Annotated in this window: 151 protein-coding genes and 1 pseudogene (1 of these 152 only partly in view); 129 read left to right on the plus strand and 23 right to left on the minus strand. The window is 48.4% G+C overall.

What is annotated here, in order from left to right; all coding sequences use genetic code 11:
- From DW739_RS06785 to DW739_RS06990, 41 genes and pseudogenes are all read left to right on the plus strand, one after another.
- On the plus strand, nt 1–94 hold the 3' end of the coding sequence (locus DW739_RS06785; RefSeq protein WP_171027960.1) for a hypothetical protein. Its footprint begins 749 nt before the window's first position; only the last 94 of its 843 coding nucleotides appear in the window; the start codon falls outside the window, past its left edge; it ends in the stop codon at nt 92–94.
- Nucleotides 95–99: 5 nt separating this feature from the next.
- Nucleotides 100–531: a DUF4313 domain-containing protein gene (locus DW739_RS06790; RefSeq protein WP_055215240.1), complete on the plus strand. Its 432-nt coding sequence runs from the start codon at nt 100–102 to the stop codon at nt 529–531.
- Between the two features lie 3 nt (nt 532–534).
- The gene (locus tag DW739_RS06795; protein WP_023923453.1) at nt 535–975 is read left to right on the plus strand and encodes a PrgI family protein; all 441 of its coding nucleotides are present in this window, start codon (nt 535–537) and stop codon (nt 973–975) included.
- Complete coding sequence (locus DW739_RS06800) at nt 962–3,298, plus strand: VirB4-like conjugal transfer ATPase, CD1110 family (RefSeq protein ID WP_055215243.1); 2,337 nt, start codon at nt 962–964, stop codon at nt 3,296–3,298. The genes DW739_RS06795 and DW739_RS06800 overlap by 14 nt, the downstream gene beginning before the upstream one ends.
- The gene (locus DW739_RS06805; protein WP_006426970.1) at nt 3,298–3,648 is read left to right on the plus strand and encodes a hypothetical protein; all 351 of its coding nucleotides are present in this window, start codon (nt 3,298–3,300) and stop codon (nt 3,646–3,648) included. The genes DW739_RS06800 and DW739_RS06805 overlap by 1 nt, the downstream gene beginning before the upstream one ends.
- A 29-nt stretch (nt 3,649–3,677) precedes the next feature.
- Nucleotides 3,678–5,369, plus strand: coding sequence for a lysozyme family protein (locus tag DW739_RS06810; RefSeq protein ID WP_006426969.1), 1,692 nt, complete (start codon nt 3,678–3,680; stop codon nt 5,367–5,369).
- Nucleotides 5,370–5,539: 170 nt separating this feature from the next.
- Nucleotides 5,540–7,801 (plus strand): glycoside hydrolase domain-containing protein, encoded by a 2,262-nt coding sequence (locus DW739_RS06815; RefSeq protein ID WP_007884642.1) that lies wholly within the window; start codon nt 5,540–5,542, stop codon nt 7,799–7,801.
- An 80-nt stretch (nt 7,802–7,881) separates the two neighbouring features.
- Complete coding sequence (locus DW739_RS06820; RefSeq protein ID WP_006426967.1) at nt 7,882–8,442, plus strand: hypothetical protein; 561 nt, start codon at nt 7,882–7,884, stop codon at nt 8,440–8,442.
- 403 nt (nt 8,443–8,845) lie between these two features.
- Nucleotides 8,846–9,559, plus strand: a complete 714-nt coding sequence (locus DW739_RS06825; RefSeq protein ID WP_015513340.1) for a LytTR family DNA-binding domain-containing protein — start codon at nt 8,846–8,848, stop codon at nt 9,557–9,559.
- Nucleotides 9,556–10,830, plus strand: a complete 1,275-nt coding sequence (locus DW739_RS06830; protein WP_055215245.1) for a sensor histidine kinase — start codon at nt 9,556–9,558, stop codon at nt 10,828–10,830. Before DW739_RS06825 ends, DW739_RS06830 begins: the two co-directional genes overlap by 4 nt.
- Nucleotides 10,831–11,021: 191 nt before the next feature.
- Nucleotides 11,022–20,378: a DUF6531 domain-containing protein gene (locus DW739_RS06835; protein WP_243023743.1), complete on the plus strand. Its 9,357-nt coding sequence runs from the start codon at nt 11,022–11,024 to the stop codon at nt 20,376–20,378.
- Nucleotides 20,379–20,444: 66 nt separating this feature from the next.
- Complete coding sequence (locus DW739_RS14880) at nt 20,445–21,305, plus strand: contact-dependent growth inhibition system immunity protein (protein ID WP_007884653.1); 861 nt, start codon at nt 20,445–20,447, stop codon at nt 21,303–21,305.
- Nucleotides 21,306–21,322: 17 nt separating this feature from the next.
- The gene (locus tag DW739_RS06845) at nt 21,323–21,949 is read left to right on the plus strand and encodes a hypothetical protein (protein WP_007884654.1); all 627 of its coding nucleotides are present in this window, start codon (nt 21,323–21,325) and stop codon (nt 21,947–21,949) included.
- A 327-nt stretch (nt 21,950–22,276) separates the two neighbouring features.
- Nucleotides 22,277–22,711: a hypothetical protein gene (locus DW739_RS06850; RefSeq protein ID WP_007886453.1), complete on the plus strand. Its 435-nt coding sequence runs from the start codon at nt 22,277–22,279 to the stop codon at nt 22,709–22,711.
- Nucleotides 22,712–23,350: 639 nt separating this feature from the next.
- Nucleotides 23,351–25,213, plus strand: a complete 1,863-nt coding sequence (locus DW739_RS06855; RefSeq protein WP_347559444.1) for an ATP-dependent DNA helicase — start codon at nt 23,351–23,353, stop codon at nt 25,211–25,213.
- Between the two features lie 155 nt (nt 25,214–25,368).
- Complete coding sequence (locus DW739_RS06860; RefSeq protein WP_006426957.1) at nt 25,369–26,493, plus strand: tyrosine-type recombinase/integrase; 1,125 nt, start codon at nt 25,369–25,371, stop codon at nt 26,491–26,493.
- Nucleotides 26,494–26,521: 28 nt separating this feature from the next.
- A complete protein-coding gene (locus tag DW739_RS06865) occupies nt 26,522–28,252 on the plus strand; it encodes a tyrosine-type recombinase/integrase (RefSeq protein ID WP_118276820.1) in 1,731 nt (576 codons plus the stop codon).
- Nucleotides 28,242–29,741 (plus strand): tyrosine-type recombinase/integrase, encoded by a 1,500-nt coding sequence (locus DW739_RS06870; RefSeq protein WP_006426955.1) that lies wholly within the window; start codon nt 28,242–28,244, stop codon nt 29,739–29,741. Before DW739_RS06865 ends, DW739_RS06870 begins: the two co-directional genes overlap by 11 nt.
- A complete protein-coding gene (locus DW739_RS06875; protein WP_006426954.1) occupies nt 29,734–30,099 on the plus strand; it encodes a DUF6262 family protein in 366 nt (121 codons plus the stop codon). The genes DW739_RS06870 and DW739_RS06875 overlap by 8 nt, the downstream gene beginning before the upstream one ends.
- Nucleotides 30,100–30,239: 140 nt before the next feature.
- A complete protein-coding gene (locus DW739_RS06880; RefSeq protein ID WP_006426953.1) occupies nt 30,240–30,983 on the plus strand; it encodes a hypothetical protein in 744 nt (247 codons plus the stop codon).
- Nucleotides 30,984–31,070: 87 nt separating this feature from the next.
- Nucleotides 31,071–31,289 (plus strand): annotated as a pseudogene (locus DW739_RS06885) (flavodoxin); the annotation flags it as partial.
- A 192-nt stretch (nt 31,290–31,481) separates the two neighbouring features.
- Nucleotides 31,482–32,111 (plus strand): TetR/AcrR family transcriptional regulator, encoded by a 630-nt coding sequence (locus DW739_RS06895; RefSeq protein ID WP_118637806.1) that lies wholly within the window; start codon nt 31,482–31,484, stop codon nt 32,109–32,111.
- Complete coding sequence (locus DW739_RS06900) at nt 32,108–32,302, plus strand: cysteine-rich KTR domain-containing protein (RefSeq protein WP_118742817.1); 195 nt, start codon at nt 32,108–32,110, stop codon at nt 32,300–32,302. The genes DW739_RS06895 and DW739_RS06900 overlap by 4 nt, the downstream gene beginning before the upstream one ends.
- A 167-nt stretch (nt 32,303–32,469) precedes the next feature.
- Nucleotides 32,470–32,976, plus strand: a complete 507-nt coding sequence (locus DW739_RS06905) for a hypothetical protein (protein WP_118742818.1) — start codon at nt 32,470–32,472, stop codon at nt 32,974–32,976.
- Between the two features lie 21 nt (nt 32,977–32,997).
- On the plus strand, nt 32,998–33,126 hold the full coding sequence (locus DW739_RS15120; protein WP_243023744.1) for a PF20097 family protein: 129 nt from the start codon (nt 32,998–33,000) through the stop codon (nt 33,124–33,126).
- 208 nt (nt 33,127–33,334) lie between these two features.
- A complete protein-coding gene (locus DW739_RS06915) occupies nt 33,335–33,850 on the plus strand; it encodes an N-acetyltransferase (protein ID WP_347560985.1) in 516 nt (171 codons plus the stop codon).
- Nucleotides 33,851–34,011: 161 nt separating this feature from the next.
- The gene (locus DW739_RS06920) at nt 34,012–34,416 is read left to right on the plus strand and encodes a hypothetical protein (RefSeq protein WP_118742819.1); all 405 of its coding nucleotides are present in this window, start codon (nt 34,012–34,014) and stop codon (nt 34,414–34,416) included.
- A gap of 348 nt (nt 34,417–34,764) precedes the next feature.
- Nucleotides 34,765–35,511, plus strand: a complete 747-nt coding sequence (locus DW739_RS06925; RefSeq protein ID WP_118293979.1) for a YoaP domain-containing protein — start codon at nt 34,765–34,767, stop codon at nt 35,509–35,511.
- Nucleotides 35,512–35,825: 314 nt separating this feature from the next.
- Nucleotides 35,826–37,010 (plus strand): AI-2E family transporter, encoded by a 1,185-nt coding sequence (locus tag DW739_RS06935; RefSeq protein WP_118742820.1) that lies wholly within the window; start codon nt 35,826–35,828, stop codon nt 37,008–37,010.
- A 3-nt stretch (nt 37,011–37,013) separates the two neighbouring features.
- A complete protein-coding gene (locus tag DW739_RS15125) occupies nt 37,014–37,286 on the plus strand; it encodes a hypothetical protein (protein WP_243022403.1) in 273 nt (90 codons plus the stop codon).
- Nucleotides 37,287–37,598: 312 nt separating this feature from the next.
- Nucleotides 37,599–38,138 carry a histidine phosphatase family protein gene (locus DW739_RS06945; RefSeq protein ID WP_118469243.1) on the plus strand — a complete coding sequence of 180 codons (540 nt, stop codon included), beginning with the start codon at nt 37,599–37,601 and terminating at the stop codon, nt 38,136–38,138.
- A 162-nt stretch (nt 38,139–38,300) separates the two neighbouring features.
- Nucleotides 38,301–38,969: an aspartate/glutamate racemase family protein gene (locus DW739_RS06950; RefSeq protein ID WP_118742821.1), complete on the plus strand. Its 669-nt coding sequence runs from the start codon at nt 38,301–38,303 to the stop codon at nt 38,967–38,969.
- Between the two features lie 240 nt (nt 38,970–39,209).
- On the plus strand, nt 39,210–39,347 hold the full coding sequence (locus DW739_RS14885; RefSeq protein WP_181986263.1) for a hypothetical protein: 138 nt from the start codon (nt 39,210–39,212) through the stop codon (nt 39,345–39,347).
- 4 nt (nt 39,348–39,351) lie between these two features.
- Nucleotides 39,352–40,695, plus strand: coding sequence for an MATE family efflux transporter (locus DW739_RS06955; protein WP_118742822.1), 1,344 nt, complete (start codon nt 39,352–39,354; stop codon nt 40,693–40,695).
- A 134-nt stretch (nt 40,696–40,829) separates the two neighbouring features.
- A complete protein-coding gene (locus DW739_RS06960) occupies nt 40,830–41,219 on the plus strand; it encodes a prepilin-type N-terminal cleavage/methylation domain-containing protein (protein ID WP_118742823.1) in 390 nt (129 codons plus the stop codon).
- 314 nt (nt 41,220–41,533) lie between these two features.
- A complete protein-coding gene (locus DW739_RS06965; RefSeq protein ID WP_118695750.1) occupies nt 41,534–42,382 on the plus strand; it encodes a DNA adenine methylase in 849 nt (282 codons plus the stop codon).
- A complete protein-coding gene (locus tag DW739_RS06970; protein WP_118742824.1) occupies nt 42,369–43,658 on the plus strand; it encodes a hypothetical protein in 1,290 nt (429 codons plus the stop codon). The genes DW739_RS06965 and DW739_RS06970 overlap by 14 nt, the downstream gene beginning before the upstream one ends.
- Before the next feature lie 117 nt (nt 43,659–43,775).
- On the plus strand, nt 43,776–45,128 hold the full coding sequence (locus tag DW739_RS06975) for an MATE family efflux transporter (RefSeq protein ID WP_118672546.1): 1,353 nt from the start codon (nt 43,776–43,778) through the stop codon (nt 45,126–45,128).
- Between the two features lie 23 nt (nt 45,129–45,151).
- On the plus strand, nt 45,152–45,706 hold the full coding sequence (locus tag DW739_RS06980) for a phosphatase PAP2 family protein (RefSeq protein WP_333491420.1): 555 nt from the start codon (nt 45,152–45,154) through the stop codon (nt 45,704–45,706).
- A gap of 477 nt (nt 45,707–46,183) precedes the next feature.
- Entirely contained in the window at nt 46,184–47,851 is a 1,668-nt protein-coding gene (gene leuA / locus DW739_RS06985; RefSeq protein ID WP_118471458.1) for a 2-isopropylmalate synthase, read from the plus strand.
- Between the two features lie 256 nt (nt 47,852–48,107).
- On the plus strand, nt 48,108–49,307 hold the full coding sequence (locus DW739_RS06990) for an amidohydrolase family protein (protein WP_118742825.1): 1,200 nt from the start codon (nt 48,108–48,110) through the stop codon (nt 49,305–49,307).
- A 139-nt stretch (nt 49,308–49,446) separates the two neighbouring features.
- Here DW739_RS06990 and DW739_RS06995 read toward each other — a convergent pair whose 3' ends face one another.
- A complete protein-coding gene (locus tag DW739_RS06995; RefSeq protein ID WP_118471454.1) occupies nt 49,447–50,040 on the minus strand; it encodes a cupin domain-containing protein in 594 nt (197 codons plus the stop codon).
- 246 nt (nt 50,041–50,286) lie between these two features.
- On the opposite strand from DW739_RS06995, the gene DW739_RS07000 reads away from it, so the two are divergent.
- From DW739_RS07000 to DW739_RS07090, 18 genes are all read left to right on the plus strand, one after another.
- Complete coding sequence (locus DW739_RS07000; protein ID WP_117796850.1) at nt 50,287–51,093, plus strand: threonine/serine exporter family protein; 807 nt, start codon at nt 50,287–50,289, stop codon at nt 51,091–51,093.
- Complete coding sequence (locus DW739_RS07005) at nt 51,093–51,575, plus strand: threonine/serine exporter family protein (protein WP_242995817.1); 483 nt, start codon at nt 51,093–51,095, stop codon at nt 51,573–51,575. The genes DW739_RS07000 and DW739_RS07005 overlap by 1 nt, the downstream gene beginning before the upstream one ends.
- A gap of 119 nt (nt 51,576–51,694) precedes the next feature.
- Nucleotides 51,695–52,555 carry a LicD family protein gene (locus DW739_RS07010; protein WP_022360039.1) on the plus strand — a complete coding sequence of 287 codons (861 nt, stop codon included), beginning with the start codon at nt 51,695–51,697 and terminating at the stop codon, nt 52,553–52,555.
- Complete coding sequence (locus DW739_RS07015; RefSeq protein ID WP_347560986.1) at nt 52,555–53,838, plus strand: lipopolysaccharide biosynthesis protein; 1,284 nt, start codon at nt 52,555–52,557, stop codon at nt 53,836–53,838. Before DW739_RS07010 ends, DW739_RS07015 begins: the two co-directional genes overlap by 1 nt.
- A 196-nt stretch (nt 53,839–54,034) precedes the next feature.
- Nucleotides 54,035–55,126, plus strand: a complete 1,092-nt coding sequence (locus DW739_RS07025; protein WP_117796851.1) for an aminotransferase class V-fold PLP-dependent enzyme — start codon at nt 54,035–54,037, stop codon at nt 55,124–55,126.
- Nucleotides 55,123–55,842 carry a phosphocholine cytidylyltransferase family protein gene (locus tag DW739_RS07030; RefSeq protein WP_118742826.1) on the plus strand — a complete coding sequence of 240 codons (720 nt, stop codon included), beginning with the start codon at nt 55,123–55,125 and terminating at the stop codon, nt 55,840–55,842. Before DW739_RS07025 ends, DW739_RS07030 begins: the two co-directional genes overlap by 4 nt.
- Before the next feature lie 128 nt (nt 55,843–55,970).
- Entirely contained in the window at nt 55,971–58,031 is a 2,061-nt protein-coding gene (locus tag DW739_RS07035) for a DUF2142 domain-containing protein (protein WP_118742827.1), read from the plus strand.
- A 258-nt stretch (nt 58,032–58,289) separates the two neighbouring features.
- Complete coding sequence (locus DW739_RS07040) at nt 58,290–59,138, plus strand: glycosyltransferase family A protein (RefSeq protein ID WP_118742828.1); 849 nt, start codon at nt 58,290–58,292, stop codon at nt 59,136–59,138.
- Nucleotides 59,135–60,085: a glycosyltransferase gene (locus tag DW739_RS07045; protein WP_118742829.1), complete on the plus strand. Its 951-nt coding sequence runs from the start codon at nt 59,135–59,137 to the stop codon at nt 60,083–60,085. The genes DW739_RS07040 and DW739_RS07045 overlap by 4 nt, the downstream gene beginning before the upstream one ends.
- Nucleotides 60,075–60,812, plus strand: coding sequence for a glycosyltransferase family 2 protein (locus tag DW739_RS07050; RefSeq protein ID WP_118742830.1), 738 nt, complete (start codon nt 60,075–60,077; stop codon nt 60,810–60,812). Before DW739_RS07045 ends, DW739_RS07050 begins: the two co-directional genes overlap by 11 nt.
- 4 nt (nt 60,813–60,816) lie before the next feature.
- Nucleotides 60,817–61,200 carry a DUF2304 domain-containing protein gene (locus DW739_RS07055; RefSeq protein ID WP_107000709.1) on the plus strand — a complete coding sequence of 128 codons (384 nt, stop codon included), beginning with the start codon at nt 60,817–60,819 and terminating at the stop codon, nt 61,198–61,200.
- 90 nt (nt 61,201–61,290) lie between these two features.
- Complete coding sequence (gene rfbC, locus DW739_RS07060; protein WP_118742831.1) at nt 61,291–61,845, plus strand: dTDP-4-dehydrorhamnose 3,5-epimerase; 555 nt, start codon at nt 61,291–61,293, stop codon at nt 61,843–61,845.
- Nucleotides 61,846–61,863: 18 nt separating this feature from the next.
- Nucleotides 61,864–62,679, plus strand: coding sequence for an ABC transporter permease (locus tag DW739_RS07065; protein WP_022360049.1), 816 nt, complete (start codon nt 61,864–61,866; stop codon nt 62,677–62,679).
- Nucleotides 62,680–62,816: 137 nt separating this feature from the next.
- Entirely contained in the window at nt 62,817–64,223 is a 1,407-nt protein-coding gene (locus DW739_RS07070; protein ID WP_118742832.1) for an MBOAT family O-acyltransferase, read from the plus strand.
- Between the two features lie 116 nt (nt 64,224–64,339).
- Nucleotides 64,340–65,476 (plus strand): hypothetical protein, encoded by a 1,137-nt coding sequence (locus DW739_RS07075; protein WP_182427952.1) that lies wholly within the window; start codon nt 64,340–64,342, stop codon nt 65,474–65,476.
- Nucleotides 65,477–65,840: 364 nt separating this feature from the next.
- The gene (locus tag DW739_RS07080; RefSeq protein WP_118742865.1) at nt 65,841–66,971 is read left to right on the plus strand and encodes a type II toxin-antitoxin system HipA family toxin; all 1,131 of its coding nucleotides are present in this window, start codon (nt 65,841–65,843) and stop codon (nt 66,969–66,971) included.
- Between the two features lie 17 nt (nt 66,972–66,988).
- Complete coding sequence (locus tag DW739_RS07085) at nt 66,989–67,267, plus strand: helix-turn-helix transcriptional regulator (RefSeq protein WP_107000705.1); 279 nt, start codon at nt 66,989–66,991, stop codon at nt 67,265–67,267.
- Between the two features lie 436 nt (nt 67,268–67,703).
- Complete coding sequence (locus DW739_RS07090; RefSeq protein ID WP_107000704.1) at nt 67,704–67,910, plus strand: hypothetical protein; 207 nt, start codon at nt 67,704–67,706, stop codon at nt 67,908–67,910.
- A 155-nt stretch (nt 67,911–68,065) separates the two neighbouring features.
- On the opposite strand, the gene trpA is transcribed toward DW739_RS07090, so the two are convergent.
- The 9 genes from trpA to DW739_RS07140 form a co-directional block, all read right to left on the minus strand.
- Nucleotides 68,066–68,836, minus strand: a complete 771-nt coding sequence (gene trpA / locus DW739_RS07095; RefSeq protein WP_182427953.1) for a tryptophan synthase subunit alpha — start codon at nt 68,834–68,836, stop codon at nt 68,066–68,068.
- Nucleotides 68,829–70,013: a tryptophan synthase subunit beta gene (trpB, locus tag DW739_RS07100; protein ID WP_118293635.1), complete on the minus strand. Its 1,185-nt coding sequence runs from the start codon at nt 70,011–70,013 to the stop codon at nt 68,829–68,831. The genes trpA and trpB overlap by 8 nt, the downstream gene beginning before the upstream one ends.
- 92 nt (nt 70,014–70,105) lie before the next feature.
- Nucleotides 70,106–70,726 carry a phosphoribosylanthranilate isomerase gene (locus DW739_RS07105; RefSeq protein ID WP_118293634.1) on the minus strand — a complete coding sequence of 207 codons (621 nt, stop codon included), beginning with the start codon at nt 70,724–70,726 and terminating at the stop codon, nt 70,106–70,108.
- A complete protein-coding gene (gene trpC, locus DW739_RS07110) occupies nt 70,713–71,567 on the minus strand; it encodes an indole-3-glycerol phosphate synthase TrpC (protein ID WP_118293633.1) in 855 nt (284 codons plus the stop codon). The genes DW739_RS07105 and trpC overlap by 14 nt, the downstream gene beginning before the upstream one ends.
- Nucleotides 71,568–71,578: 11 nt before the next feature.
- Complete coding sequence (gene trpD, locus DW739_RS07115; RefSeq protein ID WP_118293632.1) at nt 71,579–72,592, minus strand: anthranilate phosphoribosyltransferase; 1,014 nt, start codon at nt 72,590–72,592, stop codon at nt 71,579–71,581.
- A 29-nt stretch (nt 72,593–72,621) separates the two neighbouring features.
- Nucleotides 72,622–73,194 carry an aminodeoxychorismate/anthranilate synthase component II gene (locus tag DW739_RS07120; RefSeq protein WP_118742835.1) on the minus strand — a complete coding sequence of 191 codons (573 nt, stop codon included), beginning with the start codon at nt 73,192–73,194 and terminating at the stop codon, nt 72,622–72,624.
- Entirely contained in the window at nt 73,191–74,678 is a 1,488-nt protein-coding gene (gene trpE, locus DW739_RS07125) for an anthranilate synthase component I (RefSeq protein WP_118293649.1), read from the minus strand. Before trpE ends, DW739_RS07120 begins: the two co-directional genes overlap by 4 nt.
- A 546-nt stretch (nt 74,679–75,224) precedes the next feature.
- The gene (locus DW739_RS07135) at nt 75,225–76,538 is read right to left on the minus strand and encodes an MATE family efflux transporter (protein ID WP_118742836.1); all 1,314 of its coding nucleotides are present in this window, start codon (nt 76,536–76,538) and stop codon (nt 75,225–75,227) included.
- An 86-nt stretch (nt 76,539–76,624) separates the two neighbouring features.
- The gene (locus DW739_RS07140) at nt 76,625–77,089 is read right to left on the minus strand and encodes a methylglyoxal synthase (protein WP_022360055.1); all 465 of its coding nucleotides are present in this window, start codon (nt 77,087–77,089) and stop codon (nt 76,625–76,627) included.
- Between the two features lie 199 nt (nt 77,090–77,288).
- Between DW739_RS07140 and DW739_RS07145 the strand changes: the two genes are divergently transcribed.
- On the plus strand, nt 77,289–78,869 hold the full coding sequence (locus DW739_RS07145; RefSeq protein WP_118742837.1) for an ABC transporter ATP-binding protein: 1,581 nt from the start codon (nt 77,289–77,291) through the stop codon (nt 78,867–78,869).
- Between the two features lie 16 nt (nt 78,870–78,885).
- Entirely contained in the window at nt 78,886–82,878 is a 3,993-nt protein-coding gene (locus DW739_RS07150) for a glycosyltransferase (protein ID WP_118742838.1), read from the plus strand.
- Between the two features lie 170 nt (nt 82,879–83,048).
- Here DW739_RS07150 and DW739_RS07155 read toward each other — a convergent pair whose 3' ends face one another.
- Nucleotides 83,049–84,392, minus strand: coding sequence for an MATE family efflux transporter (locus DW739_RS07155; protein ID WP_118538695.1), 1,344 nt, complete (start codon nt 84,390–84,392; stop codon nt 83,049–83,051).
- 489 nt (nt 84,393–84,881) lie between these two features.
- Between DW739_RS07155 and DW739_RS07165 the strand changes: the two genes are divergently transcribed.
- The 15 genes from DW739_RS07165 to DW739_RS07235 all read left to right on the plus strand — a co-directional run bounded on the left by DW739_RS07165 (nt 84,882) and on the right by DW739_RS07235 (nt 103,291).
- The gene (locus tag DW739_RS07165) at nt 84,882–85,589 is read left to right on the plus strand and encodes a nucleotidyltransferase family protein (RefSeq protein WP_107000699.1); all 708 of its coding nucleotides are present in this window, start codon (nt 84,882–84,884) and stop codon (nt 85,587–85,589) included.
- Complete coding sequence (locus tag DW739_RS07170; RefSeq protein WP_117796297.1) at nt 85,583–86,653, plus strand: GHMP kinase; 1,071 nt, start codon at nt 85,583–85,585, stop codon at nt 86,651–86,653. Before DW739_RS07165 ends, DW739_RS07170 begins: the two co-directional genes overlap by 7 nt.
- Nucleotides 86,646–87,263, plus strand: a complete 618-nt coding sequence (locus DW739_RS07175) for an HAD family hydrolase (protein WP_118538693.1) — start codon at nt 86,646–86,648, stop codon at nt 87,261–87,263. Before DW739_RS07170 ends, DW739_RS07175 begins: the two co-directional genes overlap by 8 nt.
- 59 nt (nt 87,264–87,322) lie before the next feature.
- Nucleotides 87,323–89,713 carry a potassium transporter KefB gene (locus DW739_RS07180; protein ID WP_118538691.1) on the plus strand — a complete coding sequence of 797 codons (2,391 nt, stop codon included), beginning with the start codon at nt 87,323–87,325 and terminating at the stop codon, nt 89,711–89,713.
- A gap of 34 nt (nt 89,714–89,747) precedes the next feature.
- Nucleotides 89,748–90,383: an SIS domain-containing protein gene (locus DW739_RS07185; RefSeq protein ID WP_117796295.1), complete on the plus strand. Its 636-nt coding sequence runs from the start codon at nt 89,748–89,750 to the stop codon at nt 90,381–90,383.
- A 78-nt stretch (nt 90,384–90,461) separates the two neighbouring features.
- Nucleotides 90,462–92,651, plus strand: coding sequence for a hypothetical protein (locus tag DW739_RS07190; RefSeq protein ID WP_118538689.1), 2,190 nt, complete (start codon nt 90,462–90,464; stop codon nt 92,649–92,651).
- Nucleotides 92,652–92,667: 16 nt separating this feature from the next.
- Entirely contained in the window at nt 92,668–93,603 is a 936-nt protein-coding gene (locus DW739_RS07195; protein ID WP_117796293.1) for a glycosyltransferase family 2 protein, read from the plus strand.
- Nucleotides 93,600–95,063 carry a hypothetical protein gene (locus tag DW739_RS07200; RefSeq protein WP_118538687.1) on the plus strand — a complete coding sequence of 488 codons (1,464 nt, stop codon included), beginning with the start codon at nt 93,600–93,602 and terminating at the stop codon, nt 95,061–95,063. Before DW739_RS07195 ends, DW739_RS07200 begins: the two co-directional genes overlap by 4 nt.
- 26 nt (nt 95,064–95,089) lie before the next feature.
- Entirely contained in the window at nt 95,090–95,863 is a 774-nt protein-coding gene (gene rfbF / locus DW739_RS07205; RefSeq protein ID WP_118538685.1) for a glucose-1-phosphate cytidylyltransferase, read from the plus strand.
- A 295-nt stretch (nt 95,864–96,158) separates the two neighbouring features.
- A complete protein-coding gene (gene rfbG, locus DW739_RS07210; protein WP_118538717.1) occupies nt 96,159–97,223 on the plus strand; it encodes a CDP-glucose 4,6-dehydratase in 1,065 nt (354 codons plus the stop codon).
- An 88-nt stretch (nt 97,224–97,311) separates the two neighbouring features.
- Entirely contained in the window at nt 97,312–98,667 is a 1,356-nt protein-coding gene (gene rfbH, locus DW739_RS07215) for a lipopolysaccharide biosynthesis protein RfbH (RefSeq protein WP_118742839.1), read from the plus strand.
- Between the two features lie 121 nt (nt 98,668–98,788).
- On the plus strand, nt 98,789–99,682 hold the full coding sequence (locus DW739_RS07220; RefSeq protein ID WP_118469173.1) for a LicD family protein: 894 nt from the start codon (nt 98,789–98,791) through the stop codon (nt 99,680–99,682).
- A gap of 110 nt (nt 99,683–99,792) precedes the next feature.
- Entirely contained in the window at nt 99,793–100,749 is a 957-nt protein-coding gene (locus DW739_RS07225; protein ID WP_117796321.1) for a glycosyltransferase family 2 protein, read from the plus strand.
- Nucleotides 100,750–100,763: 14 nt separating this feature from the next.
- Nucleotides 100,764–102,509 (plus strand): D-alanyl-D-alanine carboxypeptidase family protein, encoded by a 1,746-nt coding sequence (locus tag DW739_RS07230; protein ID WP_117796289.1) that lies wholly within the window; start codon nt 100,764–100,766, stop codon nt 102,507–102,509.
- A 188-nt stretch (nt 102,510–102,697) separates the two neighbouring features.
- Complete coding sequence (locus tag DW739_RS07235; protein WP_181357194.1) at nt 102,698–103,291, plus strand: hypothetical protein; 594 nt, start codon at nt 102,698–102,700, stop codon at nt 103,289–103,291.
- A gap of 136 nt (nt 103,292–103,427) precedes the next feature.
- On the opposite strand, the gene DW739_RS07240 is transcribed toward DW739_RS07235, so the two are convergent.
- Nucleotides 103,428–104,405 carry a zinc dependent phospholipase C family protein gene (locus tag DW739_RS07240; RefSeq protein WP_117796288.1) on the minus strand — a complete coding sequence of 326 codons (978 nt, stop codon included), beginning with the start codon at nt 104,403–104,405 and terminating at the stop codon, nt 103,428–103,430.
- Nucleotides 104,406–104,646: 241 nt separating this feature from the next.
- Between DW739_RS07240 and DW739_RS07245 the strand changes: the two genes are divergently transcribed.
- Nucleotides 104,647–106,005: an alanine:cation symporter family protein gene (locus DW739_RS07245; RefSeq protein WP_118742840.1), complete on the plus strand. Its 1,359-nt coding sequence runs from the start codon at nt 104,647–104,649 to the stop codon at nt 106,003–106,005.
- A 367-nt stretch (nt 106,006–106,372) separates the two neighbouring features.
- Here the strand turns inward: DW739_RS07245 and DW739_RS07250 are convergent, their stop codons facing one another.
- Entirely contained in the window at nt 106,373–106,813 is a 441-nt protein-coding gene (locus tag DW739_RS07250; protein ID WP_118471406.1) for a hypothetical protein, read from the minus strand.
- A 283-nt stretch (nt 106,814–107,096) separates the two neighbouring features.
- Here DW739_RS07250 and DW739_RS07255 point away from each other — a divergent pair, with 283 nt between their 5' ends.
- From DW739_RS07255 to DW739_RS07280, 6 genes are read left to right on the plus strand one after another with little or no spacing between them, the layout of a single operon-like run.
- Entirely contained in the window at nt 107,097–107,624 is a 528-nt protein-coding gene (locus DW739_RS07255) for a peptidylprolyl isomerase (RefSeq protein ID WP_022360081.1), read from the plus strand.
- A gap of 3 nt (nt 107,625–107,627) precedes the next feature.
- The gene (locus DW739_RS07260) at nt 107,628–108,329 is read left to right on the plus strand and encodes a GNAT family N-acetyltransferase (protein ID WP_117796284.1); all 702 of its coding nucleotides are present in this window, start codon (nt 107,628–107,630) and stop codon (nt 108,327–108,329) included.
- 55 nt (nt 108,330–108,384) lie between these two features.
- Nucleotides 108,385–109,296, plus strand: a complete 912-nt coding sequence (gene ispE / locus DW739_RS07265) for a 4-(cytidine 5'-diphospho)-2-C-methyl-D-erythritol kinase (RefSeq protein WP_022360083.1) — start codon at nt 108,385–108,387, stop codon at nt 109,294–109,296.
- Nucleotides 109,280–109,960 carry a GntR family transcriptional regulator gene (locus DW739_RS07270; protein WP_107000683.1) on the plus strand — a complete coding sequence of 227 codons (681 nt, stop codon included), beginning with the start codon at nt 109,280–109,282 and terminating at the stop codon, nt 109,958–109,960. The genes ispE and DW739_RS07270 overlap by 17 nt, the downstream gene beginning before the upstream one ends.
- Nucleotides 109,957–111,177, plus strand: coding sequence for an aldo/keto reductase (locus DW739_RS07275; protein ID WP_118742841.1), 1,221 nt, complete (start codon nt 109,957–109,959; stop codon nt 111,175–111,177). The genes DW739_RS07270 and DW739_RS07275 overlap by 4 nt, the downstream gene beginning before the upstream one ends.
- A gap of 13 nt (nt 111,178–111,190) precedes the next feature.
- Nucleotides 111,191–111,817, plus strand: coding sequence for an HD domain-containing protein (locus tag DW739_RS07280; protein WP_107000681.1), 627 nt, complete (start codon nt 111,191–111,193; stop codon nt 111,815–111,817).
- Here the strand turns inward: DW739_RS07280 and DW739_RS07285 are convergent.
- Complete coding sequence (locus DW739_RS07285) at nt 111,762–112,457, minus strand: hypothetical protein (protein ID WP_118471400.1); 696 nt, start codon at nt 112,455–112,457, stop codon at nt 111,762–111,764. The genes DW739_RS07280 and DW739_RS07285 overlap by 56 nt on opposite strands.
- A gap of 138 nt (nt 112,458–112,595) precedes the next feature.
- Here DW739_RS07285 and DW739_RS07290 point away from each other — a divergent pair, with 138 nt between their 5' ends.
- The 3 genes from DW739_RS07290 (at nt 112,596) to DW739_RS07300 (ending at nt 115,111) form a co-directional block, all read left to right on the plus strand.
- A complete protein-coding gene (locus DW739_RS07290; RefSeq protein WP_181357193.1) occupies nt 112,596–113,657 on the plus strand; it encodes a D-alanine--D-alanine ligase family protein in 1,062 nt (353 codons plus the stop codon).
- A gap of 137 nt (nt 113,658–113,794) precedes the next feature.
- Nucleotides 113,795–114,658, plus strand: coding sequence for a glutamate racemase (gene murI / locus DW739_RS07295; RefSeq protein ID WP_118637870.1), 864 nt, complete (start codon nt 113,795–113,797; stop codon nt 114,656–114,658).
- A gap of 3 nt (nt 114,659–114,661) precedes the next feature.
- The gene (locus DW739_RS07300; RefSeq protein WP_022360090.1) at nt 114,662–115,111 is read left to right on the plus strand and encodes a DUF1934 domain-containing protein; all 450 of its coding nucleotides are present in this window, start codon (nt 114,662–114,664) and stop codon (nt 115,109–115,111) included.
- A 93-nt stretch (nt 115,112–115,204) separates the two neighbouring features.
- On the opposite strand, the gene DW739_RS07305 is transcribed toward DW739_RS07300, so the two are convergent.
- The gene (locus tag DW739_RS07305) at nt 115,205–115,690 is read right to left on the minus strand and encodes a hypothetical protein (RefSeq protein ID WP_022360091.1); all 486 of its coding nucleotides are present in this window, start codon (nt 115,688–115,690) and stop codon (nt 115,205–115,207) included.
- A gap of 345 nt (nt 115,691–116,035) precedes the next feature.
- Here DW739_RS07305 and DW739_RS07310 point away from each other — a divergent pair, with 345 nt between their 5' ends.
- The 9 genes from DW739_RS07310 (at nt 116,036) to DW739_RS15355 (ending at nt 131,502) form a co-directional block, all read left to right on the plus strand.
- Nucleotides 116,036–119,914, plus strand: coding sequence for a DNA-directed RNA polymerase subunit beta (locus DW739_RS07310; protein ID WP_107000677.1), 3,879 nt, complete (start codon nt 116,036–116,038; stop codon nt 119,912–119,914).
- A 22-nt stretch (nt 119,915–119,936) separates the two neighbouring features.
- Complete coding sequence (gene rpoC, locus DW739_RS07315; RefSeq protein ID WP_107000676.1) at nt 119,937–123,587, plus strand: DNA-directed RNA polymerase subunit beta'; 3,651 nt, start codon at nt 119,937–119,939, stop codon at nt 123,585–123,587.
- Nucleotides 123,588–123,947: 360 nt separating this feature from the next.
- A complete protein-coding gene (locus DW739_RS07320) occupies nt 123,948–125,045 on the plus strand; it encodes an N-acetylmuramoyl-L-alanine amidase (protein ID WP_118494279.1) in 1,098 nt (365 codons plus the stop codon).
- 21 nt (nt 125,046–125,066) lie between these two features.
- The gene (locus DW739_RS07325; protein ID WP_022358471.1) at nt 125,067–125,483 is read left to right on the plus strand and encodes a DUF5684 domain-containing protein; all 417 of its coding nucleotides are present in this window, start codon (nt 125,067–125,069) and stop codon (nt 125,481–125,483) included.
- Between the two features lie 392 nt (nt 125,484–125,875).
- Nucleotides 125,876–126,295, plus strand: coding sequence for a 30S ribosomal protein S12 (rpsL, locus tag DW739_RS07330; protein ID WP_022358472.1), 420 nt, complete (start codon nt 125,876–125,878; stop codon nt 126,293–126,295).
- Between the two features lie 343 nt (nt 126,296–126,638).
- The gene (rpsG, locus tag DW739_RS07335; protein ID WP_022358473.1) at nt 126,639–127,109 is read left to right on the plus strand and encodes a 30S ribosomal protein S7; all 471 of its coding nucleotides are present in this window, start codon (nt 126,639–126,641) and stop codon (nt 127,107–127,109) included.
- Between the two features lie 15 nt (nt 127,110–127,124).
- A complete protein-coding gene (gene fusA, locus DW739_RS07340) occupies nt 127,125–129,245 on the plus strand; it encodes an elongation factor G (protein WP_107000673.1) in 2,121 nt (706 codons plus the stop codon).
- A gap of 155 nt (nt 129,246–129,400) precedes the next feature.
- On the plus strand, nt 129,401–130,594 hold the full coding sequence (gene tuf / locus DW739_RS07345) for an elongation factor Tu (protein WP_107000672.1): 1,194 nt from the start codon (nt 129,401–129,403) through the stop codon (nt 130,592–130,594).
- Nucleotides 130,595–131,316: 722 nt separating this feature from the next.
- A complete protein-coding gene (locus tag DW739_RS15355; protein WP_289052009.1) occupies nt 131,317–131,502 on the plus strand; it encodes a hypothetical protein in 186 nt (61 codons plus the stop codon).
- Between the two features lie 332 nt (nt 131,503–131,834).
- Here the strand turns inward: DW739_RS15355 and DW739_RS07360 are convergent, their stop codons facing one another.
- On the minus strand, nt 131,835–132,950 hold the full coding sequence (locus DW739_RS07360) for a glycosyltransferase family 2 protein (protein WP_118742843.1): 1,116 nt from the start codon (nt 132,948–132,950) through the stop codon (nt 131,835–131,837).
- Nucleotides 132,951–133,282: 332 nt separating this feature from the next.
- Nucleotides 133,283–134,410, minus strand: coding sequence for a carbohydrate kinase family protein (locus tag DW739_RS07365; protein ID WP_107000661.1), 1,128 nt, complete (start codon nt 134,408–134,410; stop codon nt 133,283–133,285).
- A gap of 353 nt (nt 134,411–134,763) precedes the next feature.
- On the opposite strand from DW739_RS07365, the gene DW739_RS07370 reads away from it, so the two are divergent.
- From DW739_RS07370 to hisD, 7 genes are all read left to right on the plus strand, one after another.
- Nucleotides 134,764–135,585 (plus strand): TraX family protein, encoded by an 822-nt coding sequence (locus DW739_RS07370; RefSeq protein ID WP_118524391.1) that lies wholly within the window; start codon nt 134,764–134,766, stop codon nt 135,583–135,585.
- A gap of 191 nt (nt 135,586–135,776) precedes the next feature.
- A complete protein-coding gene (locus DW739_RS15130; RefSeq protein WP_243022514.1) occupies nt 135,777–136,112 on the plus strand; it encodes a FeoA family protein in 336 nt (111 codons plus the stop codon).
- 94 nt (nt 136,113–136,206) lie between these two features.
- Nucleotides 136,207–136,431, plus strand: a complete 225-nt coding sequence (locus tag DW739_RS07380; protein ID WP_022359013.1) for a ferrous iron transport protein A — start codon at nt 136,207–136,209, stop codon at nt 136,429–136,431.
- A gap of 32 nt (nt 136,432–136,463) precedes the next feature.
- A complete protein-coding gene (gene feoB / locus DW739_RS07385) occupies nt 136,464–138,647 on the plus strand; it encodes a ferrous iron transport protein B (RefSeq protein WP_118538194.1) in 2,184 nt (727 codons plus the stop codon).
- A 201-nt stretch (nt 138,648–138,848) separates the two neighbouring features.
- Nucleotides 138,849–139,004, plus strand: coding sequence for a hypothetical protein (locus DW739_RS14890; protein WP_022359011.1), 156 nt, complete (start codon nt 138,849–138,851; stop codon nt 139,002–139,004).
- The gene (locus DW739_RS07390; RefSeq protein WP_107000658.1) at nt 139,001–139,420 is read left to right on the plus strand and encodes a heavy metal-associated domain-containing protein; all 420 of its coding nucleotides are present in this window, start codon (nt 139,001–139,003) and stop codon (nt 139,418–139,420) included. Before DW739_RS14890 ends, DW739_RS07390 begins: the two co-directional genes overlap by 4 nt.
- Before the next feature lie 265 nt (nt 139,421–139,685).
- Nucleotides 139,686–140,948, plus strand: coding sequence for a histidinol dehydrogenase (hisD, locus tag DW739_RS07395; protein ID WP_333549865.1), 1,263 nt, complete (start codon nt 139,686–139,688; stop codon nt 140,946–140,948).
- 92 nt (nt 140,949–141,040) lie between these two features.
- Here the strand turns inward: hisD and DW739_RS07400 are convergent, their stop codons facing one another.
- Both DW739_RS07400 and DW739_RS07405 read right to left on the minus strand, forming a co-directional pair.
- Nucleotides 141,041–141,520 (minus strand): S-ribosylhomocysteine lyase, encoded by a 480-nt coding sequence (locus DW739_RS07400; RefSeq protein ID WP_022359008.1) that lies wholly within the window; start codon nt 141,518–141,520, stop codon nt 141,041–141,043.
- A 69-nt stretch (nt 141,521–141,589) separates the two neighbouring features.
- Nucleotides 141,590–141,871, minus strand: a complete 282-nt coding sequence (locus DW739_RS07405; protein WP_118570535.1) for a hypothetical protein — start codon at nt 141,869–141,871, stop codon at nt 141,590–141,592.
- Between the two features lie 442 nt (nt 141,872–142,313).
- On the opposite strand from DW739_RS07405, the gene DW739_RS07410 reads away from it, so the two are divergent.
- The 6 genes from DW739_RS07410 to DW739_RS07435 all read left to right on the plus strand — a co-directional run bounded on the left by DW739_RS07410 (nt 142,314) and on the right by DW739_RS07435 (nt 151,469).
- Nucleotides 142,314–143,426 (plus strand): carbamoyl phosphate synthase small subunit, encoded by a 1,113-nt coding sequence (locus tag DW739_RS07410; RefSeq protein WP_118293832.1) that lies wholly within the window; start codon nt 142,314–142,316, stop codon nt 143,424–143,426.
- Nucleotides 143,417–146,713: a carbamoyl-phosphate synthase large subunit gene (gene carB / locus DW739_RS07415; protein ID WP_118471382.1), complete on the plus strand. Its 3,297-nt coding sequence runs from the start codon at nt 143,417–143,419 to the stop codon at nt 146,711–146,713. The genes DW739_RS07410 and carB overlap by 10 nt, the downstream gene beginning before the upstream one ends.
- A gap of 149 nt (nt 146,714–146,862) precedes the next feature.
- Nucleotides 146,863–148,482: a CTP synthase gene (locus DW739_RS07420; protein WP_107000654.1), complete on the plus strand. Its 1,620-nt coding sequence runs from the start codon at nt 146,863–146,865 to the stop codon at nt 148,480–148,482.
- A 19-nt stretch (nt 148,483–148,501) separates the two neighbouring features.
- Nucleotides 148,502–149,686: an LL-diaminopimelate aminotransferase gene (locus tag DW739_RS07425; protein WP_107000653.1), complete on the plus strand. Its 1,185-nt coding sequence runs from the start codon at nt 148,502–148,504 to the stop codon at nt 149,684–149,686.
- Between the two features lie 94 nt (nt 149,687–149,780).
- On the plus strand, nt 149,781–150,770 hold the full coding sequence (locus tag DW739_RS07430; RefSeq protein WP_118570537.1) for a guanosine polyphosphate pyrophosphohydrolase: 990 nt from the start codon (nt 149,781–149,783) through the stop codon (nt 150,768–150,770).
- Nucleotides 150,771–150,884: 114 nt separating this feature from the next.
- Nucleotides 150,885–151,469, plus strand: coding sequence for a GNAT family N-acetyltransferase (locus tag DW739_RS07435; protein WP_118570538.1), 585 nt, complete (start codon nt 150,885–150,887; stop codon nt 151,467–151,469).
- A gap of 131 nt (nt 151,470–151,600) precedes the next feature.
- Here DW739_RS07435 and DW739_RS07440 read toward each other — a convergent pair whose 3' ends face one another.
- The 4 genes from DW739_RS07440 to DW739_RS07455 all read right to left on the minus strand — a co-directional run bounded on the left by DW739_RS07440 (nt 151,601) and on the right by DW739_RS07455 (nt 155,070).
- Nucleotides 151,601–152,143 carry an NADH peroxidase gene (locus DW739_RS07440; RefSeq protein WP_107000650.1) on the minus strand — a complete coding sequence of 181 codons (543 nt, stop codon included), beginning with the start codon at nt 152,141–152,143 and terminating at the stop codon, nt 151,601–151,603.
- A gap of 352 nt (nt 152,144–152,495) precedes the next feature.
- Nucleotides 152,496–152,891 (minus strand): transcriptional repressor, encoded by a 396-nt coding sequence (locus DW739_RS07445; RefSeq protein WP_118570539.1) that lies wholly within the window; start codon nt 152,889–152,891, stop codon nt 152,496–152,498.
- An 86-nt stretch (nt 152,892–152,977) separates the two neighbouring features.
- Nucleotides 152,978–154,324 (minus strand): sensor histidine kinase, encoded by a 1,347-nt coding sequence (locus tag DW739_RS07450; protein WP_118742844.1) that lies wholly within the window; start codon nt 154,322–154,324, stop codon nt 152,978–152,980.
- On the minus strand, nt 154,321–155,070 hold the full coding sequence (locus DW739_RS07455) for a LytTR family DNA-binding domain-containing protein (protein WP_118523899.1): 750 nt from the start codon (nt 155,068–155,070) through the stop codon (nt 154,321–154,323). The genes DW739_RS07450 and DW739_RS07455 overlap by 4 nt, the downstream gene beginning before the upstream one ends.
- 205 nt (nt 155,071–155,275) lie before the next feature.
- Between DW739_RS07455 and DW739_RS07460 the strand changes: the two genes are divergently transcribed.
- The 21 genes from DW739_RS07460 (at nt 155,276) to recQ (ending at nt 190,590) form a co-directional block, all read left to right on the plus strand.
- Nucleotides 155,276–155,671, plus strand: coding sequence for a hypothetical protein (locus DW739_RS07460; RefSeq protein ID WP_118742845.1), 396 nt, complete (start codon nt 155,276–155,278; stop codon nt 155,669–155,671).
- A gap of 56 nt (nt 155,672–155,727) precedes the next feature.
- Complete coding sequence (locus DW739_RS07465; protein WP_118742846.1) at nt 155,728–162,402, plus strand: YDG domain-containing protein; 6,675 nt, start codon at nt 155,728–155,730, stop codon at nt 162,400–162,402.
- A gap of 323 nt (nt 162,403–162,725) precedes the next feature.
- Nucleotides 162,726–163,235 (plus strand): heme-binding protein, encoded by a 510-nt coding sequence (locus tag DW739_RS07470; RefSeq protein ID WP_118742847.1) that lies wholly within the window; start codon nt 162,726–162,728, stop codon nt 163,233–163,235.
- 259 nt (nt 163,236–163,494) lie between these two features.
- A complete protein-coding gene (locus DW739_RS07475) occupies nt 163,495–168,324 on the plus strand; it encodes a cytidyltransferase-related domain protein (protein ID WP_118742848.1) in 4,830 nt (1,609 codons plus the stop codon).
- A 67-nt stretch (nt 168,325–168,391) separates the two neighbouring features.
- A complete protein-coding gene (locus tag DW739_RS07480) occupies nt 168,392–169,723 on the plus strand; it encodes a lactate dehydrogenase (RefSeq protein WP_118469478.1) in 1,332 nt (443 codons plus the stop codon).
- A gap of 36 nt (nt 169,724–169,759) precedes the next feature.
- Nucleotides 169,760–170,908 (plus strand): NAD(P)H-dependent oxidoreductase, encoded by a 1,149-nt coding sequence (locus DW739_RS07485; RefSeq protein ID WP_243022518.1) that lies wholly within the window; start codon nt 169,760–169,762, stop codon nt 170,906–170,908.
- A gap of 307 nt (nt 170,909–171,215) precedes the next feature.
- Entirely contained in the window at nt 171,216–172,496 is a 1,281-nt protein-coding gene (locus DW739_RS07490; protein ID WP_107000642.1) for an ATP-binding protein, read from the plus strand.
- Nucleotides 172,497–173,342, plus strand: a complete 846-nt coding sequence (locus tag DW739_RS07495) for a DNA-binding domain-containing protein (RefSeq protein ID WP_022359963.1) — start codon at nt 172,497–172,499, stop codon at nt 173,340–173,342. It begins immediately after the preceding gene.
- A gap of 155 nt (nt 173,343–173,497) precedes the next feature.
- On the plus strand, nt 173,498–174,685 hold the full coding sequence (gene gltS, locus DW739_RS07500) for a sodium/glutamate symporter (RefSeq protein ID WP_118469477.1): 1,188 nt from the start codon (nt 173,498–173,500) through the stop codon (nt 174,683–174,685).
- Nucleotides 174,686–175,120: 435 nt separating this feature from the next.
- On the plus strand, nt 175,121–176,473 hold the full coding sequence (gdhA, locus tag DW739_RS07505) for an NADP-specific glutamate dehydrogenase (RefSeq protein ID WP_117796258.1): 1,353 nt from the start codon (nt 175,121–175,123) through the stop codon (nt 176,471–176,473).
- Between the two features lie 276 nt (nt 176,474–176,749).
- Nucleotides 176,750–177,898, plus strand: coding sequence for a TAXI family TRAP transporter solute-binding subunit (locus tag DW739_RS07510; protein ID WP_243022519.1), 1,149 nt, complete (start codon nt 176,750–176,752; stop codon nt 177,896–177,898).
- A gap of 41 nt (nt 177,899–177,939) precedes the next feature.
- The gene (locus DW739_RS07515; protein WP_182426688.1) at nt 177,940–179,937 is read left to right on the plus strand and encodes a TRAP transporter permease; all 1,998 of its coding nucleotides are present in this window, start codon (nt 177,940–177,942) and stop codon (nt 179,935–179,937) included.
- A gap of 310 nt (nt 179,938–180,247) precedes the next feature.
- Nucleotides 180,248–181,162 carry a S1 RNA-binding domain-containing protein gene (locus DW739_RS07520; protein ID WP_118742849.1) on the plus strand — a complete coding sequence of 305 codons (915 nt, stop codon included), beginning with the start codon at nt 180,248–180,250 and terminating at the stop codon, nt 181,160–181,162.
- Nucleotides 181,163–181,233: 71 nt separating this feature from the next.
- Nucleotides 181,234–181,965 (plus strand): GTP pyrophosphokinase family protein, encoded by a 732-nt coding sequence (locus DW739_RS07525; RefSeq protein WP_347560988.1) that lies wholly within the window; start codon nt 181,234–181,236, stop codon nt 181,963–181,965.
- Between the two features lie 12 nt (nt 181,966–181,977).
- Nucleotides 181,978–183,795 (plus strand): glycerophosphodiester phosphodiesterase family protein, encoded by a 1,818-nt coding sequence (locus DW739_RS07530; RefSeq protein WP_118742851.1) that lies wholly within the window; start codon nt 181,978–181,980, stop codon nt 183,793–183,795.
- Between the two features lie 38 nt (nt 183,796–183,833).
- A complete protein-coding gene (dtd, locus tag DW739_RS07535; RefSeq protein ID WP_022359969.1) occupies nt 183,834–184,292 on the plus strand; it encodes a D-aminoacyl-tRNA deacylase in 459 nt (152 codons plus the stop codon).
- Between the two features lie 20 nt (nt 184,293–184,312).
- The gene (locus DW739_RS07540; RefSeq protein ID WP_118742852.1) at nt 184,313–185,707 is read left to right on the plus strand and encodes an aminopeptidase; all 1,395 of its coding nucleotides are present in this window, start codon (nt 184,313–184,315) and stop codon (nt 185,705–185,707) included.
- 276 nt (nt 185,708–185,983) lie between these two features.
- A complete protein-coding gene (gene tig, locus DW739_RS07545; protein WP_118742853.1) occupies nt 185,984–187,120 on the plus strand; it encodes a trigger factor in 1,137 nt (378 codons plus the stop codon).
- A 38-nt stretch (nt 187,121–187,158) separates the two neighbouring features.
- Nucleotides 187,159–187,746: a xanthine phosphoribosyltransferase gene (locus DW739_RS07550; protein WP_118471362.1), complete on the plus strand. Its 588-nt coding sequence runs from the start codon at nt 187,159–187,161 to the stop codon at nt 187,744–187,746.
- On the plus strand, nt 187,733–188,527 hold the full coding sequence (locus DW739_RS07555; RefSeq protein ID WP_243023745.1) for an HAD family hydrolase: 795 nt from the start codon (nt 187,733–187,735) through the stop codon (nt 188,525–188,527). The genes DW739_RS07550 and DW739_RS07555 overlap by 14 nt, the downstream gene beginning before the upstream one ends.
- 194 nt (nt 188,528–188,721) lie before the next feature.
- Nucleotides 188,722–190,590, plus strand: a complete 1,869-nt coding sequence (gene recQ / locus DW739_RS07560; RefSeq protein ID WP_118742854.1) for a DNA helicase RecQ — start codon at nt 188,722–188,724, stop codon at nt 190,588–190,590.
- Nucleotides 190,591–190,631 lie beyond the last annotated feature (41 nt).

Raw genomic sequence — 190,631 nt, forward strand, 5'->3', positions numbered from 1 at the left:
TGTAGGAGAACTGGTATTCAATTTATTGGTACTTGTTGGAGCAATTAAGGCATCTGACCGTATTGTCAGAGAAATGATGGGACTTGGAGGTTAAAAAATATGGATACAAAGAAAACATTAAGATATAACTGGGAATTCGGACGTGAGACAGTAGCGATACGAGTGAGCTCTTATCGGAACAATGGGAATTTATATGTAGGACTCTGCCATAAGGAAGGGAGAGACTGGGAAGATTTTGGAGATGTAACCATTAATCTGCCCTATCAGTTCTTAGAGCCAAATGAGGCTTTTATAACAGGAGATTTTACCAAGGATATGCTTCATTTTATCAAGGAACATAAACTTGGAAAAGTGTTGAATGAAACAGGAAGATCAGGATATGCAACCTATCAGAAGGTAGCGTTTGACCTTGCAAGACTTGCGGAATTTGATCCGGAAGGCGTTGCGGAACACTGTAGATTTGCCGGGATAGAAGTACCGAAAGAAAAACCACAGAAAACGAAGAAACAAAACAGGGGAGAGGAACGATAATTTATGGAAGTAAAGATGAACAAAGAAATCAGGGACTATCAAGAATCCATGTTTATGGGACTGGACCTGAGACAATGTGTGTGTTCTGTTCTTGCGATTCTTACAGCAATCGGAATTTACTTTGGAATGCGTGATATTACCGGACAGGAAATAACCGGATGGCTGTGTGTGCTTGGTGCTGCTCCATTTGCTGCCTGTGGCTTTTTCAAATATCATGGTATGACAGCCGAACAGTTTTTATGGGCAGTGATCAAATCCGAATTGCTGTATCCGAAGAAACTGGTGTTTCAGTCGGAAGATATCTACTACTCCTGCATGCAGGAGACCATCTCGCTGGGAGAAAAGAATCAAAAGGATGGAGCGGAAATCATAAAAGAGCGGGAGCAAAAAGCAGAAGCAAAACAGAGAAAGAAACGCAAGGGAAGGAGTGATGCCTTTGATTAAAACCTTAAGTCAGGCACTTCGGATGGATAAGGAACGCTTCAAAGTTCCGAAATCCGTCCAACAGGCAATTCCCATCCAGCGAATCTGGCCGGATGGAATTTTTCAACAGGGAACGAAATTCTCAAAAACATATCGTTTTACAGATATCAACTATTATATTGCGAGTAAGGACAATAAGACAGAAATGTTTCTGGATTATTCTGAACTCTTAAATTCACTGGATTCCGGCATTTCTGCCCAAATTACCATCAATAATCGGAGAATCAATAAAGAAGAATTCGAAAAGTCTATTCTGCTTCCAATGAAGGAAGATGGACTGGACCACTATCGGGAAGAATACAACGAAATGCTCCTGTCTAAGATTACAGGAACAAACAACAGCATCTATCAGGAACGGTATCTGACCGTCAGTGTACATAAAAGATCGATTGATGATGCAAGAACCTATTTTGCACGTATCGGAACAGACATCGTAACACATCTGGCAAAGTTATCGTCCACAGCAGAAGGACTGGACGCAGAGAGCCGGCTCCAGATTTTCAGGGATTTCTTCAAGGGAGATGTCCCACAGGCATTTCCGTTTGATCTGAAACAATTTGCCAAGAAGGGAACAAGTTTCAAGGACTGGATGTGTCCGGATTCTATGGAATTTGAACGTGACCATTTTAAAATCGGTGACAGATACGGAAGAGTCCTGTATATGCAGGATTATGCAAGTTATGTCAAAGATGACATGATTTCAGAATTGTGTGACTTTAGCCGGAATCTGATGTTGTCGATTGACATCCTGCCAGTCCCTACGGATGAAGCGGTAAGGGAAATCCAGAACCGACTGCTTGGTGTGGAAACTAACGTGACCAACTGGCAGAGAAGGCAGAACGCTAATAATAACTTCTCGGCAATCGTACCATACGATATGGAACTTCAGAGAAAAGAAACCAAGGAAATGCTCGATGATCTGACAACCAGAGACCAGCGTATGATGTTCGGGATTTTGACAATGGTACATCTGGCAGACAGCAAAAAGCAACTGGATTCCGATACGGAACTGATTCTGTCAATCGCAAGAAAGCATCTGTGTCAGATGGCAACATTAAAGTGGCAGCAAGTGGACGGACTCAATACAGTGCTTCCTTACGGACTGCGAAAGATCAATGCCCTGCGTACATTGACAACGGAATCAACGGCTGTTTTAATCCCGTTCCATACACAGGAAATCCTGCAGCCGGGAGGTATCTATTATGGGCAGAATGCAGTCAGCAAGAACCTTCTGGTAGCCGACCGGAAGAAACTGATGAATGGAAACAGTTTCCGGTTGGGCGTCAGTGGATCAGGAAAGAGCTTTTCGGCAAAAGAAGAGATTGTGCATCTGGCATTGAGTACCGATGACGATATCCTGATTCTTGATCCGGAGTCCGAATTTACAAAATTAGTAGAGGCTCTGGGCGGACAGGTTGTAAAAGTATCTGCGACATCAGACAATCATCTGAATGCAATGGATATGGACGCAGCCTACGGCAATGAAAAGAATCCACTGATTGAAAAATCGGAGTTTATCCTGTCTGTGTTCGAGCAGTTGGTTGGAGCAGGAAATCTGTCGGCAAAAGAAAAGTCGATTCTGGACCGCTGTGCTGCAGATGTGTACCGGGATTATATCCGAAGTGGTTATACCGGAGAAGTTCCGACATTGAAAGATATGTACCGACAGTTGATGTTACAGCCGGAAGAAGAGGCAAGGGGACTTGCACTGTCATCCGAACTTTTTATCAATGGAAGCCTGAACACCTTTGCACAGCCGACCAATGTGAATAAGAAGAACAGGATCATGGATTATGATATCCGGGAACTGGGGGAACAGCTTATGCCACTGGGAATGCTGGTTACCTTAGACAGTATTTTCAACAGGGTAATTCAGAACTGGAAAGAAGGAAAAACGACATGGATATTTGCCGATGAGTTCTATCTGTTATTCCGCTATGAATACAGTGCAAATTTCTTCTACCGACTGTACAAGAGAATCAGAAAATACAATGGATTCGTGACAGGTTTAACCCAAAATGTTGAGGAACTTCTGAAATCGGACACTGCAAGACTGATGTTGGCAAACAGTGAGTTTTTGATTCTTTTGAATCAGGCAAGTACAGACAGGGAAGAATTGGCAGCTCTTTTGAATATTTCCGAAAACCAACTGTCCTATATTACAAATGTATCGGTTGGCAGTGGCCTAATCCGTTGCTCTGGGAATATCGTACCATTTGAGAATACGTTCCCAAAGAATACAGACCTTTATAAACTAATGACAACAAAACCGGGAGAATCATAATGAAGAAAAAAGAAGAAGTAACGATAACTTTTTATGCTGCAGAGTGCGGTGAGTTCCATGATTTAGGAGAATATACAAAATGCAGAACGCTGGAAGAGGCATATAAAAAGTACCAGAAATATTGTAGAACATCTGCCAATATGTGTCCGGCTATTGAGTTTTCTATTCATGATCCAGAATCAATTTATTCAGACATGGAATATCCATTACCGTTGTCATCAAAAGACAGGGGAGACTTGGAACTTGTGCCATATTACAACGAACATCCACTGGTAAATGAGGCAATCAGACAGGTGGAGCAGTTGCAGAAACAGCAGGAAAAAAAGAAACATCGGGATGTTGCCCGATGAGATAAGAGATACGGAAAGAGGGTGACCGGATGAAAGATATCAAGGAACGGGTAAGGGATAAGAATCCGAAGATTCGAAATCCGGCTGCCCGACTTCCGAAAGAACTGGTTCGCTCAGCGGTTCTGGAAGCAAAAGAAAAGCCAAGGGAACTACATGAAAAAAGCAGTGGGCAGTCAGAATCCCCAACACAGTATGGAACTGAAAAAATAGAATCCGTACAGTACAGAGCGGCGAGTGTGGCAGGAAAAAGTATAGGGAAAACCACATATCAAGGTGGAAAAAAACTTGCTGGAGTGACCTACAGGAAGATAAAGGAAAGAAAAAGCAGACAGGAAGAAGCGAAAGCTGCCGAAGAAGCAATGGAGCAGGGGGCAGAAAGCGGAAAGAAATTAATCAAGTTGAAACCGGAGCAGGCAGCACTTGCCAAGGAGAATGGTAAACGGCAGGTGAAAGCAGCACCGAGAGTGGTAAAAGTATCCGGTCTGTCTCAAGAAAAAATAAAGACACAGGCATCCATGCAGAAACAGCAGATGGAAAAAAGTCTTCAGGCGATGCAGAAAGCAAGAGCAGCCCAGATGGCAAGAAAGTCAGCACAGGCATCGGCAGAAAGTGGAAAAGCAGTCCTTCAGGTAACTGGAAAGGGTTCAAAGTTATCCGTACAGGGAATTACAGCAGCGATTCAAAAAGGGGTAGTAGCTCTTGAAAAAATGGGAAAATGGATTGCTGCCGGAGGTAGTGCATTTCTTCTGGTATTTATTCTGATTGTGGGAATCATTGCAGGAGCAGCTTTCAGCAGTAATTCGGAAAGCTCCGAATCCCTAAGTGAAGAAGTGCTTGCGTATACTTCTGTGATACAGCAGTATGCATCCCAATACGGCATTCCGGAATATGTGTCTGCGATACAGGCCATCATGATGCAGGAATCTGGAGGCAGGGGAACAGACCCGATGCAGTGTTCGGAAAGTCCATATAATACAAGATTCCCACACACTCCTGGTTCTATTACTGATCCGGATTATTCGATAGAGGTTGGAGTACAGACCTTTGCAGACTGTATCAGACAGGCAGGATGCAGCAGTCCACAGGATCTGGACAAGCTGAAACTTGCATGGCAGGGATATAACTATGGAAATGGCTACATAGGATGGGCATTGCAAAGAGGCGGTTATACAGAAGCCAATGCATTGCAGTTTTCACAGGAACAGGCAGCTTCGCATGGATGGAGCAGTTACGGAGATCCCCAATACGTTCCCCATGTGATGCGGTATTATTCCGGTGGCAGCCTGTTTGCTGGTTTGTTTGGTAATCAGCAGATTGTGTCGGTTGCAATGGGGCAGCTTGGAAACAGTGGCGGTCAGAAGTTCTGGAGCTGGTACGGATTTGACAGTCGGGTAGAATGGTGTGCCTGTTTTGTAAGCTGGTGTGCGGATCAGAGCGGTCTGATTGCAAGTGGGAATGTTCCTAAATTCTCATTGTGCAGTGATGGAGTGTCCTGGTTTCAGGGAAAGAATAAGTGGCAGAGTGGCGGAACAACTCCGACAGCTGGAATGATCATCTTTTTTGACTGGGATCATGATGGAACATCGGATCATGTAGGAATAGTAGAAAAGTGTGAAGGTGGAAGAGTTTACACGATTGAGGGAAATTCCAGTGATCAGGTACGGCAGAGAAATTATGCAGTAGATTACAGTTCTATAATGGGATATGGGGTGATAAATTGATGGTTTCTTTCATAATTTGTTAAGGATTTTATAAGGGAGTTAATGAATTCTTTGGAAAATAGTCACAAAATAGGCACAGTTGATTGATAAATTGTTATTGTAACTTTTAGTGATAGACATATAAAGAGTTAGAAATCTTTATAATTGACTTGAATTAGGAGGTAGTGAATATGAGTGATCAGAATGTAAAAGCAGCACAAAAATATTTAAATGCGATGTTTGGTGGACATAAGGATTGGGTAAAACTGGATGAAGATGGAAAGACCGGAACAGCCGTGATGCAGGGAATCATTCGTGCATTTCAGATTCAGAATGGAATCTCAACGATTACAGGAACGGTTGGACCACTTACTATTAATACCATGAAGAAGTTAGCCATTATTACAAAAATGGATCCGAATGATACTCCGCAGGTTAATGTATGCTTGATTCAGTGTGCTCTGTTTTGCAAAGGATATGCTGCTGGAGGAATTACTGGAATTTATTATACATCAGGAGTAAATGCAGTTAAAAAGATGCAGGAAAATGCAGGACTGGAAGTTACGGGCAAAATTGATTGGAAAGTTTGGTCTGGATTGTTATCCCTAAACTGGTTTACAAAGGTTTCTGGTGGGGATTCCAATATTGTTCTTATTCAACAGCAATTAAATAGTGACTGGTCAGATGTTATTGGTGTTGGACCTTGTGATGGAATTGCCTCAAGACAGACAATTTTGTCTTTAGTTGGTGCATTGCAGGCGGCTGAAGGAGTTACAACTGAATTAATTACAGATTTGAATTCAGTTAATTTTGGCGATGCAACAACAAATGCGTTTCCGGGTACATTACAGAACGGACAGAACTCGACGAAATATGTTCCATTTAATAAGATTGCTCAATACGGACTATATTTTAACGGATATAATCCGGGAAGATTCGATGGCGTGTTTGATTCGACTACAGAGTCAAAGGTGTCAGAATTTCAGGAGTTTTATGGTCTGACAGGAATTGGACTTGTAACAAAAGGAAAAGTAAATGTTTCTACTATGAAATCATTGCTTACGAGTAAAGGCGATACAAACAGGGCAGCAAAAGCGTGTGACTGTGCAACAGTATTAAATAAACAACAGGCATTAGATATAAAAAATGCAGGGTATACTCATGTAGGACGTTATCTGACAGGTTCTGTTGGAAAAGAACATACACCGAAATATTTGACATCAACAGAAGTGAAAAACATTGAAAATGCAGGATTATCGGTATTCCCGATATATCAGGATGGAGGATATGAATTAAACTATTTTAAGGATCCGTCCCAGGGAAGTGTTGATGCACAGACAGCAATTTTAGCAGCCGAGAGAATCGGTATACCAAGTGGAACGACTATATACTTTGCAGTGGATTTTGATTGTTATTCATATCAGATTGATACATTTATTATACCTTATTTTGAACAGATTCACATGATCTTTTTCAGTTCGACAAATGATAAAAATTATAAAGTCGGCATTTATGCACCAAGATATGTATGTACTAAAGTTTATGAAGCAGGATTGGCAAGTAAATCATTTGTGGCAGATATGTCAACTGGATTTAGCTGTAATTTGGGATATTCGATGCCGAAGAACTGGGCATTTGATCAATTTTGTGAGTTGAACTCATTTTCTTCATCACCTTCGTTCCCACTGGATAAAGATGCATATTCAGGGAGAGATACTGGATTTAAAAAGTTCGATGCCGTATCGACAAAAACAGATGAGGAAATAGCGCAAGAAAATCTTCGGGCAAAGGTAAAAATAGCACGAAATCAATATGTCTATAATGTAATGGAGCCGCTTGGTTATCTGAATAAAATTATGGATGTGGGTGTGGAGTATGATAAGGAAATTTCACTGGGAACAATGATGAGTCCTCAAGGAGCAATTGATATTTCTACTAAAATATCCACATCGCTTGAAAGTTCAACTGGTAAAATTTATAATATAAAAGTGGATATAGGAAATGATGGAGAATTGACACAAACTTGCAAAAATCAAATTATGGAGATTTCATCAAATTTATCAGATACAGGTATAGAGGGAGCAGATAACTTTGGAAATACGATAGAAAAAATTGCTTTATCGGTTAAATCTGGTAATATTGCTTTTGAAATAAATAATGTTTTTGCCAATAGTGTAGAGTTTTCCATTGTATTTAGTACATCAGATTTGCTGCCAGAAGAGGAAAAAGAGTGGACAATATCGGTTGCTTTGATTTTTACAATGACATTAAATTCTAATAGTGGTCTTGAATTTAATGTTGTAGAATTCACAAAAGAGCATAGTAATATACTGGCAGGAGCCGTAATATTAGTTCTTGCGGGTGCATTAGTTGTAAATGCAATTCCGTCAATTATTGCTTTATTTTCAGCTGGAGCAGGTACTGTTTTTGGTTTGTTGATTCAAGCGCTGTAAATTGTAAAAGAATAAAAGAGACAATGGCCAGAGGTTCGATTTTATAAAGAGGACCTCTGGCAAAAGGGGGATTAAGAAGAATGCATATTAAATCAATTGTGTCAGATGAGGATAGGGAAGAATTAGAAAGAATGCTTTCGCTTGGGTTTATAATTCCTAATCAATTATTTAAAACAAGACAGAAAAGTAGAATGATTATCTATATTTTTACACCTGTAGAATTTTTACTGTCGATTAATTGTTATCTGTCGGAAAGTTATTTGATGTTTGGAATAGGGATTGGAACTTGTGTGGCTTGTGTGGCTTGGATTATTTGGTATCAAATGATTGGTAAAAATTTTGAAAAAAATGTTCATGAATTTGTCTGGGGTAGATCAGGATATGAAACGGTGGATATCGATGAAAACGCAATTAAAATAGATGAAGATCAAATTTATGAATTTAAAAATATTGATAGAATGTTCTTATATAAAAACTTCTTTTTTTTCATAACAAATGAAAAGAAAATATTTATATTTAAAACGACAGATATGGAGTCGGATGAACTTATAAAAATTATTAAAACAACAGGGATTTTATTTGAAAAAAAAGAAAAACCATTTAATATTTATAAGTATTGTAAAAAAGGAAAAAGTTTTTAAAAATAAGCAGAGGATGGTGGATTTATCATCCTTTTAGAGAAGAGCATGTATTTTAAAGGGAATCTGGTTTTGCAGGTTCCCTTTTTGCCATCAAAAACGTTGATGTTTTATCAAATGACGCTAAAAATAAAAAGAATAATGCAGGGGGTGACATTATTAGTTATCGCTGTAATATTTGGATAAAATATAAATAAAACATAAAAAATATAAATAAATTATAAAATGGCGACAGTTTTTTCTTGTTCAAGTGTTTATTATATAGAGGACAAAATAAGACAGCAAAGGAAGTGGTGCTGTTGCATCGGAAAAATGACACAAAATTAGTGATGTCCATTCGGGAAAAGAATTGAAGGGGATTCTTTTCCCCATTTGTCGTGTTACGAAAGACTGAGGGTAAGAAAATATGCTAGAACTTGCAATCTGTGATGATGACATCATCCTATGTAATTGGTTAGAACAGAAGCTGCTCCATTATGGGAAAGCGAATGACTGTCAGATATCTATAGAAATATACTATTCTGCGGAGCAGCTTCTTAACAGGCTGGAAGAAGAATCCTACGATATGTTATTCCTTGATATTTGTCTGGAACATGAGAATGGAATTGATATCGGAACGGAGATACGAAAGAAAAATTATGGAAAAGAACTGCGGATTACCTATATTTCAACATATCAGGAATATGCTATGAAATTATTCCGTATTCATCCATTTGATTTTCTTGTAAAGCCAATCCGAGAGGAAGAACTTTTCCGGGTGATAGGTGAATTACGGGAACTGTTAAAAGAACGGAAGAAAATATTTGAATATACGGATACAAAAGGAATCCACAAGATTTCTTATGACAAGATCCTGTATTTTTATAGTCTGGGAAAAAGAGTACATATCGTGACATCGGAAAAAGAATATGAATATCGAGGAAAATTAAAGGATGTAGCGGATGTAACAGAAGAATATTTCTTACTGATTCACAAGTCCTATCTCATCAATATGGAACACGTGGAGCATTACGAATATGACAACGTGGTTATGAAAGACAAGACACGTCTCAGTATCAGTAAAGCAAATCGCAAGAAGGTCAGGGAAAGACTATTACAAACGGAGAAGAAAAGATTATGAATATCCATTTGATCACTTATCTGACAAGTAAATTATTCTGGATTTATACTGTGTTCCGTTACAATACCATCCTGTATCCAAAAAATGAGGATACACAAAAGCTATTTGCATATTTTTGTGCATATCTGCTTTCATGCTGGGGAAGCATGCAGTGGGGAACGATGTACGGAGATCTGATCTTTGAGCTGATAGCTCTGTTAATTATAACAGTGGCATATCAGGCAGACTGGCAACATCATGTCTGGAATACACTTATGGTATATATTATGGGAATTTTATGTGATGGGATTCCAATCGTGTTCTTTCAACGGTATGCGGTAGCAAGAAATCCGGTGCATCATCACATGGGACCGGGAACTATTGTAATGGGAAATTTTATATTCTTTTTACTGGAAGTCATTATTGAAAGAAAAGTAGGTGTAAAGAGAAGTTATTATATAAAGAACCGTCATTGGCTTGCTATGCTTTCTGTCCCGGTGATCAGCATTATAGTCTGTATCAGGATATTGCTGCCAGACAGAAGAGGTGTGCGGTCTACGATTGTATTATTCTTACTGTTTATCAATGTGTTTATTTTCTATCTGCACGATGAGGTTCAGAAAAGTTATATTGAAACAGCAAAACAGGAAGAGATGAAAATTCAGATGAGCCAGTATGCAAAAGAACTGGAGATGATGATGAAATCACAGGACAGGCTGAATAAGATACATCATGATTACAAGCACCATCTTACAACAATAGGGGCAATGGCAAAAACGGGAGGAAATGAAGAGATTCTATCGTATCTGAAACAAATGGAGAATATAGCCGGAACAGCCTTATGTCATCATTTATATACAGAAAACCGTAATATGAATAATCTGCTGAATTATATTTTGGAAGATTCGAAATCAGTAATTGAAAATCCGGAGATTTCTGTAGAAATACCGAATCATATAGGGGAAGAATTATTTGATATAAGTATAATAGTGGGAAATCTTATGGATAATGCTATTCGTGGGACAGCAGCTTCAGATGAAAGGAGATTATCGTTTCAGATGTATTATGGAAAAGGAATCATGAATATCCAGATTGAGAATAGCATAAAAGATACACCAAAAGTGCGGAATGGAATTTATCTGACAACGAAAAGCAGGAAAGAAGGACATGGAATAGGATTACAAAATGTGAAACTCGTAGTAGAAAAATATCATGGTCAGATGGAGATCTGCCATACGGAGAAATCCTTTCAAGTGAAAATATTATTATATATGAAATTAGATGAAAAATAGTAAGGCGATGGTGTCTTACTATTTTTTTCGACCGATTTCGTCTATTTTTGCCACCTCAAGGGGCATTTTTACCATTTATGAAAATTTTCTGATTTTTTAGATTATAGTAGTGCCAAAGTCAGAAAAAAGGAGGGTAGCGGTTATTTTGTAAAGGAATTATAGAAAAAGATTACAAGAGGGAGAAAGAGACTATGAAGAGATTTCGAAAGTCGGCTATAGCCTTAGTACTTGCACTCCTGATGGCACTACAGGGAACAGAGCCTATTTTTGTACAGGCAAAAGAGGCCATTGAGGATGTACAGAAGAATGCAGATTTCTCCAGACCAGAGGCTTTGACGGAAGAGGAAGCAGGGATTACAGATTCCACATCTGGAGAACAAGATAAGAGTCAGCAGTCTGATGCGGACGTACAAAATGAAACGACGCCATCAGAAGATACAGAGACGCAGGAAGAACAGACAACTCCAGCGGAAGAAACAGAAGAAAATCCGCAGGAAAAAGAAGTGGAGTTGAAAGAACCACAGGATTACTATCCGATTCCAGAAGAACCGGAAGGTGAACTGATTGATTATGATGCCATTTCCAAGACTTATAAGACAGGGGACAAGCAGTATACAACCGTTTATGGAGGTTATGTCGGAACTTATAAGAATGAGGATGGAGATACCGAGCTGGTTGATAATACACTTGTAAAACCAGAAGAAGCAGATACTCCGGCATCCGAAGAAGCACAGGAAGCCAGCAGTGTAGTGGCAACTGAAGAAAAGGAAGAGAAAACAGAAGTTTATCAGAACAAGGCAAACGATTATGCTATCCTTCTTCCGGAACAGATGTCAGAAGAGAATGGTGTAACGATTGAAAATGGAAAGACCAGAATCGGGATCATTCCGGTAGATGGAGATTATACACATTCCGTTATTAAAGACAATGCGATCCTTTATAATGAAGTTTACGAGGGCGCAGATGTTCAGTATACAGTACTGGATTCCAGCATTAAGGAAGATATCGTACTTCAGCAGCCAACAGACAGGGAAGTCTATGAATACGAGCTGCAGATTCCGGGGTATCAGGCAGAAGTAAAAGACAATCAGGTCTATATCTATCCGGAAGGGAAGACAATCAAAGATGCGAAGTATCTTCTGGAGACGCCATCAATGGAAGATGCTGCCGGGGAAATCAGTTTCCTGATCACATTGGAACTTCGGGAAGAAGATGGAAAAACAATCCTGACCGTAAAACCAGATAGGGATTGGCTTTCGGCAGAAGAACGTCAGTATCCGGTCAGGATCGATCCGACACCAGTAGAGATTCAGAAGAGTTCCTTTAACATGATCGGTGTGGAAGAGGGAAGTCCTACCAGTCAGATTGGTGACAACAATTATCCGTATGTCGGATTTGATGATGGTATTAAGTCTGGGAACCTTGCAGGATTTGGTACTGCACACCAGAACTGCCGGACTTATATCAAAGTAAATTCAAATTTTAGTCAGATTCCGAAAGATTCCAAAATTGACAGTGCAACATTTGCAGTCAGTCAGAAAACTGCATACAGTGGTGGTGCATCCCAGTTTGGACTTTATCGTGTAGATCAGTCGTGGAACACCTCCATCACATGGAAAACAAAACCAGTAAATCTTACGTTTCAGGATGTACAGAATGCAAGTACCAGCAGGAACAGCTATATCAATTATGACGTCAAAGATCTGGTCAATGACTGGGTGCAGGGAACTCATGCGAATAACGGATTTGCACTGGTAGCCATTGCCGAGGCAAATAACCTTGGAGCTTCTATGCAGTGTGAGGTACTGAATAACAGGGCATCCGTTTATGGACCGAAACTCAGCATCCAGTGGTCACCGGCTGAAGATCCATATCTGCGAGATATGTCACTGGATGAAACAACGATCCTGCTTCGCCCGATGACAGAAAAGAATACAAATGGAAAGCTGAAGTTTGATGCCGTATTTGCAGACGGAATTGCAAAGAGCAAATCTACAGTAGAATATTATCTGCTTCCAGATGAGGAAAATGAAGAACATCACGAAACAGATGCAAAACCATTGTATTCCTATCCAGACAGTACTGAATACAATAAGCAGTTCCCGGAGGCGAATAAGTATTACAGCAAAGATTCCAACTGGCAGAGTGCACTGTATTCAGGGCTGACGAAGGACAAGCTTTATAAGATCAAAGCAAAAGCATCGAAAGAGATTGATGGAAAGCTGGAAACAGGAAAAGAAGTGACCAGTGACAGCTTTGTGATCTATGAAGTGAAGCAGTTTGATACATTCCCGAAGATTGCAAAATATTATGGTGTTCCGCTTAAGAACATTATGAAAGACAATCAGGTTATGGACGCACTGGTAGTCGCAAATAACACGATCTTTATCCGTAACCCACAGACAAATGTTCCATATAGTCCTGCACCGCTTACCGATCAGGATAAGATGCGGATTGACGGAGCATTGATGGGAAGAGGCCTGCACTGTGAATTTGGATTTGAACCAGTCAACTTAAATACTGGTAACTTCTACATGGATCAGTCCGATGCGACGATGAATGAACTGAATGGAGAATTCTCCATTACAAGAAGCTACAATTCCAAAGGAACAGACCAGCATTCCATGTTCGGACGTGGATGGAGCTTTAACTATGACCAGTCACTTTCTCAAATGGAGGACGGAAGTCTTCTGTATATGAGAGGGGACGGAAGTTATCTGATCTTTGATAAGAATGAAGATGGAAGCTACACTGCTCCGGATGGTTATGTATATGATTTAAAAGCAGTCAGCTATAAAGATACAGACCATGACTACATCGGATGGGAACTGACAGATGCGGATCAGAGCGTCTGGTCATTTGATAAATATGGAATTTTACGTTATGTAACGGATGTGAATGGATTTAAGACAGTATTAGATTATGACGATGATTATAATCTGAGTAAGATTACAACACCATCCGGAAAAACATTCGGGGTAAAACAGGATAAATTCGGGCATATCAAGGAACTGTCTCTTCCAGATGGTGGAAAAGTTTCTTACAAATATGATGAGCAGGGAAATCTGATATCTGTAACAGATCCGAATGGAACAACAAAAGAGTACAAATATGATGATGACAGCCGTATGACAAGCTGGAAAGATGAGAATGGCAATACGGTTGTAAAGAATACTTACGATAAAGAAGGAAGAGTTGTAGAGCAGACTGATGCAGAAAAAGGAACGGCAACTTTCAAGTACGGAAAGAGTTCTACTACAACAACGGATAACGAAGGAAATAAGACCGTTTATCATTATGATGATCAGTACCGCACAACATCCATTGAATATCCGGATGGAACAACCTGTGAAAAGACTTATAATGCAGAGAATCAGCTTGCTTCCGAAACGACAGCAGCCGGAACAAAAACTTACACTTATGATACATTTGGCAATGTAGCAACGGAGACAAGAGAGGATGGAAAGACAGCCTCTTATACTTATAATGAGCAGAATAAGCTGACCAGTGCAACTGGATATAACGGAGCAACGGTTACTTACAGTTATGACGGTAATGGAAATATGGTCACATCTACAAAACCGGATGGAACAGCCATTACCTATACTTACGATGACAAACATCGTATGGTATCCCAGACAGACGGCAGAGGTGTCACAACAACGTATTCGTATGACGGACCGAACATGACCGGATATGTGGATGGAAATGGAGCAGCATGGGGATTCACGTATGACGCGATGAATCGTGCAGTTACCATGACAGATCCACTTGGAAATGTAACCTCGAACAGTTACGATGCGAATGGCAATCTGACTTCCAAGACAGCAGCCGATGGCGGTGTGACCGCTTATACGCTGGATGGTGTGGGAAATATTACAGCAAGTACTGACGCACTGGGGAATACCACCACTTATACTTATGATAAGATGTACAACATGACCAGTGGTACAGATCCGAAAGGAAATCAGATCAGCTACGTTTATGATAAGAATTATCAGCAGGTCAAAGCAACCGATGCAAAAGGAAATACAATTACTTATAAGTATGACAGCATGGGACGTGTCATAGAAGAGAGTAATAAAGATTTTGGAACAAAGCTCTATGAATATGACAAAGCAGGAAATCTGAAAAAATATACCGATGGAAATGGAAATGCAACCGTATCCAAGTTTGATTCTCTTGGACAGGTGCTTCAGTCCAAAGATGCAGTTGGTAATATAACCAAATATGAATATGACGCATTAGGAAATGAAACCAAGATTACTTATGGAGATGGAAGCAGCCATTCCAAGGAATATGATAACTGCGGAAGACTCGCTAAAGAGACAGATGAATTAGGTGCAGTTACCACTTATACTTATGATGCGGCAGACAATCTGGTATCAAAATCAGATGACAGTGGAAGAACCTGGACTTATACCTACGATAATACAGGAAACCGCTTAAGTGAAACCAACCCAGAAGGTGGAACTACCACATATACTTATGATAAAGCAGGAAATCTGGTATCTTCTACCGATGAAGAGGGAAGAACAGATACTTATGCTTACGACAAGGCAGGAAATCTGACTACATCCAAAGATGCCCTTGGATATACCGTATCCATGAAGTATGACTTAAATGGAAATCTGGTATCCTCTACCGATGAAAATGGAAATACCAGTACCATGACTTACGATGGTAATGGAAACATGACATCGGTAAGCGATGCAAAGGGCAACATTACAGCAATGAAATATGATTCCACCGACAATCTGGAACAGACGGTGGATGCCCTGAAAGGAAAGACCACTTACGAATACGATTCACAGGGCAACAGCACAAAGATGACAGATGCCCTCGGCAATGCGTATAGTTATGTGTATGATAAAGAGGGAAATAACACATCCATAATACTGCCGACAGGGGACAAGGTGCTGATGGAGTACGATGCCATCGGACAGCTTGTAAAATGTACGGATGCACAGGGACTCGTAATTACCTATCAATATGACGGAGCAGGCAACCTGATCCATTCCTCCGACAATGGTGGAAACAGTATGGATTATACTTATGATGGTGCCGGAAATGTACTGACACAGACCGATGAACTTGGCAGGACAGCAACATACAAGTACGATCAGTACGGCAGACTCCTGAAACTTACTGAAGCAGACGGAAGTATCACATCTTATGAATATGATGTTATGGACCGCATTACAGCGGTAACGGATGCGGAAGGTCATAAAACAACCTTTACCTACGATAAAGTCGGCAACCAGTTATCCATGACAGAAGAAGAGGAAGCCACATATAAATACGCTTACGATAAGAAAGACCGGGTTATTTCTCAGACAAATCCACTGGGAGCATCCAGCACCTTTAAGTATGACGGAAATGATAATGTGACGGAATCTGTCGATGAAAACGGTACGGTTACCAAGTATGCTTACGATAAAAATGACAATCTCGTATCCCAGACAGACGGAAATGGAAATACGACAACCTACCAGTATGATGAACTGGACCGCAAGATCGGTGAGACTTCTCCGTTAAAAGAAACAAATGAATACCGTTATGATGCCATTGGAAATCTTACCAAATCAAAAGATCCGATGGGACTCATTACCGAATACAAATATGACAGCCTGAGTAACATGACGGAACAGATTTCTCCAAAGGGAGCAGTTACCAAATATGATTACGACAAGCATGGCAATGTCATTTCTGTAACGGATGCAAAGGGAAATGAGACACAGTACAGTGTTGACCTGAATGACAATGTCACAAAGATGACACAGGCGAATGGTGGAGAGTATACCTATAGTTATGATAAAGCCGGACGTCTGAAGAGTATGACCAGTCCACTGGGTTATACTAAAAATTTCTCTTATGATAAAGTGGACAACGTGGTAAAAGAAAGCGACAGCTTAAAGAGTACCACTACTTATACTTACGATAAGCTCCATAACATGAAGTCTTCTACCAATGCACTGGATGGAACAACCAGCTTTTCTTATGATAAGTATGGCAATCTGGTGAAGGAGACAGATCCGCTTGGACGGAGCAATACCTACAGTTATGACCTGGCAGGTCAGATGACTTCTGCAGCTGATCCGCTTGGTAAGATAACTGCTTACACTTACGACCCGGCAGGAAATATTACTGAGATCACCAAACCGGGTGGAAGAAAGACCAGCTATGGATATGATAAGAATTATAATGTTACATCTGTAACAGATCCGATGGGCTATGTTGCAAAGACAGTCTACGATAAAGACAACCGTGTAACAGAAGAGACCGATGCACTGGGGCAGAAGGAATCCTATACCTATGATAAGGACAGCAGGGTAACTTCTATTACAGACAAGCGTGGATTCACAACGGGATTTGATTACGATGCACATGGGAATATTCAGGTTGTTACAGATAAGACCGGATTAAAGAGCCATCTGGAATATGACAAGAATGACAACCTGACCAAAGTAACTGATACCCTTGGCGGTGTAACAACTTATGGTTACGACAACATGGATAACCTGGTGACCTTCACCAATGCAGCAAATAAGACAACGAATTATACTTATGACTTAGAAGGCAACCTGACATCCATCAAAGATCCGGCAGGAAGAACGGAGAAATTCGACTATGATGAAAAAGGCAGACTGACCGGACATACACAGGCAAGCGGCAAGAAAACCACGTATGATTACGACAAACTGAATGACCTGTTGGAGAAATCTTATCAGGACGCAAAAGGCGAGACATCCGAAAAGGACGTGACCTACGCATATAACAGTGCCGGGGAACGGGTATCCATGAAGGATCAGACAGGCAAGAGCAGCTACGAATACGATGCACTTGGAAGAATCACCAAAGTGACAAGCGGTTCGAAAAAGGATGTCAGCTACGTTTATGATGACGCAGATAATCTGCAGGCAATCGTATACCCGGATGGGACAAAGATCAGCTATGAATACGACTTAAATGATAATCTGGTAAAACTGACAGACCGTAATAGAAAAGTAACCACTTACAAGCATGATGCACTGAACCGTGTGACAGAAGTTACTAGAAGTAATGGAACAAAGACGGAAGTATCTTACGATGCAGAAGATCATATCACAAAGATTGTGAATACCTGTGGTTCCTGCGGCAAAGTAATCAGTACTTATGAGTACAAGTACAATGATCAGGGATATGTAGTTGGAGAAACAGCTACGGAACTGGAAGCTGGAACAAGAAAGACGCCAAGCTGGGAAGACTGGTACAACTGGGGCGATACACAGAAAGAGACAGACAAAGCAGACTGTGAGCATCAGGAAAAAGAGATCCAGACGACACGTACCTATGAATACGATGACAACTGGGAACTGACACGCTGTACAGAAAAAGCAGAGGGCGGTAAAAAGACAGTCCATAATTATACTTATGACAAGATTGGAAACCGGACCTCTTACGAGAAGATCGAGGATGGTGTCAGCAAAGCAAAATATAACTATAAGTACAACGATTCCAACCAGCTCATCAAACGCACCAATGCAAAGATCTGGGGCGATCCGGGAACAACCTACAGCTATGATAAAGATGGCAATCTGATCCAGGAATGTGATAAGACAAACAGTGCAGATCCGGTTACTTATGAATACACAGCAGAGAATCGTTTGGCAGTAGTAAAACAGGGTGGAACAGTCCTGATGGCAGCCATGTACGATGGAGATAACAACCGGGTATTCGAACTTGATAACACCTATAAATGGGAAGACTGCTATGGCGATGAAGTCCTGATCCCGGCGAACCAGCGTACCGAAGATGGAAACAGCCCGAAAGAGCAGCTTGCCTCTCTGGTAAAAGGCGGTTCCAATGCCAAAGGATACACACTGACAGAGTATATCAACGATATCAATCGCGAGAATACAGAAGTCCTTGCAGAGTATGGAGCAGACGAGAAAGTACGTCAGGCTTATACTTATGGAGAAAGTGGAATCGGAGAACGGGTAAGCGTTGATAAATCGGAAGAAAGCAGTTATTATTTATATGACGGAAGAAACAGCGTGACCGGAATCCTGACCGAAACAGCTAATCTGACGAACAGTTATCAGTATGATTCATACGGTAACCTTACATCAGGAACAGCAGACGGTGTCAATTACTACGGTTACAATGGGGAGTCCACAAATGTAAAAACAGGACTTCAGTATCTGCGGGCAAGATACTATAACGCAGAGAACGGAACCTTTACAACTGAAGATAGTGACCTTGGAACGACAGAAAATCCATTGACCAGAAACCGCTACGATTATACGACCAATAATCCGCTGAATTACAGTGATCCGACAGGACATTCATTGTGGAGCAGGATTAAGAGTACAGCTAAAAAAGCAGCGAAAGCAGTCAAGAGTGTCGGCAAGAAAATCGTTAATACTGCGAAAAAGGTAGTCAAAACAGTAGTAAATACAGCTAAGAAAGCAGCAAAAACTATTGTTAACACAGTGAAGGGGGTAGCAAAAACTGCCAAAAATGCAGCTAAACATGCAAAACAGACATATCAATCTGTGAAAAATCGTGTAACCAGTAGCAGTACATATCAAAAGATCACATCCAGAGGAAGTCAGTTTATTCGTTCTGTAAGCAATGGGGTACAGAAAATTGGAAAAACTTATACATCTTTCAAATCCTATGTTTCAGAAAGAACGGCAGAAATCCGCTCAGAAGTGGTACGACATATGTGTACGACAACAAATCGTATTACAGATAAGCTTGGAAAAGTAGACTGGAATGCGGTGAAAAAAGTAGCCATTGGTATAACTGCGGTTACAGTTTCTGGTCTTGTAGTTGCTGCAACAGGCGGTTTGGCTGCAGGAGCAGTTCTGGCAGCATTGCCAGCAATGGGTGGCTTAGGAACGGCGATGGTTTCAGGAGCAGTTATTGGAGCTATTGGTGGAGCTTCATATAGTGCAGTGAATTCAGGTTTGTCTGGAAATAGTCTGAAACAAGTAGCAAAAGATACGTTAGTCGGTGGTATTGCAGGAGCAGTGACAGGTGGCGTTATGGGTGGCCTTAGTTATGGGGCTGGGAAACTTTTGAATGTAGTAAGGAGTGCAGGAAGTACCCATAATGATGGGATTGATAAATCGTTTAAAAAATTAGTTGCAGAAGTAACCGAAACAAAATTGCCAGAAGGCACTTGGGAAAAACCACCATTAGAGCGAGGAGATATTATTGACAAAGCTATGGGAAATAACTTGGGACACAATTTCCCGACCATAGATAAAGTAGAAAATGGTGTTGTGACTAGTGTTAAAAGCCGAGACTTAGGTGCAAAGACTTATCAAAATGGTAATAAATTGGAAAAGGTAATTGTCAAGGACATTAATAAAGTTTCAGGATTTATAGGAGAAACATTTAATGGTAAATTTGTTAATGCGGAAGAAATAGTGGGTAGACAATTACAAGTAGTTGTTCCAAATGTAACATTAAGCGAAGCTCAGATAAATGCAGTTAATAATGCTACAAAACATGGTATTGATAAAGGTGTTAAACTCATTATTACAGTAGGAAAATAATAGCAAAGTAAATAGCTTAAGGGGAATATTTTATTCCCCTTAAGTAATAGAGAGGAGAAAACGGATATGATTTCTGTATATTATAATCAAAAATATGGTTTCTTAATTGTGCCTAATGCCATTGAAAGGTTTATGGGATGTTATATTTCTATCGAACCTACAATTGAAATTATGGCTGAAGAAACAATAGATAAGATAGGCTGTGCAATTAGAAAAGGAATAAAAATTGCAGAAAGTTCCCCAAAAGTAGACGAATCTCAATTAAACAATTTTTGGAAACAAACAAAATATAAAAGTTTTCCAACATTTTCCAAGAATTATCAAAGAATTGATTTGAAACAAAATGGAGATGAATTAGAAATTAGAAGATGGGAACGGAATAATAGAGGGGGATATTCGCGAAAAACGGAAGAAAAAGATTATATTAATTTTATAGAAATGTCGGATTATGAATTGGGCTTGTTTATAAAAAAAATGTTTGAACCATGTGAAATTAGAATTGATGAAACAGAAAGATTTGAAACATTAGAGGGGAAAATAATTAGTTATTCGATTCCAAATGAGCATTATAAAAATATTGGTGATGGTCATACAGATTCTTATATGACATATAGAAATGAAGATTATGATAAGTTGTATATTTCTTTTTTGATAGGTGATGGAACTGATTGTACAGATGAAGTAAGCATAAAAAATCATTACAAAAAAATATACAAGCAAATGTCGAATATTAAATTTGAAAGTAAATGTAATAAAAAATATGTACATTTTTTAACAGAAAATGGAGAAGTATTGCTGAGTTTTATTGATAATGGTTATGTGGAGTTTTTTATGTGCATTCCATATAATATTGAAAGAAAAGTTCAAAAGGAGTCAATAGAACAGTATTTAAAAATGTTATTTTCGATAAAAATTGAAGATAAATAAAGCGTGAAGGAGAGAATATGCAAAAGAAGAATTGTGTTTTGTGCATAAGTATAGGAATTATAGTATGTATATTGTTATCAGCTTGCTCCAGACAACCAGACTTTGATGCCAAATCCTACGTCCAAAGTTCTCTTGATGCACACTATCATGGAGAATATAAGGACTATGCGAATCTGTTAGAAATCTCGGAAAAAGATGCCAAGAAAGAAATCGAAGAGGATTTTAATGAGAGTATCCAACAGCAATTTGATGATTCCGATAACATTACGGATAAAGGAATTGCTGATTATGCGGAAAAACTGACAGAAGTAAAGAAACTGGCAAAATACAAAGTACAAGATGTGAAAGAAGAGGATGGAGTCTATACAGTAAGTGTACAAGTTGAACCATCCAATGTATTTCAGACATTGCAACAAAGCTCTACAGAGGTAAGCAATGAAAAAATAAAGCAGGGATTGGATGGAAATGATCCGGAAGTCTTTGCAGCTGTATTAACAGAAAGTGTCCAGAAGAGTCTTGAAAAGAACAGATATGGAAAAGCTGTTACTGTAAACGTATCCGTGGAAAAAGATAACTCAGGAAAATATGGTCTTTTGGATACAGAGATGAATAAGTTGGAAGCAGCGATGTTCCCAACAGAATAAGAATGAATGGAAAGCTATCAGAGGAAAAAAACTGGTAGCTTTCTTTTAAACTCCAAGACAAGAAAACTTGTTAAAAAAGCTATTGTAATAGTAGAAAAATTATAATAAATAATGAATGACAAGAGTCTTTTATTCATTATGAGAAAAAGAAGGAATCTCCTATGAACCAACAAGAAATATTCACGTAAGATGGAAAAAAGTGCTGTAATCGAAGAGGTTGCAGCATTTTTTTCTTCGACATTTTTCGAACATTATAACGTACCTATCCGGTCACCGCCATGCTCCGATTTGATTTCTATATCAAAAATCAGATCGGAGGAAAGATAAATGGCTTATAACAAGACAAGTGAAGAACGAAAGTGGAATTATTGGAAAGAACAGGAAGAAAAGAAATTGCGTGAACTGGGAATGGAAGAAGAGAAGATCCAAAAGCTGCGCCAGATGGACAGGGAAGACTTTCTGGAAGAGCGCAGATACCGGGAACATCTGGATGAAACGATGCAGGATATGGATTCCATAAAAGAAAAGGACAGCGAGCTGTTTGCAAGGGATGTAAAGGAGCTTCTGGATCACATAGGTGATAAGCGAATCTATGAACTATTGAAAGAAACGGAGCATCAGACACTGGAAATCCTCTTACTCAGTACATGGGGATATTCTGGAAGAGAAGTTGCTAAGATTATGGGAATGGCAGAACAGACGATTTATACCAAAAGAAACCGTTTGAGAAAAAAATTAAAAAATTTATCAAAAATTGAATAATTATGGCGTTTTTCGTCGGCTATTTAATAGGCAGGTAAATTTTGCCAGTGTACTTTGACAACCTCATACCAGCATTACAGGTACGTTCCCGTAAGTAGAAGCGTGGCAGGAAGACGCGAGGACAGATGAAAAGGGCATGGAAGAAATTAGACCAGAAAGTGAGAGGCAGAGTTCTTTTGTGGCGTTTTCGTTTCGAGCGAATCATCTTTAACTGAAACAGGACCGTGGCGGTCTTTTGCGAGGATCACTTACGAGGGGATAATGATACATAGGAACTGCCAGTGAGCAGAGGATGGACTTTGGGTTGTAATCAGCAAGACTTTTAGAAAATCCGTGAGCGGTGCAATGCCAAGCATCCGCCTGTAATGTTCCCGTAAGGCAATGGGGGAGTCGAGGACAAATACAACGCCAAAAATCAAAAGTATAAGAAATCAAGGAAGAATGTGTCGTTGATATCAGATACATACGGCTGTAGGGAGAAATCCTTTACAGCCGTATTGATGTGATATCAGCACGCATATCAGGTAACAAATTATGTATTACACAAGAGAATATCTCAATAGAGCGCATCGAGAAATTGATACTATTTTCCGAGTGCTGTTCCCGGAACATGGAATGGCAGTAAGGGAAGAACAGATTATGTTATGCCACAAAATGCTGGATAACCTGCTGGGAAGAAACATAGCACTGTGTGACGCGGGTGTCGGTATCGGCAAGACGTATGCCTATCTGGTGGCCTGTGTTCTGATGAGAAAATATTCCCTCCTTGCAGAAGGATGTTCCCCTTATGAGCAGCGTCCGGTCGTGATATCCACTTCCAGCATTGCACTCCAGAAAGCAATTCTTACAGAATATATCCCTTTTCTCTCCCGGATTCTTCAGGAGAACGGGACGATTCAGGCCCCTATTAAAGCTGTGATACGAAAAGGGAAAGAGCATTTTGTCTGCGATGAGAGGTTGGAGCACCGAATCGTTGCAATCGAAGAAAAAAACAAAAATGCGTTGCAGAAAGAAGCTCTGCTGTCGTTGAAAGAACATTATGATATGGACGAAGTGTCCAACTTAAGTGGGTTTGACAGAAGGATGGTGAGTGTACCGAAGTTCTGTTCGGGAGACTGCCCGAAAAGAGGCTCATGCAGGTATCAGCAGTATCTGGAGCGTTCCAGAGATCATGAAATGTTCATTCAGATCTGTAATCACAATTATCTGCTGGCTGATGGTTATCACAGGCTGCAGGATTACCGCCCGTTATTAAAAGACTACCGAGCATTGATTGTCGATGAAGCACATAAGCTGCCGGATGCGGCAAAGCAGATGTTTGGGAAGAGCCTCTGTTATGACGATATCCGAGAAATCTGCTTTTATCTTGGGAATGAGTACCAAGGCCCGGAGATAAGAAAACTGTCCGGGACGATCCGGATGGTGCTGGACATCATAGGAGAAAACCACAGAACCAGATATGGGATAAAAGAAGAATTCCACATGACAGAAGAGTGTGCAATGTATTTATATGAGGGGATACAGACCATGAATAAGATCATAGAAAAATTAGAAAAGAAGATTCCAAAGTGGATCAGAAACAAGCTGGAAGAAACCAAAAGTGTGCTGGAATGCTTTTTCCATCAGGATAAGAAGTATGTGCTGCATCTGAAGCAGGACCATGACCACCGGATTATATTGTGTGCATCCAGCAGACGGATTCCACAGTATCTGGACCAGATGTTATGGAGCAGAGGAATGGGAGCGATTCTGACAAGCGGAACTTTAAAAACCGGACAGGGATTTTCCCACATTCGGAAAATGACAGGATTACAGAGAGTGCGGAGAGTCCGGGAATATGTGGCAGACTCCCCGTTTGAATATCAGAAGAACTGTCTGTTATATCTGCCAAAGAATTTGAAGACATGCAGAAGAGAAAGTCAGGAAGAGGCAGAGATGATAGCAGACCATATCCATTCACTGATCTGTTCGACTTACGGGCATACGCTAGTGCTGTTTACATCTTATCATTTGATGGGAAACGTTTACCAGATGTTAAGGGATGAAATTCCGTTCCCGATGATAGAGGTGTGGAGACATTCACCGGAAGAGATCACAAGATTTAAACAGATGGACAATGCTGTCCTTTTTGCAGCCGGCTCCTGTTGGGAAGGAGTAGACTTCCCTGGAGATATGGTATCTTCGCTGATTATAGTAAAACTGCCCTTTGCTGTTCCTGATCCCATCAGTGAAGCACAGAAGAAGGAATATGCCAGCCTGAAAGATTATATTCAGGCAGTGATTGTTCCAGACATGCAGAAAAAACTAAGACAGGGATTCGGACGTGCTCTCCGCACCGAGACAGATACTTGTGTCGTGTCCATTTTAGACGAGCGTGCAGGAGAAGGTGGCAGGTATCATGAGGAAGTAATGTGTGCGCTTCCGAGCTGCAAGATGGCAAAAGATATCAAGGATGTCCAGCACTTTATTCGAAACCGGAAAGGCGTGGAATACTACCTGTAACCGTTCGTGGTTCTGCTACAGAAAAAGCAGATTTTGCACGAAAAGTTTGGTGGTATTTCAAGGGCGTTTTCGGTGGGATTGTTGGTATTGATGAATAGCTATTTCGGCATGAAGTGGGTATACTGTGTATAGCGTTAGAGGAAAGGAGGCAGCTTATGATATACAAGGTGGAAACGATAAAAGATGGAACAGAAAAATATTTTTTCATCAGAAATCTGGAAACAATGAGTATTGAAGAACTGCCAAGTAAATATCTAATGCATAAGATTAAATGTAAACGTTCACCAAATACAGTGAAACGCACAGCATTTTCAATCTGCTATTATATGAAATATATGGCAGAGAAAGAAATGGAACTCACAGAAGTCTATCAGTTAGATTATGAAAAACAGACAGAACACTTTGTGGAATTTTTATACTGGCTTAAAGCCGGAAACCATACAGAGCAAACGGCTGGAGAAAAGAAGTGTCCGAATGAAGGAACCTGCAACGCATACTTAAAAGATGTGTTCAGGTTCTATTTATTTATAGAGGCAGAATATGAACAGTACGGAAGTCTCAAAACCTTATCGTATAACCAGATTATAGCGGTTAATCAGGTGGGAGTAAAAAAGGTACTGCGGAATCATTCTTTTAAAGCCTATCTGAAGGAAGAGGAACATCGTGGGAGAACAGCAAAAGAAAATCAGATTATTACAATTTTACAGGCCTGTACGAACCGAAGAGATCAGCTTCTGTTACTTATGTTAGCAGAAACCGGATACAGAATTGGGGAACTACTGGGAGTAAAATATGTCAAAGATATTGATTATAGGAATCACATGATAAGGGTATGCTTCCGGGAAGATAATGAAAATGAAGCGAGAGCCAAAAATGCGGAATACAGAAGTGCCAAGATAAGTAATGATACGTTTGAATTTCTCATGGATTATCTGGCAAAATATCGGAAAATCCTGCAACATCAGGATTACCTGTTTGTGAATATCATGGGTGAGAACATTGGAAAGCCATTAAGAGTGGACAGTGTATATGATATGTTGGACCGAATGGAAAAGAAAACCGGAGTTAAAATCACACCCCACATGTTACGTCACTATTTTGCAAATATGCGAAAGCAGGCAGGATGGGAACTGGAAATGATCAGTCAGGCATTGGGGCATAAACATTTGGATACGACTATAAAGTATCTGGACTGGCTGGATGATGAACTGATAGAAGCAAGTAATGAGTTTTATGCACAACACACTGCTATTTATGGGGCGGAACGTCTGCTGGAGTAGGGAGGTGTGAGAAATACCTATATATTTATTGCAACAGGCAGAACACATAACAGAATCTGAAGTAGATATTGAGAAGAAAAAGCAGGAACTATATTCAGAAATTGATGCACTTGGAATAAAAAGCGATTCAAGAATTAACAAATTGAAAAAGTTCTTGGCAGATAGAAAAATCTGGCATCTGGAAGAAATGGATTATCCTTTGCGAAATTCGTATGAACAATATTTAAGAGGACAGATACGATCACAAATTGTATCTTTCTATTTGAAAATATATGATACGGTAAAACAACAACATATCTATCAACAAATGCAGACGCTAAATGGAAAGCGGATATATGAATGGAAATATCAAAATAAAATTTATTTTCTGAAGTATTATCCGGAAAAGGAAATAGCTGAGACCTTTGAAACTTCTTATAAAACAAACCTATTGGTGTGGGATTTTACACAAAATTGTTCAGAAGTTTTAAAGAAACAAATTTTTTATACGTTGAGTCGTATCATTGCCAATACTTCAATGTCTAAGGCTTATAGAAATGTCAGGTTAAAATCCTTAAAACTTCTTTATGATTCTTGTGTTCAGTTAAATATTACGGATATTGGATTGCTGGAAATGGAACAAGTGGAAACTATTTTAAAGAATTTTCCCGAAACGAGTCAACGAAGTATTTTAGGTGAATGCAGAAGAGATGCGTTTATGCAGCAGGAACAGATCCAATGGGAAGCAAATGTATGGTATCTGGAACGATTACATCTTGGAAAACATCGGATAGACGAAAGTAAATCCTTAATTAGCATTTCTTTTATGGAAGTCAAGGAAATACAGAATCGAGAAATTTTACAGGCATACATGAAATATGAACTGGGAATTACTGGACAGGCAGTCAGCACGATTGTACGAAGATTTGTATGTATTAGAAATTTTATTGAACTGCTGGAACAAGAAAAGATACTGGCGATTCATGCAACTGTCACAGAAGTAAAAAAGTATGCAGACGGCTTGCGAGAACGGGGAATACAGGCAAAGGGATTTAATGAAAGAATTTTCGGTATCGGTCATTTTTATAAATTCATGGAAGTTAAACAGTATATTACAAGAATGCCATTCCGAATTGAATATTTCCAACAAAAAGAAGTAATAGTACATCATGATCGTAGCGTTGAGGAAACAGTATATATGGAAATTTTGAAAAAATTATATCTTTTTCCAGAGCGATTACGATGTATGTTCCTACATCTGTGGTGTCTAGGATTACGGGCGAGTGAAGTGTGTACATTGAAAGGAAATGCTTATTATCAGCAGGGCGAGGATTATTGGATTCAGGTGTATCAGGTCAAAATGAAGAATTATAAAAGGATTCCAATCCCACAGGCACTTTATCAGATTATGAAAGTATACTTGAAAAAACATGAAATTCAGCCTGAAGAATTCATTTTTAAAAACAGCAGAGGTGGTGCTTGTCTATATGGTACATTCCGAACTCAGATGATAGAAGCGTGCCGGGAAAATAAGATTGCAAATGGAGAATATTTATTTCAATCACACGATTATCGACATACAGTAGCAACTATGTTTTATGACAGTCATGTATCACTGCAAAGTATCAGGGATTATCTTGGACATACTTATGAAGAGATGACAAGACAGTATATTGATTATATGCCGCAAAGGATTGCAAAAGCAAATGATGAGTTCTTTGAAATGCAAGGAAGTAGTTTAGCATCATGGCTAAAGAAAGAGGAAAAAGATGGAAAATGATATTATATACTTCAGCGATTTCCCCAATTTACAAGAAACAGGGACACGTAAGGATAATGGAAAATTTGATTTAACGTTGCTTCCAACGCAAGAATTAAAGGAAGAGTTTCGAGGTTATATTATGTATCGCTGCAAAAACGGAACGTTTAGAGCATTGATTCAGGATCGAACAGCTTATAATCATATTGCAAAGTTTTTGAACAGCAGAATAAATCGGAGAATCAAAAGCCTTGGAGATAGAAATCCAGAAAAATGGATATCACTTTTAAAAGGCTGGATGTTAGAACAGGGAATAACTATTGTAAAAGAAAAGAAGAGTGTGTATGGTACAGTAAGCTATGGCGAAGCAGTGACGATATTATATTTCAGAAACGTACTGAAATTTTTAGGGCCAGAAGATTTACGGGATGAGATAGAAAAAGATGTTTGGGAACTAAAAAATCTGGATATTAAAATCAGATCCAATCCAATTTATAATGTAAAAACACTGGATTTCAGAAAAATATATCAGCCAGATATCAGGGAAGAATGTAAGAAAGCTGTTTATATGAATCTGCAGTATGAAGCAATAGGAACTGTACAGGGAGAATTGACAATAATGAGGATATTCTCAGAATATCTCCAAAAAGAGTATTCCAAAATAAAAAGCTGCAGTGAAATAGACAGAGAAGTGTTGGAAGAATTTTTGATACATCTGTCAACAAAAGATACTTCCCATAGTGCGAATAGTTCTTATGTAATTTCATTAAGACGACAGTTAGAGACAATCGGAAAAATTTACAGCTATGAAAGATTGGAGCATTTATTTATTAATACGGATATTCCACCGGAAGTAAATGCAGAATTTAGAGTGTATTCTGATGATGAAATGAAACGACTGAATGCGGAAATTACACAGATGGATGTACAGATTGCAAGATGTCTTCTGATACATCAGATGCTTGGAACTAGGATATCAGATACCCTTACACTGAGACCAGATTGTCTGACGAGAGAAAATGGCCAAGATATGATTGAAATATATCAAGTTAAAACTAAAAGATATAAAAAACCGATCAGTAAAGAACTTGCAAAACTGTTACAGAGTTCTATTGAATATACACAGGAAAAGTTCGGTGATACAGAATACATATTTGTTAATGAAAAAGAACCTGACCGCCCGATGCAGTATATGGCTATAAAAACAAAAGTCATGTCCATGATACAGGAAAAGCAGTTGAAAGATGATCATGGCGAATTATTCGGGTTTGGAACGCACATGTTCCGGCACTACTATGGCGTCAAACTTACAGAAATGCATCTGGATGACTGGACGATAGCGAGACTATTGGGGCATAAAAGACTGAATAATGTACAGCATTACCGGAAAATGAGCAATCAAAGAATGGCAGACGAAACCAGAGAAGTAAGACAGAGGATGAGTGACATCATATATATGAGTCTGGCAAGATGGGGTGAAGAATATGAGCAAATACGACAAGATGATTGAGGAAAATCAGAGAAAAAGTAAAGAGAAAATTGAACTGGCATTGCAAGCAATACAAGATATGCTGGCAAATAAAGAACGTATCAGCGTTCCAAAGCTGATGAAGAAAACTGGATTGTCGAGAGGATTCTTTTATAAAAATCCAACCGTCCGGGATACATTGAACCAAGCAGTAGAGCAACAGGCCGGAATGATAGATCCAAGAAGAGAAATTCTGAACATGGCGATGGAAAAACAGATTGAACTGTTGAACCAGAAGGTGGCAGCTCTGAGCAGAGAAAATAAGGAACTGAAGAGAAAGAACGAAAAGTTACAGAAGGCATTACGGAAACAGGATTTGAATTTTATTAAGAACTTATAACATTGAAAATAATAAGATGGAAGAGATGTGTGCAGACACATCTTTTCATCGTTGAGGATAAAATATATAGAATGAGAATGGGATTGTTTTATGGTATACTAAAAGTGAAATGCTAACTTTGATATGAGGTATAAAACAATATGACAGAAATACAAATTAAAAATTTAATTAAAGAATATGAAAAAGAATATATTGAGTTTATGGAAATTGAGAAATTACCACAGTATAAGATAGATTTTTTTGAAATTAATGTTGAGGAAAGCGATGCAGCAGGATTCGCTTCAGCCGCCCAAGCTTACTATAATACGAAAACAGATGAACATATATTAAGGATATGCAAAAGTTCGGAAATACCAAGGTATATTGTGTTTCATGAATTTACGCATATTTTAGATACGGAAATGTATGCAAAGCAAGATTCTTGGAAATATATGGCTTTGTCTGGTTATACAGAATATCATGCAGCACAAGTTGAATTGATGATAATGTTAGGAGCAGATAGTATACAAACTCAAGATTTTTCATTTACAGTTGATGTTGAAATAGGTAATAGTACAGTTAGGAATTACCTAAACTCAAGACATCAATTAGTAGTGAATATGATGAATAGAACAGATTTTCCAAGAGATATTGAAGCATTAAAAACAACGGTAGGTGTGCTATATAATTATTTTGGAGTGCGTTCTATATGTAAAATGTATGCGAAAGATTATACTGAAGAAGTGGATAACACAATTATTATTCAGAAACTTTCAAAAGTATTATTTGAAGAGATAAATAGCTTTATGGTTGGATGGTTTAATGAAGCACAAGTAGAGCTGAGCTTTGTGTCATATATGAAAATAATGTGGCCTATGCTTCAAAGCTATTTTGGAAAAGAATGAAAGATAGTAACAGTAAACACAGTTTTGTATACAGTTAAACCCAGTAAAATCAACGCATGAGGGGAACTGGCTACATTTTATAAATTTATCTGGTGGTATGTAGCTCCAACAATTATCAATACATTTTTGGAAGCCTATGATTTCAGCGGTAAAAAGATCGTCCTTTTTGCGACATCCGGTGGAAGTGGATTCGGTAATACTGTAAAAGAATTGCAGCCATCCGCACCAGAGGCTGTTATCACAGAAGGTAGTCTGTTAAACCGCGGAACAAAACAGAAAGTCAGTGAGTGGGTAAATTCTTTATAAACAGCAGTGTTATGGAAGTATACAGAATATAAAAAATAGTACAGACAGCAGGAAGAAATGCGCTTGGCGAATTTGCGCCGGAGTTTGCACATTTTAACGAAAGGGCATAATTTTTTCATTCGTTCTTGACAAGTAACCATTCGGTAACTATAATGAAGTTACCGAATGGTTACTTTGATAAAGGAGATAATTATGGCAGAGGGTACAAAGGAACGGATTTTGAGAACAGCACTGGAACTGTTTGCGCAGAACGGCTATCTGGGGACATCTATGAATGATATTGCAGGGCAGTTGGGAATTACGAAAGCTGCTTTATATAAGCACTATGCCAGCAAACAGGAAATCTTAGATAAGATCGTGGAGCGAATGAACAAGATGGACTATGAGCGCGCTGAGGCGTATGAAATGCCGGAAACGGAACCAGACGGCTTTGCGGAAGCATATCTGCATACACCAATTCAAAAAATTCGCACATACAGCCTTGCCCAGTTTGACCATTGGACAAAGGAGCCGTTTTCCTCCAATTTCCGTAAAATGCTGACGCTGGAGCAATACCGTGATTCCAAGCTTGCACAGCTTCACCACGACTATCTGGCGGGCGGTCCTCTGGAGTATATGGCGGCCATCTTCCGCAAATTGGCAGATTCTGATGAGGAGGCTATGCAGCTGGCGTTGGAATTCTATGGGCCAATGTATCTTCTATACAGTGTCTACGACGGTGCGGAGGAAAAAGAATCGGTTTCGTCCTTGCTGGCGACACATATTGATCGCTTTATTGCCAAGGTTGAGTCTGATTACAGAAAGAAGGGGAGAACAACATGAAAGATGGCGAAGAAGAAAAACGCTGGGTTTTATGCCAGTGGTGCGGTTCCAAGACGCGTTTGCAGATATTGCGGGAAACGGAATTAGTAACTTTTCCTCTATTTTGTCCTAAATGCAGGCATGAGAGTATTATCAATGCAAAAAATTTTATCATTGAAACCAAACAGCTAGACGCTAAGACGCAGTGCTGATCGCAAAGCCGATCATGCGCTGCGTCCTTTTTGTCATAAAAACTTCGTTCTATGACAAAAAACGCTCCGCGGGATGCGCACTTGCGCGAAGAAGAAACATGTCGCAAGCGACTGAGCGAGGCGCCCGAATGTGCCAAGGCACATTCTTTTTCAAAAGGAGGACTACTATGGATGCGATTATTTACACCACCAACACTGGAAGTACCGAGCAGTATGCAAAGCTGCTGGCACAGAAAACTGGACTTCCGACATATTCCCTTGCAGAAGCGAAGAAACGGAACTTTGTCGGAGCTGAAGCTATCTATCTTGGCTGGATCATGGCCGGTTCGGTTAAGGGCTATGCCGAGGCTGCGAAGAACTATCGGGTGTGCGCCGTCTGCGGCGTCGGTATGGGACAAACCGGAACACAGAGAGAAAGCGTGCGGAAAAAGTCAGCGATTCCAGCCAACATTCCGCTGTTCACACTCCAAGGAAATTTTGATATCAAAAAGCTCCACGGCATTTACCGCCCAATGATGAAAATTATGGTCAAAACGGCGGGCAAGAGTCTTGCAAAAAAGAAAGACCGCACGCCGGAGGAGAACGATATGCTGGATATGATGCTTCACAGTGGCGAGCGGGTCAAGGCGGAAAATCTAAGTGCTGTTCTCGACTGGTACAGCACGCAGCAATAAGAATACGAGGAGGGAATGATAATGATGTGTCCGAAATGCGGAAAAGAAATGAGAAAAGGCTATCTGTTCAGCAGCAAGGACGGTGCGTTAAGTTTTGCAAGCGAAGTGCCGAAAATCGTGACGATGGAGATTACGCGGATCATTCTCTAAAGGGAAAAGGCGGCGTATTTTGACGGCAAAAATACAGTATCTGCGTTTGCAATGCAGCACCATGCTGAACTGGCGTCATGCCCGGTGGCGAGCATTGGTTCCATACCGGGGAACAGATGCAGTTTCTGAATCATTGGATCAGAGAATGTAGCTTGAAAAATATCTGCTGACCATACAAAATTTTTGATAAGAGAGAAGGAGAAAAGTTATGTCAGAAAAGAATATTATCATTCGTTTGGAAACGAAAGACGATTACAGAGCTGTCGAAAACCTGACCCGCGAGTCATTCTGGAATGTTTATCGACCCGGCTGTATGGAGCACTATGTGCTGCACTGTTATCGGGTTGACCCGGCATTTGTGCCGGAGCTGGACTTCGTGATGGAGCTGAACGGCGAGCTGATCGGGCAGGTCATCTATGTGCGGTCGGAGATCGACTGTGACGATGGGCGAACCCTACCGATCATGACCTTCGGTCCCATCAGCATAGCACCCGCATACAAGCGGCAAGGCTATGGAAAGCAGCTGCTCGACTATTCCATGGAAAAAGCGAAGAAAATGGGTGCGGGTGCGCTTGCCATTACCGGCAATATTGACTTTTACGGCAAGTCGGGCTTTGTTCCGGCCAAAACCAAGGGTGTGCGCTATGCCGACGATCCGGAGGCAGATTACTTCCTCATCAAGGAGCTGACGCCCAGCTTTTTAGACGGCATCTCCGGCACATAGAAAGATCCCGATGGATATTTTATCTGTGAGAAAGACCCGGAAGGGTTTGAACAGTTTGAAGCCACTTTCCCGGCAAAAGAAAAGCAGAAGCTGCCGGGACAGCTGTTTTGAGCAGGAAAAATAGGTGGTGTAAAAATCATGGCATCCAGTAAAGAGTACTGATGGATTGCTATGGTGATGCTCCCTTGAAAAACGTCGGCTATGCTGTCATCGACCTGGACGGTGATGGGATTGAGGAACTGGTGATCGGTACAACGGAACGCTTTACAGACGAATTTTATGGAAAGTTGATTCTCGCGCTGTACACACGGGATGGAGAAGACACGAAGCACACAGTGTTTCAAAGCATTGCCCGTGACCGTTATTACTACGCCGGAGAGAATAAATTTGCCAATCTCGGTTCCAGTGGCGCAGACGACAGTGTGGACATCACAGTGCAGTATGCAGGTGGTACTCTGACCGATATAGGAATTGTCACAGATCCCGCCGATTATGTCCAGATGGAGCTAACACCCATGAGGGAGTGGATACAGACGATTGGTTTGCCGGGTTGCCCGGATGTCTGATAAGGGAAAAGATGAACAGGCTCCATTTGCAGAAAAACTTTCGTTGGTGGATGAGGCTTATTAAAAACTGTTGACCGGCGAAGCGGAGACACTGCTTTCTTCAGCCGTTATCAATGATACAGAGCGGTTTTGGGCAAATTCTCCGGTAGAGCCAATAGAGGCTATAACTTCCGGTTAGTAGACCAAAAACAGAAAGAATCTCTCAAAGCAAGGATTTTTCTTAATGAAAGCAGTCACGAAATTTTTGCGCGTGTCTCTTGACAAGTAACCATTCGGTAACTATAATAGAGTTACCGAATGGTTACTTTGATAAACGAGATAATTATGGCAGGGGGTACAAAGAAACGGATGAACTATATTCGGATCACAAAAGACAATATTGACAAGGAACATATCTGCTGCGCCATGTCCGGTAAGCAGAGTGTTGTAAAAAAGGAATGGCTGCGGCAGCGCTTTGATGATGGACTTGTTTTCTATCGCAGTGAGGAACGCGGTAAATGCTTTATTGAATACATTCCGGCTGAAAACGCCTGGGTGCCGATTGCGGCAGATGGTTATCTTTACATTAACTGTCTATGGGTATCCGGCTCCATGAAGGGACACGGATACTCAAATGATCTGCTGGAGGCGTGTATCTGTGATGCCAGGGTGCAGGGAAAGAAAGGTATTTGCATTTTGTGCGCGGAGGGCCGAAAGCGGGAATTCCTCGCTGACCCGAAATTCCTTATTTATAAGGGTTTCCGTGTGGCAGACATATCCGACTGCGGGATCAATCTTATGTATCTTTCCATTGAATCGGGGGCACAACCGCCGTATTTCAAGGAATGTGCGAAACATTCGGTGATTGAAGAAGCAGGTTTTGTTCTTTATTACACCGATCAATGCCCATATACCTATTATTGGGTACCAAAGGTGCAGGAGGCGGCAAAGGAACATGGTATCCCGTTCAATGCCATCCACATCACTGACAAAGAATCAGCACAGAATGTACCTGCACCGGTCACGACTTATGCACTGTTTCGGGACGGTCAGTTTCTGACACAGAGTATCCAGTCAGATAAAAAATTCCTGGCGCTGGCAGGTTTACAAAATTGATTTTACTCCGCTATTTTTGTGTCGCTTTTGAGTCGCAACATAAACGCTCCGCAAGGATGCGAAGCATCGTCACGCTTCTGTTTGTCGAACTTTACGGAGATATTGGTGCGATCACCCCAAAGGGTGTTGCGAAGGATACCCCTGAACGCTTTGCGTTGTTCAGTGCTCCGTTTATTCGCCTCTGGATTTGGGTCCTGACACCGTTGTAATACACAATAAAGCTATCGCGCGATTCACAAGGAGTGAGTATAAAGCCCTGCAAAAGTGCTTTCGGATTTAAAAAAGGGATTCCGATACTGACAGAAAGGAAAAACATGGAGAAAAAATTGCAAAATCCAACCTCTAACAAAAATGAAACACCCGCACCGCAGGGAGGCAAATGGCCGGACGAGACGATCATTCGCTATATCATCCGTGCTTTTTTGCTGCTTATTGTATTCGCATGGGCGCTGGTAAACCTTGACGCTGTTTTGTGTTTTCTCGGCAAGGTGCTTGCACTGTTCACTCCGTTTCTGATCGGCGGCGCGATTGCTTTTTTGATCAACGTAGTTCTTCGGCCGATGGAATGCTGCTGGAACAAGGTGTGCCGCAAAGCTCCTGCAAAGCTGACCCGCCCCGTGTGCCTGACAGCAAGCACCGTGCTTATCCTTGGAATTCTATTTGCTGTGGTGTTTATGATGCTCCCCAGCTTGCGGGAATCCGGCGATGAGTTTATCCAAAACATTCCGGTCTATGTGGAGGAAATCGGGCGGTGGTGGGCTGGCGTTGTCCAGTTTGCTGCAAAATATAACATTGTCTTGCCCGAATATGTCATAGACTCTGACCTGTTGATTGAGAAGGTCACCGCCTTGATCAGTGACGAGAAAAGCGGGATTCTCACCGTGACATGGGGTGCGGCAACCTCTGTCCTGTCGGTTTTTGTAGACGTTCTCTTGGGGCTTGTTTTTGCACTTTATCTGCTTGCGAAGAAGGAGGTCGTCGCGGCACATTTGAAAAAACTCATTGTGACAGTCCTTCCGCAAAAGACGGCGCAGCGGCTTCTTAGTATTGCCGCGCTGACCAATCAGACCTTCACAAATTTTGTCAGCGGGCAGCTTACCGAAGCGGTTATCATCGGTGTTCTGTGCTTCTTTGGAATGCTGATTCTTGGGATTCCGTATGCCGGTGCTGTCTCCGCGTTTGTGGCCGTCACTGCGCTGATGCCGATTTTTGGCGCATGGATTGGCGGCGGCTTTGGTGCGTTTTTGATTCTGCTGGCAGAACCTGGAAAGGCTCTGTGGTTCATTCTCTTTCTGATCGTTTTGCAGCAGGTGGAGGGCAATCTGATTTATCCCAAGGTGGTCGGCAAGTCCGTCGGACTTCCTGGACTGCTTGTGCTGATGGCTGTTACGATTGGCGGCGAAGCATTCGGCATCTTAGGGATGCTGTTCAGCGTTCCCGTCTGCGCCGTGCTGTTCAGCCTTTATCTGGAGTTCATGAAGAAAGCAAGCACCCTTTAAGTTGTGGTCTATTCAACAAAGACCACGGCAATTATCGAGCATATTATTTACGATGAGATGGATGACCATTACGGCGCAGAGCTGGAATATCCCTGGAATGACTGGAAAGCTGTGCTGAGGCGCAACGACAATAATAAATGGTATGGTGTGGTTCTGAAAGTATCTGCTGATAAGTTGGGGGAGTCGGAAGCAGCCGGCATTGATCTAGGGCTGCCGTTCGAGGAAAAACGAAGGGTTTTCGAGGGAGGCAAGTCAAATGGAAGACGTTCGACTTGAATTATTCATTAGTTCTTGATAAGTAACCATTCGGTAATCATAGCGTAGTTATCGAATGGTTACTTTAATGAAGAAAATAATTATGGCAGAAGGCACAAAGAAACGGATTTTGAGAACAGCACTGGAACTGTTTGCGCATACGTGCCCAGTAAAGGATAGAGTTGTATCTTAACCTGAGTATAGTTATAATACAATTATGACAGCTGCTTTCCCAGGATTATCAATGACGAAAATGATGTATGACGATGATAGGCAGCAGGGAATTTCCTGGGTATAAAAAAGCTTGCGAAGCTAATGAGAAGGGATGACATCATGGGACATTTTTATTTTGTAAGACACGGACAGACTGTGTGGAATGTGGAGAATAAAATCTGCGGAGCAACAGACAGTCCGTTGACGGAGCATGGACGGCAGCAGGCGGCTGAAACCGGGAAAAATATTGTAGAAAGCGGAATCAAGGCAGATGAAATTCTCTATTCACCCCTTAGCCGTGCAGCAGATACAGCAAAAATTATTTCTGAAATGAGCGGGATTCCCTGTAGGGAAGAACCAAGACTCATAGAGCAGAACTTTGGAAAATGGGAGTCTACGCCGAGAGACGGCAAAGAGTTTAAGATGGCGAAAGCGTCATTTGCCTGCCGATATGAAGGGGGAGAATCCATGCTGCAGCTTGCACAGCGTATCTATAATCTGCTGGATGAGATAAAACAGGAGTCTGACCATAAGACATACATTCTGGTGGCACACAATGGAATTTCAAGGATGATTCAGTCTTATTTTACGGATATGACTAATGAAGAATTTGCATCCTTTGGCGTAAAAAACTGCCAGGTGGTGCGGTATGACTTCTAATATGTATGACCTTTCCGGTCAGGCTGCGCTCTCGACCAAGGGATATCGTTTGGAATTATGGAGAATGGAGTTTTCCAGATTTAAGGAGATATTCCAATTGCTGCCTGAGTATTTTGCTCATGAAATTATTTTTAGGAAACCAAGAGAGAAGGAACGTATAATATGAAAACTTATAAAGTTGGTCTGATTCGGGTGCTGACCACAGAGGACGAGGAATTGCTGCAGCTGCATGGAAAGCTGATAGAATCGTATTTCCCTATGTTCCAGGTGGTGTCACGATGTATTCCGGAACAACCGGAGGGAATTCATGACGATGAAACATTCGCTGTAGGTGTACCTAAGGTGGTGAATCTTGCAGTGGAACTGTGGAAGGAAGGCTGTCAGGCTATTATTATCAGCTGTGCCGGTGACCCGGGAGTTCCGGAGGCAAGACAGGCCGTACCGATTCCGGTTATAGGAGCGGGAGCCAGTACTGCAGCGTTGAGTCTGTTTTTTGGCAGTCATCCGGCTGTGTTGGGGATTACTGAAGATGTACCGTCAGGATATCAGCGGATATTCGGTGATCGGATTGTAGACAATGCAAAGGGAGATGGGGTAGAAAATGTCCTGGATTTGATGACAGACAGAGGATATGAAGCCACCATGAAAGCAGCGGCTGCGCAGAAAGAGATGGGGGCCGATGTGATTGCCCTTAGCTGTACAGGAATGTCCAGTATCCGTATTGCTCCCTCCATCGAAAAGACAGTAGGAATTCCGGTTCTGGATCCTGTTTTGTGTGAGGGACTGCTGACATTGTTTGAGCTATTGAGAAGAGAAAATATGGAGGATTAGGAGTTAGAATTAGGAAGCTTCGTCTATACTAAAATATAGGCGGAGCTTTTTTGTGTATAATGATTGTATCTTAAATGGAAGATCGATTATAATATAAATAGACAGAAAAACTGGCGGTTTATATAAATATTATGCTGGGTACACATACATTCCCAGCAGCTGCTGAACACAGTAAAAGGCAATGGAGGCACCGGATAACCATAGCTGCAACTGTGGCGCAGAAAGTGAATGAGTGAAATTATGAAACGAATTAACAATGTTATGCCAATTATTTCTGGACCCTGTTTTGGTTTTGCCGGAATTTTTGCACACGAATTACGGATCGCACTTGCTAAGTTCGTGCTTTTGGGTAAAAAGCAGGAAGTTGTGGAGGAATAGGATCATGTCAAAAGATGAGTATTTGATTACCGATGCGCCGCTGAAAGCGTTGACGGTTTTTGCAATGCCGATGATTCTCGGCAGTTTTTTTCAGCAGGTATACAATATGGCGGACTCCATTATCGTCGGCCAGTTTGTGGGTTCCTCCGCACTGGCGGCGGTTGGCGCCTGTGCAGCGCTGACGAATGTTTTCATTTGTGTGGCACTGGGGGCCGGTGCTGGTGCAGGTGTGCTTGTGAGCCGCTATTTCGGTGCCAAAGAGTATGGAAAAATGAAAACGATTGTGTCTACATCACTGATTAGCTTTTTGCTGCTGAGCATCATCCTTGGTGTCTTTGGCTTTTGTTTTTCCCATGCGATGATGAGCGGATTACAGACTCCTGCCGATATTCTGGAGGAAGCAGTGCTGTACCTGCGGGTCTATTTTGTGGGCTTTCCGTTTTTGTTCATGTACAATATTCTCTCTACCATGTTCACTTCCATCGGTGAATCAAAAATTCCGTTGGGACTGCTGATCTTTTCATCAATCCTGAATATTGTAATGGATCTTTGGATGGTAGCCGGTCTGGGACTTGGCGTGTTCGGTGCGGCGCTTGCAACTTTGATCGCACAGGGCATTTCGGCTGTGTTTTCACTTTTGATTTTTTTTAACCGGATGCGGCGGTATAAGAGTATCTTTGCCTGGTTTGAGGGACAGGAGCTGCGCTCGATGCTTCGGATTGCTGTTCCGTCGGTTCTTCAGCAGTCTACCGTATCCATCGGTATGATGATCGTACAGGCGGTGGTAAATCCTTTTGGCACACAGGCACTCGCCGGATACGCGGCAACGATGCGTGTGGAGAATGTTTTTTCCCTGATTTTTGTGTCCATCGGCAATGCGGTTTCCCCATTTGTTTCCCAGAATCTTGGCGCAAAAAAAACCCAGCGCATCAAAAAAGGCTACCACGCAGCATTGGTGCTGGATGTGTGTTTTGCGGCGCTTGCTTTCCTTGTCATTGAAACGCTGCACACACAGATTTCCGCACTGTTCCTTGGAAAAGACGGAACCGCCCTGGCTTATCAGGTGTCTGGGGATTATATGAGATGGCTTGGTTACTTCTTTATCTTTATGGGAATTAAAATGGCGACCGATGGAGTCCTTCGCGGACTCGGAATCATGCGGCCATTCCTCGTTGCCAACATGGTAAACCTTGCGATCCGCCTGTCCGTGGCATTGATCGGTGCACCACGTTTTGGCATTGATTTTGTTTGGCTTGCCGTGCCGGCAGGATGGCTTGCCAACTTTTTGGTGTCCTATGCGGCACTGAGAAAATCCTGGCCGGCTGAGAAAGTGGAGTCATCCCGATAAATTTGGATGTACTGAAAGGAAATACATACTTTTGCCTTGTTTGATTTATGAATATCGATTTTGTTAAAAATATGTATTTGCATTAGAGAAAAAACGGGTATAATAACATAAACTGACAGAAGGAGAAATTTGTGATGAAGAGACGGGAAGGTTTTACACTGGTTGAGCTATTGATAGTGGTTGTTATTATTGGAATACTGGTATCAATTTCAATTCCGATTTTTACGGCACAGATGCACAAGGCGAAGGTGGCGGCAGACTGGGCGAATCTCAGGGCATATTATGCGGAAATACAGGCAGATTATATGTCTACCCAGCAGTGGAATCCGAAGGTTAAACGTTGGGGTATAGAGACAACTGACATGAGTTCGGTGACTTTTTTAGATGGGCATAAGGCTGAGATGAAGGCTGGAACATGTGCAGTTTCTTTTGCTGATAAGGAAGGATATCAAATTGTGTATGATTGTAAGAAAGGACATCCAGAATGTAGCTTAGGTTTGGGGGTAAAGCACACTAGTCCATGATATAGTATTGAGAATACATAAGGAATTTACGCAGAAAGCGTAAATTCTGTGCATCGCGAAGCGTGTTACTGAGAACGCAGTGAACAGTAACAAATTAATAGTAAAGTGGATAACATCTACTTCTAATGCTGGACATCCACCCCAAAGTCAAGTATAATAAACTAGAACAGTTGTACGATTATAATAAACGGGTAATCAGAGCACAAGCGGACATCTGATTTCCCGTTTTTGTGTTGCAATGTATCCGGAAGAAGCTGCCGGCGGCAGGTTCTGTAGGTGAATAGAAAGACAAACAGAAGGAGGTACCCTATCCGATGTCAAGAAAAAATCCGTTCGTCATGCCCATCCTCAAATGGGTAGGCGGCAAACGGCAGCTGCTGGACAGCATCAATCCGCTGATCCCGGAATGTTCGACCTATTATGAGCCGTTTATCGGGGGCGGTGCGGTGCTCTTTGGGAGACAACCGAACAAGGCGGTGATCAATGACTCCAACGAAGAGCTGATCAATGTATACCGGATGATCAAGGAAGAGCCGGAAGCGTTGATTGCGGCGCTGAGCGCCCATAAGGAACAGAATTGCGAGGAGTATTATTATACGGTGCGGGCGTGGGATCGCGACAAGGAGACGTATCAGACGCGGACCAACGTCGATCGGGCAGCGCGGATCATTTACCTGAACAAGACCTGCTACAACGGCCTGTTCCGCGTCAACAGCTCCGGCGAGTTCAATTCTCCGTGGGGCAGATATAAGAATCCGAATATCACGAACGAGGCGACTATCCATGCGCTGAATGCGTATTTAAATAAAGCAAACATCACGATCAAATGCGGCGATTACCGCGAGGCGTTAAAGGGCATCCGGAAGGGCGCGTTCGTCTATTTTGACCCGCCTTATATGCCGATCAGCTCATCGGCGTCGTTCACGGGCTACACCGCGGGCGGCTTCGGGGAGGAAGAGCAGATCGCATTAAAAGAGCAGTGTGACATGTTGAATGCAAAGGGCATCAAGTTCCTGCTTTCCAATTCGTCCTGCGAATTTATCGAGGATTTATATAAAGATTACATCATCGACCACGTGGATGCCAAGCGCGCGATCAACGTGAAACCGGAGAAGCGCGGAGAGATTCAGGAAGTTCTGGTACGCAATTATGAGCTTGATTGATGATAAATGGAGAATTTTATTTGATAAATACCGGATTGAGCGGGAAATTGAGAAACATGGGCGGTTTTACATCACCGCTGACCAGATCCGCGAAGTCAAGGAACCGCGTTTGATGACGAAATTTGACACGCGGGAATCCCTGCCGCGGGTGTTTGGAAAGAAGATTTCGATTCTTCCGGTGTCGCGCGGCGGCTATGTGCTGGGCGAGTTTGACTTGTATCAGGATTTTCCGGAGATTCCGTCCGATATCAAACGGGTGACGAGCGCGAAGATACCCGATTACTTTGAGTCGATCGACCTTCATGACATCCGCTCGGAAGCCAGCGCGATCAACGTTATGAGCATCACGGGGATTCTGGATGATTTTCTGGGCGAAGATCGCATGGTGCAGACGGTTTCGGGGCGGATGGGGTCTGGAAATTTTGAGTTTTATGTCAGCGACTATCAAAAATCAGAGCTGATTGAGAAAAAGCCGCTTATCCAGGTACAGAATTCGCAGGTCGAGATCGACGGCGGATTTGAAAATGAGAATGTATTTACGCTGATCGAGGGAAAAAACGTCGTCCACAGCAATTTTCTGATCCGGCAGCTCTATTATCCGGAGAGACTCTGGGCGGAGAAGATACACAAGCCGATCCGTCCGGTGTTTATGGTGTATTCGAATAATATTTTCCGCCTGCTGGAATATGAATTTACGGATCTGCGCTATTACAATTCGCTGCGGCTGGTACAGGAGCGAAATTACAGCTTAGAGGAAATCGAGATCACGCTGGATGATTTATACGATGTCTGGGCACGAACAGAGGTCAAGCCGGAACCGGCGGTTACCTTTATCCAGGCGGACAGCTTTTACAAGGTTATTTCACTGGTAGAACGGCTGAACGAGAATCCAATGACGGGCGGGGAGATCGCGCAGCTTTTTGGATTTAAGGAGCGACAGTCGGACTATTATTTCAACGCGTGCCGCTATCTGGGACTGGCGGAGAAGCAGACGGATGAGGACGGCGTGAAAGTGCATATCACGGCGATAGGAAGACGGCTTTTGAAACTGCCGTATAGGGCGCGCCAGCTCGAATACGTCCGCCTAATTCTGGAACACCCGATTTTCCACGATTTATTTGAAGCTGCTCTTCAGATCGGAGATGTTCCGGACAAGGAGTATGTTGCAAAGAAAATGCGGGAATACCAGGTCTGCGGGGAGAATCTGATCGTGCGAAGGTCAAGTTCAGTGCGGGCATGGCTGTACTGGATTCTGACGCTTGTGAACGAAGGGTAGAGAAATGGTGCGGGATTTCGTCTCAGATGCGGCGGTGTCCGTGCATATGATGCCTGACCGTTAGAAAAACAGACCATTTGGACAGAGAATAAAATATAGAAAGTTACAGGACGGCATATGGGCAGACAAGAGCAGACAAATCATCTTTTCAGCAACCGCGATCTGCGGATTCTTCTGGTTCCGCTGATCGTGGAGCAGATTTTAAACTCCCTGATGGGTACAGCGGACAGTATTATGGTCAGCAACGTGGGATCGGCGGCGATCTCGGCGGTTTCGCTGGTTGACTCCATCAATATTTTAGTGATACAGGCATTCTATGCGCTGGCGGCAGGCGGCACGATCGTCTGCTCCCAGTATATCGGACAGAAAGATAAGAAAAATGCGGAAGAATCTGCGAGACAGTTATCTTTTGTGGTGGCGTGCATCTCGTCGGCGGTCATGGCAGTCTGCCTTCTGACGCGCGGACCGCTGCTGCGGCTGATTTTCGGCAGCGTCGAGGCGGATGTCATGGAGGCAGCGCAGATCTATTTCTTCTACACGGCGCTTTCGTTCCCATTTATCGCCCTCTATGATGCTGGTTCCTCGATCTACCGGGCGCAGGGAAATACAAGGCTTCCGATGACGATCGCGGTCGTCTCTAACGGGTTAAATATCGCCGGAAATGCGGTACTTATCTGGGGCTTCCATCTTGGAGTTGCCGGTGCGGCGATTGCCACGCTCGGTTCCCGCGTTATCTCGGCAGTGGTGGTGTTCGCCTTTTTGCACAATCCCAGCCAGGAAATTGCGGTGCGTGACTATCTGCATATCCGTCCGGACGGACGCCGGATTATGCGGATTCTCTCATTGGGAATCCCAAACGGTATCGAAAATGCGATGTTCCAGTTTGGAAAGCTTGCGATTCAGTCAACCGTCTCGACCCTCGGGACGATCGCGATCGCAGCCCAGGCGATGACGAATATTCTGGAAAACTTAAACGGCATCGCGGCGATCGGTATCGGAATCGGCATGATGACGGTGGTCGGACAGTGTCTCGGCGCGGGGCGCAAGGATGAGGCGATCTATTATATCAAAAAATTGACGGCAGTGGCGGAGATCGTCATCATCGCAAGCTGTGCGCTCGTATTTCTGGCGACGAAACCGGTCACGATTCTGGGCGGCATGGAGCCGGAGAGTGCGAAGATGTGTCTCTACATGGTCGGATGGATTACGGTGGTAAAGCCGATCGTCTGGACGCTCGCATTTATTCCGGCATATGGAATGCGGGCTGCCGGGGATGTGAGGTTTTCGATGATTCTCTCCTGCATCAGTATGTGGGCGTTCCGGGTGACGCTGTGCATTTATCTCTGCCGCGTCCACGGCTTCGGACCGATCGCGGTGTGGATCGGCATGTTTACAGACTGGACGATCCGGGGCATCGTATTCACATTCCGCTTTATGGGTCGGAGATGGCTCGCGCATAAAGTTGTATAAAAAACAGAGGGAGCAAAATGAAAATGGAGTTACAAATACTGGATTGGATTCAGCAGATGCGGACGCCGGTGGGCGATGTCTGGATGGTGTTTATTTCGCGGCTTGGAAATGCAGGAATGATTTGGATTCTGTTTACATGCCTGCTGCTTATGATTCCGCGGACGAGAAGATGGGGAGCTGCGCTGGCGGTAGCGCTCTGTCTGGATGCGATCATCTGTAATATCTTACTAAAGCCTATGGTTTGCCGGATCCGTCCGTGCGATGTGAATCAGACAGTTCAGCTGATCATTGCCCGCCCGGCGGACTATTCCTTCCCGTCGGGGCATACGGCAGCTTCGTTTGCTGCGGTCGCGGCTCTGTACTTTGCCGGGGCGAAAAAATGGTGGAAAATCACGCTGCCTCTGGCGATCCTGATGGCGTTTTCAAGAATGTATTTATATGTGCATTACCCGACCGATGTTTTGGGCGGCATGATTGTGGGGTGCGCGGCGGGGTATTTTGGAAACCGGCTGGCGGCGCATCTGATACGGTCCTGGAGACAGAAGATGAAAAAACCAGAGGACAGAAAAAATAGATAATTTTATGTAAGAGATGCCAGAAGTTACTGGGCACGTATGCGTGTACAGTAATGCCAGAACACCTGTAATTGCCCCGTTTTTCTCTTGATATCCTTTATTTCCGATGGTATAATTTATAATCGAAATAATTTCTTTTATGATAGAAAAGGGATGATTATGATGGGGTTAGACCAGAATCAGTAATTTTATTCATTGTTAAAAGGTACGGCGTGATCTATCGACTCCAAAGCTTAGGATGATAGGAACTGCGTTTTTTGATGATGAGGTACCTGGAAAGCGACCAGGGGTAATGTGCTCTTGGAATCTTTCTGTGCTTGATTTTGTGAGATGATTTTTTTGTCAGTTGTGCCCAAATTTCTGAGGCGTTGGCGTTGCGTCCGCCTCTGAAATTCGGGTGCGGCTGGCGGAAAATCAGCCACAAAAGCAGGTGCAGAAAAGACTCCGAGAGTACATTATAGAGTGATGGAGGAGAAAGACATGTTAAATTACAAGAAATATAAGAGAGTTCCGGTGGTAGATTACCCGGAGCGTGAGTGGCCGAATAAAGAGATTGAGAAAGCGCCGATCTGGTGCAGCGTTGACCTGCGCGACGGCAACCAGGCACTGGTTGAGCCGATGGTCGTAGAGGAGAAGATTGAGATGTTCAACCTCCTGGTAAAACTTGGATTTAAAGAGATCGAGATTGGCTTCCCGGCAGCTTCCCAGATCGAGTACGATTTCCTGCGCCAGTTAGTAGAACGCAAGCTTATCCCGGACGACGTAGTTGTACAGGTTCTGACCCAGTGCCGCGAGCACCTGATCAAGAGAACCTTTGATGCCATCCAGGGTATTCCGAAGGCGATCGTACATATTTACAATTCGACTTCTACCTTACAGCGTGAGGTTGTATTCCATGCAGACCGCGAGGAAGTAAAGCAGATCGCGATCGATGGTACCCGCATGGTAAAGAAATATATGAAAGATTACGACGGAAAAGTAATCCTTGAGTACTCTCCGGAGAGCTTTACCGGAACCGAGCTTGATTTTGCACTGGATATCTGCACCGCTGTACAGGAAGAGTGGGGCGCAACCCCGGACAATAAGATCATCATCAACCTTCCGGCAACGGTTGAGATGACGACTCCGAACGTATACGCAGACCAGATCGAGTGGATGAACAGGCATTTTAAGAACCGTGACAGCATTATTTTAAGTATCCATCCGCACAATGACCGTGGTACCGGCATTGCAGCGACCGAGCTGGCTCTCTTGGCAGGTGCAGACCGTGTCGAGGGTACACTGCTTGGAAACGGCGAGCGTACTGGTAATATCGACATATTAAATATCGCTTACAATATGTTCTCGCAGGGTATCAACCCGGAGTTGAATCTGGAAAATGTAAAGGAGATCACCGAGGTTTGCGAGCGCTGCACAAAGATGACCGTTGATCCGAGACATCCGTATGCAGGCAAGCTGGTATTTACCGCATTTTCCGGTTCCCATCAGGATGCGATCAGCAAGGGTATGCAGGCGCTTCAGAAGAGAACCGATGGCATCTGGGAGGTTCCGTACCTGCCGATCGATCCGAGTGATATCGGACGCGAGTACGAGCCGGTTGTCCGCATCAACAGCCAGTCCGGCAAGGGCGGCGTAGCCTTCGTCATGGATTCCTTCTACGGATTCCGTCTTCCGAAGGGAATGCACAAAGAGTTTGCTGACATTATCCAGAAGATTGCAGAGAAGCAGGGCGAGGTAGCTCCGGAGCAGATCATGGACGAGTTCCGTGCAAACTACCTGGACAGAAAAGAGCCGATGCACTTCAAAAAATGCCAGATCACAGACAAGGAGTACGAGGGCGGCGCATTCGCAACCGTTGCAACTCTTACCTTTACCGCTCATGACACCGAGCGCACCGTTGAGGGCGTAGGTAACGGACCGATCGATGCGGTACAGAGAGCGATCGAGGAGGCACTTGGCATCGAGATCCGTGTTCTGGACTACAACGAGCATGCACTTCGTTCCGGTTCCGGCGCACAGGCAGCGTCCTACATCCATCTGATGGATGTAAAGAGCGGCCGGGCAACCTACGGTGTCGGCATCAGCTCTAACATTACGAGAGCATCTATCCGCGGTATCTTCAGTGCGGTAAACAGATTGTTCTACTAAAAAATAAAATGAATCAATTCAGAGTGACTGCTTGTGTGTGGACAGTCGCTGGTTTGGGCGGTATGCAGAAATGTGTGCCGCTCTTTTTCTGCTTGCCCATTTTTTTTAAAACAGGTTTCACCGGATACTCCGCATTCCAATATTGACAAGAACAAAATCCCGGTGTTACGATATAGAAAACTGAAAAACTGCGTGAAATGACGATATTCGACTGAAAATTTCATGCTTATGAAAAAGAGAAAGGAAGTCCGTGAAAATGATTCTAAGGGCAAAGTATTTAATTACCGGAGATGGCAGAACCTGCTTGCAGGATCAGGCGGTGTATCTGGATAAAGAGGGAAAAATCGGCTGGATAGGAGACGCTGCGGAAGCGGCGGGGCGCTACCCGGAAGAGATGGTAAAGGATTACGGCGAGGCGACGATCCTGCCGGGACTGTTTGATATGCATGTGCATTTCGGCTACTACTACAGCCAGCCGGATCTGGATAATTATGATGATTATATGGTGGCATACTATGCGCTGGAACAGGCGAAACAGTCGCTGCGGCTCGGCATTACGACGGTGCGCGATCTGTCCTGTCCGCCCAATCTGATGAAGCAGCTGCGTCTGGCAGGGCAGAAGGGGTATGTGACGGTTCCGCGAATCATCCATGCGGACGCAGGTATCTGCATGACCGGTGGACACGGACATCAGGATGGGGTCGAGGAGGCGGACAGCCCGTGGGGCGTGCGCGCCGCTATCCGAAGACAGCTGCGTGCGGGAGCTGACTGGGTCAAGATCCTGACGAGCAACCGTGGCGATATCCCGGAATTTACCCAGGAAGAGCTGGATGCAGCGGTCGATGAGGCGCACCGCCAGGGGGTGAAGATCGCGGTTCATTCGGGTACGCAGCCGTCGATTCAGATGTGTATTGACGCGGGATTTGACACGATCGAGCACGGAACCTTTTTAACAGAGGCGCAGGCGCGCCAGATGGCGAAAAAAGGAATCGCGTGGACGCCGACGATCACGGCGTACACGTATTTGTATGAGCAGACGAAGCAGATGATCGAGGCGGGTGTGGACATGGATAACCCGATTGCCGCCAGAGTCGTTCACGATCAGGCATTTTTCAAACCGGCGTTTGAGGCATACCGGGATAATTTTAAAAAGCTCTATGACACAGGGGTTACGGTGCTGGCAGGCAGCGATATGGTGCTTTACAAGGCACCGCCGCTTCCGATTCATCAGGAACTCGGCTATATGGTAGACTATGGAATCACGCCGATGGAGGCGATCCGCACGGCAACCTACAACGCGGCAAGCGTGCTTGGCATTGAGAACGAGACAGGCAGCCTGAAAGAAGGATTGGCTGGCGATTTGCTGATTGTAAAGGGGGATGTCTCAAAGAATATTCGTGCGCTGGATGATGTGCTGGAAGTGTATCTGGCAGGAAAAATGGTGTATACGGTGTAAAAGATATGAAAAAGCTGTCTTTTTCAGAAGTGCAGGAGTTTTTGTTTCCTGAGATGGGAAAACCAAAAAGAAAATAAAAACATCTTGAAATTCTAAAAGAGACAGCTTTTATTATGTTTCTATACCGCGCAGACTGTAATTAAAATACGACTTCATTCCCATGAACAAACGGATTCGGCGTGTGTACGGTCAGAATCTTAACGACACGGTTTGTGTTGTTGACCCAGTCATGCGGAGTCTGGGAGTGGATCTGGATACTGTCGCCCGGATTCAGGCAGTATTCGTTGCCGTCCAGATATACGGTCAGGATACCCTCCAGAACGTAGATAAATTCTTCACCGTCGTGCTGATTCATCTCAAGCTGGTTTTCAGAGCTTGTGGTAGCGGACGGCATCAGGTGGAAGATACGCGGAAGACAGGCGAATCCCTGTGCATTTCCATTGACCAGGTACTGTACGATCTGGGGGTTGATCTGGGAACAGTGCATGGCAAAACTCCGGCTGACCGGGGATTTCTCCTGATCGGCGGAGGAGTCAAAGAACGAAGACAGACTGACTCCGAGAATCGTAGCAAGCTTTGCCAGAGAGTCGATTGCGATCGAAGAGAGACCGCGCTCCAACTGGGAAAGAAAGCCGATGGACAGACCGGACTCTTCGCTGAGCTGTTTCAGTGTGTATTTTTTTGCGGTACGGAAGGCTTTCACCTTGGCACCGATGGTAACATTATGATCCATAGATATATCCCCCTTGCGGCATCATTCTTTAATATAATATATCCACTATACAGGATTTTCAGTGGAACGTCAACCAAAGGGGGAGTTGTGGCGGGCAAATTTAATTCAAAATGGAACGTTTTTTTTTGAAAAGGCTGAAATGGGCGGCAGATTTGGAAAAGTGAATCAGTGAGAGGATAGAAGAGGCAGGAGAATGGGATAGAGAAAACGGGTGGACAGAAAATAAAAAACAGGGGGAGAAACAGAATGAAGGAAATAGTACGTGCTTCGATCGAGGATTGTTCCCAGATCGAGCGATTCCGTTTGGTGACCCGTCTGGGAAATGCGATTCTTTCTAACGGCGGGGAGGTATTCCGGGCGGAGCAGGCGATGGAGTATGCGGCGCGGGCGCTGCGTCTTGAAGCATTTAATGCGTATGTGATTGCGAATGGAATTTTTTCAAATGTGGTGATTGACGGGCGGTTTTATTCCAGCCGTATCTGTTATGTGCCGCTGGCACCTACGATTCTATGCCGGGTGGATGCCTTAAATGATCTGTCGAGAAAGATTGCGGCGGGTAAATGCGGTCCTTATGAGATGCGGATGCGCCTTGAGCAGATTGAACAGATGAAAGTGCTCGAAAATCGGGGAAAGGTTCTGGCGGCAGGAATTGGAAGCGCTGGATTTTGTTACCTGTTCCAGGGCAGCCTGCGCGATACGGCGGCGGCATTTGTGGCGGGAGTGCTGCTGTATTTGTTCCTTTTATACGCAGCTCCGCGCTTTTCTTCGTCCCGGATGATGCAGACGATCATGACGAGCAGCGTGCTTGCATTGTGCTGTTGTTTGCTGTGCTGGATCGGGCTGGGAGAAAGCCTGGATCATGTCATGATCGGAGCTGTGTTCACGCTGGCGCCGGGTGTGCCGCTGACCAATTCGATCCGGAATTTTTTGGAAAATGATTATTTATCCGGTCTGATCCGTTTTGTAGACGCCTTTTTGACGGCGGGCTGTATTGCGATCGGAGTTGGTGTGGCACTGCGGTTCTGGATGTTTGCGATGGGAGGTATGCTCTGATGGAAATGACAGGGGAAATTCTGGGGCAGCTTCTGGCGGCCTGTGTCGGAACTGCCGCCTTTTCGGCACTGTTTGGAGTCCCGAAGAAGTATTGGCTGGACTGTGGTATCTGCGGTGCAGTCGGCTGGGGCGTGTATCTGGCGGTCATGGCAGCTTATCAGACGCCGATCATCGGGACCTTCGCGGCGAGCGCGGTCTTGACGATGCTGTCGCGCTGTCTGGCGATACAGCGGAAAGCGCCGACGATCCTCTTTCTGGTATGCGGCATCTTCCCGCTTGTGCCCGGAGCGGCGATCTACTATACCGCCTACAACTTCTTCATGGGACAGGAAGCGCTGGCGCTCCAGTATGGCATGGATACAATCAAGATGGCGATCGCAATCGGGCTGGGGATCGGAGCGGCATATTCGCTTCCGGGACATCTGTTTGGATGGAAGCGGGAGATAGAGGTGTGGGAACCTGGGAAAGAAGGTAAAAAGTAGCCGCGGTTTACTTTTCCTTTAAAATATAGTAGAATACCCTCGTACTATTAAGGAAAATATGATCGGCTGCGGCAGGAGTGGGGTATTCTGCGGGCTTGGTGGAGGGGACAGACATCGATATGGACAGTAAATTTTATGAGCCAGAAGTTCTGAAACAGCTGCAGGGAGAGATTTTGTCGATTCTGGATGATTTTATCCGGATCTGTGAAGACTATCATCTGGAATATTTCGGGATAGCCGGAACGGGAATCGGTGCGCTGCGGCACAAGGGATTTATTCCCTGGGACGATGATATCGATATTGCGATGCCGCGGCGAGATTTTGAGCACCTGCTCCGGATCGTGGAAAAGAAGATGAGCGACCGGTATCTGGTTCTCAATGCAGAGCGATATCCCAATTATCCGCTGATGACAACCCGTCTGGTGAAGAAGGGGACGGTGTTTGTCGAGGAGGTTATGAAGGATGTGGACTGTCCGTTCGGTATCTTTCTGGATCTGTATGTGCTTGACAATGTGGCGGACAACCCGGTTCTATATCAGATTCAGTCGTGGACGGCATGGTTCTGGAGTAAGCTGATGATTCTGCGGGCGATTCCGCGCCCGACGCTGCAGCAGCGGGGCATCAAGGCGAAGCTTATCTGGGCGGTCTGCGGGATGGTCTACAAGGCTATGAAGCTGCTCCATATCTCGCCTCAGTGGCTGCGGATGCGCTGTGAGCGGGTCTGCCGTAAATACAATAAATACCGGACACGCCGGATGGCATTTCTGCCGGACACAAGCCCATACTGGAATGTCGTGGACCGGACACGCTGTTATCCGCTCCGGAAGCTGGAATTTGAGGGCAGACGCATGAATTTTCCGGGAAATATCGAGGAAATGCTGACAAATATGTACGGCGATTTCATGCAGCTTCCGCCGGTTGAGAAGCGCAAAACACACACACCGAGCCGGCTGGAATTTTCAAAGGAAGAGATACTGTAGTGATAAAATATTTAGCGAACGCCCTGATTGGTGGAGACGGGCAGATTGAAAAACGAAATATGAGCTGGAATATGATAGGGAGCTTTCTCTATGCGCTGGCGTCCATGGTGCTGACGATCGCGGTCATCCAGATTGTCGGCGAGGATGAGGGCGGTATCTTCTCCTTTGCGTATTCTACATTTGGTCAGCATATGTTTATGGTGGCCTATTTTGGCATCCGCCCGTTCCAGATCACGGATACGAGGCGGCGGTTTACGTTTGGCGAATATCTGCGGCTGCGCCTGATGACCTGTGGTGCGGCGCTGGTGGCCGGGCTTTTTTATGTGACGGTGATCAACCGGGACTATGCCTTTGTCAAGGCGGCGACGGTATTTTTGATGGTAGCGTACAAGGTGATCGACGGTTTCGCGGACGCTTATGAGGCAGAATTTCAGCGTGACGGACGCCTGTATCTGACGGGCAAATCAAACGCATTCCGGACGGTTTTATCAGTCGGTGTCTTTTTGGGCTGTTTGAATGCGACCCATAACCTGGTCGGCTCCTGCCTGGCGGCAGTACTGGCGCAGCTGGCGGGCGTGTGCCTGTTTGATTTTTCGGTAATCGTTCATCTGCCGCAGGTGGACTGGGAGGTCCGCTCCGGACGTGTCGGGCTGTTGTTTAAAGAAAATGTAGTCCTGTTTTTATCGGTTATCCTGGATTTTTATATTTTTTCTGCCGCGAAATATGCGATCGAGGGCAATATGGCGGACAAGTATCAGGCGGTATTCGGTGCGATCTTCATGCCGACCAGCGTCATCAATCTGGTGGCAGGCTTCGTCATTCGCCCGTATATCACGAAACTCTCGGATCAGTGGGAGCGGAATGCGCTCCCGGAATTTGCCGGGACGGTAGGCCGGCTGGCGGCAATCATCGCGGCGCTTACGGTGCTGGCAGTCGGGGGTGCCTGGATTCTCGGAATCCCGGTTCTCTCAATATTATATCCGAAAATTGCGTACATGCTGCGGGAATGCCGTCTGGCGCTGGTGTTTATCATTCTAGGCGGTGCGTTCAATGCGTATGTGAATCTGTTTTATTATGCACTCATCATTATGCAGGAGCAGAAACGTATTTTTCTGGGTTATGTCGGTGTGACGGCAGCGGCGCTCCTTATTTCTTCGCCCTGCGTACGCGCGGCAGGACTGCTGGGCGGATCGCTTTCGTATCTGCTTTTGATGGCGGCATTGACTGCCTGCTTTGGACTGACGTCGCTTGTGATGTACCGGAGACGGGCACGTGGGATATAGAACTTGTTTAGAATGTACTCTCGGAGTCTTTCTGCACTTGCTTTTGTGGCTGATTTTCCGCCAGCCGCACCCGAATTTTATCAACGTACGCACCGCGTACGCCTCAGAAATTTGGGCACAACTGACAAAAAATCATCTCACAAAATCGAGCACAGAAAGATTTCGAGAGTACATTAGATAGATTTGGAGGAAATGTATGATTAATTTTGCGGTAGGACCGGTTCAGATGGACGAGGAAATCCGGGCGATCGGGGCGGAAGAAGTACCATATTTCCGCACACCGGAATTTTCTGCAATTATGAAGGAAAATGAGCGCCTGATGAAGCAGTTCACCGGGGCGCCCGAGGATGCACGGGCGGTTTTTCTGACAGGTTCGGGCACGGCGGCGATGGAAGCGGCAGTCATGAACCTTTTTACAGAGCGCGACCGCGTGCTGGTCGTAAACGGCGGCAGTTTTGGCGCGCGGTTTGCGAAAATTTGTGATATCCATGAAGTTCCTCACGAGGAGATCCGGCTGGAGAGCGGACGGGCACTTCGGGCAGAAGACCTGGCACCGTATGAGGGAAAAGGATTTACCGGATTTTTAGTCAATGTCCATGAGACTTCCACGGGCGTTCTCTATGATATGGAGCTGATTTCTGACTTTTGCAGACGAAACCAGCTGATTCTGGCGGTTGACGCGGTCAGCTCGTTTCTTGCCGATCCATTTTGGATGGGAAAATGGGGCGTTGATCTGGTGCTGACCGGTTCGCAGAAAGCGTTGGCACTTCCGCCGGGACTCTCAATTCTGGTGCTGGGGGCGCGTGCGATCGCGAGAGTGCAGGAGACGGCGGTCCGCTCGATGTATTTTGATCTGCGCGACTACCTGAAAAATGGCGAGCGGGGGCAGACGCCGTTTACACCAGCGGTCGGAGTGCTTTTACAGCTTCATAAACGGCTGACGATGATCGAGGAAAAAGGGCTTGCGGCAGAACAGGCACGGATCCGCTGTCAGGCGGAGGATTTCCGAAGCAAAATAAAAGATCTTCCGTTTGAGATCGTTTCCAATTCTCTCTCGGCGGCATTGACGCCGCTTCACCCGACGGGCGTGGACAAAGAGGGGAAAGCGGTCTCAGCGCATCGGATTTTTGAGATTTTGAAGGATGAATACGGCATCTGGATCTGCCCGAACGGCGGCGCGCTTGCCGACACGGTGTTCCGTGTCGGTCATATCGGCGCATTGACGCCGGAAGACAATGACAGCCTGATTGCGGCATGGAAAGATATGCAAAGGAGGGGACTTCTGTGAAAGTATTGATTCTGGCAGCGGGACGGGGAACCCGGATCTCGCGTTATCTGTCGGGAAAACCAAAATGTACGGTGGATATCGGCGGCGGGCAGTGCCTGATCGAGTACACGATTGACCTGCTTCATTCCCGCGGCATCCAGGATATCGGCATCGTGCTGGGCTATGAGGCGCAGGTGATCCGCGAGGTCTTGGCAGACAAGGGAGTTTCCTTTTTCTACAACCCGTTTTACGATGTGACAAACAGCATCGCGTCTGCATGGTTTGCGAAGGAGTTCCTGACAGGGGACGATCTGCTGATCATGAACGGTGACGTATACCTGGAGGAAAAATTGCTTGACCGGATCCTCGCGCAGGGCAGGAGCCCGGTGATGTTTGCGGACGAGAGCCGCCGGGAGACAGCGGATTATAAGTTCTTCTATGAAAATGGAATTTTGAAAAAATATGGAAAAGAGCTGACCGGGGATGATGTGACGGGCGAGTACATCGGAATCGGACGGTTTTCAGCGGCATTTATGCCGGAATTTATCTGCCGGATGGAGGAGATGATCGACCGCCAGGAGCACGGCGTCTGGTGGGAAAATGTTGTTTACAGCATGACCGGGCAGCAGCCGGTCTATGTCGAGGACGTCAGCGGGCATTTCTGGGCGGAGGTTGATTATATTGAGGATTATGAGCGCATCCTGGAACACAGGGGCGTGGAGAAGATAGTGCGCTAGAGCGCTTGATTTGAAAGACAAAACACGGTTCACGGGTAGGCGCTTTTGGAACCGAAAGTGCCGTAAGAAAACGTGGTGGCAGCAGAAATTTACCGAATTTAAACGGGAAAAATAAGGGAGAAGTACAGATGCAGTTTAACAGGCATTTTATCAATCGAATAGAGAAAAAAGATGTGCTGCGGCTGCTTCTGGCGCTTGTGGCAGTCTTTGTGATCGGTGTTCTGGGCGAGTTTGTCTGCAATTTCCCGGCGCTCCGGGCAAATGGATGGACGCGGCAGGCGACGCGGACGATCGCTCTGGACGAGGTGCAGGTGAGCGGATTTGAGCGGGTAGAGACAGAAAAGAACGGTTTGGGTGAAATCACCGGAGAGCCGGGGCAAACCATTGGAGAGAATAGGCGGCAGGTGGAAAATACAGAGGTGCTGCAGCTTTCGGATGCAAGCGGTTATCTCCATATTCCGCTGGACGGCAGCTATGTCAGCCAGTTTCTTTACCATTATGATTACGATGGTCTGTTAAATGCTACCGTCCGCCTCGGTTACCGCAACATCTACGGCGAGCAGCGGGAGCACAACGCAAAGATGGTCGTGGACCGCAACTGCCGGGTGCTGAAATTTTCTTCGGTTCCGGTGAATGGGAAGCTGGACTACGTGGATCTTCTGATTACGCGGGAGGATCTAGACGAAGAAGGGCTTTCCTACATGAATTTTGGCGGGATGCCGCTTGCACTGACCGGGTTTGCGACGGTGGCGCGGGCAGGTATCAACTGGTACCGGCTGGGACTTTTCTGGTGTGCGGCGGCGGTTTTGATCGCACTTCTCTGTTTCCGGGATTTCGTGGCAAAGCGCATCGAGGTTGGATTTCTGCTGATCTCCCTGACGTTTGGAACAATATTTTCACTGTCGCTCCCGGCAAATAAGGTGAGCTGGGATGAGGAAGTGCATTTCGCGCAGGCATTCTGGATGGCAAATTACCGGACGCCGGTGCAGGCGGAACCGGCGCTTTTACAGGAGTTTACGACGGGCGTAGATACCTGGCCGTACAATCAGCCGGAGAGTCGGGACGAGCAGGCGGCGCTCACTTCGTATCTGAATCAGAATGCGGGTTACCGGCACGGTGAACATCTCTGGAGTACGGATCTCAACAAAACGACGATGACCGGATATGTGGGTTCGGCGCTGGCGCTGAAAGCGGGAGGGCTGCTTCATATCCCATTTGGAATCCTGTATAAGCTGGGGAGGCTGGGAAATCTCTATGTCTATGCGGCAGTTTTGTATTTTGCCATCAAAAAGACACCGGTCGGCAAGGCGATCCTGGCATTTCTGGCGCTGATGCCCGAGCCGATGATGCTGGCGGGGGCATATTCCTATGACCCGACCGTCACGGCATTTTTGTGGCTGTCTTTCGCGGGCATTCTGGAAGCGGCGCTTGGCGGGCGGAAAATGGACTGGAAAGCGTATGCGCTTATCGTGCTTACCTTTGTCTGGGGCTGCCGCGTCAAGGCGGTATATGCGCCGCTAATTCTTCTGGGACTGATGATTCCGGCAGAAAAGTTCCGTTCTAAACGGGAAATGTACCTGATGAAGGGTGGATTTATCGTGATCTGCGGTCTGATGATGTTATCCTTCATCCTGCCGGTTCTGATCGCGCCGCGCGATATCGGGGATACGAGAGGTGACAGCACCAGCGAGAAAGGGCAGATGGCGTACATTCTGGGACAGCCGCTTGCCTACGCGTGGGTGCTGATCTGCAACCTGTTCCGGACGCTTCCGTCCTATGTGCTGGGCGAAAATTCCCTGGGACTTCTGGGACACACGGGAACGATGTCATTTCCGTGGGCGCTGTACGCCGGTTCGGCGGCCGTTATCCTCACAGCCGGGCAGCCATCTTGTGGAAAACGTCTGTCAAAAAAACAGAAGCTGTGGATATTTATACTCTGCGCGGGAACGGCAGTGCTGGTCTGGACTTCGATGTACATTGCATTCACCAGACCGGGTAATACCTATATCGACGGCGTACAGGGGCGCTATTACCTGCCATTTCTGCCGCTTGTCTGGTTGGTTTTAAACCCGGATCGGGTAATGGTGCGGATGGAGAATAAAAACTATCATGCGCTGGTGTTAGGGGCGGCGGCGCTGATTCTGGCGGCAACGGTTTATCTGGATATCTGGATGAAGTTCTGCCGGTAAGCATAAGCAAGCTAGAAGAAGGCAAAGGTTACTGTATACGGGTAGGCACTTTTGGAACCGAAAGTGCCGTAAGAAAACGTGGTGGTAGCAGGAATTTGCCGTATTTAAATGCGAAGCCACGGCAAATTCCGTTACTGGGCACGTATGCGTGAACAGTAACAGGCAAAGATGTTTGAAACGTTAAAATCGATCATAAGTCTGGTAAAAATAAATTCAAGCAGGTACCGCTCTTGAAAAACGAGAAGGCAGAAGTGCGGCATGAAAGAGCGAGAGAGAAAGGGAAACGAGATGCAGCAGGAAATCATTCATACATTTGCGGTCTGTGCATACAAGGATTCGCCGTATCTGGAAGAATGTCTGCGTTCGGTGACGAGCCAGACGGTCAAATCGGAGGTGATCTGCTGTACCTCGACGCCGAGCAGCTATATCCGGGAGCTGGCAGCGCGGTATCAGGTGCCGCTCTATGTGCGGGACGGGGCGAGCAATATCCGTGAGGACTGGATGTTTGCCTATGGAAAGGCGCAGGGGCGTTTCGTCACGATCGCCCATCAGGACGACCGATACCGCAGCGATTATGCCGAAAAGCTTTTAAAGGCATGGAAGAAATATCCGGATCTGCTGCTGTTTGCGAGCGATTATCTCACGATCCGCATGACGGAGAAAGAGGGAAAAATGAAAGCCATTCCGGAGCCATTTAACATGGTCTGGCTGGTAAAAAAGATACTGCGCCTGCCGCTGCGGCTTCGTTTCCTGGCAAACCGCACCTGGATCAAGCGGAGCAGTGTCTGGTTTGGCAATTCAATCTGCTGTCCGTCCTGCACGTACAATAAAGAACAGATTGGGGACGATATGTTCCATTCGGAGTATGATTTTGCGCTGGACTGGGACAACCTTTACGAGCTGGCGGGCAAAAAGGGACGTTTTATCTGTTCGGAAAAACCGTTGATTGCCTACCGTGTCCATGCGGCGGCGACGACGAAAGCCTGCATCGAGGACAACCGGCGCCCGGCGGATGAGATGGCGATGTTCCGGAAAATGTGGCCGGACTGGATGGTAAGGATTCTGATGCATTTTTACAGAAAAGCCTATAAGGAGTACGAAAAATGAGAAAAGCTGATGTGATTATACCCACCTTCAAACCGGGGGATAAGCTGGAAAAACTTCTGCGGAGGCTGTTGGAACAGAGTGTGTCGGTGGGCCGTGTGATCATCATGAATACGGAAGAACAATATTGGGATGCCGGGCGGTTTGAATCCTTATTTGAGGGGGAAGATACGAAGCTGACCGTGTGCCATATCCGCCAGTCGGAATTTGACCATGGAAGAACTCGCCATGAGGGAATTTTGAAATCAGATGCGGATGTCTGCATCTGCATGACGCATGACTGCGTGCCGTATGACCGGAATCTGGTAAAGGAGCTTCTGGAGGCGCTGGATGCGTCGGAACGAGTGGCGGCAGCATATGCGAGACAGCTCCCGGCGGCGGACTGCGGTGTGATTGAACGGTATACGAGGGACTTTAATTATCCGGCGGTGAGCCGCCTGAAAGGGAAAGAGGATGAGGACGAGCTGGGAATCAAGACGTATTTCTGTTCCAATGTCTGCGCGGCATACCGGCGGGATATTTACCTGAAGCTTGGCGGATTTACGAAGAAAACCATTTTCAACGAGGATATGATTTTTGCCGGACACGCGGTGGAAGCCGGGTATCAGATTGCCTACGCGGCGGACGCGCAGGTCATCCATTCCCACAATTATACGGCGATGCAGCAGCTGCACCGGAATTTCGACCTCGGCGTATCGCAGGCGGATCACCCCGAGGTGTTTGGGCGACTTCATTCGGAGGGCGAGGGAATCCGTCTGGTGAAGAAAACAGCGAAATGGCTGGTGGAAAACGGCCACGCGCTTCTTCTGCCGCAGCTTGTGATGGCGAGCGGAAGCAAATATGCCGGGTACTGGCTGGGAAAGCATTATAAAAAGCTGCCGGAGGGGCTGATTCGAAGCCTGACGATGAATCCGGCATACTGGGAAGGAGAAGCGGGCGATGGAAGATAAGGCGTTATTGTCCACAGAAGAAGCTTCTGGGGCGGAAAAAGCCGAACTTTTGATAGTCATACCGGCGTACAACGAAGCCGAAAATATAGAGCGGGTTGTGAACCATCTGACTGCCAATTTTCCGCAGTATGATTATGTGGTCGTCAATGACGGATCGCGCGATGAGACGGCGGCGATCTGCCAGAGAAATAGATATAATCTGTTGAACCTTCCGGTCAATCTGGGACTGGCGGGGGCATTTCAGGCGGGACTTAAATATGCCGACAAGTACGGATATCAATATGCGGTCCAGCTCGATGGAGACGGACAGCACCGTCCGGAGTATCTGGAAGCCATGATGAAAAAAATGGAAGAAGGTTACGATATCGTCATCGGTTCCCGGTTTGTCGGGGAGAAAAAGCCATTTACGATGCGGATGCTTGGAAGCAATCTGATCGAGATGGCGATCCGCTTCACAACTGGTGTCAATATCAAGGATCCGACCTCGGGAATGCGGATGTTCAGCAAGCGCATGATCCGGGAATTTGCATCGGGGCTTAACTACGGTCCGGAGCCGGACACCGTTTCCTACCTGATCCGCCAGGGCGCGCGGGTGGCGGAGGTGCCGGTCATCATGGATGAACGGATTCTGGGAGTCAGCTACCTGACACCGGTCAATGCGATGCGGTATATGCTTAAAATGCTGATTTCGATTCTGTTAATCCAGAATTTCAGAAAGAGGAGGTAGCGCCATGACGCCAACACTCAGAGTTGTCCTGATCGTTGTGTCGATCCTGACAACCTTTATGATTATGCGGAAGATCCGGCAGTCAAAACTCCAGATCGAGGATTCGATTTTCTGGCTGGGATTCTCGTCCATTCTCATTGTGTTCAGTATCTTTCCGGGGCTGCCGGATCTTTTGGCGGAGCTGGCGGGAACGTACACGACTGCCAATTTTATCTATCTGGCGGTTATTTTCCTTCTGATTGTGAAAATGTTCCATATGTCGATCAAACAGTCGCAGCTGGAGACGAAGGTCAAGGATCTGGCGCAGAAGATTGCGCTGGATGAAAATGAGCGGGGGAAAGAGGCACAAACATCTGTAAAAAAGGTTGTCAGCCAGAAAAACGAATGATATAGTTAAAGATGGCACAGCCGAAAAGGATGATGCCAGTTACGTATTGAAAAATGAATTGAAATACCTGCATAAGAAGGAGATAGAAAAATGGGAAAGATTAAAGTAACACCATGTGACATCAAGGGACTTTATGTAATTGAACCGACTGTTTTCAAGGACGAGCGCGGTTATTTTATGGAGACATACAATCAGAACGATTTCCGTGAGGCGGGACTCGACATGGTATTTGTACAGGACAACCAGTCCATGTCTGTCAAGGGCGTTCTGCGCGGACTTCATTACCAGAAACAGTATCCCCAGGGCAAGCTGGTGCGTGCAGTGCGCGGTACCGTATTTGATGTGGCGGTAGACCTTCGTACCGGTTCTGAGACCTACGGAAAATGGTTTGGCGTGGTTCTTTCCGCGGAGAACAAGAAGCAGTTCTACATTCCGGAAGGATTTGCACACGGCTTTCTGGTACTGTCCGATGAGGCAGAATTTGCATACAAATGTACCGATTTTTATCATCCTGGCGATGAGGGCGGTATGGCATGGAACGATCCGGAGATTGGCGTTGAGTGGCCGATCGAGGAAGGCATGGAGTTGATTATTTCGGAGAAAGACCAGAAATGGGGCGGCTTCCGGGATGCATTCAAATTTTAAGAATGGAGTTAGGATAGAATGCGGGAACTGATTTCCCTGTTTCGGGAACTGATAGGAAAAAGAAAATTGGTCACCGAGCTTGCCAAGGCGGATTTCCGCAAGCGCTTTGTCGGCTCATACTTTGGAATTGTCTGGATGTTTATCCAGCCGATGGTTACGATCGCGATCTATGCGTTCATCTTCGGTGAACATGGCATGAAAAATGCGCCGCCGGTTCCGGGGGCGACCTATGTCATCTGGCTGACGCCGGGTATCATCCCGTGGTTTTATTTCAGCGAGATTTTAAATACGGGCACAAACTGCCTGCAGGAGTACCATTATCTGGTTAAAAAGGTAGTATTCCAGGTGGAGATGCTTCCGGTTATCAAGCTTATCTCCTGTTTCCTGGTACATGCCTGCTTCCTGATCATTATGGCGGGGCTGTACCTGATTGACGGGCGTATGCCGTCTGCAACCTGGATTCAGGTGTTATACTATTCCTTTGCGGCGTCGATGCTTGGACTGGCGCTTACCTATTTTACCAGCGCCGTGCAGGTGTTCTTTAAAGATATGGCGCAGATCGTCGGCATCTGCCTCCAGTTCGGCATGTGGCTGACCCCGATCATGTACGACGAGGCAATCTTCACCAGCCGCGCATCCTGGCTGGAGTGGGTATTCAAGCTTAATCCATTCTACTACATCGCCGCAGGCTACCGCGACAGCATGCTTACGGGAAGCTGGTTCTTCGAGCGGCCGACGATGACGATTTATTTCTGGGTGGTAACATTTATTTTGATGATAATAGGACTGAAGGTATTCAAAAAACTTCGTCCCCATTTCTCAGACGTACTGTAGATGGGAAGGGAGCTGCTGTAGATGGTGTTGACAGCTATTGGATTATCGAGATGCGAACAACGATAATCTGAGAAGCTGCCAGTGCCGCCTCCGGCAGCTCCCTTCTGCGACAACTTATCAATAGGAGTTTACATAAAATGGTTTTCAGTTCAATCATCTTCCTATGGGTTCTTCTCCCCTGCATCCTGCTCCTCTACTACGTGAGCCCCAAACCGTTCAAAAACGGCATCCTGACCGTATTCAGCCTCTTTTTCTATGCCTGGGGCGAACCGCGGTATGTGGTGCTCATGATTTTTTCGGTTCTGCTCAACTACGGTTTCGGGCGTCTGGTGGAGAAATTCGGGAAAAAGAGATGGCTTTTGGCGCTCTGCGTGACGCTCAATCTTCTGATCCTCGGCTATTTTAAATATTATAATTTCCTCGCCGAGGTGCTGAATCCGCTGCTTCGCGGGTTTGATATAGCGCTTCCGGCGATTCAGGTGACGCTGCCGATCGGAATTTCCTTCTATACCTTCCAGGCGCTTTCCTACGTGGTGGATGTGTACCGGGGCGAAAATCAGGCACAGAAAAATCCGCTCAACATGATGCTTTATATTTCCTTCTTCCCGCAGCTCATAGCGGGACCCATCGTGAAATACCATGACATCGAGGAGCAGATCGAAAACAGGACCGTCACGCTGGAGGGCTTTTCTTACGGCGTGAAACGCTTTATTTTCGGTCTGGGAAAGAAGGTCATCCTGGCAAATACCTTTGCCGAGGTGGTGGACGCGGTCTACGCGTATCAGGCGGCGGATGTGAGCCAGGCGATGCTCTGGCTGACGGCGCTTCTCTATATGCTGCAGATTTATTTCGATTTTTCTGGCTATTCGGACATGGCGATTGGGCTTGGAAAAATGTTTGGCTTTACATTTATTGAAAACTTCCGGCTGCCGTACACAGCAACTTCGATCCAGGATTTCTGGCGGAAATGGCATATTTCCCTCTCCAGCTGGTTTAAAGAGTACGTGTACATTCCGCTCGGCGGAAACAGGAGGGGCACGGCGCGGACGTATGTCAACCTTTGGACGGTCTTTCTGCTGACCGGCATCTGGCACGGAGCGGGCTGGACGTTCATTTTCTGGGGCATTTACCATGGCTTTTTCAACGTGCTGGAGCGCTGTTTTCTGGGAAAATGGCTGAAGCAGGAGAAATTCCGGCCGTTGGCGCATATCTATGCGGTGTTTGTCGTGCTGATCGGCTGGATTTTCTTCCGCGCGGACACGATCGGGCAGGCATTTTCCTTTATCCGGTATATGTTTGTGCCGCACAGCGCAGTCGTTTTGATGGAACGCTACATGAACCGGAAACTCTGGGTGTTTCTGGCGGCGGCACTGCTGGCATGTGGTCCGGTGCAGTGGTTCTGGATGAAATGGAAAGGGCGCGTGCTGGCGCAGGATGGATCGGTGACGGTCACAAGCTGGATCGGTTACATGGCGATCCTGTGGTTTTCCATTTTGCTGCTTGTCAACAATACATATAATCCATTTATTTATTTCCGTTTTTAAAAGCGCTGTAGAAAGTATGTTTGTCTGTGCGATGAGGACATAAAAATGAAAGCATGGGCGGCAGGGCGTGAAAGTACAGAAAGATGGATTCATGCAGGGAGAAGAAAACGAGAGATATGAATCGAGAGACAGGGACAAAAATACTTCTGATTGGTTCCTTTGTGGCGAGCCTGGTGCTGCCGACGCTTGTCTATCCGGCGGTCAGGAGCCATCTGGACCAGCAGAATTATGAAAACAGGGAATTGGCATCCTTTCCGGAACTGTCGGCTGCTAATTTTGACAATATTCTGACGGAATTTGAAGCGTATTACAACGACCATGTTCCGTTTAAAAATCTGTTTGTCAAGGCGAAGACAAAGCTGGATCTGGAGCTTTTAAATGAAAGCTCGATTTCGGATGTGACGGTCGGAAAAGAAAACTGGCTGTTTTACACCGTTTCGGAGGACGGCGAGGATGCGCTGGCGGATTATCAGCGGACAAATCTCTATACGGCGGATGAGAAAACAGCGCTGGCGGACGCGATTACCTCGGTAAACGAGAAAATGAAAGAGCGCGGCATCCGGTTTGTGATGTTTGAGGCACCCAACAAGGAAAGTGTCTATGCGGAATATATGCCGGATTCGGTCCGGGTATACGGAAGTGAGTCGCGTCTGGATGCGGCGCTCCCGGAGCTTGCGGCGCAGGGACTTCCGGTGTATGACATGAAGCCGGAGCTTCTGAAAGAGGCGGACACGTATCAGCTTTATTACAAATATGATACGCACTGGAACCAGATCGGCTCTTTTATCGGAAGCCAGCAGATTGCACAGACTTTGCTTGGAACCTCGACACCGCTCAGTGCAGTCTCGATTGAGGCGGCAGGACCGGCGTCCGGAGACCTGGCGCGGATGCTTAATATGGCAGCAGAGTACAGCGACGATACCGAATATGTGATTCAGAATTATCTGCCGGAGGTGACGGCTACGACGGTGGATATGAACGAGGACAACAGCTTTGCAGTATTTGAGTCGGATTCGCCGAATGATAAAACACTTCTGGTGGTAGGCGATTCCTTTAGCCAGAACCTTAAATATTTTATGCCGAAGCTGTACCGGAAAACGGTGTTTGCGACCTTTGACACGTACACGGAGGCGCTTCTGGATGAATACCAGCCGGATGATTTTGTCTATCTGACGGTCGAGCGCAACCAGGAGCTGTTTGAGGATGTGGAGCCGGTTGTCTGGCGGGATGAGGTGCCGGAGAAGGACGGGTAAGGTGCCGGATGTCCGGGCGGAAGGGGGCTGCAAAGTTTTTTTAAAACTAAATAAAAAGAATCACTCGTAAAGTGCTAGTTCGGGTGATTCTTTTTTTATGCCTCTTGATTCCATATTTTGTTGCGCGAGGGTTATTATAAAAAAATGGAAGAGGATGTAAAGAGGGAAATTTTGAAAAGCGAAGGTAGAAGACTTGAAAATCAGGGGTGGATAGATTAAAATAAATGGATAATATATTATACAAAACAAATAAAATATAGCATTAATAGATAATATATTATCCATGATTTAAATGAAAAAAATTAAAATAGAATTTCCCCAAAGTTTGTGTTTATGGGATAATAAAGGAGAAAGGATGGGGCGGATGGAGACAGGAAAGAAACTTCAGGTTATGTATGAAGACAGACTGGTAGGAACTCTTGCATTAACAGCGAATCACAAGGTGGCATTTGAGTATGATGATGCATGGCTGGAAGAGGGATTTTCGATCAGTCCGTTTTCACTGCCTTTGAAAAAGCAGGTGTTTATTCCAAATAAGGATTATTTTGAAGGTTTGTTTGGGGTGTTTGCGGATAGCTTGCCAGATGCGTGGGGGCGCCTGCTTTTGCGGCGTCTTTTGCTGGCGCATAAGCAGCAGCCAGACGATTGGACAGTGTTAGACCGGCTGGCGGTTGTGGGAAGATCTGGGATGGGGGCGTTGACCTATCGTCCGCAGCGGGAACTTTCGGTTGAGGAGAAAAATGATAATCTGGACGAACTTGCGGAGGCCTGCCAGAAAATATTAAATACCGAATACTCGGACAAACTGGATGAACTGTACCGGCTGGGCGGTACAAGCGGAGGTGCGCGCCCGAAAATCATGACGCAGATTCAGGGAGAGGACTGGCTGATTAAATTTCCGGCACATATAGATGGAAAAGATGCAGGGAAGATGGAGTATGACTATGCGTGCTGTGCAAAACAGTGCGGAATTGTCATGAGTGAATCGAGATTGTTTCCCTCAAGGCGATGCAAAGGATATTTTGGAACCAGACGATTTGATCGGGAAATAGAAAATGGGATGGTAAAGCGGGTTCATATGCTGACGGCAGCGGCGTTATTAGAACTGGATTTTGAACAGCCAAGTCTGGATTACCATCAATTGATGAAATTAACGAAAATATTGACGAACGGGAAGGCAGAAGATATAGAAAACATGTTCCGCCGTATGTGTTTTAATGTGTTTGCCCACAACCGGGATGATCATTCAAAGAATTTTACTTATATATATCGGGAGGAGGAAGAGCAATGGCGCCTGGGACCAGCGTATGATCTGACGTACAGCAACACATATTATGGGGAACATACGACCAGCGTAGATGGCAATGGACGAAATCCGGGTGAGAAGGAGCTGCTTGCAGTTGGGCTTGCAGCCGGAATGAAAAAAACGAGATGCATGGAAATGATAAAACAGATTCGTACATGTGTGCAGGACATGTTAGGTCAGTATCTTTAGAGAGGCAGGAGAGCAATATGGAAGCACTTATCTGGGAAACTGCAGATGAACTGGATCAGAAACTGGCATCACGGCTGCGTAACATCCGGAAACGCCGCGCTATTTCACAGCAGAGACTGGCGGACATGAGTGGGGTGAGTTATGGCTCAATTAAGCGATTTGAGGCGACGGGGCAGATTTCCCTTTTGTCACTCACAAAAATCGCGATGGCACTGGATTTGGCGGAAGAGCTGCGGGGGCTTTTTACGCGGGTTCCGTACAAAAATATTGAGGAGGTAATCCGCGAATCCCGTTAAGCCACCGTTCACGCATTGTGTAGGCAGCGCCCATCCGCGTAGCCCTGCCAGAACCGTTCGCAGGCGACCGCGCGAGACGCCCGAATGAGCCAAGGTACATTCTTTTTTAGGCGGGATGCACAAATCCGAAAATCGCCGCCGGACGTTTTTGTTTATATTTCAAATATGGATGTTTTTGTAACTTTTGTACATAGTAAGGGTGTCAAAATTGGTACTTATTACATATATTAACTTATGTTTATATAATTGCAAATAACTTATAAGTTTATACCACTTCCGGGGATGGTACTTTTTGTTTGATAGTGTTATATTATTGCCATCGAAAGAAACAAGAGATTTTCACAGACGGATATCGTAATAGTATCATAAGAATATTGCAATGGATTTCCGCCTATCATATGAAAAAATATAATTTTATTTGATGGAGGTAATTATCATGATGAAAGCAACAAGAACATTCAATAACGGTTTATATCAGGAGAATTTATATCAGGCATATTACAACACACCAGCAGAAAAGCATGTAGTTTCCGAGTCCTTAGAGCAGGAAGCAATGCCGGTACTGGTACATCGTTTAGCTGCACAGTTAGGTTATACCGAGTCTGAGGCAGAAGTAGAAAAAGAGTTTCTGTGCGAAATGTAATGGATAATCTGCTCGCAAGCTTATAACCATCCGGCAGAATTGGATGAGTTACCACCAACCTAAAGCATTTACGACAGAACAAGGCTTCTGAAGCCAGAAAAAGAAAACCGTCTGAGAAAGAATGAAAGATTCTTTTACAGACGGTTTTCTTTTTTTTACCGAATCGCGTTTTTCATTGATTTCACGTATTCTGCCACATACGGCACACAGTCTTTTCCATACTGCCCACAGAGCTTCACAATCGCGCTTCCAACGATGACACCGTCGCATTTTTCTGCCATTCTGGCAGCCTGCTCAGGGGTGGAGATGCCAAAGCCGACGGCACACGGGATATCGCTTTCTTCTTTTACCAGATTTACCATCGCGCCGATATCGGTCGTGATCTCACTCCGGACGCCGGTGACACCGAGGGAGGAGACGCAGTAGACGAAGCCGTTTGCCTCCTTTGCAATCATGCGGATGCGGTCATGGGAGGTCGGGGCGATGAGGGAGACGAGATCCAGCCCGTACTTCTGGCATACGGTGTCAAATTCCTCTTTTTCCTCAAATGGAACATCCGGGAGAATGAGCCCGTCCATGCCGAGGTCGGCAGCGCGTTTGATGAAGCGCTCGGTGCCGTAGGAAAATACGACGTTGGCGTAGGTCATGAACACCATTGGAATCTGTGTTTTCTGGCGCAGTCTGGCGACCATATCGAAAATTTTGTCGGTGGTCACGCCGCCGGAAAGGGCGCGCAAGTTTGCACCCTGGATGACCGGTCCCTCGGCGGTCGGGTCGGAAAACGGGATTCCCAGCTCAATCAGATCGGCGCCTGCATGTTCCATGGCAAGAACCAGTTCTTCCGTCGTCTCAAGCGACGGATCGCCGCAGGTTACAAAGGCGATAAATGCCTTTCCGTGTTCAAATGCTTTTTTTATATTACTCATGAAGATCCTCCCCTCTGTAACGCGCGATGGCAGCGCAGTCCTTGTCGCCCCGCCCAGACAGGGTGATCACGATAATCTGGTCTTTTCGCATGGCGGGTGCCAGCTTTCTTGCGTAGGCAACCGCATGGGCACTCTCGATCGCCGGAATAATACCTTCTGTGCGCGACAGGTATTCGAACGCATCGACCGCCTCGTCATCGGTGATCGCGACGTACTGTGCGCGCCCGGTGTCGTAGAGGTGCGCGTGCTCCGGTCCGACGCCCGGATAGTCCAGACCGGCGGAGATGGAGTAAACCGGGGCGATCTGTCCGTACTCATCCTGGCAGAAATACGATTTCATGCCATGGAAAATTCCGAGACGCCCGGTGGCGATGGTTGCTGCCGTTTCAGCGGTATCAATGCCGCGTCCAGCTGCCTCGCAGCCGATCAGTTTGACATCCGGATCGCTGATAAAATTGTAAAAGGTGCCGATCGCGTTGGAACCGCCGCCGACACAGGCAAGAACGGCATCCGGGAGCCGTCCCTCTTTTTCGAGGATCTGCTCCTTGATTTCCTTGGAAATGACTGCCTGGAAATCGCGGACGATCGTCGGGAATGGGTGCGGTCCCATGCAGGAACCGAGGACATAGTGCGTATCATCGATGCGGTTGGTCCATTCGCGCATGGTTTCTGAAACGGCATCCTTTAAGGTGGCGGTTCCAGAAGTAACGGCATGGACTTTCGCGCCAAGAAGCCGCATCCGGTATACATTGAGCGCCTGGCGCTCGGTATCCTCTTTTCCCATGAAAATTTCGCATTCCATCCCCATCAGGGCGGCAGCGGTAGCGGTTGCGACGCCGTGCTGACCGGCTCCGGTCTCGGCGATGACACGTGTTTTTCCCATCCGTTTCGCGAGAAGAACCTGTCCGAGCACGTTGTTGATTTTGTGCGCGCCGGTGTGGTTTAAATCTTCCCGTTTTAGATAAATCTTGGCGCCGCCCAGATCCTCGGTCATGCGCTTCGCAAAATAGAGGCGGGACGGGCGTCCGGCATATTCATTTAAAAGTTCCTGCAATTCTCGGTTAAATTCAGGGTCATTCTTGTAGAGGTTGTAAGCTTCTTCTAATTCGATGACTGCGTTCATCAGGGTTTCCGGTATATACTGACCGCCGTGAACGCCAAATCTTCCTTTTGACATAGATTTTCTCCTTATTTATAAAGTGTTTATTTTATTTAAGACAATTTCATTAAGACAATTTCAGGTTGCAGATATAGGCTCAGATGTATTTGCTAGTCATGAATGGCAGCATATTTGTGGGCGATCTGAACCGCTTTCCAGATTTTTTCCCGATCCTTGACCCCGTCCGTCTCCACCCCGCTGCTCATATCGACACCCCACGGATGCAGCGTGGAAATGGCGGATTCCAGATTGTCCGGTCCCAGTCCTCCGGCGAGAATATAGGGGCGGGTAATGCCTCCTAGCACGGACCAGTCAAAGGTTTTGCCTGTTCCACCAGCCCCATGATCCAGTAAAATGAGATCGGCAGGACTTTGAAGTGCCGGAAGCAGGCTTTTGCGGTCAGTTACGCGGAATGCCTGAAAAATGGGAACGGAAGTTCTTTCTTTTAACTGCCGGACATACTCCTCCGTTTCATGCCCGTGAAGCTGGATGGCTGCAAGCGTTCCGTCCGCCGCGAGCGGAAGAATCATCTCCAACGGGGCATCGACGAACACACCGACGGGTTTTACTGATGCATCCAGCCGTTCCCGCAGGGTATAGAGTGTGGAAATGGAGATGCAGCGGCGGCTTTTGGGAAAACCCAGGATAAAGCCGCAGAAATCCGGTTTTGCCTCATTGACAAAATCAATGTCGCAGGGGCGCGTCAGGCCGCAGATTTTAATCTTGCTCATGATTCTTTTCCTCAAGTGGTTCTTTTGGCAGCAGGTGTGTTAATTCATTTAATATGGCGCGCTTATCGTTCGCCCGCATCAGGGTTTCACCGATGAGAACGGCGTCAGTGCCATTTTCATACAGCGCCCGGATGTCTTCGGCGGTGCGGATGCCGCTTTCTGATACAAAAAGCGCATCGCGCGGCGCCAGTTCGCGCAGGCGTCGGCTGTTTTCCACATCCACCTCGAAGGTTTTTAAGTTCCGGTTGTTGACGCCGATGATCCGCGCCCCGGCGTTGACGGCACGCTCGATCTCCCCGGCGGAGTGTGTTTCCGTCAGCACGTCCAGATGTAGTTCATCTGCAAGCTGCATATAATCGTGAAGCTCGGCATCATCCAGAATGGAGCAGATGAGAAGGATCGCTGACGCGCCGTAAGCCTTTGCCTGATATATCATATAAGGATTAATGGTGAAGTCCTTCCGCAGAACCGGAATCGATACTTGTGAGGCAATTTCCTTCAGATATTGATCTGAACCCAGGAACCAGTGCGGCTCCGTCAGGCAGGAGATTGCCGCCGCGCCTGCCGCCTCGTATTCTCTGGCGATGTCCAGATACGGGAAATGTTCGGCGATCACACCCTTTGAGGGGGATGCTTTTTTGACCTCGCAGATAAAAGAAATACCCGGTCTGGCGAGGGCGCGGCGGAAGGAACCGCTAAGGCTGCTAAAATCGCGGGAATCCTGCAAAATCCATTCCGCCTGCCTGCGGATTTCAGAAAGCGGAACCTGCCGCATTTCCACGGAGATCCGTTCCCTCGTTTTGGCGGCGATACGATCCAGGATATTGTTGGTTGTGTTCATGTGTAAAACTCCTATTCTCGTGTGCTCTCTGTGATAAATTGCTGCAGCTTTTTCGCCGCCTCCCCGCTGTCGAGCAGCTTCTCTGCCATCCGCACACCATCCTCGATGGTTTCGGTTTTTCCGACGATGTACAACGCAGCCCCCGCATTCAGGCACACCGCCTGGCGTTTGGCGCCGCGCTCGCGTCCTTCTACGATGGCGCGGGTGATTTCGGCATTTTCTTCCGGGGTACCGCCGACGAGTTCTTCTTTGCTGCAGCGTTCATAGCCGAACTGCTCTGGCGTCAGCGTGTAGGACTGGAACCAGCCGTCGCGGATTTCACAGACGGAGGTCGGGGCGCTCATGGAAATCTCATCGAGCTTATCCTGTCCGTATACAACCATGCCGCGTTTGACGCCTAAGTTTGCCATAACCTGTGCGAGTGGTTCGACAAGGGAATCGTCAAAGACGCCCATCAGTTCCATGTTGGCACCCGCCGGGTTGGAGAGCGGACCTAAGATATTGAATACGGTGCGGATGCCGAGCTCTTTCCGGATCGGCGCGACGTATTTCATGGCAATGTGGTAATTCTGCGCGAACAGGAAACAGATGTTGATCGTTTTAAGCAGTTTGGCGCTCCGCTCCGGCGGCAGGTCAATCTTGACGCCCAGCGCCTCTAAAACATCGGCGGCGCCGGATTTGGAGGAAGCGGCGCGGTTTCCGTGTTTTGCGACCGGGACACCGGCTGCGGCAATCACAAGGGAGGAAGTGGTGGAGATATTAAAGGAATTAGCCCCGTCACCGCCGGTTCCGACGATCTCCAGCACATCCATATCGTGCAGCAGTTTAATGCAGTGCGCCCGCATGCCTGCCGCGGAAGCGGTAATCTCGCTGATCGTCTCGCCCTTCAGGGAGAGTGCGGTTAAGTAAGAGGAAATCTGAATCGGGCTTGCTTTTCCTTCCATAATTTCATTCATGACTTCCTCGGCTTCGGTGTAGGATAAGTCCTCTTTTTTTGAGAGACGGATAATGGCTTCTTTTATCATGGTGAAGACTCCTTTCTGAGGTGTGTAATTTATTGGATGGATGTCAAAAAGTTTTCCAGAATCTTCCGTCCATCCGGCGTTAAAATGGATTCCGGGTGAAACTGCACTCCGTAAACCGGCATCGTCGTATGTTCGAGTGCCATGATTTCCCCATCATCGGAGATGGCAGTCACGCGAAGCTCTGGCGGCAGGTCCTTACGGGAGGCGGACAGGGAGTGGTATCTGGCTGCCGGAAATGGATTCGGCATACCCTGAAAGAGGAGGCTGCCCGCTTCATAGGTGACCGGGGAGGTTTTTCCGTGCATCAGCCGGGAGGCATAAGTAACGACTCCGCCGAATGCGGTACAGATGGACTGCAATCCGATGCAGACGCCGAATATAGGGATTTTTCCGGCAAAATGGCGGATGGCTTCCAGGCAGATACCGGTGTCCTCCGGTTTTCCGGGACCCGGGGAAATGATGATAGCATCCGGCGCCATTTTTTCAATATCCGCAATTGTCAGCTGGTCGTTTCGGATGACAATCGTGTCCGGGCGAATCGTTCCGACAAGCTGGTAGAGGTTGTAGACAAAGCTGTCGTAATTATCAATCAGTAAAATCATAAGAGACCTCCTTCTGCTGTCTGGATGGCGTTTACCACGGCTTTGGCCTTATTGCAGCATTCTATAAATTCTTTTTCCGGGACACTGTCCGCGACGATTCCGGCGCCGGACTGGACGCAGATGCGGCCGTGTTTCTTGTAAGCCAGCCGGATGGCGATGCAGGTGTCCATATTTCCGGTGAAATCCAGATAACCGATGGCGCCTCCGTAGATACCGCGTTTTCTTCCCTCCAGCTCTGCGATGATCTCGCACGCCCGCACCTTCGGCGCACCGGAGAGTGTTCCGGCTGGGAGAATGGAGTCGATGGCATCGACCGCATCGCGATCCGGGTGGATTTCGCCGCGTACTGTGGAACCGATGTGCATGACATGGGAGAATCGCACGACAGAAGCGTAGGTTTCTACCTGGACGGAACCGAGGCGGCTGACGCGTCCTAAGTCATTTCGACCGAGGTCAACCAGCATGTTGTGCTCGGACAGCTCCTTTTCATCGGCGAGAAGCTCCCGTTCCAGCGCCTCGTCCTCTTCTTTATCTTTCCCGCGCGGTCTGGTTCCGGCGAGCGGGAAGGTGTAGAGAGTGCCGTCGGTTAAGCGTGTCAGTGTCTCTGGCGATGCACCGGCGATTTCCACATCATCGCTGGTAAAATAGAACATATACGGGGATGGATTAAGTGTCCGCAGAACCCGGTATGTGTCGAAGAGACTGCCCTCTGCGGCGGCGGTCATCGGATTGGAGAGAACCACCTGGAAAATATCGCCCTCATGGATGTAATGTCTGGCTTTCTCAACCATTGCCCCGTATTCCTCTTTCGAAAAAGCAGGAGCCAGCTCTTCTTTGAGCTTTAATGGCCGGAAAACCGCTTTGGCGCCGCTTTGCAGCAAGGAGACAATCTCGTTTAAGCTCTCTTCTGCCTGCCGATACGATTTTTCTAAGGAATCCGTCCGGACACCGGCGATGAGAATCAATTTCTGTCGGTAATGGTCAAATACGATAACGTGGTCAAACAGCATCAGGTCAACATCGCAGAAATCATCGTTTTTCAGTTTGGAAAAGTCGAGTGTCGGCTCAGCGTAATGGATGTAGTCGTAAGAGAAATAGCCGACCAGACCGCCGGTAAAAGGCGGCATATCCGGCAGCTTCGGGCTTTTGTAGGCAGCCAGGATCTCACGGATAGTCTCGCCCGGATGGGAGACGACGCGGTTTTCTTCGGCTGCCAGCTCGTCCTCCTCGCCGGTGCGGATTTTTAAGACGCCGTTTTGGCAGGTCAGCTCCATCGCCGGGGAGTAGCCTAAAAAGGAGTAGCGTCCCCATTTCTGGTTTTCCTCGGCGCTTTCAAGCAGATAGCAGTGATGGCTGGCAGCGCGCAGCGTTCGCAGCACCTCTACCGGGGTAAAAGCGTCTGCGTAGAGTTCACGGGAAACAGGGATGCGCCGGTAATCGCCGGATGCAGCGATTTTCCGGACTTCGTCAAGTGTTGGATACATAGCAAATCCTCCTGTTGTTGAAATGTGGGGCTGTTTTCCAGTGATAAATTTCTGAATGTGGAAATTCTGGATAGGACAGCAGCCCTGTTTTCTGTCCGGGCGGGAGGTGCAGGGAAATTTGTTTGAATGAAAGATGGATTTCAGAACAACAAAAAACCCGCCCATGACAGATCTTTTAAGAATCTGTCAAGGACGGGTAACTATCAAAAGAATCTGGATCCCCTTCGGATCCATCGTTCGCTTTTAAGCCCGCGGTGCCACCTTGATTCATGGAGTGATTCCATGCGCTTTGCGAGATACCTGCATATCTCCGGCAACTAACGTATGCCCTACGTCGCAGAGTACTAGGCTGAAAATATATCCAGCTTTTGGCTGCGCCCTCAGCGGTCCATTTGGCAACCTGCATCTCGACCCGGTTCTCAGCCTCCCGGACTCTCTGTGCGCGCATATGCTGCTTTGATCTCCGCTTCAACGGTTTTGGTGTATTCGATTTTTCATCAATATACTACGAATGATATAAAATGTCAAATATTTTTTGGGGCAAAATCAAATTATTTTAAAATTATGTAATTCTTTGGAAGAATGTCCCAGCTTTGCCAGCAGCAAAATAGCGAAGAAAGTGATCATTTCCGATGCCAGGAAAGACAACCAGACGCCGTTCAGCCCAAACAGGCGCGCCAGTGTGACAGCGCATAGGATGATAGCGACGGCCCCGCGCAGCAGAGAACCGGCGATAGCTGGTTTTGGCTGCGCGACGGCGGAAAAATAGGCAACCAGCAGGATGTTGATGCCAGCAAAGAGAAAGCCCAGGAAATACAGCCGGAGCCCGCTGTGGGCGTAATGCAGAAGTTCGGCGTTCTGCTCCTGGTTGAAGATCTGGATCAGTGGATCGGTCATGCTCCAGGTCAGCACCAGAATGAGCGCTTCCACGATCAGGCAGGCGATGACGCCCCAGGTCAGGAACTGGCGGCTCTGCGTGTGATCGCCTTTTCCGTAGCTCTCGCTGATGAGCGGCTGCGTGCCCTGCGCGAGTCCGTTGAACAGGCACATGGCAACGACGGAGAGATTGGCAGTGACGCCGTAAGCGGCGACACCGACATTTCCGGCGAGCCCCAGAAGCAGGAAATTAAAGACGATCGCGATCACGGCGGAGGATATTTCGCCGACAAAGGCGGATACGCCGAGCTGGCAGCAGGCGATCAGGTGGCGCAGGGATGGAGCGCGGAAATGGAATCCGACCTGATTGTGTTTTCCCAGGTAGTGCGTGCTGCAGATGATCATCGTCACTAGCGGGCAGAATGCTGTCGCTAACGCCGCGCCGGTCAGTCCCAGACCTGCCGGAAACATGAAGATGTAGTCAAACACGATGTTGAACATACTTCCGGCGATGGAGCCGAGCATCGCGATCGCCGGAGCGCTGTCATTGCGCGCAAACGCCGTGAATGCGTAGTTGGACATAAAAAACGGAGAGGCAGCCAGAATAATGCGGAGATACTGTTTTCCGAGCGCGGTCAGCCCCGCGTCTGCGCCGAGAAGCTGCAAGATTTTATCCGGGATGAAAATGCCTGCCAGCACCAGCGGAATGCTGATGAGAATATCCCAGGTTACGGCGGAGAGAAAATAGAAGCTGGCGCTTTTGCCCCGCGCGCGGTCGATGGCATAACGGGTCGCCGATCCGATCCCGATCATGGCTCCAATCGCATAGATCAGCCCGTAAACCGGTAAAATCAGGTTTAAAACCGCCAGACCATCTGCACCGGAGTAGACCGAGATAAAATAGGTGTCTGCGAGGATGTAGACGGAAATTCCCAGCATGCCCGCCATGCTTTGGAAAATGTATTTAAAAAATTTCTGTAACATAAAAAATCTCCCTTGTATGTATTCTCATAAACGGTAACGACCATTGTACCGAAGAATGAGAATAAATACAAGGGAGAATATGTTTTTTACAGCGTCTTGGCCCGCTCTTTAATATTCTGATGGAAGTTGATGATGTCATGCTCATACTCCTCATCCATCAGCGGCGAGGTAATCATAAAATCGGCAGTCGCTTTATTGTTGGCGATCGGGATATCGTAAACCTGGGCGATTCGAAGAAGCGCCTTGACATCCGGATCGTGCGGCTGGGCGGTCAGGGGATCAGAGAAGAAGATGATAAAATCAACCTGTCCCTCGACGACTTTTGCACCGATCTGCTGGTCGCCGCCCAGAGGTCCGCTGTTATAGCCCTTGACTGGAAGTCCGGTATATTCCGTAATCATGCGGGCGGTGGTGCCGGTTCCGCATAAGAAATGTTTTTTGAGGATCTCTTTGTTCGCCTCGCACCAGTCGATGAGTTCGCGTTTTTTATTGTCGTGTGCGATGAGTGCAATATTTTTTTGTTTTCGAATTGTCATTGTTAAAAAATCCATAGAATCATCCTCCTTTGCCATGATTTTTGCATAGCATCTGGATATTGTCAAGAAAATACAAAACATTTCACAAAAAAATACGAATGTTTTTCGTGAGTACATAGAAAGAGGTGTGTTTTTCTGCGTACAGGAATTGCAAGAAACATAGAAAACATGCTATACTACGAGAATAGTGGAACAGGAGGAACGAAAAAGATATATGTCTGCTGAAAATACAACAAACACAGGGGCACAAGAGGCGGAGAACGCAGAGAAGTACGCGGTCGAAGTGAAAAATGTGACCAAGATATACAGGCTGTATGATAAACCGATCGACCGGCTGAAAGAATCGTTGAGCGTCAGCCATAAAGAATACCACAAGGATTTCTACGCGTTGAGCGATCTTTCCTTTACGGTTGAAAAAGGTCAGACGGTCGGCATCATCGGTACGAACGGTTCGGGTAAATCGACGATCCTTAAGATCATTACCGGCGTTCTCACGCCGACGACCGGCGAGGTCACGGTGCGCGGTAAAATTTCGGCGCTGCTGGAGCTGGGAGCCGGATTTAACCAGGACTATACCGGTATCGAAAATATCTATATGAACGGTACGATGATGGGATATACCAAAAAAGAGATGGATGCAAAGCTGCCGGAGATTCTCGATTTTGCCGAGATTGGCGACTTCGTCTATCAGCCGGTCAAGACGTACTCGAGCGGTATGTTCGTGCGTCTGGCATTTGCGCTTGCGATCAACGTCGAGCCGGAGATCCTGATCGTTGATGAGGCGCTCTCGGTCGGGGATGTCTTTTTCCAGTCCAAGTGCTACCGCCGCATGGAGGAGATTCGCAAAAACGGCACGACGATCATCATGGTAACCCACGATATGGGAAGTATCATCAAATACTGCGATAAGGTAGTGCTGCTCAATAAGGGAGAGTTTATCGCGCAGGGTTCGGCGGGCAAGATGGTCGATCTCTACAAAAAGATTCTGGCAGGACAGATGGATGCGCTGCGCGCCGAGCTGGAAGTGATGAACGATTTTTCCGGGGACAAGGTAGTAAAAGCGGAGAAATCAGGAGCCGGAAGTGCGGAGAATGGTGCATCTGGAAATGAGGCTGGAAATAACGATGCCGGAAATGTAAACGGCTCCGGGGCAGTGGATGGCACCGCAGAAAATGGAGTTGGTTCAGCATCGGACGGCACCGGAAGTCCGCCTGGTTTGAACGGAGAAACGGTGAAAAAGCCGGGCTTGATGCGCGACAAGCTGACGATCAACGCAAATCGCGAGGAGTACGGCGACGGTAGGGCGCAGATCTTCGATTTGGGACTGGTGGACGCGCGCGGCAATATCACTAACCTGCTCTTAAAAGGCGAAGAGTTTACCATCCGCGAGCGCATCCGTTTCAATGCACCGATTCAGGCACCGATATTTACTTATACGATCAAGGATAAGAAGGGAACCGATCTGACCGGCACGAATACCCTGTTTGAGGGAACGGATGTCCATCCGGTCAAGGAGGGCGATATTTACGATGTCGCGTTTACGCAGAAGATGACCCTGCAGGGCGGCGAATACCTGCTGTCCATGAGCTGTACCGGATTTGAAGGCGGCGAGCACGTGGTGTACCACCGTCTCTACGATGTGGCAAATATTACCGTTATTTCTAATAAGAACACGGTCGGTGTCTACGACATGGAGCCGGATGTAGCGGTCAGGTTATCGCCGGCCGGAGAGGCAGCGAAGCAGGCGGAGTCGCTTAGTGCGGATGAGGCGGCACAGGAAGATCTGCAGGCATGATAAAAGGAGAAATAAGATGAAAAAAATCAATCAGGAGCTGATTGCTCTGTTTGATAAATACGGCAGTGACCGGCGCCAGGCGCTGCGGGAAAATAAGAAGCTTTCCTATCTGTACGCACTGGCAGATTTGCGGGAAAACCTGTTGGACTGGTGCCAATTTGACCCGGAACAGCAGGCACTGCAGATCGGGGCGGACGCGGGCGCGCTGACAGGGCTGCTTGCCAGACGTTTATCGTCGGTAACGGTGCTGGATGCTTCCGAAGAAAATCTGGAGGTAGTACGCCGCCGCTTCCAGACAGAGCCCGAGCTGGCGGCGAAGATCCGCTATGTCTGTGCGGATGTGGAGACGTATGCGAGGGAAGCGGAAAAACGTGGCGGGACATATGGATATGTAGTGCTGATCGGGGATTTGACGGCGGCAGATAGGGCTGGACGCGCGGCGCAGATGACAGCCGCAAAACAGCTTCTTTCTGCTCATGGAACCTTGATTGCGGCGGCGTCCAACTGGTTTGGCGTGAAATACATGGCAGGCGCAGAGCGGGAGAAAGGTGCACTTTCCTGGAACGAAATGAAGCAGCTGCTTCCGGGCGGGGAATTTTACTATCCGATGCCGGATTACCGGACGGCGGGAGAGATTTTTTCAGATGCCTATCTGCCGAAAAAAGGCGATCTGACCGGTGTGTTACCGGTCTATGACTGTCCGCAGTATATGCTGATGGATATGGGGGCGGCGCTCGATGCAGCCTGCGAGGACGGACGGTTCCCGGAATTTGCGAATGCATTTCTAGTTTTTTGGCAGAGACAGGCTGCGCCGGAAGCAGAGAATGCTTCACAGGACGTTATCTATGTGAAATACAACCGCACCCGCGAAGACTGCTTCCAGATCCGGACAGAGATCCGTGAAAAGAATGGAACCCGCGAGGTCTGGAAGACGGCGCTCTATCCGGAGGGAAAGGCGCACATCCAGTCCTTCGAAGAAAAATATCAGGTGCTTGACCGTCAGAATCCGTCCCTGAAACTGGCAAAACCGGAGCTTCGGGACGAGGGAATGACAGCGGTCTTTCCGTATTTAGAGGGAAAAACGCGGGCGGAACTTTTGGGAGAAATTCTGACTGCCCAGGGCGCGGATGCGGAGGTTTCGGCGATCCGGGCTGCGATGGATGAGATCTACAGCATCCGCCCGGAGGAACGCAAACCATTTGCGGTGACACCGGAATTTATCAAGGTATTTAATGCGCTGGGCGAGCTGGATTCCTATCGGGATAAAGAGACAGAAAATGGCGGCGGATGGGCTTCTTTAGGGGCAGTTCTTGCGGACGAGAGCTACAGCGCCTCCAACATTGATGCCCTTTTTGAAAATATGCTGGTGACGGCGGACGGAACCTACGCGATCGACTATGAGTGGGTCTTCTTATTCCCGGTTCCGGCTGGTTTTGTGAAATACAGGACACTGGTTTATTTCTACCGCCGTTATAAGAGTCTGTTGGGCGGTCAGGCCGAGCGGGAATTTATCGGACAGTTCCCGGAGTATGTGAAGGCGGATGAGAAGCTGCTTTCGCTTTACGAGGCGATGGAACGCGGCTTCCAGGAGTACGTGCACGGGGAAAACCAGCGCACCTACCAGGAAGATTACATGGTAAAGACGAAGACATTAGCCGATCTTTCCCATGTGGACGGAGAACTTGCAAGGGCAAACGAACGTCTGGATGCGCTCCGGGCAGAAAATTCGGAAAAAGATACGGCACTCCGCAAAGTGCAGGAGGTACAGCGCCTGACGAATAACCACGTGGCGAATCTGGACGTTATCATTTCTGATCTGCGCCATGAAAATGCAGAGCTTGGCAAGACGCTGACCTACTTAAATGGTCATGAGGCGGTCATTTTCAAGGTGCGCCGCAAGCTCGGACAGGCATTTAACCGGTGCTATCCAAAGGGCACGGTACGCCGCAAGAAGCTCGGCTACTGGAAACGGACGATTCTTCATCCGGGTAAAATGATGAAGATGTACACCACCGAGGAAGGAAAGAACCTTATCAAAGGTGATTTTGAGATCGGTGAGGAGTATCTGACCTACGGAAAAATCCACCTTCCGAAGGAAGAAAATCCGACGGTTTCCATCGTAATTCCGGTATACAACCAGATTCACTATACCTATCTGTGCCTGCAGTCGATTCTGGAGCATACGAAGGATGTGAGTTATGAGGTTATCATCGCAGATGACGTTTCAACCGATGCCACCGAGCATCTGGCGGAGTTTGCCGATAACCTGGTGATCTGCCGCAATCAGACCAATCAGGGATTCTTGCGAAACTGCAACCAGGCGGCCAAGGCGGCGCGCGGCAAATATGTGATGTTTTTAAACAACGATACCCAGGTAACAGAAGGCTGGCTCAGCTCCCTGGTAAATCTTATTGAATCTGACTCCACCATCGGTATGGTAGGGTCTAAGCTGGTATATCCGGATGGACGTTTACAGGAGGCAGGCGGCATCATCTGGAGCGATGGTTCCGGCTGGAATTACGGTCGCCTCGATGATCCGGACAAGGCAGAATATAACTATGTCAAGGATGTAGACTATATTTCCGGTGCAGCGATCCTTTTATCCACCGCACTCTGGAAGCAGATCGGCGGTTTCGATGAGCGGTTTGCCCCGGCATACTGCGAGGATTCGGATCTGGCATTTGAGGTGAGAAAAGCGGGCTACCGCGTCGTTTACCAGCCAAAATCCAAGGTCATTCATTTCGAGGGCATTTCCAACGGAACGGACGTCAACGGAACCGGTCTGAAGCGGTATCAGGTGGAAAACAGCGAGAAGCTCAAAGAAAAATGGAAAGAAGAGTTCAAGAACCAGTGCGTCAACACCGGCAATCCAAACCCATTCCGCGCACGCGAGCGCAGCATGGGCAAGAAGATCATTGTCGTGATCGATCACTATGTGCCGACTTTTGACAAAGATGCCGGTTCCAAGACAACGTTCCAGTACCTGAAAATGTTCCTGAAAAAGGGGTATGTTGTTAAATTTATCGGAGATAATTACCTCCATGAGGAACCGTATACGTCTACGCTGCAGCAGATGGGAATCGAGGTTCTCTACGGACAGGAATACCTGACCGGTATCTGGGACTGGCTGGTGAAAAATGGAAAAGATATCCATGTGGCATATCTGAACCGCCCGCATATCGCGACGAAGTATGTGGATTTTATCAAAGAACACACCGATATTAAGATGATTTACTATGGTCACGACCTTCATTTTATGCGTGAGTTCCGCGAGTACGAGCTGACCGGCGATGTGAAGAAGCGTCAGGAATCCGAATATTGGAAATCGATCGAGTTTTCACTCTTCCACAAAGTGGCGGTGTCTTATTATCCGTCCTACGTCGAAGAAGAGGCGATCCACGCCGTTGATGAGACGATTCCGGTCAAGGCGATCACGGCATATGTCTATGAGGAGTTTTTACAGAATCTGAACAAAGACTTCGCCAAACGGGAAGGACTTCTGTTTGTCGGCGGCTTTGCGCATCCGCCGAACGCAGACGCGGTGCTCTGGTTCGCGAAAGAAGTATTCCCGAAGATCCGGGAACAGATCAAGGTCAACTTCTACATCGTCGGTTCCAAAGTGACCGACGAGATCAAAGCGCTGGAACAGCCTGGAAACGGCATCATCGTCAAAGGTTTTGTAAGTGAAGAAGAACTGGCAGACCTGTACCGGAACTGCCGGATTGTAGTGGTACCGCTCCGCTACGGCGCAGGGGTTAAGGGCAAGGTGGTAGAAGCTATCTATAACGGTGCCCCCATCGTCACCACCTCCGTCGGCAGCGAGGGAATCCCGGATGTAGAAAAAGTTCTCCTCGTCAAGGATCAGCCGGACGAATTTGCCGAGACAGTCGTAGAGCTCTACAAAGACGAAAAACGCCTGGAAGACCTGGCAGAGAAAACGCAGGTTTATATCCGCGAGCATTTCAGTATTGATGCGGCTTGGGATGTGATTAAGGAAGATTTTGAATAAAAAATAGTAAAAGATAGAAAATTATATATAATAAAGAAAACGATCAGGGGAATGTGCTTCTGATCGTTTTCTTGCGTAAGGATAATTTAAAGTTATCTAAGGAAGGAAAGAGTCAGCTACGCCGGTATGCTGCAGGCTCTTTCCTGTACTACCGGATAGAGCACTCTATATTACCGATCGTTCTTCCGCAGCGCCTCCACCCGTCCATATCTCCGATACATTAAAAGCTCAAATATTACCATACAAGCCCATCCAATCGTCGTACCAATCGCCACAGCCTGAATCCCCAGCCGTCCAAACAGCGCATAACTGATCACAACGCGGATTGGAATCTGCACCAGAGTCGCGAACAGGGTGATCATCAGGTGCCCGATTCCACGGTAATATCCCTGAAAGGTATTGGTGATACCACTGATGAAGTAAAAACCAGCCATCGGCACCAGATAGGACATGCCCTGACGCAGCGCCTCCGTTTCGTTTGGTTTTAAGAAAATACCGAGCAGCGGGTGACGGCAGAACAGCACGACCACCGCTGTCAAAATAATATAAATTTCTGCAATCACCAGCATTTTCCGAAGCCCTTTCGGAATTCGGTCATACTCTTTTGCGCCGAGGTTCTGTGCGGAGAACGTCGTGATAGATGCTGCAAGGCTGTCGCCCGGGGCGAGCACATAGCTGTCGATGATGGAGACGGCATTAAAAGCGGCAACTGCATCGACGCCGAGTGCATTGACGCCGGACTGGACGAGCAGGCGGCCGACGTAGAGAATCGTCTGCTGGACGGCGGAAATGGAGCTGAAATCGATCGTTTTTTTGAGCATCGAGGTTTTCAGTTTCAGATCCCGGATGCCGAGGCGTAAGAGGGGCACTTTCGCCCAGATATAGACGAAGAGGGCGAGCGCAGAGACCGCTTGCGAGATGATCGTAGCGATTGCCGCACCGGAAACACCGAGGCGGCAGATGCCAACCAGGAATACATCCAGGAATACATTGACAACGGTCGTCAGGATCAGGACATAGAGCGGCGCTCTGGAATCTCCGATCGCGCGCAGGGCGGCGGAGAAAATATTGTAAAAAAAGGTAAAAGTAAGACCCAGCGAGATAATCTGCAAATACAAGGACGCCTGTGACGATATCTCTTCCGGTGTCTGGGTGAGGCGGATAAACAGGCGGCTTCCTGCCAGTGAAATACCGGAGAGGACAATGGTTAAAAGCAGCCCGGAGAGCACCGAGGTTGCAAATTCATCCTTTAAATTCTGATAATCTTTCGCACCAAAATAGCTTGCCATCAGGATTGATGCGCCGAGCGACAGCCCGACAATCAGAAAGGTCAGAATATTCATGATCGGACCCGCCGCACCGACTGCCGCCAGCGCCTCTTTTCCGTAGAACTGTCCGACGACTACCGAATCGACCGTGTGGTAGAGCTGCTGGAAGAGGTTGCCGAACACCAGCGGAACCGCGTAGGCAATCAGGTGCCCGGTTATATTCCCTTTTGTCATATCACGTGCCATAAGCATTTCCTCCAAATCCCAATATGTACTCTCGGAATCTTTCTGTGCTTGATTTTGTGAGATGTTTTTTTGTCAGTTGTGCCCAAATTTCTGAGGCGTACGCGGTGCGTACGTTGATGAAATTCGGGTGCAGCTGGCGGAAAATCAGCCACAAAAGCAAGTGCAGAAAGACTCTGAGAGTACATCAATTTATAACTAAGATTGTAGCACGGAACGGAGTGTCTGCCAAATAAAAAAATCTGTCGAATCATGCAAAAAAATCAACAAATTGTTGCAATTTCCGCAAGGAAGCGCTGCGAATCCGATGGGAAAGTGGTAACAGCATAAAACCGCCCTATCTAGTGGAAATCACTAGGGAAATGTGGTAAGATATATAAGTTAAACTGGACTTAATAGCGGTTGACAGATTGACAAAAGTAAAAATTGTATCTTTCAGTATAAAAAAAGTAAAAATTGAGTTGGAAACAACAGACAGAAAGGAAGTACAGTATGCAGGCAATCATTCTGGCTGGCGGACTGGGGACGCGGCTTCGCAGTGTGGTAAGCGATCGTCCGAAACCGATGGCGCTGGTTGAAGGTAAGCCGTTTCTGGAGTATGTGCTTCAGGGGCTGAAAAAAAGCGGAATTGATGATATTATTTTTGCCGTCGGTTATAAGGGCGGCATGGTGGAAGAATATTTTGGAGACGGATCGCGGTTTGGCATCCGGGCGCGGTATGCGTATGAGGAAGAGCTGCTCGGCACGGCGGGCGCGATCAAGAATGCCGGGAAATATGTGACGGACGAGCAGTTTTTTGTCCTGAATGGTGATACATTTTATCAGATGGATTTCGGTGATTTGAGCCGGATTCAGCAGGAAAAAAATCTGGAGATGGCGCTGGTTCTGCGCGGTGTGCCGGATATTTCCCGTTATGGGGCGGCGCGCCTGACCGACGGGCTGCTGACCGCTTTTAATGAGAAAAACGGCAATACTGGGGCGGGCACGATCAACGGCGGTGTGTACCTGATGAAGCGGGCGCTGCTGGATGAGATTCCGGAGGGAAAAGTTTCGCTGGAAAATGAGTGCATCCCCAGGTGGATGCAGGAGGGAAGACGTCTCGGCGGCATCGTAAATGACGGCTATTTTATTGATATCGGTGTGCCGGAGGATTATTTCCGGTTTCAGGAGGACGTAAGAAAAGGAGACATTACATGGTAATCAGAGGAAGAGCGCCGCTGCGCGTGAGCTTTGGCGGCGGCGGTACGGATGTAGAACCATTCTGTGTAGAACAGGGCGGTGCCATTATCGGAAGTACTATCAATAAATATGCATATTGTTCGATCATTCCGAGGAATGATGACCAGATCACGGTTCATTCCCTGGATTTTGATATGACAGTCAAGTACAATGCGAAGGAAAATTACGTCTGCGATGGACGGCTGGATCTTGTCACGGCAGCGCTGCGGGCGATGGATATCAAGCAGGGATGCGAGGTTTATTTACAGTGTGATGCTCCGGCTGGTTCGGGACTTGGAACCTCCTCGACTGTCATGGTAAGTCTTCTGACCGCGATGGCGCGCTGGAAAGGAATTACGATGGATAATTATGCGATGGCGGATCTGGCTTACGGCGTGGAGCGGATCGATCTGGGAATTTCCGGCGGTTATCAGGATCAGTATGCGGCGACCTTCGGTGGCTTTAACTTTATCGAATTTCACGGACGCAACAACGTCGTGGTAAACCCGCTCCGCATCCGCCGCGATATTATCAATGAGCTGCAGTATAACCTGTTGTTATGCTACACGGGCAATATCCATGTATCCGCGAATATTATCAAGGATCAGGTAAGCAACTATAAGAAACCAGACGCATTTCAGGCGATGTGCGAGGTAAAGGCGCTTTCCTATGCGATGAAGGACGAGCTTTTAAAGGGAAATCTCCACAATTTTGGCCGCCTCCTGGATTACGGCTGGGAGAGCAAGAAGCGGATGAGCAGCAAGATCACAAATCCGCAGATTGATATGCTCTATGACGAGGCGAAAAAAGCGGGCGCCCTCGGCGGAAAGCTTTTAGGTGCTGGCGGCGGCGGCTTCCTTCTTGTGTACTGCCCATACAACGTTAAACATCAGGTGGCGCGCCGTCTGGAAGCGGCAGGCGGACAGCTGATGGATTGGAATTTCGAACTGCGCGGCGCTCAGAGCTGGATCTGCGATGAGGACCGCTGGGACTACCGCGATATTCAGGTGCAGATGCCGGATAAGGAGTATACATTCCATGTGTAAAAATAGCTGTAAAGTAGTATTCCTCGACCGTGATGGCACGATGAACGTGGAGGTCAATTATCTTCACCGAAAAGAAGATTTGAAGCTGATTGACGGTACCGCAGAGGCAGTCCGTCTCCTGAACGAGGCCGGATATAAGGTGATCGTCATTACCAATCAGGCGGGCGTGGCGAGAGGTTACTATACCGAGGCGGATGTAAAAATCCTTCATGATTATATGAATGGGGTGCTGGAGCGTGACGGAGCACACGTAGATGCGTTCTACTATTGCCCGCACCACCCGGAGCATGGGATTGGACTTTATAAGAAAAAATGCCATTGCCGCAAGCCGGAGACGGGAATGTTTGAGATGGCAGAGCGCGATCTGCCGGAGGGCATTGATAAGGTGCATTCCTATATGATCGGGGACAAGCGCATCGACGCGCAGGCAGGAAAAAACTTTGGCGTGACCGGAGTCCTTGTCGGAACTGGCTATGGGGCAAAAGAACACGCGGAAGATAGGGCGGCTGGACTTATAAAAGAGGACGGAAGCTGCCCGGCGGGCGGTTATGACGCGTATGCAGATACGCTGCTGGATGCGGTGCGCGGGATTTTAGGCGGGCGTATATAGAATGTTGCTCACAAAAAGATTCCGGGAGTACATAAGCTAGAAAGAGAGGAACTATCGACATGCAGAATCAGAGACAAAACGGACGACCAAACGCAGCCGTGCGCATGGCTGGTCTTTTTCTGGTGCTGTTCTGTGTGGCGGCGGTTCTGATTCCGGCGAAAACACTGTTTACGGGAAATGGTTTTTTTGCAGATTACATTCATTTCACGGAATCGAAGAGAATGTATGTGGAGATCGCGATTCTGGCAGTCTTGATCTTTGGGGGGCTGGCGCTTTTGAAGCGCGGACGCAGCCGGATGTACTGGCTTCTGGCGGTGGTGCTGGTGTTTTCCTGGATTCACGTGGTATTTCTGCCAATGGTGGTATCGGCGGCATATATGCTTAGCCTGTTGGCGATCGGGCGGTTTCTGAGAAAACAGGTGTTTTTCAGGGAAACGATTTGGGAGCGGCCTTATTTTTCTTTTTATATGGATTTTCTTTTTGGTGTCTCCTTTGCAATCGTTGTGTATTGCATCCTTTCTGCCCTTGGCGTTGGAAAAATCGCCTGGATGCGCCTGAGCGTCTATGCTCTGGGTGTGGCGGCGCTGGGCTTTGATTTTTCCTCGATTTCCTGCCAGTGCATCATGGGATGGCAGACGCTTTCCTGGATGCTGGATGGCAGCGGGGGATCGAGGGAAATACCGCGCCGGGTGCGCCGGGCATGGACGCTGGCGGCTGGCTGGTGTGTCCTGATGTTCCTGATTCAGGTGGGACGCCTGAATATCGCACTCGACTTTGATACACTCTGGTATGGTGTGCGTTCCCAGTACATTGTGGCAGGCGGAACCGGGCTGTATGAGAATCCGGGGCTGGTCGGCATGGTCTATGTGTATTCGAAGGGCTTTGAGGTGCTGACTCTGCCGCTCTGCGATCTGGCGAGTCACAGCTACTTGACGTTCTTTAACCTCTGGCTGGCAGTTCTGGGAATTGGGGCGATGGTCTGGAATGCGGTGCTGCTGACGGGCAATCGAAAGCAGGAGACAGAAAAGAAACTAACGTATCACAGCGTCTTGCCGGGAATTATGGCAGCTGTTTTGACGGTTTCGGTGCCGGGCATCATGAATATGGCGCTCACAGCCAAGGCGGATTTGATTACGTGGCTGCTGCAGCTTATTATGCTGGGATGTTTCTTTCAGTATATTCATGTGTATGAAAATCATTGGATATTCCTCTCCGGGGCAGCCGGTTCCTATTTCCTGACCCTCACGATGAAGCCGACCTCCCTGGTCTTTTCCACTGCCGTATTTGGCATGATGGGGCTGTACCTTCTGTGGTTCTGGTTTCATGAGCGCGGGGCGGCGGCTGACCTGTTTCACCATCTGGTCCGCCTGATTGGCTCCTTATGCCTGCCGTTTGGGGCATTGGTTGGTATCTGGGCGCGGACGATGAAGATCACGGGAATGCCGGTCACTTCGGTGTTTACTTCGATTTTTGCATTGTTTGGTTTTAAAATGAAATACCCATTTGCTACCTCGGAGCTGCCGCAGAATTATCAGGAGGAATCAACGCTTCATGTGTTGGCGCGGCGCATCTGGCAGATGCTGATGCAGCCGCAGGGTGAAGATATGGGGCATGTAATTCTGGCGTGGGGAACCTCGCTGATGGCGGTGCTGATTGTGATGCTGGTGCTTTATGGGATTTTCTCCAAAAAGGGAGATGAGCAGTCCCATATCTGGAACGCGGCATTGGTGATTTTCTTCCCATTTGTGATCGTCAGCCTGATCAGCCTGTCGATGCTTTACCAGATCGACGGAAATTATTTCATGCTTCTGTATTCTATGCTGATTCTGGGGGCATGCCGGGCGATGGTGTATTTTAAGAAAATCGGCTTTTATCCGCTCGCGTCGAAGTGCCTGACGCCGTTGCTGGTATTAAATCTGATTGTCACGGCGATCAGCAGCTGGGCGTGGACGGCTGGATTTTCGGAGATTCATCTTCTGAATAAAGGGCGTGTCAATCACCGGGCGCAGGAACAGGCGCGGATGGAGGAAAAGGGAAACACGCTGATCTGGCAGGAAGTGTCGCAGGATCCGGAAAACCGGGTGATCGCATTTGGAACGCATCCGTACTGTTTGCAGTTCCCGTGCAATGTGGAGTCGTATAAGGACATTACATCACCGTGGGGCAACGTCGAACTCGTCAACTCGCCGGAGGCGTTTGAAACATATATGGCGTATGCGAAGACGGATTACGTCTACGTGGAAGCGGGCTATCTGGGACCGGGAAGCTGGGAGTGGAGTCTGGATCTCCTGCGGGAGCTGATCCACAGCGGCAGCCTGACCGATCTGTTTTTTGAAAATGGAAATATGCTTGCGCGTGTATCCGACACAGCGGTGCCGGAGGAGGAAGCGCAGAACAATCTGGAAATGTTTGAGCGGGAGTATTTATTTTATGATGCAGAAGCTCAATAGACATCGAAAAACCTGACAGGAGGAAATAGAAATCATGAAGGAATACGAGTACCTGGACGAACTGATCAGCCGCTATCCGGTTCTTGCACCGGTGAAAGCGGATATTCGCACTGCGTATGAGACGATGAAGGAGTGCTATGAGCGCGGCGGAAAACTTCTGATTGCCGGAAATGGCGGAAGCTGTGCGGATTCGGAGCACATCGTGGGCGAGCTGATGAAGGGGTTTGTGAAGAAACGCCTGGTTTCGGCGGAGATAGAGGCGGCGCTTAAAACGGTAGACCCTCAGATGGGAGCGGAACTTTCCGAAAAGCTGCAGCAGGGACTTCCGGCGATCGCGCTGACTGGGCATGCAGGACTGACCACCGCATTTATGAATGATGTGGATGGCAGCATGACTTATGCGGAACAGGTGCTTGGATATGGAAAAGAGGGGGATGTGTTCCTCGGAATCTCAACCTCGGGCAATTCAAAAAATGTCCTGTATGCAGCCGTGACGGCAAAGGCAAAGGGGCTTAAGGTTATCGGGCTTCTGGGACGCGACGGCGGGCGGATCCGTGGGTACAGCGACACTGCGATTGTCGTGCCGGAGCAGGAGACATTTAAGATTCAGGAGCTGCATCTTCCGGTGTACCATGCACTGTGCCTGATGCTGGAAGAATATTTCTTTTAAGATATATTTTGTTTCATGGAAAGGAAGTAATGATTCAGCAGGTTCATGAAGAAAACTGGATGATTACAAGGGAAAAGTATGTTATTTGGAAACAGGCCGGCAGACAAAACGGCAAAATGGAGAGTCAGTACCCGCAGTTTTGCAGTGCTGCTTGCCTATACGCTTTTTATCTGGTGGCTGGAAGTGCTGGATCTTCTGGCATGGCTTTTACATGTACCACAGGGAACGATTTTGTCGCGGGCGGCAGCGCTCGTTTTATGTGGCGCTGTCATGGTGGCAATCGGAAGATTTGAATGGGACCATGCGGGAGTGAGTCCGCTTTTTATAGTGGGGAGCTTGTTCATCCTGGCGTTCTTTTCGGTCAAGGGATTTGCCCCGGATCAGAGCTATGATACGCAGAACTATCACCTGCTGTCGCAGATACCCGGATTTGTGGACAACCTTCATTATCATGTGATACCGGGACGGTTCCAGATGTTCGGTTTCCGGCTGGGCGACCGGATGTTTTATCCATTCAGGGCGCTTTTTGGGCTTCGGATGGGGACAATGTTAAACGCACTGGCGATGCTTGTGATTTATCGTCAGGTAACGGTGTTCCTGAGCATGGAGGCAGACCGGCTGGAAAAAAAATGCAGCTGGTCGAGGCATCTTGCGCCGGTACTGGCATTTCTGATTGTCAGCCGCCTGGAGTTGATTCAGGAGAGCGGCAGCTACATGGTCGAGCTTCTGGCGCTGCCATTTCTGCTGGAAATGGTATTTCTGCTTCTGCGCGGGCTGGATGAGGCGAAGCGGGAGCACGAGGCGGTTTTATTCTGCCTGTTTGGTGGAATCCTGTTCTGCCTCAAGATGACGAATATCGTGTATCTGGTGCCGCTGGTGCTTCTGTATCTGTGGAAAATCCGGAAGTATCTGACACCGAAGCTGTTTCTGGGGTGTCTGGTGACGGGGGTGATTCCCGTCAGCGTGTACCTGATTTACAATGGGATAGCGATGAAAAATCCAGTTTATCCTTATTATAACAGCCTGTTTCATTCGCCGTATTTTGGGGAAACGGACTTTAAGGACCCGAGATGGGGACCCAGCAATATAAAAGAGTTTCTTTTGTGGGCATATTCGATGATCCGGCATCCAGATTACCGCCTGAGTGAGATCCCGGCGAAATACAACCTGGATCTGGCGCTGATGTATCTGGGAGCGGCGGGAGCCGGGCTCTGCTGGATTTGGAAGCGGGTCAGCAGCAGGACGGGAACCCTATTTCTGCTGTATGCCGCATCCTTTGTCCTCTGGGCGGCAACGACGGGACACAGCCGCTATTTTATGGGCGGAATCTTATTTGCCGGAATGCTTTGCGGGTGCCTGGTGCTGCAGGGAATGGCTTCCATTTCTCCCAGGCTGACAGGCGGCGTTGTATTTGCAATTATGTTTATAGTTGTTTACGCCGGGCGCGCTTACGATGCTTATACCTGTGTCTGGAACGGCGGGGAATGGGCGATGCGGGCGGTGAGCCGTGAGAGTATCCGCAGCAACCTGCCTTACGTATTTCACGATCATCAGCTGTTTACACCGGAAGAACGTTCCAAGATTGACCGCATTTTCCTGACCTGGTCGGATGTGGGAAGTTATGCGCGGCTTGCGGGCGAAGATGTGCCGGTCTGGAACCGGTATTCGATCGTCAATGAGCTTTCGGAGCAGAAAGACGCCTATATCGATGAAATCGAGGAGGCGATGGAGGCAGGCGAGGGCGTCTATGACATGATCCCGCAGGGACTTGAGACGTTGGAAAGCTATCTGGAATGGATGAATGAGGCGGGATGGTACGTGCATGATATGGAGTATCAGGAAACAATCCTGCAGGGCAGCCAGTCCTTTACACTGGCAGGGCTTGAGATGGCGCATGGACGCGAAAACTGCTGGTACCGCACACAGGAGATTTTCATGGATGCACAGGAAACGGAAAAAGAAGTACCAGAATGGCGCTGGGAGAATACCAGCGGGGACGATCATCCGACTATCCGGGCGGTTCTGTGTGATCCGGACTACTGGGTGCTGAAGCAGCCATTTGAAGTGGAAATCATCGCCTCGGATGGGACAAACAGCCGGACGGCTGCTGTGATCCAGGCGGGACAGAAGGAATATGAACCGATGGAAGTACAGCTTGATCTGACAGGGCTTCAGAGAGAGATAAAATTGGAATTGGTAAGTACAGCTGAGACAAAACGGGCTGTTGTGATCAATCCGGAATGGTCCGCCAAAACGGTGGAAGAGTGAAAACGGGAGGAGAAAAATGGACAAGATAGCGGTATTAATTCCGTGTTATAATGAAGGTCAGACGATTGCCAAGGTGGTCAAGGACTACCGCGAGGCATTGCCGGAGGCAACGATCTATGTATATGACAATAATTCATCGGATCACACGGATGAGATTGCCAGGGAGGCAGGCGCGGTTGTGCGCTATGAATACCAGCAGGGCAAGGGAAATGTCATCCGCAGCATGTTCCGCGACATTGACGCGGAGTGCTATGTCATGACGGACGGCGATGACACCTACCCGGCGGAGGACGCGAGAAAGCTGGCAGACCAGATTTTACAGGGAAAAGCGGATATGGTCATCGGCGACCGCCTTTCTTCGACGTATTTTACCGAAAATAAGCGTCCGTTCCACAATACGGGAAATCGTCTGGTGCGTGGGCTTATCAACCTGATTTTCAAGAGTAATATCAAGGATATCATGACAGGCGCGCGCGCATTTAACTATGAATTTGTCAAGAGCTTCCCGATTCTTTCGACCGGATTTGAGATTGAGACGGAGATGAGCATCCATGCGCTGGACAAGAACTTTAAGCTGGTGGAGATCCCGGTTGGATACCGTGACCGCCCGGAGGGAAGTGTGTCAAAGTTAAATACATTTTCGGATGGATTTAAGGTGCTACGCACGATCGCGAGACTCTTCCGGGATTACAAGCCATTTGCGTTCTTTGGATGGCTGGGACTCATTTGTTTTGCGATTGCAACGGCATTTTTCGCGCCGGTGCTCAGCGGCTATCTGGCAACCGGCATGGTGCCGAAGTTCCCGACCCTGATCGCGTGTTCCGGGCTTTATGTGATTTCGTTCCTGCTGTGGATCAGCGGTGTGATTCTGGAGGTTATCACGAAGAAACACCGTCAGTTATTTGAACTTTACTTGAACCAGCTGAGCATTTTAAAGAGGAGAGACGGATGAAACGCCGTGTATTTTTAGGGCTTCCGGTTATTTTGGGGATTTTATTTTATATCTGGTATATATTTCATGCCTCAGACAATGTGGCGTATTCGGATTATATCCGGCTGATCAATTCATATCTGCCGGATGTGACAAATCCGGCGAAATTCTTTGTACCGGATATCCTGACGCGCGTTCCGATCACGTATCTGGGGCGCATCATCAATGTGAAACTATTTGGCTATAATACGTATTTTGACATGATTCTGGGTGTTTTGAGCCTGGGTGCGGGCGCGGCGGTGCTGGCGCTCTACGCAGAGCGGAACCGCTCGGTCGGCTATCTTTCCTTCCTGTTGATTCAGTTTGTATATTTCAGCCTGAATAAATGGGAAATGATGACGAACGGGACCGGCTGGGTCTGCACTCTGTCGATCTCCGGATTTTTATTCCATTTTGCAGTCCTCGACCATGCAGCGGCGACCCGGTGCCGGAATATGTCTGACCGGGTGCTTCTGGCAATTCTGCCGATCCTGCTGGTCGTGCTGGTGGCAGGACCGTACAGCGGCGGCTATGCGGTGATTCTGGTGCTGGCATACGGCGCACTGTGGCTGGCGGATCGGCGCGGGGGTGCTGAAACAAGCAGCCGCTCCTGGAGCCGAAAGTGCCGGAGAACCTGGTGCATCGGGGCATTGACAACGGTTCTTGCGATGGTATTATATCTTTGGAGCAATTCACAGGCAGTTTACGTACACCGTGGAGCAGTGACTGATGTTTCAATCGCTCAGGAATTTGCGGCCCAGCCGCTCTTTTTCCTGCGGTTTCTGCTGAAAGCGGTGGCATCGTCGGTGATCGGCGTGGCGCAGATTCAGGAGCTGGAGGCAGGAAGCCCCTGGTTTGTCCGGCTGCATCTGGTGTATCTGCTGGGGCTGGCAGTGTTTGTTTCGTATCTGCTGGCACTGTATCTGAATGTGCGGTTTCAGCTTTATAAAAAGACTATTTTTCCGCTTCTGCTGGTTCTCAGCGGCGGCTGTAACCATCTGCTGGTGCTGGCGGCGCGGTGGATTTTCCTGAAGGACGAGTACGGGATGTCCTCGCGGTACGAGATACAGTATCAGATGGGAATTGTAGGAATTCTGCTTACGTTTGCACTCGTCTGGAGTATGTGCCGGGAAAAGGCGCAGGAAACAGAGGCAGATAAGGCGAAAACACGCGTGCCGGAGAAACGGGCAGCCCGCACACTTTTAAAGGTCTGTATGCTGGCATTTACCGTGCTGACGGTCTTTGGAAATGCATGGACAACCCGGGCAGAAATCCGGACAGCGCCGTACCGGAAAGCATATTTACAGGTATCAAGGGAGCTGGGACGGAATTACCGGACGGCGAGCGATGAGGATCTGGAAACCTACCTGCATAACGACCCGGATGCAGTGCGGGATGCGATGAGAATTTTGGAAGAAAACCATTTGAACATATTTCGATAAAAACGATGGACGGAAGGAGAAGTGCAATGAAAGTTGTAATATTAGCGGGTGGATTCGGCACACGAATCAGCGAGGAAAGCCATTTAAAACCAAAGCCAATGATCGAGATCGGAGAACAGCCGATTCTCTGGCATATCATGAAGCACTATTCCCAGTATGGATTCAATGATTTTGTGATCTGTCTGGGCTACAAACAGTATGTAGTAAAAGAGTATTTTGCCGATTATTTCCTGCATACGTCGGATGTGACCTTCGATCTGGCGAAGAACGAGATGCAGGTGCATAACAACTATTCCGAGCCGTGGCGCGTGACGCTGGTCGATACCGGACTGCACACGATGACGGGCGGTCGTATCAAACGTATCCGCGATTACATTGGGGATGAGACGTTCATGCTGACCTACGGCGACGGCGTTTCCAACGTGGATCTGGACGCGCTGGTGGCATTCCACAAGCAGCACGGCAAGATCGCGACCCTGACCGGAGTCAACATCGGACAGCGTTTCGGTGTCATGGATGTTGACAGCGACGGACACATCCGCGAGTTCCGTGAGAAGAACGATGATGACGGCAAGATCGTCAACGGCGGCTTCATGGTACTCGAACCGGGCGTCTTTGACTATATCGAGGACGATGATACCGTCTTTGAGAAAGCGCCGTTGGAGCAGCTTGCCAAGGACGGACAGCTGATGGTATACCGCCACGACGGTTTCTGGAAATGTATGGATACCCAGCGTGACAAGATGCAGCTGGAACAGATGTGGCAGGAAGGCAATGCGCCCTGGAAGCTGTGGAAATAATATGTTACTGTACACGCATACGTGCCCAGTAACGGAATTTGCCGTGGCTTCGCATTTAAATACGGCAAATTCCTGCTGCCACCACGTTTTCTTACGGCACTTTCGGTTTCAAAAGTGCCTACCCGTGAACAGTAACAATAATATACTGTAAGGGAAAATTCAAGGAATATACACAAATCCTGTAAGAAAGTATGATATAATGAGCGCAGAAGAAAAGAATGCGGCTGCGAAGCAGACATATTCTTTTCTTGCGCCATTAACGAACGAACACGAAATAATTAAAAAGAGGAAAACCATGGAACTTTTTGATTTTTATAAAGGAAAACGGGTTCTTGTGACCGGTGACACAGGCTTTAAGGGAAGCTGGCTGGTCCGCATTCTCCATCTGGCGGGGGCGGAGGTGACCGGCTATGCGCTGAAAGCTCCGACCGAGCCGTCGATGTTTGAGATCCTGCATCTGGGGGATACGATTCACCATGTGGATGGGGATGTGCGCGATTTTGCCCATTTAAAACAGGTGTTTGATGAGGCGAAGCCGGAGATTGTACTCCACCTGGCAGCGCAGCCGATCGTGCGCGAGTCGTACCGGGATCCGGTCGGCACGTATGCGGCGAATGTCATGGGTACGGTTCATGTGCTGGAATGCGCCAGACAGTGTGAATCCGTCCGCTCTCTCGTCAATGTGACGACGGACAAGGTTTATGAAAATAAGGAATGGGAGTACGGTTACCGCGAAAATGACCCGCTGGACGGCTATGATCCGTATTCCAATAGCAAATCCTGTTCGGAGCTGGTGACACACAGCTATAAGCAGTCGTTCTTCACGGACGGCCGCTGCGCCGTCTCAACCTGTCGTGCTGGCAATGTGATCGGCGGCGGTGATTTTGCGGCGGACCGGATCGTGCCGGATTGCGTGCGTGCAGCGGAAAAGAAAGAGCCGATTATCGTGCGGAATCCGCATTCGACGCGCCCGTTCCAGCATGTGTTAGAGCCGCTGTTTTTGTATCTGACGGTGGCAAAGGCGCAGTGGGAAAATGCGGAGCTGGCGGGCTGCTACAACGTCGGACCGGATGACTGTGACTGCGTCAATACAGGACGTCTGGCGGATCTGTTCTGTGAAACATGGGGCGGCGGGATGCATTGGATCAACCGCTATGACGGAGGTCCGCATGAGGCGAATTTTCTGAAACTGGATTGTTCCAAAGTGAAAAAGGTATTTGGCTGGAAGCCGCACTTCCATGTAGAAGAAGCGATGGCTGCGACGGTGGAATGGTCGAAGAAGTGGCTTGCCGGAGCGGATATGCGCGAGGTGACGGATGAGCAGATCCGGGCGTATGCGGCTCGGTTTGAAGAAAAATAAATAGATGCAGGCGGCTGCACGAAAGGTGTGTCTGGCAGCAGGCAGAACGGGTGCGGCAGAGAGCAGTAGCAAAAGCAGGAGGAGAAACATGTCAGAAGAAAAAGTAACCCTGTCGGACGGAAAAGAGGCTGCGCGTCAGCAGATTCTCGATCTGGTGGCAGAGTATTGCGATAAATATCATAATCAGAAAAAAGAATTTACCGAGGGACAGCGGATTCCGTATGCGTCCCGCGTTTACGATAACCATGAGATGGTCAATCTGGTAGACAGTGCGCTGGAGTTCTGGCTGACCTCCGGACGTTACACCGATCAGTTTGAGGCGGGGCTTGCGAAGTACCTGGGCGTCAAATACTGTTCCCTTGTAAACTCCGGATCCTCTGCGAACCTGATCGCATTTATGGCGCTGACTTCCCCATTGTTGGGAGAACGCCGGGTGCGCCGCGGCGATGAGATCATCACGGTTGCGGCAGGTTTCCCGACGACGGTAACCCCGGCGATCCAGTATGGCGCAGTTCCGGTATTTGTGGATGTGACGATTCCACAGTACAATATCGACGCCGACAAACTGGAGGCGGCGCTTTCAGAAAAGACGAAAGCGGTTATGATTGCCCACACGCTGGGAAATCCGTTTGATTTACAGAAGGTAAAAGAATTCTGTGACCGTCATGACTTGTGGCTGGTGGAGGATAACTGTGATGCCCTCGGAAGCCGCTATGAGCTGAACGGCGAGTGGCATTTTACCGGTACGATCGGAGATATCGGAACGTCCAGCTTTTATCCGCCGCACCACATGACGATGGGAGAGGGCGGCGCCGTGTACACGGACAATCCGCTTTTAAACAAGATTATCCGTTCCTTCCGCGACTGGGGACGCGACTGTGTCTGCCCGTCCGGCTGCGATAACCTCTGCGGTCACCGATTTGACCGCCAGTATGGTGAGCTGCCGCTTGGCTACGACCATAAATATGTATACTCCCATTTTGGATATAATTTAAAGGCGACCGACCTGCAGGCGTCGATCGGCTGCGCGCAGCTTGAAAAGTTTCCATCCTTCGTGGAGCGCAGAAAACACAATTTCGCCCGTCTGAAAGCGGGACTTGCCGGAACCGAGGACGCATATATCCTGCCGGTTGCCTGTGAGCATTCCGATCCGAGCTGGTTTGGTTTCCTTCTGACCTGCCAAGAGGGCGTGGATCGGAACAAGGTAGTCAAATATGTCGAGGAAAAGGGCGTGCAGACGCGTATGCTCTTTGCCGGAAACCTGATCAAGCATCCGTGCTTTGATGAGATGCGGAAAGAAAACTGCGGCTACCGCGTAGCCGGAACTCTGGAAAATACCGACCGTATCATGCGCGATACCTTCTGGGTCGGCGTTTATCCGGGCATGACAGATGAAATGATTGATTATATGGCAAAGACACTTCGTGGGGCATGCCGTCAGTAGGGACGGGGACCGCGGCAATTCACAGGCGGGGAGATACTCTGCCTGTAAGAAAATGCCTGTGAAAATGAGCAGCTGTGACAGAGAATGAGCAGTTGCAGAAGAAAATGAGGGGACAACCATCATGAATGAGGAAAAATCAGAGAGCCGCAGGGCGGTCAAACTGCCGCCGTATCCGGGGCTTGAGAAGGTTCACCGGGCGAATCTGCGCCTTTTGAAGGAGATAGACCGGATCTGCCGGAAATACAAGATTTCCTATATGCTGGATTCCGGGACACTTTTGGGCGCGGTGCGTCATGAGGGATTTATCCCGTGGGATGATGATGTCGATCTGGCATTTACACGTGCCAATTATGAGATGTTTTTGAAGGTAGCGCCGCGGGAGCTGCCGGAGGGAATGTCCCTGTTGCGCCCGGAGGAGATCCGGGGTGGCAAGGTGTTTTATGATTTTACAACGCGCGTCATCTATGACAACAGCCGCGTCCATGAGGACAATGAGCAGATGCAGTTTTATGAGGGAAAATTAAACCATCTCTGGGTGGATCTGTTCGTCCTTGACCGCCTGCCGGATAGTAAGGTGGGCGCGTGGAGCGCAAAATTTCTTCAGAAGGTTATTTATGGAATGGCGATCGCACACCGTGATCAGATTGATTTCAGCAAATACAGCCTGATGGATAAGCTGCGGGTTGGTGTGCTGGCAGGTGTGGGACACCTTGTCCCGATGCCGGTTTTATTTAAGCTGCAGAGACTTGCAGCGGCGAAGGATCGCAAAAAGAAGACGAAACACTGGTATTACAGCAATTACCAGCCGGATTATCTCTATGTAACGCTGGAGGGCGCATGGTGCGAGCACGCGGTGGATCTGCCGTTTGAGGACACAAAGCTGATGGTGCCGGTGGGCTATGAGCATGTGCTGGAGTGGATTTACGGCGACTATATGACGCTGCCGCCGGTGGAAAAACGGGTTCCGGCACATTCTTCGATAGCGATCGAAATTTTGGATGACCCGGATGCTTAATTGAAAGATGAAATATGAGTAAGAAAGATAAGAAAAAACGGACAGACAGCATGGAAGATAAGAAGAAAAATGAAACCAGACAGTCGACCATGCAGAACAGGATGGAAAATATGAACGGACAGAAACCAAAGACGATCTCGATCGTGATTTCTGTTTACAACGAGGAAAAGGCGCTGCATGAGTTCTATCGGGAGGCAACTCCGGTTTTTGAGGCGCTGCCGTGGAATTACGAACTGATTTTTGTCAACGACGGAAGTGCGGACGCCTCGGGGCAGATTCTGGCAGAACTGGCGGCAGCGGATCCGCGGGTACGTGTGATCAACTTTTCACGCAACTTTGGCCATGAGGCGGCGATGCTTGCGGGGCTGGATCACAGCAGCGGGGAGGGCATCGTGTGTATGGATGCCGATCTGCAGCATCCGCCGGAATGTGTGGCGCAGATAATCGAAAAATTCGAAGAGGGCTATGAGGTTATCAACATGGTCCGGACGAAAAATAAATCGGCTGGATTCATCAAAAACCTGACGTCTTCTGCTTTTTATAAATTTTTGAACAAGATTTCAGATGTGAAGCTGGAAAATAACGCATCCGATTTCTTTGCGCTGACTGCCAATGCGGCGCAGGTGTTAAAGACCAATTACCGGGAAAAAGTGCGTTTCCTGCGCGGCTATGTGCAGAATATCGGATTTAACCGGACGACCATCGAGTATGAGGCGAGAGCCAGGGTGGCGGGCGAGAGCAAGTACAGCATTCGGAAATTATTTAAATTTTCGATCAATACGATTCTCTGCTTTTCGGATCTGCCGCTAAAGCTCGGCATTTACTCGGGAATTATCGTGGGCTTTCTGGGGCTGCTCGTGATGCTGGAAACGATTTATGAGTGGGCGGTCAAAGGAACGCCCAATGGTTACGCGACGATCGTAGTGCTTTTATGCTTTATGTTCGCGATGCTGTTCGTGATTGTGGGAATTATCGGGGAGTATATCGCGATCCTGTTTACAGAATTGAAGGATCGTCCAATTTATATCGTTCATGATACAAAAGGATTTCCGGAAAAGGAAAGCTGACAGGAAGGAATCGTATGAAGAGATTAAGACGTTTACTGATAAGTTTGATGATCACGGCACTGATGGCTGCCGGAATGCCGATGACGGCATTTGCAAAGCCGGACTGGCCCTCGGATACGGGGATCGAGTCGGAGGCAGGCATTGTCATGGATGCGGACTCCGGGGCGGTTTTATTTGGGCAGAACATCCATGTGCAGAAGGCGCCGGCAAGTATCACGAAAATATTGACGGCGCTCGTAGTCATTGAGAACAGCAGTCTGGATGATACGGTCACATTTTCCCACGATGCCGTTTACAACGTGGAAGATGGCAGCGGAAACAAGAACGCCATCGAGGAGGGCGACACGCTTTCGGTGCGCGATTGTCTCTACCTGCTGCTGATGCGTTCTTCCAACCAGGCGGCGAATGCGTTGGCGGAGCATGTGGGCGGAAGCCGCGACGGTTTTGTGAAGATGATGAACGAGAAGACGGCGGAGCTTGGCTGTGAGAACAGCCATTTTGCGAATCCGTCCGGTCTGAATGACGACACACAGCTCACTTCGGTGTATGATATGGCGCTGATCGCATCGGCGGCGTATAAAAATGACACGCTTTTAACGATCAGTAAGGATAAGAGCTACCGATTACCGGCGACGAAGAACAATCCGGACGGTGTGACCATCCAGCCGGAGCACAAGCTTCTTATCACGACTGACACAGAGAGTCCGAACTATTATCCATATGCGGTGGCCGGAAAGACCGGTTACACATCCGTTGCGGGGCAGACGCTTGTTACCTATGCGATCAAGGATGACAGACGCCAGATCGCGGTCACGATGAAGAGTACGCAGGCGACCCATTATCAGGATACGATTGCATTGCTGGATTTCGGCTTTCTACGGTTTGAAAATGTAAATATTTCGGAAAATGAGACGGCATACACAAGCGGCGATCAGCCGGTGCAGATCGGAGACAATAGCTATCAGCCGTCCGATTTATCGATGGATACGTCGGCAGTCATCACGATCCCGAAGGATGCTTCGTTTGCGGATGCGGAGAAGACGGTGGTAACGGATCTGCCGGAGGATGCACCGCTGGGCGCGGTGGCACTGCTTTCTTACAAATACAACGACCGCAAGATCGGACAGGTGTATCTGATCAGCGCATCGGCGGCAGAAGCGGCAGCAAACGGGGAGACGGCTCCGGATGACGGAAATACGGCATCGGATCCGGCAGCATCCAATACAGGCGCGTCCGGAAAACCAAAGCAGGCGAAATCTTCGTTCCACCTGACCCTGCCGAAACTTCCGAAAGTATCGGTGAGAACGGTGCTGATTGTGGTCGTCAGTGTGCTTCTGGCAGCGGCGTGTGCGGCGCTTGTATGGTTGTTCTACCAGCGTCATCAGGAAGAAAAGAGACGCCAGGAGGAGCGGAGAAAACGGAGAAGACAGCGTCTGCAGGAGATCGGCTGTTCGCGGGAAGAGTTTGAAAAACTGCTTGAAAAGCGGATGGGCGCGTCCTACAGGGCGCCTGGCACAGCGGAGGCAGATGAGAGCACAGAGCAGGCGGAGTCTGACATGGATGTGCGATCTGGTTCAGGACAGGTTCCGGCGGCAGATGCAGCCGCGTCCCGGCTGGCAGAGAGTGGAAAAGTAAGAACTGGTTCCACGGAAAAGAAGCCGCTGAAAGAAAAACCTGCACAGAAAGAGGCAGAGGATGCCAAAACACAGCAGGGTGTGCAGGAGGATGACACAGAGCTTACGGTTGAGGATTTGGATTGACAACCTGGATGCGCTAAATGGCGGTAAAATGGTCCAGATGGATTGTTTACGGGAAATTTTGGAAAGTATGAAGATTTTTTGAATTTTTCTAAAATGACTACAAAAACAAAAGGCGATATTATATAATAGCCATGCGGTTCGGGCTGGTTCCGGCTGTGAATGAGTGAATGAAGGGATAGAAGAACACGATGAAAAAACTTCTGATAATGATGGTTGCGTGTATGGCGCTGCTCAGCGGATGCACGGAGAGTACGATTGTAAAACCGACTTCTGAGACGGTAGTCGGAGATCCGAATTTTGAGACCCAGGAAAATGTTGAGATCGACTGGACACAGGTCAGCACGGACGCGGAAGACATGTTCAAGGATACAAGTACCTACGAGTACGGCCGCGATTTCCATTTCTATATGGAGCCGAACAAGAAACAGATCATGCTGATCTGGGTAGTGGCAGATGATCTGCCGGATGATCAGATAGGAACCTATGCGGAAGATTTAATCAAGGGATTCAACGACATTGTCCACACCCAGGACTTCTCGATTGAGATGTCCGGTGAAGATTCCTACGGCGGACTGTGGAAACAGTATGCACTGTCCTACAGCATCGTTCCGGAGAGCGACCAGGATAACGAGGACGCATGGTTTATCAGTGGTTCCTATGAGGCTGGCGCAGATTTCAAACTTCCGGATACCAAAGAGCTGATTTCCAAGGTGAAAGAGAAAGAAGCAGCAGGCGAGTACGATACGACTGAGGCGGAGGAAGAGACAGAGAACGCAGAATAAGAGGTTGTCTGCACAGACACGGGATATTTTCTGTGTATAATTAAGAGAAAAGTGATCAAAAAAGCTGTCATATGAGAAACAGATGAGTGTTCTTCATATGACAGCTTTTATTTACCAGGAACCGAAGTACGTGTTTTCACTCAACAGGTAGTCCGCTGTGATAAGACTCATTCCCCAGTTCAGCCAGAAGCGGCGATAAATCCTGTTTATCTAACGGCATGTTGTCTGTGACGGCGCTGTTTAAAAGCGCATAGACACGGCTGCATTTGTCCAATGTTTCATGGAAGAGATCAACAAACGAGGCGGTTGAGACGCGGGTCGGATCCCACGGGTTGCCCCATGCTTCGTGGTTTAGGTTACAGCTGCTCCGGTAGTCGGTTACGGAGTCCGTTACCATTTTCGCGGAAGCAACTGGGTGGTTGACGAAGATGGATTCGACCTGTGCAATGCCGAATTTTTTCTTGCCGTTCTTGTCCGAGAGTGTCCGGCAGCCGAAGCGCAGCGCCCAGATGGAGCGGTGCACCATCGCCGGAGTAACCTGGAAGTTGTTGCGGTAGGTGATCGGATAATAGGTTTCGTTGATGCAGGAAGCCAGGAAATGGGAAATAAACTGGATTTCCTGTCCATTTAGACAGATCGTGGCGGTCTGGTTAAATTCGGACGGCTTCTTTTTTTTATATTTCCAGAGCAGGATCGCGTCGAGCTCATTTTCCAGATGTGCGTGCATCCCGTGATGCATGGAGGTCGGGGCATCCACTGGATAGCCGATGCGCCCGTACACGTAAGGATGACAGATCGAATCGGCAATGTAATGGTTTATAAATCCGGCCAGATAGGAGATGGCTTCCTCCTGCTGCTGGCGCGAGCGGATGGTTCCAATACGGCGCAGACAGCACTCAAAAAAGGCGTTTACCTTGTGTTCGTGCATATAGGAACCGACGTTGCGGTAATCGCGGTGGCGCAGGATCGGGATATTATAGAAAAACATATCCGGTCCCTGCAGACCGAGCTGGTAGAGCCAGCGGTATTTGGCGATCGTGTGTTTTAAGGGTGTGAACGGCATATCGTTGTATGCTTTCATGCCGAATATATAGTGCGTGGTAAAACCTGGCATATTGTTTTCATCCTTTCCAGAAGGACAGAGATTTGGAAATTTGTCCGCCTGTCCGATATGCTTATTGTAGCACTGCCGGTCTGGTTTGTCATGGGGTTTGCGGATGTTTACAGAAAGTGTAAGAAAACGTGGATGGAAAGAGAGTTCTCGGAAGGCAATATCACGGCTTGGAGAATAAAATATCATAGTAAATCATAAGATTGGTTTGATAGAGTGAAAATAGATATAGAAAGGTGCTCGGATGGAAGCGCTCAGAATCGTACAGAAAATGGTGTGGGGACCGTGGCTTCTGGGACTGTTTCTGGCGGTTGGAGTCCTCTGCATGGTGCGTCTGCGGGGATTTCCGATCCGTCATATCAGAGTCTGGTGGGGAGAGACGGTTGGGAGCGGCGGGAAAGGACAGCTTTTGACGACCTGCACCGCGCTGGCGGCGACGGTCGGAACGGGAAATATCACGGGTGTGGCAGCCGCGTTGGCGATGGGTGGTCCGGGTGCTGTGTTCTGGATGTGGGCGGCGGCATTTCTGGGGATGGCGCTGGCATATACGGAGGTTTATCTGGGAATTTTGTATGGGGGCGGACCTTATGTCTATCTGGAAAATGGGGTTGGAAGCTGTTTCGCTGGAAAATGCTATGCCCTGTTTTGCGTGCTGGCGTCGCTTGGAATGGGATGTATGGTACAGGCGGGAGCTCTGGCGGATAGTCTGCGCTATGCAGCGTCCCTGCCGCCGCTTGGAACCGGTATCCTACTGGCAGTTTTGACCGCCGTGGTGCTCTTTGGCGGGGCAAAACGCATCGGATGGACGGCTTCGGTGCTGGTGCCGGTATCGGCGGGGCTGTATCTGCTGGCAGGTGGAATCGCCGTGTTCAGCTTTTATGATCAGATACCGGGAGTATTGGGAAAAATTATGGGCGGGGCATTTGGACTGGCAGATAATGCAGGACAGACGGATGGAAGCAGTATTTTGAATTTTTCAGGAATTTCGGGCGGGATGACCGGGTACGGAATTGCAGCGGCGATCCGAAGCGGGGTATCCCGCGGTGTGTTTTCCAATGAGGCGGGTCTGGGGAGTCTGGCGGTGCTGCATGGGATGAGTGAGGGAAAGGAGCGGCTAAGACAGAGGCAGGAAGCGCAGAAACAGGGGATGTGGGCGATTTTCGAGGTGTTTTTCGATACGATCATAGGGTGCAGCCTGACCGCTTTTTTACTGCTCTGTGTATTTCCGCACAATCTGACCGAAAAGATCGATTCCCTGGGCGGCAGCGGCGCGGTGGCGGCGGCTCTGGCAGCCCGTTTTGGGAATGCAGGCGGCATAGTGACGGCGGCGTGCATGGTGCTGTTTGCCTTTGCCACGATCCTTGCCTGGTTTTACATCGGCGATCAGGCCCTTGGATGGCTGATGCGGGATGTCCCACAGAAGCGCGCCGATAAAATATGTATTTTGTATCACGGGGGTTATCTTGTTTCGGTCTTTCTCGGCTGCGTCAGCCGGATGGAAGCCGTCTGGGCGGTATCTGATATTTTCAATGGGCTGATGGCGGTGCCAAACCTTGCAGCGCTGGTGGTGCTTGGCAGGAAGGTACGAAGACCGGAACAGTGAGAGAATCGAGGAATTCAGATACAACAAAAGACCTCTCCAGCAGTGAGAGGTCTTTTGGTATTGAAAAAGGGAGGAGAGCTGATATAAACTCAGCTCGGTATTATGAAAAAAATTTGTAAGCATTGCTTGTTGCTATGGTTATAGTATAGGGAAAAATCGTGAAGAAACCATGTTAATTGTGTAAAAGGTTTTTTAATGAAGTGTGAACGAAATATGAACGCGGAACATGGATTCCATGATCCTGGTAAGTATGTTTTATGTTCAGAGGATCGAAAATGGCAGCCTGGGCAGGAAGCGCAGATATTTTGCGTGCTTCGTCTGTCAAGACTGCCATAAAAAATACGGGTATAAAGTGTGTCAACAATCCTTATTCCGCTTTTTTAACTGATAAAACGGTTCCGCTGAATGCATCCACTTCACTGACGGTTCCCGTATACGTTACGGTAACTTTATCCCCATCTTTTACATCAGAAAGCCCGTCCGGTTTCTGATCCTGCTCGAAGCTGAATTCATAATCGGTTCCGTCGGCGGTGATCGTAAACATAAAGTCTTTGATGTCGCTGATCGTACCAGTCAATGTGGACTGTTTTGCATCGGCAGTTCCTTCGGATGGAAGAACGGCGTCTTTGGCGTCTTCTTTTAAATCATCCATCGGGCTGCTTTCGTCCATGCCATTCGAGCTGGACTCGGAGGAGGCGGACTGGGACGATTCATTAGCAGTCGGTTCATTCACGTTTTTGGAAGAGCAGGCGGTTGCGAGCGAGAGGATCGCAGCCGCGCCCAGGATAGCAAAATATGTTTTTTTCATAGTACATTACCAACCTTTCTTTTGACTTAGTTTGCTCACAGATGTATGATGCAGGACAGATGATGATTCCTGAGCGCAACATTCATCTTTTCGCATAGAATGTCCATTTCGACATTGTGCTATACATCTTAAGCCATAAATGTGAACGAATTGTGAGGAGAAACTTACGAAATGTAAAGAAAATGGACAAATATGGAACGAAAAACAGTCGATTTTCGAACGTTCTTATGGTATAATGTGACCACTTAATGAGGTATTTTTTAAAATTCAGGAGGAAACATACATGAAAAATCCAGTTGTTACCATTGAGATGGAAAATGGTGATATCATGAAGGCAGAGCTCTACCCAGAGATTGCGCCGAACACAGTCAACAACTTTATCAGCCTGATCAAGAAGGGCTTTTATGATGGTCTGATCTTCCACCGTGTCATCAAGGGCTTTATGATTCAGGGCGGATGCCCGAATGGAAATGGTATGGGCGGTCCAGGGTATACCATCAAGGGTGAGTTCAGCCAGAATGGTTTTACGAACAATTTCAAGCACACCAAGGGCGTTCTCTCTATGGCGCGTGCGATGGACCCGAACTCCGCAGGTTCCCAGTTCTTCATCATGCATGAGACTTCCCCGCATCTGGATGGTCAGTATGCATCCTTCGGGAAGATAGTTGAAGGTCTGGATATCGTGGACAAGATTGCCGGCGTCCGCACCGACTGGGGCGATCGTCCGCTGAAAGAGCAGAAGATCAAAAAGATGACCGTTGACACCTTCGGCGAGGAGTACCCGGAGCCGGAAAAAGGAAAAGAAAGATAATCTATGACAATCGAACGAGAAGTAACCATTGCGGGACAGACATACCCGGTGATTCTCTCCGATGAAAACGAAGCTCTTCAGGCTGCGAAAGCAGCCGGGAGAGCTATTGTTGGCTTATGGAGGGAAAACGAGGAAAAACAGCCGGCCGACTATTCATCTTGCCTTTACCTTATTACAGACCCTGAAGACGCCGATGAAACATTCCTGGAACGCGTCGTCCGCCGCCACCTGGCTCTCCCGTGGCTCATTGCTGAAACTGACCGCCTCATCATCCGTGAATTTTCCCAGGACGATCCGTTGGAACCGGCATCCGCTGAGGATGCCGACGGAACTTTTTCTGATTGGAACAAGCGCGAGGAATACCGGAAACACCAGTACCGCTTTGCCGAGTGCGGTTTGTGGGCGCTGGAACGCCGCGCGGACGGTGTGCTGGTTGGAAAGGCGGGGCTGACGGACGGAGAGCTGGGATATCATATTTATGAACCGTTCCGCCGTCAGGGATATGCGCTGGAAGCCTGCCGGGCGATTGTGAAATATGGGTTTGAAACGCTGGAGCTGGATAAGATCCGGATTTGCACGAAGCGTTCCAACACGGCTTCACGGATATTGGCGGAAAAAATGGAATTCGTTCAGGTACCTTCATCCTGCAAGGATTCTATTGTATTTTGTATGCAAAAAGGATATAATAGCTTGTATACAAAATAATGAAAAAATACAATCTAGTGTGATTACACTAAGGGAACGATGGGAGGAATGACCGATGATCAGGCATCTGGAGCTGAAAGCATATGGAAAGATCAATCTCGGTCTGGATGTAGTCCGCCGGAGAGAAGACGGCTACCACGAAGTGCGGATGATCATGCAGACGGTGCGCGTGTACGACGCGATCGAACTGAACCGGACGGAGGAAGAGGGAATCCGTCTTTCAACGAACCTTTATTATCTGCCGGACAATGAAAATAACTTAGGTTACCGCGCGGCGAAACTTCTGATGGATGAGTTTGGAATCCGCGACGGTGTGGAGATCAAGATGAAGAAATTTATCCCGGTGGCAGCCGGGATGGCAGGCGGCAGCAGCGATGCGGCCGCAGTCCTGTTTGGTGTCAACAAGATGTTCGGACTGGGGCTTTCGAAACAGGAGCTGATGGAGCGCGGCGTCCGTCTGGGGGCGGATGTGCCGTACTGTATCATGCGGGGAACGGCTCTTTCGGAGGGAATCGGGGAGATCCTGACACCGCTTCCGCCGATGCCGCAGTGCCGCGTGCTGATTGCCAAACCGGCGGTCAGCGTTTCAACGAAGCATGTGTACGAGAGCTTAAACCTGCCGTCTCTGGGTGCAGAGGCGCATCCGGATATTGATGCGATGCGGGCGGCGATCGAGAAAAAAGACCTCTCCGGCGTCGTTTCACAGCTTGGAAACGTGCTGGAAACGGTGACGATCCCGGAAAATCCGGTGATTCAGACACTCAAAGATAAGATGATGGAGATGGGCGCGGACGGCTCTCTGATGAGCGGAAGCGGTCCAACCGTATTTGGCTTGTTTACGAACCAGACGGCGGCCCAGGCGGCGTATGAGGAACTCCGCTATGGTAGCAGCCAGGATCTGGCGAAACAGGTATACCTGACTAGTTTTTACAACAGGAAGGGGCATGCAGATGGGGAACAATTTTGAGGTTAAAATGAATGAATATCTCCCACTCAGGGATGTGGTATTCAACACACTCCGCCAGGCAATCTTAAAGGGAGAGCTGGCACCGGGCGAGCGCCTGATGGAGATTCAGCTGGCACAGAAGCTGGGCGTCAGCCGCACCCCGATCCGTGAGGCGATCCGCAAGCTGGAGCTGGAAGGACTCGTTCTGATGATTCCGCGGCGCGGCGCGGAGGTGGCGCGGATTTCGGAAAAAAGCCTGAAAGATGTGCTGGAAGTGCGCCGTTCGCTGGAGGAACTGGCGATTGAGCTGGCGTGCCAGCGCATGACGGAAGAAGATATGCAGGCATTGGAAGAAGCACAGAAAGCATTTAAAGCGGCGATTGATCAGGGCGATGCGATGAAGATCGCGGAGACGGACGAGGCATATCATGACGTGATCTACCATTCGACCCGCAACAAGCGTCTGGTGCAGATTTTGAACAACCTGCGTGAGCAGATGTACCGGTTCCGTCTGGAATACATCAAGGACGAGGATAAACGGCAGATTCTGCAGTTAGAGCATGAAAAAATATTGGCGGCACTGCGTCTGCGCCATATGGCGGAGGCAAAGGCGGTAGCCAGGGGGCACATAGATAACCAGGAAATCACGGTACTTAAGAATTTAAAGGAGCGGAAGGAAGTATGACATTTAAAGAATTGTACCTGTCCGGACAGATTCCATTTGAGGAAATCGATCGCTATATTTCCCGTTGGAACCGGTCGGATGATGAGCGGACACTGGCAAAATATCTCGGTCTCAACGCCGATGAGGAGGATGTCTGGATCGATGACAGCGACGAGGCGCTGAAAGAGATGCTGGACGCAAGAGAAAGGGTAGCCGGTACGCCGGTTACCCTTGGAAAGACGGATATTATCGTCAATAAAAATGGATTTGGCGCGCTGCCAATCCAGCGTATTTCTTTTGATGATGCGAAGGTACTGCTTCGCAAGGCGTATGATGCGGGTGTCCGTTTCTTTGATACGGCGCGCTTTTATACGGACAGTGAGGAGAAGATCGGCTATGCGCTGAGCGACGTGCGCGAGCATATCTATATTGCGACCAAGACAGCGGCAACGACGGCGGAAGGCTTCTGGAAGGATCTGGAGACGAGTTTACATAATTTAAAAACAGACTACGTGGACATTTACCAGTTTCACAATCCGGCAGTCTGTCCGAAGCCGGGAGACGGAAGCGGTCTTTATGAGGCGATGTTCGAGGCAAAAGAGCAGGGGAAAATCCGTTTCATCGGCATCACGAACCACCGCATGAGCATTGCGGAGGAGGCGATTGAGTCGGGGCTTTACGATACCCTGCAGTTCCCATTTAATTATCTTTCCACCGAGCGGGAGATCGCGTTGGCGAAGGCCTGTGCGGAGCACGAAATGGGATTTATCGCAATGAAGGGTCTGTCGGGCGGTCTGCTGACCAATTCGGCTGCGATCTATGCCTATATGGCACAGTTTGAGAATGTACTGCCGATCTGGGGTGTACAGAAGGAAAGCGAGCTGGACGAATTTTTAAGCTACATCGGCAATCCACCGGAACTGACGGACGAGCTGAAAGCTGTTATTGAAAAAGACCAGAAAGAGCTGGCAGGTGAATTCTGCCGGGGCTGCGGCTACTGTATGCCGTGTCCGGCAGGAATCGAGATCAACAACTGTGCGCGTATGTCCCTGCTTCTGCGCCGTTCTCCGTCAGCGAGATACCTCTCCCCGGAGGGACAGGCGAAGATGAAGAAGATAGAGGACTGCCTGCATTGCGGACACTGCAAGTCGATGTGCCCGTATGGTCTGGATACGCCGAAGCTTTTGGAGGAGAATTATAAGGATTATAAAGAGGTTCTGGCGGGGAAAAAGCTGTAAGGAGGCGGAAACAATGGATATAAATCAGAAACAGAAAGAACGTCTGGAGCAGCAGTTTGCATTTATCCGGGAGATAGACAAGGAGAAATTTATCGGTCGCCAGACGTATCTGACAGACGGCGAGCGGAAGGAAAATGACGCGGAGCACGCATGGCATATGGCGATCATGACGGTGCTTCTGGCGGAGTATTCCAATGAGCCGATCGATGTGCTGAAAACGGTTACCATGCTTCTGATTCACGATCTGGTCGAGATCGACGCCGGCGACACATATGCCTATGACGAGGAGGCGAAGAAAACCCAGCGGGAGAGAGAATTAAAGGGTGCAGAGCGCATTTTCGGAATGCTGCCGCCGGATCAGGGCGAAAAACTGCGCGCTCTCTGGGATGAATTTGAAGCCGGGGAGACGCCGGAAGCACGGTTTGCACATACGATGGACAACATCCAGCCGACGATGCTCAATGATGCTTCCAAGGGAAAGGCGTGGGCGACGCGCGGCGTGCACCTGAGCCAGATTCTTGGAAGAAATAAGAATACCGCCAAGGGCTCGGAGACGCTGTGGAACTATTCCTATGAGAATTTCATCACTCCGAGCCTCCGGGAAGGAAAGATAAAAAACGACACGTTACCCGAAGAGTAATCGAATTGTCGGAGGAAGCATGAGCTTTATCCGGCAGACTGCTGTCAGCGGAAACGGCGTGCGTGGCTGCTATTTTTGAGTTCGAAGAAGATTCTGTCGGTTCGGTGGTTATTTTGGAAGCTGAAGCTGTTCCAGAACGTTCCGAGTGATTGGAGCAAGTCATCGGGTCAGCTTTAGAGGAAATCAGAGCAGCAGCTTTCTTGTTTACATCAAAAACGATATGTTTCTTTTGCGACAGCCAGTTCATATCGTTATCAAAAATCAGAGCGTCAGAGACGGAATCGGCGCTCTGATTTTTTGAGTTTTCTTCCGGCATGACACCTCCGGACAGGGCGGGCGGCGGATAGAGAACACCCCACCAGTTGTCGATCACATGAGTCTGCAGGATCGGCGGGGCGATCGCGTACGCCAGGACTTTCTGCTGAATCTGGTTTCTGGTAAAAGTAAGAAGAGGCAGGCAGAAAAGCAGAAATAAGAGCATGGAACATAATGCGAGAAGCGGGAGTATTCCATCGTAGATATGGGAAAACTTGCAGGAACCGGTGGAAAAATGGCGGCATTTATTGGTAACAGGTGGATGAATCCTGGATGCGGATGACAGAGAATTTTCAGACTGGAACGAAATCACTTGATTTAACATAATGGCTCTCCTTTTACTGAAAGAAATCGAATCTTCTTGTCGCAAGTATTGACAGTTATGGTATAATCTAAACTATATTTTGGAATAGCATTCCGGCGTGTGGTGAAGCTTCCCACACCCGGCAGAAAGGCGGATATTATGAAAAAGAGTGTACTTGTGGTATTTGGCGGACAGTCTTCGGAACATATTGTTTCATGTATGTCGGCAATCAATGTCATTAAAAATATAGATACAGAGCGCTATGATGTAACCCTGATCGGAATTACCGAAGAGGGAAAATGGCTGCTGGTTGACTCGGTCGAGCAGATCGAGGATGAGAGCTGGAGAAAGAACACGACGACCGCGATCCTTTCCCCGGATGCAACGGAGAAATCCGTGATCGTCCTGAAAGATGGTAAGGCGGAAATGATCCGCATTGATGTGGTATTCCCGGTTCTGCATGGACTCTGGGGCGAGGACGGCACCATTCAGGGCATCTTTGAGTTGGCAAAAATCCCGTATGTCGGATGCGGTGTGCTGGCGTCCAGCGTTTCGATGGATAAAGTGTATACAAAACAGATTGTTGACCACACAGGCGTGCGCCAGGCGGCATATGAGCTGGTCATCCGCAAAGAACTTGAAAAGATGGATGAGGTTGTGGCACGCATCGAGAACCGGTTCTCATATCCGGTATTTATCAAGCCGTCCAATGCAGGTTCTTCCAGAGGTGTCAGCAAGGCGTCGGATCGCGAAGAGCTGATTGCAGGCTTAAAGGAGGCGGCGCACCATGACCGCAAGATTCTGGTTGAGGAGACGATTGTCGGCCGTGAGATCGAATGTGCGGTCTTTGGAAATGGCACAGAACCGGTCATCGCTTCCGGTGTTGGCGAGATTCTGGCAGCAGCCGATTTCTATGATTTTGATGCGAAATATTACAACGCAGAGTCCAGAACCGTGGTAAATCCAGAGCTTCCGGGCGATGCGACCGAGCGTGTGCGTCAGGCGGCGAGACGTATTTTCAAGGCGGTAGATGGCTATGGTCTGTCGCGTGTCGATTTCTTTGTGACGAAGGACGGCGAGGTTATCTTCAATGAGATCAATACCATGCCGGGCTTTACCGCGATTAGTATGTACCCGATGCTCTTTGAGGCGGCCGGAATCCCGAAGCCGGAGATGGTGACAAAGCTGATTGAACACGGACTGAAACGCTACGAAGCCTAGAAATAAATAAAAATGTTTCAGAATCCTGAAACAGTGTGAGAGAATCTACTTTTGGACGTTATATGATTCGATATACACAGAAGTTCGGGAAAGAATGGAAACATGACCATAAGAATTTTGCCGAAAGGAAGGTAAACATGGATAGAAATGCCCCGATCGGAGTTTTTGATTCAGGCATCGGCGGTCTGACGGTAGCCCGTGAGATCATGCGCCAGATGCCGCAGGAGCGCATCGTATACTTTGGAGATACGGCGCGCGTTCCATATGGAAGCAAATCGCAGGAGACGGTACTGCGCTATTCCCGCCAGATCATCCGTTTTCTGAAAACACAGGGAGTCAAGGCGATCGTGATTGCCTGCAACACGGCCTCGGCGTGTGCACTGGAGACGGTCAAACAGGAATTGGATATCCCGATCATCGGGGTTATCTACGCGGGCGCGCGTACGGCTGCCGAGGCAACCCATAATGGAAAGATTGGCGTGATTGGAACCGAGGCGACCATCCGGAGCGGTATTTATACCAGAGAAATGCAGAAGCTGCGCCCGGATATTGAGGTCATTGGAAAACCGTGTCCGCTCTTTGTGCCGCTGGTGGAGGAAGGACTCTTTCATGATTCGGTAACAGACGAGATTGCCTCCCGGTATCTTTCTTCGCTGAAAGAAAAATACATTGATACGCTGGTTATGGGATGTACGCATTATCCGCTGCTGCGTTCGACGTTGCATCGGCTGATGGGCGACGAGGTGACTTTGGTAAATCCGGCATATGAGACGGCGATTGAACTTAAAACTCTGCTGCGGGACATGGATCTGACACGCAGTTCGGAGGATCTGGAACGTTTTTCGGAGGAAAACAGCCGCCGCGCTGCTGCCGGGGAGCCGATTCTTGACCAGTATCAGTTCTTTGTCAGCGACCGGGCGGAGAATTTCACGCGTTTTGCCAAGGCGATTCTGCCAAAAGAGGTAAAAGACACGAAACAGATTAACATTGAGGAGTATTAAAATATGACGAAAGATGTGCTTGTATCCGTGCGCGGTGCCCATATTGCGGACGGGGAGACGAATAACCTGGAGGTTATCACGGCAGGCAGCTATTATTTCAAAAATGGCAAGCATTATATCATCTATGATGAGATCCTGGAGGGCGAGGAAGGAAGCATCCGCAATACCATCAAAGCCAATGCGGACAGCGTCGATATGATCAAGGGAGGCGATGCGCGGGCGCATATGATTTTTCAGGAGAACCGTCCGAATGTCAGCTGTTATGTGACTCCATACGGTCAGATGATCGTGGGCGTCACGACCGACCGCATCAAGATCAATGAAGGTCCGGATCATCTGAAAATCCAGATTGATTATACGCTGGAACTCAACTATGAGCAGACCAGCCAGAGCCATATTGAAATTGATGTGAAATCGAAGGCGACGGCGAAATTGAACCTGAAAGAGCAGTAAATATAAAAGAATATAGAAACAAAGAAATAAAATCGATGAATCAAAAATCCCGGAAACGTGCAATCAGTTACATTTCCGGGATTTTAAGATCCATTATTTATTTTTCTTGGACTTGGAAGCTTCTTTCTTTGCTGCCTCTTCTGTATTTTTCTTGAAACGGTCAAAGAATTTTTTCTTCTTCGGCAGCGGCGGGATACCTCCGCGCACGCTCTTGATCTCTGTGATATAAAGACCGCTGATGACAACCTTTGCCTCGGTGCGGAGCGGTAACTGAAGGAATACCTTCTCATCCGCGATCATGGTCACAACCTTCGGTCCGATCTTAGCCTTTACGATCGGGAGCTTCGCCCACTTCATATACCATGGAGTCTGGTCAATAACCATCTTCGGGAGACCGGAATCTCCGATTTTCAGTTTCTTTTTGTCAATCGCCAGAATCGAAACTGTCTGTTTCGAAGCGTCGATCATAGTCTGCTGCTCTGCCTGACGTTTCTGCATCCGGGAACCCAGAATATACAGTACGACAAGAAGGATAGCCAGAATGACGATAATAACTAGCAGTACATTCCAAAATGACATATATATATACCTCCGTTGTAGATAGCGGCGGGACGCAAATCCAATCCCATTTCGCAGAAATAACGAAAATAGCCGCGCAATTACTATGTATTATAGCATTGGAGAGGGGAAATGGCAAGAAAAATAGACGGGTAACTATGGCTTATTCCAAATCCATCAAAAAACCACTTGACACCCATCAAATCCCATGCTAAGATGGAGAATGCACTATTGTGGAAAACTGTGTTTTCCGGGTATTCGTATGCCCAAATGACAGTGCAGCTCCGGCGGCATGAAACAAGGCTGGTTCGGAGATGGAAAAATGCAAACCATAGAGATAGAAAGAAAACAGGGGTGAAACATCGAATGGAGAAAAGCAGGATGCGTCCGGTAAAAACCGGTAAAGGTGTAAGGATGACCTTCTCAAGACAAAAAGAAGTTCTGGAAATGCCGAATTTGATTGAGATTCAGAAAAACTCGTATCAGTGGTTCCTGGATGAGGGACTGAAAGAAGTGTTTGCTGATATCTCCCCGATCACGGATTTCGCAGGTCACTTGAGTCTGGAATTTGTGGATTTTACACTGTGTAAAAACGATATCAAATATACGATCGAAGAGTGCAAAGAGCGCGATGCGACCTATGCAGCTCCTCTGAAGGTAAAGGTAAGACTTTGCAATAAAGATAAAGATGAGATCAATGAACATGAGATTTTCATGGGTGATCTTCCACTTATGACCGACACCGGCTCCTTCGTTATCAACGGAGCGGAGCGAGTTATCGTCAGCCAGCTTGTTCGTTCCCCTGGTATTTATTATGGAATCGCGCACGATAAGATCGGTACAGAGTTATACAGCTGCACCGTTATCCCGAACCGGGGTGCCTGGCTGGAGTATGAGACAGATTCCAACGACATTTTCTACGTGCGTGTAGACCGGACCAGAAAAGTTCCTGTTACTGTTCTGATCCGTGCTCTTGGTTACGGTACTAACGCCGAGATCATTGACCTGTTCGGCGATGAGCTGAAACTGGAGAAGAGCTTTGAGAAGGATCCGTCCAACAACTACCAGGATGGCCTTCTGGAATTATATAAGAAGATTCGTCCAGGTGAGCCGCTTTCCGTAGACAGCGCAGAGAGCCTGTTAAACAGCATGTTCTTCGATCCGCGCCGCTACGATCTGGCAAAGGTAGGTCGTTATAAATTCAATAAAAAGCTTCACTTTAAGAACCGTATCGTAGGTCACGTTCTGGCTGAGGATGTGGTTGATACAACTACCGGAGAGATTCTGGCGGAGCAGGGAACAAAGGTTACCAAGGAACTTGCTACTGACATCCAGAACGCAGGCGTTCCGTTTGTATGGATTCAGGGTGAGAAGAAGAATCACAAGGTTCTTTCTAACATGATGGTAGATCTGGGCGCTTATGTGAATTTCGATCCGGAAGAAGTAGGCGTCACAGAGTTAGTATTCTATCCGGTTCTCCAGGGTATTCTGGAAGAAAATGCCGGCGCTTCTGATGAGGAGTTAAAAGAGATTATCCGCAGAGATATCCATGACTTGATTCCGAAGCACATTACGAAGGAAGATATCATCGCTTCCATCAACTACAACATGCATCTGGAAGGCGGCATCGGCAATCCAGATGATATCGACCATCTGGGCAACCGTCGTATCCGTGCGGTCGGCGAGCTGCTTCAGAACCAGTACCGTATCGGTCTGTCCCGTATGGAGCGTGTGGTACGTGAGCGTATGACAACACAGGACATGGAAGGTGTTTCTGCCCAGTCCCTGATCAATATCAAGCCGGTTACAGCAGCAGTCAAGGAGTTCTTCGGAAGTTCCCAGCTGTCCCAGTTCATGGATCAGAACAACCCGCTGTCCGAGCTGACCCATAAGAGACGTCTTTCTGCCCTGGGTCCTGGCGGTCTGTCAAGGGACCGTGCCGGATTCGAGGTACGAGATGTACACTACACACACTATGGCCGTATGTGCCCGATCGAGACACCTGAGGGACCGAACATCGGTCTAATCAACTCCCTGGCATCTTACGCACGTGTCAATGAGTACGGTTTCATCGAAGCTCCGTACCGTGTAGTAGATAAAACCGATCCGTCCAACCCGGTTGTTACGGATGAGGTTGTATACCTGACAGCAGACGAGGAAGATAACTTCGTTGTTGCACAGGCAAACGAGCAGTTAGACGAAGAAGGACACTTCGTCCACAATAACGTATCTGGTCGTTTCCGTGAGGAGACCTCCGAGTTCCAGAAGAAGAAAATCGACCTGATGGACGTATCCCCGAAGATGGTATTCTCCGTAGCTACTTCCATGATTCCGTTCCTGCAGAACGACGATGCGAACCGTGCTCTGATGGGATCGAACATGCAGCGTCAGGCGGTACCGCTTCTGACCACCGAGAGAGCCGTTGTCGATACCGGTATTTCCGCGAAGGCAGCTGTTGACTCCGGTGTGTGTGTCGTTGCAAAGAATGCCGGTGTGGTTGAGCGCTCCGCTTCCAACGAGATCATCATCAAGAGAGATTCCGATGGAAACCGCGATGTATACCATCTGACAAAATTCAAGAGAAGTAACCAGTCCAACTGCTACAATCAGAAACCGATTGTATACAAGAATGACCATGTCGAAGCTGGCGAGGTTATCGCAGATGGCCCGTCCACCTGCAACGGTGAGATCGGTCTGGGCAAAAACCCGCTGATCGGCTTCATGACCTGGGAAGGCTACAACTACGAGGATGCCGTTCTTCTGTCTGAGCGTCTGGTTCAGGAGGATGTATATACCTCCGTCCATATCGAGGAATACGAGGCAGAAGCACGTGATACCAAGCTGGGACCGGAAGAGATCACAAGAGATGTTCCGGGTGTCGGCGAGGATGCACTGAAAGATCTGGACGAGCGCGGTATCATCCGCATTGGTGCAGAGGTTCGTGCCGGTGATATCCTGGTAGGTAAGGTTACTCCGAAGGGAGAGACCGAGCTGACCGCAGAAGAGCGCCTGTTACGTGCGATCTTCGGTGAGAAGGCAAGAGAGGTTCGTGATACTTCCCTGAAAGTACCGCATGGTGCATACGGTATCATCATTGATGCGAAGGTATTTACAAGAGAGAACGGCGACGAGCTGGCTCCGGGTGTAAATAAGACCGTTCGTATCTACATTGCACAGAAGAGAAAGATTTCCGTCGGCGATAAGATGGCTGGCCGTCATGGTAACAAGGGTGTCGTTTCCCGTGTACTTCCGGTTGAGGATATGCCGTTCCTTCCGAATGGCCGTCCGCTCGACATCGTACTGAACCCACTGGGCGTACCGTCCCGTATGAATATCGGACAGGTCCTGGAGATTCATTTAAGCCTTGCTGCCAAAGCACTTGGTTTTGATGTGTCCACCCCGATTTTCGATGGCGCAGACGAGAAAGATATTCAGAACACTCTGGAGATGGCAAATGACTATGTCAACACCTCCTGGGAAGAGTTCGAAGCAAAATATAAAGATATTGTAGATCCGGAAGTTATGGAGTATCTGGGTACCCATCTGGAGCACAGAAAACTCTGGAAGGGCGTTCCGATCGGACGTGACGGTAAAGTCCGCCTGAGAGATGGACGTACCGGCGAATACTTCGACAGCCCGGTTACAATCGGACACATGCATTACCTGAAACTGCATCATCTGGTTGATGATAAGATTCATGCACGTTCCACAGGTCCTTACTCCCTCGTTACACAGCAGCCGCTGGGTGGTAAAGCTCAGTTCGGTGGCCAGCGTTTCGGAGAGATGGAGGTTTGGGCTCTGGAGGCGTATGGCGCATCCTACACGCTGCAGGAGATCCTGACCGTGAAGTCTGATGATGTGGTAGGTCGTGTGAAGACATACGAGGCAATCATCAAGGGCGAGAATATTCCGGAGCCGGGTATTCCGGAGTCCTTCAAGGTACTCTTAAAAGAGCTTCAGTCCCTGGGTCTGGATGTCAGAGTTCTGGCAGAAGACGGTTCCGAGATCGAGCTCAAGGAGAACATCGACGAAGGCGATACCGATCTTCGTTCCGTCATCGAGGGTGACAGCAAGCGTTACTCTCAGAATGAGTCCTTTGGCAACTACGGTTACCAGGAGCAGGAATTTAAAGATGGTGAGCTGACCGATGTAGAGCACGATGAGTATACAGCAGAGGCAGACGGCTATACGGACGATGACTATGCAGACGTTTCCGATGATAATGGATCTGACGACGAAGAATAATCGATAGGAGGGAGTACCGCTCATGCCAGAGACAAATGAAACATATCAACCATTGACATTTGACGCAATCAAGATCGGTTTGGCATCCCCTGAAAAGATTCTGGAGTGGTCTCACGGCGAGGTTAAAAAGCCGGAGACCATCAACTACAGAACATTAAAGCCGGAGAAAGACGGCCTGTTCTGTGAGAGAATCTTTGGACCGAGCAAGGACTGGGAGTGCCACTGTGGTAAATATAAAAAAATCAGATATAAAGGTGTTATCTGTGACCGCTGCGGCGTTGAGGTTACAAAAGCCAGCGTCCGCCGTGAGCGCATGGGTCATATCGAGCTTGCAGCTCCGGTTTCCCACATCTGGTATTTCAAGGGAATTCCGAGCCGCATGGGTCTGATTCTGGACATTTCTCCGAGAACTCTGGAGAAGGTTCTGTACTTCGCTTCCTATATCGTGCTGGATCCGGGACAGACCGGACTGCAGATGAAGCAGGTTCTGTCTGAGAAGGAGTACCGTGACGAGATCGAGAAATACGGTTACGGTTCTTTCCGTGTCGGCATGGGTGCCGAGGCGATTCAGGAGCTTTTAAAGGCGATCGACCTGGAGAAGGATTCTGAGGATCTGAGAAACCAGTTACAGGATGCAACCGGACAGAAGCGTGCCCGCATCATCAAGCGTCTGGAAGTCGTAGAGGCATTCAGAAATTCCGGCAACAAACCGGAGTGGATGATCATGACCGTTGTCCCGGTTATCCCGCCGGATATCCGTCCGATGGTACAGTTGGATGGCGGACGTTTCGCAACTTCCGACTTAAACGATCTGTATCGTCGTATTATCAACCGTAACAACCGTCTTGCAAGACTTCTGGAGCTCGGCGCACCGGATATCATCGTGCGCAACGAGAAACGTATGCTTCAGGAGGCAGTTGACGCATTAATTGATAATGGCCGCCGTGGCCGTCCGGTTACCGGTCCTGGCAACCGTGCCCTCAAGTCCCTTTCTGATATGTTAAAGGGTAAACAGGGACGTTTCCGTCAGAACCTTCTGGGTAAGCGAGTTGACTATTCTGGACGTTCCGTTATCGTCGTAGGACCGGAGTTAAAGATTTACCAGTGCGGTCTGCCGAAAGAGATGGCGATCGAGCTGTTTAAACCGTTCGTTATGAAAGAGCTGGTTTCCAACGGAACCGCTCATAACATTAAAAATGCAAAGAAGATGGTAGAGCGCCTTCAGCCGGAGGTTTGGGACGTTCTCGAGGATGTAATCAAAGAGCATCCGGTTATGTTAAACCGTGCTCCTACACTGCATCGTCTGGGTATCCAGGCATTCGAGCCGATTCTGGTAGAAGGTAAGGCAATCAAGCTGCATCCGCTTGTTTGTACCGCATTCAACGCCGATTTCGATGGCGACCAGATGGCGGTACATCTTCCGCTTTCCGTGGAGGCACAGGCAGAGTGCCGTTTCCTGCTGCTTTCTCCGAATAACCTGTTAAAACCGTCCGATGGTGGTCCGGTAGCCGTTCCTTCCCAGGATATGGTACTTGGTATTTACTATCTGACCCAGGAACGTCCGGGCGCCAAGGGCGAGGGCATGGCATTCAAGAGCATCAACGAGGCGATTCTTGCATACGAGAACAAGGTTGTTACCCTGCATTCCCGTGTCAAAGTAAGAGTAACCCGCACGATGCCGGATGGCACAACGAAGACTGGTATCATCGAGTCTACCGTTGGACGTTTCATCTTCAACGAGATCATCCCGCAGGATCTGGGCTTCGTAGACCGTTCCCAGAAAGAGAACGAGCTGAAACTGGAAGTTGACTTCCACGTAGGCAAGAAGCAGTTAAAGCAGATTCTGGAGAAGGTTATCAATGTCCATGGTGCAACCCAGACAGCGATCACCCTGGATGATATCAAGGCGATTGGCTACAAGTTCTCTACACGTGCAGCCATGACCGTATCGATTTCCGATATGACCGTACCGGCAAGCAAGCCGAAGCTGATTGCTGACGCGCAGGCAACGGTTGATCATATCGCAAAGAACTTCCGCCGTGGTCTTATCACAGAGGAAGAGCGTTACAAAGAAGTTATCGAGACCTGGAAGGCAACCGATGATCAGTTGACTCACGACCTGCTGACAGGACTTGACAAATATAACAACATCTTCATGATGGCTGACTCCGGTGCGCGAGGATCGGATAAGCAGATTAAACAGCTTGCTGGTATGCGAGGACTGATGGCAGATACGACCGGTCATACGATTGAACTTCCTATCAAGTCCAACTTCCGTGAGGGTCTGGACGTACTGGAGTACTTCATCTCCGCACACGGAGCTCGAAAAGGTATGTCCGATACGGCTCTGCGTACTGCCGACTCTGGTTACCTGACCAGACGTCTGGTAGACGTATCCCAGGATCTGATCGTCCGCGAGGAGGACTGCTGCTGGGATAAGCCGGAAATTCCGTATATGGAGATCAAGGCATTCATGGATGGTCAGGAGACCATCGAGACATTGCAGGAGCGTATCACAGGACGTTTCATCGCTGAGACAATCACAGACCCGGATACAGGTGAAGTGGTGATCGAGAAGAACCATATGTGTACGCCGAAGCGTGCAGCGGCTGTTATGGCAGCATTGAAGAAACAGGGCAGAGATTCCATCAAGATCCGTACCGTTCTGACCTGTAAATCCCATATCGGTGTGTGTGCGAAGTGCTACGGTGCCAACATGGCAACCGGTCAGCCGGTTCAGGTCGGTGAGGCAGTCGGCATCATCGCGGCACAGTCCATCGGTGAGCCTGGTACACAGCTGACCATGCGTACGTTCCACTCGGGCGGCGTTGCCGGTGGCGATATCACACAGGGTCTTCCGCGTGTCGAGGAGCTTTTCGAGGCACGTAAGCCGAAGGGACTTGCTATCATCGCTGAGTTCGGCGGTGTGGCAACCATCAAAGATACCAAGAAGAAACGTGAGATCATTATCACGGATAATGAGACGGGCAATTCCAAGACATACCTGATTCCTTACGGCTCCCGTATCAAGATTCAGGACGGCGCGGTTCTGGAGGCTGGTGACGAGCTGACCGAAGGTAGCGTGAACCCGCACGATATTCTGAAGATCAAGGGCGTCCGCGCCGTACAGGATTACATGATCCAGGAAGTACAGCGTGTATACCGCTTACAGGGTGTAGAAATCAATGATAAGCATATCGAGATGATCGTACACCAGATGTTAAAGAAGATTAAGATTGAGGAAAGTGGAGATTCCGACGTACTGCCGGGCGTATCCATGGATGTACTCGATTTCAACGAGATGAACGAGGCGCTGGAAGCCGAGGGCAAAGAGCCGGCGATCGGACGTCAGGTTATGCTGGGTATCACCAAGGCATCTCTGGCAACCGACTCCTTCTTATCCGCTGCATCCTTCCAGGAGACAACCAAGGTTCTGACCGAGGCTGCCATCAACGGAAAGGTAGATAAGCTGATTGGTCTGAAGGAGAACGTTCTGATTGGTAAGCTGATTCCGGCTGGTACCGGTATGAAGCGTTACCGCTCCATCAAGCTGAACACTGATGTTGAGGAAGAGGATGATATCGATCTGGCAGAGGACGACTTCAACGAGCCGGCTGAACTGGACGAGGCAGACAAGATTGTACTCAACGAGGATGAGCTGAGTGAAGAATAATTAAAAATGAAAAACGGAATCGTTTTTTGGAGATCGCCGCAGAGATGCGGCGGTCTTTTTTTGTGCCAATGATGCGCACTCGCGCGAAGCTGTAGGTTGTCGCAAGCGACCGCGCGAGACGCCCGAATGTGCCAAGGCACATTCGTTCCTGCCATATCATAGACAGAAAACCGTAAGAAATAGAAGCGCGGGATTGGTTGAATCGAAGGGGAAAATCCGTTATACTTATAAAGGAAATGTTTAAAATCCAAAGTAATGTGATTAAATTGTATAAATTTAAAGAACAAATTTAACGATTTTAGACTTTCAAAACAGAAACAATTATTTTAAAAATAGAGACATTGGAAGGAGATTATATAGATGAAGAGACACAATTGGCTCAAAAAACACACACTGGGACTGGCGGCGGCTCTGCTGATGACAGCCGGTATGTCGCAGATCGCGCTGGCAGGTGACTCGGTGTATGTCAATACGTCTTCCCTGCGCTACCGGACATCGGCGCAGATCAAGGACAATAATATCGCGGGCAATCTGTCCTACGGTCAGAAGCTGGAGCGCGTGGGAACCAGCGGGCAGTGGACGATGATTCTTTTGAATGGAAAGAAGTATTACGTTTCATCCGCCTATGTGACAAGCAAAAAACCGGCATCTGCAGGTGCTGTCCAGACAACCAGCCAGACAGCAGCGGGAGCGCAGACATCCGGCGGCACGGCGATCGCACTTTCTTCTAATTATAAATACGCAAATTATTCAAAGATCAACAGCGGAACTGCGACCCTGTACCGCTCGACTGCTTCCAACAAGAAAAATAAAGTGGTCTGTGTCAATGCCGGACATGGAACAAACGGTGGCGGAAGCGTCAAGACCCAGTGTCATCCGGATGGAAGTGCGAAAGTAACCGGCGGCACAACCGGAGCCGGTGCTACCTCAGCAGTGGCAGTTTCCAGCGGTATGACCTTTGCAGATGGAACAGCAGAGAGCAAGGTAACACTTGCTATGGCAAAGGTGCTTAAGACAAAACTTCTGAATGCAGGCTATGATGTACTGATGATCCGTGAATCAGATGATGTACAGCTGGATAATATAGCTCGTACGGTCATTGCGAATAACAACGCGGACTGTCATATAGCCTTGCACTGGGATTCAACCAGCAGCAACAAGGGTGCCTTTTTCATGAGCGTTCCAAGCAATGCAACCTACCGTGCGATGGAGCCGGTTGCCTCTCATTGGAAGCAGCACAACCAACTGGGCGAGTCGCTGATCAGCGGCTTAAAGAGCGCGGGTGTGAAGATTTATTCTAAAGGCAGCATGGAGATGGATTTGACCCAGACTTCCTATTCAACGATTCCGAGTGTGGATATTGAGCTGGGAGATAAGGCGTCCGATCATTCGGGTGCGACGCTTGAGACTCTGGCGAACGGACTGCTGGCTGGCGTGAATACATTCTTCGGACAGTAAAAACTGAAAGGAGGAAAGCGTATGGGATTGGTGGCGTTTATTATGGCATATGCATTATTTGCGTTTATCTTTTATATTCTGCAGGTAATTGCATACTGGAAGATCTTTACAAAAGCCGGGGAAGAAGGATGGAAATCCATCATTCCGATTTACAATGGCTATGTACAGTACCGGCTGACCTGGGATGTGCAGTATTTCTGGGTGGCACTCGGACTGGCGGTCGGCGGAGGTATTTTAAATTCCTTCGGCGGAATCGTGGGAGTTATCGGTTCGCTTGCGCTTCTGGGAACAGCACTCATGAATGTGGTGGCACTCTATAAGCTGGCGTGTGCCTATGGTCACGGGATAGGATTTACTATTGGTTTATTTTTCCTGAATCCGCTTTTTATGCTGATTCTTGGTTTTGGTGATTCGGAGTACATGGGACCGCAGGAGTAGCGGAAATGAAGTTCCGGGATATTTAAGATATTTTCCAGAAAAAAAGAGTCAGATGAGACAATAGAGGGTTTTGCACTGTACCTGTCTACAGCGCAAAACCCTTGTTACTGCTCACAGGTAGGCACTTTTGGAACCGAAAGTGCCGTAAGAAAACGTGGTGGCAGCAGGAATTTGCCGTATTTAAATGCGAAGCCACGGCAAATTCCGTTACTGGGCACGTATGCGTGAACAGTAACAAACCCTTTATTTTACGGGAAAAATTTGCATTTTATACCTTGACAGTGCAACTCAAACTAGCTATAATAAGTAAGCGTGCAAAATTCAAGGAATTTCTGCGCGGAAATACAAGCTTAAAAAAGCAACCACAGACAATATCACAGGAGGTGAAAAGGATGCCTACATTTAACCAGTTAGTAAGAAAGGGAAGACAGACATCTGAAAAGAAATCAACAGCTCCGGCTCTGCAGAAGGGATACAACTCTTTACAGAAGAAAGCTATCAACGTTTCTGCACCGCAGAAGAGAGGCGTGTGTACAGCCGTTAAGACTGCAACACCTAAAAAGCCTAACTCTGCTCTTAGAAAAATCGCCAGAGTTCGTCTTTCCAACGGTATCGAAGTAACAAGCTACATCCCGGGTGAGGGACACAACTTACAGGAGCACAGCGTTGTTCTGATTCGTGGTGGTCGTGTAAAAGACTTACCAGGTACCAGATACCACATCATCAGAGGTACTCTTGATACTGCAGGCGTAGCCAACAGAAAACAGGCGCGTTCCAAATACGGCGCTAAGAGACCGAAAGACAAGAAATAATTTTAATTAGGTAGAAGTTCTATTAGATTTAGAATGAATGTGCCGGACTTTGATATTGATCCTGTAGGTTGCAGGGAATCATAGAACCGCGCACGAGACGCAACAAGACTTAGGTGAGCAATTTCGTGAAAAGGCGAAGAAGACGGCTGTTCAAGAAATTGAATTCGTCGCCAAGAAAGAGGCACCATGCGTGGTGGCGCGCTGAAAGACGCGCTCGTTTCGCAGGTGTGCTTATTCGCTAAGTTCGTGAAAGACCTCACTAAGCGAATAATGCGAGTACCTAAGATCTAATGAATGGCTCCCGCGGCTCCCCGCCGGAGCAGATATTAAGGAGGGAAGTAACGTGCCACGTAAAGGACATACTCAGAAAAGAGACGTATTAGCGGATCCGCTGTACAACAATAAGGTTGTTACTAAATTAATCAACAACATCATGCTGGACGGCAAAAAGGGCGTTGCTCAGAAGATCGTATACGGCGCGTTTGATCGTGTCGCTGCAGAATCCGGTAAGGAAGCTGTAGAGGTTTTCGAAGAGGCAATGAACAACATCATGCCGGTTCTGGAAGTTAAGGCAAAACGTATCGGTGGTGCTACCTATCAGGTACCGATCGAGGTTAAGCCGGAAAGAAGACAGGCTCTTGCACTTCGCTGGATCACTCTGTACTCCCGTAAGAGAGGCGAGAAGACTCAGGAAGAGAGACTGGCAAAAGAGATTCTGGATGCAGCTAACAACACTGGTGCATCTGTGAAGAAGAAAGAAGATATGCATAAGATGGCAGAGGCTAACAAGGCATTTGCTCATTACAGATTCTAATAGGAGGAAAAAGCTTTGGCTGGAAGAGAATATCCGTTAGAGAGAACCAGAAATATTGGTATTATGGCTCATATCGATGCTGGTAAGACTACCACTACTGAGCGTATTCTGTATTATACTGGTGTTAACTATAAGATCGGTGATACTCATGAAGGTACTGCTACCATGGACTGGATGGCTCAGGAGCAGGAGAGAGGTATTACCATCACTTCTGCAGCGACAACCTGTCACTGGACTCTGCAGGAAAACTGCAAACCGAAACCAGGCGCTCTGGAGCATCGTATCAACATCATCGATACTCCAGGACACGTTGACTTCACGGTTGAGGTTGAGCGTTCCCTGCGTGTACTGGACGGTGCTGTAGGTGTATTCTGTGCTAAGGGTGGTGTAGAGCCGCAGTCTGAGAACGTATGGCGTCAGGCTGATACCTACAATGTACCGCGTATGGCATTCATCAACAAGATGGATATCCTGGGTGCAAACTTCTATGGCTGTGTAGAGCAGATCAAGACCAGACTTGGTAAGAATGCTATCTGTTTACAGCTTCCGATCGGCAAGGAAGATGATTTCAAGGGAATTATCGACCTGTTCGAGATGAAAGCATACATCTACAATGATGATAAGGGTGAGGACATTAGCATCCTTGATATCCCGGAGGATATGAAGGATGACGCTGAGCTTTACCACACCGAGCTGGTAGAGAAGATCTGCGAGCTGGACGACGATCTGATGATGGCTTACCTTGAGGGTGAAGAGCCGTCTGTAGATGAGTTAAAGAAAGTATTAAGAAAAGCAACCTGCGAGTGTCAGGCAATCCCGGTATGCTGTGGTACTGCATACAGAAATAAGGGTGTTCAGAAGCTCCTGGATGCAATCATCGAGTTCATGCCGTCTCCGCTTGACATCCCGCCGATCAAGGGTGTTGACCTGGATGGCAACGAGACTGTAAGACATTCTTCCGACGAAGAGCCGTTCTCCGCTCTTGTATTCAAGATCATGACCGACCCGTTCGTAGGTAAGCTGGCTTACTTCCGTGTGTACTCAGGTGTTATGAACTCCGGTTCATATGTACTGAATGCAACAAAGGACAAAAAAGAGCGTGTTGGACGTATCCTTCAGATGCATGCCAACAAGCGTCACGAGCTGGAAAAGGTTTACTCCGGTGATATCGCAGCAGCGATCGGATTCAAGTTCTCCACCACAGGTGATACTATCTGTGATGAGCAGCATCCGGTAATCCTGGAGTCCATGGAGTTCCCGGAGCCGGTTATCGACATCGCTATCGAGCCGAAGACCAAAGCTGGTCAGGACAAGATGGGCGAGGCTCTTGCAAAACTGGCAGAGGAGGATCCGACCTTCCGTGCTTATACAAACAAAGAGACTGGTCAGACAATCATCGCTGGTATGGGCGAGCTCCATCTGGAGATTATCGTAGACCGTCTGCTTCGTGAGTTCCACGTTGAAGCTAACGTAGGTGCTCCGCAGGTAGCTTACAAAGAGACCTTCACAAAGGCTGTAGATGTAGACAGCAAGTATGCAAAACAGTCTGGTGGTCGTGGTCAGTACGGTCACTGTAAGGTACACTTCACTCCGATGGATCCGAACGGCGAAGAGACCTTCAAGTTTGAGTCCAGCGTTGTCGGCGGTGCTATCCCGAAAGAGTACATCCCGGCTGTAGGCGAAGGTATCGAAGAGGCTGCTAAGGCAGGTATCCTCGGCGGATTCCCGGTACTCGGCGTTCACGCTGACGTATACGATGGTTCCTACCATGAGGTCGACTCTTCTGAGATGGCTTTCCATATCGCAGGTTCCATGGCATTCAAGGATGCTATGCGTAAAGGTAACCCGGTACTGCTTGAGCCGATCATGAAGGTTGAGGTAACCATGCCGGAAGAGTATATGGGTGATATCATCGGTGATATCAACTCTCGTCGTGGTCGTATCGAGGGTATGGAAGACATCGGCGGCGGCAAGCTGGTTAAGGCTTATGTTCCGCTGGCAGAGATGTTCGGTTATTCTACCGACCTTCGTTCCAGAACTCAGGGACGTGGTAACTACTCCATGTTCTTTGAGAAATATGAGCAGGTTCCGAAGAGCGTTCAGGAGAAAGTTCTTGCTGGAAAAGCTGAGAAATAATTAAAAATGTAACTATATTGCCTTTTCCGGGCAGATAACTGCCCGGAAAAGCAATATTAGGCTTGAAAAAACGGCTCTAATCGAATATAATTAGAGTCAGCCTAACATAAATTGAGATACCCGTATTGGGTGTAAATTAAGGAGGACGTCTTAAAATGGCAAAAGCAAAGTTTGAAAGAACTAAACCGCATTGTAACATTGGTACTATCGGACACGTAGACCATGGTAAAACAACCCTGACAGCAGCTATCACAAAAGTTCTGGCTGCAAGAGTAGCTGGTAACACAGCTGAGAACTTCGAGGATATCGATAAAGCTCCGGAAGAGAGAGAGCGTGGTATTACTATCTCTACTGCACACGTTGAGTATCAGACAGAGAAGAGACATTACGCACACGTTGACTGCCCAGGACATGCTGACTACGTTAAGAACATGATCACTGGTGCTGCTCAGATGGATGGCGCTATTCTGGTTGTAGCTGCTACCGATGGTGTTATGGCTCAGACAAGAGAGCACATCCTGCTTTCCCGTCAGGTAGGCGTACCGTACATCGTAGTATTCATGAACAAGTGCGATATGGTAGACGATCCGGAGCTGCTTGAGCTGGTTGAGATGGAGATCAGAGACCTGCTGAACGAGTACGAGTTCCCGGGCGATGACACACCGATCATCCAGGGTTCTGCTCTGAAGGCTCTTGAAGATCCGAACGGCGAGTGGGGCGACAAGATCATGGAGCTCATGGACGCTGTAGATTCCTACATTCCGGATCCGGTACGTGCTACTGATAAGCCGTTCCTGATGCCAATCGAGGACGTATTCACCATCACAGGTCGTGGTACTGTTGCTACCGGCCGTGTTGAGCGTGGTACTCTGAAACTGAACGATGAGGTTGAGATCGTTGGTATTCACGAGGAGACTCGTAAGACTGTTGTAACTGGTATCGAGATGTTCCGTAAGCTGCTTGATCAGGCTGAGGCTGGTGATAACATCGGTGCTCTGCTTCGTGGTGTTCAGAGAACTGACATCCAGCGTGGTCAGTGTCTGGTTAAACCGGGCTCTGTAAAATGCCATAAGAAATTTACTGCTCAGGTTTACGTTCTGACAAAAGACGAGGGTGGTCGTCATACTCCGTTCTTCAACAACTATCGTCCGCAGTTCTACTTCAGAACCACTGACGTAACAGGCGTTTGTGAGTTACCGGCTGGTACCGAGATGTGTATGCCGGGCGACAACGTAGAGATGACTGTAGAGCTGATTCATCCGGTAGCTATGGAGCAGGGTCTTCGTTTCGCTATCCGTGAGGGCGGCCGTACAGTAGGATCTGGTAGAGTTGCTACTATCATCGAGTAATCAATGAATTAAACAAAGGTGCTTCTTGTATGCACAGTAGGCAAGAAGATGTACCGTATATATATTATAAAGTCGCTTCCAGGAAGCGCATTGTGTCCAGACGTAAGAGATACCCCGGAACCGTAAGGTTTCCGGGGTTTTTCTGTTGTTTCATAGGAAATTGCGTTCTATGAAACAACAAACGCTCCGCGAGGATGCGTACTCGCGCGAAGCAGAAACATGTCGCAAGCGACCGCGCGAGACGCCCGAATGTGTCAAGGTACATTCTTTTTCACAGAATTTCAGCCTTTTACGCATTGTCGGTTGCTAGAAGTCCGGCGGCACGCAGGTTGGCAAGAAGTTCATTGAAGCGTTCAACGACATCTTCAGCACTTGTTGCATCTGCGACGGGAGCAGCGGCGGTGACGATGGCGGCGGGACCGGTAGGACCCGTTGCGCCGGTAGGACCCGTTGCGCCGGTAGCTCCTGTAGCGCCGACAGCTCCTGCAGCGCCGGTAGGACCTGTAGCGCCAGTCGGCCCCGCAGCGCCGGTAGCTCCTGTAGCGCCAGTTGGGCCGGTAGCGCCGTCAGCCCCGGTCGGCCCAGTCGGACCCGCAGCCCCGTCAGCGCCAGCCGGCCCAGTCGGACCCGTAGCGCCCGCAGCCCCGTCAGCGCCAGCCGGCCCAGCCGGACCCGCAGCGCCGGTAGCGCCGGTCGGCCCAGTCGGACCAACAGCCCCGGTAGTGCCGGTCGGCCCAGCTGGACCCGCAGGACCGGTAGCGCCGGTCGGCCCGGTCGGACCAGTCGGCCCAGCCGGACCCGTAGCGCCGTCCAGTCCATCGAGTCCGGCAGCACCAGTGGGACCGACAGGTCCGATCGGTCCGGGGCAGCCGCGTGGTCCTATGGGACCGGGACGACAGCAGTTGTAGGGTTCAAAAGAACCGGGACAGCCGCGATCGCGTCCGCAGCGCCCATAGCCGTTATTTTCATAGTCACTATCATCAAAATAGTAGGGATAATTACATGAATGACGAAACATAAAAAACTCCTTTCCAGATTTAGGACATCCATCCTGATGTAGTATATGTGTGCGATGAAAGAGATGTGCATTAGCAGAAAAGGGCTGGGAAATTGAGGGCTGGGAACTGTGGAATATTATAAGTGTGGAAGACGGTAAGAATGAATGTAGGAAGTGTGGATGCCGCTGGATGGAACGACTCCCAGTCCGCCGCTCAGACCATTGCAGAGGTCGGAGAGAATGTCACAAGATAGGTAATCCGTTTGTTTTATGGTTTGAGGATATGGTTTGAAAGTATTCTTCATTTGTCAAAACCGCCGGAGAATCCGGGCGGATTTTTTTTGTTTCCTTATGATAATACAGTGCCTTATCATAGTTTCCCATCCGATCATAGCAGACGCAGAGCTGGATTAAAGGAATGAAATCATAGTAATCGGCTTCGATAAAGGCATTTGGATGATATTCTGGTCGGTCTTTGAGGGCAAGCTGGTACCAGAAAACAGCCTGGGAAATTTCTCCGAGGGAAAGTTTCAACCGTCCAATCTCACAGCAGGTTTTAGCACGTGGGCGGTCGTAGAGAAAACTCTGGAACAGGGAAAGCTGGCTGGCAGCTATATTTCTGAGCATTTCATGGCAGCGCGCCAGAAGCAGACAGGCGTCCGCCTTATTTTCATACCACCCGTCCGGTTCGTTTAGGAAATGTTCCAGAACCGGGCGGGCTTTTTCGTATTGTTTGTGGTCGATGAGTTCGCGGGCGTAGTAGTATTGATGGCGCGGATCGAGCAGTTCGCCGTCTGCAAGCATTGTTTCATAGATTTTCAGGTTCCGGTCAGAATGGGTGAGAGCGGAAGCAGGCTTCCGGTGTTCGATCTGAATAGGAGAATAGAGAATTCTGCCGCGTGGCGCGATGGCTTCGTGGACGCGTCCCTTCCAGAGAAAATGCCGGTCCGTTCGCAGAATCCGTTCGCGATCGTAGGTAAATGCAGGTGTGCCGTCCGGCTGGAATCCAGCGATGTATTTCAGCATGACAACGTCGGGCTGCGGGGATTTGCTTAAAGTTTCTTTCAACTTTAAAATCGCTGTAATCGATTCTGCGGGAACGATATCGTCGGCGTCGAGCCACATCCAGTATTCGGTTGTGACCTTTTCACAGATGAAATTGCGCGCGGCGGCGAAATCATCGTTCCACGGATAGTGATAAATATGTTTGGTGTATTGCCGGGCGATTTCTACAGTTCGATCGGTGGAACCGGTGTCGGCGACGAGGATTTCATCCGCAAATTGTATGGCAGATGCTAAAACACGCGTCAAAACGGCTTCTTCATTTTTGACGATCATACATAGGCTGAGGCGGATCATGGGATCTCCAAAATCAATATCAAATTGATATTAATATATGAAAGAAGTTTTTTGATGTGTACAGACATTATATATATAATTATATAAGGATAAACAGGAGAAAAGTAACGTTCTATTATTTTGCGGGTACTTTTGTAACTGTTCACAGGTAGGAATTTTCTGAACTGAAAATTCCGTACGATACAGTTTCGGCAGCAGATTTTGCCGATTTGGAATGCGTAGCATCGGCAAAATCCCGTTGCTGGGCACACGTGTGTGAACAGTAACGTACTTTTCTCCTGAAATGATGGCTGCAATTCACGCTGTGCTATTTAACAGTACTTAAAAAAATATTATAGAGCTTCAAAAAAAGCATCGGTCAATTTCTGTATATTCAGATACGGGTTCTCATAATCAAAACTACGCATCCGTCCCTTGGCAGCCAGAACACCGAGCTGGATCGGCTCAGCGATATCCGAATTGAGCCGATCATCGAGCATACCGCTGATGAAACCGCCGGCAAAGGAATCACCGGCGCCGGTATCGTTGTTTAACTGGTACTGGTAGAGCTTTTTGTGGCGGACTGTGCGGATCTGACATACGCCGTCCTTAAAATGGATCAGCTCATGGCGGTCATCGTGCTTGACAATGAGGGTGCGGGTGGGATCCGGGTTGATCGCAGAAAAATACTCACAGAGGTTCGCGTAGAGCGGACGGGCGCTGCGGGCATTGAAGCCGAGGTTTTTCTTTTCGGATTTATTTAAGAAAACATAATCGGCATATGCGATCAGTGGCTGTAAGCGCTCACGGCGCAGCGATGTATACTCAAAACCAGGATCCATGCTGACTTTCATGGCAGGATTTAAATGTTTTGCCTGGATGACCGATTGCATGATTGCCTCGAATTGGTCGAAATCAGACAGAGATGACAGGTGGATCCAGCGCGCCTGCGCGAGGTACTCCGCCAGTGTGGTTCCCGTCCGGGCTTCCTGTTCATGGATGCGGTCTAAGAGAGTGTTGTTGGCACACGGCGCGATCTTGATGCAATTGCGCGTGTGATTATAAAGGCGGACAATCGATTTGGCAATCGCTTTGGAATATGGATCGTCGAAGCGCTCGCGCGTGGTAAACAGCCAGTCACGGTTATCCAGGTGCGCCAGCTCGGCGTCAATGTCATTTGTCTTGCCGAAGCGCAGATCGAATGGACTGGGCGTGCCGCACACGCCGACGTAAGCGACCTGCAGGTTAGGGAGAATATGCTTTGCCACTTTCAGGGTGATGAAAGCAGAACCGCCGATCTGGGTTGTGTATTCCTTGCCTTTTATCGCCAGCTCCTGAATATCGTTTTCCACATCGGAAATCGGGTTGCTTAAGTTCTCGTCGCCTCCACCGGCGGATGTCTCCACCAGATCAAGCCCGGTGCAGTGAAACATATAGTCATAATTGATAGCGCCAATGCAAATAATATCTAAACCTGCCATGAGATTCTACCTCTTTTGTCCGTGTATTTTTTAGTATTTAAAATGAAGAGCGGTGCGGGATTTTTGCTTTTTCAGCAGGATCTCGCACCAGCACCATTTACAGAATATAACACGGTTTTTCGTTTGTCAAATAAAATGTAAAATTAGTGTAAAAAAGACGCGGAAAAGTGCCGAAAAGCCTTTATTTATAAGAAAAAACTACATTTTTTATTAGAGAAAATAAAGAAAAAAGATGGGGAGAAAGAGTGGAAAATGAGAATGGGAAAATAGGGGAGATGGAGAAAAAGGGAATGGAAAAGTGCGGATGGACAGCGGGTGAAATGTTCAGTATAATTTGATGGAATAGAGATAGAATGGACAGGAAACGAAGGGAGGAGAGTGCGATAAAAGATCGAATCAAGGAAAAGCAGAATGAGAAATCAGAGGGGATGGAAAGAGTGGTTTTAACCCGCCTCCATCTCAGCGCCTCCGCCCTTAAATATTTAGCACTCCTGGCGATGACGGCAGACCACATTGCGGTGATCTGCAGACCGGTTCCGGGATTCCGGACATTTGGGGATCTGGCGTTTCCATTGTTCGCCTTTTTATTAGTAGAAGGTTTTTTTCACACGCGGGATCGCAGATGTTATGGACGGAGGCTGCTTTTGGCGGCGGTTGTGTCGGAGATTCCGTATGATCTGGCATTTTCCGGACGGTGGATGGATGCACAGCACCAGAATGTCTGCCTGACCTTTTTTCTGGCGCTGGTTGCGATGGAGCTGTTAGAGCGGTATGGAAACGGTATCTGGGAGAAGCTGGTGCTAACGGCAGTGTTCTGTACGCTGACAGAAGCGGCGGGAGCAGACGGCGGCGCATGGGGGATGGGAATGGTGCTGGCATTTTATTTTTGTGTAATAGGAAATTCCTTGGAATTCCCTATTACACAAAAAGGCACTAACGTGCCAAGGAACATTCTTTTTCATGAGAAAACGGCAGGGGTGTTTATGAAGATAATCGTTGCCGTTCTCATCGGAGCGTTCGCGTGGCAGGAACCCCTCTGGGTGCTGGCGCTCACGGCTGTCTGCTTCATGTTATATGATGGCTCCAGAGGTCGGAGCAGATTTCGTTCCTTCTTTTATGTCTATTATCCGGCGCATCTTTTGACGCTGTATTTTGTGGGAAAATGGCTGGGATGACTTTTATCCTATGGGAATTTTTGACAATTTTCGGGCGTAAAACACGCCCTTTTTTTATTTCCAGGTCAGGCAAAAAAACTTGACAATAAAGTTAGCATGTGCTAACCTTATGTATGGGTTAGGAGAAACTAATGAAAATTAGTCTCATCTAATGAAAATTAGCTCTCTCTAACAACTGTTAGCAGGCACTAATGAAAATTAATGTACGCGAATCAATTAGATTACCGGCAGATGAAAACAGCCGTTTCCGCCAAGTGAGACATCATGACGGGCAGAAGGTGGAAAAACAGAGGAAGGAGAATCGTATGCAGGGAGCAATGCCGATTTCGATGGCAACCGTAGGAACCGCCTATACGATCAAAAAGATCAGCGGAAACACAGAGGTTCGTTCTCATTTAAAATCCATGGGATTTAACGAGGGAACCGAAGTAAAATTGATAACCCAGCTGGACGGAGACGTGATTATTCACGTAAAGGAGTCCAGAGTGGCTATAAATAAGGATCAGGCAAGACACATTCTGATCTAAGACAAGGGAATGGGGATATTCCGGAGCAGGTTGTATGGTAGAAAAGCAGACGGAATCCCGAGTAAAAAATTGGAATGGTTAGGAGGAACAGAGAATGACGCTTAAAGATGCACAGGTTGGATCTACCGTCAAAGTTGTCAAGATTCATGGCGAAGGCGCATACAAACGCCGCATCATGGATATGGGCATCACGAAGGGAAGCGAGATTTTTATTCGAAAAGTAGCTCCGCTGGGCGACCCGGTAGAGGTTACGATTCGTGGATATGAGCTTTCACTTCGTAAAGCCGATGCTGAGTGCGTAGATGTTCAGACAGTTTAATAAGTTTGATTAAAAAAGCAGGAGGATGAAAAATGGCAATTCATATTGCTTTGGCGGGTAACCCGAACTGCGGTAAAACAACCATGTTTAACGCACTGACGGGTGCAAACCAGTATGTAGGTAACTGGCCGGGTGTTACAGTTGAGAAGAAAACCGGTAAATTAAAAGATGCTTCGGGAGAAGAGGTAAATGTAACGGACCTTCCAGGAGTTTATTCCCTTTCTCCGTATACACTGGAGGAAGTTGTAACCCGTGATTTTATCTTAAAAGAGAATCCGGATGTCATCGTAGACTTAGTCGATGCAACCAACATTGAGCGTAACCTGTATCTGACCACACAGCTGATCGAGACAGGTATTCCGGTTGTTATCGCTTTAAATATGTGCGATCTTCTGAAGAAGAACGGCATCAACATTGATGTAAAGGCACTGTCCAAGAAACTTGGCTGCCCGATCATTGAGACTTCCGCGCTGAAGAAAACCGGTCTAAAGGAAGTTATTGCAGAGGCAATCAAAGTTGCAAAGAGCCATGCAACAGGCACTGTAAGCGCTATTTTCGAGGGCAGCGTAGAGGATAAAGTAAGCGCAATCGAGGCAGAGCTTCCGTCCAGCATTCCGGAAGCAGAGAAGAGATGGTACGCAATCAAAGTTCTCGAGAATGACAGCAAGGTTGTAGAGCAGCTTGGTCTTAGTGCAGACAACCGTTTCTCCCGTTACACCAAGGAGCTGGAGAAAGAGTTTGATGATGACGCTGAGTCCGTTATCACTGACCAGAGATATGTATACATCCAGAAGGTTATCGAGGAGACCGTAAAGAAACCGGCTCAGAAGATGAGTCTTTCGGATAAGATCGATAGCATCGTAACCAACCGTTTACTTGGTATTCCGATCTTTGTTCTTGTTATGTGGGCGGTTTACTATGTATCCGTTACTACCGTTGGTACATTCGTAACAGACTGGACCAATGATACATTTGTTGGCGCAATTCAGGGCTGGGCTGGCGATGCACTGGCAGCAGCAGGCGCTTCTGACCTGATTGTAAGCCTTGTAGTGGATGGTATCATCGGCGGTGTTGGTGCCGTTCTTGGTTTCGTTCCGCAGATGGCTATCCTGTTCCTCTTCCTTTCCATTCTGGAAGATTGTGGTTACATGGTACGTATCGCATTCGTTATGGACCGTGTATTCCGTCACTTCGGATTGTCCGGTAAGAGCTTCATCCCGCTGCTGATTTCTTCTGGCTGCGGCGTTCCTGGTATCATGGCGTCCAAGACCATCGAGCAGGACAACGACAGACGTCTTACCATCATGACAGCAACCTTCGTTCCGTGTGGTGCGAAGCTGCCGGTTATCGCTCTGATGGGCGGCGTTATGGCTGGTTATATGAGCGGCGACATGGATCTGGCTACTATGATGGCTCCGATCATGTACTTTGTAGGTATCGCTGCGGTTCTTGTATCCGCGATCATGTTAAAGAAGACCAAACCGTTCTCCGGCAAACCAGCTCCGTTCGTTATGGAGCTTCCGGCGTACCACATTCCGTCCGCTAAGACCGTTCTCCTTCATGTTTGGGAGCGTCTGAAGGGATTCATCATCAAGGCTGGTACAATCCTGTTCCTGGCTTGCGTTGTTATGTGGTTCCTGTCCTCCTTCGGATTTGTAGACGGTGGATTTGGTCTGGTAGAAGAATCTGCTGATTCTATCCTGGCTATGCTGGGCGGCGCTATCGCAATCCTGTTCCGTCCGCTTGGTTTCGGCGAGTGGCAGCCGGTTGCAGCTTCCATCACTGGTTTCACAGCAAAAGAGGCTATCGTTTCCACCATGGGCGTTCTGGCAAATGTATCCGAGGATCTGTCTGAGGAGACCGATGTCGTAGCAGCAGCAATCCAGACATGGTTCCCGACAACCATCGCAGCCTTTACATTCCTGCTGTTCAACCTGCTTGACTCTCCGTGTCTGGCAGCTATCGCAACGATGGCACAGCAGCTCCAGTCCAGAAAATGGTTCTGGTTCGCTATCCTGTATCAGAATCTCTTCGCTTACGCTGTATCCCTGATTGTATATCAGTTAGGTGGTCTGGTACTTGGCGCAGTTGCATTCAACGTATGGACTATCGTGGCAGCAGTCCTTTTGGTATTCATGCTCTTCATGCTGTTCCGTCCGGATCCATACAAGGATCAGAAGAGCTACACAAGAAGCTCTGTAGAGGCAGCTTCATAAGTTAGTTTCTAAATGAAAAATAAAACAGGTTCTGCCGTCCGGCCGGTGGTTTTGCGTTTCCGCTGACCGGGCATCGGCAGGTGCCTGTAATCATAAGTGATAAAATTAATCCTTTATAAGGCTGCCTCGGATAGCAGGATGAAAGTCTGCTGTTTGGAGGCAGCTTTATTCGATTTCAAAAAAGAAAAGGAGAAAGCATAGATGGGAGATTCATCCGGCTCCATGTTTTATGGTGTGATTGGTTTTCTGGTAGTTTATTTTGTAGGATATTTTATCTGCCGTGTGTATGATAAAATAAAAAAGATACTCCGAAGCCATTCATCGAAAAGTCAGAGAAGAGAGGACGATAACGTATGAGACCGATTGATATTGGAATTTTAATTGTAGTAGCGATTTTGCTTTTGCTGGCATTACGTTCGGCGATCCGTCATTACACGGGAAAGGGCGGCGGATGCTGCGGATGCTCCGGTGGAAGCTGCGGTTCCTGCGGCAGCGATGGGAATGCTGGTGCGCGCGGCGAAGATCTTTCCAAGAAAGCGGTTACAGCGGGTACCCCGTCCAAGATCATGCGGATCGAGGGTATGCACTGTGCAAACTGCAAGAAATCCGTTGAAAAAGCCCTGACCGCCCAGAACGGCGTCATCCGTGCAGATGCGGACGTAGACAGAGGCATTGCCCGCGTGTTCTATGAGAATGGCGTGGACGATGCGAAGCTGCAGGAAGCGGTTGAAAAAGAGGGATTTGTGGTTAAGAATATTGAGACGGTTGTCTAAGAGAAAAAGTGTGATCCTGTTCTGGTGTTACTGTTCACGCAAACGTGCCCAGTAACGGAATTTGCCGTGGCTTCGCATTTAAATACGGCAAATTCCTGCTGCCACCACGTTTTCTTACGGCACTTTCGGTTCCAAAAGTGCCTACCCGTGTACAGTAACGTTCTGGTTTCAGATGTGCTGGATAGGTTTATTTTGTATCGCAAAATAAAAAGACTTGTGGTATACTTGGAAAAAATGATAAAACTTATACAGAGAGGCAGAACGTATGATCAAGATTATAAAAGAAGCACAGGTTCGAAGCGAGGAAGATAATCGGAATCTGCGAGAGACCGTGGCGGGGATTATTGGTGAGGTCCGGGGGCGCGGGGACGCGGCTCTGAGGGAGTACAATGAGAAGTTTGACGGATGTACCCGTGAATCGCTGCGGGTCAGCCGGGAGGAGATTGATGCGGCTTATAAGGAGCTGGGCGAGCAGGAGCTGGCGGATCTGAAAGCGGCGCATCACAATATTGAGGCATTTGCGAACGCGCAGAGGCAGACAGTGAAACCCCTTGACAATTTCAGCCCAGAGCCGGGGGTCTTTTTAGGACACCGCATCATTCCGGTGGAGTCCTGCTGCTGTTATGTGCCGGGCGGCAATTATCCACTGTATTCCACGGCACTGATGTTAGCGACTCCGGCGAAGGCAGCGGGAGTAAAACGTATCACCGCCTGCTCTCCGGTAGTGCGGGGAACGGGTCATATTAACGCCAAGACACTGGTTGCGATGGATCTGGCTGGCGTGGATGAGATCTACGCACTGGGCGGCGCACAGGCGATCGCAGCATTTTCCTATGGAACTGAGAGCATCAAGCCGGTGGATATTATTGTAGGACCGGGTAACCGCTTCGTAACCGAGGCGAAACGTCAGTGCTACGGGCAGGTCGGCATCGACTTTGTAGCCGGACCGAGCGAGGTCCTGGTAATTGCGGACGGAAAAGCGAGTGCGAAGGTTGTAGCTGCCGATCTGCTGGCACAGTCCGAGCATGATGTCAATGCGAAAGGCATTCTTCTGACAACGGATGAGGCATTTGGAAAGAGCGTGATTGAGGCGGTAGAGGAAGAGCTGAAGATTCTGGATACGGCAAAGATTGCGAGACAGTCCTGGGATACGTTTGGAGAGATCGGCGTGGTAGACAGCCTGGACGAGGCAGTTCAGTATGCGAATGAGTATGCACCGGAGCATCTGGAGATCAACGTGGAAGATCCGGATGCACTGATTCCGAAGCTGGTTAATTACGGCTCCCTGTTTATCGGTCAGAATACGGCGGAGGTATTTGGTGATTATGCTTCCGGAACCAACCACACACTTCCGACTCTTCGGGCGGCACGTTATACCGGTGGCGTCTGGGTTGGTACATTCTTAAAGACCTGTACCCACCAGAGCATGACCCCGGAGGCATCCGCGCGGATCGCACCGCTTGTATCGCGTATGGCGCATGGAGAAGGATTATCTGGACATGCAGCGGCTGCGGATGCAAGAAAATAGGGAAAATAGAAAATAATAGAATAAAACCCTCAGATGTTGCAGCATCTGGGGGTTTTGGTGTTTCAAAGCATACCGCCTGCCATTCTTGTCTCTTATTCCGGATAAACCAGTCTCTCCGGACCAATTCCATCTAAGACTTCGCGCAGAAAGCGGTCAGCCAGCCAGTTTGCCATCGGCAGGTTCATATCGAGGTAGTTGCCGCAATCTTTTGCACAAGCACCCGGAACCTCGTCTTTGTAGTCGCGCATGAAAGTAAAGAGCCCTTTCATCAGCGGCACGATCTCCTCGGATGTCAGGTCGCCTGCGAGAAGCAGGTAGAAGCCGGTGCGGCAGCCCATCGGTCCGAAGTAGAGGACGCGGTCTTTCCACTCCTCGTTATTTCGCAGCCAGGTGGCAGCCAGGTGCTCGATGGTGTGAACCTCCGCCGTATTCATGACTGGCTCATAGTTGGGGCGTGTCATGCGGATATCAAAGGTGGTGATGACCTGATCGCCCACGCGATCCTTACGGGATACATAGACGCCAGGGAGCAGTTTCAGATGGTCGATAGTAAAACTGGTAATTTTATCCATAAAAAAATACCTCCTAAATCAAAAATGCCTGTCCTTATTATATAAAGAAACAGGCATAAGAACAAGCACTTATTTTTTTGCAGTCTTAAAAACGCGGAAGCCAGCTACTACATTTAAAGCAAGAAACGCAGGAATACAGATAGACTCAATAGAGGGATAGATATCCTGGATACCGCTGATATCCTGAGTCATCATGCGAAGATTGATGTCATGAAGGGAAAGCAGCAGAAAGAGTGCAAAGCAGGCATAACTGCCAAGCGTAAGGATGTATGCCATAGTTTTACCTGTAAAAAAAGCAAGAATGGCAAGTAAAAAGCTTAGTGGGAATAAAACTAAAAGAAAGAGACTCATAAATCAATACCTCCTGTTAAGTAATAGAGACAGTATACAGGATGGAATAGACAACCGTGTTACTTATTCCTTAATAAATCCTTACATATGTATACTTGATGTTTGCATAATAAATAAAAATGAAAAACAATAGGCAGAAATGCATAAAAATGCATAAATGACGTATAAAACATAAAAAAATGTATAAAAAATCTCTTGACGCATAGAACTTTCCTATGCTATAATCTTTCAGAATATGAACAAGGGCGTTCATGGGCTTAGGCTCATGGACGCCTTTGTTGCAGAATCAGACAATTTATAAAATATGTCTCTAATGATGTAAAAAACGCATCTGAGGAAAAACAGATTTGCTCAAATGTGAGGCTATTGAGAATGAAAAAGTAAACTGCCTGCATGAAGCTATTCACAGGCGGGGTACGAGAGAGAAAGGAATGGTGACCAGATGGAGAAACCGGTATATCTTCTGTTGGAAAACGGCGACTATTTTGAGGGAAAAAGCTTTGGCGCTCCTTTACGTGAAGTGACCGGAGAAGTCGTATTCACAACCGGTATGACAGGATACCTTGAGACGATCACAGATCCCAGCTATTTTGGACAGATTGTCGTTCAGACATTTCCGTTAATCGGAAACTACGGAGTGATTCCGCAGGACTTCGAGAATGAAGAGGTATATTTATCAGCCTATATCGTAAAAGAGTGGTGTCAGGAACCTTCCAACTTCAGATGCAGTGGGGATCTTGACACCTTTTTTAAAGAAAGAAACATCCCGGGCGTCTATGGAATCGATACGAGAAAGCTGGCAAAAACCATTCGTGAATCCGGTTCGATGAACGGCTGGCTGACCGAGGTGAAGCCGCCGTATGACGCGAAAAAGCTGGAGGAAGTGAAAAACTTCCACATTACAAAGGCGGTTGAAACCGTTACACCAAAGAAATGTGAGATCAAACCGGCGGATGAGAAAGAAGAGTTCCAGATTGTGCTCTGGGATTTCGGCGCAAAGGAAAATATCATCCGCGAGCTGACCAGGCGCGGATGCCGCGTGGCTGACCTTCCGGCAGGTACGACGGCGGAGGAGATTCTTAAGATGAATCCGGACGGAATCATGCTTTCCAACGGTCCAGGCAACCCAGAGGACAACCCGGAGATCATCGAGGAGATCCGAAAGATTACGAAGGCTGGAAAACCGATGTTCGGCATCTGCCTGGGACACCAGCTGCTGGCGATTGCCAAGGGTGCGAAGACTGGAAAGATGAAATTCGGTCACAGAGGTGCGAACCAGCCGGTCAAGGATCTGACCACCGGACGCGTCTACATCAGCAGCCAGAACCACGGCTATGAGGTACTGCGCGATACGCTGCCGGAGGGCGCGGAGGAGACATTTATCAATGTCAACGACGGCACCTGCGAGGGCATCACCTACCACGATATGCCGGCATTTACCGTCCAGTTTCATCCGGAGGCGTGTGCAGGTCCGAAGGATACGGAAGAGCTGTTTGGGCGTTTCATTCAGATGATGAGAGATTATAAGGAAAAGGAGGGCGCGTCATGCCGTTAAATAAATCCCTGAAAAAAGTTATGGTAATCGGTTCCGGCCCTATCGTCATCGGTCAGGCGGCAGAGTTTGACTATGCAGGAACGCAGGCGTGCCGGGCTTTAAAAGAGGAAGGTCTGGAGGTCGTTTTAGTAAACTCCAACCCGGCAACCATCATGACGGACAGCGCCATTGCGGATCACGTATACATCGAGCCGCTGACCCTGGAATTTGTCAAGAGAATCATTGAAAAAGAGAAGCCTGACAGCATCCTGTCCACCCTGGGCGGACAGACCGGACTGACACTGTCCATGGAGCTTGCCAAAGAAGGTTTCTTAAAGAGCCACAATGTAACGCTTCTCGGCGCGTCCCCGGAGACCATCGATAAGGCGGAGGACCGCCAGTGCTTTAAAGACACGATGGAAGCTATCGGTGAGCCGGTCATTCCGTCCAAGGTTGTCACCACCATTGAGGATGCGCTTGATTTTGCCGAGGTTATTTCTTACCCGGTTATCGTGCGTCCGGCCTTTACCCTGGGCGGTACCGGCGGCGGTATTGCGGCAAATAAAGAAGAGCTTTACAACATCGCGGAGGCGGGTATCCGCCTGTCACCGATCAATCAGATTCTGGTTGAGAAATGTATTTCCGGATGGAAGGAGATCGAGTTTGAGGTAATGCGCGATGCCATCGGCAACGAGATTACGGTCTGCTCGATGGAAAACTTTGACCCGGTCGGCGTCCACACCGGCGACTCCATTGTTATCGCACCGGCTGTGACGCTGGCGGATAAGGAATACCAGATGCTTCGTTCTGCAGCGCTGAATATTATCCAGGCGATGGGCATCGAGGGCGGCTGCAACTGCCAGTTTGCGCTGAATCCGGAGAGCTTTGAATATGCCGTTATCGAGGTAAACCCGCGTGTATCCCGTTCTTCCGCCCTTGCTTCGAAAGCAACCGGATATCCGATTGCCCGCGTGGCAACCAAGATTGCGATCGGTTATCATCTGGACGAGATCCCGAACGAGGTAACCGGCGAGACGATGGCATGCTTCGAGCCGGCCCTTGACTATGTAACGGTTAAATTCCCGAAATGGCCATTTGATAAATTCGTTTACGGACGCCGGAAGCTGGGTACCCAGATGAAGGCAACCGGCGAGGTTATGGCGATCGGCCGCAACTTTGAGCAGGCGCTCATGAAAGCAGTCCGCGGCGCAGAGATCTCCCAGAACAGCCTGAACATGAAGAAACTAGCGCCGATGAGTGTGGAAGAGCTGAGAGAAAAAATTCTGGCGCAGGATGACGAGCGTCTGTTTGCAATCTATGAGAGCTTCAAGCGCGGCGTGACCGTTGCCGAGATTCATGAGCTGACCAAGATCGACGAGTGGTTCTTAAATAAACTGATGCATATCCTGTCCCTGGAACGCCGGATGCAGTCTGAGACTCTGAGCGATGCGCTTTATATGGAAGCCAAACAGAACGGATTCCCGGATGCAGTCATCAAGGAGATGACCGGGCTTTCGGAAATCAAGCATGTTCCGGCATGCTACCGCATGGTTGATACCTGCAGCGCTGAGTTTACGGCAAGCACCCCTTACTTCTACAGCACCTTCGGCGAGGAAGATGAGGCAGAAGAATTTATTAAAGAGAATGCAAGCGGAAAACCGGTTGTTATGGTATTTGGTTCCGGTCCGATCCGTATCGGTCAGGGTATCGAGTTCGATTTCGCCTCTGTTCACTGCGTATGGTCGTTAAAGAGAGCCGGTTATGAGGTTGTCATCGTAAATAACAACCCGGAGACCGTTTCCACCGACTTCAACGTAGCAGACCGTCTGTATTTTGAGCCGCTGACACCGGAGGATGTGCTGGATATTATCCGGATCGAGAAGCCGATCGGCGCAGTTGTGGCCTTTGGCGGACAGACAGCGATCCGTCTGACAAAATGCCTTGTAGAGAACAATATTCCGGTTCTCGGCACTCCGGCAGACAGCATCGATATGGCGGAGGATCGCGGACGTTTCGCAGCCCTGCTGAAAAAATTAAATATGAAACAGGCAGCGGGTCAGACCGTTTACACTGAGGATGAGGCAATCCAGGCGGCAAATCATCTGGGCTATCCGGTTCTGATGCGTCCGAGCTATGTATTAGGCGGCCAAAACATGATTATCGCCTACAACGACGCCGATATTCATGAGTATATGAAGATCATTCTCTCACACAAGATTGAGAATGCGATCCTGATTGATAAATACCTGATGGGTACCGAGCTGGAGGTCGACGCGATCTGCGACGGCGAAACGGTTCTGATTCCGGGTATCATGGAGCACATCGAGCGTGCGGGCGTCCATTCCGGCGACTCCATCGCGGTATATCCGGCATTTATGCTGACCGAGAGCCAGAAAGACCGTCTGGTGGATTATTCCATCCGTCTGGCGCTGTCCATGAATACGAAAGGTCTGATCAATATCCAGTATGTCCTGCATGAGGATACGATCTATATCATCGAGGTCAACCCGCGTTCGTCCCGTACCGTGCCGTACATCAGCAAGGTAACTGGCGTGCCGATGGTCGATCTGGCAACCCGCATCATGATGGGCGAGAAGCTGGCTGACATGGGCTACGAGACAGGTCTGTATCCGTGCTCTCCGTACTACGCAGTCAAGGTTCCGGTCTTCTCCTTTGAGAAGCTGTCCAACGTAGATACACAGCTCGGACCGGAAATGAAATCGACCGGCGAGGTACTGGGTATCGCCCGGACGATGGAGGAAGCGCTGTTCAAAGGCCTGGTAGCAGCCGGATATACGATGAAGCGCGAGGGCGGCGTCTTAATCAGTGTCCGCGATACCGATAAGAGCGACCTGCGCGAGCTGGTCAAAGAGTACGTGGCGATGGGATTCCACATCTACGCGACCTCCGGTACTGCAAGCCGGTTAAACAGCGTTGGCATTTCTTCAACGTTAGTCAAGAAGCCGAAGGAAGCCAAAGAGGGCGAGGAGACGACCATTTCCCTGCTGGAAGAAGGAAAGATCAGCTATGTAATTTCCACTTCCAAGACGGGACGCCAGCCGGGACGCGACAGTGTCCGCCTGAGAAGAAAGGCGGTCGAGCTTGGTATTCCGTGCCTGACATCGCTTGATACCGCGGCTGTCCTGGCGCTGACCCTGGAAAGCCAGTACAACGAGGACAACGTTGAACTGGTAGATATCGCGCACATTGCACATGGTGCAGCCGCTAGAAAAGAGCTGAGCCAGATGGAAAAACCGGAAGAAATCCAGATTCCGGGTTATGTGCTTCAGGAGCATGAGAACGACTAAAAAGAACGATGGTCTGCATGGATTCTGCGTTTTGAGGGTTGCGGAATCCGTGCAGGCTGAAATCTTTTGCGAAGGCAAAATTTGACAGAATCATATATGACGGAAAAAGTGGATTAATATTTTAAAGAAAGGAAGAGGAGGAAAAGCAGATGGCAAAATTTATTTTTGTGACAGGCGGTGTTGTATCAGGATTGGGGAAGGGTATTACAGCAGCGTCTCTGGGACGTCTTTTGAAGGCACGGGGATTTAAGGTGGCAGCGCAGAAGCTGGATCCATATATCAACGTCGATCCGGGAACCATGAGCCCGTATCAGCACGGCGAAGTATTCGTAACAAACGACGGTGCGGAGACGGATCTGGATTTGGGACATTATGAGCGTTTTATAGATGAAGATTTAAACCGTTATTCTAATCTGACGACCGGTAAGGTCTACTGGAATGTGTTAAATAAAGAGCGCCGCGGCGAATATCTGGGCGAGACGGTACAGGTAATTCCACATATCACAAATGAGATAAAATCATTTATCTATTCCGTGCAGGAAAAGACCGATGCGGACATCGTTATCACAGAGATCGGCGGAACAACCGGCGATATTGAGTCACAGCCGTTCCTGGAAGCCATCCGCCAGGTGTCCTGCGAGGCGGGACGCAGCAACTGCCTCTTCATCCATGTAACCCTGATTCCGTATCTGGAATCTTCCGGCGAGCATAAATCCAAACCGACCCAGCATTCAGTCAAACAGCTGCAGTCCTTCGGCATCATGCCGGATATCATCGTGGCGCGCTGTGACCGTCCGGTGGACGATCCGTCTATTTTCCGCAAGATCGCACTGTTCTGCAACGTCAAAGAGGACTGCGTCATCGAGAACCTGACCCTTCCGGTTCTCTACGAGGCGCCGATCATGCTGGAGGAAGCAGGACTTGCCAAGATCGTGCTTCGCGAGCTGGGCATCGAGAAAGCGCCGCAGGAGTGCGATCTGACGGAGTGGAAACATATGCTGGACCGCATCAAGAACAGCCGCAAGACAGTCAAGATTTCCCTGGTCGGCAAGTACGTCAAACTGCACGACTCCTATCTGTCGATCGTAGAATCCCTGCACCATGCCGGATGGGAAAATGGCGCGCAGGTGGAGATCAACTGGGTGGATAGTGAGACGATCACTCCGGAGACGGCACCGGAAATCCTGGGCGGTTCAACCGGTATCATCGTGCCGGGCGGCTTCGGCATCCGAGGCATCGAGGGCATGATTGCGGCAGCGGATTATGCGAGAAGAAACAATATCCCGTACTTTGGCATCTGCCTTGGTATGCAGATCGCGGCGATCGCATTTGCCAGAGGCGTGTTAGGCTATGAGGATGCGAACTCCACCGAGTTTGCGCCGGACAGCAAGCATCCGGTCATTGCCCTGATGGAAGAGCAGATGGATCTGGCTGACATGGGCGGAACGATGCGTCTGGGTGCATATCCGTGCCGCATCAGTCCGGATACGCTGATGATGAAAGCGTATGGAAAAGGTCTGATCGAGGAGAGACATCGCCATCGTTATGAATTTAACAACAAGTTCCGGGAAGTTTATATGGAGCATGGCGCTATCTTTTCCGGACAGTCTCCGGACGGTACGCTGGTAGAGGCGATGGAGATTCCGGGACATCCGTTCTATCTGGGAGTTCAGTACCATCCGGAGTTCAAGAGCCGCCCGAACCGCGCACATCCGATCTTTAGGGAGTTTGTGAAAGCGGCTCTGGAGGTAAAGGAAAAAAATTCTTAAAATATGGAGAAAATAAAGTATGAAGATCAACGAAAACTATAAAAATCTGGAAGAAAGCTATCTGTTTTCTACCATTGCTAAAAAAGTAGATGAATACACCAAAGCCCATCCAGAGGCAAAAGTAATCAAAATGGGTATCGGTGACGTAACCCTTCCGATCTGCCAGAAAGCAGCTGACGCATTTGCAAAAGCAGCTATGGAGCAGGGCAAGGCGGCTACGTTCCATGGATATGGTCCGGAGCAGGGATATGATTTTCTGCGCGTAGCAGTTCAGAAGTATTATGCGTCCTTTCAGGTTGAGGTGGCGGCGGAGGATATATTCATCAGCGACGGCGCGAAGAGTGATGTCGGAAATATCCTCGATCTCTTTGATGCGGACAACACGGTCCTGATCCCGGATCCGGTATACCCGGTTTACATGGATACGAACGTGATGGCAGGCAGAAAGATCGTATTTATGGATGCCAATGTGGAAAATGGCTTTCTTCCGATGCCTCCGAAGGGACAGAAAGCGGATATTATTTATCTCTGCTCCCCGAACAACCCGACTGGCGGTGTGTACAACCGTGAGCAGTTAAAAGAGTGGGTTGACTATGCGAACGAGCAGGATGCGATTCTTTTATTTGATGCGGCGTATGAGTCCTTCGTAGCAGATCCGGCGCTTCCGAGAAGTATTTTTGAGATTGAGGGCGCCAAGACCTGCGCGATCGAGTTCTGCTCCCTTTCGAAGCTGGCAAGCTTTACCGGAACCCGCTGTGGCTATACCGTGGTTCCGTCTGAATTAGAGCGCGGTGGTTCTTCCATCCGCAAGATGTGGCTGCGCCGCCAGACAACCAAGTTTAACGGCGTTTCCTACCCGGTACAGCGCGCCGCAGAGGCAGCTCTTTCACCGGAGGGCATGGCACAGTGCCGCGAGCACCTGGACGTATACCGCACCAATGCGAAGATCATGACCGAGACCTTAAAAGAGCTTGGCATCTGGCACATCGGCGGCGAAAATTCACCGTACATCTGGATGCAGTGCCCGAACGGCATGAAATCCTGGGAGTTTTTCGACGATCTGCTTGCCAAGGCAAATGTGGTCGGCACACCGGGCAGCGGATTTGGTAAGAATGGAGAAGGATTCTTCCGTCTGACTGCATTTGGTACGACTGCGAATACAAAAGAGGCAATGGAGCGGATCAAGAAGGTTTACGGAAAATAAATAGCTCTATTTTATAAATAAGGGGGCTGGTGCATCTGGGGCATTGTTATCCTACGCACCGTCCCTTTTTTGCTGAAGCAGGGAGGTGAGGCTCATGGTGACCTTAAACGATTATCTGTATTCCGGCGATACGATGTTTAAGATTTTAAAGAATTACAGCCGGGATTTGAAAACAGAGGCAAAACAGACAAACAATGAGATAGACCTGATACATGCAAATTTCCTGATTCAGATCCGGGAACTTTTAGAACACAACGATTTCCTGACGACCCAGTCACAGAAGATCCGGGAATTTTATATTCATATGGCAAAGGAATATCCGCTTCTGGCATTTAATTTTAAGGGAAGAATCAAGTCGCTGATCCGCTCGGAGGCGAAATTTAATGGATATATCGTTGAATATATTTATGACTGTTATACGGAACATAAGGCATTTCCGTCGATCTCCGATTTGAAGCGGAGATTGAGCTGTTTCCGCGACCTGATCGCGTACCGGATCGTGATTTCACTGCCGAAGTGTTACCTGAAACCGGGGGAATCGCAGCAGGAGGCAGATATCCGGTACCTCTACCAGATTGCGAATGAACTTCCGGGATTTCTGGAGGAACGCGGGTTTACGGCGGAACCGGCTTACGGGGTGAAGGAGAGTACCTCCCCGTTGATGGATGAGGAGGTAAGGCCGTACTACCGTGATTATGTCTGCGGAAATAGTTCGGATGATTACCAGTCTCTGCATATTACGTTTTACGATAATTGTTCCAGAAGCTATGTGGAGGTACAGCTTCGCACGAAGCACATGGACGATATCGCGGAGATCGGCGTGGCCAATCATTTAAGCTATGAAAAGCGCCAGGAGGGCGAGCGGGCCAGGCGGGATGAGATACCGGAAGGTGCATGTATTTATTTTGATGAAGCATATGAACGCTGTCAGCGCCTGGTATCGCTCAATTTAGCTGAAGTGGATGTCAATATGTTTTCGGCGATCAACAATGACCTAGTCAATGACGGCTGCGGGCTGTACCGGGGGCGGCTGATTCTGCCATATGAGCATTTATCGAGGCATCAGAATGAGCTGGTGGATTGAGGGGGTTCACGGGCAGGCATGAATCTGGTTGCGAATAGTTGACGAAACGGGAAGATTCATATATAGTTGCCTGTAAAGGAAAAATGACCGAAAATGATAGGGAGGAACCAGTTTATGGACCATACATCCTGCCGCCTGCGTCTGGCTGCTATCGCCGATGCACCTGCGATATTGGAAATTTATGCACAATATATGGACACGCCGATCACGTTTGAGACGGAGCTGCCGTCCCTGGAGGAATTTGAGGGGCGCATCCGGGCGATCACGGCAGAATATCCGTGGATTGTCTGCGAGGATGAAACGGGCAGAATCATTGGCTATGCATATGGGCATAAGCAGCTTGAGCGCGCGGCGTACCGTTGGAATGCGGAACTTTCTGAATATCTGGACAGTCGGGTGACGTCGAAGGGCATCGGCAAACGGATGCTTCTGGTGCTTTTAGAGCTTTTAAAGGCACAGGGCATCCACACCGTCTACAGTCTGGTGACAAGTCCGAATGTGAAGAGCGATGCGATGCATAACGGATGCGGATTCCGGACGATGGGCGTGTGCAAAAATACCGGTTATAAGAGCGGAAAATGGCACGATGTTACCTGGTATGAGAAAGCGCTGCTGCCATATGAGGACGTACCGGCGGAGATGATTCCGATTGGGGAGATGGAGAAGGAGACGGTAGATAAGATTTTGGCGTCTTTTTGAACAGAGACATAAAACAAATCTGCATAAAATAAACAGGGCGTATGAAAAAGGAATTTTCCATTTTCATACGCCCTCATCAGTTCTCTTTTATTCACCAGCGCCGTAATGCGCTGTCCATTCATTCACTCAGATTAGTTGAAGTATCTCTTTAACAGACCCTCAAATGCCTTGCCATGTCTAGCCTCGTCACGAGCCATCTCATGAACGGTGTCATGGATTGCATCCAGGTTAGCAGCTTTCGCACGTTTTGCAAGGTCAAATTTGCCTTCGGTTGCGCCGTGCTCAGCCTCTACACGCATCTCCAGGTTCTTCTTGGTGGAATCTGTTACAACCTCACCCAGAAGCTCTGCAAACTTAGCAGCGTGCTCAGCCTCTTCGTAAGCTGCCTTCTCCCAGTACAGACCGATTTCCGGATAGCCCTCTCTGTGAGCCACACGTGCCATCGCCAGGTACATACCAACTTCTCTGCACTCGCCTTCATAGTTAGCTCTTAAATCTTCGAGAATATCCTCGCTGACACCCTGTGCCACACCAACTACGTGCTCAGCTGCCCAGGTCATCTCGCCGGACTGCTCTTTGAACTTGGAAGCCGGAGCGCCGCATACTGGACATTTCTCCGGAGCAGCCTCACCCTCGTATACGTAACCACATACTGTACAGACAAATTTCTTCATAGTCAATTCTCCTTTTCTAAAATAAATTTTTAATTTCGTGTTTTATAGAAACAATAAATAGATAGTAAAGTTGCTTGCAACCATTCTGTTTCATAGGAGCTTTTAAAACGAAATCGTTTATTTGGCTTAAATGAAATCAGTAATGATTACTGATATTAAGATATCATAGATTCCTGTGTTTGTCAATGAAAAAATAGAAATAATTCTTATTTTTTTCATTTTTATCGATAACCTGGATATTCTCAGAACTTTTTCACTGGTGATGTATTCATACCCGGTCAGCGCATGGCAGAAATCGGGAAGCGGCTCATTTGGTCCCGTCTGTTCCGATACAAAATCAGCCGCTTCTATATTAGTGCTTTTCCCCTTTCATACACTCATCGCATATCCCATAGAAAAACACGGTATGGTCGTCGATCGTTCCCGGCACAAATTCTTTGGCGGCTGTCTCCAGCTCCTTGGTTGCTTCCATCGGAATATCCATGACCCGTCCGCACTGGCGGCAGACGTAGTGGTAATGTGGGGATGTATCATAATCGAAATGATCCGTGCCGTCGCCGCAGGACAGCTTCCGGATCTCGCCCAGCTCAACTAACAGGTTTAAATTGCGGTAAACGGTTCCAAGGCTGATATTCGGAAACTGTTCCCGGATGCTGGTGTAAAGGGCGTCGGCGGTCGGATGATCCTTCCGGCTCATCAGGCAGGCTTTGATCGATTCGCGCTGACGGCTGTATTTTAAGGTTTTCATAAGCGACACTCCAATCCTTCTAAATAATATTGATAATGATTATTATTTATATTATGCGTCCTGACGCGATGAAAGTCAATCTTTTTTCAAAGATTTCCGTGAGAAATTTTAGAGTCAAATTTCAACATCACCGATGCATAAAAGATCCCGTCCTCATACCGGAAATCCACCAGACCCTGGTACCGCTCGGCGATCGAACGGATGGAGGCGGTTCCCGTGCCGAACCCGTCATGTTTGGTCGAGCGGAACCGCCCATTTTCCTCGATCGGCGGATGGCAGCAGGTGTTGTCAACGGCGATCACGATGTGACCGGCATCCTCCTGGGCGCAGATGCGGATAAACGGCGCGCTGTCTGTACATTCCCGACAGGCGTCGAGGGCATTTTCCAGAAGATTGCCGAAGATCGAGCAGAGCTGTGGCTCACCCAGCGGGAGAGAGGGCGGAAGCTGGATGCGGACCGAAAAATCGACTGACGCCTTGCGCGCCTCCTCGCCGTAATAGCTGATAATCGTGTTGACCGCATAATTTTCACACCAGGTCCGCGCAGTGTCCGGCGGAAGCGTCATACGGTATTGTTCGATGTAGGTATTCAGATCCTCCGTTTTCCCGCTTTGCAGGTAATGCTCGATGAGATTTAAGTGCTGGCGCAGGTCGTGGCGCGCCTCCCGCACCTCTTCGATGTGGCGGGAAAGCTGCTGATACTGTGTGTACTGCATCGCCAGGAGCGTGTCCTGCTGCGCCGCGCGTTCTTCCAGCTGCGCCTGCTGGCGGACTGCATTGAGCGCTTCCAAAAGGACATAGTAGATAAGAATTGTCATGGCAAAGAGCCAGAGCCGCGTGAGGATAAAACGGAACTTGCGGACGGTATCAATGTTTAAATCAAAGTTATAAGCGCAGATAATCAGGGTACATGAAAATGGAATAAACCAGACTTTCTGCCAGAATGCGGAGCTGTCTACCTGAAAAACGCGTTCCGTGGCATTTTTCATAAATTTGAGCCCGAGAGGGAGCGTCAGAAACAGAAGAATCGAGATGAGCAGCAGGCTTTGATCGCGGAGTGAATAATAGGTAATGCTGGGATCGTAGAACAGACGGCTTTCCAGAAAGAAACAGATGCCCCGGACTGTGACAAAATAATTCAGGATGAAGTTTCCCAGAAACAGAAGTTTCCAGAAATTAGCCTTCACACATAAAAAATAGATCGCCAGGGAAACGAAGGCAAATACCGTGTCGGTGACCCGGGTCGGTTTACCGTGGCTGATCAGGTAGGTATACAGGGAGGACTGGAGCAGCTGACCGATAAAAATGAACAGAATCAGGATTTTAATCGGAAATCGAAGCTGCTTTTTAAATGGCAGAATCGATAAAATAAAAAAAGGAATGGAATAGACGGTTTCAACGAGAAATGCCTTGCCAAACACAGACCAGTTCATAGAGTACCTCCCTTCCGCAATGTGTCAAACAAGTAGGTTGCAAATGCTTCTTTTGTCTCTTTTTTCTTCCGGCGGCTGCAGAAAAAGCAGCTGCCGTTTTTCAGATGGACAGAACCGTCCTCGTCCACCGAGGCAACCTGTGAAAAATTGATAAGTAGCCCGCGTCCGCTCATGTAAAAACGTCTGCCCTTCGGGAGCAGCGACATTAGCTCCGAAAAAGAAATCCGTGTGGCGGTGTCACCGGAACTGGTGTGGATGATCAGCCGGTGGTTCTGCGTCTCCGCATACAGAAAATCATCAAGCAGAATCCGCTGCGTGGATGACTGTCCCCGTCCGAGCGCCGCCTGAATTTCGATGTAGGCAGGCGCGGCAAGAAATGTCCGGATCTCATCGAGACACCAGGCAAGCGCCTTTTCCTCAACCGGTTTTAAGAGATAATCAAGGGGATGGGCACGGTAGCCTTGCAGCGAATAATCGCGTTCCGATGTGGTGAAAACGATGGGGAGACGTTTTTCGCGCTTGCGAAGCTCCAGCGCCGTGTCAATGCCATTGCGCCCGTTCCGGTCCAGCATAATATCCATAAAAACCGCATTAAAAAGTCCCGGACGGAACGCTTCCAGAAATGCCTCGCCGCTCTCGTAGCAGTCAAAGTGCGCCGTTTCCCCGTGCTTCTCCAAGTTCTCCTGTATCAAATGAATCAGATGATTCTGATCTATCTTCAAATCTTCAACAATCGCAAAATGCATCAAAGCTCAACCGCCTCCTTTATTCAAAACCGTGACCATTTAGGTCGAGGTTTGACCGTTTGCGTCGATGTGGTTTTCAGTAAATCGCTCATTTGGTATGTTTATAGTATAAAAGTTATGACCCGAAATGTAAATGAAATATCGTTACAGAAAAATCAAAGTAGCTGTGTGTGAAAAGTAACAAATCAAAAAAGGCAGGTGGGATATGGTACGGGTAGTGATGTATGGAGAAAAACTGACCGACATTGAAGGTCTGGAAAAAATGTTGTGTGAAATTTTGACTGAAAACCGCAGATGGCCGATGATTCACACGTATATCAGCGATCTGGACGCATATCTGCACTTTGTAAAGGGGAATCCCTACCTCATTATGCTGGCGTCCGTGCAGGGCAGACAGGGAGTGGAAATCGTAGAAAAAATTCGGGAAAATAACCCGGCGGCATCCTTAATCTGGCTTTCCGGCCGGGACAATGCCCTTGAATCCTGGCGGCTCCATGTGACCGCATTTGGGGTATTTCCGACGAAAAAAGAAGAATTAGAAGAACTTCTGGCGGCGTGCAGCGAAAGCCTGCTGGATCGGAAGAAAGAGTATTTTGTTTAGGTGGAAAACAGACTGAAATAGACAAATTTGTTCAGAATAGATGGAGGGAAAACAGCATGAAAAAGAAATATAAGCGTGCCCTGGCAGCGGCGCTGGCGGCGGTAATGATATGGAATACGTGTGACTGGCACCCGCAGGTGCTGGCAGGCAGTTCGGTGCAGTATATCGAGGAAGTGAAGGAGCTTTCGGATGAAATCCTGCATCAGGAGGTTCCGTATGGAACGAAATATAAGGATCTGGAGCTGCCGGGCAAGCTGAAAGTGCGGGTTTTGGCAGAAGAAGCATCGGATGAAGAAGATGGTTCAGAAGATAAAGACGGTGCGGAAAAGATTGCTACGCCGTCGGAGCTTCAAAGCGGAGACGGTGAAGTGGAAACAGAAAAAAGGTCTCAGACACTTTCTTCATCTGAAACAGATGGTACAGTTCGGAAAGCGTCCCCATCTGAGGCAGATGTTATAGAAAAATCGGAAATAGGGGTGGATGACACTGGGCAGAAAGCATCCCCATCCGATGCGGACGGGACGAAAACCGATAAAAACTGGAAGGAAGTCAAGGTCCGCTGGGTGCTGGATGAGACATTTAGTGAGAAAGATACATACGATGGAAAAACACCGGGTATCTATGTGTTTGATGCGGAATTGAAAAGCAGCCGCTATGAACTGGATACCGGCTTTTTGCCAAGCATCGAGGTGACGGTGCTTCCAGAAGAAAAAGGTCCGGCAATCATCGGATTTTCGGAGTTAGATGAGGCAGTTGCGGTGCAGAAGCTCCCTCTGGGTGCCAAAGAAAGCGATATCATCCTTCCGGATACACTGGAGGTTGAGGTGGAAGAGGCGGATGAAACGCTGGCGGAAGACAGCCAGAACGTGCATCTGGTGGAAGCAGTAGATAAGGGCACAGAGAAAGATACAGATGCGGAAACGGCAGTCTGTCAGATTTCCGGCATAACCTGGAAACTGGACGAAGAGCAGAGTGACCTCCCGGAGTTTCACGGCGGCATTTCCGAAAAAGACTATTTCGAAGAATTTGACGAGGACGGAGAGCCTATCGAAACCTCCGATAAGACTTGGAATGGCTATTATGAGGCAAACCAGGACTACAACGGTTGTGCCTATGTCTACACACCGGTTCTGCCGGAGGAATATTCACTGGGAGAGGAAGCAGAGCTTCCGGAAATCTGCGTTCTCGTAGGAGAGATGCAGCTGATGACTCTGGCAGGCGGGGAGTATGATCTGAATAATGAGCCGCTGCGCATTAATAGTGCTAACCAAAATAAGTTTAACGGAATAACCATTACCGGCAGATATTGCCCTACCACGCGGCCGTATAATTCTCAAGACATTAAGGGCGGCATCATAATTGATAATGTTACGGTCGATCTGACTATTAAAAATGTAACGATCCAATCTGATGGAGTCAGGGGATGGAATCTGGCCGGTATTTACCTGAAAGGCAATGCCCAGCTGAATCTGACCTTAGAAGGAACCAATACACTTGTGGGACTGGATGAGGGAGCCGGAATTGAGGTGGGAAAAGGAGCAAAACTGGTTATTACGGAGAATAGTACCGGAAGACTGAAGGCAGTGGGAGGTGCCTATGGGGCCGCCGGTATCGGAGGAAAAGGAACAACAAGTGACGAAGGTGCAGATAAGAACTGTAGGACAGGAACGATTATAATCAAGGGCGGAAGCATTACAGCTGAAGGTGGAGCTTATCAGATTCCCAAAACGCAGGATTATTATGGAGGAGCCGGAATCGGAACCGGTCGCTATGGAATCGGCGGAACCATTAAAATACTGGGTGGAACGATAACCGCAGAAGGAGGAAAGCAGACAGGAGCCGGAATCGGAGGCGGAATGAGTGGAAGGGTAGACACGATCGTGATCGGCGGGACGAAAGGCGAAGCTCCCGATATAACCGTATCTTCTTATAAGGATAGTACGAAGGGATACATGGGAGCTGCCATCGGCAGCGGATGGAATGGAGTGAGTGGTTTAATATTATCCTGTGGCGATATCCGGATATTAAGTGGATCTGTGGAGGTAACGGGAGGAAATATTGGTTATGGAGTGTTAAGGCCTCTTAATGGAAATGGCATGGAAGGCGGCAGTATCACTATTTCCGAGGAGGTGCAGTTAGAGCTGCCGGTTGAAAGCTCCATTGCTCCCAGGGGAGAATGTATCTACGGGAAAAAAACATTCCGGATCACCGCGTATGATAACCAGCTAGCTGATGGAACCTATCAGGCTGACATATCCCTGTATCGGGAGGATGATACAAAAAGAACAACTCCGGTTTATAAAACAAGCACTCAGATGACTGTCTCAGAATTCAGGGGAACGATACCGGATATAATCCGGTGGATGGGCTATTCCGGGAATATGCAGATGGTTGTAGATCTGAAGTCTTCCAGTGGCGGGGCAGGTAAGACGATGGAGGGAAGTGTTGTTCTAAACAAAGGAAAGGATGAAACCATCTCCGTCACGCTGGGAAAAGCCGCTTACCAGAAGACAATGGATCTGACCATCCATGATGGTCGTTTGAGGGACGATAAGAATTATACACTGACGGCTCGGATCGGGGAAGAAGCAAGTGAAGGCGGCGCTGCACCGGATGTAGTAACCTATTTATCTCAAAAAGCTTCCGGTTATCAGATAAAGACTGGTAAAGTCAGCTGGTATACGCCTCTGTCCGGAGTGGTTCCGGTATCGGTTCAGGTACAGGAAGAAGGAGGGGAAGGAGAAAGTAATAGCTTTACAGTAACAGGAACCCTCACGATGAACTCAGAGGAGGAAAAGAATCTTTCTCTCACCATTGGAGAACCCCTGTATCCTGTCCGGTTCCACTTCTACTCATCCATGGTGCAGGCGGCAGAGAATGTATCCCTGACAGCCGGACGGCTGACTGGAGCTGCTTCAGAAGCTCTGGTGGAATTAAGGCAGAATGAAGGTCAGTTTGCCTTTGACGGGAAGCTGACAATCGATGCAGCAGCAGGCAATCATGCATATGCTCTGGCATATATTCCGGCCGGAAATTACCAGTTTGTGATAAATACAGGTATTGCAGGTTTAGGCAGCTCCGGCGGAAGATTTACTCTGGACAACAAAACGGTAAAGGCAGAGGCTGCCGGAACGGATATTATTGTATTAAATGCGGCAGAGACGCTGGAGGGAGAATTGGATCTTTCCCTTGGAGATATATCTTTTTACGTGGATAATGGTCAGTTGGCGATTTCCTATTCTAAAAAAGCAGCCGATTCTGATCAGGTGGTTAGTGAGAAGTTAATAGACCAGTCCTATGCTAAATGCTATCGGATCACTTCATCTGGGAATAATGTGAAGAATTATCATCTTTCCGTGAATACACCAGCTTCCAGTGAACTAAAGCTCGTATTAAATAACCTTACGATTACACCGGCACAGGCTATCGCACCGATTCAGATAAACGGAGCGTCCCAGGTGATCACCTATCTGGAAGGGGAAAACATGATTTCGATTAATAAATCAGAGAAGTTTTCTTCACCTGCCGGCATTAGTGTAGCGAAAGGTGCAAAGCTTACGATTGACAAGGAACCGGAACGGCAGGGCTCCATAGAGGTGCTCAATAAGACAAATGTAAACAAGACTGGTGCAGCAATTGGAGGAAATGGAGGGGAGGATGCAGGAATCATTCACATCAAGGGGGGAACTGTAATTGCAACTTCCGCTTCTAACGGAGCGGCTATCGGTGCTTCGGCAAGTAAAAGTGTAAAAGAAATACAGATTAGCGGAGGAGATGTAACTGCAAAAAGTAGTGGTGGTGCCGGAATCGGAACAGGAAGTGCTAATGGCCAGAAAAGAACCGGTAAAATCGTGATAGAAGGCGGAACGGTGAATGCAAGCTCGGAGAACGGTGCCGGAATTGGAAGTGGTATTGGATATGCCCGTAGTAAACCGGCGATAACTGCAGAGATTGAGATTCATGGCGGAATGATTACAGCTTATTCTGAACGGGGAGCCTGCATCGGAAGTGGTTTGGATAGTTCGTCGAAGGTGCTGATTGACGGTGGTACCATATGTCTGGATAAAAAAACGACAGGGTATAGGAAAGTAGCACATATTGGGATGGGAGAAAGTAGTAATACACAGGTACAAACTGATGTGACGATTACGGGTGGAACGATCTGTTTGAAGGAGGCGGATAGATATATACCGCGACCGATCATTTATGGCTGGGAGCAGGTAGACAAAACGTGGCAGAAGAATAATACAATAAAAGATGGGAACGGTACCCCGGTTTATTACACCACAGCGGATCTGACCGGTATCTATGATAATAATACACTGGTTGGAGATGCAAGTATTGAAGAAAGCTCCTACGGCTTTAAGGATGTCCGGACAGATTCCAGCGGAAAGCTCTATATGTACCTTCCGGCTTCGGAGGCAGTGAAAGCCTCCTTTGGCGGTGTGGAATTTACCGGAAAGGTTGAGGCAGGTAAAGATGAGAATGTATTGGAGCGTGAACAGACTTCTATTGATTATCAAAGGGAAGTCCTGAAAAATACGGCTCTGTATGAGCTCGAATATGCGGAATCCGAGAATTCTGCAACTTGGACGAAGATCCGGGCAGGAGGCGAAGCTTCTCTGACGAAAATTCTGGACAATCAGCCGGAGAATGCGAGAGAGATTACCCTGTATGTGCGAAAGGCAGCCGCAGGTTCCACAGCAGGTGAAGCAGCCGCAATAACGATTCCGGTAAGACCGGCAAAACCGGATAAGATAACAAAGATAACGAAAACCAGCAACTCTATCAAAATTGTCGAGCCGACTGATGCCAAGTATGAGTATGGAATTGCTGAATCTGAGTCTGGTGAGCTTCAATGGCGGACGGAGAAGACGTTTACGTCACCGAAGCCGGCTAACACCTATTATATAACCCTTCGCGTGAAAGCAACAGACAACAGTTTTGCATCGAAGTCGGCTGATCGCTTATCTGTGACAACGCCGGATATCTTACAGTTCAAAGGTCCCGCTGGCGACGTATCCTTTGAAGCGAATGGAACCTATGGACAGGCACTTTCAGAGATTCCGGTACGGCTGGCAGAAGGATTTCAGGTTGTTAATTATAATAGATCACCGGTTTTAGGAACATGGAAGTTCAGTGCGGATCAGAGCGGAAAGTCCGCTTCCTCCATTTATCCGGAGGTAACGGGAACCACTGCATATCAGGCAGAATTTATACCGGATGGAGCGTCGGAAGGGCAGTATGGAAATAGTTTGAAAAGAAGTGTGATTCCGGAGATATCTCCGAAAGAGTTGACCGCAGTTGTTACGACACCTATTGAAAAGCCTTATGACGGAAATACCGACATCGCATTAGCGGCGACGGTAGCGATAGGAACTCCGGGCCCAATCTATACCATCCGCGGTCTGAAAGGAAACTTTGAAGATGCCAATGCCGGAACCGGTAAGACGGTAACCATTGATTCCTCAGAGGCAAAGGTTGAGACAGGCGAGAGTGCAGTGAATCTGCAGAATTACCGTATCATATATCCAGCCCAGACCGGAACGATCCATCAGATACAGGGTTCGGTTTCGATCGATCGGCAAGCATGGACCGGAGAAAAAACCTATGGAGACGACAGCTTTCCACTGACAGGTGTGAAGAAAGTGGGAGATGGAGTTCTGAACTATACAAGCTCGGATGAAAAGGTTCTCACCGTGGACGCACAGGGACAGGTGACCATCAAAGGTGTCGGTTCTGCAAAGGTAAGCATCACCATGGCAGAGGGAACGAATTATCTCGGTACAAGCACATCGGCAGAGAAAACCATAACCATTGAAAAAGGAACCCCCACTCTTACCTTAACAGCTGTGAACCGGACGACCGGAGTACAGCTTGCGAAAGGAATTCTCGGAACAGAGAAAGAAGATTTCGACATCATTGCCAGAGTGCAGGGAGTTTACCAGGACAAGCTGCAGGGTTATGTTCGTTTCTATGATAATGAAACCCCGGATGCAGATATAGTTCCGGTTGGGGAAGATGGAACAGCCATACTCAACTGGACGAAGCCGGGAGAATCATTTGTAGGCACCCACACAATCAAAGCCGAGTTTGATTTTGGTGAATTTGATACGTGGGAATCCAGATACAACACACCGGCTCCGGCATCCCTTACATTTGAAATCAGCAAGGCAGCTCCACCGACAGAGGATAAGCCAGATAACTCCGATAAGCCAGACCAATCAGGCAGCCAGAGCGCTTCCTCCGGACGTGACAAGTCTTCCGGCAGCGGAGCGACCAGGCAGGATCCGGTGAAGGGAAGAATCAACAGCAGCATAGGTATTCTCACAGGAACTGCCAACAGTACGGCCAATGACGGAAAGAGCCACTGGATGCAGGATGAACACGGATGGTGGCTCCGCTTCGCAGACGGCAGCTACCCGAAGGCAGAAAAACGCGGCACATCGGGCATTGCATATGCATGGGAGCAGGTAAACGGCAACTGGTGGGCGTTCGATGAAAGCGGCTATATCAAGACCGGCTGGATGCGCGACGAAGACTACAACGGCTGGTTCTACCTCGATCCGGAACACGGCATGCAGATCGGCTGGGTCTTGATTGACGGCAAATGGTGCTATTTCCACCCGACCTCAGACGGAAGAAAAGGCATCCTGTATGTTGGACGTCTGACACCGGACGGCTACTATGTAGATGAAAATGGTGTGTGGGATGGGAAAGACAGACAGTAAAAAGAACATTTAGGTCGAAGTTTGACTGATTGCGGCTTCTATCTAAATCCCTTATGAAGCCGAGTCAAAATGAAATTCCAATGTGTTTACAGCTGTATTCATGAAAAAATATAATGAGCGCAGGAGAAAAGAATGCGGCTGCGAAGCAGACATATTCTTTTCTTGCGCCATTAACGAACGAACAGCCATGCGAAGCAGGGCGGTAGAGCGCGATAGCGCGGGTTCGTGAGTGGACGGGTGAGAATACGTATGATATAATGAACCCCGGGGGATCATAACCTGATTCACAAGGGGAAAACAAACCGACACAGGAGGGGGAACACATGAAGAATTTCTACACCGAAGAACAATGGAATGAGATTCTGAAACAGCAGGAATCCGTACTTTGCTACGACACATTTACCCGGAAACAGGCGCTTGAGCTGGGGCTTTTGATTGCAGAGGTCACGGAGAAAAAATATTACGGTTCGGTCGCTGTCCGCATCGTGGAGGACGAGACGACCGTCTTTGCCTACAAGATGGAGGGAGCGACGCTGGAAGCAGACTGGTGGATGACCAACAAGCTGGCAGCATCGCGGCTCACGGGGATGAGCTCGCTGCGGGCACTGACGGCATCGAGAGCCGGAGAACTGGAAGCATCCTGGAAGGTGCGCGAGGAGAACTTCTTCGTGTGCGGCGGTTGCATTCCGGTTTTCATGAGAGATGGAAGCCGTCCTTTTGCCTATGTGATGGTATCCGGCATGGAACACTGGGACGATCATCAGGTGATCGCGGATGCGATGGCGAAACAGCTGGGGGTTGAGATTCCGGAGATTCGGAAAGAGCAGCCATAAAACGATTGACTTGTAAAAACAAAGACGTTTGCAGAAATGGGAGATAGATGAGCTATCTGCATTTTTGCAGGCGTCTTTTGTGGTTTTACTGTGCCGTATGGCGATGAATTATCCGTTATTTTGTATGGCGCACTTCCCCACCTGGTGGTATAATTCAAGTATTATAAAATTTGATATGAAAAGAATATTTGCAATGACTCAGATGGTTTTTGCACAGCAAAGAAGCCTCTGAGAGATCCAGAGAATGTGAGGGATGTGGATGAGTAAAAAAGAGGTACGTCAGGCGGCTGCGGAACTGACCGAGCGCCTTTGTGAAAAAGACTTTTTAGACCGGTCGGGACTGAGCCGGAAAAATGTCATGATGCTCATGAACAAGGAACACTGGGAGGAGCAGTTTGCCCATATTTTCCCGATCAAAAAGCGGATTTCCTGCCGGGCGGTCTACGAGATCTGTGAGGAACCGTTAAGCCTTTTAGGGCATGAGCCGGAAGAGGGCTGGATGAAGTTTACCTACCAGTATGTGTGCCATATTCTCTACCCGGATGCGGAGTTTAAGAAGGAAAATGCCGCTTTTTCCGCCGGTGCGGAGTTCTATCTGGCAGTGCTTCAGTTCGTGTTTGACCGCGAGCGGGCGGTGCTTCCGTACAAACCGATGGAGGACTTTGCATTTTTGGGTGATGAGGAAGCTTCAAGCTTTGAGTGCGCGGCAGAATACAGCCGTTTCAAGAAGTTTTTCGCACAGGAATACATCTATGAGATGATGCGCCTCAATGCGGAGGTGACGCCGTTTCGGACGCTGGAACACATCGCGGGCGTGCATTACGTCGCGATGACGGTGGCACGCGGGCTTTACGAGGCGGGTGTTCCGATCGATCTGACGCTGACCTCGGGCGCGGCTGCAGGTCATGATCTCGGCAAATTCGGCTGCAAGCCGAATGAGCGGGTTCCGTATCTTCATTACTATTATACAAACCAGTGGTTTAACAATCATTCGATGGAATACATCGGTCATATCGCGGCGAACCATTCGACCTGGGATCTGGAACCGGAAAACCTGTCGGTTGAATCCCTGGTGCTGATCTATGCCGATTTCCGTGTAAAACAGAGCCGCGGCGACGACGGGCGTGAGATTACCTACATTTCCAATCTGGATGAGGCGTTCAACGTCATCCTCTCGAAACTCGACAACGTGGACGAGGTCAAATTAAACCGTTACCGCTTTGTTTATTCCAAACTGCATGATTTTGAGGATTATATGCGGTCTCTCGGTGTGGATGTGGATTTGAATGGACACCCGAAAAAGCCGGAGGTGCTGCCGGATATTTCCCTTCGGAACGCAGAGCAGACGGTGCAGTCCCTCATTTTTATGGGTATTGAGCATAATATCCGCGTCATGCATCAGATGGGGGCGGAACGCCAGTTTGGCAATCTCCTCGAGGCGGCGCGCAGCGAGAAGGATTGGAAGAGTGTCCGCGCGTACTTAAACATTTTCCGTGAATATTTTACATATACAAACGACAAGCAGAAAGAGCAGACGCTGGGCTTTTTATATGAGCTTCTGATGCACCGCGAGGGCGACATCCGCGCGCAGGCGGCGAGGCTGCTCGGACATGTGATCGCGCAGTTCAACGCCGGTTACCGCAAGGAGCGCCCGGCGGGTATGCCGGATATTGCCGAGGAGCGGGTGATGGAGATCTGGAAGCAATATCTGGAAATGATCATCCGGCCGGATCACAAGCTGATGCTGCAGCAGAAACGGCGCATCCGTTATCACCTGAAAAATGTGTTGGCATCGGTGGTTGATCATGCGACGCCGGGCGATCTGCGGGAATTTCTGGAGGCATTTCTGGTTTGGTATGATCGGGCGGATGAGCTGGATCCGGGCGAGGCATTTTCTTTGCTGGATACGGTGCATTTCATGCCGTTTGATAAGCTGAGTGAAGAGGAACTGGGGAAAATCGCAAAATTTGCCCTGATTGAGTCGCAGAGTGGGGAACCGGATGTGCGGATCGCATCGTGGCGCGCCTTCAAGCTTCTGACGGCGTACCAGCCGGATCATCCGTGCTGTGCCGAGATCGGCGTGTGCGTGAAGGCGGCGCAGGTTGAGGACAATATCACGATGACCTTCCTCAAATACCGCGTGTTAAGTAACCTCGGAGAGGACACGGCGAGAGAACAGGAACTTTTGTATGACCGCGACGTTGTCTCCGATATTTTCCTGGATAACCTCAAAACAGCGACGCCGTGGGTCATCAAGTCGGCCAATATCAAGCTGCTTGTCGATCAGATTGCGCATGGTAAACAGGAACATATGCTGCATATCGCAGCGCATCTCTCAAACCTTGTAAAAGTCAGCGAGCACGTGATCGTGCGCCATGATGCCGGAACCGCCCTGCTTCGCATCATCGGGCTTCTGACACCGGATCAGAGAAATGAGATCGTGGTTGAGCTGATGAAGGGGCTGGAAGTCGGTGAGTACGAATTTTCCAAATATATTCCGCAGTATCTGGGGCAGGCGGCGCTGTGGCTGCCGCCGGAACAGCTGGAGGAGATCGTTTCCTACCTGCATGGCATGATGGCAAATGCAAACGACCAGATAGTCTCGGTTGCGCTTGATACGGTCGGCGTGCTGCTGGAACGGTATTCGTGCTACCCAGAGCGCTTTGCGGAGGAAAAAGAGGTATGCGAGGAACGGCGCGGACGTCTGCTTGGCATCCTGCTCAGCGGTCTGGCGAATTACCGCGAGTCGGTGCGCCAGGAGGCGATGCTGGTGCTGGGGCAGACCGTCTTCGGCTCATCCTGGATGGAGTGCCGGGAGAAAAAAGAGCTGTTCGCCCTGTCCTTCCGCAAGATGCTGTTCTTATTCAATGAAAATAAGGGAAATGAGCTGACGGCATTTTATCGTGCGGCGTCCCTTTCTAATATTTACCGGTTCATCACGCAGTATCATATGACCGAGGGCAATTTAGAGATCAAGGAGCGGAACCAGGTGGCATTCTTCCCAGGCACATTTGACCCGTTTACGCTGTCACACAAGGAGATTGTCCGCGAGATTCGCGATCGCGGCTATGAGGTTTTTCTGGCGGTCGATGAATTTTCCTGGTCAAAAAAGGCGCAGCCGCATCTGATCCGCCGTCAGATCGTGAGTATGTCGGTGGCGGATGAGTTCCATGTGAATCTGTTCCCGGATGAGATTCCGGTCAATATTGCCAATCCGGCGGATCTGAAACGCCTGAGAGAGGTATTTTCCGGAAAAGAGCTGTATATCGTGGTCGGCAGCGATGTCATTGCCAATGCCTCTTCTTATAAGAAGAAACCGGTCAAAAATTCGATTCATTCGATGAACCACATCGCGTTCCGCCGCGTGGGGGATGTCAAGGCGGACAATAAATACAACCGTCAGATGATGGATCAGATTAGCGGCAAGGTCGTGGAACTGGAGCTTCCGGAGCATCTGGAGGACATCAGTTCGACGAGAATCCGTGAAAATGTCGATCTGAACCGGGATATTTCGAACCTGATCGACCCGTCTGTGCAGGAATATATCTATTACAATGGTCTGTATCTGCGCGAGCCGGAATATAAACCATATATCCGCGCGCGTGCGATCTCCTATGAGGAGGTGGAGATGCCGGATGAAATGCTTCTGGCGGAAATTTCGAATTTCGTTCTGCGGGACGAAGAAGATCGCGAGAACCTGTTGAATTCGATGAAGGAGTCGGGCGACCGGCTGCTGCTTCTTAGGAATACCGTGCAGGAAAACCGGCTGGTCGGAGTGGCACGGCTTCGTTATCTGGCGCCGGATGAGCTGTTTGCCGTTCTGGGACAGGTCAGTCTGGCAGATCAGGTGCGCCGCCATACCTACGGTGAGATTCTTCTGATTTCGGGTATCTATGTCGAGCGCGATCCGATGATCTACGACGCGGAACAGCTGCTTTTAACCGAGGCGATCGCACGGTCCTTTGAGTATAAATGCGGCTATGCACTTTTCTTCCCGGCAGACGGTTACTGCCCGGAGCGCGTGCTGTCGGCGGTGGTCCGCCAGGGCTTTGTGAAGGCGCCGGAATCCCCGGAAGACGCGCCGCTCTATCTGGTCGATATGCATGCGCCGCTTGTATTAGTGCAGAATCTGGAAACAACGTTAAAAGAACCATTTTCCAGCAATCCGCGCGTTCTGGATGCGATCTACAAGGCGCATCGGGAATTGCAGATGGCGATGACGCGCTTCTATCCGGGACAGCTGGTTCTTTCGATGTCGGCGAGCGTGATTTACCACCGTCTGGTGGAACGGATCACGGCGTTAAATGGTGTGCCGCGTGACCCAGTGACGCCGAGACGCCTCGGCGGGGCGATGTGCGTGCCCTTCGGCAAGATCCTGCGAGGAAAAGTTATTCCGAATACGGTGACGAAGACGCTGCATACAGATAAAGTGTACGATCCGGAGCTGAAAGAGAAGTCGATCGAAGCGTTCCCGTACTATTCGCCGTTGCGAAGCCAGATCAAGGCTATCAAGTCCTTTGACCGCCCGGTGATTCTGGTGGATGATCTGCTGCATCACGGCGGACGTTTCGAGGCCTTGGAGCCGATGCTGCGTGAAGAGGGCGTGGAAATCAAAAAATTGGTGTTAGGTATGATTTCAGGCTATGGGCGCGACACGATGGCGACGAAGGGCGTGCCGGTAGACAGTATTTATTATATTCCGAACCTGCGGAACTGGTTTGTCGAGTCCACACTGTACCCGTTCATTGGAGGAGATACGGTGCGCCGCGATACCGTGAAGGTGGCGGGACTGACGCCGTCGATCAATATGATCCTGCCGTATGCCGCACCGCCGGTACAGGGAAGTACGCCGGAAGCCGCGTTTGAGTTCTCTGCGTGCTGCATCCGCAATGCGCGCAACATCCTTCTGGTGCTCGAATCCGAGTACCGGGCGCTGTTTGCGAGAAACCTGACGTTAAGCCGCTTGTCTGAAGCGGTCATCCTGCCGCTCTGCCCGGATAAAGGCGAGTGTGTCAGCTACGATCCGAATCTGGCAGCGTCGGTGTATCTGGAAAATGATTTGGAGATGCTGTATCGGACGCGGAAGTGAGAAATTATGTCAAATAATGCAAAATAATATTATATAAGATATCAAAAAAGAGCAGGGGGTATGCAATATGTACTATTATAAAATTGGAGATAAAATCTGCTGTTCCTTCAATGGAAATTTATCATACGAAAAGGCAGAAATGCCGCACCCGGGCACACCGCTCACATTCTTATTCGAACGCGAGCCGGGAACCGGAAGAGATTCTTTTAAGGTAAACTCGCCGCTGCTTTTATTCCAGGAGGCAGAGAATGTTTCCTGGTTAAGCAGCCGGAAGCTGGAAGCGCAGGCGGAGACGATGAAGAAAAAGCTGGAAGAATCGACGGAAAAAGCGGCAGGCAGCGGTGCATCTGAGAGTGGCGCGGCAGAAAAGGTGAATTGCGAACTTGACGAGGCAGTCAAAGCTGCGATCATTCAGGGCGTGATGCGCGCAGTCAACCGCCTGCATCCGGATTTTGAGGCTATTTTGGCAGAAAAACCGCAGAAAACGAAGAAAAGAGTCCATGTGCTGGCGATCGGCGACGTCGGAAGTACGCTGTTGACCGGGCTTCATCTTCTGGGCGGCGACTGCATCAGTTCGATCGGCATCTGTGATATTTCCGATAAAGTGACCGCACGCTGGGAATTTGAGGAAAACCAGATCGCGTACCCGTGGGCATATGACGCGCTGCCGGAGGTCGATGTGGTAAAACCGGAAGACCTCTTTAAGTGCGATGTGTTTGTATTTGTTGCTTCCAAGGGAATCCCGCCGGTTGGTTCCGGTGTCAAGGATGTGCGGATGTACCAGTTTGAAAATAACTCCAAGATCGTTGCGCAGTATGCAAGACAGGCGAGAGCCGAGCATTTCAAGGGCTTATTTGCCGTTGTCTCCGATCCGGTTGACCCGCTGGCAAAGACGGCATGGCTGGAGAGCAACAAGGACGAAAACGGCATCCTTGATTTAAAGGGACTCCGCCCGGAACAGGTACAGGGCTTCGGACTGGGCGTTATGAATGCGCGTGCGGCTTATTATGCGAAGCGCGACGGGCGGTTTTCACAGTTTTTGACTGAGGGGCGTTCCTTCGGACCGCATGGACAGGATCTCGTCATCGCAGATTCCATTGAGAATTACAACGACGAGCTTTCAAAAGAACTGACCCAGCTGACGGTAACGGCAAACCTGCATATGCGCGCGATCGGTTTCAAGCCGTTTATCGCACCGGCATATTCCTCCGGCGCAATCTCCCTGATTCTGATGATGCGCGGCGAATGGCACTGCGGTTCCGTCTTCATGGGCGGTATCTTCATGGGCGTGAAAAACCGTTATACCGAATATGGTCTGGAAACAGAAATTCTGCCATTGCCGGATGCGCTGTATGAGCGGATTGTGACGGCGGAGGAAAATCTGAAAAGGATTGTCTGATCAATGAGTCTTATCGCAGGAAGGAAGCGAAAACAAGTGATTCATTCAAATTCAGAAGGAGATATTTATATAGAAGAAATGCCACTCCTCCTCGTCCATCTGCGCGAGGAGGAAAAAGGTGCGGATGCGCGCCTTTCGGAGGTGTTATCCTATGCGCTGGACGGCTACGTCTATGAGACAGCGACGGAAATCAGCACGTTTGAAGATTATGTAAACCGATGGAGGCGCCTGAAAAAGACACAGAATCGAAAAAATCCAGTCCAGGGACGTATCCTGTTTGCCGTGCCGCTTGGCACATCTGGTATCAACCTGGAGCTTTACCGCCTGATTCGCTTTCTGCGGGAACATCCGGATTTTCTGAACGGTTTTGTCGGCGGGCTTTTGGTGGACAGTGAAAATGACCTCTATTCCAAATCGGCGGCGAAGGATCTGGTGTTTGCCGCTAACTGCGCGGGCTGCGCGTTCGTGGGGCGTCCGCTCGTCGAAGGCACGCGGACACTTTCCAATTACACGATCGTTTCCAATAATCTTGGAACCGATCTGATGGGGGCATACCGCGAGAGCGCGGCGGGGCTGGTCAAAGAAGTACTGGGAACGGATTGCGTCAGGAAAAAATGTCCGAAAGTATTGGTATTGCACGCGTCAAGCCACAAGACCTCCAACACCTACGCGATCTGGAACCGGGTGAAAGAACAGCTCCCGGAGATGGAGATCCGGGAGATAGGGCTTCGAAACGGTACGCTTTCCGACTGCGCCGGATGCCCGTACAAGATGTGCCTGCATTTTGGCGAGCAGGGAAGCTGCTTCTACGGTGGAGTGATGGTCGAGGACGTCTATCCGGCAGTCCGCGAGGCGGATGCGATCGTGATGCTCTGTCCAAACTACAACGATGCGCTGTCGGCAAACCTGACTGCGTTCATCAACCGCCTGACTTCGCTGTTCCGGACGACGCGGTTTTATGACAAAGCGCTGTTTGCGGTGGTTGTGTCGGGCTATTCCGGAAGCGATATCGTGGCGGAACAGCTTATCGCGGCGTTAAATATGAACAAAACCTTCTATCTGCCGGGGCAGTTTGCGATGATGGAGACGGCAAACAATGCCGGGGCAGCGATGCAGCTGCCGGGGATTGAGGATCGGATGAATGCGTTTGCGGAGAGAATCCGGGAGACGCTATTATATAGGTAAAGAGGGGTTATAAGCAGGGCAGCGTCACTGGGAGAGTTTGTAACTGTTCACAGGTAGGAATTTTTTGAACTGAAAATTCCGTACGATACAGTTCCGGCAGCAGATTTTGCCGATTTGGAATGCGTAGCATCGGCAAAATCCCGTTGCTGGGCACACGTGTGTGAACAGTAACAAGAGTTTCACATCTGTTATAAAATTCTTTACAGATTTCATGAAACTAAGTATACTATATGAATATGTAAAAACTGTTTTACTCAGGCTAAAGACCATGTGAAATCGAACCGTTTAAAGAGGGAGAAAGGCAGAAATGAAATCCTGGAGACGAACATTAGCGATAGGCTTTATCATAGCGATAACTTCGCAGCTGTATTGGAACGTATTTGTCAACAATTTCCGTGTGTCAGCGTCGGTTATCCTGCTTCCGGTGCTGATTATGACAGTCGGAAGCCAGATTCACACGATGACGATCTGTACGGTGACGTCGATCATTGTTTTTTTGTTCCGAATTGTGATATATTATCTGCAGGGAATGCCATCCGAGATGCTGGTACAGCTTGCGATGCCCGGAGCATTCTTTTATATCGTGTACGGCATGATGTTCAAGCTGCAGATCCGGAATAAACATATCGCGAATCTGGAAAATGTGATTGCGGCGGCATTTTTCTGTGACTTATGCTCGAATATATTCGAAAACTTCCTGGCGGCGCTTCTTAAAAACAATGCGATGCCGGGACCGGATATAATTCAAAAGCTTTTTATGATCGCTGCAGTCCGCACACTTTTTGTGGCACTGGCACTGATCGGAGAACAGCAGTACCGGCTTCTTCTTACGAAAGCGGATCATGAGAGCCGTTATCAGCGGTTATTTCTTATGACAACGGGACTCAAGACTGAGATTTACCTGATGCATAAGAACACCGAGGAGATCGAGCGCGTCATGAGCAATGCATACAAGCTCTATGAGCAGATTCTGGAAAAGGATCTTCCACGGGAAATGCAGCAGATGGGACTTGAGATAGCGCGGGATGTCCATGAGATCAAGAAAGATTACATCCGCATCATTCAGGGCATTGAGGAGGCGATCGAGGAAGAGTCGAACGAGGAAACGATGAGCCTGCAGGATCTTCTTCGGATTCTGGAATCATCCACCTACCGGACCATGGCGGAGAAAAAGCTGGATATCCGTCTGATGTTTGACTGCCGGGACAATTTTATGACGCAGGAACACTACCAGCTTATGACGATTCTCAAAAATTTGGTAGGAAATGCGGTGGAAGCGATCGAATCGACGAAAAAAAGTGGGATGATCTGGATTCGGGAGTACAAAAAAGATGGTAATTATGTGTTTGAAGTAGCGGACGACGGACCGGGAATTTCAGAAAAACATCTCCCACGGATTTTCAATATGGGATATTCAACGAAGTTTGATGAAAAAACCGGCAATATATATAGAGGCGTCGGGCTCTGCGGTGTGAAAAACGCGGTAGAGGAGCAGTTTGAAGGTAGTATTTCAGTGGATTCGGAAGAGGGAAGAGGAACGAAATTCCATATTGAGATACCGATAGCGAAATTGGAGGAAATAGAGTAAATGGAGATTTATATTGTTGAAGATGATATGTCAGTGATCAGCGTCCTGCAGGATATTATTGAAGATAATGATCTGGGAATTGTCTGCGGTACTTCAGAGGGACAGCCGGCGGATGTGGATGATATCCTGGCAAAGAATCCGGATATGGTTCTGATTGATTTCCTGATGCCGGAAAAGGACGGTGTTCAGGTCATGCGCGAACTGCGGGAAAGAGGCTGCAAGGCAAAATGCATCATGATTTCCCAGGTGGCGGCAAAAGAATTGATCGGCAAGGCATACGATGCGGGCATTGAGTTCTTCATCAGCAAGCCAATCAATATCATTGAGGTAAAATCGGTCATCCGTAATGTGGATGAGCAGATCAAGAATGAGAAAACACTGACGAATATTAAGAAAATGTTCATGGCAGAGATCGCGGATATGCCGAAGGAGAAGAAAAAAGATGACGGTTACGGCAGAAAGGTGCTTTACATTTTAAACCGTCTCGGCATGTCCGGCGAGAAGGGCGGCGACGATATCCTTCGGATCTGCGAGTATCTGCACAACAACGGACGCCCGATCTCCCAGGTCAGCATCGGTCAGCTCTGCGAGCTTTTGAGCGATGCGCCGAAGAACATGGAGCAGCGTGTCCGCCGTGCGATCGCGGTCGGCATGTCGAACCTGGCACATTTGGGTATTGAGGATTTCATGAATGAAACCTTTACTGCATACTCCAGCACCCTGTTCCCATTCGAGGAAATCCGGGCAGAGATGGATCACATCCGCGGTAAACGCCGTTACGGCGGCAAAGTCAGCATCAAAAAGTTCATCGACAGCCTGATGCTGGCGGTAGATCGTGAGGTATAACGGGTAGATTTACAAAACTTTCCAATTTATTTATCATAAGTTAAAAAAATGTTATAAAAATTTTATGTTTTTATGATGGATCTTGTAGTTTTTTGTCGGGGCTACAGTATTATACACCTGCGAGCAAGAAAAAAAAATAGGTTGGAGGTAGTTGTATGAAGACAATCGAGCTTGATATGTATCAGGCAACCGCAGTTGCGGCACTTGTACTGTTACTGGGACGTGTTCTGGTAGCTAAAATTTCTATTCTTCGTCGGTATTGTATTCCGGCACCTGTAGTTGGTGGTTTCCTTTATGCAATTGTTCATACCATCGTAAGAGGCATGGGCATTCTGGAAATTTCCTGCGACATGACACTTAAAAACGTATTCATGGTAGCTTTCTTCTGTAGCGTAGGTTTCACAGCATCCTTCCGTATGCTGAAGAAGGGCGGCGTTCAGACAGTTGTATTCCTGGCTCTGTCAGCTGTTATGGTAATTCTTCAGAACGTTCTGGGGGCTGGTCTGGCAAGCGTATTTGGTCTGGATCCTCGTCTGGGTCTGGCAACCGGTTCCATCCCGATGGTAGGTGGTCACGGTACTGCTGGTTCCTTCGGACCGTTACTTGAGGAATTAGGCGTAGCAAATGCGAGCGTTGTAGCTATCGCTTCCGCTACTTATGGTCTGGTTGCAGGCTGCGTAATCGGTGGTCCTATCGCAACTGCTAAGATCCGTAAGTACAAACTGTCCGCAGTTGCTGAGGCAGCTACTAAGACTGAGACTGTAGAGACAGATGAGACTGGTGCAATCGATTCCGCTAGAATCCTTGACGGTCTTCTGTACTTAATCGTTGCTATCGGTGCTGGTACTATCGTATCCATGTTCCTTGGCAAGTTTATGACATTCCCGTTCTACATCGGCGCAATGTTAGTTGGTGCTATCATCCGTAACATCATGGATGTTCAGAACAAAGAGATCCCGATGGAAGAGATCAGTACACTGGGCGGTGCTTCCCTTTCCGTATTCCTGGGTCTGGCTATGATCGATATGAAGCTGTGGCAGTTAGCTGAGCTGGCTGTACCGATGGTAGTTATGCTTCTTGCACAGACAGTACTTATGTTCTTCTATGCAAACTTCGTTGTATTCAACGTACTTGGCAAATCCTACGATGCTGCTGTTATGACCAGTGGTTTCTGTGGATTCGGTATGGGTGCTACCCCGAACGCTATGGCAAACATGCAGGCAATCACCGGCGTATATGGTCCGGCTCCGACTGCATTCATGGTAGTTCCGCTGGTAGGTTCCTTATTCATCGACTTTGTAAACGCAACTATCCTGACAGGATTCATCAGCTTCCTGGGCTAATAGATGCGAATTTCAAGAGGTCTGCTTTTGGGCAGGCCTCTTTTTTTGCGTAATAGGAAATTTCTTGGAATTTTCTATCACACAAAAAGGAACGAATGTGCCAATGATACGTACTCGCGCGAAGATGCAGGTTGTCGCAAGCGGCCGCGCGAGACGCCCGAATGTGCCAGGACACATTCGTTGTCCATCCCCGAGTTATAATCAAGAACAATATAACTCCATAAGCAAATGATAATAACATCTATAAGACTATTTTTATTTGATTTTGCCGAAGAGATGATATATAATACATTACAGAAACAGAAAAGTTCACAAAAACGATTTGGAACCAGAGGGAAAATTGTACAAGATAGATGAATATATCATCGAGTATTAGTGGTAACCATAGTTGAGTGAGCTATTCAAACTTATATACATATCAGGAGGTATTATCTAATGAGCAAGTATGTTGACAGAGTTCTTGCAGAACTCAAAGAGAAAAACGCACATGAGCCGGAATTCCTTCAGACTGCAGAGGAAGTATTATCTACTCTGGGTCCGGTTGTAGATGCACATCCGGAGTACGAGAAGGTAGCTCTTCTTGAGAGAATGGTTGAGCCGGAGAGAACAATCGAGTTCCGTGTTCCGTGGGTTGATGACAACGGTGCTGTTCATGTAAACCGTGGCTATCGTGTACAGTTCAACGGCGCTATTGGACCGTACAAAGGAGGCTTACGTTTCGCTCCTTCTGTAAACCTGTCTATCATGAAGTTCTTAGGCTTCGAGCAGACATTCAAAAACAGCTTAACAACTCTGCCGATGGGCGGCGCTAAAGGTGGTTCTGACTTCGATCCGAACGGCAGAAGCGACAACGAGATCATGAGATTCTGCCAGTCCTTCATGACTGAGTTATATCGTCACATCGGACCGGACGTAGATATCCCGGCTGGTGACCTTGGTGTAGGCGGACGTGAGATTGGTTATCTGTATGGTCAGTACAGAAAACTTCGCGGTGCATTCGAGAACGGTACTATCACAGGTAAGGGAATGTCCTTCGGTGGTTCTCTGGTTCGTCCGGAAGCAACTGGTTACGGCGCTGTTTACTATGTAGAAGCTGTTATGAAACATGAGAACGATACAATCGAAGGCAAGAGCGTTGTTGTATCTGGTTTCGGTAACGTTGCTTGGGGTATCTGCAAGAAACTGGCTGAGCTGGGTGCTAAGGCTGTTACCCTGTCTGGTCCGGATGGATACATCTACGATCCAGATGGTGTTGTAACTGAAGAGAAGATCAACTACATGCTGGAGATGAGAGCTTCTGGACGTAACAAAGTTCAGGATTACGCAGACAAGTTCGGCGTACAGTTCTTCCCAGGTGAGAAACCGTTCGGCGTTAAGGCTGACATCATTATGCCGGCTGCTACTCAGAACGATGTTCGTATGGAAGAGGCTAAGAAGATCGCTGCTAACGGCATCAAGTACTACATCGAGGTAGCTAACATGCCAACTACCAACGAAGCTCTGAGATTCTTAATGGATCAGAAGAACATGGTAGTAGCTCCGTCCAAGGCTGTTAACGCAGGTGGCGTTCTTGTATCTGGTCTTGAGATGAGCCAGAACAGCGAGAGATACAGCTGGACAGCAGAGGAAGTTGATTCCAAACTTCATCAGATTATGACTGGTATCCATGATGGTTCCGCAGCAGCAGCTGAGAAATACGGCTTAGGCTACAACCTGGTAGCTGGTGCTAACATCGTTGGTTTCCAGAAAGTTGCTGACGCTATGATGGCTCAGGGTATCTGCTGGTAGTCAGTAGTTCCCCATACCATATGGAGTGAATGTATAAGTAATATAATTGCATAACGCAGTTACATAAAAGAACTGCTGATTCGGACAACCTGGTGACAGGAAGTCCGGATCAGCGGTCTTTTTTGCGTAATAGGAAATTCCTTGGAATTCCCTATTACGCAAAAAGGCACTAACGTGCCAAGGAATAATTCTTCCCTCCCACACATAAAATAGTAATGGTAATTTTTGACAGTCTATCTAAGACGTAAATGTTCAAGCAGGGAGGAGAATGAGAGAATGAGAAGAACAAAAAAGACGAAAAAAATGAGAATGCAGGGACACATGGCAGTAGCAATTTCCATGGCGATGGCGGCAGGGCTGGCGCTGACGGGATGCGGCAGTACCGGAACGACAGGAGTATCGGCAGAGACATCTGCGGGAGGTAAAAATGAAGCCGGGAGGAATACTGCCGGTAACACAGCAGGCGGACAGGAAGAAAGTCAGAGTGGGGCTGGCGCTGCGCAGGTGACAGACACGAAAAAGGGCGGAAAGGATGGCGGAACCAGCCTCATTTTCACGACGGGAGGCGATCAGGGTACATATTATGGATTTGGCGGCGTGCTTGCAGGAAAGATAGGGGAATCGACCAGCACTTCGGTGACGGCGATCACATCGGGCGGTTCACAGGCAAATATCGAGGCGCTGGATGCACATGACGCGGATTTGGGATTTGTGCAGTCGGATGTCATGGCATATGCCTACAATGGTACGAATCTCTTTGAAGAATATGGAAAAGTTGCTGATTTCTCGACCGTGGCGGCGCTCTATATGGAGCAGGTGCAGATTGTTACGCTGGATCCGTCGATTCAGTCGGTAGCCGATCTGGAAGGCAAAAATGTTTCGGTCGGCGCGGCGGGGTCAGGCGTCTATTATAATGCGGTGGATGTGCTGGGAGCATATGGATTGGATATCGAAAAAGATATAAATCCGACGTATCAATCCTTTGGGGACAGCGCAGAGGCGTTGCAGGATGGCAAGATTGATGCGGCATTTGTCGTAGCGGGTGCACCGACGACCGCAATCACCTCCCTGGCAGCGACGAAGGATGTGTATCTCGTCAGCCTGGACGATGAGCATATGGATCAGCTGATTAAAGAATCGCCATATTACAGCAAAAACACGATCCCAGCGTCCGCGTATGGAACGGATGAGGATATCAGGACGGTGGCTGTCGGTGCGGTAGTAGTGGCGCGCGATGACGTTCCGGCAGAGGATATCTATAACTTCTGCTATGGCGTCTTTGAAAATATGGATTCCATCAAGGCGGCGCATGCGAAGGGAGCGGAGCTGAACCTTGAATTTGCCACTTCGGTCACAGCGGTTCCGTATCATCCGGGAGCAGCGGATTATTTCGCAGAGAAAGGGATGGAGGTGCCGGTGAAATAAGGGGGAAACCCAGAAATGAAGTATGAAAGGGGGTTATACGAATGGGTGAATGGAAGGAAAAGAAAAACAGGGCACCAGATCTAAAATACCTGGAACGTGAAAGCCTGAAAAAGGGCGATTCGGACACAGGGACAGCTGCGGATGTTGAGTTAGTCATGAAAAAATATGACCGCGAGTCCAACACGCGCGTCTGGCAGGGGAAACCAGCATCGATCATCCGGTGGCTGTCGGTATTATTTTCCGTTTACAGCATTTATGTGACGCTTTTCAGTACCGCCTTGCCGGAAATCCGGTTGTCGATGTTTCTGGGAATGATTCTGATTCTCGGGTATCTGCATTATCCGATTCAGAAGGGAGACGGACGCATCAACCATATGCCGTGGTACGACTGGGTTCTGATGGCAGTGGGGGCGGTTCCATTTTTCTATTTTGCGGCGAACGCGCATGCGATCATTAAGCTGGCGACGCGGGTCACGAAGAATCCGGTTATGGTGCTGATGGCGATTCTGGCGGTGCTCTCGCTGATGGAACTTTGCAGGCGTTGTGTGGGAATCCCGATTCTCTGTGTGGTCGGTGCACTGCTTGTATATACATTTGCGACGGTGCGTTTTGGAAAGGTTATTTATGATTTATTTTACACGACGAGCGGCGTTATGAATACGCCGATCAATGTCTGTGCAAAATATATTGTGGTCTTTATCATTTTCGGGGCGTTTCTGGAACGGACGGGGATCTCGAATTTTTTTATCGACCTGGCGAACTGTCTCTGCGGTTCCTCGGCGGGCGGTCCGGCGAAGGTGGCGGTTATCTCCTCGGCGCTCTGCGGGATGGTATCGGGATCTTCGGTTGGAAATACTGTCACAACGGGTTCGGTCACGATCCCGATGATGAAAAAATGTGGTTACCGCCCGGAATTTGCCGGAGCAGTGGAGGCGGCTGCTTCGACCGGCGGGCAGATCATGCCGCCAATCATGGGCGCGGCAGCATTCCTGATGGCAGAATATATGGGCGTGCCGTATGCGACGGTGGCGCTGAAAGCGATTCTTCCGGCAGTGCTGTATTTTGCGGGTATTTATATCGCAGTGCATCTGGAGGCACAGAAACTGGGACTTCGTGGAATTCCGCGGGAGGAACTGCCGCAGATGCGGGTGCTGATGAAACAGATCTATCTGCTGGCACCGTTGATTGTGCTGGTGGTGCTGGTATCGACAAATACATTTACGATGCAGTTTTCTGCGTCGGTAGCGATCTTTGCCGCGATTGCGGTCGGTGCTCTGAACCGGAATAACCGGATCACGCTGAAAAAGATTGTGGATGCGCTGGAGGCAGGCGGACGCGGCACGATCACGGTGGCGGTTGCCTGTGCGATGGCGGGGCTGGTGGCTGGATGTATCACATCGACCGGTCTGGCATCGAAGCTGATCACGGCAATTGTGGCAGTTTCCCAGGGAAAACCGCTGATCGCGCTGTTCCTGACGATGTTATGCTGTATCGTGCTTGGCATGGGCGTTCCGACGACGGCAAATTACTGTATTATGGCGGCGACCTGTGCGCCGATTCTGATTGCACCGGAGATCGGGATCAATCTGGTCTGCGCGCATTTCTTTGTTTTCTATTTCGGAATCGTGGCGGATATCACACCGCCGGTGGCATTGGCAGCTTATGCGGGTTCCGCGATCGCGAAAGCGCCTCCGATGAAAACGGCGCTCAATGCGACGCGGCTGGCGGTTGCCGCTTTTATCGTGCCGTATATTCTGGCATTTAACCCGGCGATGGTATTCATCGACACGAATGCACTGCAGGTTGTGCAGATCTGCATCACCTCGCTGCTCGGTATCTTCGGGATTGCGGCGGCGCTTAACGGTTTTCTGTTTGGATGGCTGTCCGTTGTAGAGCGGCTGGTTTTGATCGTGGGCGGTCTGTGCATGATGGATCCGGGCGCATGGACGGATCTTCTGGGACTTGTGTTGGTTGGCGGTGTGACATTCTGGCAGAAGAACCATGGATTGGAGAAAGATGCGGAGACGGGTGTTGGATGAATGAATTTGCATTGCAGTTTACATAACGTGTAAACTGTGATGTGAAGTGTGTGTAAACGTAGACCGCACAGGCGCAGGCATGTGCGGTCTTTTGTGGCATAGGAAACTTCGTGCGGTTTCAGCAAGATATGTTTTTTGTTTCCGGTGGGATGTTTGCAAACCAGAGGCTGTGAATCGGGCGGTAGCGAATCGATTTTAAGATAATTTTCACAAATTCACTCTGGAAATATCGGGTGGAATATGGTTAAATAGTCAATAGAGTTTTGCCACCCAAAAGAGTGTAGAAGGAACGGAAAGGAGAAATACCAGGATGGATGAGAATAAAGAGTTGGTAGAGACAATGGAGGACTATGCCGAGGAGCTGGAGGCGTCTTTCAAGCGTCTGCATGAGGGCGATATTGTGACTGGCACGGTTGTTGCAGTGACGGACGACCAGGTGCTGGTGGATTTGAAATATTTTGCTCAGGGCGTGATTGACCGTGAGAATCTGAGCAATGATCCGGATTTTAATATGAAAGAAGAGATTCAGCCGGGCGACCTGCTCACGGCAACGGTAATTCAGACCGACGACGGCGAGGGCAATGTCGTTTTATCCCGCAAGGAGGCGAATGACAGGATGACGTGGGAACATTTCCGTCAGCTGCTCGATGAGCGCACACCGCTTGAGGTTACTATTTCCGAGGTCGTAAGCGGCGGTGCGGTTGCGATGGTGGAAGGCGTGCGCGGCTTTATACCGGCGTCGAGACTGGATGCAGCGTATGTCGAGGATCTGGACAGCTGGAATGGAAAGAAGATTCCGGTGCTGGTGATTGAGGCGGATGAGGAGAAGAAACGTCTCGTCCTGTCCGGCAGAGAGCTGGCGAGAGAAAAACAGGATGCGGAGAAGAAGAGCCGGATTGCGCGCTGTGAGACCGGCGCGATCATGGAAGGAACGGTCGAGACAATCAAGCCATACGGCGCGTTTGTTCTGCTGGAAAATGGCTTAAGCGGACTGGTACACGTTTCCCAGATGAGTAAAAAGCGCGTGGAGAATCCGGGTGCAGTCGTAAAGGTGGGACAGAAAGTGACGGTGAAAATCCTGTCTACCGCAAATGGCAAACTAAGCCTCAGCATGAAAGAGGTAGAGCCGGACGAAGCGCCGGAAGAGGAAGTATTTAATTATCATGAATCAGGCGAGGCGACAACCGGGTTTGCCGAGCTGTTAAAGGGCTTTAAATTTGACTAAATAGCAGTAAAGGAGAGGGAAAATTGAATATCCCTGAGACGTATAATCAGCTTGACCAGTGGACGACAGTCATGTTTCTGTACAATTCTGCCCTGAAAGCGATTAACACGAAAATTGAAATTTTAAATAACGAGTTTATTCATTTATATAATTACAATCCGATCGAGCACATCAAATCGCGCCTGAAAACGCCGGAGAGTATTGTCAAGAAGCTTAAACGTGGTGGATATGAGGTGACGATCCCGAACATGATTGAGCATCTGAGCGATATTGCGGGCATCCGTATTATCTGCTCGTTCAGCCCGGATATTTACCGGATCGCGGAGATGATCGCGCGTCAGTCAGATGTGACGGTGCTGGTGGTGAAGGATTATATCAAGAATCCGAAGCCGAACGGATACAAGAGTTACCATATGGTTGTGACGATCCCGATTTATCTAAGCGATGGTCCGGTGGATACGAAGGTGGAGATCCAGATACGGACGATAGCGATGGATTTCTGGGCAAGTCTGGAACACAAGATTTATTATAAATTTGAAGGAAATGCGCCGGATTATCTGGAGCAGGAACTGAAAGCCTGCGCGGATATGGCGGATATGCTGGATAATAAGATGTTTTCCCTGAATCAGGCGATCACGAAGATTGCGGAGGAACAGGCGAAGGAGAAGGAAGCTGCGAAAGTGGCGGAGGAAATGAAGAAAGCAGAGCGGGAGGATGTGCCCGCGGGGAACGAGCAGGAGCCGAAAGACGGGAAACGGAGCGGGGAATCTGCGTCCAGGAACCGGAAAGAAGCCGGAGAGTAAGAGACGAAGAAAATGAAGATACGCAGGCGGATGGGTGAGACAAAGCAGATTGTTCAGGTAAATGGGGGGAATATTCTGCTGTTTGAGCTGGCTTTCCGTTTGCTCACGCTGCCGCTTCTTTTGCAGGCAGTGGCGGCGCTGTTCCGGCTGTCGGTGCGCGCGTCTGGCTACAGTTATGTGACGGTCAGCAATCTGGTTTCCTACCTGCTGCGGCCGGTTACGATCGCGATTCTGGTTTTGATGGCAGCGATCCTACTGGTGGGAGTTTCCATCGAGGCGGCGGGACTTCTGGCGGCATATCAGGCGGCGGCACTCTCGCGGAAAATGAGTGCTTTTTCGATGTTTGCGGCAGGCATCCGTCTGACGGTATCAGAGATCCGAAAGCGGAATCTGAGGTTGTTTCTGGTGCTGGCGGTTCACGGCCTGGTGCTTCATTCATTTTTGATTTACCGGATGTTATGTCATGTGAAGGCGGTCAAATTTATCCTTCCAGCGCTTCTGGCGGAGAACTGGGGGCGGCTTTTACTGGTTGGCGTGATTGTTGGCGCGGTTGTGATTTCACTTCCGACGATTTTTATCTGTTTTGGCTGTATGCTGGAGCAGCGGTCGTTTCGGGGCGGATTTCTGCGAAGCAGGGAGCTGCTGCGCGGTAATCGGGTACAGGTAGTTGGGACGCTTGTTTTGTGCAATCTGGCAGTTACGGCGGTAACGGTGGTGCTCTATCTGATTGCGGTTGTGATTGTGGCGGTGTTTGCTGTCTGGTTTGCGGACCGGCGTCTGGAATTGATTCTGGTTTTAGAGGCGCGCGACCGGATCGAGATGGTTTTGATGCCGCTCATGAGCATCGCGCTGATGTCGGTCAATTATGGCGCATTGACGGTGTTATATGTGCAGCTGGACCGGAAACGTCAGAACAAAGAGCGCTGGAAGTTTGAAGCTGGCGAACATGCGGGTCTTCCGTGGATGAGCCGCCGCAACCGGATGGCGGCGCTGGCACTTCTGACGGCATTGAGCGCCGGAGCAATGTATGACGCTTTTTACCGGGGCAATGTGCTGGCGGCGGATCAGCTGAGGGAAGTGCAGCTCACAGCGCATCGGGGCGCATCGACGAGCGCACCGGAGAACACGATGCCTGCGATGGAGGCAGCGGTCGATCAGATGGCGGATTTTGCAGAGCTGGATGTGCAGGAGACGCGGGATGGTGTGCTGGTATTGTTCCATGACAGCACTCTGGAGCGGATCGACGGGACGCGGCGGACGATCCGATCGCTTTCCTGGGATGAGCTGCAGCAGGTAGATGCCGGTGGCTGGTATTCGGAGCAGTACAGCGGGACGCGGATTCCGAAGCTGGAGGACGTTATCGAATATGTCAGGGGACGGATGATGCTGAACATCGAGATCAAATATGACGGCGCGTCGAGCGATCTGCCGGAAAAGGTCGTGGACTGTATCCGGGAGAATGATTTCGTGGAACAGTGCGTCGTGACATCGACGAGTCTTTCTTATTTAAAGCGGGTGAAGGCGGCGGATTCGGATATTTATACGGGCTATATCCTGTCGGCAGCATATGGAAGCTATTACGAGGATGATGCGATCGATTTTATCAGCCTGATCTCCAGTTCAGCGAACCGGAAGCTGGTCGAGCGCGTCCATGCCTGTGGTAAGGAGGTTCATGTCTGGACGGTCAATAAAAAGAGTGAACTGGAGCGAATGAAGATGATCGGCGTCGATAACATCATCACCGACCGGCCGATCCTGGCGCGGGAGGTCATTCTGGGCGAGGAAAATGCGGAGAATCTGCTGGCGCGGCTGAGGGCGCTGCTGCGGTAAAGAAAGATTACAGGAAAAATAAAAATCAGGAGAAAAACATGAGATTTGTACTACAGAGAGTCAAACACGCGAGTGTAAAGGTAGACGGCGAGCTGATCGGCTCGATCGGCCGTGGATATATGGTGCTGATGGGCGTCAGCGACACCGACACGGAGGAAATCACCGACAAAATGGTGGATAAAATGTGCAAGCTGCGTATTTTTGAGGATGAGAACGGCAAGACGAACTGTTCGCTGGCGGATGTGGATGGCGAGATCCTGCTGATCAGCCAGTTTACTTTGTACGCGGACTGCAGCCACGGAAACCGCCCGGGCTTTACGGGTGCGGGAAATCCAGAACTGGCGAACCATCTCTACGAACACGCGCTGGCGCGCTGCGCCGGACAGGTGCGGAAGGTCGAGCACGGTATTTTCGGGGCAGATATGAAGGTCGAGCTTTTAAACGATGGACCATTTACGATTCTGCTGGATAGTGATACGATAGTGAAAAAGAAATGATTTGCAAAAGGAGGAAGGATATGTCAGTAGCGAAAGAACAGAGAGAAAAACTGATCTGGGAATTTCCTAATATTGGAAAGAAAGCCCCGGAGCAGGAGGAAAAGGCATTTGCATATTGCGAGGGATATAAGGAGTTTTTAAATGCGGCAAAGACCGAGCGCGAATTTGTGCGCGAGGCGGTGCTCCGCCTGAAAGAGGCTGGTTATGAGGAGTTCGAAGAAGGAAAAATCTATCAGCCGGGCGACAAGGTATACCAGATCAACCGCAAGAAAGCGCTTCTGATGAGCACGTTCGGAAAACGTCCGCTGGAGGACGGCGTCCGCATTAACGTGGCTCACATCGATTCCCCGCGCCTGGATCTGAAACCGAACCCGCTGTATGAGAAGGCAGAGGCGGCATATTTCAAGACCCATTATTACGGCGGTATCCGCAAATACCAGTGGGCGACGATCCCGCTGGCGATGCACGGTGTTGTGATTTTAAAGGACGGCACATCGATGGATATTTGCATCGGCGAAAAAGAGGGTGATCCGGTCTTCTGCGTGACCGATCTGCTTCCGCATCTTGCCGCACAGCAGAATGAGCGGAAACTGAAAGACGGCATCAAGGGCGAAGAATTAAATATCATTGTTGGATCCCTGCCGTACCCGTGCGAGGAAGAAGACTCGATCAAGGAGCCGGTCAAGCTGCTGGCGCTGTCGCTCTTAAATGAGCGCTTTGGCATGACGGAGAAGGATTTCCTGCGTGCAGAGATCGAGTTTGTGCCGGCAGTAAAGGCAACAGATGTTGGTCTGGACCGCAGCCTGGTCGGCGCTTACGGACAGGATGACAAGGTGTGCGCGTACACGGCACTGACCGCAGAGATGAAAGCCAAGTCCCCGGAATATACGACTGTTACGATTCTGGCAGATAAAGAGGAGATCGGTTCCGTTGGAAATACCGGCTTAAATTCCGATTTTACCCTGCATTATATCGAGGGACTGTGCAAGGCAGAAAATGTGGATGTCCGCAAAGTGCTGAAGCATTCTCTGTGCCTGTCGGCGGATGTCAATGCGGCGTATGACCCGACGTTTGCGAGTGTATTTGAAGAAAAAAACTCCTGCTATCTGAATAAGGGTGTCGTTTTGACGAAATATACGGGTGCGCGTGGCAAATCCGGCAGCAACGACGCGAGCGCGGAGACGATGGCGAAAGTGATCCAGATCATGGATGAGGCAGGCGTATACTGGCAGATCGGCGAGCTGGGCGCAGTAGACGTCGGCGGCGGCGGTACGGTTGCCCTGTTTGTGGCTGGCATGGATGTAGACGTTGTGGATATGGGTGTTCCGATTTTATCCATGCATGCCCCATTTGAGCTGGCATCGAAACTGGATATCTATAACACATATCTGGCATTTGCAGCATTTTGCAGCTAAAAAACAGCCAGAAAATTCCGTCAGGAAAGACAAAACGTTTTTTTCTGGCGGAATTTTTTATCAAATAATTCATATCCGGTTTCCTTAAATTGGGAAAAGTGATGAACTATGAAAAAAGAGTTGCTGAAAATATAAAATATTGAAAAATCGCTTTTGCGACAGGCTGGTTTGTGGTATGATGATTGGTAAGACATACGTGCACATATATCATATGTGCGTTTGAAAGCCAGGTGCCGGATGGCGCAGGCAGGAAATTGAGAGATAGAGGACGACTAAATGAAGAGATGGAAAATAGCAGGCATCTGTCTGGCGGTTGCGGTAGCAGCAGCGGCATCTGGATGCGGAAAAAAGACAGGGACTGAGACGACCGCAGCAGAGAGCACGGCTGCAGAGACAGAGGAGTATGTCGCAGAGAGCAGCGTGAAGCTGGGCGAGTACAAAGGCATCGCTGTGACCGTGACCGAGGCATCCGTGACGGACGAGGAAGTAGAAAACCAGATTCAGCAGGTGTTGAATTCAAAGGCCGAGTACCGCGAGGTAGACCGGGCAGCCCAGACGGGCGATCAGGTCAACATTGACTATAAGGGACTTTTAGACGGTGAGGCATTTGAGGGCGGTACCGCCGAGGGCTATGACCTGACACTGGGATCCGGCAGCTTTATCGATGGATTCGAGGATGGGCTGGTCGGCGCTGTGAAGGGCGATCAGAAAGACTTAAACCTGACCTTCCCGGATTCGTATCCGAACAACCCGGATCTGGCAGGTAAGGCGGTTGTATTTGAGGTAACGGTCAATGCGGTCAAGGAGCGCTCCGTTCCGGAACTGACGGATGAGTTTGTTGCTTCCGTATCACCGGATGATGGAACCGTGGAGAAATACCGTGAATCCACCCGTGAGAACCTCTTAGAGCAGAAACAGCTCTCGATTGACAATCAGAGAGATACAGATATTCTCAATGCGGTTGTGGACAATTCAGAAGTTGTATGCTCGACTGCATCGATCGACGAGGCATATGATACACAGTTAAAGGCATACACCAACATGCTTTCCTCCTACGGCGTCGATCTGGCGACCTATGCGGGTATGATTGGAAGCGACGAGGACAGCTTCAAGCAGAAGATCCGAGAGGAAGCCAAGGAAATGGCGAAACAGTCCCTCGTTTTAAATGAGATTGCGAAGCAGGAAAATATCACGATCGACGATTCGGACAAGGAAGCACTGGCGAAACGCTACGGCTACGAGAGCCTGGAGACGATGCTTCAGAACGATAACATCGATCAGAAGATGGTGGACGATACGGCACTGATGCAGAAGACACTTGATTTTCTGGTAGAAAATGCCAAGATCACCGTCAGCACTGAGGAGAACAATGCGGCGCTGAATACAGAAGCAGCCGAGGACGAGGCGGAGTAGAAAGCGTCTCATAAAAATACAGATAAGGGGATAGACATATGCAGATTTTATACGACAGAATCCGTAAAGATGGAATCGTAAGAGCAGGAAATGTATTGAAAGTGGATCGTTTCCTGAATCACCAGATGGATATTCATCTGTTCCAGGAGATCGGCAAGGAGTTTAAACGCCGTTTTGAGGGTGAGGAGATCAACAAGATCCTGACGATCGAGGCGTCGGGTATTGGTATTGCCTGTATCGTAGCCGAATATTTTGATGTTCCGGTTGTATTTGCCAAGAAAACAAAGACGAAAAATATTGCCGGAGAAGTGTATACAACGAAGGTTGAATCGTTTACCCATGGCACTGTATATGATATTATTGTGTCCAAGGAGTTCCTTGGAAAAGGCGATAAGGTTCTGGTTATCGATGATTTTCTGGCAAAGGGCAAGGCATTAGACGGTCTGACCACTTTGATTCAGGATTCGGGAGCAGAATTAGTTGGTGCGGGCATTGTCATTGAAAAAGGTTTTCAGGACGGCGGCAAACGCATCCGTGATAAGGGCATCCGCGTTGAGTCACTGGCGATCGTAGACAGCATGAATGCAGAGACCGGGGAGATCATATTCAGAAATGAAGATAAATAAAAAAGCATTGTTTTTTGATATTGATGGAACATTGTTTAGTGAAAAATTAAGGCAGGTACCGCAAAGCGCGGTGCTTGCCTTAAAAAAAACAATGGAAAAGGGAAATTTGACATTTATTAATACGGGGCGGACCTGGTGCCAGACGTCCAAAATCCGGGAGGAAGCGCCGGTAAACGGGTTGCTCTGCGGCTGTGGTACCTATATTTCCGTGGATGGAAAGACACTCTATGACCAGAGAATTTCGCCGGAACGGGCGGAGAAACTGAAAGAGGATATTCTGCGGTTCCGGATGGATACAGTGATGGAGGGCGTGGATGCCTGCTTTTTCCGGCCAGATGGGGTGCAGACCGAAACGATGCGGGCGATCCGCTCGATTCTCGACCAGAGCGGCGCGGTTTCGGCAAAGAACTGGTCGGATCCGTCCTTTTCGATCAGTAAATTTTGCGTGGCAGTCGGAGCAGACAGTGATCCGGCGGGATTTTTTGAGACACTTCGGGATTTTGAGGTGATTGACCGGGGCGGCGGCTTCTATGAGTGTGTGCCGATGGGGCATTCTAAGGCGAGTGCGATCGAGTGGATTTTGAAGCAATATGAGATCGCGCTGGAGGACGCGTGGGTCTTTGGAGACAGCATGAACGATCTGTCGATGTTCCAGTATGTGCCGAATGCGGTTGTCATGGGAAAACACGATGCCGGGCTGGAGCCGTATGCGACGTTTACGGCGAAGACCGTGGAGGAAGATGGGATTTACCGGGCGATGGAAGAGCTGGGGCTTTTGTAAGGAAGCAATGGTTTGGTGTTTGATATATATATGTATAAAGAGTGAAATTTGTGTGGATGTGTGGAGTTCAGAGAAACATCCTGTGGAGAGAAGTTTCAGGAAAGATTGACCTGGTGGATGTCTGAGACTGGAAATGCTCAAGATTGTGGATAGTTGAGACAGAACTAGAATGAAAGGGTGTTGGATAAAGATATATGAATTATGAGAAATCGGAAAAATATGAAGTTCTCAAGCGGTATTTCGGATATGACAGTTTCCGAGAAGGACAGGAAATGCTGATTGATGGGATTCTTGATGGGCGTGATGTGCTGGGAATCATGCCGACGGGCAGCGGAAAATCACTGTGTTATCAGGTTCCGGCATTGATTCTTCCGGGAATCACGCTGGTGGTGTCACCGCTGATTTCTCTGATGAAGGATCAAGTCACGGCACTCAATCAGGCGGGCGTCCACGCGGCGTATCTGAACAGTTCGCTGACGACGGCACAGTATTATAAGGCGCTTGGGTATGCGCGCGAGGGGCGTTATCCAATCATTTATGTGGCGCCGGAGCGTCTGATGACGGAGGCATTTCTTGATTTTGCGATGCACGTGGATATTGCGATGCTGGCGATCGATGAGGCGCACTGCATTTCCCAGTGGGGACAGGATTTCAGACCGAGTTATTTGAAGATTGTTGATTTTATCGAGAAGCTGCCGAGGCGTCCGGTGGTCAGTGCTTTTACGGCGACCGCGACCAAGGAGGTCCGGGACGATATCATCGACATTTTGCAGTTACAGAACCCGGTGATGCTGACGACGGGATTTGACCGGAAAAACTTGTATTTTGCAGTGGAGACGCCGAAGGACCGCTATGCGGCGATCCGGGCATATCTGGAGGCGCACCCGGGGCAGGGAGGGATTATTTACTGTCTGACCCGCAGGAATGTTGAGGAGATCTGTGAGAAGCTGATCCGGGATGGATTTTCAGTGACGCGTTACCATGCGGGACTTTCCGATGCAGAGCGGCAGAAGAATCAGGATGATTTTATCTATGACCGGGTTCCGGTGATGGTGGCGACCAATGCGTTCGGCATGGGAATCGACCGGTCGGATGTACGGTTTGTCCTGCACTGCGGGATGCCGAAGAACCTGGAAGCCTACTATCAGGAGGCAGGACGTGCCGGGCGTGACGGCGAACCGGCGGAGTGCATCCTGTATTATAGCGGGCGGGATGTGGTGACGAACCAGCTCTTTATTGAGCGGAACCAGGACAATCAGGAGCTTGACGACTATACGCGGCAGGTGGTGCTGGAACGTGACCGGGAACGCCTGAAAAAGATGACGTTTTATTGTTTTACGAATGAGTGCCTGCGTGATTATATCCTGCGGTATTTCGGCGAATATGGAAGTAATTACTGCGGAAACTGTTCGAATTGTATGACGCAATTTGACACGATCGACATTCAGGCGGCGGCAGAGAGTCTCTTAGGCTGTGTGCAGTCGTGCGGACAGCGCTATGGAACAACGGTGATTCTCGACACGGTTCACGGGGCGAATACGGTTAAGATCCGCAATTACCGGATGGATGAGAATCCGCATTATGGGGAGCTGGCGAAGGAGAGCGTCGTGCATCTGCGCCAGATGTTTAATTTCCTCCAGGTGGAGGAGTATCTGTTTGTCACGGCGGATGAGTATTCGATTGTCAAATTGACGGAAAAAGGTGCGGCTTTCCTGGAAGCACCGGAGCCAATCGAGATGAAGATGGCGAAGGAGCGGGAAAAACAGGCAGCTGGAAGCAGCAAAAAGAGCCGCCGGGGCGCGAAGCTTCCAGCCGGGGCAGCCGAATTTACGGAGAAGGAAGAGACGCTCTTCGAGTCACTCCGCGCGCTGCGCCGCGAGATTGCATCCGAGGAAAAAGTGCCGCCGTATATCGTATTTTCTGATAAGACGCTGACGCATATGTGTATTTTAAAACCGGTCACGGAAGCGGAGATGCTGGAGGTGTCCGGCGTGGGTGCGTATAAGTTTGAAAAATATGGAGAACGGTTTCTGGAGTGCGTGCGGAAGTTCTTAGGACAATAAGCGGGAATCCTCGGCAATTCAATTACCGAGATGAAAGCGCA

The organism is Clostridium sp. AM28-20LB (assembly GCF_003480665.1).
Lineage (GTDB): Bacteria > Bacillota > Clostridia > Lachnospirales > Lachnospiraceae > Otoolea > Otoolea fessa.

Excerpts from the sequence above, each read along its gene's own strand:
- leuA (WP_118471458.1), top strand. The coding sequence starts at position 46,184 with ATGTTAAATTACAAGAAATATAAGAGAGTTCCGGTGGTAGATTACCCG.
- DW739_RS07380 (WP_022359013.1), top strand. The coding sequence starts at position 136,207 with ATGACGCTTAAAGATGCACAGGTTGGATCTACCGTCAAAGTTGTCAAG.
- DW739_RS07470 (WP_118742847.1), top strand. The coding sequence starts at position 162,726 with ATGAAGAATTTCTACACCGAAGAACAATGGAATGAGATTCTGAAACAG.
- DW739_RS07065 (WP_022360049.1), top strand. The coding sequence starts at position 61,864 with ATGCGGGAACTGATTTCCCTGTTTCGGGAACTGATAGGAAAAAGAAAA.
- DW739_RS07050 (WP_118742830.1), top strand. The coding sequence starts at position 60,075 with ATGGAAGATAAGGCGTTATTGTCCACAGAAGAAGCTTCTGGGGCGGAA.
- hisD (WP_333549865.1), top strand. The coding sequence starts at position 139,686 with ATGATCAAGATTATAAAAGAAGCACAGGTTCGAAGCGAGGAAGATAAT.
- DW739_RS07200 (WP_118538687.1), top strand. The coding sequence starts at position 93,600 with ATGAAACGCCGTGTATTTTTAGGGCTTCCGGTTATTTTGGGGATTTTA.
- DW739_RS07310 (WP_107000677.1), top strand. The coding sequence starts at position 116,036 with ATGGAGAAAAGCAGGATGCGTCCGGTAAAAACCGGTAAAGGTGTAAGG.
- DW739_RS07180 (WP_118538691.1), top strand. The coding sequence starts at position 87,323 with ATGCAGAATCAGAGACAAAACGGACGACCAAACGCAGCCGTGCGCATG.
- rpsL (WP_022358472.1), top strand. The coding sequence starts at position 125,876 with ATGCCTACATTTAACCAGTTAGTAAGAAAGGGAAGACAGACATCTGAA.
- DW739_RS07170 (WP_117796297.1), top strand. The coding sequence starts at position 85,583 with ATGGTAATCAGAGGAAGAGCGCCGCTGCGCGTGAGCTTTGGCGGCGGC.
- DW739_RS07555 (WP_243023745.1), top strand. The coding sequence starts at position 187,733 with ATGAAGATAAATAAAAAAGCATTGTTTTTTGATATTGATGGAACATTG.
- DW739_RS07260 (WP_117796284.1), top strand. The coding sequence starts at position 107,628 with ATGACAATCGAACGAGAAGTAACCATTGCGGGACAGACATACCCGGTG.
- DW739_RS07185 (WP_117796295.1), top strand. The coding sequence starts at position 89,748 with ATGAAGGAATACGAGTACCTGGACGAACTGATCAGCCGCTATCCGGTT.
- DW739_RS06980 (WP_333491420.1), top strand. The coding sequence starts at position 45,152 with ATGGAGTTACAAATACTGGATTGGATTCAGCAGATGCGGACGCCGGTG.
- trpC (WP_118293633.1), bottom strand. The coding sequence starts at position 71,567 with ATGAACACAACCAACAATATCCTGGATCGTATCGCCGCCAAAACGAGG.
- DW739_RS06825 (WP_015513340.1), top strand. The coding sequence starts at position 8,846 with ATGCTAGAACTTGCAATCTGTGATGATGACATCATCCTATGTAATTGG.
- DW739_RS14880 (WP_007884653.1), top strand. The coding sequence starts at position 20,445 with ATGATTTCTGTATATTATAATCAAAAATATGGTTTCTTAATTGTGCCT.
- DW739_RS07165 (WP_107000699.1), top strand. The coding sequence starts at position 84,882 with ATGCAGGCAATCATTCTGGCTGGCGGACTGGGGACGCGGCTTCGCAGT.
- DW739_RS07540 (WP_118742852.1), top strand. The coding sequence starts at position 184,313 with ATGTCAGTAGCGAAAGAACAGAGAGAAAAACTGATCTGGGAATTTCCT.
- DW739_RS07285 (WP_118471400.1), bottom strand. The coding sequence starts at position 112,457 with ATGTTAAATCAAGTGATTTCGTTCCAGTCTGAAAATTCTCTGTCATCC.
- DW739_RS07550 (WP_118471362.1), top strand. The coding sequence starts at position 187,159 with ATGCAGATTTTATACGACAGAATCCGTAAAGATGGAATCGTAAGAGCA.
- DW739_RS07445 (WP_118570539.1), bottom strand. The coding sequence starts at position 152,891 with ATGAAAACCTTAAAATACAGCCGTCAGCGCGAATCGATCAAAGCCTGC.
- DW739_RS06850 (WP_007886453.1), top strand. The coding sequence starts at position 22,277 with ATGGCTTATAACAAGACAAGTGAAGAACGAAAGTGGAATTATTGGAAA.
- DW739_RS07105 (WP_118293634.1), bottom strand. The coding sequence starts at position 70,726 with ATGAGCAAGATTAAAATCTGCGGCCTGACGCGCCCCTGCGACATTGAT.
- DW739_RS07300 (WP_022360090.1), top strand. The coding sequence starts at position 114,662 with ATGACGAAAGATGTGCTTGTATCCGTGCGCGGTGCCCATATTGCGGAC.
- DW739_RS07175 (WP_118538693.1), top strand. The coding sequence starts at position 86,646 with ATGTGTAAAAATAGCTGTAAAGTAGTATTCCTCGACCGTGATGGCACG.
- DW739_RS07360 (WP_118742843.1), bottom strand. The coding sequence starts at position 132,950 with ATGATCCGCCTCAGCCTATGTATGATCGTCAAAAATGAAGAAGCCGTT.
- DW739_RS06855 (WP_347559444.1), top strand. The coding sequence starts at position 23,351 with ATGTTATGCCACAAAATGCTGGATAACCTGCTGGGAAGAAACATAGCA.
- DW739_RS07480 (WP_118469478.1), top strand. The coding sequence starts at position 168,392 with ATGTACTATTATAAAATTGGAGATAAAATCTGCTGTTCCTTCAATGGA.
- DW739_RS06955 (WP_118742822.1), top strand. The coding sequence starts at position 39,352 with ATGTCAAAAGATGAGTATTTGATTACCGATGCGCCGCTGAAAGCGTTG.
- DW739_RS07040 (WP_118742828.1), top strand. The coding sequence starts at position 58,290 with ATGAAAGAGCGAGAGAGAAAGGGAAACGAGATGCAGCAGGAAATCATT.
- DW739_RS06790 (WP_055215240.1), top strand. The coding sequence starts at position 100 with ATGGATACAAAGAAAACATTAAGATATAACTGGGAATTCGGACGTGAG.
- ispE (WP_022360083.1), top strand. The coding sequence starts at position 108,385 with ATGATCAGGCATCTGGAGCTGAAAGCATATGGAAAGATCAATCTCGGT.
- DW739_RS07455 (WP_118523899.1), bottom strand. The coding sequence starts at position 155,070 with ATGCATTTTGCGATTGTTGAAGATTTGAAGATAGATCAGAATCATCTG.
- recQ (WP_118742854.1), top strand. The coding sequence starts at position 188,722 with ATGAATTATGAGAAATCGGAAAAATATGAAGTTCTCAAGCGGTATTTC.
- DW739_RS06895 (WP_118637806.1), top strand. The coding sequence starts at position 31,482 with ATGGCAGAGGGTACAAAGGAACGGATTTTGAGAACAGCACTGGAACTG.
- DW739_RS06935 (WP_118742820.1), top strand. The coding sequence starts at position 35,826 with ATGGAGAAAAAATTGCAAAATCCAACCTCTAACAAAAATGAAACACCC.
- DW739_RS06970 (WP_118742824.1), top strand. The coding sequence starts at position 42,369 with ATGAGCTTGATTGATGATAAATGGAGAATTTTATTTGATAAATACCGG.
- DW739_RS14885 (WP_181986263.1), top strand. The coding sequence starts at position 39,210 with ATGAAACGAATTAACAATGTTATGCCAATTATTTCTGGACCCTGTTTT.
- DW739_RS06810 (WP_006426969.1), top strand. The coding sequence starts at position 3,678 with ATGAAAGATATCAAGGAACGGGTAAGGGATAAGAATCCGAAGATTCGA.
- DW739_RS07010 (WP_022360039.1), top strand. The coding sequence starts at position 51,695 with ATGGACAGTAAATTTTATGAGCCAGAAGTTCTGAAACAGCTGCAGGGA.
- DW739_RS06795 (WP_023923453.1), top strand. The coding sequence starts at position 535 with ATGGAAGTAAAGATGAACAAAGAAATCAGGGACTATCAAGAATCCATG.
- DW739_RS07155 (WP_118538695.1), bottom strand. The coding sequence starts at position 84,392 with ATGGCACGTGATATGACAAAAGGGAATATAACCGGGCACCTGATTGCC.
- DW739_RS07465 (WP_118742846.1), top strand. The coding sequence starts at position 155,728 with ATGAAAAAGAAATATAAGCGTGCCCTGGCAGCGGCGCTGGCGGCGGTA.
- DW739_RS07280 (WP_107000681.1), top strand. The coding sequence starts at position 111,191 with ATGGATATAAATCAGAAACAGAAAGAACGTCTGGAGCAGCAGTTTGCA.
- tig (WP_118742853.1), top strand. The coding sequence starts at position 185,984 with ATGAAGAGATGGAAAATAGCAGGCATCTGTCTGGCGGTTGCGGTAGCA.
- DW739_RS06905 (WP_118742818.1), top strand. The coding sequence starts at position 32,470 with ATGGATGCGATTATTTACACCACCAACACTGGAAGTACCGAGCAGTAT.
- DW739_RS07270 (WP_107000683.1), top strand. The coding sequence starts at position 109,280 with ATGGGGAACAATTTTGAGGTTAAAATGAATGAATATCTCCCACTCAGG.
- DW739_RS06800 (WP_055215243.1), top strand. The coding sequence starts at position 962 with ATGCCTTTGATTAAAACCTTAAGTCAGGCACTTCGGATGGATAAGGAA.
- DW739_RS07240 (WP_117796288.1), bottom strand. The coding sequence starts at position 104,405 with ATGCCAGGTTTTACCACGCACTATATATTCGGCATGAAAGCATACAAC.
- DW739_RS15120 (WP_243023744.1), top strand. The coding sequence starts at position 32,998 with ATGATGTGTCCGAAATGCGGAAAAGAAATGAGAAAAGGCTATCTGTTC.
- DW739_RS07245 (WP_118742840.1), top strand. The coding sequence starts at position 104,647 with ATGGAAGCGCTCAGAATCGTACAGAAAATGGTGTGGGGACCGTGGCTT.
- DW739_RS06820 (WP_006426967.1), top strand. The coding sequence starts at position 7,882 with ATGCATATTAAATCAATTGTGTCAGATGAGGATAGGGAAGAATTAGAA.
- DW739_RS07475 (WP_118742848.1), top strand. The coding sequence starts at position 163,495 with ATGAGTAAAAAAGAGGTACGTCAGGCGGCTGCGGAACTGACCGAGCGC.
- DW739_RS06950 (WP_118742821.1), top strand. The coding sequence starts at position 38,301 with ATGAAAACTTATAAAGTTGGTCTGATTCGGGTGCTGACCACAGAGGAC.
- DW739_RS07425 (WP_107000653.1), top strand. The coding sequence starts at position 148,502 with ATGAAGATCAACGAAAACTATAAAAATCTGGAAGAAAGCTATCTGTTT.
- DW739_RS07235 (WP_181357194.1), top strand. The coding sequence starts at position 102,698 with ATGAAAAAACTTCTGATAATGATGGTTGCGTGTATGGCGCTGCTCAGC.
- DW739_RS07135 (WP_118742836.1), bottom strand. The coding sequence starts at position 76,538 with ATGTTACAGAAATTTTTTAAATACATTTTCCAAAGCATGGCGGGCATG.
- DW739_RS07405 (WP_118570535.1), bottom strand. The coding sequence starts at position 141,871 with ATGAGTCTCTTTCTTTTAGTTTTATTCCCACTAAGCTTTTTACTTGCC.
- DW739_RS07440 (WP_107000650.1), bottom strand. The coding sequence starts at position 152,143 with ATGAAGAAATTTGTCTGTACAGTATGTGGTTACGTATACGAGGGTGAG.
- DW739_RS06945 (WP_118469243.1), top strand. The coding sequence starts at position 37,599 with ATGGGACATTTTTATTTTGTAAGACACGGACAGACTGTGTGGAATGTG.
- DW739_RS07450 (WP_118742844.1), bottom strand. The coding sequence starts at position 154,324 with ATGAACTGGTCTGTGTTTGGCAAGGCATTTCTCGTTGAAACCGTCTAT.
- DW739_RS07525 (WP_347560988.1), top strand. The coding sequence starts at position 181,234 with ATGTTTCTGTACAATTCTGCCCTGAAAGCGATTAACACGAAAATTGAA.
- DW739_RS07045 (WP_118742829.1), top strand. The coding sequence starts at position 59,135 with ATGAGAAAAGCTGATGTGATTATACCCACCTTCAAACCGGGGGATAAG.
- DW739_RS07435 (WP_118570538.1), top strand. The coding sequence starts at position 150,885 with ATGGACCATACATCCTGCCGCCTGCGTCTGGCTGCTATCGCCGATGCA.
- DW739_RS06960 (WP_118742823.1), top strand. The coding sequence starts at position 40,830 with ATGAAGAGACGGGAAGGTTTTACACTGGTTGAGCTATTGATAGTGGTT.
- DW739_RS07320 (WP_118494279.1), top strand. The coding sequence starts at position 123,948 with ATGAAGAGACACAATTGGCTCAAAAAACACACACTGGGACTGGCGGCG.
- DW739_RS07035 (WP_118742827.1), top strand. The coding sequence starts at position 55,971 with ATGCAGTTTAACAGGCATTTTATCAATCGAATAGAGAAAAAAGATGTG.
- DW739_RS07495 (WP_022359963.1), top strand. The coding sequence starts at position 172,497 with ATGGAGATTTATATTGTTGAAGATGATATGTCAGTGATCAGCGTCCTG.
- DW739_RS07230 (WP_117796289.1), top strand. The coding sequence starts at position 100,764 with ATGAAGAGATTAAGACGTTTACTGATAAGTTTGATGATCACGGCACTG.
- DW739_RS07255 (WP_022360081.1), top strand. The coding sequence starts at position 107,097 with ATGAAAAATCCAGTTGTTACCATTGAGATGGAAAATGGTGATATCATG.
- DW739_RS06975 (WP_118672546.1), top strand. The coding sequence starts at position 43,776 with ATGGGCAGACAAGAGCAGACAAATCATCTTTTCAGCAACCGCGATCTG.
- DW739_RS07190 (WP_118538689.1), top strand. The coding sequence starts at position 90,462 with ATGTTATTTGGAAACAGGCCGGCAGACAAAACGGCAAAATGGAGAGTC.
- DW739_RS06860 (WP_006426957.1), top strand. The coding sequence starts at position 25,369 with ATGATATACAAGGTGGAAACGATAAAAGATGGAACAGAAAAATATTTT.
- DW739_RS06870 (WP_006426955.1), top strand. The coding sequence starts at position 28,242 with ATGGAAAATGATATTATATACTTCAGCGATTTCCCCAATTTACAAGAA.
- DW739_RS06900 (WP_118742817.1), top strand. The coding sequence starts at position 32,108 with ATGAAAGATGGCGAAGAAGAAAAACGCTGGGTTTTATGCCAGTGGTGC.
- DW739_RS07420 (WP_107000654.1), top strand. The coding sequence starts at position 146,863 with ATGGCAAAATTTATTTTTGTGACAGGCGGTGTTGTATCAGGATTGGGG.
- murI (WP_118637870.1), top strand. The coding sequence starts at position 113,795 with ATGGATAGAAATGCCCCGATCGGAGTTTTTGATTCAGGCATCGGCGGT.
- DW739_RS07460 (WP_118742845.1), top strand. The coding sequence starts at position 155,276 with ATGGTACGGGTAGTGATGTATGGAGAAAAACTGACCGACATTGAAGGT.
- DW739_RS07410 (WP_118293832.1), top strand. The coding sequence starts at position 142,314 with ATGGAGAAACCGGTATATCTTCTGTTGGAAAACGGCGACTATTTTGAG.
- DW739_RS07075 (WP_182427952.1), top strand. The coding sequence starts at position 64,340 with ATGAATCGAGAGACAGGGACAAAAATACTTCTGATTGGTTCCTTTGTG.
- DW739_RS06815 (WP_007884642.1), top strand. The coding sequence starts at position 5,540 with ATGAGTGATCAGAATGTAAAAGCAGCACAAAAATATTTAAATGCGATG.
- DW739_RS07510 (WP_243022519.1), top strand. The coding sequence starts at position 176,750 with ATGAGAAGAACAAAAAAGACGAAAAAAATGAGAATGCAGGGACACATG.
- DW739_RS07055 (WP_107000709.1), top strand. The coding sequence starts at position 60,817 with ATGACGCCAACACTCAGAGTTGTCCTGATCGTTGTGTCGATCCTGACA.
- DW739_RS06835 (WP_243023743.1), top strand. The coding sequence starts at position 11,022 with ATGAAGAGATTTCGAAAGTCGGCTATAGCCTTAGTACTTGCACTCCTG.
- DW739_RS07515 (WP_182426688.1), top strand. The coding sequence starts at position 177,940 with ATGGGTGAATGGAAGGAAAAGAAAAACAGGGCACCAGATCTAAAATAC.
- DW739_RS07080 (WP_118742865.1), top strand. The coding sequence starts at position 65,841 with ATGGAGACAGGAAAGAAACTTCAGGTTATGTATGAAGACAGACTGGTA.
- DW739_RS07325 (WP_022358471.1), top strand. The coding sequence starts at position 125,067 with ATGGGATTGGTGGCGTTTATTATGGCATATGCATTATTTGCGTTTATC.
- DW739_RS07225 (WP_117796321.1), top strand. The coding sequence starts at position 99,793 with ATGAACGGACAGAAACCAAAGACGATCTCGATCGTGATTTCTGTTTAC.
- DW739_RS06880 (WP_006426953.1), top strand. The coding sequence starts at position 30,240 with ATGACAGAAATACAAATTAAAAATTTAATTAAAGAATATGAAAAAGAA.
- tuf (WP_107000672.1), top strand. The coding sequence starts at position 129,401 with ATGGCAAAAGCAAAGTTTGAAAGAACTAAACCGCATTGTAACATTGGT.
- DW739_RS06965 (WP_118695750.1), top strand. The coding sequence starts at position 41,534 with ATGTCAAGAAAAAATCCGTTCGTCATGCCCATCCTCAAATGGGTAGGC.
- DW739_RS07140 (WP_022360055.1), bottom strand. The coding sequence starts at position 77,089 with ATGGATTTTTTAACAATGACAATTCGAAAACAAAAAAATATTGCACTC.
- DW739_RS07195 (WP_117796293.1), top strand. The coding sequence starts at position 92,668 with ATGGACAAGATAGCGGTATTAATTCCGTGTTATAATGAAGGTCAGACG.
- DW739_RS07070 (WP_118742832.1), top strand. The coding sequence starts at position 62,817 with ATGGTTTTCAGTTCAATCATCTTCCTATGGGTTCTTCTCCCCTGCATC.
- trpD (WP_118293632.1), bottom strand. The coding sequence starts at position 72,592 with ATGATAAAAGAAGCCATTATCCGTCTCTCAAAAAAAGAGGACTTATCC.
- DW739_RS07430 (WP_118570537.1), top strand. The coding sequence starts at position 149,781 with ATGGTGACCTTAAACGATTATCTGTATTCCGGCGATACGATGTTTAAG.
- rfbC (WP_118742831.1), top strand. The coding sequence starts at position 61,291 with ATGGGAAAGATTAAAGTAACACCATGTGACATCAAGGGACTTTATGTA.
- feoB (WP_118538194.1), top strand. The coding sequence starts at position 136,464 with ATGGCAATTCATATTGCTTTGGCGGGTAACCCGAACTGCGGTAAAACA.
- DW739_RS07250 (WP_118471406.1), bottom strand. The coding sequence starts at position 106,813 with ATGAAAAAAACATATTTTGCTATCCTGGGCGCGGCTGCGATCCTCTCG.
- DW739_RS07145 (WP_118742837.1), top strand. The coding sequence starts at position 77,289 with ATGTCTGCTGAAAATACAACAAACACAGGGGCACAAGAGGCGGAGAAC.
- gltS (WP_118469477.1), top strand. The coding sequence starts at position 173,498 with ATGAAGACAATCGAGCTTGATATGTATCAGGCAACCGCAGTTGCGGCA.
- carB (WP_118471382.1), top strand. The coding sequence starts at position 143,417 with ATGCCGTTAAATAAATCCCTGAAAAAAGTTATGGTAATCGGTTCCGGC.
- DW739_RS06920 (WP_118742819.1), top strand. The coding sequence starts at position 34,012 with ATGGATTGCTATGGTGATGCTCCCTTGAAAAACGTCGGCTATGCTGTC.
- DW739_RS07220 (WP_118469173.1), top strand. The coding sequence starts at position 98,789 with ATGAATGAGGAAAAATCAGAGAGCCGCAGGGCGGTCAAACTGCCGCCG.
- DW739_RS07025 (WP_117796851.1), top strand. The coding sequence starts at position 54,035 with ATGATTAATTTTGCGGTAGGACCGGTTCAGATGGACGAGGAAATCCGG.
- DW739_RS07000 (WP_117796850.1), top strand. The coding sequence starts at position 50,287 with ATGAAGGAAATAGTACGTGCTTCGATCGAGGATTGTTCCCAGATCGAG.
- rfbG (WP_118538717.1), top strand. The coding sequence starts at position 96,159 with ATGGAACTTTTTGATTTTTATAAAGGAAAACGGGTTCTTGTGACCGGT.
- DW739_RS06990 (WP_118742825.1), top strand. The coding sequence starts at position 48,108 with ATGATTCTAAGGGCAAAGTATTTAATTACCGGAGATGGCAGAACCTGC.
- DW739_RS07290 (WP_181357193.1), top strand. The coding sequence starts at position 112,596 with ATGAAAAAGAGTGTACTTGTGGTATTTGGCGGACAGTCTTCGGAACAT.
- DW739_RS07365 (WP_107000661.1), bottom strand. The coding sequence starts at position 134,410 with ATGGCAGGTTTAGATATTATTTGCATTGGCGCTATCAATTATGACTAT.
- DW739_RS07005 (WP_242995817.1), top strand. The coding sequence starts at position 51,093 with ATGGAAATGACAGGGGAAATTCTGGGGCAGCTTCTGGCGGCCTGTGTC.
- rfbF (WP_118538685.1), top strand. The coding sequence starts at position 95,090 with ATGAAAGTTGTAATATTAGCGGGTGGATTCGGCACACGAATCAGCGAG.
- DW739_RS14890 (WP_022359011.1), top strand. The coding sequence starts at position 138,849 with ATGGGAGATTCATCCGGCTCCATGTTTTATGGTGTGATTGGTTTTCTG.
- DW739_RS07120 (WP_118742835.1), bottom strand. The coding sequence starts at position 73,194 with ATGATTTTACTGATTGATAATTACGACAGCTTTGTCTACAACCTCTAC.
- DW739_RS07150 (WP_118742838.1), top strand. The coding sequence starts at position 78,886 with ATGAAAAAAATCAATCAGGAGCTGATTGCTCTGTTTGATAAATACGGC.
- DW739_RS07530 (WP_118742851.1), top strand. The coding sequence starts at position 181,978 with ATGAAGATACGCAGGCGGATGGGTGAGACAAAGCAGATTGTTCAGGTA.
- DW739_RS07085 (WP_107000705.1), top strand. The coding sequence starts at position 66,989 with ATGGAAGCACTTATCTGGGAAACTGCAGATGAACTGGATCAGAAACTG.
- dtd (WP_022359969.1), top strand. The coding sequence starts at position 183,834 with ATGAGATTTGTACTACAGAGAGTCAAACACGCGAGTGTAAAGGTAGAC.
- DW739_RS06830 (WP_055215245.1), top strand. The coding sequence starts at position 9,556 with ATGAATATCCATTTGATCACTTATCTGACAAGTAAATTATTCTGGATT.
- gdhA (WP_117796258.1), top strand. The coding sequence starts at position 175,121 with ATGAGCAAGTATGTTGACAGAGTTCTTGCAGAACTCAAAGAGAAAAAC.
- DW739_RS06995 (WP_118471454.1), bottom strand. The coding sequence starts at position 50,040 with ATGGATCATAATGTTACCATCGGTGCCAAGGTGAAAGCCTTCCGTACC.
- DW739_RS06925 (WP_118293979.1), top strand. The coding sequence starts at position 34,765 with ATGAACTATATTCGGATCACAAAAGACAATATTGACAAGGAACATATC.
- trpA (WP_182427953.1), bottom strand. The coding sequence starts at position 68,836 with ATGAGTAATATAAAAAAAGCATTTGAACACGGAAAGGCATTTATCGCC.
- DW739_RS07390 (WP_107000658.1), top strand. The coding sequence starts at position 139,001 with ATGAGACCGATTGATATTGGAATTTTAATTGTAGTAGCGATTTTGCTT.
- DW739_RS06845 (WP_007884654.1), top strand. The coding sequence starts at position 21,323 with ATGCAAAAGAAGAATTGTGTTTTGTGCATAAGTATAGGAATTATAGTA.
- DW739_RS06805 (WP_006426970.1), top strand. The coding sequence starts at position 3,298 with ATGAAGAAAAAAGAAGAAGTAACGATAACTTTTTATGCTGCAGAGTGC.
- trpE (WP_118293649.1), bottom strand. The coding sequence starts at position 74,678 with ATGTATCCAACACTTGACGAAGTCCGGAAAATCGCTGCATCCGGCGAT.
- DW739_RS07305 (WP_022360091.1), bottom strand. The coding sequence starts at position 115,690 with ATGTCATTTTGGAATGTACTGCTAGTTATTATCGTCATTCTGGCTATC.
- DW739_RS07090 (WP_107000704.1), top strand. The coding sequence starts at position 67,704 with ATGATGAAAGCAACAAGAACATTCAATAACGGTTTATATCAGGAGAAT.
- trpB (WP_118293635.1), bottom strand. The coding sequence starts at position 70,013 with ATGTCAAAAGGAAGATTTGGCGTTCACGGCGGTCAGTATATACCGGAA.
- DW739_RS07370 (WP_118524391.1), top strand. The coding sequence starts at position 134,764 with ATGGACAGGAAACGAAGGGAGGAGAGTGCGATAAAAGATCGAATCAAG.
- DW739_RS06875 (WP_006426954.1), top strand. The coding sequence starts at position 29,734 with ATGATTGAGGAAAATCAGAGAAAAAGTAAAGAGAAAATTGAACTGGCA.
- DW739_RS07400 (WP_022359008.1), bottom strand. The coding sequence starts at position 141,520 with ATGGATAAAATTACCAGTTTTACTATCGACCATCTGAAACTGCTCCCT.
- DW739_RS06915 (WP_347560985.1), top strand. The coding sequence starts at position 33,335 with ATGTCAGAAAAGAATATTATCATTCGTTTGGAAACGAAAGACGATTAC.
- DW739_RS15130 (WP_243022514.1), top strand. The coding sequence starts at position 135,777 with ATGAAAATTAATGTACGCGAATCAATTAGATTACCGGCAGATGAAAAC.
- DW739_RS07490 (WP_107000642.1), top strand. The coding sequence starts at position 171,216 with ATGAAATCCTGGAGACGAACATTAGCGATAGGCTTTATCATAGCGATA.
- DW739_RS07275 (WP_118742841.1), top strand. The coding sequence starts at position 109,957 with ATGACATTTAAAGAATTGTACCTGTCCGGACAGATTCCATTTGAGGAA.
- rpoC (WP_107000676.1), top strand. The coding sequence starts at position 119,937 with ATGCCAGAGACAAATGAAACATATCAACCATTGACATTTGACGCAATC.
- DW739_RS07520 (WP_118742849.1), top strand. The coding sequence starts at position 180,248 with ATGGATGAGAATAAAGAGTTGGTAGAGACAATGGAGGACTATGCCGAG.
- rfbH (WP_118742839.1), top strand. The coding sequence starts at position 97,312 with ATGTCAGAAGAAAAAGTAACCCTGTCGGACGGAAAAGAGGCTGCGCGT.